This is a genomic window from Massilia sp. BAP21, from assembly GCF_057801335.1.
In genome coordinates, this window is sequence record NZ_CM173596.1 from 4,057,320 (window position 1) to 4,285,962 (window position 228,643).

Sequence of the window (228,643 nt, forward strand, 5' to 3'; positions counted from 1 at the left end):
TTGTTGCCACGGGAATATTACCGCGCCGATTGCTAAACCGAAGCAGTCAAGAATGATAGGTTTCTGCCAGGTTTTACGCGCCTGGGGTGGCGGGCGGCTGTGCGCGCCAGTGGCGGTAGATGCGCAGGGCGACATGGGCGTCGTCGGCCGCGTACAGGATCTGCTTCTCGGACAGGCGCGGCAGCGCCCAGTTGGTGGTGGTGATGCGCTTCGATTTCGCCAGCGACTGCGCAAAGAAGCGCGCCACGGCGGTCTTCGCGCCCAGGGTGTTGCGCTCGCCGCGGCGGCGCAGCGCGGTCGACAAATCGATCACGTTCTGCGTGTCGATGCCGAGCTTGCTGCGCAGGCGGCGCAAATCGTCGCCCAGGCCGAAGCCGACCTTCAGGATGTCCGGCGACTCGAGCACGGTGCGCAGCAGGGCGTGCAGTTCAGCGCGCAGCGGCGCCGCGCCCACCTGCAGCAGGTAGGCGGTGTCGTCGGTGGCAAGCTGCACCAGGTGCGGACCGGTCGATTCCTCGCCCTTGGCGAAGGTCGGCTTGGATTCGGTGTCGAAGCCGACCACGTCGGCCGCCATGAGCGCCGCCAGGGCGGCGGCGGCGTCTTCGGGCGTTTTCACGAGCCGCACGTCGGCCAGGGCGATGCCGATGTAGGGAGGCAGGTCCTCCCCGGCCGGCATGTCCGTGCTGGTGCCCAGGTTCGCGCTCAACGACCGCTCAGCTGCGCGAGAACTTGGAGGCCAGCTGCTGCAGCTTTTCCTGGCGCAGGCGCGCCGCTTCGGCTTCGGCAGCGGCGGCTTTTTCCGCCTTCTTGCGCTCGGCTTCCTTCTTGAAGCGCTGCTGCAGCTGTTCCTTGGCGTGGCTGCGGTGGGTGTCGGTCACTTCGGCGCCGGCAGTACCGTCGAGGTCGTAGCGCACGGTGGCCTTTTCCATCGCGCGCAGGTAGCGCATCGAGCCGGTATGGATGCCGAGGGCGGCCCGCATGGTCTTGCGGTCCAGGCCGGGCATGCGCGCCAGCAGCTGCTTGTCGATGCCGATGGCCAGCGGCAGGCAGTCGCGGAAGGCGGGGAATTGCTGCTGCAATTGCTTGAGCAGGGTGCGGGCCGACGGGGCCGCCGGCGCAGCAGCCGATGGGGCAGCCGCAGGATTGGCCGATTCGGACGCGGTCTGCGCCGGGGTCGCCGACGCGGTGTCCGAGGTGGCAGCCGACGCGCTATCCGGCGCGCTGTCCGATACGGGGCTCGACGTGGTCGCTTCCGTGCTGGTGTTCTCGGCGGGAGTGCTGGTGGTGACGTCGGCGGATTCGGCGGCAGGACTAATGGTGTTCATTGACTTCATGGTAATAGCAGGAAAGCGAAGGATAGCATGCGGGCTCGCACTAGTGCGGCAATCGTGTGACATTTGCAGGATGAACATTACCTGATAGAACCGGGCAAGCTCGCGCCGCTTGCCGCGAAATCGTGTATGATTCGCCCCTTGCCTTGCGCACGGCTTGCGCCGGCGCAGACGGACGGAAGAGTGGATTGCTGACAGTCTGGCAATATTATGTGTTTTGTTTATATCCATTATGGGATATTTCAATTGTTACCAATTCTTGCTTTAAGGCATAATGCCGACTGTCCCCTCTATTCTTCCTAACCGAGACTAGATACAAGCCCGTTTCAGCCGACGGGCTTTTTTTCGTTCCGACATGCACAGCGCCATCCTGATCACCGCCTTTCGACTCCCTGCCACCCGCGCATCCGGCCATGCCGCATGCTGCCGCAGGAAAAGGCGGGCTTGATTTGCGGCCAGTGCGCCCTTAGCTAGGGCCATTCCCGATTTCCCTTCCCCGGCCCCAGCGGGCCATGGTGAATTATTGACCTCGCAGGCATCCACCCGCCGCGACAGGAGAGTTTTTTTATGAAGAACACCGCCAAGACCCTGACACTGACAGCGAAAAAGGCGCCGGCAAAAACCACCACGGCCCAGTTGGCCGTGCCCAAAACCGCGACCTCCTACTTCCTCGAAACGGAAGCGGCGGCCAAGGTAACGGTGGTGAAGACCCGTTCGCGCCTGGCCTCGCTGAAGGCGCAGGCCGAGGCGGTGGAAGCTGCCGCCGTTGCGCCTACCGAAGCGCCTGCGGCCGAAGCGCCGGCCGAGATGGCGCCGGCGGCCGTTGCGCCCGCCGCGGCTGCGCCGGCCGACGTCGCGCCGGCCGTGGAAGCCGCAGCGCCTGCCGCCGAAGCCGCGCCGGCGGTGCAGCAGGCCGAACCGGCTGCCGCACCTGTCTTGGCTGCCGCTCCTGCCGACGCCGACGCTCCCGACGCCGACCTCGGCTACACCGTGCCAACCACCCCGGCGGTCGCTCCGGTCATCGTGCGCAAGCGCACCTCGAAGCTGGCTGCGCTGAAGGCCGCCGAAGAGCCGGCGCCGGCCGTGGCTGCCGTGGCCGTTCCCGCACCTGCCGCTGCCGCTGCCGCCGCAGAAGCTGCGCCGAAAGTCGTGCGCACCCGCACCGCGCGCCGCATCGAACCGGCAGCGCCGACCGTGATCGCCACCGGCGGCAGCACCGTCAGCAAGACCACCGACGCCGCCACCCTGGCCGCTATCGACACCACCGGTTACCTGCTGCCGCAAGTCAAGGTGCCGGGCCGTCGTGGCCGTAAACCGAGCGAATTCATGCCGGAGAACGACGAAGTCGCGGCGCTGAACGCGGTCGAACGCGCCGAACTGAAGGCTGTGTCGAAGGCGCGCGAACGCAAGGCCAAGGGCATCGCCGGCCTGAGCGAAGAAGGCTTCTCGGGCGAGGAACTGGAAAAGCGCCGCCAGCAGCTGCGCAACCTGATCAACATGGGCAAGGAGCGCGGCTACCTGACCCACGCGGAGATCAACGACCACCTGCCGGAAAACATCATCGATCCGGAAGCGATCGAAGGCATCATCGCCACCTTCAACGACATGGGCATCGCCGTCTACGAGCGCGCCCCTGAAGCGGAAATGATGCTGCTGTCGGATAACGCCGTCACGCCGACCAGCGAAGACGAAGTCGAAGCCGCCGCCGCCACCGCACTGTCGACCGTCGACTCCGACTTCGGCCGCACCACCGACCCGGTGCGCATGTACATGCGCGAAATGGGCGCGGTGTCGCTGCTGACGCGCGAAGGCGAGATCGAGATCGCCAAGCGCATCGAGGGTGGCCTGAAGGACATGGTGCAAGCCATCTCGGCCTGCCCGATCACGATTTCGGAAATCATCGCGCTGTCGCACAAGATCGCCAGCGACGAGCTGAAGATCGACGAAGTCGTCGACGGCTTCGTCGACCTGAACGAAAACGCCGCCGCGACGACCCCGCCGCCTGCCGCCGCCTCGGACGACGAGGATGAGGAAGAGGTGGAAGACGAGGAAGAAGAGGGCGAATCGGCCAGCGGCGGCGCTGCCGGCTACTCGGCCGAGCAGCTGGCGCAGCTGAAGAAGAGCGCGCTGGAGAAGTTCAGGCTGATCGAAGAGCAGTTCGACCGCATGGGCCACGCCTTCAAGAGCACCGGCTACGGTTCGGCTGCGTATGTGAAGGCGCAGGACATCATCTCGAACGAGCTGCTGGGCATCCGCTTCACGGCCAAGGTCGTGGAAAAGCTGTGCGATTCGCTGCGCGGCCAGATGGACGAAGTGCGTTCGATCGAGCGTGCCGTGCTGGACATCTGCGTGAACCGCTGCGGCATGCCGCGCGCCCACTTCATCAAGGTCTTCCCGGGCAACGAAACCGACCTGGAATGGGGTGACCGCGAAGTCGACTGCGCCTACCCGTACAGCGCGGTGCTGAGCCGTAACCTGCCGGCGATCAAGGAACTGCAGCAGCGCATGATCGACCTGCAGGCGCGCGTGGCGCTGCCGCTGGCCGACCTGCGCAAGATCAACAAGCAGATGGCTGCCGGCGAAAAGCGTGCGCGTACCGCGAAGCGCGAAATGACCGTGGCCAACCTGCGACTGGTGATCTCGATCGCGAAGAAGTACATCAACCGCGGCCTGCAATTCCTCGACCTGATCCAGGAAGGCAACATCGGCCTGCTGAAGGCGGTGGACAAGTTCGAGTACCGTCGTGGCTATAAATTCTCGACCTACGCGACCTGGTGGATTCGCCAGGCGATCACGCGTTCGATCGCCGACATGGCCCGTACCATTCGCGTGCCGGTACACATGATCGAGACCATCAACAAGATGAACCGCATCTCGCGCCAGATCATGCAGGAAACCGGCAGCGAGCCGGACCTGGCCACCCTGGCCGAGAAGATGGAAATGCCGGAGAACAAGGTCCGCGAGATCATGAAGATCGCCAAGGAACCGATTTCGATGGAAACCCCGATGGGCGAGGACGGCGATTCGCAGCTGGGCGACTTCATCGAAGACAACACGACCCTGGCACCGCTCGACGCCGCGCTGCACGCGTCGATGCGCAACGTGATCAAGGAAGTGCTGGACTCGCTGACCCCGCGCGAAGCCAAGGTGCTGCGCATGCGCTACGGCGTCGAGATGTCGAACGACCACACGCTGGAAGAAGTCGGCAAGCAGTTCGACGTGACCCGCGAGCGTATTCGCCAGATCGAAGCCAAGGCCATGAGCAAGCTGCGCCAGCCTTCGCGGTCGGACAAGCTGAAGACCTTCCTGCACGAGAAGTAATCCGACTTCGGTCGAATGACAATGCCGCCCCGTTTCGACCGGGCGGCATTTTTTATTGGTGGCTCGCGGTTGTGGTGAACGGTGATCCGCGGCCTCCGTCAACAGCGGCCTGCGGCCGTAATCGTAGGGTGGGCCGGGCCGCGCTAGGCACTCCGTGCCCACGCTGTACGCACGGGTCCGTAGTCAGCGGCGGCGAAACGTCGCTCGTACAGCATGAAACGGACGTGGCCGGGATTTGGGTTTGCGGGCGATGAGTCGCAGCCGCAGGCAAAAGGATACGCACGTAACCGCGTGGGCACGGAGTGCCCACCGTACGGTTGAAGCCGCAGGCCGTCGATTGGATTCGCAGGAGAGTCACGGCCGCAGGCCGCCATTCGCGAGAGGCCCCCTGATCACGCAGCGCTCAACCACGTCTGCGCAAACACCTCCGCCGGCACCGGCTTGCCGAAATAGTAGCCCTGCGCCTCGCCGCAGCCGAGCGAGCGCAGCGCCTGGGCCTGCGCGCCTTCTTCCACGCCCTCGGCAATCACGTCCAGCCCCAGGTTGCGCGCCATGCCGATGATGGTGGTGACAATCGTGTAGTCATGGCGGTCGGTCAGCATCTCGCGCACGAACGACATGTCGATCTTGAGCTTGTCCGCCGGCAGCCGCTTCAAATACGCCAGCGATGAATACCCGGTCCCGAAGTCGTCGATCGCAATCGCAAACCCATCCTCGCGTAGAGTGGCCATGGTGCGGATCGAGCCCTCGACGTCGGCCATCAACCCGCTCTCGGTCAGTTCCAGCGCCAGGCAGGCCGGGGCGATGCCGGCGGCGCCGGTGATGCCGCGGATGCTGGCCACGAGGTCGGCTTCTTCCAGCTGCTGGGCCGCGAGGTTGATCCACAGCCGGCCCGGGAAGCGCAGGCCGGCATCGCTCCAGGCGCGCATCTGGCGGCAGGCTTCGCCCAGCACCCAGCGCCCGAGCGCGCAGATCATGCCGCGGCTCTCGGCAATCGGGATGAACACGCCGGGACTGACCCAGCCGCGCCGCGGGTCGTGCCAGCGCAGCAGGGCTTCGGCGCCGATGGCGCGGCCGCTGGCCAGGTCGACCTGCGGCTGGTAGTGGAGCGACAGCGCATTGGCGGCCAGCGCGCCGGATAAATCCTTGGCCAGCTCGATGCGTTCGAGCAGGCCCACGCTCATCTCGGGCTGGTAGAACATGTAGCCGCCGCCGGCCGCCTTGGCGCGGTACATGGCGATGTCGGCGCGCTTCAGGAGGTCGTCCATGCACAGGCCGTCGCGCGGGAAGGTGGCGATCCCGATCGACAGGCCGACCGGGAAGGTCTGGCCGTGGGTGGCCACCGGGTCCTGCATGGCGTCGACCAGGCGCCCGGCGATGCGCGCGGCCACCGCGGCGTCGGCGCGCTCGGCCACCACCACGAATTCGTCGCCGGCCAAGCGCGCCAGCACTTCTTCTTCGCGCAGCGCGGCCTGGAGGCGCCGCGCCACCTTCACCAGCACCTGGTCGCCCACGCCGTGACCCTGCGTGTCGTTGATCTCCTTGAAGCGGTTCAGGTCGAGGAACAGCACAGATAAAGAATCTCCGCTCTGGCCAGTACGCTGAAGCGCACTGGCCAGGCGATCGGTCAACAGGCTGCGGTTCGCCAGGCCGGTCAGGCCGTCGTACAGGGCCAGGTTGCGGATCTTTTCGTCGCTCGCCTTGCGCTGGGTGATGTCGGTGTTGATCACCAAAAAGGCCTTCGGGCGTTCGTCGTCGTCGCGCACCAGGGTCCAGTAGCCGTCGACGGTGAGCAGGGCGCCGTCCTTGCGCCGCTGGGCGATCTCGCCGCTCCATTCGCCGGCCTCGAGCGTGATGTTCACCACCGCGCCTGATGCGGCGGGGCCGTCGCGGTACAGCCAGTGGTCGATGCGGTGGCCCAGCACTTCCTCGCTGCTCCAGCCATACAGGCGCTGGGCGCCCTTGTTCCAGAACTGGATGCGGCCGTCGATGCCGCGCACGATGATGGCGTCGCGCGCCTTGTCCAGCAGCGAGGCCTGGTCGCGGTAGCGCGCGGCGTTGTGACGGGCCTCGTCGCGCAGGCGCTGCTCCTCGGTGACGTCCTCGGCCATCACCAGCAGGCGCCGCTCGCCCTCGGCCAGCACAATGGCCGCCATCGCCACGCGCAGGTGCTTGTCGCCCAGGTCGACCAGGACGCCGTGCCGCGTCTCGCCCGCGGCCACCAGCGAGGCCGCCAGTTCCCGCACCGACGACTTCGGAATCACCGCGCCGAAGTCCTGGCCGCGCATCCGCGCTTCGTCGGCCAGGCCGACGATGCCGCAGAAGGCGCGGTTCATGCTCTGGATGGTGAGCTCGCCGTCGAGCACCATCAGCCCGGTCGGCAGGCTGGCGACGATGGCTTCGGCGTAGCGCTTGAGGGCCACCATGGTGCGCCGGTCGGTGATGTCGGTGAGGGCGCCGGCCACGCGGATCGCATGGCCGGCTGCGTTGCGCTGGGCATGGCTGAGGGCGCGGAACCAGCGGTATTCGCCGCTCTTGCAGCGCAGGCGGTAGGTGACGTCGTAGGGCGTCTGGCCGCTGCGGTCGTGGATATGGGCGGTGAAGGCGGTGACCGTCGGCAGCACGTCGTCGGGGTGCAGCAGTTTCAGCAGGCTGACCAGGCCGTTCGGCAGCTCGCTGGCGTCGCCATAGCCGACCAGGCGCCGCACCTGCTCGGACCAGATGAATTCGTTGGCCGGGTCCATCAGCTTGCGCTCGCCCAGTTCGACGTCCCAGAGGCCGTCGCTGGTCGATTCGCGCAGCAGGTCGAAGCGGGCTTGCAGGAGGGTGTGGGCATTGCGCAGGGTGGCCAGTTCGGTGCGTGCCTGGGTGCCCGCGCGCCGTAGGTCATTCAGGCGCTGGCGCACGCGTGCATCGAGCGGGTTACCTGGTCGTTTCGAAAGAGGGCGCACTGGTCACCTCGTGATGGCTGGTGGGCTGATTGGCGGAAGCGGGAAGTATGAGCGCCGCGCCCGGTATTGTCTTGGTGCAATTAGCTCAACATCGAGGAATGCTGATGTTGGTCAAGATGCACCGTTGCAGCGCCTGCGCAACGTTTCTTTATCACCCTGCAAAGACCCGGGCCGAATAAGGTTGACCGGCCTGGCGCGATCGCGAGATGATGCTGTCTGGCAATCTTTCTCCTCTTTTCTCCAGGTTCGTTCCCATGTTTGCACGACTTCTCCGCCGCTGGTCGATCAAGACCAAGCTCATGCTCGGCATGGCCGCCTGCCTGCTGCTCTTCATCGTCATTTCCGCTGTCCTCAGCGTCAACCTGACCGGCCGCGGCATGCGCGCGCGCGTCGTCAACCATGAGTTGCCGGCCGTGGTCGGCGAGATCCGCAACGACGTGCTGCGCCAGATCACCGCTCCCCTGAGCGCCTCGCTCGGCATTGCCGGCAATACCTATGTACAGGCTTGGGAGCGCGCCGGCCTGGACGACGCCGGCCTCGACGCATGGCGCACTTACGCCGCGCGCCTGAAGGCCGACAGCAAGGCCGTCACCGTGTTCTGGGCCTCGCCCTCGACCCTGAAGTTCATGGACGAGAGCGGCTTGAGCTACATGCTGGAAAAGGACAATCCGCGCGACGCCTGGATGACCAAGTTCCTCGCCAGCGGCCAGGCCCACGAACTGAACATGAACGCCGATCCCAAGACCGGCGAACTGAAGCTCTTCATCAATACCCGTGCGGACGCCGGCGACGGCAAGCTGGCGGTGGCCGGCCTCGGCCTGTCGATCAACGCCCTCGGCGAAGCCGTGCGCGCCTACAAGGTCGGCGCCTCGGGTTACGTGTACCTGGTGCGCGAGGACGGCACCATCCTGCTGCACCGCGACGCCGCCCTGGCCGACGGCGCGCACAACATGAAGGACTTGCCGGGCTTCGGGCCGGAACTGGTGGCGAGCCTGCTCGGAAAAGCGAAGTTCGCGCATGCCGCCCACAGCTCGGCGCAGGGCGAGATGATCGTGGCCTCGTCGTATATCCCCGAGCTGGGCCTGTACGTCATCGCCGAAGTGCCGGAAAGCGAAGTGCTGGGCGAACTGACCCGCTCGACGCTGCTGGCGAGCCTGGCGGCCGGCGTGATCGGCGGCGGCATCGGCCTGGTGCTGATCTTCCTGATCAGCCGCGCGATCGCCGCGCCGGTCTCGCGCGCCGCCGCCATGCTCGACGAGATCGCCGACGGCAAGGGCGACCTGACGCGCCGCATGCCGGTCGAGAGCGAGGACGAAGTCGGCCAGCTGGCCGACGCCTTCAACCGCTTCGTCTCGTCGCTGAACCGCACCATGAGCGAAGTGCGCGACAGCACCCACGCGATTGCCGGCGCCTCGGCCGAAATCGCGGCCGGCAACCTGAACCTGTCGAGCCGTACCGAAGCCCAGGCGTCGAGCCTGGAAGAGACGGCCGCCGCGATGGAGGAATTGACCTCGACCGTGCGCCAGAACGCCGACAATGCGCGCCAGGCCAACGGGCTGGTGATGTCGGCCAGCGACCAGGCGCGCGCAGGCGGCACGGTGGTGGGCGACGTGGTGGCGACCATGGGCGCCATCTCCGACAGCTCGCGCAGGATCGCCGACATCATCGGCGTGATCGACGGCATCGCCTTCCAGACCAATATCCTGGCGCTGAACGCGGCGGTGGAAGCGGCCCGCGCCGGCGAACAGGGACGCGGCTTTGCGGTCGTCGCTTCCGAGGTGCGCAACCTGGCCCAGCGCTCGGCGGCGGCGGCGAAAGAGATCAAGGACCTGATCGGCGCATCGAGCGCGCAGGTGGAAGCGGGCGCGCGCCTGGTCGACACGGCCGGCGCCACCATGACCGGCATCGTGCAGGCGGTGCAGCGCGTGGCCGACCTGATGAGCGAGATCGACGCCGCCAGCAGCGAGCAGAGCCAGGGTATCGGCCAGGTGAATGGGTCGATCGCGGCCATGGACGACGTGACCCAGCAGAACGCGGCGCTGGTCGAGGAAGCAGCGGCGGCAGCGGGCGCACTGGAAGAGCAGGCGGCCCGGCTGGCGCAGGTGGTGAGTGGCTTCAAGCTCGAGGACGAGGGCGGGGCGGTGCTGGTGTCGAAGGCGCCGGTGCGCAAGCTGCTCGGCCGTTAATCAGCATTGCAGCGCGCAGCGGAACAACCGCGTGGACACAGGTGCCTTGCGCGGCCTGGTCCACCCTACAATTACCGAGTATTTCGTAGGGTGGACCGGGCCGCGCAAGGCACCTGTGTCCACGCTGTAGAGCACACGCATACCGACAACACCACCGCGCCAGCCCGTTAGCGGCTCTGCCTTTCCGGACATTCCTGTCCACATTCCTTCGTCCACCGCCGCGATTTAACAATCCCCGCGGTTCGCGTGCGCGCCGTTTCGCTGCATCGCTCTATGATGCAGCGATGCGCGAAGACTATTCCCACGCAGTATTTACCTGCACAAAAGCCCGCTGTCCTGGGGATTGTGTATCGGGGTCGCGCACGATTGCCCTGCCTATTGTGGATTACCCGTAATCCGTCGCAGCCCTGCAACTGTTACATGGCCGTTTTGTATCAGCCGTGTATCCGCCTACCGTGCGCACGAGTTTCCGTGTAGCATCGCCCCCTTTTTGAAAGTTCCACCTCACGCGCGCCCGGCCGGGCGTGACGTCATTACCGAGAACTGTTATGTCTGACGAAACCAAATCCCCCTCCCGCCGGAGCCTGATCAAGAGTCTGGTGTTCGTGCCGATGGGCGTCGGCGTTGCCGGCGCCATCCAGGGCGTCACCGGCGCCACGGCCAGCACCACGACCACGGCCGAAGGCAAGCCGAACGACTACAAGCCGACCTTCTTCAACGCCGACGAATGGCGCTTCCTCGGCGCCGCCGTCGACCGCCTGATCCCGCACGACGAGCACGGTCCGGGCGCCGTCGAATCCGGCGTGCTGGAATTCCTCGACCGCCACATGCAGACCCCGTACGCCAACGGCGGCGTGTGGTACATGCAGGGCCCGTTCCTGGAAGCGGCGCCCGAGTTCGGCTACCAGGGCAAGCTGCCGCTGCGCGACATCCTGCGCGTCGGCATCAAGGCCATGGACGCGCACTGCACCGCCAACTTCTCGGGCAAGCGCTTCGCCGACCTGGGCGTGGCCAAGCAGGAAGCCCTGCTGAAGGATGCCGAAGCCGGCAAGATCAAACTGGAAAACATTTCGTCGAAGCTCTTCTTCAGCAACTTGCTGAACGAAACCCGCAACGGCTATTTCGCCGACCCGCGCCACGGCGGCAACAAGAACATGGGCGCCTGGAAAATGATCGGTTACCCGGGCATGCGCGCCGATTACCTCGACTGGGTCGAGGTGCGCGACAAACCGTATCCGATCGGACCGGTGGACCTGGCAGGACGCAGAGGATAAAAAGAACATGGCAATCGTAAAAAACAAAGTAGACGTCGTCATCGTCGGCATGGGCTGGACCGGCGCCATCATGGCCAAGGAACTGACCGACGCCGGCCTGAACGTGGTGGCGCTCGAGCGCGGCCCGGACCGCGACACGCAAACCGATTTCTCGTACCCGCGCGTGGTCGACGAGCTCGAAGGCTCGGTGCACCGCAAGTACCTGCAGTCGCTGAACCAGGAAACCGTGACCATCCGCCACGGCATCAACGACACCGCCGTGCCTTACCGCCAGATGGGTTCGTTCAAGCCGGGCACCGGCGTCGGCGGCGCCGGCAGCCACTGGTCGGGCGCCCACTTCCGCGCACTGCCGGAAGACTTCAAAGTGCGTTCCAACCTGGAGCAGCGCTTCGGCAAGAACTTCATCCCGGCCAACATGACGGTGCAGGATTTCCCGGTCACCTATGAAGACCTGGAACCGCACTTCGACCACTTCGAATACGTCTGCGGCACCTCGGGCAAGGGCGGCGTCATCAACGGCCAGATCGTCGAAGGCGGCAACCCGTTCGAGGGCTCGCGCAAGCGCGACTACCCGCTCGGCCCGAACCCGAGCTACCTGGGCGCCGAATGGTTCTACAAGGCCGCGCGCGAAATGGGCTACCACCCGTTCCCGATCCCGGCCTCGAACGCCTCGGCTCCGTACATCAACCCCTACGGCTGCCAGATGGGCCCGTGCAATGCCTGCGGCTTCTGCTCGGACTACGGCTGCCTGAACTATTCCAAGGCCAGCCCGAACGTCAACATCCTGCCGGTGCTGCGCACCCGCGAGAACTTCACCCTGCGCACCCACGCGCAAGTGCTGAAGGTGAACCTGAGCGCCGACAAGAAGATGGCCACCGGCGTGTCCTACCTCGACGCGGAAGGCCGCGAAACCGAGCAGCCGGCCGACCTGGTCCTGCTGTGCGCCTTCTCGCTGTTCAACGTGCACATGATGCTGGTGTCGGGCATCGGTACTCCGTACGACCCGGTATCGAAAACCGGTAACGTCGGCAACAACTACTCGTACCAGAACCTGAACCGCGTTTCGCTGTTCTTCGACGAGACCGTGCAGGCCAACCAGTTCATCGGTATCGGCGGCGCCGGCACCACCTTCGACGACTTGAACGGCAACCGCAACGATTCGTCGAAGACCGGCTACATCGGCGGCGGCATCATCTGGGCGCGCCAGCCGGGCGCCGGTCCGGTGCGCGGCATCGCCACCCCGCCGGGCGTGCCGGCCTGGGGCAGCGAATGGAAGAAGGGCGTGAAGGAAGCCTTCCGCCACTCGTTCTACTACGAAGTGCAGGGTTCCTGCATGTCGTACGACGACGCTTACCTGAGCCTGGACCCGACGTATAAAGATGCCTTCGGCCGTCCGCTGCTGCGCATGACCTTCGACTGGCACGACAACGAGATCAAGGCCTCGCAGTACCTGGTCGAGAAGGCACAGGACATGTGCAAGGTCCTGGGACCGAAGGCGATGAAGGGCGACGCCAAGAAGGACGGCTCGCACTACAACATCACCCAGTACCAGTCGACCCACACCTGCGGCGGCGCGATCATGGGCTCGAACCCGAAGACCTCGGCGCTGAACAAGTACCTGCAATCGTGGGACGTGCCGAACGTGTTCGCGCCGGGCGCCAACGCCTTCCCGCAGAACAACGGCTACAACCCGACCGGCATGGTCGGTGCACTGACCTACTGGTGCGCCAAGGCGGTACGCGAGCTGTACTTGAAAAACCCGGGCCCGCTGGTGCAGGCATAAGACGCAAGGATGAGCATGAGTTCCAAGAAAAAAATCCTGGCCGGCGTCGTCGGCGTGGGCGCCCTGGTGTTCGTTGGTGCGCTGACCTACGCGCTGATCCCGACCGCTACCCGTGACATCGGCCCAGGTCAGCAGGTCGCGGCCGGCAGCGCCGAAGAAAAGCAGCTGATCGAAGCGGGCCGCTACGTGGCCGTGGCGTCGGACTGTATCGCCTGCCACACCGCGGGCAACGGCAAGCAGTACGCCGGCGGGCGCGGCATCGAGTCGCCGATCGGCACGATGTACGCCACCAACATCACCCCGGACAAGAACACCGGTATCGGCAACTACACGCTGAACGACTTCGACCGCGCGGTCCGCCACGGCATCAAGCCGGGCGGCGGCACGCTGTACCCGTCGATGCCTTATCCGTCGTACGCGAAGATGAGCGACGGGGACCTGCGCGCCCTGTACGTCTACTTCATGAAGGGCGTGGCGCCGGTGGCGGCGGAAAACTGCGCCAGCGATATCCCGTGGCCGCTGTCGATCCGCTGGCCGCTGTCGATCTGGCGCAAGCAGTTCGCCCCGGAAGTGGCGCCGATCGACGCCGGCAAGTACGCCGACGCCAACATCGCACGCGGCGCCTACCTGGTGCAGAGCCTGGGCCACTGCGGCAGCTGCCACACCCCGAGGTCAAGCACCATGAGCGAACTGGCGCTGGACGAATCCGGTCCGGAATACCTGTCGGGCGGTCCGCTGATCGACGGCTGGCTGGCGGTCAACCTGCGCGGCGACAAGGTCGGCGGCATGGGCGACTGGAGCCAGAAGGACATCGTCGACACCCTCAAGAGCGCGCGTAACAGCCACACGGCTGTGGTGGGCGGTCCGATGAACGACGTGGTCTCGCACAGCACCCAGCACATGACGGACGCCGACCTGAACGCGATGGCGGCCTACCTCAAGACGCTGCCGGCAACGGGCAAGACCAAGTCGACCTTCGCGGCCAGCGACACCACGGCCAAGGAACTGTTCGCCGGTATCGAGAAGAACCGCGGCGCCCAGCTCTACCTGGACAACTGCGCGGCCTGCCACCGTACCGATGGCAAGTCGAACCGCATCGTGTTCCCGGCACTGCCAGGCAATCCGACCGTGCTGTCGGACGACCCGACCTCGCTGATCCGCGTGGTCCTGGCCGGCAGCCGCCTGCCATCGACCAAGACCGCACCGTCGGACCTCGGCATGCCAGGCTTCGCATGGCGCCTGTCGGATGACGAGACGGCGCAGCTGGTGACCTTCGTGCGCCAGAGCTGGGGCAACAACGCCGCAGCCGCCACCGCGTCGGACGTCAAGAAGGTGCGTGGAAGCATCGACGAGCAGGAGCTGAAAGCCGGTAACGTGACTTCGCTGGAAGAAATGCGCAAGATCACGGGTGCGGAGCAGAAGGTGCACTAAGCCTGTGAGAGAGGAGCTTGGCAGATCGGTCAGCCGGTCTGCCGGCTGCAGATGAAAAATGCCGCTTGGGCCGATAGCCCCAGCGGCATTTTTATTGGGTTGTCGCTATCCCGAACGACATACTTCGCTCGGGGCGTACGCCCTGATCACAGTTTGATCCTGGGTTTTTTTTCTTCATTGCGAACCGGGAGCGACGACGAGAGCGCCCAGTAGTCCCGCCATATCGAGAAGTGCCGGCGCAAGGCTTCCTCTGGTACGGTAACGCCATAGACCAGGAGTTGCTCCACACCTTCCTCCAGCGATCGCTCATCAAACGTATTCATCATTGGCGGCAACTCGTTCTCGGTGAACCATTTACCAATTTCTCTTTGTACGCTGATGATTTTGGCTGCCCGAACAACTTGTTCGTCTGGCGGCAGAGACTTGAGATCGCTCACCAGGCTCAATGTGACTTTGCTCAGCACCTCCTTGATCAGTACCTTGGTGCTCTCCGGAAACGCTTGATAGATCGTGATTCCGGTACTTATCGCTTGCGCAGAGTTCCACACTATCTTTCCGATCGCATCCAAGACCGCAGATGGACTTGCTTGCTGGTGTGCTGTTTTAGCCTGCCTGCGCTTCTTCCTCGAAGGTTTTGCCATTGCGTTTTTCCAGTGTTGGAGAAATGTTCGGTAAGGATATCTGTCAGCAAACATTGCGGTAAATACGGGCCGGGAACTACTCTTCAGACTGTGTATTGTTATTTTTCTTAAATTGGGTTAGCGGTGTTGTGCTGGCGCTGATGGGGACCATGATCGCGTGGCCGTGGGCGTGGAAGAAGCTGCCCCGGCGAACCGTCGGCTGAGCGTTCGCGGCGCCCGAATGACTCAGCGTAGGCCCAGGCCCTGATGTCGAGCGCCGCAATGAGATCGGCGGCAAGCGTGAACTGGAAATGCATGTCCAGCGGCTGCCGGGGAAATTGCCGCTGACTCTGGCCTGTACAGTGCAACTGTCCGCGCCCAGCCACCGCACCATGCGCTACCGCTTTGCCACCGCCGGCATCTTGCCGGACTGGCCCTGTTTTTCCGGCACGGATGCAGAACCATCCCAAGCAGCGCCTTGATCGCCGAAGCCCTTGCACTGGGCGTGCATGGCGAGAATCAGGCTTGAAGCTCGCTGTTTGTTACCGTTAAGTACCGAACGCTGAGCTCGCTAACTGTTGCGTAGAATCGTACGGAACCTATTTGCACGATGGTAAGCGCTCCATCAGCGTTTAACACGTGCCCGCTGTTCAATCACGATGCATCCAACACAGGAGTACAGAGATGGAAATCCGCAGCCTGCTTTCGTCCATTTTGATCGGCGCCGTTGCCAGTGCGCGCTCGATGACGCCGATGGCCACCATTGCAACGGCACGCCTGGCGGGCCGCGATACCACCGGCGACATCTTTCTGTTGAACCGGCCGGTCTTCAAGTACGGCGCGCTGGCCATGGGCGTGGGCGAGCTGTTCGGTGACAAGATGAAGTCGGCCCCGGACCGCACCGTCGCCCTGGGCTTGCTCGCGCGCGTGATGAGCGCCGGGATTGCCGGCGCGGCGCTGGCGCCGAAGGGCCGCGAAAAGGCCGGCGCCGCAGTGGCCGTTGCCACCGCCGTGCCGCTCGCCTATGCCACGCTGGCCTGCCGCAAGCAGGCAATGGCGCGCATCGGCCAGACCCGCAGCGGACTGATCGAAGATGCGTTGGTGGTCGCGGCCAGCACGGCGATCGTGGCGCTGTCGACGCGCAATCAGCCAGGGGAATAAACGCTGCCGCCCCCTGCGGCGGGGATGCGCGGCGGCCACAGCCGAGGCCGTGTCGGGATATCAGGCCCGCCCCCGGCTGTTGTCGTCAGAACGTGTGGACCATGCCCACGCCATAGGTCGATGCAGATCGCGTCGGGTAGGCCTTGCGCGCGAAGTCGGCATACAAACTGGTGCGTTTTGAGAGCGCCTGCTTGACGCCGAGTCCCAGCATCTTCTGCTGCATGGCGCCGTCGACGTTCAGGCGGCCGATGCCGGCGCGGAAGGTGGTCTGGCGCACGTCCATGCTGGCGCCGAGCGACCAGGCCCTGGCGGTCGACGCGCCGGACTTGCTGATGTCGACCCCGCCCATCACGCTGAACCCGGACGCGATCAGCTTCAAGCCGACGAAACTGTCCGTATCGCCCGCGCTGTTGCGGCCGTGCGCGAGCATCGCCGCGCCATGTGCGTGCTGGTAGCGCAGCGCCGTCATCAGCGCCTTCTTGCGGTCGCCGGGGGATGATTCGGGCGAGCCGCTCAGGTGCAGCGTGAAGCCGGCAAGGCTGGGCGAATCGTAGAAGATGCCGTTGTTCAGCCGTCCCCAGTCCGGCGTGCCGCCGCGGTTGGCGCTTGGGTCGGAGGCGAAGTGATGGCGCCACAGGTCCCAGGCCGGCGAGGCGATGCGGTCGTAATAATTCCAGGGGTCGAAGATCCAGTCGTTCGCGTACAGCGCATCCATGCGCCGGCCCACCTGCAGCGTGCCGTACCTGCCGCTGATGCCGATCGTGGCTTCGTCGTGCCACAGCGGCTTGTTCGATTCCTCGAGGGTGCCGGTGTCGGTCTCGAAGCGTGTGCTGAGCCGGAAGATGAAGGCGGTGCCGCCGCCCAGGTCTTCCTTGCCGCTGAAGGCGAGGTGACTGCGCTGGATGGGGCCGATCTTCCAGTCCTGGTCGATGTCGCGGTAGATGCCGGCGTCGATGAAGCCGGATACCGCCACGCTGCCCTGGCACCACGCCGCGGGCGGCGCCAGCGTGCAGGAGACGAGAAAGGTCCAGGCGAGCGCCGACCGCGAACGCCGCTGCTGATTCGCTTGCATGCTGAGTCTCCGTTGTTGCGAAGGGCGAAAGCGATGCGCCTTGGTGGGTTCGAGAACCCACCCTACGTGCTAGGCCGCCTCAGTTGTTTGCCGCGGGCGCCCCCGCGGATGCTTGTGCGGTGCGCCTGGTGCCGGCCCGCGTGGCCAGCCAGCACAGGATGGCGCCGCCGCAGACCATGGCCGCGCCCTGCCAGAACGACAGCGGCAGCGGTGCGCGCAGCAGCAGCGTCGAGAGCGCCGCCGAGAACACTGGGATGAAGTAGGACGCCCCGGCCAGCACGGTCACGTTACCGTGCAGGATACCCACGTTCCAGGCGCCGTAGCCGAAGCCCATGGCGCCGGCTGCCAGCAGCAGGTAGACAATCGCTTCCAGGCTGAAGTCCATCGCGCCGCCGCCTTCGAGCAGGTATTTCAACCACAGGCTGATCGAGACCAGGATGAAGAACAGCGTCACGCCGTTCTTGCCGCCGGCGATGCGCGCGGTTACGGTGCAGTAGGCGGCCCAGATCAGCGCGCCGGCAAGGGCCAGGCCGTAGCTGAGCGGGTTGTCGCGCACGTTGGCCAGCATGCCGCCGACGTCGATACCCTGATCGCCGCCCAGCACCCAGCAGATGCCGACGATCGACAGCACGAAGCCGGGCACGATCAGCCAGTTGGCCTTCTGGCGGTTGAACAGGATCGCGGCAAGGACGGTAAAGGTGGGCCACAGGTAGTTGACCATGCCGACCTCGATGGCCTGGCGCGCGGTGTTGGCATAGCCGATCGACAGCGACAGGCAGAGTTCATACACCACGAACAGCAGGCTGCCCCAGGCCAGGTAGCGGCGCGGGAACTCGCCCAGCCTGACCCAGCCCACCGACAGCAGCAGGAACACCGAGGCCACGCTGTACATCATGGCCGCGCCGCCGGTCGGGCCCAGGTGCTCGCTGACGCTGCGGATCAGGCCGACGATGGCACTCCACAGTAAAACGGCGACCAGGCCAATTAGGGTGGCCTTGCTGGTACCTGGCATGGGTGCGTCTACTCCAGGCGGATCGCCATGTCGAAGATCCAGGTGCGGCGGATTTCGATCACGTCGTACTGGCGCGCCAGGTTGGGCGGGAATTTGCCGTAGGGCGCCTGGCTGGCCACGACCTGCTCGATGGCCGCATCGAGGGCGCGGTTGCCGCTCGACACCACGAACGTGACTTTTTCGACCGAGCCGTCGGCGCGCACGGCAACCGTGACGACCGGTTGCGTGTGCGGCTGTTTCGCGAGTTCGCGCACGGTGTCGAAAGACTGGTTCATTTCGATTTTCTGGCTCATGGCGCGCGCGTACTGGACCATGTCCGCATTCGGATCGCTGCGGCCGAACAGCCAGCCGCGGCGCAGGCCGCTGGTAGTGGGCGGGAGCTTGGCGGCGGCGTCGCGCTGTGCGGCTTCTTCGTTGAGCTGGCGGCCGATGGCGCGCAGGCGTTCTTCGCGTTGCGCTTCACGCTCGGCTTTCTCGCGCTGGGCCAGGTCCAGTTTTTCCTGGGCCTGCCTTGCCGCGTCCTGGCGGGCCTGCTCCTGCCTGCCGGCTTCCTGGCGTGCAGCCTCCTGGCGCGCCAGTTCCTGCTGCGCAGCTTGCTGGCGGGCGGCTTCGCGCTGGGCGGCTTCCTGGCGGGCGGCTTCCTGCCTGTCTGCTTCGCGTTGCGCCAGGCGTGCCTGTTCCTGGCGTGCGGCCTCGCGCGCGATGGCTTCCTGGCGGGCTGCTTCGCGTTGGGCGGCTTCGCGGCGCGCAGCTTCCTGCTTCTCCGCTTCACGCTGTGCCAGGCGTGCCTGTTCCTGCTTTGCCTGTTCCAGGCGTGCCGCTTCCTGGCGCGCAGCTTCCTGACGTACAGCTTCCTGACGTACAGCTTCCTGACGTACAGCTTCCTTACGTACAGCTTCCTGGGCGATGGCTTCCTGTTTTGCGGCTTCGCGCCGGGCGGCTTCCTGCCTCTCTGCCTCAAGCTGCGCCTGTCTTGCACCTTCCTCGCGTTCGGCTTCGCGGCGTGCGGTCTCCATGCGCTCGGCATCCTGGCGGGCCTGCTCGGCAAGGCCTGCCTGTTCCTGCGCCTCTTTCTGTTCCTGTGCTGCGCGCCGTTGCGCTTCCTGGTGCGCCAGTTCCCGGCGCTCGGCTTCCTGCCGCGCGGCGTCGGCCTGCGCTGCCTGCTCGGCGCGCGCCTGCTCCTGCAGGATGGCTTCGCGCTGACGGGTTTCGTCCTGGACGAGTGCGATGCGTTCCGCCTCCCGCTGGGCGGCCTCGTGCGCGGCGGTTTGCTCGGCCTGGATGGCGTCCTGGCGGCGTTGTTCTTCGTCTGCGGCCTGGGTGTCGGCGATGTTCGGCAGGGTCACGGCGGGGCGTTCGGCCGGGGGCATAGGCGGTGCGGGAGGCGGGGCAGGGGCAGGGGCAGGTGGTGCGGCAGCGGGCGCCGCTTCCTGCGCGGCTGGTGCCGGCAACGTCATTGTTGCGGGTTTGTTCGTATCGCTGCGTTTGGCGGCGAGAATTGGTGTCGCCGTGTCATCTGGCGCAGGCGCGGGCGCGGCTGTTTCCTGCGCTGCTGGGGCTGCAGCGGGCTTCGGCTGGGCCGGTGCCAGCGAAACGCGCAGGTCGTTCGCAGCGAAGCGGCGCTCTTCCCAAGGGAAGTGCAGGCCGGGGAGGCCGAAGGCTTCACCACCCAGTGTGAGGCTCAATAGCAACGCGTGCGCGAGCAGGGAGATCGCGATCGCGAGGTGCAGGCGCCTGGGGCCGGGAGGGGTGAAGACGGCAGTTCTCAAATGCGGAGATCCTTTGTTGAAACGGGCGCATCTTAGCAGCTCAGCAGCAAGTTCAGCTGATATGAGCGCTCATTCTGCGGCGATCGACGCGTGGACGGCATAGCCGTCCACCCTACGAAAGCCTTAGCCGGTGTTACGCAGGCCGGCGGCGACACCGTTGATCGACAGGTGAATCCCGCGGTGCACGCGCGGGTCCATTTCGCCGCCTCCGTCTTCGCCCGCCTTGCGCGACATCGCGCGGTGGCGGTGGATCAGCTCGACCTGCAAGTGGTTCAGCGGGTCGAGGTAGGCGAAGCGGTTCTGGATCGAGCGGGCCAGCAGCGGGTTGCCGGCCAGGCGTTCATCGGCGCCGGTGATCGCTTCCAGGCGGCGGATGGTTTCGCCGTGTTCTGCCGCGATGCGCTTGAAGATGCGTTCGCGCAGCGCCGCATCCGGCACCAGTTCGGCGTAGCGCGAGGCAATCGCCAGGTCGGTCTTGGCCAGCACCATGTCCATGTTCGACAGCAGCGTGGCGAAGAACGGCCACTCCTTGAACATCTCCTGCAGCGTGGCCAGGCGCTCATCCTGCGGACCGTCCTGCAGCCAGCCCGCCACCGCCGACCCGAAGCCATACCAGCCAGGCAGCAGCAGGCGGCACTGGCCCCAGGAGAAGCCCCAGGGAATCGCGCGCAGGTCTTCGATGCGGCGCGTCGACTTGCGCGAGGCCGGGCGCGAACCGAGGTTCAGTTCCGCGATCTCGGCAATCGGCGTGGCGGCGAAGAAGTAGTCGGTGAAGCCCGGCGTTTCGTAGACCAGGTTGCGGTAAGCCTTGTAGGCACGCTCGGACAGTTCCGCCATCACGCCCTCGAAGCGCGCCAGGCGTTCGGCCTTGGCGCCTTCGGTCGAGTGCGGGGTCAGGCTGGCCTCCAGCGTGGCCGCCACCAGCAGTTCCAGGTTGCGGCGGCCGATCTCGGGGTTCGAGAACTTCGAAGCGATGATCTCGCCCTGTTCGGTCAGGCGGATCTGGCCGTTCACCGTGCCCGGGGGCTGCGCCAGGATCGCCTGGTAGCTCGGGCCGCCGCCGCGGCCGACGGTGCCGCCGCGGCCGTGGAACAGGCGCAACTTCACCTTGGCGCGTTCGAAGACTTCGACCAGCTTCAGCTCGGCCTGGTACAGCTCCCAGTTCGAGGTGAGGAAACCGCCGTCCTTGTTCGAGTCCGAGTAGCCGAGCATGACTTCCTGCAGCCGGCCCTGGTGCTCGATCACGCGCGCCACCGGCGCCAAGGCCATCCATTCTTCCATGATGGCGCCCGCGCGCTGCAGGTCGGGGATGGTTTCGAACAGCGGGATCACCATCACGTCCGACTTGCCCTGGGCAACGTGGAGCAGGCCGCCTTCCTTCTGCAGCAGCAGCACTTCCAGCAGATCGGACACCGCCTCGGTGTGCGAGATGATGTAGTTGCGGATCGCGCGCTTGCCGTAGCGCTCGCGGATCTCGCGCGCGGCGCGCACGATGGCCAGTTCGGACTCGGTCTCGTCGGAATAGCGCTCGTACGGCGTGTAGAGCAGGCGCGGCTGCGCCAGTTCGGCCAGCAGCAGCTTGACCTTGTCGTCTTCCGACAGCGCCGCGTAGTCGGCTTCGACGCCGCCTTTTTCGAACAGCTCGGCCAGCACGCGCTCGTGCACGTCCGAGGTCTGGCGCATGTCGAGCGACGCAAGGTGGAAGCCGAAGATGCGCGCCGCGCGCATCAGGCCTGCCAGGCGCGGCAGGATCAGCATGGCGCCGTGGTTTGCCGTGAGCGAGTCGGCGATGATCTGCAGGTCTTGCGCGAATTCGTTCGCGTCGGCATACGGCTCGGCGTGGCCGACTTCCTTGCGCAGGATGTTGGTGGCGCCGAGTTCGCGCGCGCTGGCGGCCAGGCGCGCATACATGCCGATCAGGGCGCGGCGGTAGGGTTCGTCCTCGCGGTGCGGCGACTGGTCGGTCGAGCGTTCGGCCAGCGACTGCATGGCCGGCGTGATGTCGACCATCAGCGTGGAGGTCGACAGCTCGGCGCCGAGCGTGTGCACTTCGTCCAGGTACCAGTCGAGAATCGTGGTGGCGTGGCGCATCACGGCGTGGCGCATGGTGCCGGCGTTCACGTTCGGGTTGCCGTCGCGGTCGCCGCCGATCCAGCTGCCCATCTGCACATAGGCGTTGTCGCCCAATTGCGCCGGGGCGCCGTGGTACTGGACGCCGATCTCGTCCTCGATGTCGTCGTACAGGGCGGGCAGCTCGCGCAGGAAGGTGATGCGGTAGTAGGAGAGGGCGTTCTCGATTTCGTCGGCCACGGTCAGCTTGGTGTAGCGCAGCATGCGCGTTTGCCACAGGGTGGCGATGCGGGCATGCATCAGCTGCAGGTTGCGCACCTGCTCCTTGGGCGTGAGCGGCAAATCGCGTTCGGCCAGCAGGCGCGCGATGTCGTGCTCGGCGTCGAGGATGCTTTTCCGTTGCACCTCGGTCGGGTGGGCAGTGAGCACCGGCGAGATCAGGGCCTCCTTGAAGAAGCGTTCGACCGTGTTTTGCTCGACGCCGGCGGCGCGCAGTTTGCCGAGCGCATAGCCGACGCTGCCTTCGCGCGGCGGCGAACCGTTCAGCAGGTGGGTGCGCCGGCGGCGGTTGTGGTGCTGGTCTTCGGCGATATTCGCCAAGTGCGAAAAGTACGAGAATGCGCGCACCACCGAGATGGTCTGGTTGCGCGTCAGCTTGTGCAGCAGCGTCGTGAGTTCCTGGCCGGCCTCGGGGTCGGCGTCGCGGCGAAAGCGCACGGCGGTCTGGCGGATGGTCTCGACGACGTCGAAGACGGCATCGCCTTCCTGGTCGCGCAGCACGTCGCCGAGCAGGCGGCCGAGCAGGCGGATGTCTTCTTTCAGCGGGGCGTCCTTGTCGGCGCCGGCGAGGGTGTCAGGTACAACTTGTTTGTCCATAGCGACCACTAATCTTCTTAAGTTAGAAACTTAGAGCGTGTGAAAAAAACTTCAGGGCAAGGCGCATCGGCGAAGACAGTACACTTGTACGGCGAGACGATGCAACGCAGCCATGGAGGATTTTTTCACGCGCTCGCCGGTTGGTACGTGGCGGTCGGCCACGATCTGCAATGAAGCCCCATGCTAAAATTTATGGTCCTTTGCAAGGGCCTTTACTGGCATCGGCTGGTAAGCAACGACAGTGAAAGAATTCGTTTTGAAAGCATCCGACATGACACAGCAGGTGGAAGTGCCATCGCAACTGATTATCGCATCGCGCGAGAGCCGCCTTGCCATGTGGCAGGCGGAGCACGTGCGCGACCGTCTTGCCGCATTATATCCAGATTGCCAAATTAGCATTCTCGGGATGACGACGCGTGGCGACCAGATCCTCGACCGCACCCTCTCGAAGGTGGGCGGCAAGGGCCTGTTCGTGAAAGAACTGGAAGTGGCGATGGCTGAGGGCCGCGCCGACCTGGCCGTGCACTCCCTGAAAGACGTGCCGATGGACCTGCCCGAAGGGTTCGAACTGGCCGCCGTGCTCGAGCGCGAAGACCCGCGCGACGCGTTCGTCTCGAACGACTACGCCAGCCTGGATGCACTCCCGCCCGGCGCCGTGGTCGGCACCAGCAGCCTGCGCCGCCAGGCCCTGATCGCCGCGCGCTACCCGCACCTGGTCATTCAACCATTGCGCGGCAACCTCGATACCCGCCTGGGCAAGCTCGACCGTGGCGACTACGCCGCCATCATCCTGGCCGCCGCCGGCCTGATCCGCCTCGGATTGCCGCAGCGCATACGCAGCGTGCTGGACCCGGAGATGAGCCTGCCGGCCGCCGGCCAGGGCGCGATGGCGATCGAGATTGCCAGCAACGAGCGCAGCGATGGCGTCGACCTGCGCGCACTGCTGGCGCCGCTGAACCACGTGGACACCGCCCATGCCGTCATGGCCGAGCGCAAGGTCTCGAAGATCTTTGGCGGCAGCTGCCAGATTCCGCTGGCCGCGCACGCCACGGTCGACGGCGCCAACATGCACCTGCGCGCGATGGTCGCCACGCCCGACGGCAAGCGCAGCGCGTACGCCGACCTGACCGGCGCCGCGAATCAGCCCGAGCTGCTGGGCGAGCGCGTGTCGGCACTGCTGGCACAGCAGGACGCCCAGGCGATCGTCGATGCGGTCAAGCAGGACGCCGCCCCCGATGCCTGACAAAGTCGTCATCACGCGGCCGCGCGCCCAGGCCGATGGCCTGGCGCAAGCCGTTGCCGCGCTGGGACGCACGCCGGTGCTGCTGCCGCTGCTGGAGATCGCGCCGCTGGCCGACCCCTCGGCGCTGCGCGCTGCCCTGGACGAGCTGGACAGCTTTGCCCTGGTCGCCTTCGTGTCGCCGAACGCCATCGACGCCGCATTCGCCCATCTGCCGCATCGGCTGGATGCCTGGCCGCGCCAGGTGGCGCTGGCCGTGCTGGGCGAGGGCAGCCGCGCCACGCTGGCGCGCCATGGCTTGAGCGAGGCCAATGCCACCATCCTCGGGCCGCAGGACCCGACCCGCAGCGATTCCGAGAACCTGCTGGAATCGCTCGACCTGGCGGCCTTGCAAGGCAAGCGCGTGCTGATCGTGCGCGGCGAGTCCGGGCGCGAGCTGATGGCCGACGGCTTTCGCGCCGCCGGCGCCGACGTCAGCGTGGTGCCGGCCTACCGGCGCAGCGTACCCGTTTTGACGCCGGAACTGGCCGCGAGCTTGCGCGCATTGCTGGCCGAACCGAATGACTGGATACTCACCAGTTCCGAGGCGCTGCGCGGTCTTTTTGGCCTGCTGGCGATGGCCGATCCGTCATTAGTGGCAAAAATGCAACAGCAGCATGCGATCGTTCCCCATGCGCGCATCGCGCAAACGGCCGCGGCGCTGGGAATGGCGCATGTCACGCTCACCGGCTCGGGCGACGAGCGCCTGCTTGCCGCGTTACAATCTAGAACATGAACGAATTGCCGAATCATCCAGAGCTGCCGCCGACGCAGCCCACCGTTGCGCCCCCGGCGCCGGCTCCCGATTACACCCGCGACACCCGCGCGCCGGTACGCGGCCCGAGCCTGGCCGACACCCTGATGCGTCCGCTGCCGCTGGCCGTGATCGCGCTGGCGGTGCTGCTGGCCGCCCAGACCTGGTCGAGCCACAGCCGCATCAACACGCTGCGCAAGGAGATGGCGCTCAGCCTGCAAAAGGGCAATGAGATCAATGCCGAGACCGCTTCGCTGGCGCGCGACGTTGCCGAGCAGTCAAAGGCGCTGCAACTGAAGGTGGGCGTGCTGGAAAGCCGTCAGATGGAGAGCCAGAGCCAGCAGCTGGCGCTCGAGCAGCTCTACCAGGACCTGTCGAAGAGCCGCGACGAGTGGGCGCTGTCGGAAGTCGAGCAGGTGCTGTCGACGGCCAGCCAGCAGCTGCAACTGGCCGGCAACGTGCAGGGCGCGCTGATCGCGCTGCAGAATGCCGACCGTTCGCTGTCGCGCTCCGACAAGCCGCAGTTCATCACCGTGCGCCGGGCGATTGCCAGCGACATGGAAAAACTCAAGGCCCTGCCGGCGGTGGACCTGGCCGGCGTGGCCGTGCGCCTGGACAGCGTGATCGCCCAGGTCGACACGCTGCCGCTGGTATCCGACGAAAAGCCGCTGCTGCCGGCCGCGCCGGTGCGCGAAACGCGCGTGCAGCAGAAGAGCGCTGTGGCATCCGGCCCGGCCGGAGCGGCTGCGCCGGCGCCGTTGGGCGTGGGCGAGCGCATGGTGCAGACCTGGCGCAATTGGACCCAGGAAATGTGGGACGACATCCGCCAGCTGATCCGCGTGCGCAGCGTGAACACGCCGGACGCGCTGATGCTGTCGCCCGACCAGCGTTATTTCGTGCGCGAAAACCTGAAACTGCGCCTGCTGAACGCGCGCATGGCGCTGCTGTCGCGCGACGAAGGCACCTTCGGCGACGACCTGACCGCCGCGCGCCAGACCCTGGAAAAGTATTTCGACACGCGGGCCCGTACGACCCAGCAGGCGCAGGCGGCGCTGCGCCAGGTGCAGGCGAACAACCTGTCGATCGAGATGCCGACGCTGGCCGACAGCCTGAACGCCGTGCGCAACTACAAGACGAAGCCCTGATCCATGCGTTTACTCCTCTGGTTAGTCGCCCTGATGGCCGCCGCCATCGGCATCGCCGTGACGGCGCGCTTCAATCCGGGCAACGTGGTGCTGTTCTACCCGCCGCACCGGATCGACATGTCGCTGAACCTGTTCGTGGTGCTGCTGGCGCTGCTGTTCCTGATGCTGTACGGCCTGGTGCGCGCGGTGCGCTCGACGCTGCGCATGCCGCAGCGCGTGGCCGCCTACCGTCTGCGCAAGCGCGAGCGTGAAGGCAACAAGGGCCTGCGCGACGCCCTGAAGGCCTTGCTCGAAGGGCGCTTCGGCCACGCCGAAAAGGCCGCCATGCGCGCCGCCGAGCTACCCGAGAACGCCGGCCTGGCTGCCCTGATCGGCGCCCGCGCCGCGCACCGCATGCGCGAACCGGCGCGGCGCGACGCCTGGCTGGCCGGCATCGCCGGCGACAACAGCATGAAGACGGCGCGCCTGATGACCGTCATCGAGCTGCTGGTCGACGACCACCAGCCGGAAGCGGCGCTGCAGGCGGCCGACGAACTGAACGCCAGCGGCCAGCGCCACATCCACGCGCTGCAGTGGTCGATGAAGGCGCACCAGCAGGCGCGCAACTGGCCGGAAGTGCTGCGCCTGGTGCGCATCCTGGATAAACGCAAGGCGCTGCACCCGGCGCTGGCGGCGCGCCTGCGCGAATTGGCCTACGAGGCGCTGCTGTCGGAAGAGGGCCACGATCCGGAGGCGATCCGCCGCGTGTGGGCCGAGGTGCCGGCGGCGGACCGCACCCAGCCCTACATCGCGGCGCGCGCCGCTACCGCCTTCAATGCCAGCGGCCTGCACGACGAGGCACGCGTGATTGCCGAGGAGGCGCTGCGCGCGGGCTGGGACGAGCGTGTGGTGCGGGCTTACCGCGATGCTGCCGGGCCGGCGGGATCGGCCACGCTGCTGGCGCAGATCGAGAACTGCGAAGGCTGGCTGCGCGAGCGCCCGAACGACGCGGAACTGGCGTTCGCTCTGGGCTCGCTGTGCCTGCGCCAGAAGCTGTGGGGCAAGGCCCAGCGCTACCTGGAGCAGGCCTTGTCGGATGCGACGGATTCGGCGATGGTGCGCGACGTGCACCTGAAGCTGGCCCAGCTGCACGAGGCGCTGGGGCAGGATGCGAAGGCGGCGGGGCATTATCGGCATAGTGCGTTGGCGAATATTCTTTGATCTGAATTCGCCAACGGCTGTGGCTGAAGTTGAGGAACACTGATCTCGCGGTAATGGGGCTGTTGCCTGTACCGTTATTGGTGTGCTGAATCCGCGTGGGCACGAGTGCCCACCCTACGAGAAAGGTTCCGGGCCACAAACCGATGCGCTAACGCCCGGGTTTCCTTTTCGAGGCACGCAGTGCCGAACCCGCGACCTCATCCGTAGGGTGGGCACTCCGTGCCCACGCGGATCAAACACACCACGAACGGCACAGGCAACAGCCCCACTACCGCTCGCGCACCGGCTTTCAAACTCCAATGCCGCACGGCACCCCACCGCACCGCACAAGCCCATGCCTATTCGATATAATGCTTCCCTTTATTGAATCTTCAGCAACCAAGGAACACTCCATGAGCTTGAACAACGTCCCAGCCGGCCGCGATGTGCCGAACGATTTCAACGTCATCATCGAAATCCCGATGAACGCCGATCCGATCAAGTACGAAGTGGACAAGGACACCGGCGCGATCTTCGTCGACCGCTTCATGGGCACCGCGATGCACTACCCGTGCAACTACGGCTACGTGCCGCAAACCCTGTCGGACGACGGCGACCCATGCGACGTGCTGGTCATCACCCCGTTCCCGCTGATCCCTGGCGTGGTCGTGCGTTGCCGCGCGATCGGCGTGCTGAAGATGACCGACGAAGGCGGCGGCGACGCCAAGGTGCTGGCTGTGCCGGTCGACAAGATCCTGCCGATCTACAGCCACTGGCAAAAGCCGGAAGACCTGCAAGACCTGCGCCTGCAGCAGATCCAGCACTTCTTCGAGCACTACAAGGACCTCGAAAAAGGCAAGTGGGTCAAGGTCGAGGGCTGGGCTGGTCCGGAAGAAGCGAAGGCCGAGATCGTCAACGGCGTCAAGGCTTACAACGCCAAGCAGCAACAGCAGTAATATCCACGCGCCCCAGCGGCGCTATGGAAAAGGCCGGCACCCTCGGGTGGCCGGCCTTTTGTTTTGCTGCCGCCGCTATTCAAAGACCGCCTGACAGCCTTCCGCCATCGCGTTTAGCCAGCGCGAATCACCATCATCTCGCGGCCGAGTTCAGCGGCTAAATTCAGCGGCTAAATTTCCCCAACCACCTTTACCAGCCAATGTCCTGCAGCAGCGGATAGGTCAGGTCGCGCGGCGGCGTGACCGTGTGCGACAGGTCCGAGTTGATCGACGGCTCCATCAGCTGGTTTGGCTTGGCATCGGTCGTGTAGTGCGAGACCGACGAGCCCGGCGCATTGGTGGTCGGCGTGTACATCAGGATGCGGCGCTGGGCGTCGGTGCCGGCCAGGCGGGTCGGGTCGATGCCGAGGCTGGCCGTCACGCCGGAACGGGTACGCGAACGCGAAGCAAGCGCGGCGCGCAAGGTGTTGCCGGCTTCCTGGGTAATGCGTACCGACGGGATCGTGATGTTCGGATCGTCGCCGCTCATGCCGGTCGCTTCGCCCGGCGCGTTATCCGCCACAACCATGCCGATCGCACCGGCAGCCTGGACGTTGCGCGCCTTGGCGACGAAGTCGCAGCTGCCGCGCGAGACCAGGGCGATGTTGCCGCGTACCGCCAGCGCATTCACCTCGTTCAGCGCGGTGCAGGCCAGGCCGGTGCCGTCTGGCTGCTCGACCACCGGCATCAGCTGGCCGGTGACGGCCGTGGCGCCCAGCGGCGGGCCGAAGGAGGCGTCGCCCACTTCGTAATTGCCGGCCGCGTTGCCGGCGGCGCTGCCGGCCACCGTGAGGCGCGATTTCGGATCGAGCACCTGGGGTACGGCCGCGGTGACGATCGGCCCGTTCCACGACAGGCCGTCGCCGCTGATGGCCGAGGCCACGCGTTCGGCCGGCGTCATGTCGACCCACAGGCGCTCGCTGCGGTTGTCGACCAGGTAGTGGTCCCAGATCGAGGGGATGTCCTGGATTTCGGCGCCGGTTTCGTCGTCGGTGAAGGTCTGGAAGCCGAGGCCGTGCGCCATTTCGTGCAGCAGCACGGTGACCAGGTCGATCTGGCCGGCGGCGTTGTTGTCGGTGCCGAGGTAGAAGCCGGAACCGGGCAGGCAGTCGGCGAACAGGCCAAGGCGCGAATTGAAGCGCGCGATGATGTGTGGCTCGCCCGGCGTGGCGACGTCGACCCCGGCCAGCTTGCTGGCCAGCGCGCTCGGGTACCAGGTGTTCTGGCGCGGCGCGTTGGTGAAGTCGGACCAGATCTCGTTGGCGCCGGCCGAGCCGAGCACGGCGCTGTTGGCGGTGCACGAGAGCGGCACGAAGGAGGCGCCGATGCGGATCGGCACGTTGCTGGTGAGCGTGGCGCCCCAGATGTTGGCGGCGTACTGGAAGGCGTACAGGCGCTGCTGGCCGAGTGTGGTGCCCGGGTTGCCGCCGACCGGGGTGGCCGGCGTCGGGTCGTTGAAGCCGATGCCGGGCGCGTTCTGGTTGACGATGGTGATGGTGGCCGCCTGCACGGGCGCGGCGAATGCCGCAAAGGCGAGGGCAAGGGCAACGGCACGCGCAGCTGAAAATGCGGCGGCGGCCGGGCGCTGCAGGGAATTAGCGGACTTCATAGCGACCCTCCTTGTCATCGTGTGCCTGCGTGGCTTGGCCGTCTTGCCGGCTGTGCGCGGCATGGTCGTGCACGGCATGCTCGGCCGCCTGCGCGCCATGGACGCATTCGTCGCTGAGCTTGCCGTCGCCGTCGCGCGTGACCACCGAATACACGAGGCCGCGCTCGCCCAGGCGCACCTGGCGCGCGCCGCCCGGATGGGTGACCATGGCCGGACGTGCCGGCGCCGCCATCGCGGCGGTCGACTTGGGTGCGAGGGCGCGGCTTTCGGCCGCGGTGGGGGCGCGCAGCTGGCCGGTCTGGGCGTCGCGGACGACGACCATGCCTTGCTGGTCCTGTGCTGAGGCGTGATGCGGCATGAGGCAGATGGCGGCCAGGGGCAGCGCCGCTAACATTTTTTTGGATGACATGGTGGGTCTCCGGAACGCGTTGAATTGCTCGGTTTGCTTCAGTCAGCCTGCCTGCGGCGCATGAACGTCAGGGCGCCCAGGCCAAGGGCCAGCATTGCGTACAGCGAAGGTTCCGGCACCGCCGTGACTACTCGGACCGTATCGAGGCCGACATAGTTCAGGCTATCGGCGGAGCCGACGTAGCGGAACGCGAACCGGCCTTCGCCCTGGAGGTCGAGGTTGCTGCTCCAGGCGGTCCAGTCGGTGGGGTAGGGCGAGCCCACGCCGCCGAAGGTAGCCAGCAGGGTGTTGAAGGCGGTGGTACCGCCACTGCTGCCGGCCGCCCAGCGCACTTCCAGGAAGTCGGAGAAGCCGGGCGTGGCCTCGTGCGCGGTGTAGAACGAGAAGCTGGTCAGGCCGGTGAGGTTTAGCAGCGGCGTGATCAGCCAGTTGTCGACCACGCCCTGGCCGTTGGCGGCCCCGAGGTAGTTGGCGGCGGCATAGGCGTTCGGCGCGCCGGATTGGGCGCCGAAGACGTCGGCATTGCCCTGGAACCAGTTGGTGCCGGGCGGCACGCTGTTATTGACCAGGGTCCAGCCGGGGAGGGAGGCGACGTTGTCGAAGCCTTCGTTGAGGATTTCCACGCCCGCGGCGCTGGCGACCCCGGGCGCAAGTGCCGCCAGCGCAAGCGCGCCGGCCGCTGCGTACGACTTGAGTGTGTTCATGGGTGAGCTTTCATGCGAAGCCAGAGGGATGGCATCGAACTCGCGCCTGGCTGACACGAGGCCATGGTTCAGTTCATCATATGAGCTGAACAAGAGCGAACCTTGATCTTTATTCAAGGTGTGCTGTAACTCGGCGGTTTGGCGGGAGGGGCGGCAGGGTGGGCATTCGTAGGGCTGGCTAAATGCCAGCACTACGAATGTCCACCCCTGCGAACACAGGAGATAATCAGGCAGGAGTGGCGAGCGCGAACGGAGCCGTTCGCGCCCTGAAAACGCGTCAGCGTTTTGCGAAATAGCTGCGCAGCCGCATCTTGCCCACGATCCCGACCGGGAAGAAATAGATCGACAGCACAAACAGCACGCCCAGCCACAGCATCCAGCGGTCCGGATGCAGCGCGGCCGCCAGCAGCGGCACGCCTTCCAGCGCGCTCGAGCCATGCGCCATCAGTTCTTTCAGGTAGTTCTGTGCCAGGATGAACAGCGCCGCCCCCACCACCGCGCCGTACATCGTGCCCATGCCGCCGATGACGACGATCAGCAGGATATCGGTCATCACCTCGAAGCCGAGCGAAGTCTTGGGTCCGACATAGCGCAGCCACAACGCCATCAGCGCGCCGGCCAGGGCCGCCACCAGTGCCGCCAGGCAGTTGGCCCAGATGCGGTAGACGACGGTGCGGTAGCCCAGCGCCTCGGCGCGGAACTCGTTTTCGCGGATCGCCTGCAGCACCCGCCCGAAGGGCGAATTCACCAGGCGCAGCAGGAACAGGAAGAGCAGCAGGCAGCCGAAGAACACCAGGTAATAGGTGAGCAGCTTGCCGTCGATGGCGCGCCCGAATACCTCGTTTTCCACCAGCGTGAAGCCGGGCGTCAGCACTTCCGGCACGCTGAAGGTCTTGCCGTCCTCGCCGCCGGTAAAATCCGACAGTTGCGACGCCAGCACGGCAAACGAAGAGGCCACTGCCAGGGTGATCATGGCGTAGAAAATCGCCCGCACGCGCAGCGCGAACAGCCCGACGACAAAGGCCAGCACCAGGGCCAGCAGCAGTGCCAGCCCCAGGCCTTTCAGGGCCACGCCCCAGGTCGGTTCATCGACGGACGCCAGACCCAGTCCGATGCCGTAGGCGCCGATCCCGTAGAACATGGTATGCGCGAACGAGACGATGCCGGTGTAGCCGAGCAGCAGGTCGTAGGAGGCCACCAGCACGATGTAGACGCAGATGGTGGCCGCCATGTTCAGCGGACGCGCGCCGCTCGTGAGGAAGGGTGCGAACGCCAGCGCGAGCAGGATCAGGACCAGCACGGCGGACAGGATGCGGCTGCGCGGCAGGTCGCCGGAGAGAAGTCGGTTCATCATGCTCAGCTCCGCATCTTCGAATACAGCCCGGCCGGGCGCCACAGCAGGATCGCGATCATCAGGATGATGTTCGAGACCAGCGCGATTTTTGGGGCCAGGAAGCCGGCGTAGTTGGCCACCAGCGCCATCAGCAGGGCGCCGATGAAGCAGCCGCCCACCGAACCCAGGCCGCCGATGATGATCACGATGAAGATCATGATCATGATCTCGCCGCCCATCGCCGCCGACAGGGTTTCCTTGTACAGGCCCCACATCACGCCGCCCAGGCCGGCCAGCGCGGAACCGGCCGCGAACACGCCCACGAACAGGCGGCGGATGCGATAGCCCAGGCTTTCGACCATCTCGCCGTTTTCCACGCCGGCGCGGATCAGGAGGCCGATCTTGGTGCGGTTCAGGACCAGGAACATCCCGGCGAAGACCACCAGCCCGACGATCACCGCCACCAGCCGGTATTTTTCGATGGCCGCGTCGCCGAGGAAGATGGCGCCGCGCAGGCTGGTGGGCAGCGGCAGCGGGATGGTCTCGGCGCCCCAGATCACGTTGATCAGCTGCTCGGCGACGATCATGCCGCCCATGGTAATCAGGATTTGCTTCAGGTGCTGGCCATACACCGGCATGATGATCACGCGTTCGAAGGCCCAGCCGAGCAGGGCCGTGACCAGCATCGCCACCGTCACCGCCAGGGCCAGCACGCCGAGGTTCACCAGCAGCGAATCCATTTCGAGCCAGCCGCGCATCGGCAGCAGCACGAGGGTGGCGGCAAAGGCGCCGACCGAGACAAAGGCGCCATGGCCGAAGTTCAGCACGTTCATCAAACCGAACACCAGGGTCAGGCCGCTGGCCATGATGAAGATCATCATGCCCATGGCGAGGCCGGCGACGGTCAGCGTGACCCAGGTCGGGAAGCTGCCGACCAGCGGCAGCATGAGCAGGGCCAGCACGGGCACCAGCAGCACCGGCGCGATATCGCGCGGCGCGCTCGGCAAGGGCGCATCGGCCTGCGGTGGCGGCATGGCAGCCGGTGCGGCCGGCGTGCGAGGGAGAGTAGCGCTCATGATAGAGGTCCTATTGGTGTGCGGCCAGCGACAGGCCGAGCAGGCGCTGCTGCAATGCGTCGTCGTTTGCCAGCGCCGCCATCGTGCTGGCGTGGGCCACGCGGCCATCGTCCATCACGCTCACGGTGTCGCCGAGCGAGCGCACGAAATTGAAATTCTGCTCGACCAGCAGGATGGTGGTGTCGTGCTCCTTCAGTTCGCGGAAGGCGGCGATCAGGCTTTGCACGATGGCGGGTGCCAGGCCCTTGGTTGGCTCGTCCACCAGCAGCAGCTTGCGCGGCTCGACGATGGCGCGGGCGATCGCCACCATCTGCTTCTGGCCGCCCGAGAGGTTCCCCGCCGGGTAGTTCCAGAATTTTTTCAGGGCCGGAAAGAAGCCGAAGATCCACTCCACGCGCGCCTCGTCCATCGGCCCGCTGCGCGCGGCCAGGTGCAGGTTCTCGCGCACGGTGAGGTCCGAGAACACGGCCATGCTTTCCGGGACGTAGGCGATGCCGAGGCGGGCGATGTCGGGCGTGGCCAGTTTGCCGATGTCCTGGCCGTCGAAATGGATGCTGCCGGCGCTGGCCTTCCACAGGCCCATGATGGTGCGCAGGGTGGTGGTCTTGCCGGCGCCGTTGCGGCCGAGCAGCACCGACAGGCCGCCGCGCGGGACCACCAGGTCCACGCCTTGCAGGATGTGGTACTGGCCGATGTGGGTGTGCACACCCGAGAGGCGCAACAGGGGTTCAGCCATGGGCAGCGGCGGGTTCGGTGTCGGGTGTTCCAAGATAGGCTTCCTGTACGATCTTCGATTGCATCACTTCATGCGGGTTGCCGTCCGCGACCAGGGTGCCGTTGTGCAGCACGATGATGCGGTCGGCCAGCTGGCGCACTACATCCATCTTGTGCTCGACCAGCAGCACAGTTTTGGTGGTGTCGCGCTTGACCGACTGGATCAGTTCCAGCACCACCGGCACCTCGTCCACGCTCATGCCGGCGGTCGGCTCGTCGAACATCAGGATGCGCGGCTCCAGCGCCAGCAGGATCGCCACTTCCAGCTTGCGCTGGTCGCCGTGCGAGAGCGCGCCGACGCGCGCTTCGCGCTTCGCCAACATCGCCACGCGCTCCAGGTAATGTTCGGCGCGCGCGATGAGTTCCTTGTACCCGAACCACACCGAGAACATGTTCATGCCCAGCCCGGCGCGGCTCTGCACCGCCAGGCGCACGTTTTCCATCACCGTCAGGTTCGGGAACAGGTTCGTGAGCTGGAAGGCGCGCCCGATGCCCAGGCGGGTACGGCGTGCGGCGCCAGCCTTTGTCACGTCCTGGCCGCCCAGCAGCACGCTGCCCGAGGTGGCCGGCAACTGGCCCGACACCAGGTTGAAATAGGTGGTCTTGCCGGCCCCGTTCGGGCCGACGATCACGGTCAGCGTGCCTGGATAAAAATCCGCCGTCACCGCGTTGACAGCGACGTGGCCGCCGAAGCGGATCGTCAGGTCGCGCGTCGACAGCGAAGGGGCTTGGTCGGTGGCCGCCATGTCAGCGCTTGTTCTTCACCGGCAGCGGCATGTCGGTGACCGGGATCTCGCGCACCAGTTCCAGCAAGTCCCACTCGTTGGCCTGGTTCTTCTTGATGCGGAAGTGGTACATCGATTGCAGCGCCTGGTGGTCTTCCTTGCGGAAGCTCATCTTGCCTTTCGGGGTGTCGAAGGACATGCCTTCCATCGCCGCCACCAGCTGCTCGCTGTTCCCGCTCGGGACCTTCGACAGGGCGGTGTAGACAGCGCTGGCCGCCGCGAAGCCGCCGGCCGTGAACATGTCGGGCGGGGCCTTGAAGCGCTTCTGGTGCTCGGCCACCAGCCAGTCGTTCATCTTGTTCTTCGGAAAGGCGTAGTAGTAATAGATGGTGCCTTCGGTGCCGGCATAGTTCTTCCAGGTCTTCATCACCGGCAGGATGTTCCCGCCTGGCGCCAGGTGGATGCCGTAGCGCTCGGGCTTCATGTCGGCCAGCTTGTTCATCGGGTTCGGGCCGGCCCAGACGATCTGCAGCACGCGCGGCTGCGGCTTGTCCTTCAGGGCGTCGAACAGGCGCTGGGTCGAGGCGGTGAAATCGGTGGTGGTCATCGGCGCGTACTCTTCGTGCACCACCCTGGCCTTGCTGCCGGTGGCCGCCAGCGCTTCCTTGCCGGCCTTGATGGCGTCGCGCCCGAAGGCGTAGTCCTGGGTCAGGAAGCCGACGCTGCCCTGCTTGAGGGTGCTGGCCGCCGCCATCGCGTCCTGCATCGAGCTGCGCGCGGTGCGGAAGATGTACTTGTTCCACTTGTCGCCGGTGATCGCATCGGCCACGGCCGGCTCGATGATCAGGACCTTCTTGTATTCCTTGGCCACCGGCAGCATCGCCAGCGCCGAACCCGAGGAGGTGGTGCCGACCGCGATGTCGGCCTTGTCGTCGCCATAGGCTTCGGCCAGCAGGGTGCGGCCGAGGTCGGGTTTGCTCTGGTCGTCCTTGACGATGACCTTCAGCTTGCGGCCGTTGATTTCCATCTTGCCGCCGGTGAGGTATTCCAGGCCCATCATGAAGCCGGTCTCGGTTTCCTTGGCATAGGCCTCGAGGGCGCCGGTCTTGCCGGCGATGAGGGCGATCTTCAGGTCGGGGCCGGCGGCCATGACATAGGGCGTGGCGCCAATGGCGAAGGTGGCGAGTACCGCGGCCGAGAGAGGTTTGATCAGGTGCTTCATGTTGTCTCCTGTCGATCTGATTTTATTTCTGTGTTTATGGAAGCTGGGCTAGGAACCCGCGGATCGCGTCCAGCGCCGCCGGTTCGGTGAGCATCGGCGCATGGCCGACGTCCGGGACTTCGGCGTAGGCCATGGCAGGTGCGGCGCGCCGCATCCATGCCACCTGGTCCGGTTCGACCAGGTCGGACAGGGCGCCGCGCACCAGCAGGGTCGGACGGCGCTGCGCCAGGCGGCGGAAGGCCATGCGCGCCGCCAGCGAGGTCGGCTTGAGTTTACCCGTTTGCAAGGACAGCGCAATACGTGGGTCGTAACGCAGGGCCAGCGCGCCGGCGTCGTTGGCGGCAAAGGCGCGCCGCGCCCACTTGCCCCATTCCGCATCGGAGTTGCCGGGGAAGGCGCAGGCGTTGATGTCCTTCAGGTAGCCGGCGGCGTCGTCCCAGGTCGAGAGCACGTTGCAGCGCCCCGCGTAGCCGGCGATGCGCGCCAGGCCCTTGGTGGACAGCACCGGGCCGACGTCGTTCAGCACGGCGCCGGCGATCAGGTCGAGGTGGCGCATGGCGAGCGTCATGGTGACCAGGCCGCCCATCGAGGTGCCGACGAACACGGCGCGCGCGATGCCGAGGTCGTGCATCAGCTTGACGACGTCGCCGGCATACACCACCGGGTTGTAGTTGGCCGGGTCGGGATCGTAGGCCGAGTGGCCGCGTCCGCGCACGTCGAGCGCGAGCACGCGCCGGCCCAGGCGCGCGATTTCCGGGGCCAGTTCGTCGAAGTCGGCCGAATTACGGGTCAGGCCGTGGATGCAGATCACGGGCAGGCGTGCCGGAGCAGGCTCGGCCCCGGCCTGGGGGGCGTAGTCGCGTGCATACAGCGCCAGCCCGTCGCTGCTGTCAAAACGGAGAGGTGTGAAGTTCGGCACGCTGGCAAATCCTGTTGGTTCGTCGGGTGAGAGAAACGAAGGCGAGGACACCCGGGCCGGGCGGCGCCCGGATGCCCACGCAAGCGGAACAGTCTAGAAGCGGTACTCGAGGGTGGCCGAGACCGTGCGCGGGTTGCCGTAGAAGGCCGTCAGCGTGCCCTCGTTGCCCAGGGTCGGGAACAGGTAGCCGGCGGTCTTGTAGCGCTCGTCGTTCAGGTTCTTGCCGTGGATGCCGGCGCGGATCTTGCCGTCGGCGCGGGTCCAGACGATGCTGGCATCCCACAATTTATACGAAGGCTGGTCCAGCAGGGACACGGTCTCGAACTGGTTGGTGGCGCCCTTGTACGACACGCTGCCGATCAGCGAGACCTTGCCGTTGTGGCCCATGATGGGCAGGGCGATGTCGTAGTTGGCGCGCAGGTTGGCCGAGTTCTTCGGCGTGTTCTGGAACACGCGCTGGTCGGCCACGTTCACGCCGGCGACGATGTATTCCTTGTAGTCGGCGTCGATGTAGCTATACATGCCGGCAATCGTGAAGCCGCGCGTGATGTTGGCGATCGCTTCCAGTTCGACGCCCTTGATCTTGGCCTTGCCGGCGTTGGTGGTCACGCCGGCGAAGCTGTCGTCGCGGCCGTCGCCGTTGGTGTCGATCGCCACCGAACCCGGGATCTGCACGTCCTTGTAGTCGCTGTAGAACACGGCGGCGTTGGTGGTGATGCGCCCGCCATTGAAGGCCGACTTCAGGCCGAGTTCATAGGTTTCGATGGTTTCGGGCTCGTAGCCGGCGCGGGCCTGGGCTTCGGTCAGGCGGGTGCCGACCATGTTCAGGCGCGGATCGAAACCGCCGCCCTTGAAGCCTTCGGAATACGAGGCGTAGACGTTGTGGTCGGCATTCACCTTGTAGCCCAGGGCCACGCGCGGGGTGAACTTCTTGTCCTTGCGCTGCAGCGTACCGTTACGGAAATCGGTGTCGGTGCGGAACAGGATGGCGCCCGGGTTGCCCATCTCCGGCGAGCCGGCCAGGCCCAGGTAGATCTGGCGGTAGATCGAGGCGGTGCGCTCGTCGACCGTGTAGCGCCCGCCCAGCGACAGGCTGAAGGCGTCGGTGAAGTTGTAGCTGCCGTCGAAGTAGGCGGCCCAGGCCTTGGTGTCGATGTCGCCGCTGGTGAAGGTCGAGGTTGGCGCGAGGCCGGCCAGCACGGTATCGAACTTGTTGTAGGCGTTGGCGTCGATGTAGTACAAACCGGCGACACCCTGGATGCGCTCGCCGGTATAGGTGAGCTGGAATTCCTGGCTGAACTGCTTGTTGGTGTACAGGGCCGGCACTTCCATGTCGACCACGGGCAGGGCGTCGAAGTCGATCGGCGCGTACGACTTGTCCTTGCGGCTGGCCGTGATCGACTTGGCGCTGAACTGGTCGTTGAAGCGGTATTCCACCAGCGCCGAGACGCCGTAGGACTTGACGTCCTGGTCGTGGCCGAGGGCCTGGGTCAGGTTGGCGCGGGTGTCGAATTCGTTCGACAGGATCGGCGCGCCGCTGGTGCGGCCGACCGTCAGGCGGTGGCCGTTCTTCGGGTTCGAGTCGTCTTGCGTGCCGTCGGCGGCGATGCGGATGAACAGGTCGGCGCTCGGCGTGAATTCGGTCGAGAGGCGCAGCGCGGTGACGTCCTTGTCGTAGTTCTCGGCGCCGGTGTACAGGTTGGTGCCGAAGCCGTCGCGCTTGAAGCGCGCCACCGTGCCGCCGATACGGACGGTGTCGCTGAGCGGGGTGCTGGCGGTGACCACGCCGTCGAGCTGGCCGTAGTTGCCGGCGGTGGCACGCAGGCGCACGTCGGGTTGCGAACCCAGTTTGCGGGTCACGTACTTGACCGCGCCGCCGATGGTGTTGCGGCCATACAGCGTGCCTTGCGGGCCGCGCAGCACCTCGATGCGCTCGACGTCGTAGATGTCGGCCACGGCGGCCTGCGGGCGGGCGAGATAGATGTCGTCGATGTAGATGCCGACGCCGGACTCGAAGCCGGCCAGCGGGTCGGCCTGGCCGACGCCGCGGATGAAGGCGGTGAGGGTGGAGTTGGTGGCGCGCGAGGCCTTCAGCGTGGTGTTCGGCAGCGCCAGGGCCAGGGCGGTCACGTCGGGCACGCCCTGCTTCGACAACTGGTCGGCGGAAAAGGCCGTGACCGAGACCGGCACGTCCTGCAACGATTCTTCGCGGCGGCGCGCGGTGACGACCACCTTCTGGATGTCCGAGGCGGCTTCGCCGTCAGGTGCGGGCGCGCCCGAGGATTGCTGGGCGTGGGCAGCGCCCAGCGCGCCGCTGGACAGGGCCAGCAGGGCGGCGGCGGAACGGTAGAGCAGCTTCTTTTTTCTATTTGTCAGACGCATCGTTGTCTCCTGTTTTTGGAATGGCGGCGCACGCTCGGCTTATTGCTCTTTCACGCACGGCTAGCAGTGTGCCTCGGTCCGGTTTGGCTGAAAAGATAACAATCCGCCCACCCTGTGTGCGAATTTGCACAAGGCCTTGCACCGGCTCGGTGCAGACCCGGCCCCCATGGCAGCGAGGGAAAATGCTGCAAGCGCACAATTTTCGTGCTCTGGCGGCGGATCGAGGGAAGTGATTGCAGGAGGAATGTGCACTGGTGCACAATAGGTCGTCTTGATCTATTTTGATAACTGAGCAAATGCGCCGATGAACAGCCTGCCTGAGTGGACCGACCTGCGTTTCTTCCTCGAGCTGGCGCGCGCCGGCACCTTGTCCGGCGCGTCGCGCCGGCTGGACGTCGAGCACACCACGGTGGCGCGCCGCATCGACCGCCTGGAAAAGGAACTCGGCTCGACCCTGTTCGACCGCTCGCGCGAAGGCTACGAACTGACCGAGATGGGCCATGCGCTGCTGCCCCACGCCGAGGCGATGGAGGGCGCGGCGCTGGCCGCGGCCGAGCAGCTCGGCGGGGCCGAGGTGGCGGCGCACGGCGTGGTGCGCCTGGGCGTGCCGGAAGTGTTTGGGGTGAAGGTGGTGGCGCCGCTGCTGGCGGACCTGCTCGACGCCAACCCGGACCTGTCGATCGACTTGCTGGCGCTGCCCAGCTTTGCCAACCTCGCCAACCGCGAGGCCGACCTCGGCGTCATGCTCGACCCGCCCACCACCGGGCGCTACATGGTCACGCGCCTGGCCTCGTTCCGCTTCTACCTGTACGCCTCGCCCGGCTACCTGGACCGGCATCCGCCGATCCGCCAGCAGTCCGACCTGGCCCAGCATTACTTTGTCGACTACGTGCAGGACCGCCTGGCCAGCCGCGAACTGTCCTACATGGGTGAACTCGGCTTCACGCCGCGGCGGCGCCTGTGCTGCTCGGGCATGACGGCGCAGATCGAGGCGGCGTCGCTGGGCATGGGCCTGATGATGGCGCCGCCGTATGCCGTGCCCGACGACGGCAAGCTGGTGCAGGTGCTGCCGGGTTTCCATGCCGAGCGCTCGTTCTGGCTGGCCGCGCCGACCGACCTGTACCGGCTGCGCCGCGTGAAGGTGGTGTGGAACCTGCTGCGCGACTATGCCGACAGCCAGCCTTCGCTGTTCGTCTGAGGCGCCAGGCCAGCTTGATTGCCACCGCAGTCGTGGCAGGATGAGATGCAATTCACTTGGAGAACGCCATGAACCTTGCCCGCCCCGGTCTTGCCACACTCGATGCCTGCCAGCGCGACATGCGTGCCGGCTACCTGGGCGGCGCCCCGGGCGTACTTGTCTCCGGTTCGGTCTGGGCCGTGGCCGCTTGCGTCGCAGCCTGGCTGTCGCCGCAGCGCGCCGTATGGGCGCTGTTCGTCGGAGGCATGTTCATCCATCCGATCGCGGTGCTGTGCACGCGCCTGCTGGGCGCTCCGGGCCGTCATACCTCCGGCAATCCGCTCGGCGCGCTGGCAATGGCCACCACGTTCTGGATGATTGCGATGCTGCCGCTCGCCTATGGCATCGCGCTCTGGCGCATCGAACTGTTCTTCCCGGCGATGCTGCTCGTGATCGGCGGCCGCTATCTTTGCTTCCACACCCTCTACGGCAACCGCATGTTCTGGATGATCGGGGCCGTGCTCGGGCTGGCCGGCTATGGCTTGGCGAGTTTGAACGCGCCGCCGGTGCTGGGCGCAGCGGCCGGCGCGCTGATCGAGATCGTGTTCGCCTTCGTGCTGCTGGCCAGCGCGCGGCGCGAAGCCGGGATCGGGCCGACCCCGGTCTGACACATCGTCAGCCGGCCGCGTTGCGGAACGGGTTGCGCTCGTTCAGCTCGTCCATGTAGTCGTCGATCCCGCCCGCTTCACGCTCCAGGAAACGTTCGATCGCATCCGCGAACGAGGGGTGGGCCAGCCAGTGCGCCGAGAAGGTGCGGGTCGGCAGGAAGCCGCGCGCCATCTTGTGCTCGCCCTGGGCCCCGCCCTCGAACACCTTGATCCCTTGCTCGATGCAGAATTCCAGCGGCTGGTAATAGGCCGCCTCGAAGTGCAGGCAGGGCACGTGTTCGATCTCGCCCCAGTAGCGCCCGTACAGGGTGTCGGCCGTGTGGATCACGAGCGAAGCCGCGATCGGCCGCCCTTCGCGTTCGGCGATCACCAGCAGGATATTTTCCGGCATGGCGGCGCCGATGCGGCGGAAGAAGTCCAGGTTCAGGTAGGGCGTCGAGTAATGCGCCGCATAAGTGTGGCGGTAGCAGCGGTTGAAGAAGCGCCACTCGTCATCGGTGATGTCGGCCCCGCGCACCCGGCGCATCAGGACGCCGGCTTCCTTCACCTTGCGCCGCTCGGCGCGGATGTTCTTGCGCTTCTTTTGTTCCAGCGTCGCCAGGAAGGCATCGAAGTCGGCGTACTCATTGTTCAGCCAGTGGAACTGCACGCCGCTGCGTAGCAGGAAGCCGGCCTCCTGCAGCTGGCGCGCGTGCTCCTCGGGCGGGAACAGGATGTGGGTCGACGAGACCTCGGTGGCCTGCTGGGTGGCGCGCAGCACCTCGATCAGGGCGGCGCGGGCATCGCTGTCGCGCGCCAGCAGGCGCGGTCCGGCCACCGGCGTGAACGGCACCGCCGACAAGAGCTTCGGGTAGTACTCAAGGCCGTGGCGCTGGTAGGCGTCGGCCCAGGCCCAGTCGAACACGTATTCGCCGTAGGAGTGTCCTTTCACGTACAGGGGCAGGGCGGCGGCCAGGTCCTCGCCATCGTACAGCGCGATGTACTGCGGCTGCCAGCCGGTATCGGGACAGGCGCTGCCGGATTCGTGCAGCGCATGCAGGAAGGCATACGACAGGAAGGGATTGGCCTCGCCCTGCAGGGCCAGCAAGCCATCCCAGGCAGCCTGGCCGATTTCGGACAAGGATGAAACGATATGCGTGCGATAATTAAAAGTGGCGTTCAAGATGACGTCCAGACTGTTTCCATAACCAGGAGAGGGGTGGGCCGATGTGCCGGGCCGGGCCTTGCACACCGCTTGCCATGCGAAAGACTACGAGATGAACAAGCCATTCTATAACCTCTACTCGCACCAGTTCGCCCGCGTGGCGGTTGCCATCCCGCGTTGCCGCATCGCCGACCCGGCCTACAACGTCGAGCAGACCCTCGCGCTGGCGCGCCAGGCGGCCGATGAAGGCGCGGCGCTGGTGGCCTTCCCCGAGCTGGGGCTGTCGGCCTACAGCTGCGAGGATCTGTTCCACCAGCGTGCGCTGCTCGACGCCTGCGAAGCGGCCCTGGCCGCCGTGGTCGAGGCGTCTAACGCCTTGCCCGTGGCGATGGTAGTGGGCCTGCCGCTACGGGTCAATCACCAGCTGTTCAATTGTGCGGCCGTGGTCGCGAACGGCCGCGTGCTCGGCCTGGTGCCGAAAAGCTTCCTGCCGAACTACGGCGAATTCTACGAATCGCGCCAGTTCTCGAATGCCGACAGCGCGAACGTCGATTGCGTCGAACTGTTCGGCGAGATGATTCCCTTCGGTGCGAACCAGGTGTTCGAGGTCGAGAATTTGCCGTTGCTGCGCTTCCACGTCGAGATCTGCGAAGACGTCTGGGTGCCGGTGCCGCCGTCCTCGTTCGCGGCGATGGCCGGCGCCACGGTGCTGGTCAATTTGTCGGCCTCGAACGTATTGGTGGGCAAGAGTACCTACCGCCACCAGCTGGTGAGCCAGCAGTCGGCGCGCTGCATGGCGGCCTACCTGTACACCTCGGCCGGGCGCGGCGAGTCGACCACCGACATGGCCTGGGATGGCCAGTCGCTGATCTACGAAAAGGGCGAATTGCTGGCCGAATCGAAGCGCTTCCTCGACGAGTCGCACACCATCTTTGCCGACGTCGACCTGGAGCGCCTGTCGCAGGAGCGCATGCGCGCCACCACCTTTGCCCAGTCGGCGGCGCGCCATGGCGCCGAGGTGGCGAAGTTCCGCGTGCAGCGCTTCAGCCTGGCGCTGCCGCTGGAGCGCACGCTGCCCTTGCAGCGCGAGATCGAGCGCTTCCCTTATGTGCCGGCCGACCGCGCGCTGCGCGACGAGCGCTGCACCGAGGTCTACAACATCCAGGTCCAGGCCCTGATCCAGCGCCTGTCCTCGAGCGGCATCCGGAAGGTGGTGATCGGCGTCTCGGGCGGGCTGGACTCGACCCATGCGCTGTTGGTCTGCGCCGCCGCCATGGACCGCCTGGGCCTACCGCGCACGAACATCCTGGCCTATACCATGCCAGGCTTCGCCACCAGCGGGCGCACCCTGAGGCAGGCGCACGACCTGATGCGCGTGGTCGGCTGCTCGGCCCAGGAAATCGACATCCGCCCGAGCTGCATCCAGATGCTGAAGGACCTGAACCACCCGTTCGCCGAAGGGAAGGAACAGTACGACGTCACGTTCGAAAACGTGCAGGCCGGCGAGCGCACGAACCACCTGTTCCGGCTCGCGAACCACCTGGGCGCGATCGTGATCGGCACCGGCGATTTGTCCGAGCTGGCGCTGGGCTGGTGCACCTATGGCGTGGGCGACCACATGTCGCACTACAACGTGAACGCCAGCGTGCCCAAGACCCTGATCTCGCACCTGGTGCGCTGGGTGGCCGAGACCGAGTCGGTGGTGGCCGGCGGCACCGAGGTGCTGCTGAACATCCTCGGCACCGAGATCAGCCCGGAGCTGGTGCCGGGCAAGGAGGGAGAAGACCAGCCGGCCCAGGTGACCGAGAACGTGATCGGGCCCTACGAGCTGCAGGACTTCAATCTGTACTACATCCTGCGCTACGGCTTCGCGCCGACCAAGGTCGCCTTCCTGGCGTATTCCGCCTGGCGCGCGCGGCACGAAGGCCGCTGGCCGGACGAACACGGCGCGCGCAACGAGTACGACCTGGCCGCGATCAAGCGCAACCTCGGCATCTTCCTGTGGCGCTTCTTCAAGACCAGCCAGTTCAAGCGCAGCTGCGTGCCGAACGGGCCGAAGGTCGGCAACGGCGGCTCGCTGTCGCCACGCGGCGACTGGCGCGCGCCGAGCGATTCCGAGGCCACGGTGTGGCTCGACGACCTGGCCAGGATTCCCGACTAAATACCCATTGTTGAACAAGGAGCAGACATGAAACAGATCACCTGCGTGATCAAACCCTTCAAACTCGACGAAGTGCGCGAGGCGCTGGCGGACGTGAACGTCACCGGCCTGACCGTCACCGAAGTGAAGGGTTTCGGGCGCCAGAAGGGGCATACCGAACTCTATCGCGGCGCGGAGTACGTGGTCGACTTCCTGCCGAAGGTGAAGATCGAAGTGGTGGTGGATGACGCCATCACCGACCAGGTGGTGGACGCGATCATCAAGGCGGCGCGTACCGGCAAGATCGGTGACGGCAAGATCTTCGTGCAGGACGTGCAGCAGGTGATTCGCATCCGTACTGGCGAAACTGGGCCAGACGCGGTGTAAGGTGTTGTAGATACCGTCTTACCCGTCAAGCCCTACATGCAAATTTTGGGTCGTAGGGCTTGCCGGAGTGGATGACACCAAAACACAGGTGTGCCAGCTTGCGCATAGCGGCTCCAATTGCGGCCATCGCGGTTTTACCTTTGGCGAGCAGTCGCTCAGTCAGCGCCTTAATATGCGGATTACAGCGTGTTGCCACGACGGCAGGCATGTACAGCACTTTGCGTAAGTAAGCAGGGCCGGCTTTCGACATATGCGGCCGGCCACGTACCGAAGATCCTGACTCCCATACAACTGGCACGAGCCCCAGATAGGCTGCCAGCTGCTCGGCGCTCTCAAACGTTCGACCAGCAAATAACGTCGTCATATGGGTCGAAACACGAGGACCGACACCAGGTATCGTTTCGAGTAGTTCTTTCTTGTTGCGCAGGTCCGGGTCGTCATTGATGTGCTTGGCAATCATCTTTTCCAACCGCTTCAGTTCGGCCTGCAGAAAAGCGATTGATTCTGCAATAGAGGCGCTTACAGCTTCTGGTACCGAGCTAAAGTCGTTTGCTTCCTTGCGATTGCGTTCGCGCTGTAGATCGTCGGCGACTGCATCACGGCGCGCCAGCAGGGCTTTGAGGTGACGTGCTGACGGCGATGGTGGCTGCCATGGTGCAGGATTTTGGGCCATGCCGAAGCGAGCCAGCACCGCACTGTCTTGCTTATCGGTCTTGTTCTTCACCCCCAGTCCTTGCGCGAAAGCGCGCAGCTGAGCTGGATTAACCAGCGATACGACCAGTCCAGCATCGGCCAGGGCCAATGCAGCGGCTTCGTGATACATCCCTGTCGGCTCCATCACCACGTGTGGATTGGACGCCTTCTTTTCGTTCAGCCAGTCAAGCAACTCCACAAAGCCAGCAGCTGTATTTGGAATATTACTCTTCGACTTGAGCTTGCCGGTCTCGCTATCGAGCAGCATGCAGTCAAGGTTTTTCTTGGCAACGTCTACACCTAGATAAAACATAAATTCTCCTTGCGTCCTCGATCAACACACCCACTCTCCTTGTGCATACAGGGTCATTGCCCTTGGCTACCGTCCAGTGTTTGGCATGGTGTGGGAACGAGGTGAAGGGCTTGATCTACCTTCCAAGGTCGAGCCTTAAGGGTGGGCCCAAGCTGGTCTTCACCTCTGCTGGCAGTAGCTAACCACCAACTCGGTCAAGATACAAGGGTGGGCTCTCGAGCCCACGCGGTGTCAGCGGTAGATACCATGCGGCGTCACCGGGTACGCCGCATGACCTGGCGTCCCGGAAGACGTTTCGGCACATTGTTGCCGTACAGCGTGGGCTCGAGAGCCCACCCTACAAAGGCGCGGTATCGAAGCGCCGCCCGTCAGCGCAAGTCATGCAAGAACAAAATGCATGGTTCATCGCCCCATCTGGATATCGAACTTCCAGGTAATCAAGCGCAGCGCGCTGATGAACAGGGCGCTGGTCCACAGCGCGAAGTCGTGCGAGACATCGGTGTAGATCCCCATCATCAGGAACATCCAGTTGCCGAGGAAGGCGCACAGGGCGTAAGGTTTACCGTCCCTGAACACCATCGGCACTTCGTTGCAGACGATGTCGCGCAGCACGCCGCCGAAAATCCCCGTGATCACGCCCATCATCGAGGCGATGAAGATCGGCATGTTGGCGTCCAGCGCGGCCGAGGTGCCGGCAATCGAGAACAGGCCGAGTCCCACGGCATCGGCGATCACGATCAGGCGTTCCGACACGATATGGCGCAGGGTGCGGATCAGCGGCGAGGCGATCAGAGCCAGCACGAAGATGGCGATCGCGTATTCCTGGTGCGTGACCCAGAACAGCGGACGGCGGTCGAGCAGGATGTCGCGCAGGGTGCCGCCACCGAAGGCGGCGATGAAAGCGACGGTGAACACCCCCACCAGGTCCATGCGCTTGCGCCGTGCTTCGATGAATCCAGAAAAAGCGCCGACCAGGATTGCCACGATTTCGATGAACTTGATGAGGGTCATGCAAGGAGTGCGCAGTTGGACTGTTGCTAGCCTAACATGCAGCGGGCTCCTGCGGTAGGGAGCGCGTGCGGAGCCCGCCCTGCACGCGCACACCGGCGTTTCAGGTCGGGCCGGCGCGTTCCATCTCGGCCAGCGGCAGGCGCACGCTGAAGATCACCCGGCCGCCTGCCTGCCCCTCTTCGTAGCGGTAGGCGATCTCGCCCTCGTGCTCGCGTACGATCTGCGCCGCAATATACAGCCCCAGGCCCATGCCGGTGCGGTTGCGCGGGTTGTGCAGCGAGGTGCGCTTGAAGGGATTGAACAGCGATGCCGCCACGTCCGGCGCAATCGGTGCGCCCGCGTTCGACACCGTCAGCTCGGCCCAGCCATGCGCGTTGGTCAGGCCGGCCACGATCGGCCGACCGACTTCGCCGTGGTGGCGCGCATTGCTCAGCAAATTGGTCAGCACCTGGGCCAGGCGCCCGCCGTCGGCGCGCACGAAGACCGGGCCCGGATTGGCGAACACGTAGTCGATGGTCGGATAAGCCATGCGCGACTCGTCGATCACGTCTTCCACCAGCGCCGACACGTCGAGCGGCGCCAGCGTCATGCCCAGGCCCATGCCGCCGTCGATGCGGCTCATGTCGAGCACTTGCCCGATCAGGCGTTGCATGCGGTTGCTGGACGACTGGATGCGGCGGCCCAGGGTCGACTGCGTGCTGCCGCGCTCGATCAGGGTGCCGGCCATGTTGATCGAGTGCAGCGGGTCGCGCAGGTCGTGTCCCAGCATGGCCAGCAGTTGGGCACGCGTGGATTCGGTCTGGGCGCGCCGTGCGTTCGAGGCGCGCAGCAGTTCCGATTGCGTCAGTCGCGCATTTTCCAGCACCGCCGCTTCCCAGGGGTGCGAGCGGCCGCGCACGGTTTCGTGCCAGGCGTCGAACGAGCCGCGTGGGGTCAGGCGCGCACCAAGCGGACCGTGCTGGATTGTCTTTTCAGGACGGCCGCCCCAGGACACGTGCTCGATCTGCTCGGTGCGCAGCAGCAGGCACCAGCCGCCGCCGGGCGGATCGAAGGGCAGGGCCAGCATGCCGACCCACTTTCCCAGGCTGGCCTGCACCGCCAGGGGCCATTCGTCCAGCGCGTCGTAGGTAATGATGTCGCTCGCTTCCGGCGGCAGGGCGCGCACGATCGCTTCGGCGATGTCGCGCTCGACCGGGCCGTGGCTGAAGACCTTGCCATTGTGGACCGCTACCAGGGCCTGCGAGCGGGTTGCCGCCAGCAGGGCCTCGGCGTGGTGGGCCAGGGCGTCGAGCGGTTCCTCGTCGATCAGCAGCGATTCGACCAGGGCAGTGCGCACGCGCGCCGACTGCTCCACCAGTTCGGCGTCGGCGCGCGCCTCGATGCTTTGCACGGTCGAGGCCAGCACCTGGGCCAGCACGTCGGCCGCCATACGGATCGCGTGCGGCACCTGCTTCGGCGTCATGTGGTGGCAGGCCAGCAGGCCCCAGAGGCGGCCGTTGATCACGATCGACACACTCATCGAGGCCTGGATGCCCATGTTCTGCAGGTATTCGACGTGGATCGGCGAGACGCTGCGCAGCACGCCGAAGCTCATGTCGAGCGGCGCGCCATCCGGCGCACCCAGCAGCGGCACCGGGGTGTAGGCGATGTCGGCGATCATGCGGAGGGTGTTGAGCACGTACAGGCGGCGCGCCTGGGCCGGGATGTCGCCTGCGGGATAGCGCTGGCCGAGGTAGGGGACGAGGTCGTCGCGGCGCGCCTCGGCCACCACGTCGCCGCTGTCGTCTTCGCGGAAGCGGTAGGCCATCACGCGGTCGAAGCCGGTGAAGTCGCGCACCTGGCGCACCGCCGTTTCCAGCAGGCCCTCGATGCTGCGCTGGCGCCGCACGCGCTCGATCGAGCTGTGGGCGCGCACGGCAAACAGGGCGACTTCGTCGGCCGGCACGTCGCGCGACTCGAACTCGGCCACGATGCGGCCATGCGTACCATGCACGATGGCGTCGAAACCGCAGCCGTCGACCATCACCGCCGCCACCATCGGCGCGCATTCGCCTTCGCCCGCGGACTCGGCGCACTCGGCAACCAGTTCGGCGCAGGCGGCCGGCAAGGGCAGTTCGGTATAAGGGCGGCCCAGTTGCAGGGACGCCAGCAGACCGGCGGGCACGTTCGCGCTCCAGCCTTCGACGCTACCCTGCGCATCCATGAACACGAGAAAGCCGTGTGGTTGAATCGATCCCGGAACGTGGATGGGTTCTTCTGCGCAGTTCGCCAGGTCTACCTGGGCGGGCACAGGCATCGGGACGGCCTGAATCGACTTCAATGTATTCCCTTCTATTTAGGGGGGGGGCTGGACAGCTACGCTGGCATTCTACAACGCGATGACCACTGGGAGCGCACCGGATTGTTTCACGATAGTACTAAAGAATGAAGGCGGTGCACCGGATGAGGGTATTCTGACACAAGCCAGTGTCAATACGAAAGGTCAGCGATCCAGCGCCGGCTTCAGCAGCACGACCAGGGCGCCATGGCCGCCGTCGGCGCGGTTGGCCACGCAGAAGGCCACCACTTCGTCCTTTTGCACCAGCCAGCTGTGCACCACCGAGCGCAGCACCGGCTCGCCGTTCGGCGAACCGTAGCCGATGCCGTGGATGATGCGCACGCAGCGCACCCCGCGGCGCATGCTGCGGCGGATGAAGTCGCCCACCTGCCCGCGCGCGATGTCGCGCGTCATGCCGTGCAGGTCGAGTTCGTCCTGGATGGGCCAGTGACGCTTGCGTAGTTTTTTCACCACATCCGGACCGACGCCCTCGCGCGCATAGCTGAGGGTGGGATCGTCGTCGAGCAGGCCGTCGACGTCGAACAGGTCGGACAGCGATTCCTGCAGCACCAGGGCATCGTCTTCTTCCTGGCTCAGGCGGCGCTGCTCGGGCGTGGCGCGCAGCAGCGCTTCCTGCACCGGGCGGTAGACGTAGCGGTCCGATTCCGGCAGCTTCGTCACGCCGTCCATGGCACCGCGAAACTCCACGGCGCGTTCGCGCGCGATGCGTTCGCGCCGTTCGCGCGCGGCCTGTTCGATGGCGCGCACGCGTTCTTCTTCCTTGAGCTGGTCGCGCAAGGATTTCAGATCGGCAAAGTCCTTCATGCCCGCCATCGTCAGTCTCCGCGCTCCTTACTCGCCCAGGGCTTCCAGGTAGCGCTGCGCATCCAGCGCAGCCATGCAGCCGGTACCCGAGCTGGTGATCGCCTGGCGGTAGATGTGGTCCTGCACGTCGCCGGCGGCAAACACGCCCGGCACGCTGGTGGCCGTGGCCATGCCCTCGGTGCCGCTGCGGGTCTTGATGTAGCCGTTGTGCATGTCGAGCTGGCCCTCGAAGATCATGGTGTTCGGCTTGTGGCCGATGGCCACGAACAGGCCGTGCACGGTCAGTTCCTTGTCGGCGCCATTCTCGGTCGACTTCAGTTTCAGGCCGGTCACGCCGCTGTTGTCGCCGACGACCTGGTCCAGGGTGTGGTTCAGTTCCAGCGCGATTTTGCCTTCGGCAACCTTGGCCATCAGGCGGTCGACCAGGATAGGCTCGGCGCGGAACTTGTCGCGGCGGTGGATCAAAGTCACTTTCGAGGCGATGCCGGCCAGGTACAGGGCTTCCTCGACCGCGGTGTTGCCGCCGCCGATGACCGCCACTTCCTGGTTACGGTAGAAGAAGCCGTCGCAGGTGGCGCAGGCCGAGACGCCGCGGCCCATGAATTCCTGTTCGCTCGGCAGGCCCAGGTACTGGGCCGAGGCGCCGGTGGCGATGATCAGGGCGTCGCAGGTGAATTCGTGCGAGTCGCCGACCAGGCGGATCGGCTTTTCGTTCAGGTAGGTCGTGTGGATGTGGTCGAACACGATCTCGGTGTTGAAGCGCTCGGCGTGCTGCAGCAGGCGCTGCATCAGTTCCGGGCCCTGCACGCCGAGCGGGTCGCCCGGCCAGTTTTCCACATCGGTTGTCGTCATCAGCTGACCGCCTTGTTCGACACCGGTGACCAGCATCGGTTGCAGATTGGCGCGCGCGGCGTAGACGGCGGCGCTGTAGCCGGCAGGACCGGAACCGAGGATCAGGACTTTGGCGTGTTTCTTAGTGGTCATGAGAGCAGAGGAAATGATGTGGAAAATTGGAAACTGGGGGCGGGACGCGCAGAATCAAGACAGTGATTTCGTCGTCGAATACAACGCAGATTATAGACGATGATGCGCACAAGCATGAATGATGAGGCCGTCTTGGCAATATATGCCTTAGAATGGCTGGATTCCGCAATCGCGAAGATGAATGCACCACGCAGCATGAGCAAGAAGAGTTCCGCCCCTCCCTCGAATGTCCCCCGCAATACGGCCGGCCGCGCTCCGCTGCCGGGCAGGCTTGCGCGCCTCCTGCTGGAAGCGCGCTGGATCGCCATGGCGGTCGCCTTCCTGTATTTCGTCCTGATCCTGCTGAGCTACAACAAGGCGGACCCGGGCTGGTCGCACGCGAATACCGTGCCGCAGATTGCCAACCTCGGCGGCAAGGCCGGCGCCTGGCTCGCCGACTTGCTGCTGTTTATCTTCGGCTTTTCCGCCTGGTGGTGGGGCGGCCTGTTCCTGCGCGCCGTCTGGCGCGGCTACCGGCGCCTGAAAGACACCGATCCGGCCCCGCGCGAACCCGAGCACCAGGACGAATTCATCATTCGCTGGATCGGCTTCGCCCTGATGTTCGCCGGCAGCGTCGGCCTGGAATACCTGCGCATGTGGTCCTGGGACGTCGATTTGCCGCGCGCCCCGGGCGGCGTGCTCGGCCAGCTGCTCGGCCACGCCTCGCAGGTCGCCTTTGGCTTTACCGGCGCCACGCTGCTCCTGCTGCTGCTGTTCGGCCTGGGCTTTTCGCTGTTCTTCCAGGTGTCCTGGCTGGCCGTGGCCGAACGCATCGGCGAGTCGGCCGAGATGACGCTGGACTGGTTCCGCCGCCGCATGGAAGCCGGTGAAGACCGCCGCCAGGGTGAAGCCGCCGCCGTCAAGCGCGACGAAGCCGTGGTCACCGAACGCGCCAGGCACGTGGAAAAGCAGCCGGCGCCGGCCCTGCGCGCCGAGCCCCAGCTGGAACTGAGCAAGGCGGCCGCCTCGGCCCCGGCGCGCCCGGCCATGAAGGAGCCGCGCCTGGAGCCGGACGACGACGTGCCCGCGTACATCGATCTGGACGAGGACTTCTCGAGCAGCGCGCCGCCACCGAAGCCGCCGCGCGCGCCGGCTGCGGCCGGCGCTGCCGAGCCGGTCCTGGCGCCAATCAAGATCGAGCCGCAAATGATCTCGGTGCCGAAAGGCGAGCGCGCCGTCAAGGAGCAGCAGACCACGCTGTTCCGCGACTTGCCCGGCGACTCGGCCCTGCCGCCGCTGGCCCTGCTGGACGAACCGCCGCCGGCCCAGGAAACCGTGGCCGTCGACGTGCTGGAATTCACGAGCCGCCTGATCGAAAAGAAATTGTCGGACTTCGGCGTCGAAGCCGCGGTCGTGGCCGCCTATCCGGGCCCGGTCGTCACGCGCTACGAAATCGAACCGGCCACCGGCGTGAAAGGCAGCCAGATCGTGAACCTGGCGCGCGACCTGGCGCGTTCGCTGTCGCTGACCTCGATCCGCGTGGTCGAGACCATCCCGGGCAAGAATTACATGGCGCTGGAACTGCCGAACCCGAAGCGCCAGATCGTGCGCCTGACGGAAATCGTCGGCTCCAAGGTCTACAATGACTCGGCCTCGAACCTGACCGTGGCGCTGGGCAAGGACATCGCCGGTAAACCGGTGGTGGCCGATCTCGCCAAGATGCCGCACCTGCTGGTGGCCGGTACCACCGGCTCCGGTAAGTCGGTCGGCATCAACGCCACCATCCTGTCGCTGCTGTACAAGTCCGACCCGGCCGACGTACGCCTGATCCTGATCGACCCGAAGATGCTGGAAATGTCGGTGTACGAAGGCATCCCGCACCTGCTGGCGCCGGTGGTGACCGACATGCGCCAGGCCGGCCACGCCCTGAACTGGGCCGTGAACGAGATGGAGCGCCGGTACAAGCTGATGTCTAAATTAGGCGTGCGTAACCTGGCCGGCTACAACGCCAAGATCGCCGAAGCAACGAAGCGGGAAGAACACATTCCGAACCCGTTCTCGATCATGCCGGACAATCCCGAGCCGCTGGAAAAGCTGCCGACGATCGTCATCATCATCGACGAACTGGCCGACCTGATGATGGTGGTCGGCAAGAAGGTGGAAGAACTGATTGCGCGTATCGCCCAGAAGGCGCGTGCGGCGGGGATCCACCTGATTCTTGCGACCCAGCGTCCGTCGGTCGACGTGATTACCGGCCTGATCAAGGCCAACATCCCGACCCGCATCGCGTTCCAGGTATCGTCGAAAATCGACTCGCGCACCATTCTCGACCAGATGGGCGCCGAAACCCTGCTCGGCATGGGCGACATGCTGTACATGCCGCCGGGCACCGGCCTGCCGGTACGCGTGCACGGCGCCTTTGTCTCGGACGACGAAGTGCATCGAGTTGTAAAACATCTTCAATCGATGGGCGAGCCGAATTACATTGAAGGCATCCTGGAAGGCGGCACACTGGAAGAGGGCGGCGCCGGCGGCGATGCCACGGCCGGCGAAGGCGGCGGCGAGTCCGACGCCATGTACGACCAGGCGGTGCAGGTCGTGCTGAAGAACCGCCGCGCCTCGATCTCGCTGGTCCAGCGCCACCTGCGCATCGGCTACAACCGCGCCGCGCGCCTGCTCGAACAGATGGAGCAGAGCGGCGTGGTCTCGCCGATGCAGTCAAACGGCAACCGCGACATCCTCGTGCCCGCCACCAGTGCCGAGTAATGCCCATTAATCGGGTCGCTGGCGTCCACCCTCGTGGCGCGGTATGCATACCGCCCTGGTAGGGTGGGCCGGGCCGCGCAAGGCACCTGTGCCCACGCGGTCATGCTCACGCACACCCCAACGCAAAAAAGGACCACGATGAAGAACAACACGAAAACGACTATCGCCACCCTGATCGCCAGCGCCACCCTGGCCCTGGCCGGCTCCGCCCACGCCGCCGCCCTCGACCAATTCAAATCCTTCGTCTCCGGCACCAAATCCGCCAAGGGCGAATTCACCCAGCAACAGCAGCGCAAGTCCACCAATGGCAAGGCCACGCCTGCCTCGAGCGGCAGCTTCGTCTTCGCCCGTCCCGGCAAGTTCATCTGGACCTACCAGAAACCTTACGAACAAGTGCTGCAGGCCGACGGCGAGCAGCTCTACATCTACGACAAGGACCTGAACCAGGTCACCACCAGGAAGCTCGGCAACGCCCTGGGTTCCTCGCCGGCCGCCATTCTGTTCGGCAGCAACGACCTGGAAAAGAACTTCACCCTGTCCGAAGCAGGCACGCGCGACGGCCTGGAATGGCTGAGCGCCGTGCCAAAGGCGCGCGACACCACCTTCGAGCAGATCAGCATCGGCCTGCGCGACGGTATTCCGCAGGCAATGGAACTGAAGGATACCTTCGGCCAGACCTCGGTTCTGAAATTCACCAATTTCCAGCGCAACCCGTCTCTGGGCGCCCAGCAGTTCAAATTCGAGATGCCGAAGGGCGCGGACGTCATCAATAACTGACGCGCCTGGCTGCAGCCTGCCATCCGCAGCCGCTCCCGACCGGGCGGCTTTTTTCATGGGTGGGCCAGGCCTGGATCAAGTGTGCGAGGACGCCCGGCATGCGTGCACTTCGCGACGTGTGCAGGCATCGGCTACACTAGCTGCATGCACAACCATTCGCACTATTTCGCCGTTCCGGCACCCATTCGGGGAGCGCCGCATGGATGACCTGTTCAAGCACGAACCCGCGGCCCCGCTGGCCGAAGCCTTGCGCCCGCGCACCATCGATGAAGTGATCGGCCAGAGCCACCTGCTCGGTCCCGGCAAGCCGCTGAACCTGGTGTTCAAGTCGGGCAAGCCGCACTCGATGATCCTGTGGGGCCCGCCCGGCGTCGGCAAGACCACGCTGGCGCGCCTGACGGCCTATGCCTTCGACTGCGAATTCATCGCCCTGTCCGCCGTGCTGTCGGGCGTGAAGGACATCCGCGCCGCCGTCGAGCAGGCCGAGCAGTACCTGGCGCGCGGCAAGCACACGATTTTGTTCATCGACGAGATCCACCGCTTCAACAAGTCGCAGCAGGATGCCTTGCTGCCCTTCGTCGAGTCCGGTCTCGTCACGCTGATCGGCGCCACCACTGAGAACCCGTCGTTCGAAGTGAATTCGGCGCTGCTGTCGCGCTCGCAGGTCTACGTGCTCAAAGCCCTGAACGACGACGAGATGCGCCAGCTCCTGAAGCGTGCGCAGGAAAGGGTACTGAAGCACCTGACGTTCGACGAGGTCGCGGTGAATACCCTGGTCGGCTATGCCGATGGTGACGCGCGCCGCTTCCTGAACCTGCTCGAACAGACCAAGACCTCGGCCGAAACCTCGGGCATCACGACGATCACCGGCGAGTTCGTCGACAACGCGCTGACCCTGAATTCGCGCCGCTTCGACAAGGGCGGCGACAATTTCTACGACCAGATTTCGGCCCTGCACAAGTCGGTGCGCGGCTCGCATCCGGACGCGGCACTGTACTGGCTGTGCCGCATGCTCGATGGCGGCGCCGACGCCAAGTATTTGTCGCGTCGCATCGTGCGCATGGCCTGGGAAGACATCGGCCTGGCCGACCCGCGCGCGCTGCAGATCGCGAACGACGCCGCCACTACCTATGAACGGCTCGGCTCGCCCGAGGGCGAACTGGCGCTGGGGCAGGCGGTGATCTATCTCGCCATTGCCGCGAAGAGCAATGCCGGCTACAACGCCTTCAATGCCGCCATGGCGTTCGTGCGCAAGGACAAGTCGCGCGAGGTGCCGGTCCACCTGCGCAATGCGCCGACCAAGCTCATGAAGGAGCTGGGCTACGGCCACGAATACCGCTACGCGCACGACGAGCCGAACGCGTATGCGGCCGGCGAAACCTATCTGCCCGACGGCATGCCGGAGCCGCGCTGGTACCAGCCGGTGCCGCGTGGGATCGAGGCCAAGGTGGCCGACAAGCTGGCCTTCCTGCGCCAGCTCGACGCCGACGCGCAGGGCGAAGAAAGCTGAAGCGGGCCGCCCCTGGGCAGCTCATCCATTACGCATGTAAATCACGCTTTGGAAACGCTGCCCCCTTGGTACAATTGCGTTTTCGACATACGCCTCGCAGAAGCCGACAATGATAGACATCCAACTCCTCCGCAAAGACATCGACAACGTCGCCGCCCGCCTGGCGACCCGCAAGTTCCAGCTCGACGTGAATGCCTTCAACGCCCTGGAAGCCGAACGCAAGGCCATCCAGATCCGCACCGAAGAGCTGCAGGGCAAGCGCAACTCGCTGTCCAAGCAGATCGGCATGCTTAAGGGCAAAGGCGAAGACACGAGCGCCGTGATGGCCGAAGTGGCCGGCCTGGGCGACGAGCTGAAGGCCAATGAGGTCTCGCTGGCCGAGGTCCAGCGCAAGATGGCCGAGTTCATGGAAGCCATCCCGAACCTGCCGCACGAGTCGGTGCCAGCCGGCCAGGACGAAACCGGCAACGTCGAAGTGCGCAAGGTCGGCATGCCGCCTGCTTTTGAGTTCGAAGTGAAAGACCACGTCGACATCGGCGAAAAACTGGGCCTGGACTTCGACACCGCGACCAAGCTGACCGGCTCGCGCTTCTCGGTGATGAAAGGCGGCATCGCGCGCCTGCACCGCGCACTGGCCCAGTTCATGCTGGACACCCACACCGACAAGCACGGCTACACCGAGTGCTACACGCCTTACATGGTGAATGCCGATTCGCTGCGCGGCACCGGCCAGCTGCCGAAGTTCGAGGAAGACCTGTTCTCGGTGAAGAAGGGCGGCGCGGAAGGCGAGGGCGAGACCTTCTACCTGATCCCGACTTCGGAAGTGTCGCTGACGAATATCGTGCGCGACGAGATCGTGCCGCTCGACGCGCTGCCGATCCGCATGACCGCGCACACGCCATGCTTCCGTTCGGAAGCGGGCAGCTACGGCCGCGACACGCGCGGCATGATCCGCCAGCACCAGTTCGATAAAGTCGAGCTTGTTCAGGTGGTCCATCCCGAGCAGTCGTACGCGGCGCTGGAAGAGATGGTCGGCCAGGCCGAGTCCATCCTGCAATCGCTGGGCCTGCCTTACCGCGTGATGTCGCTGTGCACCGGCGACATGGGCTTCGGCGCGGCCAAGACCTACGACCTGGAAGTCTGGCTGCCGGCGCAGAACACCTACCGCGAGATTTCCTCGCTGTCGAACACGGAAAGCTTCCAGGCCCGCCGCATGGGCGCACGTTTCCGCAATGCCCAGAACAAGCCTGAGCTGCTGCATACGCTCAATGGTTCGGGCCTGGCGGTTGGGCGTACCCTGGTAGCGGTGCTGGAGAACTTCCAGCAGGCCGACGGCAGCGTGATCATTCCGGAAGTGCTGCGTCCGTACATGGGCGGGCTGGAGCGCCTGGCGCCGGCTGCCTGAATGTCGAAAGGGGAGGGTGATTCGTTTGAAACGAATTAGCTCTTCCGTTTTCGGTAGAGGCTGGCTATAATGCGTGTCTCTTGCAGCGACCACGCCGCAACGAAGTAGGAGAGGTGGCAGAGTGGTCGAATGTACCTGACTCGAAATCAGGCGTACGGGTGACCGTACCGTGGGTTCGAATCCCACCCTCTCCGCCAGAACATGAAAAAAGCTCCCCTCGTGGGAGCTTTTTTTTATGGACTGGCGGAGAGGAGCAAGGCCCCTGCGGGCCTTGCGCGTGGGATTCGAAGCTTGGCGCGTACTCGCGCCAAGGCGGCCTGCGGAACGTAGGCGAATCCCACCCTCCCAGCTCCCGCAGGGAGCCATTTCAGTCTTGAAAAAGAAACTTTATGCTCTCGACATCTTTCTCCTTCCACAAATGGAAATCCCCCGCTATAATGCGGCCTCGCTTGCAGCGACCGCAACGCACCGAATAAGGAGAGGTGGCAGAGTGGTCGAATGTACCTGACTCGAAATCAGGCGTACGGGTGACCGTACCGTGGGTTCGAATCCCACCCTCTCCGCCAGTAGTAAAAAAAGGCTCCCGCTGGGAGCCTTTTTCGTTTTCCGCCTCCTGGCGCACGCCATGCACATGACGCTACCCATCCTTCTCTTCAATACCGCCCTCGGCGCCGGCCTTGGCTTTGCCGGCGGCCTGCTCGGCATCGGCGGCGGCCTGATCGCCATTCCCACCCTGGCCTGGCTGTACGGCATGGACCAGCACCTGGCCCAGGGCACGGCCCTGGTCATGATCGTGCCGAACGTGCTGATCGGCTTCTTCCGCTACCACCAGAAGCACCGCATCGATTTGCGCGCGGTCGCCGCGATCAGCGTGTTCTCGATGGTCGCCGCCTACGTGGCCGGGCGGCTGGCGAGCGGCATCGATTCGCGCGTGCTGCGGGTCGCGTTCGCCCTGTTCCTGGTTGCGCTTGCCCTCTACTTCGGCCAGGGCCTGCTGCGCAAGGCGACGCCGCGCGCCGGGCCGGCCGCGCCCAGGCAGATGACGCGCTCGGCCTTGCCCCTGCTCGGGATCGCCAGCGGCGCGATGTCGGGCATCTTCACCATCGGCGGGGGACTGGTGGTGGTGCCGGCCTTGGTCAGCCTGTTCCGCATGGAGCAGACCCGGGCGCAGGGCATGGCGCTGGCCCTCGTGATGCCGAGTTCGGCGATCGCCCTGTTCGCCTATGCCCAGGGCCAGCACGTCGCCTGGGACGTGGGCGTGCCGATGGCGGTCGGCGGCATCCTCAGCGTGTCGGCGGGCGTGGCGCTGGCGCACAAGTTTCCGGCGGCGCGCCTGCGCCTGCTGTTCTGCGCGGTGCTGCTGGTGACGGCGGGGGCGATGCTGGTGACCGGATAAGCGGGCCCTGGCTTCGATATCAAGAGTGCGTTATCATTAAGGCTGGTCCCGCGCCCTGGCGGCGTGGCGGCTTCCGTTCGCATGCCGGCCGCGCCGCCTGCTGTTCCTTAACCTGATGCTGCCGGCGCAGCCCATTCCCATGCAAGCAATCCAGGCCCATTCCAGCGGGCGCCGTATCCTCGCCATCGACGCCCTGCGCGGCCTCGTCATGGTCTTCATGCTGGCCGACCATGTGCGCGAGACCTTCCTGCTGCACCTGCAGGTGTCCGATCCGATGGACGTGTCAACGACGCCGGCGCCGCTGTTCGTGTCGCGCCTGATCGCCCACTTGTGCGCGCCGGTCTTCGTGTTCCTGACCGGGCTATCGGCCTTCCTGTATGCATCGCGCCAGGCCGACGGACCGCGTGCGGCATCAAGCTTCCTCGCCAAGCGCGGGCTGTTCCTGGTCGTGCTGGAGCTGACCGTGATCAATTTCGCCTGGACGGCGTCCTTCCCGCCGCAAGTGGTCTACCTGCAAGTGATTTGGGCCATCGGCCTGTCGATGCTGGCGCTCGCCGCGCTGGTGTATCTGCCGCGCGCGGCCCTAATCGCGCTCGGTTTCGCGATCGTGGCCGGGCACAACCTGCTCGATGGGCTGCACTTCGCCGCCGGGCACCCGCTGCATACGCTGTGGGCCGTGCTGCACGACCGCGGCTGGATCGAGGTGTCCGACACGCTGCGCCTGCGCACCTCGTATCCTGTGCTGCCCTGGATCGGCATCATTTGCCTGGGCTATGCCTGCGGTCCCTGGTTTGCCCAGGGCTGGGCGGCGCCGGAGCGCCGGCGGCGCCTGCTCGCCTGGGCCGCAACTGCGCTGGGCCTGTTCGTGGCGCTGCGCGTGCTGAACGTGTATGGCGACCGGCCTTGGGTTGTCGGCGCATCGAGTGGCGAAACCCTGATGAGCTTTTTCAACGTGACCAAGTATCCGCCATCGCTGCTGTTCGCGGCGCTGACGCTGGGCATCGGTTTGCTCCTGCTTCTCCTGCTGGAGCGCAAGGACGGGCGCTTGAGCGCGTGGCTGGCGGTACTGGGGTCCGCACCGATGTTCTTCTACATCCTGCACCTGTACGTGCTGCAATGCATCGCGCGTGGACTGGAAGCGGGCGGCATCGTGCCACGCATGGAGGGCGTGTGGCAGGTCTGGGCGCTGACGGCCGTGCTGACGCTGGCGCTGTATCCGGCAGTGCGCGCCTTTGCGCGCTTCAAGGCCCGGCGGCGCGACCTGGCCTGGCTCAAGTATTTGTAGGGCACCTGGCGGACCCGGCCTGATGCCGAGGCCGGCGCCCGAATGCGGAAGAGCAGGGTGGGGAGGCCCGTCCAGGACCCTGCATCAAACCGTCTCATTCCGCATTCTCATTCGTTCTCTTTCTCTCTCTTTTCGTACTTGTCGAAATGGCAGGGAGAAAAAGAGACGAAAAGAGAAGGAATGAGAACGCCGGAAGAGACACCTTGGCAGATGGCGGGATCTGCATGCCCCCCACCGGCGCCTTCTCCAGGCAGGTTTATCCGCGCATGGTTGCGTGCAGCCACACCGCCGCGATCCGCTCCACGTCCTCGTAGCCCTCGCAGTCGAGCTGGCCGCCGAAGATGTCCGGGTCGAGTTCCTCGTAACGCCAGCCGGGACAGCATGCGTCCAGCCGCTGCCGGACCGTGTCCAGGAATTCGTCGCGCCCGTCGACGATCGCGATGCCCGTGTACAGCAGCAGGGTCCCGCCCGGGCGCAGGCGTTCCAAGGCCGCCTCGACGATATCGACCGATAGCGCCGCGCCGTGCATGCCGCCGCCATGGCGGTAGCGCAGTTCCGACGGGTCGAGGATATAGGGCGGGTTCGACAGCACCAGGTCGAAGCCGCCGTCCAGGTCCTTCAGCAAATCGCTGTGCAGGGTCGGCACGTTGGCGGCGCCGGCCAGGCGTGCGTTGACGGCGGCCAGGGACAGGGCGAACGGATTGATGTCGGCGCCCACCGCTTCGCAGTCCGGGAAGCGGCAGGCGACCTCGATGGCGCCGGCGCCGCTGCCGGTGCCGATATCGACCGCGCGGCGCGGCGGCGCGATGCCTTCCATCGAGCGCTTCAGGGCGGCGATGTAGCGGTAGGTGTCGGGGCCGAAGAACACGGCGTCGTCTTCGCGCGTGGGAAACGCGGAATGGAAATACAGGCGCTCGCCGACCGTCGAGGCGCGCACGGTGGCGCACAGGTAGCCGTCGCGCTCGCGCAGCACGCCGGCGCGGCGCATCAGGGCCAGCATCTCGCCCGGCAGCGTGTCTTCGGTGAAGGGCCGGCTCCAGCCGAACACGCCGCGCAAATCGCCGGCGCGCGCGTTGCCTTCGCGGCCGTTCACGCGGCGGTGGCTGGCGGGGGTGATGGTGACGAAGCGGTAGCCTGCACGCTGCAGGGCCTGGCCCAGTTCGAACAGGGCGTCGGGGTCGTGGAGGGAAGAGGTCATGCCACGAGCATCAAGGATTCGCCCGGGCTACTCTGTTCGCTAACGCACATAGCGCAACTGCGCCTGCCCGCATGCCATGGAAGAGCTATGTGAATGCCCGAACATACTGGCGCGCCGGGGCCGTCCATACTGCTACCATGGCCAGGCCGGCAGGAAGCCGGCTGCGCCACCGGCCCCACGCATCCAGCACACGCATCCAGCACAAGCATCAGCACAAGGAGCATCATGAAGCCACTGTTACCGGACCAGGAACACGCCCGCGTCGACCGCGAAGTCGAGCGCGAACGCAACGAACGCCACCTGAACGACGAGGCCCGCGCCGGCCTCGCCGTCGACGAGGAATTCCGTCTCAAGGATGCGCGTGAGAGCATGAATTCCAGCAACCTGCGGCGGTCGCGATGAAGTGGGAAGGCGGACGCGAAAGCGATAACGTCGAGGACCGCCGCGGCGAGGGCGGCGGTGGAGGCGGCTTCGGCTTCGGCGGGCGTTCGATCGGCCTCGGCACGGTGGCGATTGCCTTGGTGGCGTCGATCTTCTTCGGCGTCGACCCGCGCGTGGTGCTAAGCCTGCTCGGCGGCGGCGGCGCCGGCCCTTCGCCGCAGGTGCAGCAGCAGCGCCAGGCCGACGCGCCCAAGGCCACCGACCGCGAATCGCGTTTCGTGGGCACCGTGCTCGCCATGACCGAAGATGCCTGGGCGCCTTTGTTCAAGGAACAAGGCGGCACCTATAAACCGCCGCGCCTGGTGCTGTTCAACGGCCGCACCGATACCGCCTGCGGCACCGGCAACAGCGCCACCGGGCCCTTCTATTGCCCGCCCGACCAGACCGTCTACATCGACCTCAGCTTCTTCCGCCTGATGCAGGAGCGCTTCAATGTCGCCGGCGAATTTGCCCAGGCTTACGTGATCGCCCACGAAGTCGGCCACCACGTGCAGAACCTGCTCGGCATTTCCGACCAGGTACACAACGCCCAGCAGGGCGCATCCGAAAAGCAGGGCAATGCGCTGTCGGTGAAGCTGGAACTGCAGGCCGATTGCCTGGCCGGCGTCTGGGCCTACCACGCCAACCAGAAGCAGGCCATCCTGGAAAGCGGCGACGTCGAGACCGCGCTGGCCGCCGCCACGGCGATCGGCGACGACGCCCTGCAGCGCCAGTCGCAAGGCACAGTGGTGCCGGATTCGTTCACCCACGGCAGCTCGGCGCAGCGGGTGCGCTGGTTCCGGCGCGGCATCGACAGCGGCGACGTCCAGCAGTGCAATACCTTCGACGCGCGCCAACTGTAAGGGTGGCCCGATGCAGGCGCTGCCATGCGGAATCGGTGCTTTCCTGATGTGAATAAAATATGCAAATAGATGGGTTATCCCAACAAATATTTGCATAAACTATCCTGAGGGTAACGTGCACGTTGGTGTTTTGGCATAAGCTTGGAAGAACTGATATGTCCGCATGGCCGCGGGCATCGCACACTTTCGAGGAGGTAGTATGCTGGCAATGAATTACCGCGGACCTTACCGCGTTCGCGCCCAACACAAGCCCGACCCCGTGATCGAACACCCGGGCGACGCCATCGTGCGCGTGACCCGCTCCTGCATCTGCGGTTCCGACCTGCACCTGTACCACGGCATGGTGCCCGACACCCGCGTCGGCCACACCTTCGGCCACGAGTTCATCGGCATCGTCGAAGACGTGGGCTCGGGCGTGCAGAACCTGAAGGTCGGCGACCGCGTGCTGGTGCCGTTCAACATCTTCTGCGGTTCCTGCTTCTTCTGCCAGAAAGAACTCTACGGTAACTGCCACAACACGAATGCGCAGGCCACTGCGGTCGGCGCCATCTACGGTTACTCGCACACGGCCGGCGGCTACGACGGCGGCCAGGCCGAATACGTGCGCGTGCCGATGGCCGACGTCGGCCCGCTGGTCATCCCCGACGACATCGTCGACGACGACGCCGTGCTCCTCACCGACGCCCTGCCAACCGGCTACCAGGCTGCCGAAATGGGCAGCATCCAGGAAGGCGACACGGTCGTCGTGTTTGGCGCCGGCCCGGTCGGCATCTTTGCCGCCAAGTCGGCCTGGCTGTTCGGCGCCGGCCGCGTGATCGTGGTCGACGAAGTCGAGTACCGCCTGGAATTCGTCAAGCGCTACGCCCAGTGCGAAGTGGTGAACTTCAAGGACGTCGGCGACATGGCGCTGCACATCAAGAAGATGACCGACTGGCTCGGCGCCGACGTCTGCATCGACTGCGTCGGCGGCGACGCCGCCGGCAGCGTGGCGCAGACCGTCACCGGGCGCCTGCTGAAGATGCAGGCCGGCGCCGCCACCGTCCTGCACTGGTGCATTAACTCGGTGCGCAAGGGCGGCAACGTGTCGATCGTCGGCGTGTACGGCCCGACCTTCAACGCCGTGCCGATCGGGAATGCCCTGAACAAGGGCATCACCATGCGCATGAACCAGGCCAGCGTCAAGCGCCACCTGCCGCGCCTGATCGAGCACATCCGCGCCGGGCACATCGATCCGAAGCAGATCATCACCCACCGCATTCCGCTGGAAGAAGTGTCGGACGCGTACCACATCTTCTCGAGCAAACTTGACAACTGCATCAAGCCGATCCTGATCCCGCCACGTGCCCACGAGGTGCGCGCGGTGACGGCAAGCGTTGCGAAATAAGGAGCCACGTATGGAAAGCCGCATGGAAAACCCGACCGACATGAAGCAGCACGGCGATCACCAGGGACATACCCACGATCTCGACCAGCCCTGCCACCACGGCCACACGACCGAGGTGCAGCCGCAGCTGCGCGCCGTCCGCCCGACCCGCGACCAGATGAGCCACATCAAGGGCTGGGGCGCCGACCTCGAGCGCGAAAACCGTCCCGGCGTGCCGATGGAGCGCACCCCGCCGCGCTACACCCCGGCCGACATCGCCGAGCCTTCACCGCAGCCGCAGAACGTCGAGGTCCTGGTCTCGACCGAGCGTCCCGGCATCACCCAGCTGTTCGGCACCGGGCAGCCGCCGTCGGGCGTGTCGGGCATGATCCGCCGCGCCGCCTTCAGCATGACCGAAAGCGACATCCGCCGCTGGCTGCTGCTGCTGGCCGCCGACCGGGTGCAGGTGGTCGAGGGCGTGGTCGACGACCTGGCGCACGGCCACGTGCCGAACATCCTCGGCGAGATGGGCATCAAGTCCGAGTGGCAGTACAACAAGGCCGGGCTGGCGAAGAAGGTGGCGATTGCCGGCGCCATTGGCGCGGCTGCCTATTTCCTGCTGAAACGCGGCAAGGAAGAGGAAGCCGATCGTTTCGACCGCTGGGATTGAGTGCGGCGCCTGGCCTAGGTTGCCTGAGCGAGCCTGAGCCAGCCGAGCCGGGCCGAACAGCCCGAGCAGACTGAGCAGATCGATATGACGCCCCGTCCGTTGCGTGCAAGCGCAACCGGCGGGGCTTCTTGCGTTTAAGCAATAGACAAATATCAGCCTCGTCCACACTTCGAGATTGACCGGTTCGCCTGTGCGGCCGGCGCGATTCGAATGGAGACGAGATGCGTGTTCACCCAACCCTGTTGGCCAGCGCGTTGGCCACCGTATTTGCCAGCGCAGTGGGCGCCCTGTTCGCGAGCGGCGCCGCCGCCGCGCCAATGATGAGCGCGCCAAAAGCGGTCTCGGCGCAAGCAAACGCGGCGCTGGTCGGCAGGCTGGCGGCCGGACGCGGCGCGCGAGGGCTCGACAGTAACCACGGCTTCGCCATTACCCGGCAGCATCCGGGCGTGCAGGGCACCCAGGTGGTGCGCGCCGCCCACACCTACAAGGGCTTGCGCGTCTTCGGTTCCGAGTCGGTGGTGGTGCTCGACGCGGCCGGCGCCATCGTCTCGGAAGTGGCGTCGGAGCGGCGCCTGCACCTGGGCCGCGGCAACGCCAACCGCCTGCGCCCGATGACGGCCGACTTCAGCGTCAGGCCGGCCATTTTTTCCAAAGCGGCCATCGACGCGGCGCTTGCCGCAACGGCGCCGGCCAGCGCCGCTACGGCCGGGGCGCCGGCGCCTGCCGCCACCCACGTGGCGCCGCCCACCGCCGAACTCCTGATCTACCCGGTGATGCGCACCGAGCGCACGCCCGGCGCCGCCGACAAGCTCGAAGCCGAACTGAACGCCGTCGACGTGGTCGAGGTGGTCGACCACTACGAACTGGCCTACCTGGTGCGCACCCGCATGCAGCAAAACGGCAAGCCGCTGTACTTCGATACCATCGTCAGCGCGAAGGACGCCCACATCATCGACCGCTGGAGCATGGTGCAGAGCGTGATCGGCATCGGCAAGAGCCAGTACAACGGCGAGGTGCCGATCAGCACCACCCTGAAGGATGGTGCGTACAGCATGCTCGACCCCGAGCGCGGCACCGGCGGCGCCCACGGCGCAATGGCCATCACCAACGCCAACAACACCAGCAGCGCCGGCAAGATGTACACGAATGCCACTAACACCTGGGGCGACGGCAAGCAGTACGTGCGCGGCGGCTCCACCACGAACGAGAACGGCCAGACCGCCGCCGTGAACGCGATGTGGGGCCTGATGAACACCTACGATGCGCTCAAGAACGTACTCGGCTGGCAATCGCTGGACGGCCGCAATACCGCCACCTACATCGCCGTGCACGTCAACAACGCCTACGACAACGCCTATTACAGCGACACCTGCGCCTGCATGTTCATCGGCGACGGTTCCAGCTTCACCAGCCTCGGCTCGATCGACGTGATCGGGCACGAGATGGGGCACGGTGTGACGGCCGCCACCTCGGACCTGGTGTATTCGGGAGAATCGGGCGGGCTGAACGAATCGAGTTCCGACATCGGCGGCGAGATTGTCGAAGCCTACGCGCGCGCCGGCGGCAAGGGCGAAGCGATCCCGAACGGCGGCAACGACTGGATGCTGGGCACCGAGATCAGCCGCGAACAGACCCCGCTGCGCTGGATGTACCGGCCCAGCAAGGACGGCAGCAGCCCGGACGCCTGGAGCACCGCGCTGCGCCGCCTCGACGTCCACTACAGCAGCGGGCCGAACAACCGCATGTTCTACTTCCTGTCGCAGGGCTCGAAAGCGGACAAGGATGGCGATTACTACAGCAAGTACCTGGTGAAGTCGCCAGGCGCCATGACCGGCATCGGCACCGACAAGGCCTTCAGGATCTGGTTCAAGGCCAACACCACCAAGTTCACGTCGAGCACGGATTACGCCGGGGCGCGCGAGAAGATGGTCGAGGCGGCGCAGGAGCTGTATGGCGTGGCGAGTGCTGAAGCGATTGCCGTGCAGCGGGCGTATGCCGCCATCAATGTCGGCGCGGATGTGGATGAAGTCGGCCCGTGAACCACGTGGCGGCGGACATTCCTTCGCTAACCCCCACCGTACGAACATCGTCATCGCCGGAGCACGGTGCAGCGCCGACCTCAATCCCCCAGCATCGGATACGGATTGACCGGCGTCCCTTTCCACCACTGCTTCTCGGCCGTCAGCGCCACCACCGCGAAATGCAAATGCGGCGCGTTCGGATCGGCGTTCCCGCTTGCACCCACGTAGCCGATCAGGTCCCCGCGCTTGAGCTGCTGGCCTTCCTTGATGCCGTCGGCATAGCGCTGCAGGTGGGCGTAGTAATAGGCGTGCTTCTCGCTCGGGTCGAACTGGTACAGCGTGATCCCGCCCGGCTTGCTGTTGAAGAGCTTCACCACGCGCCCGTCGCCTGCTGCGCGCACCGGGGTGCCGGTCGGCGCCATGATGTCGAGCGCCTCGTGATGCCGTTCCTGGCCGCGCGGCTGGTCAAAGGTGTCGGTCAGCTGGGCAAACGCGACGCCTTCGACCGGCACCAGCAGCTTGCCGGGCATGTTGCCGTCGGCCGTGAGTTCCGGCGCCGACGGCGTGCCGGTGGAGGCTTGCGGGGCAGGGCGGATCGGCAGGTCGGCCTCGAGCAGGTCGGTCTGCACCACGGGGTTATCCGGCGTCCCCGTGCCCGCCGCGGGTGCGGCCGGCGGCGCGGGCAGGGCGCCGCCATCGATGACGATCGGATCGGGCGCGTCCGCGATCTGGCGCAGGTAGACGAACAGCCCACCCGCGCCCACCAGCACGCCCAGCAAGAATGTGACCAGCCATCTCATGCCCTACCTCCTCGACGATACGCCCGGCGCCGCGCGCCGGCTGCGGTAATACAAGCCTGCCGTGCCTTTACTGCTGCAGCACGACGTCGGTGCCGGCTCCCACCACCTGGGCCACCGCGGCGGCGCTCCAGTTGGTCAGGCGGATGCAGCCGTGCGACTCGGTCTTGCCGATGAACTTCGGCACCGGCGTGCCGTGGATGCCGTAGTGCGGCTTGGACAGGTCGATCCAGGCCACGCCCACCGGATTGTTCGGGCCGGCGGCGACGGTCGCCTTCTTGTGGCCCGGGTCGGCGTCCCAGAACAGTTTCGGGTTGTAGTTGTAGGTCGGGTTCGGGAACACGCCCTCGATCTTCCAGTTGCCGACCGGGAGCGGGTCGTGTTCGCTGCCGGTCGAGGCCGGGAACTGGGCGATCAGGCGGTCGGCGCCGTCGAACAGCATCAGCACCTTGCGGCTGTCGCTGACCACCACCTTGGCCGCCTGCGGCAGCGGGGCGCCGCCGTGCACGGCCGGCACCAGGATCTGTTCGCCGGCGCGGGTGAAGTCCTTGCCCGGGTTCAGGCGCGCCAGCAGGTCCGGGCTGGCATGGAATTTCTCGCCCAGCCCTTCGAGCGGCGAAGCGTAGCCCAGCTTGTCGAGCTTGGATTTCTCCATCATGTCTTCGGGAATCTTCACGAAGGGGCCGTCGACGTCTTCGCCGGTCAGCACATAGGCGGTGAGGGTGGGCGTGGTGTCCTGGTTCAGCAGGGTCCAGGTGGCGTCGTCGAGCTTGCCGCTGGCTTCGAGGTTGCGGGTCTTCTGGAAGCTGGCCAGGGCCTGGCGCATGTTCGAGCCGTATTCGCCGTCGATTTCGCCGGGCGAGAAATACAGGCGGTCGAGCAGGACCTGGGCGCGCAGCAGGCGCTCGAATTCGGCGCGCGCGGCGGCGGCATCGGCTTGCAGGGGCTGGCCCGGCTGGACGGCGGCGGGTGCTTGCGCGCCTGCCTGCGCACCTGCCTGGGTAGCGGTCGGCATGCGCGGTTGGGCCGCCGGAGCGACCTGGGCGCTGGCAAGGCTGGCGGCGCCGGCACAAGCGGCGAGGAAAAGTGGGGCGATGATTTTTTGCATGGGGCACCTGCGTACGTACTGAAAGAACCCCCAGCGTAGGCGCGCGGCATTTTCCGGTCTGTGCGGAAACGTACTGAGGCATTGCCACCGCGGCGAAGGGGCCCCCGGCGTTACAATCGGGCGTATGAGCCACGACGCCACTTCCCATCCTACGCCGCCCGGCACGATCACGCTGCAACCGCTCCACTGCACCTTCCCGGCCGACGGCAAGACCATTTTGCAGGCGGCCGAGGCCGCCGGCTTCGCGCTGCCCAGCTCCTGCCGCAACGGCACCTGCCGCACCTGCATCTGCCGCCTGGAGAGCGGCGCGGTGCGCTACCTGGTCGAGTGGCCGGGGCTGTCGATCGAGGAAAAGCGCGAGGACTACCTGCTGCCCTGCGTTGCCGTGCCGGTCGGCGATGTGGTGGTCAGGGCGCCTTTGGCGAAGCCGGCGGCGCGCTAGCGGGCGCGGCCGGCTTCGACGGCGCCAGGGCGCGCTCGATGGCGCCCAGCACCTGCGGCCAGGCCGGGGAGGTCGCGGCCACCTCGTCGTAGTGGCTGGCGCCGGGCAGGATCACCACCTCGGCGCGGTCGCCGGCGGCTTGTGCGCGCGCCGCATAGTCGTGGGCCACGCGCGGCGGCGAGATCGTGTCGAGTTCGCCCGTCACCAGGATCGTGTGGCTGCCGTTGGGCAGCAGTTCGGCGGCATTCGTGTCGGCATACACGTCGGGCCTGTCCTTGCTTGGCGTGCCGGCCAGTTCCGGCGTATCGCGGCCGCAATTGGCCTTGATCAGTTCCCGCTCGCGGCGCAAGTCGGCCAGGCCGCCCAGGCTGACCACGGCCCGCACCGGCAGCATCTGCTGGCGGTGCAGTACGCTGCCGGCCGGGATGCGTTGGCGACCGGCAATCCACTGCACCAGCTGGCCGCCGGCCGAGTGGCCGACCGCCACCACGCGCCCGAGGTCCAGCCGGTGCGCGCCGGCCTGGGCCTGCAGTGTGTCGAGGGCGGCATGCATGTCCTGGTACATGCCGGGATAGCCGCCGCCGGCTTCGTCGACGCGCCGGTATTCCACGTTCCACACCGCGATGCCGCGCTCGCGCAGCGCGCCGGCCATGTTGCGCAGCTGGGTGATGCCGCCGAACTTCGCGGTCCAGCAGCCGCCGTGCACCAGCACCGCCACCGGGAAGGGGCCGGCGCCTTGCGGCAGGAACAGCTCGGCGTACTGCGAGGGGGCGGGGCCGTAGGCGACGTGGGCGTCCGGCGCCGGGCCGCTCAGGGCCATGTAGTCGGCCAGCTGCATCGGGGCGGCGCTGGCCGCAGCGGGAAGGACGGCGGAGAGGATCAGGGAACGCAGCTTCATGGTCGAATTGATGGGAAGAAAACGCCACTATACCGGGGTTTCACGCTCGCGCACGATTGAAAACCCTTGCGGTTCTTCCATGCTAGTCTGCGCCAGACGTCAACGTTTTCACCACCACGGAGGACCATGATGAGCCAATCGAAATCGGGCGGCAGCCCGCAGAACAAGCAGTCGGACAACCTGGCGGAAGCAGACCTGCAGAAGAAACGCGCCGGCAAGGAAGACAAGAGCAGCCACGACGACAAGTCGCGCGTGCGTGCCGGTACGGGCGAAGGCGCCGGCGGCGGCGCCAAGCAAAAGCAGAACCACTGAAAACGGCATCAGCCGGCGTCCGGGCAACGCGCTTGCGCTGCCCGGCGCCATGACCCTAGAAAGGACGATGATGGACATCACCGACCCGCGCGCGGACCGCGAGACGCTGCGCGCCCACTCGACGCCCGATCCCGAGCAAACCCCGACCCCGCCGACGATTCCGGTTCCCGACGACGTGCCCGATCCGGCGCACGCCCCGGTTGAGGAACCGGTGATCCCCGATCCGCCGATCCGCGCGCAATAAAAATCGCACTACAACCGCAATAGAAACAGCAAGGGCGGGTTCGACCCCGCCCTCTACTATCTACTAACCTGGCCCTGTCCCGCTCAGGCCTTGTCCTGCTTCTTGTCTTACTTCTTGTCCTGCTTCTCGTCCGACTTCAGGGGCGGGATTTCCTTGATCATTTCCTCGGTTTCCTTTTCGCCCGGCGTTTTCTCGCCGCTGCCGATATCGTCTTCGTGCAGGATGGCGCCGCCCTTGGCTGCCGGGTCGGTGGTCTGGTGACGTGTGTTCATGCTGTGCTCCTTTGCTTGCGAATGTTGGAACAATCCTAACAGTCGTAGCGCGAGACCGGCGCGCGCCATCGATTATGTTGTAATTCACACAAAGTTACAAATATGTTCGGTGCCGAACGTTCCCTGTTTATGGATTTTTTTATAATATCCATTCACGATGATTGAATTTCGGAGTAACACAGATGGGCAATTCCCTGCACAACAAAATCTACCTCGGCCGCAACCGCGGCTTCACCTCGCGCCGCTTCCAGGGCGTGCTTGCCGTGGCCGGCATCGTCGGCGCCGGCCTGGTCTGGATCGCCCTGCGTTCGCTGCGCTGAGCCGCCAGCCGATCGGCAAGGTTGCCCCCGGGCGTCGCGGCGGTTACCATGACGGCCGCAACGAACCTTGAAAGCGGCAATGAAGAACGAAAAACTGACGACCGACGAATACAACGCGCTGGGCATGATCCGTGGCGGCGTGGCCAGCGACCGGGTGAATGCCTGTGTCGGACGCAACGCCAAGCGCCTCGCTGGCCTGAAAATGGTGGCCTACGCCCGCAATGGCCGGCTCGAGCTGACCGAAAAAGGCGAGCAGGTGCTGTTCCTGCGCAGCTGTGTCGAAGCGCTGAAGGCGCTGACGCAGGACCCGGCAGCCGCCGTCGGCGCCGATGTCGCCGGTTTCCTGATGCGCAAGAACCACATCGCCGAGCGCGAAGAAGGTGGTTTCAGCGTGACCGCCAAAGGGCAGGAATCGCTGGCGGATATCCTGGCGCAGGAACCGCGCAGCTGAATGGCTTGAAGGGCGGGCTCGAAGCCGGCCCCGATATCACGCGCGCCGCTCGCTGTTCGCGCGTGACCGTCACACCAGACTAGCCGCGGCGGCGCCGGTGCGGATACACCAGCGTACGCACCGCAATCTCCGCCGGCACGTTCATCGCCGCTAGGAATTCCGCCGCCCGCTGCAAACCCAAAGTCGGGACCGACGCCACGGCCTGGTTCACCAGGTCACGCGTGCGCAGGTCGGTGCGCACCACCCGTGCCTCTGCCTGTGCCTCCGGGCGGGTTTCTACATCTTCCATGTTCATCCACTCCACGTTGCTACGGAAAAGCGCAATTCTAGTGGAATGATGTAGAAATTTCTACAGAGATATAATTTTTTCTACGGATTAAGAACCTATCCCAGTAGGGAGGAGGAAGCTGGCGGCGATGCATGGCAAGCGCGGGCAAGGCGCGAGGAGGCCGCATGGCTAGCCATGCAACGACGAGCAACGCCGCCCCCGCTTGTCAGGCGCGCCGAAAGCGACTCATCCCTACTGGGATAGGTTCTGAGCCGCAGCCGGCTCCGCTTCCGGCGCCGGCCCGATCTCGCTCGCCTGCAGCCCGCGTCCCTCGACCAGCAATTGCTCGAACTCCGCTGCCGGCAGCGGACGGCTGAAATAATAGCCCTGCATTTCGTCGCAGCCGTGGCGGCGCAGGTAGTCGAGCTGTTCGCCGGTTTCCACGCCCTCGGCAATCACGGCCAGTTTCAGGTTGTGGGCGAGGGCGATGATCGAGGTCACGATAGCCTCGTCGTTGGCGTCGCGCGTGATGTCGGCAACAAAACTGCGGTCGATCTTCAGCACGTCGATCGGGAAACGCGACAGGTAGGACAGGCTCGAGTAACCGGTGCCAAAGTCGTCGATCGACAGATTCACGCCGAGCGCCTTCATGCGGTGCAGCAGCTCGACCGCCGGCGTGACGTCGCTCATGAACAGGCTTTCGGTGAGCTCGATTTCCAGGTACTTCGGCTCCAGGCCGGTGTCAAGCAGCACCCGCTCCAGGCCTTCGATCAGGTCCGGTGCGCTGAACTGGCGCGCCGACAAGTTTACCGCCACGCGCAGCTTGTCGAAGCCGGCATCCTGCCAGGCCTTGTTCTGGGCGCAGGCGGTGCGCATCACCCAGGCGCCGATCGGCACGATCAGGCCGGTCTCCTCGGCGATGCTGACGAAACGGCCAGGCGGCACCATGCCCAGTTCCGGATGCTGCCAGCGGATCAGCGCTTCCATGCCGCAGATCTTGCCGGTCTTCATGTCCAGCTGGGGCTGGTAATACAGCACGAACTCGTCGCGCTCGAGGGCATTGCGCAGCGCGCCTTCGATGCGCACGCGCTCCAGCGATTCCTCGTTCATGGCCGGGGTATAGAACTGGAAGTTGTTGCGGCCCAGTTTCTTGGCGCGGTACATGGCGATGTCGGCATGCTCGATCAAGGCGTCGGCGCCCGTGCCTTCGCTCGGGAACACTGCCACGCCGATACTGCAGGTGACGAAGAATTCCTTGGTGCCGAGCATGACCGGCTGGGCCACCGCGTCCATCACGCGCTGCACGATGTCCGGGTTCAGGGTCTGCTCGCCATGCTCGGACAGGATGGCCACGAATTCGTCGCCCGACAGGCGCGCCACGGTATCGAGCTCGCGCAGCGAAGAGCGCAGGCGCGCCGCCACCGTCATCAGCAGCACGTCGCCGGCCTTGTGGCCCATGCTGTCGTTGACGAACTTGAAGCGGTCGAGGTCGATCAGCATGACCCATACCGGATTGCCGCTGCGGGACGCATAGGCCACGGCCTGCTCCAGGCGGTCCTGCAGCAGCGAACGGTTCGGCAGGCCGGTCAGCACGTCGTGCTGGGCCACGTGGTGCACGCGCTGCTCGGTCAGCTTGCGGGCGGTGATGTCCGAGCCGGTGCCGCGGTAGCCGCTGAAGTTGCCGTGCTCGTCGAAGACCGGCTGGCCGCTGACCAGGAACCAGCGCGTGTCGCCGTTGTCGTCGGCCAGCTGGTACTCGAAATTCGTGAACGCCTCGTGCGCCTTGACCTGGGCGATGTGGGCCCGCCCGGCCTCGCTGTCTTCCACGCTGGCCAGGGCTTCCCAGCGCGTCTTGCCGAGCAGGCGGCCGACCGCGACACCGGACTTTTCGGCAAAGCCGCCGGTGATGTTCGTGAAGCGCAGCTCGCGGTCCTGCTCCCAGTACCAGTCCGAGGACATCGCCGCCAGCTGGCGGAAGCGCTGTTCGCTTTGCTGCAGGGCCTTCTCGGTGCGTTCGCGCGCGACCATGTCGTCGACCAGGCGCCGGTTGGTGCGCTTCAGGTCGGCGGTGCGCTTGCGCACCAGCTGCTGCACGCGGCGGGTCCGCACGCTCGAAGCCTGCACCCAGGCCGCGCTGAGCAGGCTGAGCAGGATGCCGCCGGCCAGGATCGCCAGCGAGGCTAGGTGGTCGGCGGCGAAGGGGCGCGGCATGGCGGTGACTTCCACCAGCCAGGGACGGCCGGCCACGTCCAGGGTGCGCGCCAGGCTGGAACGGTGCTGCGGCGCCAGCCAGGCGGCCATGGTGTCCTGCGGCAGCGGCGCGTCGTCGGCGCGCGTGCTGAACACCAGGTTGGCCGGTTCCGGACGCGCCGAGGCGTAGACCGACATCACGATCTGGCTATCGCCCAGCAGGTTGGCCGCAGCCAGGACGCTGCTGACCAGTTCGCGCGCGCGCACCACCGCGCCGGTGTCGCCGACCAGCTTGCCCTGGCTGTCGAACACCGGCATCACGATCTGGAAGCTGGGCTGGGGCTGCGGGTCCTGGATCAGCGGGAACAGGGCGGTGGCGGCGGCGCGGCCGTCGGCCTGCGCGCGCGCCAGGGCCTGGCCGAACTGCGGACGCACGCCCACGTCGAAGCCGAAGGCGGCTTCGTTGCCGCGCATCGGTTCCAGGTAATGGACGATGTGGTAGCGTGCGCGCCGCTCGGCCGGCACGCGCCGGCTGTCGCGCACCTCGCCGATCACCGTGCCCGGCACGATCCGCCCCAGCTCGGCCTCGACCGCGGAACGCTCGGCGTCGTCGACCACGCGGTGGAAATTGAAGGCCTTGATAAAGGGGTGGCGCGCCAGCAGCGGCGAGGTGAAGTCGTGGAACTGCTCGCGCGTCACCGGCGCGCCGAGCGCGAACAGCTGGTTGGTGACGGTGGCCACCTCGACCGCGTCGTGCAGGCCCTGGCGCACGGTGGCCACGCGCTGGTCGGCCCGCTGGCTGAAGGAGAGGGCGAGGTTGTCGTATTCGAGGTGGCTCACGCCCACGAACAGCGCGCACGAGGCGGCCAGGCCGGCCCCGAGGGTCAGGACGCTTGCGCGGGTGAGGGAAAACGACAGGCGACGCACCATGTACTGTTCCAGGAGAAATTTGCTTGCCTAAAGGCACCAAAGCCCGGAAGTGTGTCATAGTTCCGCGCTTTTCGCCAATCACTTCCGCGCCAGGGAGCGCCTGGGTGGACGGCTGTCGTCAGGATCAGACAGGACGGCGTGCCAGCCAGGCAACCACGGCGCGCGCCAGCAGGCGGTTCAGCCAGGCCAGGCGCAGGCCGCGGCTGCATGTCAGGCCTGTCAGGCGCGCATGGCGCCGCACGGCGCACGCCGCCGCTGAGCCTGGCACCGGCCGGCGCGGCGCGCGCAGGGCGAACAGGATGTGGTTGTTGCCGGCGATGCCGGCGAACTGGCAGACCCGCTCCTCGAAGGCGGCATGGATGCGCGCCTGCAGCGCCGCATACTGCGGGTCGTAGCTGAGCAGGTTGGCCACCAGCACGCCGCCGTCGCGCAGGGCGCGGCGGCAGGCCCCGTAGAAGCCGGCGCTGCCGAGTTGCGGTGGCATGCCGCCGGCGTCGAAGCCGTCGACCAGGATCACGTCGCAGCTGCCCGGCGCGGCGGCGATGAAGCGGGCGGCGTCGGCGTGCACGATGCGCAGGCGCGCGTCGTCGGGCGGCACCTGGAACTGCTCGCGCAGGGAGATCACCTCGGCGCTGATTTCCAGCACCGTGATGCGCGCCCGGGGGAAGTGGCGGTAGCAGAACTTGGCCAGCGAACCGCCGCCCAGGCCGACCATCACGATATGGCGCGGCTGCGGCACGAACAGGGCGAAGCACATCATGGCGCGCGAATAATCGAGCACCAGGGCGTCGGGACGCGACAGCAGCATCTCGCTCTGGATATCGCCGGGCACGAATTCCAGCGTGCGGCGGTCGCCGACGGTGCGTACCAGGGGCGGCAGGGGCGGTGCCGGATCGGATTCGGAAGGCATGGCGCCAGTATACCGAGGCGCGCCCGGCGCAGGGCAGGCGGGCGCGGAGCGGGCGGGGCGTCTTGTTTGCAAGCATTAAATTCTGATAAGCTGGCCCTTGCCCTCACACGGAGTTCTTCATGTTCCTGGATCACCCGACGATCACCGCCACCAACAGCTTGACCGAGCCCGACCGCATTGAGCGGCTCAACCGTGTGTACGGCTACGCAATGGCGCTGGCCGACAGCGAGGGCAACGCCGGCTTCGTCGAGCGGCTGACCCAGCTGCACGACCACAAGGGCACCCTGATCGTGTTCTGGAACGAGGCCCCGGGCGAGCACGACCGCAGTTGCTGGGAGCGCGCCTGGGCCAGCCGGGTCGGCGACGGCACGGTCAACGTCGAACACGAATTCTGAATCCCATGATGAACCTCGATTCCACCACCATGGTGCTGGTGCTGGCCCTCGGCAACCTGGCCCTGTGCAGCCTGCTGTTCTTCTTCGACTACGGCGCCGTGCGCGCACCAAGCCTGGCCGGTTGGGGCCTGTCGCGCCAGGTGCAGGCTGCGGCCTGGGTACTGCTGGCGCTGGGTGGCGCGCGCGTGCTGCCCGAGCCGCTGGCGCTGCCGGCCGGCTGGGCGCTGCTGATCGGCGGCGTCGCGCTCGAAGCCGGGTCGCTGTGGGAAGCGGCGAACCGCCCGCGCTGGCGGCGCGCCATGGTGCCCCTCGCCGTGGCCGCGGTGCTGGTGTTCCTGGTCTGCTACCTGATCGACGACATCGGCCTGCGCAACCTGGCCGCCTTGCTGCTGCTGGGCGGCTTTTACCTGCTGGCCGGCGCCGCCCTGGCCCAGGACTGGCGCCAGGCCGGCATGCTGCAGCGCGTGCTGGCGATCGCCATCGCGCTGCTGGCGCTGGTGGTCGCGGCGCGCGGCCTGCTGGTGCTGGTCATGCCCGACGGCTGGCGCTGGCTCTCGCACGAACTGCTGCGCCAGCTCTCCAGCGCGGCGCTCTACCTGCTGATGCTGGCCGGCGCCTTTGGCTGCCTGCTGCTGGCGCGCGAACGACTGCAGGCCGAGCTGGCGCGCCGCGAAACCGTCGACACCGTGGCCGACGTGCCGAACCGGCGCGGCTTCTTCGCCATGCTGGCGCCCTGGATGGCGCTGGCGCGCCGCCCCGGCCTGCCGACCGCGCTGGTGGTGCTCGACCTCGACGGCTTCAAGCGCGTCAACGACGGCTACGGCCACCCGGCCGGCGACGTCGTGCTGCGCCATGTCGCCGCCCTGTGCAAGCGCCAGCTGCGCGACAGCGACCAACTGGCGCGCCTGGTCGGCGGCGAGTTCGCGCTGCTGCTGCCGCGCACCGGCGCCGTCGAGGCAGCCCTGGTGGCCGAGCGCATGCGCGCCGCGATCGAGACCACCCCGGTGAAGACCGAACGCGCGATGATCTCGATGACGGCCAGCTTCGGCGTGACCACGATCCGCGCCGACGACAGCAATGCGATCCTGCTGCAGCGTGCCGGCGAAGCGATGCGCGCGGCCAAGGCGGCGGGGCGCAACCGGGTGATGCAGGCGGAAGAGGGCGCCGTCTGAGCGTTCCGGGCAACCGGACCCACGCGTTCGTTGGCACATGCCGGAATCTGCACGCACGCATTCCCGACGCTGTCACAAACGCCGCTTCCTCCGTCATCTCCCCGTCACAAACCCCCGTCATACTGCGTGCTTACTTGTTAACACGCCCCCGATGACCAATCCGCCTGCCGCAGTGCCCCTGTACGCCGCCGTGGAACTCGGCTCGGACAGCTTCCGCCTGCACGTGGCCAGTGTCGAGGCGGGCCGGGTGCGCGTGGTGGCCACCCTCAGCGAACCGGTGCGCCTCGGCGCCGAACTCGAGGCCGGCGGCAGCATCGGCGCCGACGCCATGCGCCGCGCCCTCGATTGCCTGGAGCGCTTTCGCGCCGTGCTGGCGCTGTGGGCGCCGCGTGCGGTGCGCGTGGTGGCCACCGCCGCGCTGCGCAGGGCGCGCAACGCAGCGGCCTTCGTGCCGGCGGCGGCGGCCGCAATCGGTCATCCGGTCGACGTCATCGGCCCCGAGGAAGAAGGGCGCCTGGTCTACCTCGGCGTGGCGACGGCGCTGGGGAGCGGGCTGGAAGGCGCGCAGGAAGATGCCGGCCAGCGGCGCCTGGTCCTCGACATCGGCAGCGGCTCGACCGAGCTGGTGCTGGGGCAGGGCGAGCGCATCGAGCGCGTCTATTCGTTCGGCGTAGGCGCGCTGCGCCATGGCCTGACCTTTTTCGGCGACGGCATCGATCCCGGCGCCTTCGATGCGGCGCTGGAATCGTCGCGCAGCCGCTTCGCCGACGCCGGCGCGGCGCCCGGCATGCGCGGCTGGCGGCGCGCCCATGGCGCCTCGGGCAGCGTGCGTGCGCTGGCGGAACTGGCCGACGCCCTGCTGGGACCGGCGCCCAGCCTCGATGCCGGACGCCTGTACGCGCTGCGCCGGGCGGCGATCGAGGACGGCGGCCTGGCGCGCGTGGCGGCGCAGTGGCCACAGGGAGGGCGGGCGGCGCAGGTGGCCGGCGCGCTGGCGATGCTGGTGGCGCTGGTCGAGGAACTCGGCATCGACGAGGTGGCGCCGGTGCAGGCGGGACTTCGCGCGGGCGTGATCCGCATGCTGCACGCGCGCTGCGAGGGAGAAGCACCCGGCAGGACACCCTACCGGGAATGCGTGTGATCGACTATATTGTTTACCTTGTTAAGCAGTGGAATACCCAATGAGCAGAAAACCGGTTCCCGACGCGGCTGAATCCAGGCCGTCGGCACGAACAAAACAGGGCGCGGCGGCCAAGCCGGCGCCGAAAACCGCCAAGGCGCTGAAGGCGGCTGCAGCCGACGTGGCGGTGGCCAAGGCCGGCGCGAGAAAAACCAAAGGCGAAGCCAAGGCCGTACCGAAGGCCGCAGCCCCCGAGCCGGCAAAGCGCAGCACCAGGGCGGCGCCGAAAGCCGCCGACAAGGCGCAGGCGAAAGCAGTCAAGCTGGCACCTAAGGCTGGCAAGAGCGTGACGGCGAAGGCGCCCGCCAAGCCCGCCGACAAGGCGTCCGCACCCGCCAAGGCAAAGGCAGTCGCAAAACCAGCTGCAACGCTGGCCGTAAAATCGGCTGCAAAACCGGCCACCAGGGCGCCCGCCCGCAGTGCCGCCCGCAGTACTGCCGCTGCGCCCGCCACGGCGGCCAAGACCGCGGCCAAGGCCCTGGTCAAGGCAGGCGGCAAGGCCAGCGTACGCAACGTGCAGGCGCCGGCCGCCGAATCGGCGCGTCCTGCGCTGGTGCGCGACAGCTTCACCATGCCCGAGCAGGAATACGGGGTGCTGGCCGACGTCAAGCAGGCTTGCCTGAAGGCCGGCTTCGAGGTCAAGAAGAGCGAGCTGCTGCGCATCGGCGTGGCGCTGGTCGGCCGCCTGGATATGGCGACCCTGCGCCAGGTGCTCGACGGCCTGCCCCAGCTGAAGACCGGACGCCCGCCCAGCCAGTAAGCATGCTCACTGGCTGGCTTGCTAGCTGCCTTACTCTCTTCCGCTAGTGGATGGAAGCGCTGGTCAGCTCCTTCAGTTCGCGGATCGGAATGTTCGACTTTTCGTGCATGCGCAGCAGGATCGTGGCGCCGACATTCAGCTTGCGGTGGCGGATCTTGCTGATGATCGGGGGCTGGACTTCCAGCACCCGGCACAGTTCGGCGTCATTCTTCAGATGCAGCTTTTCGATGAGGGTGTCGAGCAGCTTGTTGGGGACGAAGCTCGACGGCTCGAGGGCGCGCGCGCGGTGCATCGCGGCCAGCATTTCCTGTTTTTTTTGGCGTACGTTCATGTACTCCTCCAAATACTGAATCTGGTTGAGGGGACAGGACCGTCTTGGATGCGCCCGATGTTGTGTTAGCTTATGCGTGCGGGTCGTTGTGATATTACTACGCCCCTGCGCAGTACGACGCACTTTTCGCACGTAACGTGCGGCATCATCGTTCTTTCTGCCAGGAACTTGCGAACAAAGGCTCAGGCGGCTTGCAGCCCGGAACGGGTCAGCAGCAAGACCTGGTCCGCCATCTCGGCGGCGGCGTGCGAGTGGGTGACCATGATGGCGCCGGCGCCGGTCGCCTTGATTTCGCTGCGCAGCAGGCGCAGGATGCCTTCGGCCGTCTCCGGGTCGAGATTCCCGGTCGGCTCGTCGGCCAGCAGCAGGGCGGGCCGGTGCACCAGGGCGCGCGCGATCGCCACCCGCTGCAGTTCGCCGCCCGAGAGCTGGCGCGGGAAGTCGCCTCCGCGCCCTCCCAGTCCCACCGCCGCCAGCATGTCGTCGGCACGCACGCTCGAATCGCGGTTCAGCAGCAGCGGCAGCGCCACGTTCTGGCGCAGCGTCAGGTGCGGCAGCACATGGAAGGCCTGGAAGATGAAGCCCATGCGCGTGCGCCGCAGGCGGGTGGCGGCATCGTCGTCGAGCGCCGCCATCGGCTGGCCGTCGACCAGCACCTCGCCGCTGTCCGGCGCATCGAGTCCCGCGATCAGGTTCAGCAGGGTCGACTTGCCCACGCCCGATTCGCCCATGATGGCGATGAACTGCCCGGATTCGAAACGGTGCGACAGACTAGCCAGGACGGTGCGTCCGCCATAGGTCTTGGTGAGGTCGCGCAGTTCGAGCATGGTATCTACCGGGTAAGGGTGCGCCGCAGCGCGAAACTGATCGCATCGACCAGGGCCACCAGCAGCAGCATGGCAAGGATGACGGTGGCCGCGCTCGGCATCTGGAACAGCGACAGGTGGTACTTCAGCATCTGCCCCAGGCCGCCGGCGCCGACCACGCCCAGCACGGCGGCGGCGCGGATATTGTTCTCCCAGCGGTACAGGGTGTAGGACAGCATCTGGGGCAGGGTCTGGGGCAGGGTCGCGTAGAAGAAGGCGGCCAGCGCGCCGGCGCCATTCGTGCGCAGCGTCGCTTCCGGCAGCGGCGCCGCGTTTTCCAGGGCGTCGGCGAACAGGCGCCCGAGCACGCCGGCGGTGTGCGCCGCCAGCGCCAGGGTGCCGGCGAACGGCCCCAGGCCGGCGGCAACCAGCAGCAGCGCCGCCCACACCAGTTCAGGGATCGAGCGCAACACGTTCAGCACCAGGCGCACGGCGCCGCGCGGGGCCGCGCCCCAGCGGCCGGACGCCGGCAGCGCCAGCACCAGGCCGGCGGCCACGGCCAGCAGGGTGCCGAGGGCCGACATCGACAGGGTCTCGATGGCCGCGTCCAGGGTCTTCATCAGGAAGGGCGTGGCCGTTTCCGGCGGCGCGAAGCCGGCCAGGAACTCGGCCATGGTGCCGGCGGCGTCGGGCGTGAAGAAGGCGGCGAGGTCGAGCCGTAGCGTGGCGAAGCTGGCGACCACCAGCGCGGCCAGCGCCAGCAACAGCAGCGGCGTGCTCCAGGAGCGGGGTGGCGGCGAAGGTGGCATCTGGCGCGCTTCGCTCATCCCAGCCTCCGGCGCAGCAGCGTGGACACCAGGTCGGCGGCGGCCACCAGCAGCACGAACATCAGCAGCATGGTGGCGACTTCGCCGCCGGCCATCATCTTGGTCGATTCATCCATGCGCTGGCCCAGGCCGCCGGCGCCGACAAAGCCCATGATGGCCGAGCCGCGGATCGCGCATTCCCAGCGGTAGACGGTGTAGGAAACGAGTTCGGCCGCGGCCTCAGGCAGGGCGCCGTACAGCAGGGCCGCCAGGCGCCCGCTGCCGTTGGCGAGCAGGCTGTCGCTGGCGTGGGCATCGCTCGACTCGAGGATTTCGGCGTACACCTTGGCCAGCATGCCGCAATAGGTGAGGGCGATCGCCAGCACGCCGGCGGTCGGGCCCAGGCCCACCACGCGCACGAACAGCAGGGCCCAGACCAGTTCCGGTACGCTGCGCAGGAGCACCAGCACCCAGCGCACCGCCTGGCGCAGCAGCGCGCTGGTGCGGCGCATGCGGCCGGTGCCCAGCAGCGACACCGACAGGCGCTCGCTCACCAGCAGGGTGGCGGGAATCGCGCCGAGCAGGGCCAGGAACAGGCCGCAGGTGGCGATCGCCACCGTGATCCAGGTTTCGCGCAGCACCATCGCCAGGAATTCGGCGGAGTGGGCGGGATGCAGGAAGTCCGACAGGAAGCTGCCGGCCGCGGCCAGGCTTTGCAGGTCGAACAAGATCCAGGGCTTGAATTCGCTGTAGACCAGCATCGGCCACAGCAGCACCAGGCCCAGGCCGCAGGCCATCAGGCGGCCACGCCAGGCCGGGTCGGGATGCAGAGGGGATGACGAAATCTGAGACGGCACGTATCGGATTCCAGGAATCAGAAGCAGGCGCCGACCGCGATGCGTTCGGGCGTCTCGTGCAGGTGGTGTGCGGGCGGCGCCGGCGTTTCGTTGGCGTAGAGGGCGGCGATCATCTCGTCGCTCACCTGCTCGCGCGGCAAATCGAATACGATGCGCCCGGCGCGCAGGCCGACGATGCGCGCGAAATGGGCGCGCGCCATCTCCACCTGGTGCAGGCTGCACACCAGCGTGGCCTTGCGCGCCGCCGCCTCGCCCTGCAGGGTGGCGAGCGTGAGCTGGGCCAGCGCCGGGTCGAGCGCCGAGATCGGCTCGTCGACCAGAAACGCTTCGGCGTTCGACAGCAGCAGGCGCGCCAGGCTGCAGCGCTGGCGCTCGCCGCCGGACAGGCGGTCGACGCGCGCGTACAGCTTGTCGCCCAGGCCGAAGCGCGCCAGGGCATCGTGGGCGGCATCCGGATCGGCCGGCCTGAACAGCGAGGCCAGGGCCTGGCCCAGGCTCCACTGCGGCAGGCGCGCGGCGAGCACCGCGGTGACCACGCGCTGGCGCGGCGGCAGCGGCGGCGTCTGCGGCGCCAGGAACAGGCGCGCACGCAAGGCATGGCGCGCGCGCTGCGGCAGGGCCCACGGGTCCTGGCCAAAGGCGCGGAAGCCGCCCTCGGCCGGCTGGTGGGCCAGCGCCAGGGTGGACAGCAGGGTGGTCTTGCCGGCGCCCGACGGCCCGATCAGCGCCAGCTGCTCGCCCGGCGCAATGGCCAGGTCGAGCGCCTGCAGCGCGGGCGCGCGGCTGCCGGTCAGGTGGCGCACCGTGAGTTGCTCGAGCGTGAAGGACATCGGCAAGATCCCGTACGGCAGATTACTTCAGCAGGCCGGCATTGCGCGCGGCTGCTTCGATCGCCTTGTAGTTCTCCGGCTTGGTAGCGATGAACTTGGTGGCGCGCTGCAGGTCCAGGATCTGCTTGCCTTCAGGCGTGGAATCGTCCAGGGCCAGGAAGGCGTCGCGGATTTTCTTTTGCAGCGCCGGGTTCATGTCCGAACGCACCGACCAGTTGTAGTCGTAGTAGCCGGGCGTGGTGTAGAACACGCGCACGACTTTCGGGTCGACCTTGTTCGCTTCGACCAGCTTTTCCCAGACCGAGATGTTGAGCGCGCCGGCATCGACCTTGCCGCCGGCAACCGCGGCGACGGTGGCGTCGTGCGCGCCCGAGAACGAGATGCGCTTCAGGTCGGTGTCCGGGTTGATCTTCGCGCCGAGCAGGAAGGAACGCGGCATCAGGTGGCCCGAGGTCGAGGATTCCGAGCCGAACGACAGGGTCTTGCCCTTCAGGTCTTCCAGCTTGTTGATGCCGGGCTGGGTGGTGACGAAGACCGAGCGGAATTTCTCGTCTTCGGCACGCTGCACCAGCGGCGTGATCTGGCCCTTGCTGCGCACGTTGGCCTGCACGAAGGTGAAGCCGCCGAACCAGACCATGTCGAGCTTCTTGTTGACCAGGCCCTCGACCGAGGCGGCGTAGTCGGTCACCGGGGTGAACTCGACCTTCAGGCCGGTGGCCTTGGCCAGGTAGTCGCCCAGCGGCTTGAACTTGCGCTGCAGTTCGGTTGGCGCTTCGTCGGGAATGGCCGACACTTTCAGCACGCCGGGCGTGTTCTGGGCCGCGGCGCCGGGAGCGGCGAACGCGAAGGAGACGGCGACGGAGGCTGCGAGCAGCGATTTGATGGCAGAGATGGGCGACATGGACATGGCTTTCTTATTGGTTGGGTACGGATGACGGCCGTCCGCACGCTTGCGCGGCAGGCGGACGCGGAGATTCGGCGCTTCGGGCTATGATAGCAAAAAGGGCAACATCCCCAGGCCAGGGCGCATCCGGCGCTTCGGCGGCACGAATGATAAACCTTATGATGACCTCCTGCACGACCGACACGCCCGAAACCCTGGCCAATGCCCACGTTCCCGCCGAGCTGTACGACGGCCTGGGCGCCCGGCACGCCACGATTTCGCCGAAATTCCTGTACGACGCGCTCGGCTCCAAGCTGTTCGAGGCCATCTGCGAATTGCCGGAATATTATCCGACCCGCACCGAAGCGGCGATCTTCGCACGCCATGGCGCCGAGATGGCGCGCGTGGCCGGCCTCGGCAGCACCCTGGTCGACCTTGGCGCCGGCAACTGCGCCAAGGCGGCCTCGCTGTTTCCGCTGCTGCGCCCGAGCCAGTACGTGGCGATCGACATTTCCACCGAATTCCTGCACGACGCCCTGAACCGCCTGCGCCAGCGCTTCCCGCACATCGCGATGGAGGCGCTGGGCCTGGACTTTTCCAGCGGCCTCGAACTCCCGAGCAATGTGCGCGCCGAGAAGCGCCTGTTCTTTTATCCCGGCTCGTCGCTGGGCAATTTCACGCCGCCGGAAGCGCGCGCTTTCCTGCGCCGCCTGCGCCGCAACTGCGGGCCCGACGGCGGCCTGCTGATCGGCATCGACCTGGTCAAGGACAAGGCCGTCATGGACGCCGCCTACGACGACGCCCTGGGCGTGACCGCCGCCTTCAACCTGAACGTGCTGCGCCATGTGAACACCCTGCTCGGGGCCGACTTCGACATCCGCGGCTGGCGCCACGTCGGCTTCTACAACGAGGCCATGGGCCGGGTCGAGATGCACCTCGAAGCGAAGACGGCGCAGCGCGTGCGCTGGCCGGGCGGCGGGCGCGATTTCGCGGCGGGCGAGCGCATCCATACCGAGAACAGCTACAAGTACCGCCAGGCCGATGCCATTAGCCTGCTGGAAACGGCCGGCTTCGAGGCAACCCGGGTGTGGACCGATCCCCACTGTCCGTTCGCCGTGATCCACGCGCAGGCGGCCGGCTGAAAGTTCGTATGTCGCACCATCGCATGCCGCAAGATTTTCACACCGTCCGCCAGCGCTCGCTGCACCTGGCCGAGCCGCTCTCGAGCGAGGATTGCTGCGCCCAGTCCATGCCCGACGCCAGCCCCATCAAATGGCACCTGGCGCACACCACCTGGTTCTTCGAGACCTTCATCCTGGAGGCGATGGAAGAGGGCTTCGCGCCTTTCCACCCCGCCTTCCGGGTGCTGTTCAATTCCTATTACAACGGCGTCGGCGCCAAGCATCCGCGCCCGCACCGGGGCCTGCTCACGCGGCCGTCGCTGGACGAGGTGCGCGCCTACCGCCGCGACGTCGATGCGCGCATGGCGCGCCTGCTGGGGCAACGGGCCGGCGACGCCCGCCTGGCCGAACTGGTCGAGCTCGGCCTGCAGCACGAGCAGCAGCACCAGGAGCTGATGCTCACCGACCTCAAGCACCTGCTGGCCCAGAACCCGCTCTATCCGGCGTATGCCGCCGACCCGCTCGGGGCCGAGGCGCCGCCCGCGCCCATGGAATGGATCGCCTGCGCCGGCGGACTGGCCGAGTTCGGCTTCGACGGCCGCGGCTTCTGCTTCGACAACGAACTGCCGCGCCACCGCGCCTACCTGGCGCCCTTCGAACTCGCCTCGCGCCTGGTAACCAACGGCGAATACCTGGCCTTCATCGAGGCCGGCGGCTACCGCGACCCCAGCCTGTGGCTGGCCGAGGGCTGGGACAAGGTGGCGGGCGGCGAACTGGCGCAGCCCTTCTACTGGCGCCAGGACGAGGACGGCCGCTGGCACGAATTCACCCTGCACGGCCTGCTGCCGCTCGACCCGGCGCGCCCGGCTACGCATTTGTCGCTGTACGAAGCCGATGCCTATGCGCGCTGGTGCGGGGCGCGCCTGCCGACCGAGTTCGAATGGGAATTCGCCGCGCGCCAGGCCAGCATCGAGGCGGGGCGCTTCCATCCTGGCGCCGCCGCAAACAGAGGGCCGGGTGCGGGACTCAGCCAGATGTTCGGCGCTTGCTGGCAATGGACCAGCAGCAGCTACGCGCCGTATCCCGGCTATGCGCCGGCGCCGGGCGCCATTGGCGAATACAACGGCAAGTTCATGGTCAACCAGTACGTGCTGCGCGGCTCGTCGTGCGCCACGCCAAGCGGCCATGCGCGCGCCAGCTACCGCAACTTCTTCCCGGCCTTAGCGCGCTGGCAATTTACTGGAATCAGGCTGGCGCGATGATACGGCTGCGCTGGCAGTCGGTGCGCCGTGCGCGCATCCGCATCCTGAACCGGCGCGCGAATGCCTATATCCTTTCCCATCCGCTGGCCTTTACCCTGAGCTGCCTGCGCGGCTTCCGCGCCAACCAGGGCTTGCTGCTGGCCGGCGCCGTGGCCTATTACGCGCTGCTCTCGATCGTGCCCTTCCTGATGCTGGTGGTGGTGGCGCTGTCGCACTTCATCGACCAGGCCGAGCTGCTGGAAACCCTGCGCCGCTACCTGGAATTGCTGGTGCCGGGCCAGTCGCGTTCTATCGTGGCCGAGGTCGCCAACTTCCTCGACAACCGCGACCTGATCACCTGGGTGCTGGGCGTGACCATGCTGTTCTTCAGTTCCTTCGCCTTCACGGTGCTGGAAAACGCGATGAGCGTGATTTTTATCCACCGCGTGGCGATCCGGCGCCGCCACTTCCTGGTGTCGGCGGTGCTGCCTTACTGCTACATCCTGGCGCTGGGCTTCGGCGTGATGCTGGTGACCCTGGTGGCCGGCACCCTGCAGGTGATGGGGCGGGAACACGTCGACCTGCTCGGCTACAGCTGGTCGCTGGGCGGGGTGTCGGGGGCGCTGCTGTATCTACTGGGCCTGGGCGGCGAGATCCTGGTGCTGACCTCGATCTACCTGGTGATGCCGGTGGGCCGGCTGTCGCTCTCGCATGCGCTGGTCGGCGGGGTCACGGCGGCCCTGCTGTGGGAACTGGCGCGCCACGTCCTGGTCTGGTACTTCTCGACCCTGTCCCAGGTGAACGTGGTATATGGCTCGATGACGACCGCCATCGTGGTCATGTTCAGCCTCGAGATCGGCGCCACGCTGCTGCTGTTCGGGGCCCAGGTGATCGCCGAGTACGAACGGGTCGGCAAGGGCAAGCCCGAGCGGGCACAGCCGCTGTCGACGGCGGCGTGATCCGGGGCGGGGCTTTGCGGTAGCTCAATTTCCAGTAGGAATAGAAATGGCACATTCGTTCTTGCGCCCGGCTAACACCGGGCCATGTTCAACGGAACGGGAGATGTCATGGATCAGGGCGTATTCCTCGGTTTGCCGGCGCCGGTCGTCTTGGCTTTCGCCGCATTGCTGTTGCTGCTGGTGCTGGTTGCGCATGCCTTGCATGGCTTGCGCAAGCCGGCGCCGGTGCGCCGCCCGGCGGCGCACGGGCGCCACCGGCAGGACGCTGGCGGCTGATTTTCAACTTAGCAAAAAAAAGCCCGGGTGTTTCCACCCGGGCTTTTTTTTGCAAGCACGGGCGCCGCAGCGCCCGTGCCCTGTACTTATTAATTAAATCTTCTGCGCCACCACTGCTTCGGCCAGCCCGCCGTCGGCCGTCGTCAGGCCGAAGGTCAGGAAGGTCTTGGCGGTGTTCAGCTTGGCGATGCCGCTCAGCTGGGTGGTGCTGCCGGTGCAGGTCTCGGTCAGGGTGACGTCGAACACGGCCACGCTGCCATGCGGCGCCACGGTGCCGTTGTAGCTGCAGCCCAGGGTGCTGGTGCCCGACAGCACGCCGTTGGCGTCGACGGTCCAGTTGGCCACGATGGTGCCGCCGGCCTTGGTGAAGCGCCAGTTGCCGGTGGCATCGGCACGGGTCACGGCGGTGCTGTAGCGGGTGTCCGCCGTCAGCGCCAGCGAGCTGGTGCCGGCGTTGCCGCGCACCGATACCGCGAACGCGTTGCCGCTCGGTGCGCCGCCCGAGACGGTGACCGTCTCGGCGCGGGCGCCCGACACCGGGTAGCGGGCGCCGTTGGCCGAGAAGGTCTGGCCCGAGACGGCCAGCTTGGCGGTGGACAGGCCGACCAGGTTGTCCTGCGCATCGTGCAGGAACAGCCAGGCCGCGCCGTCGCTCAGGACCACGCTGCGCACGACGCTGGCGCCGCCGAAGCTGGCGCCGGTGACCGGGCCGTTCCAGAAGCCTTGCAGCTGGCCCAGGGTGATTGCCGGAGGGGTCACCACCGGCGGGGTGGTCGTGCCGCCACCGCCACCGCCGCCGCCGCCGCAGGCGGCCAGGCTCAGGACACTCGATGCAGCCAAGAATTTAATCAGTTTCATTTTCATTCCTTTAATCATGTATTTTCGGTGCTTAGTCGAACGCGTTGCCTGGGCCTTGCTCGTCCGGCGTGTCGATCACGTAGCCGATCAGGCTCAGCGATGCATGCGCCGCCACGCCGTTGCTGACGATGTTCGAATCGCCGGCCACGCCCACGTCGAACTGGCTGCCTTCGGTGATGTGGAAGTCGAGGCGGATCTTGTCGCCTTCGGTCACCATCTGACCGCCGTAGGCCGCGCTGGCCAGGTTGACCAGCACGCCGCTCGCATCCTTCGCCCAGTAGCCGTTCACACCCGAGCTCGCATCGACGTACAGGCTGAAGTTCTCGGTCGCGCCCGGTGCATTGACCTTGGCGGTGAACGAGATGCCGTCCATCGGGGCTTGCGCCCAGCTTGGCAGGTCGATCGCGTCGTGCACGCTGTGGACGTCGGTCAGCGGATTCGCGTCCGCCACCGGCTTGCCGTTCACCGCGCCTGCCACCAGCGTGACATAGGAGCTGGCATTGGCGGCGCCCGGTACGGCCATCGAGACCACCGAAGGCTGCAGGGCGTCGAGGATGCCGTCGCCGTTGCCGTCGCCGAGCAGGCCGCCGTTGCCGAGCGCCGGCGCCAGGGCTTCCACCGAAGGCGCCACGCCGTTGCCGTCACGCACCGCCTCGGTGGATGCGCTGCCCACCGCTTCCGCCGCGCCGAAGCCGTCGGTGTAGCGGGCCACCACGCCGATCGTCTTGCCGATCAGCGCCGCGTCCAGGGTCAGGCTGCCGCCGGTGGCGCCGGCGATGTCGGCGCCGTTGGCTTGCCACTGGTAGCTCACCGTGCCCATGGCGTCCTGGTCCGCCAGGGTGTTCGAGGCGGTCAGGGTCTGGCCCAGGGTGGCGTTGCCGGCGATCAGCACCGCGCCGGTCGGCGCGTCGTTGACGTTGGCCACGCGCTCGGTGGCGCTGCTGCTCACGGTTTCCACCGTGCCTTCGGCATCAAGGTAGCTGGCGACCACGGTGATCGCCTTGCCCACTTGCGCCTGGGTCAGCACATAGCTGCTGCCCACCGCCACCAGGGCGCCATCGGCGAGCCAGCGGTAGCTGACGTTGCCCATGCCGTCGGTGTCGCCCAGCGTGTTGCTGGCCGTCAGGGTCTGGTGCTGGGTGGCCGATCCGGAGATCGTCACCGCGCCGCTCGGGCCATCGTTGACACGGGTCAGCACGACGTCGTTGCCGGTGCCGCCCACGTAGCTGATGCTGAACAGCTTGCCGCCCACCAGGATCGCCGCGCCTTCCGCCAGGCCTGCGAAGGTGCCGACCACGGCATCGCTGCCGTCGTTGTCGAGCAGGGTGATGGTGTCGCCCAGGTGCGCCGCGTAGTCCGGGTCCAGCGTCAGGTTCAGCGGGGTGCCGTCGAGCGAGACGGTGCCGGCCACGGTCAGGGCCGTGGTGGCGTCGCCGCCGAGCTTGATGCTCATCGCATCGCCGCTGTCGAGCTGCAGGTCGCCGATCACGTCGATCGTGCCCTTGCCGTTGTTCGCCAGCTGCACGTTGCTGTTGCCCGAGGTATCGACCTGCACGTGTTCGCCCTGTGCCAGGTTCGACTCCACCACCACCGGACCGCTGCCCTGCAGGACCAGGGTCGAGCCGGCCGGCAGGTGCTGCACCGTGACCGGGCCGCTGTCGTGGTTGTCCAGCGTGAAGCCGCCCACCGGGTGGTCGATCAGCGCCGGGCCGGTGCCGGTCTTGGTCACCGTGCTGCCGTCGGCCGGCTGCTCGATGATCATGGTGCCGGTGCCGGCGTTATGGACATGCACGTCGCCGACCGGAGCCAGGATCGTGATGTCGCCCGCGCCCAGGCTGTCGATCTGCGCGCCGGCTGGTGCATGCAGCACCTGCACGTCGGCGCCGTCGACGTTGTTCAGGCCGATATGGCCGCCTGCCGGGAAGCCTGCCAGGTCGACCGCGAACGGACCGCTGCCGGTCAAGTCCAGCTGGCTGTCCGGCGCCGGGCCGGTCACCGTCAGGACGCCGCTGCCGCCGTTGTGCAGCGTCGCGTCGCCTTGCGGGTTGCTGACCGTGGTCGGACCGTTGCCGGTCACGTTCACGGTTTCGCCGTCGTTCAGGCCGATCACGCTCACGGTGCCAGGACCGCCGTTGTTCAGGTTGACGCTGCCTTCCGGCTGGTCGACGTCCACGTCGCCATTGCCCGAGGTGGTGAGCGTCGCATCGTCATCTAGGCCGGTCACGGTCGCCGTGCCAGGGCCGGCATTGTTGACGGTGAGGTCGCCTTCCGGATCGGCCACGGTGGTCGGGCCGGCGCCGTTGACGTCGACGCTGCGGCCGTCGTCGAGACCGCGCACGGTCACGGTGCCAGGACCGCCGTTGTTGACGTTGACATCGCCTTCAGGCTGGTCGACATCGACGTTGCCATTACCCGAAGTGGTGACGGTGGCGTCGTCATCCAGGCCGGTCACGGTCGTGGTGCCTGGGCCGCCGTTATTGACGGTCAGGTCGCCTTCCGGATCGGCCACGGTGGTCGGGCCGGCGCCGTTGACGTCGACGCTGCGGCCGTCGTCGAGACCGCGCACGGTCACGGTGCCAGGACCGCCGTTGTTGACGTTGACATCGCCTTCAGGCTGGTCGACATCGACGTTGCCATTACCAGAAGTGGTGACGGTGGCGTCATCGTCCAGGCCGGTCACGGTCGTGGTGCCCGGGCCGCCATTGTTGACGGTCAGGTCGCCTTCCGGGTCGGCCACGGTGGTCGGGCCGGCGCCGTTGACGTCGACGCTGCGGCCGTCGTCGAGACCGCGCACGGTCACGGTGCCAGGACCGTCGTTGTCGACGTTGACGTCGCCCTGCGGATTGTTGACGTTCACGTCGCCGTCGCCCGAGGTGGTGACGGTGGCGTCGTCCTCGAGTTCCTCGATCGTCACGGTGCCCGGACCATCGGTCTCGACGTTGACGTCGCCGCGTGGATCGTGCAGCACGACCGGGCCGGCGCCTTCGTAGGTCAGGGTGCCGCCGTGCGGCATGCCGCCCACGGTCAACGGACCGTCGCCGCCGTTGCGCACGTTGATGTCGCGGATCGGGTTGAGGAGCACCACCGGTTCGTCGGTATCGATGTCGAGCACGATGTCGCCGTTCACGTCGGCCACGACGGCCGGCGCATCGGCACGCGCCGAGTCGAACACCGGCACCGATTGGGTCGCCAAATCGTCTGCATAGGTGACGACGACGCGCACTTCGCGGTTCGCTTCGGCCGTGCTCAGCAGGTAGGTACTGGCGGTGGCGCCGGCAATCGCGGTCCAGGCGCCGTTCGGTACTGCACGCGATTCCCACTGGTAGGTGGTGGCGGCAGCGATTTCCAGGGCGGTGCGGTCGACGTCGGCGATGTCGACGTTGGCCGTCAGGACCTGGCCGTCGCGCAGTTCGCCGCTGACCGTGACACTTGGCACGCCGCTGCCGTCCGAACCGGTCGGCAGGTCGTTGACCGGCACGACGTTCAGGGTCAGGGTAGCCGGGGTGGCGTCGAGGTCGGCGCCGCCGTTGGCCGTGCCGCCGGCGTCGCGGACCTGGAAGGTCAGCGTCGGGGCAGGCGGATTCTGGCCATCATTGGCATTCGCCACAGGGCGGTACACCAGCTTGCCGGCGGCGATGTCCGCCGCGCTGACTTCCTGGCCCGCGGTCAGCGCAACGCCGTCCAGGGTCAGGCTGCCGGTGGCCGGCAGGGTAGCGATCTTCACGCCGGCCAGCGCATGGCCTTCGGCGTCGGCATAGCCGAAGTCCTGCAGGCGCAGGGTGTAGGCGCCGTCCTCGTCCAGGCTCACCGCGCCGTCGAGGCCCACCGGGGCGTCGTTGACCGGGGTGATGTGGATGACGGTCGAGGCGCCGACACCGGTGTTGTCCTGCATGTCGACCGATTCGACGCGCACCACGCGGTCTTCCGGCGACGGATTGGCCGAGCTGTTCACGTACTGGATCGCACGCAGCGCCAGCTGGAACACGGAACCGTCCTTGTTGCCGGTGACGGTGATCGCATGCGAGTTGTTGCCGGTGATGGTCAGGCCGATGGCGCCGAACTGGGCGATCAGGGCGTCGGATACGAACAGCTTCTCGCTGGCGCCGTCCGGATGGTTGCCCAGGGTGACGACCAGGCGCTTGATGTTGCCGTCCTGGTCGACGATGCTGGCGTCCGAGGCGGCAATGGCCACGCCGGCGCTGCGTTCGACGTAGGTGGCCTCGTTGTTGCGGCCCGCGGCGCGGTCGCCGTTCATGTCGACCACCGGGGTCCATGGGACCTGGATGGTGGTGGTGACGATGGCCGAATCCAGGCCGTTGGCGGCGTCGCCGGTGCTGACCGAGGCGTCGCGCACCACGATCTGCACGGTGCGGTCGCCCGAGTAGGCGTTCGGGTTGCTGTTGTTGTACAGGACCGTTTTCAGTGCATCCTGGTAGTCGGCGTGGGTGCCGGCGCCGCTGAAGTTCAGCTGCGTCGCGCCAACCAGGCCGTGCTCGCCCGTGCCGTTGCCGCTGATCGCGATCGTGCCCAGCGAACCGGCGAAGCTGGCGCCGGCGCTCGAGACCAGGGTCTCGTAGGTGGTGCCGAACAGGTTGTCCAGTGCGCCTCCGCTGAGGGTGACGCGGGCCGAGACCAGGGTGTCGCTCACGCCGCCGGCCAGGTGGTCGGCGTCGGTGATGACGATGTCGCCCACCACCGCCACGGCGTCGCCGCGCGGACGGAAGATGGTCGCCAGGTTGTTGCCTGCACCGCCGCCGTTCAGGTCGACCACCGGTGCGTCGTTGGCATGGGTGACCGTGATGCTCGAGGTATCCGAGCCGGTCGAGAAGGCGCTGGTGCCGCCACGTACCGAGGCGTCGGCCTTGGCGCCGGCGCTGCCGCTGGCGCCATCCCACAGGTAGTAGGAGAAGCTCGCTTGCGTGCCGTTCAGGCCGTCAGGCTTGAAGCGGATCAGGTCGCTGCTGCGCAGCAGCAGGGCGTTGCCGCTGTCAACCGCGCCGACCGCCAGCCAGGTGCTGCCGCCGTCGAGCGAGTATTCCCAGGCGCCGCCGTCGGCCGGGCCGTCGTTGGCCAGGGCGTGGATCGCGATGCCGTGGCCGGTGCCTTCCGGCGCGTAGCCGGCGCCGTTGTTGTTGAGGGCGTCGACGTCGGCCACGCCGGTCTGGCCTGCTGCGTTGCCGACCAGGGTCGAGACTGCCTGTCCGCCGTTGTTCAGCGCATCTTCGCCGATCGTGAGCATGACTGGCGCGGCCGCGGTCATTACCGGCGCATCGTTCACCGGGGTGACGTCGATGCTCAGGGTGCGTGCGACCGGATCGAGGTCGACGCCGCCGTTGGCGGTGCCGCCGTCGTCCTGCACCTGGAAGCCGAAGCTGGCCAGGGCCGGGCCGCTGCGGTCGGCGACCGGGGTGTAGACCAGCTTGCCGGCGGCGATGTCGGCCGCCGACACGAACTGGCCGGCCGTGACGGCGGCGCCGTCCAGGCTCAGGCTGCCCGTTTGCGGCAGGCTCGCGATCTTCACGGCGACCAGGGTGTTGGCGTCGACGTCGGTGAAGCCGAAGTCGGCCACGTTCAGTACCAGCGCCGTGTCTTCCAGGGCGGTGACGGTGCCGTTCGTGCCGTGCGGCGCATCGTTCACGCCGACCAGGTTGATGGTGGTGCTGGCGCCGACGCCGGTGTTGCCGTCGACGTCGGTGCTGGTGACCGAGACCACGCGCGGGGTCAGGTTCGGCAGGTCGGCGGCGTTCACGTACTGCACTGCGCGCAGGCCGATCTGGAAGTAGGCCGCATCGACGCCGTTCGGACGCGCTGCCGCGTCGTAGCCGAGGGTGATGGCGGTGCTGTTGTTGCCGCTCACGGTCACGCCGAAGACGGCCAGCTGGGCCACCAGGGCGTCCGAGATGAACAGCTTCTCGGCGGCGCCGTTCTGCGGGTTGGTCAGGGTCACGACCACGCTGGCGATGTTGCCGTCCTGGTCGGTGATGCTGGCGTCGGAAGTGGCCATCGCCACGCCGCTCTGGCCTTCGGTGTAGGTGACGCTGTGGTCACGGCCTTCGAGGCCTTCGCCGTTCATGTCGATGACCGGGGTCCATGGCACCAGCACGGTGGTGGTGGCCACCACCGGCCCGCTCTGGACGGCGCTGGTGACCAGGCTGCCCGCACCCCAGAACTGCAGGTTGGCGCCCGGCGCCAGGCCGGCCAGTGGGCCGGAGGCGACGAAGTGCTGGCTGTCGATGACCTGGCCGACGGTGAAGCCGGTGTCGGCGCCGTTCAGGAAGATACGCTGGCCGACCGCGATCAGGTTGTTCGGAACCGCGGTGGCGAACGAGCCGGTGTTCGAGGCCGAACCTTCGTCGTCGGTCACCGAGATGGTGATGGTGCGCTCGCCCGAGAAGGCGTTCGGGTTGCTGTTGTTGTAGACGACGGTCTTGAGCGCGTTCTCGTAGTCGGCGCGGGTGCCGTTGCCGGTCAGGACCAGCGAGGTGGCGCCGGTCAGGCCGTGTTCGCCCGTGCCGTTGCCGTTGATCGCGATCGCGCCCAGCGAACCGGCGTAGCTGCTGCCGGCGGTCGAGCGCAGGGTCTCGTAGACCGTGCCGAAGACGTTGTCGAAGGCACCGGTCGCCAGGGCCACGGTGGCCGAGACGATGGTGTCCTGGACGTCGATGTCGGTGATGCGCACGTCGTCGGCGACGACCGCCACTTCGCCGCCGCGCGGGCGGAAGGTGGTGGTGAAGTCGTTGCCGTCGGTGGCGCCGCCGCCGAGGTCGACGATCGGCGGGTTGTTGGCGTGGGTGACGTCGAGGGAGGTGGTGCCGGCGTCCATGAAGCTGCCGTTACCGTCGCGCACCGCATAGGTCAGGGTGTCGTTCAGGTTGCCGTTCTGGTTCGGACCGCTGGTGTACAGCAGCTGGCTGGCGGCCAGCCAGTTCTGCACGTCGCCCATGCTGTTGCCGGCGATGATCAGGACACCCGTGTCGGTACCGGTAACGGTGAGGCCTGCCGGGCGGGTGTAGCCTGCCGGCTCTTCGCCGCGCAGGAAGCCCTGGTTGACGCTCAGGCGCAGCGCGAAGCTGGCGCCGCCGTCCGGATCGACGATCGAGAAGCTGGTACGGATCGCGGCTGCCACGTCTTCGGTGAACACGGCCGTTGGCGGCACGTCGTTCAGGGTCGGCGCGTCGTTGGCGCCGTTGATGGTGATGTTCAGCACGGCCGTGTCGAACAGGCCGGTGTCGTCGCCGATGGTGTAGTTGAAGCTGTCCTGCAGCGACTGGCCCGGGGCCAACGAGTCGACGGTGCTGTTGCTCTGGTCGACGACGTAGGACCAGTCGCCGGTGGCGCGGTTCAGGGTCAGGGTGCCGTACAGGCCGATCACGGTGTAGACGTCGCCGCTCAGCTGGCCTGCGTCGCCCAGGCCTTCGGCGTTGCCGCTGCGCACCGAGGCGATCGGGTTGACCGTGTCCAGGTTGTTGTTGGTGTCGTGGTCGTTTGTCAGCACGTTGCCGGTCGGGTTCACGCCCGCGACGCTGTTGCCGACGCCGCTGGCTTCGACGGCGATGCCGCTGTCGTCGACCGCGGTCGGCTTGACGGCGCCCAGCTGCACGGTGGCGGTCGAGCCCGAACTGATGTTCGATTCGAGGGTGCCGTGGTCGTCGGTGTAGCTAACGCTCACGCTCATTTGATGGCCGCCGTCGGCATTGGTCAGGGTGTAGGCGGCGTAGTTCGCGCCGTTGATCGCCACGCCGTCGCGGAACCACTGGTAGCTCGGCTCGGCCATCAGCAGGCCGTCGCCGTCGGCGATGGTCGCGGTCAGGGTTTCGCCCGGGGTCAGGGCGCCCGAGACGGTAACCGTGCCCGGGGTTTGCAGGTTCTGGATGGTGAGGGCGCTGGAGACCGGCGACTCGGCCACGCCGCCGTTGTCGTTGTAGAAGGCCTGCACGCGCACCAACTTGGTCGATTCGCTTTCGGCCAGCATCAAGGTGTCGGTCTGGCCGCGCACTGCGCCGTTCGCGGCCGGAGCCACGTCCTGCCAGGTCTGGCCGTTGTCGCTCGAGACCTGCCACTGGTAGCGGGCCGGGCCCGACACGCCGTCGGCGTCGGTCGGGGCGTTGGCGGTCAGGATCTGGCCTTCGAGCGGATTGCCCGAGATGGTCACGGCGCCAGGATTGTTGGCGGCCAGCGCTTCCAGGCTGCCCTGCGGCGCACTGCCGTCGTTCAGGTTCAGCGTGAAGCTGGTGCTGGCCCGGCTGCCGCCCTGCTGTTCGATGCCGGTGACGAGGATGTTCAGGTAAGGCTCGGCTGCCGACGGGTTGCCGCCGAAGACCAGGCCGCCGTCGGCTTGCACGGTGACGGTCAGGCCGAAGTCGGACAGCGGACGGCCGTTGGCGGTGACGATGTAGCTGATGCCGTCGGTCTGGGCGGTGCCGCCGTTGGTGCCGTCCGGGTTGGTGAACGGGGCCGGGACGCTCAGGCCGAACACGTTGCCGGCGCCGACGGTCTGGTCGGCGATCGGCGCGCTCAGGACGATGCCGTCGTTCGGGTTGGCGACCTGCAGGGTGAACGGCGCGCTGCTGGCGGTGAGGCCGTTACTGCCGTGGGCGGTGACGACCAGGCGCACGTCGTCCGCCAGGTAGGTCGGGTTGCCGCTGAAGGTGCCGTTGTGGCCGTCGAAGTGCAGCCAGGCCGGGAACGGGAGCGGGTTGCCGTCGGCGTCGACCGCGGTGGCCGTGTAGGTCAGCGGCGTGCCGTCGTTCGCAACGTAGTCGAAGGCGGTGGCCGGCAGGGTGTAGCTGCCGGTGCCGGCGCCGCTGACGAAGCTGGTGTCGCTCGGCGCAATGTTGGCGCTCAGGCTGGCGACGGTGACGCCGCGGGTGACGGCCAGCTGGAACTGGCTGGTCGCGTACTGGCCCGAGGCGGTATCGGTGGCGCGCACTTCGATCAGGGTGTTGCCTGCTGCCAGGCCGTTGCCGCTGAAGGTGTTGGTGGCCGGGTTGAAGCTCAGGGCCGCGCTGTCGACCAGCGGGCTGGCGGCGCCGGTGGACGGATCGAGGGTATACGCGCTGTAGACCAGGGCGTTGTTCTCGGCGTCGATGAAGGTGCCGGCCGGGATCGCGTAGGTCCAGCCGGCGCCGTCGCTGTGGCCTGCCACGGTGGTGGCGCCGGTGTGGGTGCCGCCGAAGTCGGCGGCGGTCAGGTCGGCCTGGTCGCCCGGCTCGTTGGCGACGACGCGGATGCTGCCGTTGCCATTGTCGACGATGTCGTGGTTGGCATAGGTTGCGCTGGCCAGGGCCGCGGCGGTGTCGGCCGCGGACACGGCGTTGCCTGCTGCGGCGGTCACGCCGGCGATAGTGATCTGAGCGCCGCCGTAGCTGCCGTCGAAGGTGAGGTCGACCAGTTCGCGCACGGCGTTGGCGCCGTCGGTGCTATCGAGCACGGCCGGGGCCAGGCCGCCGAAGTCGCCGACCGTCAGGCCAGCCACGGCGCCGGGTTGGGCGACGAAGTACACCGTGTCGGTCGCGACGCTGTCGACGCTGGCGGTCCAGGTGCCGTTGCCGGCGTTCAGCTGCTGCACGATGGCGGCGGCGATTTCCTCGACGGTCAGCGGGCCGTTCAGCGTGATCGCCACGCCGCCGATGCTGAAGCTGGCCTGGGTGTCCGATGCGAGCGGGGTGCCGAACTGGATGTCGCTGGTTGCGCTGACGGCGTCGCGGCCCTCGGTGCGGACGTTGACGGTGTAGCTGCCGCCGTCGACGTTGTAGGTGCCGTTGGTGAAGTCGCTGCGGGCGCCGGCGCTGTCGGCGCGCAGCGTAATGCTGTTGCCGAAGGCCGGGTCGATCGGGGTGTAGCCGTTGCCGGTGGCGGCGCTGAAGGCCTGCTCGACGGCGATGGCCACCTGGTCGCCGGTGGCGGCGCTGCCCAGGTTGACGGTCTGGCCGTCGAAGGTGATGGTGGTGCCGCCCAGGTTGGTGCCGAGGGTGACGTCGGTGGTCTCGAAGGTGGCGGCGACCGACTGCCATTTCAGCGGTGCGCCCACGGTCGGGCCCTGGTTGGCGGTGTTGGACAGGTTCAGCGCGAAGTTGCCGGACACGGCGGCGCCTTCGGCGTCGGTGGCGGTGACGCGCAGGGTCAGGCCGGCGTTGTTCCAGGCGGGGCTCGGGTTGCCGGTGAAGGTGCGGGTGCCTTCGTCAAAGCTCAGCCACGACGAAGCCTTGGCCGGGTCGTTGCCGTTGGCGGCGCCGATGGTGTCGACCACGTTGCCCTGGGCGTCGAGCACGTCGACGGTGTACGCCAGGCCGCGGCCTTCGGCGTCGGTGAAGCTGTCGGCCGGGATCTGGAACTTCCAGGTGCCGGCGCCGGCGAAGGACTGGTCGGCAATCGTGTGCGCCAGTACCGGCAGGTCGTTGGTGCCGGTGATCGAGACGTCGATGGTCTGGTTGCTCGAGGCGCCGGCCGAGTCGGTGACCTTGAATTCGAACACGTCGTGGCCGGTCTGGCCGGCGGCCAGCGCGTTGACCGCGGCGGCCTTGTTCGGGGTGTAGCTCCAGGCGTGGGTGGTGGCGTCCAGGCTCAGGGTGCCGTACAGGCCGACCTTGGTCCAGGTGTTGCCGGCCAGGGTGCCGCCGCGGATGCTGAAGGCGAGCGTGTCGACCGGGCTGTCGACGTCGGTGCCGCTGAGGGTGCCGGTGATGGTGTTGTCGGTGGCGAAAGCGGCGCCGTCATGGGCGGCGGTCTCGAGGATCGCCGGGGTGGCGGCGACGCTGTCGAAAATCGGCGCGTCGTTCACTGCAACCACGTTGGTGGCGATCGCGCGCGGCGCGTTCGACACGCCCGAGGTGGCGGCGTCGGTCGTGGTGTCGAAGGTCGCGCGGTTGGCGCCGTTCGTGTAGGCGCCGGCGAAGTTGTTGTCGGCCGCGTGCACGCTCAAGCTGCCCGGGGTGCCGTTCCAGTTCAGCGCCGGCACGAAGTGCAGGCGCGCGCCGGCGCCCAGCACCAGGCCGTCGGTGGCGCTGACGCTGCCGACGTCGAACCAGGTGACGCCGTCGGTCGAGTACTGCCAGCTGCCTTGTGCGGCAGTGGCTGCGTTGCCGACGATGACGATGCCGCCCAGGCTACTGCCGCTGTCGATGTCGGAGAACACGCCGCCGGCCAGCTGGGCCACGGTGCGGCCAGGATTCTCGCCAGTGGTGGCGCCGGCGTCTTCCAGCACCGCGGCCAGGCGCATGTCGGCGTTCAGGATTGGCGCGTCGTTGGCGCCGACCACGTTCACGGTGACGGTCTTGTAGCTGTTCAGGGCGCCGTCGCTGACGCTGACGGTGAAGGTGTCGGTGCGGGTCTGGCCGGCGGCCAGGGCGTTGATCGCGTACGCGTCCGGGGTGTAGCTGAAGCTGCCATCGCTGCCCACTGCCAGGGTGCCGAAGTCGCCCACGCCGCCGCCGCCGAAGCGCATGGTGCTGGTCGGGGTCGAGTCGGTGGCGGTGAAGGTGCCGGTGGTAGCGCCGAAGCCGTCGGTGGCGCCGCTGTCGTTATAGGTCTGCAGCAGGTTGTGGCTGTCGGTGAAGACCGGCGCGGTCGGCGGCGCCGGGGTCGGTGCCGGCGCGTTGCCGATGTCGGTGCCCGATGCCACCTGGCCGTTGGCGGTGCCGATGTACAGCGAGTAGCTGCCGCGGTAGCCCGGCGAGAAGGTGGTGGCGCGGATCACGTCGCCCGGCTGGTAGATCCAGCTGACAAAGGCGTCGTAGCTGCGTTCGCCGTCGCCGCCGTCGTCGTTCTGGGTGATGATGGTGCCGTTGCGGTCGATCTGCAGGTAGTCGTCGACCGAGTCCGAGTTACCCATGTAGACGTAGACGCGGGTGCCGGCGGCGACGCCTTCGAGGATGTAGCGGTCCCACTTGTTACCCTCGCGCAGCGGGTTTTCCGGGTCGCTGTCGGTGATGGCGCCATCGAGGCGGGTCTGGAAGGTGTAGCCGCCCCAGGTGTAGGGGCCGTTGCCGCGCAGGCCGCCCGGCAGCTGGACGTCGGGGCCGAGGGTCGCGTCGTAGTCGTCGAAGGCGAGCGCGGTGGTCTCGATGCTGCCGGTCTGCGCTTCCAGGACCCAGTTGCCGCCCAGGCGCGCGGCGCCGGTGACGTCGGTCGAGGCAGCCACGTCGGCGCCGGTGGCGGCGGCCAGGGCTTGCGTGAAGGCGGCGCCGCTGTCGCCGGCGGCGACGTCGCAGCCGTACAGCAGCAGGTCGGCGCCGTCGCCCAGGGCGGCGCGGATGGTCGCCAGTTCGGCGCCGTGGCTGGCCAGGGCGGCTTCGTCGATCGTGACGCCGCCCAGCACCAGCGCGCCCGGCGCGCCGTGCGAGACGATGTGGAGGGCGCCGATGTCGGTGCGGCCGTCGAGGGCGCGCGCGATTTGCGCCAGCCCGTCTTCGTTGGCGTTCAGCTGCACCACTTCGATCGACGAATCCACCGATGCCAGCAGGGCCGCGACGTCGGTCACGGCGGCATCGATGAACAGGATTTGCGTAGCTTGGTTCATGCTCATGGTAGGTATCTTGTCAAAAAAATACTGTGATGGAAGTGGTGTGTTACTGATTTGCTAACTAGCGAACAGCAGGCAACAAGGTCCCCGCGTCGATGCGGGAACGGTAAAAAAGGGAAACTGCGGGAGTGGCAGGCGGGGAATGCGAAGTGTCGAGCAAGGCAGGAATCAACATGATGTTCACGTACTGATGGTAACAGAGTCCGTTGGCTTGTGGAAACATCAGTTACACCCAGCAATACCAAGATTCTCAGGGGTACCGGAAAACAACACTTTCCGGTAGCGATTTAACAACTCAAGGTTGCCGCGCTGTGGAGGGCGACACATTTCCTTTTGCCAGGCCGATCGCGAAGAAACGGTCGATCCGGTCGAGCTGGGCGGTATCGAAGGCCCCGGCCAGCACCGCCAGGCGCACGCCGGCGATCAGGTACAGGTAGCGCGCCTGCGCCAGGTCGCGTTCGGCGCTCGTGCGCTGCTGCTCGGCATTCAGGATGTCGACCGTGGTGCGGCTGCCGGCGGCGAACGACTTGCGGTTCGACAGCACCACCTGTTCGCTCGAGCGCACCGCCTGCTGCAGGGCGCGGATGCGCAGCGCGCCTTCGGCGACGCTGGAGAATTCGCGGTAGACGCGCACCTCGAGGTCGCGCCCCAGGGCTTCCAGCGCGGCCTCGGCGCGGCTGCGCTCGGCCACCGCCTGGCGCGCCGCCGAATTCACGGCGCCGCCCGCATACAGCGGCACGTTCAGCTGCAGGCCGACCGACTTGTTGTTGTAGCGCGAGCCGATGCGGTCGATGCTGTCGCTCTCGTTGCGCGAGTAGTTGGCCACCAGGTCGAGGGTCGGCAGGTGCTGGGCGCGGGCCTTGGTCACTTCCAGCCCGGCTGCTTTTACCTGCGCCTGCAAGGCCTTGAGCTCGGGGCTGTTGGCGGCGGCGCGCGCGGTCCAGGCGTCGAGCTCGGCGGCGGCCGGCGCGTTCGGCTCGAAGCGGGCGGCGTCGAGCGGCGCCACGGCGTCGAAGGGCACGGTGACCATGGTGCGCAGCTGTTTCAGCGCGACCAGGCGGTGCTGGCGCGCCTGCAGTTCGTCGGCCGCGTTCAAATCGAGGCGGGCGCGCACTTCATCGATGTCGGTGCGGGTCCCGGAGCCGGCCGCGAAGCCGCGTTCGGCCGCCGCCAGCTGGGTGGTGTAGGCCGCGCGCTGGCTTGCCACCAGGGCGATCTGCTCGTCGGCCAGCAGCAGTTCGAAATAGGCTTCGCAGACGCGCACCGCGAGGTTCTGGGTGTCGCGCTCGAGATTGGCCTCGGATTCGTCGACGCGGGCGTATGCCTGCTTCAGGTTGACGACGTCGCCAGCGCGGATCAGCGGCTGGCGCAGCGACAGTACCTTGCTCGATGCAAAATACTCGCGTTCGCTCCTGACCGGCTGGGCGCCGAGGCTGGTGCTGTCGAGTTCTTCCTTGCTGCGCGCGAGGTTCATCGAGACGTTCGGCAGCAGGCGGGCGCGGGCCTGGGGCACGGCTTCGCGGCCGGCCTCGGCCTGGGCGCGGGCGGCCTGCAAGGTCGCGTCCTGCTGGCGCGCGGCGGCGTACACCTGCTGCAGGGTCAGGGTCTGGGCCGCGACCGTGACGCTCGCACAGGCGAGCACGGATGCGACCAGGGTGGAAAGCAGACAGCGCTTCATTACTCTTCCTTCATCGAAGCGGCCACGCGCTTGACCAGCGGGTGCAGCATGTAGGTCAGCAGCGAGCGTTCGCCGGTCTTGAAGACCAGTTCGGCCGGCATGCCCGGCTGCAGCTGGCGCGCGCCGAGCGTGCGCATGCCGTCCGGCGTGACGGTCACACGCGCCAGGTAGTAGCTGACGTTGGTTTGCGGGTCGGTCAGCAGGTCGGCCGACACAGTCAGCACCTTGCCGGTGACGACCAGCTGCGGCGAGTGCGCGAACGAGGAGAAGCGGATGTCGACTTCCTGGCCGTTGCGGACGCGGTCGACCAGTTGCGGCGGCACGTGGGCCTCGACGGTGAGGGCCGCGCCTTCTGGCACGATGTCCATCAGCTTCTGGGCCGGCTGGATCACGGCGCCGGGCGACTGCAGGGCCAGGCCGACCACGTGGCCGGCGGCCGGCGAGCGGATCTCCATGCGCGCCAGTTCCTCGCCGGCGGCGCGGAATTTTTCCTGGTCGGCCTGGACGTCGCGCAGCACTTCGGTCAGCTGGCGCGCGCTGTCCTGGCGGTATTCGCTGCGGCGCTGGGTGGCGCGCTGGCTGGCTTCGGCGATGGCGGCGCGGGCACGTGCGATGTTGCCGAGCAGGTCGGCCGAGGCGCCGCGCGCGTCGGCCACCATGCGCTCGAGTTCGAGCTGGCGATTGCGCGGCGCATAGCCTTCCTTCACCAGGTCGCGCGTGGCGTTCAGTTCTTCGGTCAGCAGGGCGAGCTGGGCGCGGCGGCTCTCGAGCAGGCCCTGGTAGCCGTCGATGGCGCTGCGCTGGCCGCGGATGCTGTCCTCGATGGCTTGCAGGTCGGCCTGCAGCGCCGCCTTGCGCGACACGAACAGCTGTTGCTGGGCCTCGATCTGCAGGCTCACGCCCGGTTCCTGGCGCGCGGCTTCGACGTCGGGGTGCAGGGCGATGGCGGCGGCGCCGTTCTGTTCGGCCAGCAGGCGCGACTCGGCCGCGCGTTCGTTCAGGTAGCGCAGGCGCACCGCGGTGAAGTTGGCGCGCGCCACGGCGCTGTCGAGTTCGACGAGCGGCTGACCCTGTTTCACGAGGTCGCCCTCGCGCACCAGTACCTGTTTGATCAGGCCGCCGGTCAGGTGCTGCACCGGCTGGCGCTTGGTGTCGACCATCACGGTGCCGGGCGCCGGCACGCCTTCGTCGAGCGGAGCAAAGGCAACCCAGGCCAGCAAACCGGCCAGGCCCAGGGCCAGGGCCAGCTTGCCCAGGCGCAGGCTGCGGCGTGCGCGGCCGGCGGCGGCAGGCGCATCGCCCACGGGCGGTTCATCGTTGGCGGCCGGGCCGCTGCCCGGCCACAGGTCGGCGCCAGCCTGCGGCAGGCCGGGCTGGACAGGATCGATCTCGCGTTGAGCAGTATTGAGTTGAGGTTTCATGGCGTTTGCGGAAGAGGTTGGGAAGCGGCGCGGCGCACTTCTGCGAGCACCTGCTCGGGCGTGCCGTCGCGTTCTACTTTGCCGTCGCGCAGCATGACCAGGCGGTCGGCGGCGGCCAGGATGGCCGGGCGGTGGGTAATCAGGAGCACGGTCTTGCCTTCGACTTTCAGCTGGCGCACCAGGGCGGTGAGCGCGGCTTCGCCGGCTTCGTCGAGGTTGGCGTTCGGCTCGTCGAGCACCACCAGGGCGGGCGAACCGTAGACCGCGCGCGCCAGGGCGATGCGCTGGCGCAGGCCGCCGGGCAGCTGCACGCCGTCGTTGTCGACCGGGGTGTCGTAGCCGCGCGGCAGGCGCAGGATGATGTCGTGCAGGCCGGTCTTCAGGGCCGCGCCGATCACCTGCTGCGAATCGATTTCGCCGAAGCGGGCGATGTTCTCGGCGATGCTGCCGTCGAACAGGCCGACGTCCTGCGGCAGGTAGCCGAGCTGGGCGCCGAACTGGCGGCGCGGGTAATCCTGCAGCGGGCGGCCGTCGAGCAGGGCTTCGCCGCTGATGTGCGGCCAGGCGCCAACGACCACGCGCGCCAGCGTCGACTTGCCCGAGCCCGAAGGGCCGACCACCACGGTGACGCTGCCGGCGGCCAGGGCCAGGTCGATGCCGTCGAGGATGGTGCGTGCGCCGCCCAGGGTGTGAGCGCTCAGGGCGCGCAGCTGCACGTTGCCGCGCAGGCGTTCCTGGGGCAGTGCATGCGCCATCGCGACGGGCGCGTTGCCCTGTTCCTGCAGCAGCGCGCGCAGGCGGCCGTAGGCCAGGCGGGCGTTGATCAGGCCGCGCCAGAGGCCGACCAGGCTGTCGATCGGGGCCAGCGCGCGCGTCATCAGCACGTTGGCGGCGAGCATGGCGCCGACCGAGAGCTGGCCATCGATCACGAGCAGGCTGCCCAGGCCCAGCACCAGCGACTGCTGGGCATAGCGCACGAACTTGCTGACCGCGGTCACGCGGGCGGTAAAACCCTGGAGTTCCAGGCCGCGCTGCAATTGCTGGCCGTGCAGGCGGTTCCAGCGCTGCCACAGGTTGCCCAGCATGCCCATCGCTTCCAGCGCTTCGGCGCCGCGCAGCTTGGCGCGCAGCCAGCCCATCTCGGCGCCGGACGCTTTCGATGCGGCGTCGGCCGGGGCCACGCTGCGGCCGTGGCCCTGCCAGGCCAGCAGGCACTGGATGGCGGCGAACACCAGCGCCAGCGCGCCCAGCGCCGGATGCAGCACGAACAGCACGGCGATGTAGATCGGCGCCCAGGGCGCGTCGAAGAAGGCGAGGATGCCGGGGCCGGTGAGGAACTGGCGCACTTGAATGAGATCGGCCAGCGGACGGGTGGCGCTCGTGCCCTTGCCCTGCAGCGAAGCGGCGAAATCGGCGTCCATCAGCGGGCCGGCGAGGGCGGCGTCGAGGCGCTGCCCAGCCTGCACCAGCACCCGGGTGCGCCACCATTCGGCCAGCGCCACGCAGGCAAACATCGCCAGCGCGATCAGCGACACGGCGAGCAGGGTCAGCTCGCTGCGGCTGAGCAGCACGCGGTCGTAGACCTGCAGCATGTAGATCGTGGGCGTGAGCATCAGCACGTTGGTGAGCACGCTCAGGAGGCCGGCGTGGCCGAATTCGCGGCGCAGGGACGCAAGGGCCCCGCGCAGGCCGTTCTGGCCTGTCGTTTTGGTGGTCATGGGGTTCAGCCTTTCGCGGTGGCGAGGGGAGGAGCGCTGCGCTGGACAGGTGCAGGTGCAGCCGCGTCGGGAGCGTTCGCCCGGCGCAGCGCGGCCAGCACTTCCTCGCGCGGCCCGAAGCCGGCCTGCTGGCCTTCGCGCAGCAGCAGGATCTTGTCGGCCACCGCCAGCACGTTGGCGCGGTGGCTCATCACGACGAAGGTGCAGCCGCGTTCCTTGTGTTCGAGGATGGCGTGGACCAGGGCGGCGTCGCCGGCGTCGTCCAGGCTGGAATTCGGTTCGTCGAGCACCACCAGGGCCGGGTTGCCGTACAGCGCGCGCGCCAGGGCGATGCGCTGGCGCTGGCCGCCGGAGAGCGCATTGCCGTTCGGGCCGACCGGGGTATCGTAGCCCTGCGGCAGGGTGGCGATCAGCGGCTCCAGGTTGGCGCTGCGCGCGGCGGCTTCGACGGCGGCGCGGTCGACCCGTCCGAAGCGGCAGATGTTCTCGGCGACCGTGCCTTCGACCAGGTCCACCGCCTGCGGCAGGTAGCCCAGGTGCGGGCCGAGTTCGGCACGCGGCCAGGCAAACACGTCGACGCCGTCGAGGCGCACCTTGCCCGAGGCGGCCGGCCACATGCCCAGCAGCAGGCGCGCCAGGCTCGACTTGCCGGCGCCCGACGGGCCCATGACCACCGCCACTTCGCCCGGCTGCAGGCCGAAGGCCAGGCCTTTCAGGATCGGGGCGCTGTTGCCTGGCGCCGTGGCGACCAGCTGCTCCACCGTCAGCGTGCCTTGCGGCGCCGGCAGCGGCATGCCCGGGGCTGCGCTCGGAACGGCCTTCAGCAGGGCTTCCAGGCGCTGGAACGATTCGAGCGCCGAGGCCACCCCCTGCCACTGGGTGACGATCTGGATGAAGGGCGCCAGCACGCGGCCGCCCAGGATGCCGGCGATGACCAGCATGGCGCTGCCGCCGTTCAGGGAATCGTGCAGCAGCAGCCAGCACGACAGGCCGAGCAGGGCCGAGTTGACCAGGTTCTGCAGCAGTTTCGACAGGGCCTGGTAGCCGCCGCCGCGCTTCGAGGCATCGGCCTGGAGCGCGGTCGCTTCCATCTGCTTGCCGAACCAGCGCGTGCGCAGGGCGCCGTACATGCCGAGCACGTCGATGACACTGGCCTGCGACTGCAGGCGGTCGGCCTGCTGCTGGGCGGCATGGCTGTTGCGGTTGGCCGCCAGCAGCGGCTCGCGGGTGCCGCGGCTGTTCAGCCAGCCGATCAGCACCTGCACCAGGGCCACGCCCAGGGCCACCACGCCCAGCAGCGGGCTGATGGCGAAGATCAGGGCCAGGAACAGCACGGCCAGCGGCGCGTCCATGGCGGCGGTGACGACCGGCGAATGGATGAAGTCGCGCACGGTGCGCAGATCGTTCATGGCCTGGGCGCCGCCGCCCGGCAGCGACTTGCGGCTGGATTCGAAGGCGGCGTGGAAGACGCGGCGCGTCAGGCGCTCGTCGAGGTGGCAGGCGGCCGCATGCATCTGGTCGGCGCGCGCCCATTCCAGCACCTCCATCAGCAGGTAGGCGCCGAGCACGGCCAAGGTCAGCATGGCCAGGGTGGTGCCGTTCGCGCTGTTGACCACGCGGTCATAGACTTCGAGCATGTACCAGGAAGGCGCCAGCACCAGCACGCCGCAGGCCAGGCTGAACCAGAGGGCCCTGCCCACATAGGGCGAGAGTTCGCGCAGTGCGGCGCGCAGTTCGGAGAGAGAAGACGATCGTGCCGGCGAATTCATCGATAGGATGCTTGGAAAATGATTGCTGGAGTGGGAGCACGCGGCCGGGCATTGCGCGGTGCGGACGACCAACTGTTTTCGACCGCCCGACGCTGTCTTTCGCATGCCGCTTTTGTTGCCAGTTGCTCTAAAACGGATGGAAAGTCCTGGTCACAGCCAAAATGGTAGCAGAGCACATTGATGTGCGGAAACAGTAATATCCGCAAACAATGATGTGGATCATCTCGGGAACACGAAAAACAACACTCCATGACGATTCTGTCATAACGCCCCGTGACAAAGCGTTAACAAGAAATACAAGGGAAATAACGCATCGTTCCTGTAGGAAACATCCTACATGACAAGCTGTTATTCGTCCAGGGGGATTGCGGGCTTTTCCGGTTTGGTGGGGTTGCTGCGGGCAGGCTGCGCCAGGCCGGAAGGTCCAGCCAATGACGCAATTGTTCGGCGTAGGGGGGAAAGGGCGTCAGAGCACGACGCTGCGGTTACGTCCCGCCGACTTGGCGGCGTACAGGGCGCGGTCGGCGCGTTCGATGGCCTGGTCGATCGGCTCGCCGTCTTCGTAGCGGGCAAAACCGGCCGAGAAGCGCACACGCAGCTCAGGCAGGGTGGGGCTGGCCGGCATCACGGCCAGGGTGTCGCGCAGGCGTGCCACGCCCAGGGTCGGTTCGCCCGGGGGGCTTTCCGGCAGCAGCAGCAGGAATTCCTCGCCGCCCCAGCGCCCGATCATGTCGGTGCCGCGCAGTACCTGCTGGGCCTGGTTGGCAAAGGCGCGCAGCACGGCGTCGCCGGCGGCGTGGCCGAAGGTGTCGTTGATGCTCTTGAAGTGATCCAGGTCGATGATGCAGACGTAGAAGCGCGGGCCGCCGCGCGCATGGCGCGTTGCATGTTCCTGCAGCAGGGTCATCATGCGGCGCCGGTTCGGCAGGCCGGTCAGTTCGTCGCGCGCCGCCATCTCGTTGATGTGGGTGAGCGCCTGTTCGAGGGCGATCTTCTGGGTCTTGACGCGGGTACGCATGTCCATCAGCTGGCCGGAGAGCTGGGAGATGGCCAGCATCACCACCGCCGTCAGCGCGAAATTGAACAGTTCCAGGCGTGCCGGATAGAGCTCGGGCTGGTGGCGCACGCACCAGTACATCACGGCGCCCATTACCGCCACCGTGTACAGGCTGGCCACGCGCAGGGCAGCCGGGCGCAGGCTGAACATGCCGAACACCATGACCAGCGACAGCATGATGACGGTGGCGCCATGCACCGGGCCGGTCATGGCATAGCCGGTGGCGACCAGGCTCTGGGCCGAGATCACCTGCGGCAGGGCCAGGGTGGGGTCGTTGAAGCGGCGGTTCAGGCCGCTGCGGATGGTGGTATAGAAGCCGACCATGAATAGCCCGAACAGGCCGGCCAGCCAGGCAATATGCTTCGCCTGCGCGACGCCGATCATGGTGGCGTAGGCGAGCAGCCCCACGACGGTTGCGGTGACGAGGGCGGCCAGCAGCAGCAGGCTGAGCGTGCGGCGCTGGCGGCTGTCGGTCGTCAGGATGGCGTCGCCCAGCCGGGTCAGCCAGCTGGGGAGGCGCTCGAGCTCAGGGTCGGGAGCGGGATCGGGGGGCGCGGATGCGGCCACGGGCGTCGGCATGTGTCTCAAGAAGTCGTCGTGGGTGTCGAAGTCCGGTCTGCGCCGGCGCAGCGATTATACAACCGACAATTCTCAAGAAGATAACTTGTTGCCGTATGGATGCAAAATAATTGTTTGGACAAAATTGAAAAGTGTGTCAGCCGCAACATTTTGCAGGAAACGGCTGACACCGGCATGCCTTGCAATCAGGCCTGCACGACGACGCGCGCGCTGCCCCCGTCCATGCGGCCGATGACGCGGGCGTCGCCGAAACCTTCACGCGCGAACAGGGCCAGCACGGCGTCTGCCGCTTCCGGCGCGCACGACACCAGCAGGCCGCCCGAGGTTTGCGGGTCGGTCAGCAGGGCGCGCTGGGCCGCGGTGATGCCGTCGGCCAGGGCCACGTCCTTGCCGTAGGCATCCCAGTTGCGGCCGGATGCGCCGGTGAAGTAACCGTCGTGGGCCAACTGCAGCACGCCGGGCAGCAGGGGAATCGCCTCCATGTCGAGCCGCGCTTCGAGCTGGGCGCCGCGCGCCAGTTCCAGCAGGTGGCCGAGCAGCCCGAAGCCGGTGACGTCGGTCAGGGCATGCACGCCGTCCATCTCGGCCAGCAGCTTGCCCGGCTTGTTCAGCTTGGTGGTGTTGGCGATCATCGCGGCATAGCCATCCTCGCCCAGCGCGTCTTTCTTGAGCGCGGCCGAGAGCACGCCCACGCCCAGCGGCTTGCCAAGGATGAGCACGTCGCCGGCGCGGGCGTCGGCATTGCGTTTCACGCGGTCCGGGTGCACCAGGCCCATCACCACCAGGCCATAGATCGGCTCCACCGAGTCGATGGTATGGCCGCCGGCGATCGGGATGCCGGCTTCGGCGCACACCGATTCGCCGCCGCGGATGATGTCGCCAATGGTTTCCAGAGGCAACTTGTTGATCGGCATGCCGACCAGGGCCAGGGCCATGATCGGGGTGCCGCCCATGGCGTACACGTCGGAGATAGCATTGGTGGCGGCGATGCGGCCGAAGTCGAAGGGGTCGTCGACGATCGGCATGAAGAAGTCGGTGGTGGCGATCAGTGCCTGCTCGTCGTTGAGTTTGTAGACGGCGGCGTCGTCGGCCGTCTCGATGCCGACCATCAATTGCGGCGGCACGGGGAAGCCGCTCGACTTCTTCAGGATCTCGGCCAGCACGCCGGGTGCGATCTTGCAGCCGCAGCCGCCGCCGTGGGAGAAGGAAGTCAGTTTGATGGGTTGGTCGCTCATGTTCGGTTCCAGGTTTGTTGACGTATTCAGGACGCGCTCGCGCGCAGCAGATTATCCACCAAGTCGCACAAGGCTGCTTGCTCGGCGCCTGGGGCGAACAGCGGTGCGCGCGCGGCGCACTGGCGGCGCAGCAGGGCGTCGAATGCCGGGTCGCTTGCGATACGGTCGAGCAGCCGGGCCAGGGCGGCGGCGTCGCCGGGCGCGAAGTAGCCGGCATAGCCGGCGCCCAGCATGCCGCGGTTGCCGTCGATATCCGACGCCAGCACCGGCACGCCGCTGGTGACGGCTTCGATGATGACGTTGGCGCCGCCTTCCATGCGGGAGGTGATCACCATGGCCGCGCAGCGTTTCAGGCGTTGGCGCGTGGCGGCGTGGGTCATCGGGCCGAGCCAGCGGTAGCGTGGGCATGCCTGTTCCGTGTTGCCTGCCGCCTCGGCCAGGGCCGGGTCGAGGGCGCCGCCGATGTGCAGCAGGCGCAGGCGCGGATGCGTCACCAGTTGCGCGGCGCGCATGAAGGTCTGCGGGTCTTTCTCAAGGCGCAGGTGGCCGATCATGCAGACATCGAACTGGCGCTTCTTGCCTGGCGGCGCCGGCAGCAGGGTGGGGGCGGACTGGTAGATCACGCGGGCCTTGGCGCGCAGCGGAGGCGGCAGGCGCTCCAGGCCGGCTTCCTGCAGCACGACCAGGGCGCTGGCGTGCTCGAGCGAAGCGCGGGCTTCAAGCGAAGTGTCGATGTCGCGGTACAGGTCGGTGCCGGTCAGGACCAGGATGCTGGGCTTGTCCGGATGGCGTTCGCAGAAGGCGGCCAGTGCGGCGGCCGAGCGGCGTGCGTGTAAGGCAATCAGCAAGTCGGGTTCCGCCTGGTCCGGCATCGGCCAGTTGTTCACGACTTGCACCCAATACGCTCTGCCGAGGAAACGCGCCCAGCGGCTGGCCGTTTGCCAATTGCCGTTGTTGTCGCTGGCGGCGGCCGGGCTGACGATGGTGATGCGGGAGCGGGTGGGCACGTTTCAGGCAGACGATGGAGGAGGGCGCGATTATACGGCGGGCGGCTTCGGCGCGGTCTTACGCGACGAAAAGCGCTTCGAGAACAGGAAACCGGCAATCAATAGAGTGGGACAGCACCGGAGTGGGACAGCGTCGTCCTACGCCCTTGTCCGCTACGGGACTATGCGCGTGCGGCAGGTGCGGAATTATCATGAAAGCACATTTCATGAGGAGGCCAGCATGTCGATGCAAAACGAAGTCGAGGACACCAAAGGACAGGATGCGCACGGGAGCACAGTTGACGCAACAGGCAATGCCGATAGCGTCGATACCGGCGCCACGGCCGGTACCAGCGCCACAGCGGAACCGCCGGCGGGAAACGGCAACCAACAATCCGGCCAGCACACCGGCCAGCAAGGCGCGATGCCACCCAGCCAGACCGACGATGACCAGTACGACCAGGGCACCGTGCAGCGCGAGTCCTGAGCAACTTCGCCTGGCCGGCGCGGGCCGGCCGAGGGCCATATTGCTGACTGGCCAGCAATTGCCGCTGTCGTGAGCGACTTGTGATGCATATTCGGCACGGGCGCATGCCCGCGCTGGGAATATTTGCGCAGAAGCCTGATATGCCCGTCACGCGACGCACAGGGACGAAAAAAAACGGCTGCCAAAGCAGCCGTTCTTTATGCAGATCGCCTCAGCGATCAGTTGTCGCCAAAGGTGCGGCGGGCGCCTTCGAACGAACGCGGGTGAGCGTTGCCGCTGCGGAAGCCGCCTTCACGGCGTTGGCCGCCTTCGCGTGGTGCGCTGTCGCGGTTATAGCCGCCACTGCGTGGAGCCGCATCGCGGTTATAACCACCTTCACGCGGTGCCGAGTTGTAACCACCTTCGCGCGGTCCGGCGTCCCGGTTGTAACCGCCACCCTGCGGTGCGCCATCGCGCTGGCCGTAAGGCTTGCTGAAGCTGCGCTGGCCCGGCTTGGCGGCGCTGCGGCCGTCGCCTGGTTTCCAGCCTGGGCGGGCGCCGCCGCGCGATGCCGGTGCGGCACGCTTCGGCTCGAAACCTTCCACCACGTTGACCGGAATCAGCTGCTTGGTGAAACGCTCGATGCGCTTGACGTTGATGCCTTCCGCGTGGTTCACCAGCGAGATCGCCAGGCCGTTGCGACCTGCACGGCCGGTACGGCCGATACGGTGCACGTAGTCTTCCGGGAATTTCGGCAGGTCGTAGTTCACCACGTGGGTGATGGTCGGCACGTCGATGCCGCGGGCGGCAACGTCGGTGGCCACCAGCACGCGCACCTGGCCGCGGCGCATGCTGTCCAGGGTGCGGTTGCGCGCGCCCTGGTGCATGTCGCCGTGCAGCGCGGCGGCGGCGAAGCCGGCGATGTTCAGGCGGTCGGCGATCATGTCGGCGTCGCGCTTGGTGGCGGTGAAGACCACGGCCTGGTCCATCGTGTCGTCGCGCAGCAGGTGGTCGAGCAGGCGGTTCTTGTGCGACAGGTCGTCGACGAAGTGCACGCGCTGCACGATGTTTTCATGGCGGTTGGCCGCGCTCATGATCTGGATCGTCTGCGGGTTCTTGGTGATGCGGCGCGCCATGTTGCCGACCACGCCGTCGAGCGTTGCCGAGAACAGCATGGTCTGGCGGGTTTCCGGCGTTGCGGCGACGATCTTCTCGATGTCGTCGATGAAGCCCATGTCCAGCATGCGGTCGGCTTCGTCGAGCACCAGGATTTCCAGTTGCGAGAAGTCGATCTTGCCCGATTCCATGTGGTCGATCAGGCGGCCTGGGGTTGCCACCAGGATTTCAGGGTTCTTGGCCAGCAGTTGCATCTGCTTCGGGTAAGGCATGCCGCCCAGGATCGAGACGGCGCGGATGCGGCGCATCGAGGTGGTGTACTGCTCGGTCGCGGTGGTCACTTGCAGGGCCAGTTCGCGGGTCGGGGTCAGGACCAGCATCTTCGGCTTGGCGGCGGTAAAGCGAACGCGCTCGCCGCGCGAGCGGGCCGACTGCGCTTCTTGCGCAGGGGTGCGGCCGGCAGGTGCAGGCTCGGCGCTGGCCAGCTTGTGCAGGGCAGGCAGCATGAATGCCGCGGTCTTGCCGGAACCGGTTTGCGACGAGACCAGCAGGTCGCGGCCGCCGATGGCGGCAGGGATGGCCTGTTCCTGGACTGGCGTCGGCTTGGTGTAACCGGCTGCGGCGACTGCCTGGACGAGGGACGCGTGGAGACCTAGTGCTTCAAAACTCATTGTTTAATTTTCTTTCGGTAGAAATCAGCGCTCATGGATGATTTCGGAGCGCAAAATAGCAACGCGAACCAACACAACGAAATGACTCAAAAATGAAAGAAATTTCGGCACAAAAGCTTTGCGCCGGGACGGTGTCAAGGTGCGACACGCAGGGCGGGAGGGCTTTATGGGAGGGTATCTGATTGATACGCCTGGCTTGCGAAGCTGCTAGTAAATCGGTACTGACGCTGCCACGGCCATGAGTCTGGCGACTCAGGAATCACGTTCATTTTGCAGCGCACAAACGACACTATACAGCAGAATCAACTTGCTTGCACAGCGCTGTACATTTGATGTTGCGCAAACAGCGGACTTGATGAAAGTCCGCTGTTCGGCAGTGAGGAGCGGGGATTGTTGCCTTGATAAGGCGCCGGAGCGTGCTCAGCGGTGCTTGCGCTTGCTGGACACGGCCACCGACTTGCTCTTGTAGCGCTGGGTGCGCGCGCCGCTGCGTTTCTCGCCGCGGTCCGCTTCCAGGGCCATGACGGCGTTCTCGACGATGTTGTCGGCGATGTCGCTATGCATGCTGGCCGAGGTCTTCGGCACCAGGATGGTCGAGCCGGCCTTCAGGCGGGTTTGCGCCGGAATATTGTTGGCCTGGCGGATGATTTCCGGGGTGGTGCCGAACTTCGATGCCAGCGAGGTAATGCTTTCCTTGGCGCCGGTGATCTTGTGCGTGGTCCAGCTCGACAGCGCCTGGCCCCACTGCGCCAGGTTCAGGTGGAACTTTTCCGCGTTTTCCTTCGGCAGCAGGATCTTGGTCTTTTCGTCGCCGGTGATGACCGGGCGCTTGAACTGCGGGTTCAGGGCCTTGAATTCGGCGAGCGACATTTCGGCCAGCTGGGCGGCGACGGCGATGTCGATGTCGCTGGTCTTGTCGACCGCGGTGAAATAAGGCTGGTTGTCGATCACCGGCAAATTGACGCCGTACTGGCCCGGGTTGGCGACGATGTTCTTCACCGCTTGCAGCTTCGGCACGTAGTTGCGGGTCTCGGCCGGCATCAAATCGGCCAGGCTTTCGAAGTCGGTCGGCTTGCCGGCTTCCTGGTTGCGCTTGATGGCTTTCTGCACGTTGCCTTCGCCCCAGTTATAGGCGGCCAGGGCCAGCTGCCAGTCGCCGAACATGGTGTACAGGCGCTGCAGGTAAGTCAGGGCAGCGTCGGTCGAGGCCAGTACGCCGCGGCGCTCGTCCTTGAACATGTTCTGCTTCAGGTTGAAGTCCCTGCCCGTGCCCGGCACGAACTGCCAGATGCCGGCGGCGTCGGCGCTCGACAGCGCTTGCGGGTTGAAGGCGGATTCGATGATCGGCAGCAGGGCCAGCTCGGTCGGCATGCCGCGCTTTTCCAGTTCCTGCACCACGTGGTACATGTAGAGCGAGGCGCGGCCGGAAATGCGGGCCATGTACTCCGGCTTGGCGCTGTACGACTTGGCGTGGCGCTCGACCAGGTTGTTATTGATGTCGGGAATGGCGTAACCGCTGCGGATACGGCCCCAGACGTCGGTTTCCTTGTATTCGTCGACCTTCAGCGAGGCGGCGGTGGCCGGGCCTACGGTGCGGGAGAGGGTGGCGCTTACGGTGGCATTGGCCGGCGCGGCATCGATGGCCATGGCGAGCGGTGCGGAACACAGCAGCACGATCGCAGCGGCAAGGGAAGTGTAGCGGGTCATGTCGTTGTTGGCTTTCCAGTGTTGCGTCCAGGAACGGCGGGACTGACGATAAGGGGGCAGTGTAAGGAGGGGCTGTTGAGACAGTCAAGCAATAAGTCCCCTCGGTTACAAATTTTTCTGTCTACTCAATATGCTAACAGGCAATACTTTATGGAACTTTTTAACAGGGTATCGCGTTTTTATTTGGTTTCGGTAGAGGAGAGTATCGGTTTCGTGCCAAGGTACTCCCACCGGGTATGCTAAAAATTGCCGTGCGGAAGATATTCTTTGAAGCAATAAATTACGGTGTGGCTGCCTTTCCGGAACGTCAATCGAGCTGGCGATCCGGCCTGCCTGCTGACGTTTCCAACTTACCCGGCGCGCATTGCCGGTCTATGAGCGCACGCAAACTCTGCGTACAATCGCGCTTTCGCCCCAAGGCGTTTCTTCTTATCGAAAGCACTACATGAGCAAGCCCAACCTGAACGCCGACGACGACGCGATCGTCGCCGCCACCCGCCGCTGGCTGGAGAAAGCCGTCATCGGCCTGAACTTGTGTCCGTTCGCCAAGTCGGTGTATGTGAAGGAGCAGGTGCGCTACGTCGTGTCGCCGGCGCGCACGCCCGAAGCCTTGCTCGAGCAATTGATGGACGAGCTGCAGCTGCTGTCCGATACTCCGGCCGAGAAAATCGACACCACGCTGCTGATCCATCCTTTCGTGCTCGATGACTTCCTCGACTACAACGAGTTCCTCGACGTGGCCGATGCCGCGGTCGAGGACATGCACCTCGACGGCGAGCTGCAGGTGGCCAGCTTCCATCCGGACTACCAGTTCGCCGATACCGACAAGAACGACATCGAGAACTTCACCAACCGCGCGCCGTATCCGATCCTGCAGCTGCTGCGCGAAGACAGCATCGAGCGCGCCGTCGAGGCCTTCCCGGACGCCGCCGAGATCTTCGAACGCAATATCGAGACCATGGAAAAACTGGGCCACGAAGGCTGGGACAAGCTCGATGTCGGACCAGCACGCTAAGCCGCCGGCGTCGGACCCGCAGCGTCCTGCCGAGACGCAGGTACGCCCTGTCGGGGCTCCTGTACGCCCTGTCGGGACTCCTGTACGTCCCGACACACCCTGCGTCGCGGTATGCTCGACCACCTTCGACGAAATCTGCCGCGGCTGCGGCCGTACCGTGGCCGAGGTTGCGAACTGGGTCTCGATGGATGCCGCGCAGAAGGAAGTCGTGTGGCAGCGCATCCTGGCCCAGGGCTATCCGCGCCGGAATACCTGATCGTTTCGACAATGCCTGGGCACGGTTGAAGCCCGGCTGTTGTATTGACGCGCCGTGTGCGATCATGGAGCCGACACCGGCAGTCGCCATGCGTGCAATGACTGCCGGTGTCAGATGGTTGTGCCGCTCCAACGCATGGTGACTGGTGGCAATTAACTGTGCATAATCGTGGGCTTTCGCACACCCGACAGCCGGCCGAGCCGGCCCACATTACCGCGGCCTGATGATATTCCCGATTGACTTGCGCGCACTTCCGTCCAGACTGAGCCGTTTATACGACAGCTCGGTCTACGGCGCGCTCATCATCGTAGTGGTCTGCGGCCTGGTGATCCCGGCCCTGGCTGCCGGCTACCTGCTGCTGGCGGTGCAGGAACGGCGCGCCACCGTGGCCGAACTCGACGCCACCCTGGAGCGCAATGCCGAGATCCTGGCGCTCGGCATCCAGGAATCGCTCTGGAACATGAACACCGATGCCGCCCGCTCGCTGGTCGACTCGGTGATGCGCGACCCCTCGGTGGTGCGGATCGAGGTGCGCGGCGTGGCCGGCAGCGCCGGCGCCGGCCTGATCGATGCCCGCGCGCCGGCACGTCCGCTGGGCCGGGTGCTGCGCGCCGAGCGCCGGATCGTGGTGCGCGGCCAGCCGATCGGCCAGGTGATCATCGAGATGGACGATTTGCAAAGCGAGCAGGCGCTGCGCCACAAGCAGCGCAACTACGCGCTGGTGCTGGCGCTGCAGGTGGTGCTGTCGCTGGCGCTCATCGTGACCTTCCTGCGGCGCCGCCTGCACCGGCCGATGCGCACGCTGTCCGCCTTTTCCGACCGCCTCTCGCGCGGCGACTTCGATACTCCGCTCGAACTCGATGCCAAGGGCGAGCTGGCGCGGCTCGGGCGCCAGATGGAGCGCATGCGCACCGCGATCCGCACCCTGTTCGTCGACATCGCGCGCCGCGAGGAGCAGTTCCGCACCATCGTCAACCAGGTGCCGGGCGCCGTGTTCCGGGCCCACCCCGGCGGCGCCATCGAGTTCGTCAGCGACGCCATCGAGGACATCTCGGGCTACCCGGCCGCGACGCTGATGCGCGGTACCACCGAGGACTGGTCGAACATCGTCTGTCCCGAAGACCGGCGCCTGCAGCGCCACATCACGCGCGAGGCGATCAACGCCGGGCGCAGCTACGAGATCGAATACCGCATCATCGACGCCCATGGCCTGGAGCGCTGGGTGCTGGAAAGCGGCCAGCCGCAGGGCAGTCCGGGCGACGCCGATTTCCGGGTCGACGGCATCATCTCCGACATCAGCGAGCGCAAGCACAATGAAATGCGCATCGAGGCGCTGCTGGTCGAGCAGGGCGCGATCCTCGACAACGTGATGTTCGGCGTGGTGTTTACGCGCGAACGGCGCATCGTCTCGACCAACCGCCGCGCCGAAGACCTGTTCGGCTACCCCGACGGCAGCCTGGTCGGCCAGCCGGCATCAAGGCTGTTCGCCAGCCAGGACGAGCATGCGCGCGCCGAGGATGTGTTTTTCCCGATCCTGGCACGTGGAGCGGACGCGCGCCACGAGCGCCAGATGCGCCGCCGCGACGGCAGCCTGATCTGGTGCCTGGTGAGCGGCAGCTCGCTCGTGCCCGGCCAGCCGGAAGCGGGGAACGTCTGGGTGTTCGCCGACATCTCCGAGCGCAAGGAAGCGGAAGAAGAGCTGCGCCTGTCGTCCACCGTGATCGCCCACATCGCCGACGGCGTGATGGTGACCGACACCGCCGGCACCATCGTCACCGTGAATCCGGCATTCACGGCAATCACCGGCTATGCCGAGGCCGAGGCGATCGGCCAGTCCTGGACCATGACCCGTTCCAGCCGCCACGACGACGGCTTCTATGAGGAGATCGCGCGCGAGCTCGAAGCGGGCGGCTTCTGGCGCGGCGAGGTCTGGTCTTGCCGCAAGAACGGCGACGTCTTCCTCGAGTGGCTGACCGTGTCGGCGGTGCACGGCAGCGGCAGCGCCGGGGCCGGCGCGCCCACGCATTACGTGGGCGTGTTCAGCGACATCACGCGCCTGAAGGAATCGCAGGAGCAGCTCGACTTCCTGGCCCACCACGATCCGCTCACCGGCCTGCCGAACCGCCTGCTGTTCCAGGACCGCCTGCTGCATGCGATCGGCCGCGCGGCGCGCGAGAGCCAGCAACTGGCCGTGATGTTCATCGACCTCGACCGCTTCAAGAACGTCAACGACACGCTCGGGCACCAGACCGGCGACCGGCTGTTGAAAGAGGTCGCAAGCGCCCTGAGCGGGCGACTGCGTGAGGGCGACACCCTGGCGCGCCTGGGCGGCGACGAATTCGTGGTCCTGCTCGAACACGTGGATGGCCAGTACGGGGCGACCCAGGTGGCGCAGAAGATGGTGGCGCTGTTCGAGCAGCCTTTCCTGGTTTCGGGCCACGAGCTGTTCGTCACCGGCAGCATCGGCGTGGCCCTGTATCCGCAGGATGCGCTCGACGCCAACCTCCTGATCCGGCATGCCGACGTGGCCATGTACCAGGCCAAGGCGCGCGGGCGCAACGGCTACCAGTTCTATTCGCCGGCCATGGACGGCGAGGGCGTGGAGCGCCTGCGCATGGAAGCGCTGCTTCGCCGCGCCATCGAGCGCCAGGAGATTTTCCTGCACTATCAGCCGCAGGTGGAAATCGACAGCGGCCGCCTGATCGGGGTCGAGGCGCTGGTGCGCTGGCGCCATCCCGAGCTGGGGCTGGTGAGCCCGGCGCGCTTCATCCCGATGGCCGAGGACACCGGCTTCATCAACCAGCTGGGCGAATGGGTGCTGATCGAGGCCTGCCACCAGATGGCGCGCTGGGACGCGGCGGGATTGCAAGTGCCGAAGATGGCGGTGAACCTGTCGGTGCGCCAGGTCGAGCGCGGCGCGATGACGCCGCTGGTTGCGCGCGCGCTGGCGACAACCGGACTGGCGCCGCGGCGGCTGCAGCTGGAAGTAACCGAATCGGTCATCATGAACACCGGCGACGCCGCCGCCTTCATCGGCGAGCTGCACGGCCTGGGCGTGGGACTGGCGATCGACGACTTCGGCACCGGCTACTCGTCGCTGGCCTACCTGAAGCAGTTGCCGGTGGACGTGCTGAAAATCGACCGCAGCTTCATCAAGGACATCCCGGCCGATGCCGACGACGAAGCGATCGCGATCGCCATCATCCAGCTGGGTAAAAGCATGAACCTCTCGGTGATCGCCGAAGGGGTGGAAAACGAACAACAGGCAGCCTTCCTGCTGCGCCACGGGTGCAACCGGGCGCAGGGGTTCCTGTACGGACGGCCGCTGGGGCCGGAAGCGCTGCTGGCAGACTGGGGACAGGACACGCATGAGAGACAATCCGAGCAACACGAGCATCGATCCAGCTCCTGAGCCTGCGCAGCATGGGGCGCCGCGCCGTTCGCGCCGACGCTTCTTGCTGGGCGGCCTGCTGGGGAGCGGTGCGCTGCTGGTCGGCTGGGGCATGCAGGCGCCGCGCCAGCGCCTGCATACTTCGGTGCCGCTGCCGGTCGGGAAGGGCGTGGTGGCGCTGAACGGCTGGGTCGCGCTGCATCCCGACGGCACGGTGTCGGTGGTGGTGCCGCGCAGCGAAATGGGGCAGGGCGTGCACACGGCCCTGCCGATGCTGGTGGCCGAGGAGCTCGACGTGCCGCTGGCCCAGGTTCGCATCGCGCCGGCGCCGATCGACAAGATCTTCGGCAACCTGGCGGTGCTGCGCGAGAACCTGCCCTTCCACCCCGACGAGCGCGGCAACGTGAAGGACGGCGTGCAGTGGATGCTGTCGAAGGTCGGGCGCGAACTCGGCATCATGTTCACCGGCGGCTCGACCAGCGTGAAGGATGCCTGGGTGCCGATGCGCGAAGCCGGCGCCGTGGCGCGCGCCATGCTGGTGAAAGCCGCGGCCGAGGACTGGAAATCGCCGGTGGCGCATTGCCGCACCGAGGACGGCTACGTGATCCACCGAGATGGGCGGCGCGCGGCATATGCCAGTCTGGCGGCGCGTGCGGCCGAGGTGGGCGCCGGCATCGATGCGTCGGATGTGAAGCTGAAGGAGCCGCGCGCATTCCGCCTGATCGGCAAGCCGGTGCCGCGCCGCGACACGCCCGGCAAGGTCGATGGCAGCGCGCGCTTCGGCATCGATGCGCGGCCTGAAGGCATGCTGTATGCGGCGGTGAAGATGTCGCCGGTGATCGGCGGCACCGTCGCCTCGTTCGACGCCGCGGCCGTGACAGGCATGGCGGGCGTGACCGGGGTGGTCGACTTTTCGTCGTCGCTGGGCGCGTTCTCGGGCGCCGGCGCCGGCGTGGCCGTGGTGGCGCGCAGCTGGTGGCAGGCGAAGCAGGCCGCCGCCGCGCTGCCCGTCACCTGGAACGAGGGCGCGCATGCCGGGCTGTCGTCGGAAGCGATCTACCGGGGCCTTGCCGAGGCGCTCGACAACGAGTCGGGCTACGCCTATTTCGAATCCGGCACTCAGGACGTGCGCGGCGTGGCCCGCACCGTGAGCGCCGAATACCGCGCGCCTTTCCTGGCCCACGCCACCATGGAGCCGGTGAACTGCACCGCGCAGGTGGCGAACGGCAAGGTGCGCCTGTGGGCCTCGACCCAGGTGCCGAGCATCGCGGTCGACGTGGCCGCCAAGGTGGCCGGCGTGGCGCGCGAAGACGTCGCCACCGAAGTGATGCTGCTCGGCGGCGGCTTCGGGCGCCGGCTGGAAGGCGACATGGTGGCGCAGGCAGTCGCCGTGGCCATGGCCAGCCATGGCAAGCCGGTGCAACTGATCTGGACCCGCGAGGACGACACCACCCACGACGTCTACCGCCCGGCGGCGCTGGCGCGTTTCACGGCGCGGCTCGACGCGCAAGGGCATGTCCTCGCCTGGAACAACAAGTCGGCCAGCGGCGCCATCGGCCACCAGTACTTCCCGCGCAACCTCGGCCTGCCCGGCATGGGGCCGGACAAGACCGCGGCCGAGGGCGCCTACGACATGCAGTACGAGATCGACAACCAGCGCATCGCCCACGTGATCGTCGACAGCGCCGTGCCGCTCGGCTACTGGCGCTCGGTGGGGCACTCGCACAATGCCTTTTTCAAGGAGGCTTTTCTCGACGAAGTGGCGCATGCGGCGGGGCAGGACGGCGTGGCTTACCGGCGCGCGCTGCTGGCCCGGCATCCGCGCCACCTGGCGGTGTTGGAGGCCGCCGTGCGCGCCGCCGGCGAGGCGCCGGGCGGGCGCGCGCATGGCGTGGCGCTGCACCAGTCCTTCGGCAGCATCGTGGCGCAGGTGGCCGAGGTGTCGGTGGAGGGAACGGATATCCGCGTGCACCGCGTGGTGTGCGCGATCGACTGCGGCATCGTGGTGAACCCGAACATCGTGGCCCAGCAGATGGAATCGGCGGTGGTGTTCGGTCTGTCGGCGGCACTGGCCGGCGAGATCACCATCCAGGACGGGCGCGTGCAGCAGTCGAACTTCGGCGACTATCCGGTGCTGCGCATGGACCGCACGCCCGTGGTCGAGACCATCATCGTGCCGAGCGCCGAGCCACCCGAAGGCGTGGGCGAGCCGGGCGTGCCGCCGCTGGCGCCGGCCGTGGCGGCGGCAGTGTTCGCGTTGACGGGGAAACGCCTGCGCAGCTTGCCGCTGCGCCTGGCGTGAGAGTGCTCAGCGCGGATTCGGATTTTCTTGCGCCGACCAGACCACGGCGGCGATCTTCCAGCCGGCGTCGGTGCGCAACAGCTGCCAGCTTTCCTTGCCCCAGGCGCTTTTGTAGTCGCCGGTCATGAAGGCGAAATCGAACCAGACCTGGGCGATCTCGCCGTCGGTATCGATGCGCACGTTGGAGATGACTTCGGAGCGCGCCTGTTTCGACCTGGCGATGCTGTCGATGAAGGTCCTGGGGCTGCCGCCCTGGACCCGGGTCGCCAGGGGAATGTTCGGGTCTTTCAGGCTGGCGTTGTAGCGTTTGACGCTGTCGTCGGTGTAGACGACGTTCCAGGTGATGTCTTCGCGCAGGAAGAGCTGCATGAAGGCGGCGGGGTCCTTGTCGGTGATCGCAGTGCGGAAGCGCTCGACCACCTGTTCGATCTGCCGTTTGCTGGCGTCGGTATCCTGGGCGAACGCCGGTGAGGGAGGCAAGGAAAGAAGCCCAACGGCGAGCACGACGGCGGAAAGCGCGATTTTCATCTGCTATATCTCCTGGTTCAGCGGTACTGCGCCTGTTTCGCAGTACTGCTGCTTTGTTGTTGAATAGTTTATTGCTAGATACTAGCATTAAAATATTCTTTGTTGTGGAAATATCAGGAAGCGCCAGACCGCCGGCAGATCCAGTGCGCTGCCACGCCAACCACCAGCCCCAGCCCGACATTCCACAGGGCCGCCGCCGCCGTCAGCGCCACCGGCAACAGCACGCGCCAGTCGCGCGTGCGCGGCGCATTCCCGACCGCCAGCCGGGCGCCGGTGAGGAACAGGATCGCACCGAGCACCGCTGCCGGCACGGCCTGCAGCAGGAAGCCGATGGCGCCGCTGAAGCACAGGGCAAGCACCACCAGCGTGGCGCCGAAGATGACCGGCGCGCCGCCGCTGCGGGCGCCGAAGGCGGCGTAGGCCGCCATGCCGCCGGCGCCGTGGCACATCGGCACGCCGCCAATGGCGCCGCCGGCCAGGTTCATCACGCCGGTCGACACCGACACCTTGCGCACGCTGGTGGCGCGGTCCGGGAACAGGCGGTTGTTTTCCTCGGTGACGCCGATGACGGCATTCCCCAGCGTCAGCGGCAGCTGGGGCAGGGCCAGCAGCAGGGTGCCGGTGACGAAATCCGTCCAGTGCAGGTCCGTCACGGCCAGCGCGGGCAGGCGCAGGTGGAAGCCGAAAGACGCGCCTTCCCACAGTGCCGGCTGGCGCAGCACGCCGTAGACCAGGCCGCCGGCGAGCAGCACCAGCATCGCCGGGAACAGCCGGCTGTTCCTCAGCACCATGGCCAGCGCCAGCGCCGCCACGGCCGCCAGCCAGTCGCTGCCCATCATGCGCAGGCCCTGCAGCATAAAGGAGATGCCCAGGCCCAGCATCACGCCCAGCACCGCTTCGCGCGGGATGGTGCGCGCCAGGCGGCTGGCGGCGCCGCTCAGGCCCAAGAATAGCCACAGCACCCCGGTGACCAGGCTAGCCGCGACGATGGCGCCGGCGGAAATCGTGGCGGCCTGTGCCAGTGCGACCGCGCCGATCGCCTTCATCGGCTGCACCGGCAGCGGCGTGCGGTAGAGGAAGCCGCAGGCGACCAGGGCCAGGCCGAAGGCGAGCAGGATGCCGACCGGGTCCATCCCGAGCACGCTCACGTAGGCGACCACGTAGGGAATGAAGGTGCCGAGGTCGGCAAAGGCGGCGGCCCACTCGGCGCGGTCGAAGCGCAGCGGCGCCCGGGCCATGTCCGCGTGCACGGCTTGCGGCAATTCTTCATTCATACCGGTTCGTCACTTGGGTTTGCGGAAGGAATACCAGGGCAGGGCGCGGCTCAGCGACACGACCTGGCCGGCGCCGGTGGTGTCGTAGCCGGGCAGGTCCGCCGTCAGGCTTTGCCACTCGCTGCGCGCCAGCAGTTCGCGCAATGCCGCGATCGGCGCGGCATCGACCGCTTCCTTCAGGCAGACAAAATAATACTGCTCGCGCATCACCGGAATGAAGTCCAGCCCGAACTCGACGGCGGCGGCCTGGATGCCGAAGCCGGCATCGGCCAGCCCCGAGGCCACCGCCGCGGCCACCGACAGATGGGTCGGCTCCGCGGTATCGAAGCCGCGCACGCTGGTGGTGGCAATGGCCGCCTGGCGCAGCAACTGTTCCACCAGCAGCCGGGTGCCGGAATTGACTTGCCGGTTCACGAAGCGCACGTCGGGGCGCGCCAGGTCCGGCACGGCGTGGATGGCTTTCGGGTTGCCGCGCGCGACCATCAATCCCTGCTGGCGGCCGACGAAGTTGATCAGTTTGTGGCGCCCTGGCTTAAGCAGCGACTTGAAGGCCTTCTGGGTCATGCTGCCGGGCGCGCGGTCTTCGCTGACGTGGAAGCCTGCCAGCTGGCATTCGCCGCGCTCCAGGGCTTCCAGGCATTCGACGCTGCCGCGGAACTGCAGGTCCAGGTGCAGCTTGGCGCTGCGGCCCATGAATTCCTTCAGGCGCGGCAGGGCCAGGTCGTGGCTGGCGCACATCGGGATCACGTGCGCGCCCGGGTCGAAGGCGAGCGCGAATTCGCGTTCCATCTCGGCCACCAGGTTCTCGATCTGCGGCAGCACGCGCATGCGCGCACGGCGCTCGGCAAACAGCAGCTTTTCGCCGAACGGCGACAGGCGCGCGCGCTTGCCCCGCTCCCAGACGATGAGTTCCGAGGCCAGCGCGGATTCCCACTTCTTCAGCTCGCCCCACACGTGGCGGTAGGACAGGCCGAGCGTGATTGCCGCCTGGCCGACCGAGCCTGCCCCATGGATCGCCGTCAGGATGTCGAACAAGGGATTGTCGAGCTGGGAGCGCAGGGCGGCCGAATCGGCGAAGGTGTAGGCAAGCTTAACGTGCAACATATGCAATCATGTTCATATTGAAAGTTTTTGAGGGCGGCTTACCATAGCACATCGATAAGACACCGAGGGATGACATGGGGCGGGATAGTAGCAAGCGCGCGAGGCGGGCATGAAGCGTGCAGGCGGCGCGCTGGCGCTGGCCGCGCTGTTGCCATCGCTGCTGCCCGCGGCGGCGCTGGCGCAGGGGAGCGAACCGGCACAGCCTGCGTCCGCGAGCGCACCCGTGCTGCTCGCCGCCGGCAGCCTGCGCCAGGCCTTTGGCGACCTCCTCGTCGCCTATCGCGCGTCGGGCGGCGCCACCTTCGACGCCCGGTACGGCCCCTCCGGCAAGCTGCGCAAGGAAATCGAGGGCGGGCGCCAGGCCGATGTGTTCGCCTCGGCGGCCAGCGAACACACCGAAGCCCTGGCGAAAAGCGGCCTGCTGGGCGAATCGGCGGTGTTCACCCATAACGACCTGTGCGTGGTCTCGACGCCGCAGGCCGGCCTGCGCGCCGAGAACCTGCTCGAGACCCTGCGTTCGCCGGCGCTGCGCCTGGCGACATCGACCCCGGTCAGCGACCCGATGGGCGACTACACCTGGCAGTTCTTCCGCAAGGCCGACGCGCAGCAGCCCGGCCTGTACGCCGTGCTCGATGCCAAGGCCCTGAAGCTGTCGGGCGCCGCCAACCTCGACCCGAACAGCACGCTGCCCTACATCACGGCCTTCGAGCAGGACCGCGCCGACGCCTACATCATGTACTGCACGAATGCCGTGCTGGTGACGCAGGCCTTGCCGCGCCTGGCGACGCTGCGCATTCCCGACAGCCTGAACGTGCGCAGCAGCTACGGCATCGCGGCGCGTAAAGGGTCGGGCGAGGGCGAGCGCCTGCTGCGCTTCGTGCTCGGCCGACAGGGCCAGGACATCCTGCGCAAATACGGATTCCATTGAACACACTTAAGCACGTCAACCTAGAGAGAGAAGCATGACCCACCTGAAGAAACACCTTGCCGTACTCGGCTTCCTGCTGGCTGCGGCCGTACCGGCGTTCGCGCAGCAAGTGATCAAGCTGTCGACCACCACCAGCACCGAGAACTCGGGCCTGCTGCAATACCTGCTGCCGAAGTTCGAGGCCAAGACCAATTCCAAGGTCAACGTGATCTCGGTCGGCACTGGCAAGGCGCTGGAACTGGCGAAGAACGGCGACGTCGACGTGACCCTGGTGCACGCCCGCGCCAGCGAAGACAAGTTCGTGGCCGAGGGCCATGGCGTGAACCGGCGCGACGTGATGTACAACGACTTCATCATCGTCGGCCCGGAAAGCGACCCGGCGAAGATCAAGGGCAGCAAGGACGTGCTCGACGCGATGAAGAAGATCACCGCCAGCGGCGCCAAGTTCATCTCGCGCGGCGACAATTCCGGCACCGACCAGATGGAGCGCGCCTACTGGAAGCAGGTGGGCAGCCAGCCGCAGGGCGCCAACTACGTGTCGGCCGGCCTGGGCATGGGCGAAGTGCTGACCATGGCCGCCGAGCTGCGCGCCTATACGCTCACCGACCGCGCCACCTACATCGCCTACCGCGCCAAGACCGGCCTGCAAATCGCGGTCGAGGGCGACACCAAGATGTTCAACCCCTACGGCATCATCGCCGTGAATCCGAAGAGCTTCCCGCAGGCGAACTACAAGGGCGCGATGCAGCTGGTCGAGTGGATCACCTCGCCGGAAGGCCAGGGCCTGATCGCCGCGTTCAAGGTCGAAGGCCAGCAGGTCTTCTTCCCTTCGTACAAAGGCGGTAAGTAAGATGGCGCGCGCCGGCGGTCCTGGATGGCGTGTCGGGTTCTTCCTTCCGCTGCTGCTGGCGGCCGGCCTCGCGTTCGCGCAGGACGGCGGGATCGAGGTGAGGATCGGCGAGGCGGCGCGCCGCTTCACCCAGGCCGAAATTGCCGCGCTGCCGCAGACCGAACTGGTCGAGACCCGCAGCATCGGCGCCGGCGCCGGCGCCAGGGCCGAGCAGGCCGAGGTGCGCTACCGTGGCGTGCTGCTGCGCGACCTGCTCGATGCCGCCGGCGTGCAGAAGCTCGATCGCTACGCGCTGCGCCACTCCGGCGTGGTCGCGCGCGCGAGCGACGACTATGCGGTGCTGTTTTCGTGGGGTGAGCTCTACAACGGCCGCGCCGGCGACAGCGTGCTGGTCATCACCAGCATGAACGGCAAGCCGCTGCCGCCAGCCGAAGGACCGTACGCGCTGCGTTCGCTGTCCGACACGAAACCGGGACCGCGCCACGTGAAATGGCTGAACCGGATCGCGTTCTTCACGCTGCCGAAACAGGCTTTGCCGCCAGGCTAGGTGACGCCGCGTGACGCCATGCTGTGCCAGACTGGCGTCATCGAAAACCCCGCAAGGAGCGTCACATGAGCACCAGTAATCAGCCTGGCAACATCCAACCTGCCGAAGACCGCAACCCCGAAGACGCGGCGCAAGGGGCACGAGCCGAAGCCGGGGCCACCCAGCCCTCCCATCCCTCGTCCGAATCGGTCGACGGCCTGAAGGACAAGAAACCCGAGGAACTCACGCCGGACGAGTTGCGCCTGATGGCCGACACCATGCCTGGCGAAGGGCCGGGTGACTGAGTCTTTCCGTCTTGTTTGACGCAGGCTTCAGCTGGCGTCCTGCAGCAGGGTGCGCAGGTTGCAGTCGCGCTGCCACGCGCGCCGCTCGGCGCTGGATTGGGCCAGGCGCGCCAGTTCGGCGGGCGCCAGCTCGGCCTGGGCCTTGACCAAGCGTTCGGCCACGGCAGGGTCGGGCAGCATGGTGCCGAAGAAGGCGACCGTGTCGTCGCGCTGGACCAGCAGGGTAGGGAAGTTCTCGACGTCGAGGTCGCCCACCACGTCGGCCTGGTCTTCGATGTCGATCCAGACGAAGACCTTGTCCGGGTGGCGCGCGGCGATGCCGTCGAAGGCTGCGCGGTAGCCGCCGCAGGTGCCGCACCAGGCGGCGCACAGGCAGGCGACGACCCAGCGCTCGCCGGCAATGGCGTCGGCGACGGCGTCGCGGTTGTCGTTGTCGAGTGTCAGGCTATGCATGGGCGAATTCTACATCGCGCGGACGAATCCGGCAGCATCGGTATCGGGCGGCAGCCGTGGCCTTGGTCGCCATCCCGCGGCGCGGTAAAATACCGCATGCCTAACATCCTTGCCATCGAAACCTCGTCGGAACTCGCCTCGTGCGCGCTGCTTATTGACACCCATCGCGGTTCCCACGTCCTGTCGCGCGAATCCGGCGGCGTGCGCACCCATTCCCAGTCCGTGCTGCCGATGGTGCAGGAACTCCTGGTTGAGGCCGGCATCAAGCTGGCCGATTGCGAGGCCATCGCCTTTGGCGCCGGCCCCGGTTCGTTCACCGGCGTGCGCACCGCCTGCGGCGTGGCCCAGGGCCTGGCCTTTGGCGCCGAATTGCCGGTGATCCCGCTGGTGACGCTGGCCGCCATGGCCGAAGCCTGCCGCGCCCGTACCGGCGCTGTCGAGGTGCTGGCGGTGCTCGACGCGCGCATGAACGAAGTCTATTGGGCGCAGTACCGCTACGATGGCGCTCGCTGGACCACGGTCGCCGAGCCGGCCTTGTCGGCGCCGGAGGCCGTGCAGCCGCTGGCGACCGACGGCCTGGCTGCCTGCGGCAACGGTTTCGCGGCCTATCCGCAAGCCTTCGAGGGCAAGGACTTTGCGCTTGGCGCCCATGCCGACATCGTGCCGCATGCGCGCGAACTGGCCGTGCTGGCCGCGCCGGCGCTGGCCGCGGGCCAGGCCCTGCCGGCCGCCGAGGCCCAGCCGCTCTACCTGCGCAACAAGGTCGCCTACACCAGCGCCGAGCGCCAGGCGATCAACGCTGCCAAGGCCGGCGCATGACAGCCATGCAGCACGCCAGCCTGGCGTTGGCCCCGATGGAGGCCGGCGACGTCGACGAGGTGTACGCGCTCGAATGCAGCGTGTTCCCGCATCCCTGGACGCGCGGGAATTTCGTCGACTGCATCGCCAGCGGCTACGACGCCTGGGTCGCGCGCGACGCCGGCGGCAAGCTGGCGGGTTACTTCCTGCTGATGTATGCGCTCGACGAAGCCCACCTGCTCGACGTGGCGGTGGCCGGCGAGCGCCATGGCACGGGCCTCGGGCGCTGGCTGCTCGACACCCTCGGCGCCCGCGCCCGCGCCCGCGGCGCCGAATCGGTGCTGCTCGAAGTGCGGCCCTCGAACGAGCGCGCCCTGCACGTGTACACGCGCTACGGTTTTAGGGAAATCGGCCGGCGCAAGGGGTATTATCCGGCGCATGAAGGCAGGCGCGAGGATGCGATCGTGATGAGGCTGGACTTATGAACATGAGCGAACGCGACGAGGTCTTCCTGCAGGAGATGGGCATTGCGCCGCTGTGGCGCCTGCGCCGCCAGCCGCAGGAAGAGGCGCAGCCGGTAGCGGCGCAAAGTGCGGATGCTGCGCCGGAAGGCGACGCGGCGGCTGCCCAAGCCCCTGTGGCTGCACCGGCACCTACACCTGCGCCGGCGCCGGCTCCCGCATCTGCCCCGGCCCCGGCCCCGGGCTTCATCCCGCCGCCGCCGCGCGACCCAGCCTGGGGCGAGGTGCCGATGACCTCGGCTCCGCCGCCCCCCGCCTGGGCGCCGCCGCCACCGCCCGCGCCGATCGAGGAAGACACTGGGCCCTCGGTCGAGGAGATCGCGCGCATGGACTGGGACGAATTGCGCACCGCGATCGCCACCTGCAAGCGCTGCGGCGCCTGCCAGGGCGGCGAAGGCGCCCGCAAGCCGGTGTACGGCGCCGGCGCGCGCCAGGCGCACTGGTTCGTCGCCGCCGGCGCCACCTCGAGCGCCGACGAACAGGCCGGCCAGCCGCTGTCGGGCGAAGCCGGCAAGCTGCTGGACAACATGCTGGCCGCGGTCGACCTCTCGCGCCAGGACACGGTCTACGTGACCAGCCTGGTCAAGTGCCGTCCGGCCAGCGCCAAGGGCGGCGACCGCGCGCCCACTGCCGAGGAAGCCGCGGCCTGCCGCCCCTTCCTGGAACGCGAGCTGGCGCTCACTGGAGCATCGACCGTGCTCACCCTCGGCCAGATCGCCGCCAACGGCCTGCTCGGCAAGCCGCTGCAGGAGCCGCTGGCCGGTTCGCGCGGCGCCGTGCACGCGCTGGGCGAGGCCAGCCTGGTGGCGACCCTGCATCCGGGCGAGCTGCTGCGCCGCGGGGCCGACAAGGCCCTGGCCTGGACCGATTTGTGCCGCGCGCGGGCTGCGCATGCGCGACGGGGCCGATAGTTACCAGTCAAGCTTCCACCGCCGCTGGTCGCACCTGCGGCGCGCACGGGTGCGGGCGCTGGCCTGGCTGCTCGACTCTCCCGACCTGCTCGACAGCGCCGCCCCGCACTGGCAGGGCCGCATTGCCTCGCTGGGGCCGGTAACGGAGGAGGTGGCGCGCTGGCTGGCCAACCTCGACCACGACCCTTCCGCGCTCGACGCCGCGCTTGGCCCGCGCGTCTACACCCGCCTCGGGCTGTATGCGGAAAAGCTGATGGCCTTTTATTTCCAGCACCAGGGCCGCCTGGTCGAACACGGCCTGCAAGTGCGCGCCAGCCGCAACGACACCGTCGGCGAGTTCGACTTCCTGCTCGACGCCGGGCCGGATGCGCTGGAACACATCGAGTTCGCCACCAAGTTCTATCTGCTGCAGGGCGGGCAGGGGCAGGAATTCGACGCCCTGGTCGGTCCGAACCTGGCCGACAGCCTGGGCGCCAAGATGCGCAAGATCTTCGAACGCCAGCTGGAACTGGGCGCGCACCCTGCGGCCCAGGCCCTGCTGCCGCGGCCGGTCACGGCGGCGCGGGCGCTGGTGAAGGGCTGGCTGTTCTACCCGGCCGGCAGCTGGGCGGCAATAAGCGGCATCACGGCCGGCCACTGCCGCGGCTTCTGGTGCGCGCTGGACGAACTCGACGCGACCGGGGCCGATGCCTTCCTGGTCCTGCCCAAGCTGCAATGGCTGGCGCCGTTCCGGGCCACGCAGGCCGCCGGGCTATTGAATCGTGCGCAGCTGCATGCGGCGCTGGAGGCGCAGTTCGAGGAGTCGGGGTCGCCGGTGCTGGTGGCCGTGGTGCGCGCAACGCCGGGCTGCGTGGAAGAGATCGAGCGCGGGTTCATCGTGCCGAACGATTGGCGCGAGCGGGCGGCAGCGCGTTACCCGGCGAATGTGCCGCGAAATATTGTTTGGTAATATTGCAATATTTGCAAATATTATTTGCGGCGCGCTCTCTGCCGTTTTGTGGCGGGTGATGCGTGGTGATGTCGTTCTGACGAATGGCCTCGACCGTAGGGTGGGCACTCCGTGCCCACGCGGTACGTGCGTTGCAGGTATTGTTGGCCGCACCGTCATCGCTCGCTACCGTTCGCAGTACTGCTGACGTCAGCGAGCGACGTTTTTTACGCACGTGTCCAAGAGATGAGCACGTAACCGCGTGGGCACAGAGTGCCCACCGTACAGGAGACGTCGCGGGCCGATCAGTGCTTATGCTCGCCAATCAAGGCCAGCGAATCATGCTGCTTCTGGTTCAGCTGGTGCCGTCGCAGGATCAGGTAAGTAATGCCGGCGATCGACAACCCGAAGATCATGATGATCACGTTCAGGTTGAGGTTCAGGGTGATCATGATCGCGTACATCGCCAGCATGGTCAGGATCGACAGGTTCTCGTTGAAGTTCTGCACCGCGATCGAGTGCCCTGCGCTCATCAACACGTGGCCGCGGTGCTGCAGCAGCGCGTTCATCGGCACCACGAAGAAGCCCGACAGGAAGCCGATCATGGCCAGCAGCGGGTAGGCGACGATCACGTCGTGCACGAACACCATCACGGTCACGATCAGGCCCATGAAAATCCCCATCGGGATCACGGTCAGCGATTTCTTCAACGGGATCATCTTCGCGGCCAGCGCCGCGCCCACCGCCACGCCGATCGCGACCACGCCGATCAGGCTGGTGGCCTTATCCAGCGGCATGTGCAGCGAGCGCTCGGCCCACTTCAGCACGATGAACTGCAAGGTCGCGCCCGCGCCCCAGAACAGGGTGGTCACGGCCAGCGAAATCTGGCCCAGCTTGTCTTTCCACAGCGTGGCCGAGCAGTTGGCGAAGTCGGCGATCAGCTTCATCGGATTGCGTTCCTGGTGCTCGTAGCGGGCGCCGGTGTCGGGGATGCGCAGATTGAACAGCGCAGCCAATATATAGATGGCCACCACCACGGCCATCGCCGCTTCGCTGGTGTTGTCGATGCCCGGGATGCCGAAGCCCAGCAGCAGGGCCGAGCCGGCGTCGCTGACCAGGGCGCCGCCGAGCACGGTGCCGAAGATGATCGACATCACGGTCAGGCCCTCGATCCAGCCATTCGCGGCGACGAGTTTTTCCGGCGGCAGGAGTTCGGTCAGGATGCCGTACTTGGCCGGCGAATACACGGCCGCGCCGAAGCCGACCACGGCGTAGGAGAGCAGGGGATGCACGGTCAGGAACATCAGGCCGCAGCCGAAGATCTTGATCAGGTTCGCGATGAACATCACGCGGCCCTTGAGCAGCGAATCGGCAAAGGCGCCGACAAAGGCGGCCAGTAGCACATAGAACAGCACGAACGACAGCTTCAGCAACGGCGTCAGCGATGCCGGGGCGTTCATCGTCACCAGGATGTCAATGGCTACGAACAGCAGCGCATTGTCTGCCAGCGACGAGAAGAACTGCGCCGCCATGATGGTGTAGAAACCACGGTTCATCGAAAGTATCTGAAAACAAGTCTGGGTTGCTTTATACCATGAAAGGGTGGCTCGCCAAAGAATTCAGCCCGCCAGAAAGGGGGGCTGTCCGGTAAAATAGAGCCTTTCACCTAATACCGTTTCTCTTCCTTTTCCGGTCTCTTTCCCCATATAGTTGCTATGCCACGCCCCCTCTGCGCCACCATTCACCTCGATTCGATGCAGCATAACCTGGCCCGCGCCCGTGCCTGCGCCCCGCAGTCCAAGGCCTGGGCCGTGGTGAAAGCGAACGCCTATGGCCACGGCCTGGAGCGCGGCATGAAGGGCTTTGCCCAGGCCGACGGCCTGGCCCTGATCGAAACCGAGAACGCCCTGCGCCTGCGCGAACTCGGCTGGACCAGGCCGATCCTGCTGCTGGAAGGGATCTTCGATGCTTCGGACGTGCCGCTGCTGGCCGAGCACGACATCAACAGCACCGTGCACTCGCTCGAGCAGATCAAGATGCTGGAGTACACCCAGCTCTACCGCCCGATCGACGTGCACCTGAAGATGAACACCGGGATGAACCGCCTCGGTTTCCGCCCCGACGAATACGCCGCCGCCTACAAGCGCCTGCGCGCCATTCCCGGCGTGCGCAACATCACCCACATGACCCACTTCGCAAATGCCGACGAACTGGAACACCCGCGCCTGACGATTTCCGAGCAGGTGCGCCGCTTCCGCACCGGCGTCGAGGGCCTGGGCGGCGAGCGCAGCCTGTCGAATTCGGCCGGCGTGCTGCACCAGGAAGTGCTGGCCCAGGAACTGCAAAACGACTGGGTCCGTCCCGGCATCATGCTGTATGGCGGCACCCCGGGCGGCGGGCGCACGGCGCACGACTTCGGCCTGCGTCCGACCATGACATTGAGCAGCGAGATCATCGCGATCCAGCAGCTGGAAGCCGGCGACACCGTCGGCTACGGCAGCCGCTTCGAGGCGACCGGCGCGATGCAGGTGGGCGTGGTGGCCTGCGGCTATGCCGACGGCTACCCGCGCCACGCGCCGCACGGCACCCCGGTGATCGTCGATGGCGTGCGCACCAGCGTGGTGGGGCGGGTGTCGATGGACATGATGACGGTCGACCTGACGCCGATCCCGAATGCCCGCGTCGGCAGCAAGGTCACCCTGTGGGGCGACGGCTTGCCGATCGACGAGGTGGCAACCGCTTCCGGCACCATCGGCTATGAATTGATGTGCGCACTCGCGCCGCGCGTGCGCGTGAGCGAAGGACGGATGGGAACCCATGGCTAAGGCAAAGACCCAGTTTGTGTGCAGCGAATGCGGCAGCGTCAGCAGCCGCTGGATGGGCCAGTGCCCGGACTGCAAGGCCTGGAACACGCTGGTCGAGTCGGCGGTGGAAACCGCGGGCGTGAACCGCATGTCGCAGACCGTGAACCACAAGGCGCTGGCGCAGACGGCGCCGGTGCTGTCCCTGGCCGACATCGAAGCCACCGACGTGCCGCGCTTCGGCACCGGCATCGAGGAATTCGACCGCGTGCTCGGCGGCGGCCTGGTGGCCGGCGGCGTGGTGCTGATCGGCGGCGACCCTGGCATCGGCAAGTCGACCCTGCTGCTGCAGGCGCTGGCGAACCTCGCCTCGGTACGCAGCACTTTATATGTGAGCGGCGAGGAATCCGGCGCCCAGATCGCCCTGCGCGCCAAGCGCCTGGCGGTGGACGCCAAGGAACTCAAGCTGCAGGCCGAGATCCAGCTCGAGAAGATCCTCGGCACCCTGGCCGACCTGAAGCCGGAAGTGGCGGTGATCGACTCGATCCAGACCCTGTATTCGGACGCGCTCACTGCGGCGCCGGGTTCGGTGTCGCAGGTACGCGAATGCGCAGCCCAGCTCACGCGCGTGGCAAAGCAGACCGGTGTCACCATCATCCTGGTCGGCCACGTGACGAAAGAGGGCGCGCTGGCCGGGCCGCGCGTGCTGGAACACATCGTCGACACCGTGCTCTACTTCGAGGGCGATACCCAGTCCAGCTTCCGCCTGGTGCGGGCGATTAAGAACCGTTTCGGCGCGGTGAACGAGCTGGGCGTGTTCGCCATGACCGAGAAGGGCCTGAAGGGCGTGTCGAATCCGTCGGCGCTGTTCCTGTCCCAGCACGACAGCCAGGTGCCGGGTTCCTGCGTGATGGTCACGCAAGAGGGCACGCGCCCGCTGCTGGTCGAAATCCAGGCCCTGGTCGACGCCAGCCACCTGCCGAACGCGCGCCGGCTGTCGGTGGGCCTGGAGCAGAACCGCCTGGCGATGCTGCTGGCGGTGCTGCACCGCCATGCCGGTATCGCCGCTTTTGACCAGGACGTGTTCATCAATGCGGTGGGCGGCGTGAAGATCGCCGAGCCGGCGGCCGACCTGGCCGTGCTGCTGGCGATCAACTCGTCGATGCGCAACAAACCCTTGCCGCGCGGGCTGGTGGTGTTCGGGGAAGTGGGCCTGGCCGGCGAGATCCGCCCGGCGCCGCGCGGCCAGGAACGCCTGAAGGAAGCGGCCAAGCTGGGCTTCTCGACCGCGATCATTCCAAAAGCCAACGTGCCGAAGCAAAAAATCGAAGGCATGAACATCATCGCCGTCGAGCGCATCGACCAGGCGTTCAGCAAGCTGCGCGAGCTGGACTGAACCCATCCACCACGAAGGTTGCGCGCTGGGACGCCGGCGCGCGGCCCCGTCCTTACTGACGGGGTCGTCAGTTTTACCTATAATGGAGCATTGTTTCCATTAGGCAAGTTGGTGAATTTGTGACAGAGCAAAGGCAGTCCCCCCGAAAAGTATGCAAGACCCGCGCCATGCTGGCGGTCGAGGGCAGCGCCCCGATGATGGGCCGTACCACCGACATCAGCGCCCAGGGCGTCAGTATCAACCTGCCGAACCCGGTGCCGGCAGGGCAGGCGGCGCAATTGCGCTTCGACCTGCTGGTCGATGGCAACATCGTTCCCATCAACACCCGCGTCAAGGTCACGCACTGCATCCTCAGCCACGGCGAGTTCAAGGCCGGTTTCCAGTTCCTGAACCTGGACTTGGGCGCGATGACCTCGCTGGCGCGCTTCCTGCGCTAGCGCGGGGTAAGCGACGGGACGCAAACGAAGCGGCGAGCGCCCGTGGGCCTCGCCGCTTTTTTACGTCTTGACGTCTGGCCCATGATGGGCCGTGCACTATTCGTGATAGTGGTCGTGCAGGGCTTCCGAACTGCCGCCGATTTCCTGGAAGATTTCGTAGGCAATCAGGCCAACCATGCCGCTGAGGATGGCAAACACAAACATATTAAACATACCGCCCAAACGCTCTTCAGCATTCCCTCCATGATGTGAACATGTCTTGAGCATAGCAGCCGCCGGTGTATTTACAAGAGCGTGGCCGGCCGATTTTTTGCACCCGGGGCCGCTTGACAATTCGCCTGCCGGGCCCGCTTGCCAGGCCTGGCCGGAATGGGTGTCATCAATTGTGTGACGGTCATTCCTGTAACACGGCACTATGGCGCGGACCGCGTTTCGCGGGGCGTGGACGTGGCCGCTGTCCAGCTGTGGTTCAGCTACGGTTCAGCTGTCATGCGAATGAAACGCGGTTGAAATACGCATATGACACGCCCAACATCCCATGTCATGGATTCGATGACATGGATTTTTGCGATGTCATTAACTTGTCATATTCAATCAGTAGACTGCGCTGCAATGAAGCCGGACATCCGGAAATGCAGTGTCGCACTACACCCTGAAAGGATATCGATATGCGTATGAAGCACCTGTTCTTCACCGTCGCGCTTGCCGCCGCCACCCTGGCGACGACTGCCCAGGCAGCGAACATCACCGGCGCCGGCGCAACCTTCCCTTATCCGATCTACGCCAAGTGGGCGGAAATGTACAAGGCGGCCAGCGGCACCGGCCTGAACTACCAGTCGGTCGGTTCGGGCGCCGGCATCAAGCAGATCAAGGCCGGGACCGTCGACTTCGGCGCATCGGACATGCCGCTGCCGGCCAAGGAGCTGAACGATGCCGGCCTGTTCCAGTTCCCGGCCGTGATGGGCGGCGTGGTCCCGATCGTGAATATTCCCGGCGTCGGCCCCGGCCAGGTCAAGCTCACCGGCGCCGTGCTGGCCGACATCTACATGGGCAAGATCACCAAGTGGAACGCCCAGCCGATCGCCGTGCTGAACCCGGGCGTCAAGCTCCCGGCCGACGACATCACCGTCGTGCGCCGCGCCGACAGTTCGGGCACCTCCTTCCTGTTCACCGACTACCTGTCGAAGGCCAGCCCCGACTGGAAGCTGAAGATCGGCGCCGGCACTTCGGTCAAGTGGGCCGTGGGCGTGGGCGGCAAGGGCAACGAAGGCGTGGCCGCCAACGTCCAGCGCATCAAGGGCGCCATCGGCTACGTCGAGTGGGCCTACGCCAAGAAGAACAAGATGGCGCACACCCAGCTGCAGAACCGCGAAGGCGCTTTCCTCCAGCCTGACGACGAAGCCTTCAAGGCCGCCGCCGCCAGCGCCGACTGGGCCAAGGCCCCGGGCTTCGCCGTGGTCCTGACCGACCAGCCGGGCAAGGCCAGCTGGCCGATCACCGGCGCCTCCTACATCCTGGTGCACAAGTCGCAAGCCGACGCTGCCAAGGGCAAGGAAGTCCTGAAGTTCTTCGACTGGGCCTACAAGAACGGCGCCGGCGCAGCCGCCGACCTGGACTACGTGCCGATGCCGGCCGGCGTCACCAAGCTGGTCCAGGACGCCTGGAAAGCCAACCTGAAGGACGCTTCGGGCAAGGCGGTCTGGTAAGGGCACACCCTCGCCGCCGGCAATGATCGCGCCGGCGGCGCCTCGCACGACCTGAAAGCAGCACACTCAATAAAAATACACATGAGCGCACACCCATCCGTCGCCCTCGACAAGCCAGCCAGCGCGGCGCACGCCGACCAGCAGCAGGCGGCCCTCAGCAAGACCATGCGCAACCAGCGCATCCAGGACTTCATCTTCCACAAGGTAACCCTGCTGTTCGCGGCCAGCGTGCTCATCGCACTGGTCGGCATCATCATTTCACTGGCCATCGGCGCCGCGCCCGCGTTTGCGGAATTCGGCCCGGCCTTCATCAGCACCGTCGAGTGGGACCCGGTCGAAGATAAATTCGGCGCCCTGATCGCCATCTGGGGCACGCTCGCCACGTCCTTGATCGCGCTGGCGGTCGCCTTCCCGATCAGCTTCGGCATCGCGCTCTTCCTCACCGAGATCTGCCCGGTCTGGCTGCGCCGCCCGATGGGCACCGCGGTCGAGCTGCTGGCGGGCGTCCCGTCGATCATCTACGGCATGTGGGGCCTGTTCGTGTTCGCGCCGCTGTTCGCCGACCATGTGCAGCCGCTGCTGAAATCTACCCTCGGCCAGCTGCCGGTGATCGGCCAGCTGTTCCAGGGCCCGACCATGGGCATCGGCATCCTGACCGCCGGCCTGATCCTGGCCGTGATGATCATCCCCTTCATCTCCTCGGTGATGCGCGACGTGTTCGAGATCGTCCCGACCGTGCTGAAGGAATCGGCCTACGGCCTGGGCTGCACCAAGTGGGAAGTGGTGCGCAAGGTGGTGCTGCCTTATACCCGCAACGGCGTGGTCGGCGGCGTGATGCTGGGCCTGGGCCGCGCGCTCGGCGAAACCATGGCGGTCACTTTTGTCATCGGTAACGCGCATGAACTGAGCTGGTCGCTGTTCTCGGCCGGTAACTCGATTTCCTCGACCCTGGCGAACGAATTCGCCGAAGCGGCCTCGCCGCTGCACGTGTCCTCGCTGTTCGCGCTGGCACTGATCCTGTTCGCCATCACCTTCGTCGTGCTGTCGGCTGCAAAACTGATGTTGGCGGGGATGTCCCGCAAGGAAGGCACGAAATGAACGTGATGAATCCTGTCTACCGCAAGCGCCTGCTGGCGCACCGTGTCGGCATCGCGCTGTCGGTGCTGGCGATGGCGATCGGCCTGGCCGTCCTGGCCTGGATTCTCTGGACCCTGCTGGCCAACGGCTTCGGCGCACTGTCGACCACGATGTTCAGCGGCGACACCCCGGCGCCGGGCAGCGAGGGCGGCGGCCTGCGCAACGCCATCGTCGGCAGCCTGATGATGGTCGGTTTGTCGACCCTGGTCAGCACCCCGATCGGTATCCTGGCCGGCATCTACCTGGCCGAGTACGGCGAGACCAACCGATTCGGCCAGGTCACGCGCTTTGTCACCGACATCATGCTGTCGGCGCCGTCGATCGTGATCGGTTTGTTCGTGTACGCCCTGTACGTGGCGAACGTGAAGCACTTCTCGGGCTATGCCGGCACCATCGCGCTGTCGCTGATCGCGATTCCCGTGGTCGTGCGCACCACCGACAACATGCTGCGCCTCGTACCGAATAGTTTGCTGGAAGCGGCCTTCGCCCTCGGCGCGCCGCGCTGGAAGGTGGCGATGCTGGTGCGCCTGCGCGCCGTAAAGGCCGGCGTGATCACCGGCGTGCTGCTGGCCCTGGCCCGTATCTCGGGCGAGACCGCACCGCTCCTGTTCACGGCCCTGAACAACCAGTTCTTCAGCACCGACATGAATGCACCGATGGCCAATTTGCCGGTGGTGATCTACCAGTTCGCGATGAGCCCTTACGACGACTGGCGCTCGCTGGCCTGGGGCGGCGCACTGCTGGTGACCTTCACCGTGCTGTTCCTGAACATTTTGTCGCGCACCGTCTTCACCCAGAAGACGCCACGTTAATTTATCCTGACGAACCATGACCCTTGCTATGGCAACCCCGACCGCAGCTCCAAGCGCAAAAACCAAGACCATCGAGATTGCGGGCCTGAATTTCTTCTACGGTAAAACGCAGAGCCTGAAAAACGTTTCGCTCGACATCCACGACAAGCAGGTGACCGCCTTCATCGGCCCTTCGGGCTGCGGCAAGTCGACCCTGCTGCGCACCCTGAACCGCATGTACGATCTGTACCCGGGCCAGCGCGCCGAAGGCCAGATCAACTACCGCGGCCGCAACATCCTGGAGCCGGGTGTCGACGTGAACGCCCTGCGCGCGAAAATCGGCATGGTGTTCCAGAAGCCGACCCCGTTCCCGATGTCGATCTACGACAACATCGCCTTCGGCGTGCGCCTCTACGAAAACCTGTCGAAAGGCGAGATGGACGAGCGCGTCGAATGGGCTTTGAAAAAGGCGGCGCTGTGGGAAGAAGCCAAGGATAAGCTGACCAAGAGCGGCCTGTCGCTGTCGGGCGGCCAGCAGCAGCGCCTGTGCATCGCACGCGGCGTGGCGGTGAAGCCGGACGTGCTGTTGTTGGATGAGCCGACCTCGGCGCTGGACCCGATCTCGACCGCGAAGATCGAGGAACTGATCAGCGAACTGAAGCAGGACTACACGATCACCATCGTGACCCACAACATGCAGCAGGCGGCACGCTGCTCCGATTACACTGCGTACATGTACCTCGGGGAACTGGTTGAATTCGGCGAGACCGATCAATTGTTCATGAACCCGGCGCGCAAGGAAACGCAGGACTACATTACGGGTCGTTTCGGTTAATCGACGTCCGGACAATAACGAATATTAGGGAGAGACGTATATGATCGGCGAACACTCATCCAAGCAGTACGACCAGGAACTGGAATCGATCCGCTCCAAGGTCTTGCTGATGGGCGGCATGGTGGAAACCCAGTTCGAGGAAGCGCTGAACTGCTTCCGCGTCGACGACGCCGTCCGTGCCGACAAGGTCATGGCCGACGACCACGCGGTGAACCAGCTCGAAGTGCAGCTCGACGACGCCTGCAGCCACCTGATCGTCAAGCGCCAGCCGACCGCCAACGATTTGCGTACCGTGATGGCCACCATCAAGGTCATCACCGACCTGGAGCGCATCGGCGACGAATCGACCAAGATCGCACGCACCGCGAAAAGCCTGCACGCGCGCGGCGTGGGCAGCTTCGCCCATTACGACATGATCCGCACCATCGGCAAGGCCACCTCCGACCTGCTGCACGACGCCCTCGACGCGTTCGCGCGCCTGGACGGCAAGCAGGCCTTGCAGATCATTGCGGCCGACGAGATCGTCGACCACGAGTTCCGCACCATCCTGCGCAACCTGATCACCTTCATGATGGAAGACCCGCGCACGATCTCGTCGGCACTCGATACGCTGTGGGTAGCCAAGGCCATCGAGCGCATCGGCGACCACGCGAAGAACATCGCCGAGTACGTGATCTACGTGGTCGAAGGGCGCGACATCCGCCACAGCAAACCAGCCGTGCAAGAGGGCTGATCCACAATGCAGAACACGAGCGTACTGGTAGTGGAGGACGAGCCGGCGATTGTCGAGCTGGTGAGCTATTCGCTGCGCGAAGCCGGCTGGACCATCCGCTCGGTCGGCACCACGGCCGCGGCCTGGGACAGCATCGCGCACGGCAAGCCGGACCTGCTGCTGCTGGACTGGATGCTGCCCGACCAGAGCGGCCTGCGCCTGCTGGCGCGGCTGCGCGGCGACCGCGACTTCCAGGACATCCCGGTCATCATGCTGACCGCGAAGAGCATGGAAGAAGACAAGCTGGCCGGCCTGAACACGGGCGCCGACGATTACGTCACCAAGCCGTTCTCGCCGCGCGAGCTGCTGGCCCGTTCGCGCGCGCTGCTGCGCCGCAAAAGCCCGCACCTGGCCGAGGCGCCGCTGCGCGCTGGCAGCGTGGTGCTCGACCCGGCCAGCTGCACTGTCAGCATCGAAGGCAGCCAGATCGACATCGGCAATGCCGAATACAAGCTGCTGAAATTCCTGCTGGCGCACCGCGAGCGCGTGTTTTCGCGCGCCCAGCTGCTCGATAAAGTGTGGGGCGACCACGCCGTGATCGAGGAGCGCACGGTCGACGTCCACGTGCTGCGGCTGCGCAAGGCGCTGAAGGGCGCCGAAGGGCTGATCCGCACGGTGCGCAGCGTCGGGTATATGCTCTCGGAAAAATAAATCCTTGAAGGCCAGATGAATCCCTCACTGCTGTTCTGGGTGCCGGCGCTGTTGCGCATGGCGTCCCTCTTCGTTGCCGCCGGCGTGATCTGGTGGATGGGCGGTCTGGTGGCAGGCCTGGTGGCCGCGCTGCTGGGCATGATCGTGGTGCTGGTGTCGCAGCTGCGTTACCTGCAGCAGCTCGGCAACTGGCTCGACGACCCGCAGTCGGGCAAGTTGCCCGACGGCTGGGGCGCCTGGACCGACGTCTTCGCCCGCCTGTACCGCCTGCGCCGCGAGGACGAGCGCCATCAGTCGGAACTGGCCGAATGGCTGGCGCGCTTCCGCCAGGCCATGAGCCTGCTGCCGGAGGGCGTGGCGATCATGGACGACGTGCTGTTCCTCGAGTGGTGCAACCCGGCGGCCGAGCGCCACCTCGGCCTGACCCTGGAACGCGACAAGGGCCTGCGCGTGACCAACCTGGTGCGCCATCCCGACTTCATCGACTACATCATCCTGGGGCGCTATGAGCAGCCGCTGACCTTGTCCTTCCGCGGCCGCAAGATCGAGTGCCGCATCATCCCGTTCGAGAACCGGCGCCAGATCCTGGTGACCCACGATGCTACCGACACCGAGCGCATCGAGGCGATGCGGCGCGACTTCATCGCGAACGCCTCGCACGAATTGCGCACGCCGCTGACGGTGATCGTCGGCTTCCTGGAAATCGCGATGTCCGATCCATGCATGGATGCGGCCACGCGCCAGGCGCACCTGAAGCTGATGACCGAGCAGGGCGGGCGCATGCAGCGGCTGATCGAGGACATGCTGACGTTATCGCGCCTGGAGTCGGACGAATTCCCGCTGCGGCGCGAGCGGGTCGATATCGCGGCGCTGGTGGAGTCGGTGGCGGCCGAGGCAAGGGCCTTGTCGGGCGGGCGCCACGAGATCGCGGTGTCGGTCGACGGGCCGGACGTGATGGGCAGCGTGGAAGAATTGCGCAGCGCGTTTGCCAATTTGGCGTCGAACGCGGTGCGCTACTCGCCCGAAGGCGGACGCATCGAGCTGTCGTGGAAGCGCGGCGAGGATGATTTGCAGTTCTCGGTGAAGGATAGCGGGATCGGGATCGACCCGCAGCATATCTCGCGTTTGACCGAACGCTTTTATCGCGTGGACAAGAGCCGCTCGCGCGAGACGCAAGGGACGGGGTTGGGGCTGGCGATCGTCAAGCACGTGCTGCTGCGGCATGGCGGGCGGGTGAAGATTTGCTCGAAGCCGGGGGAGGGGAGTACGTTCACGGCGTCGTTGCCCAACACCTCGTTGCCGGGATGAATCGGACGCTTTTTTGATTGGCGCAATACCGTAGGGTGGGCACTCGTGCCCACGCGGTACAACGGTCGATTTAACGCGATGCCGGCAACCGGCCATCGTCCGTTTGCGATCTCGAGTCGACGTTCGGGTGCGCATCGGTACGACCGCGTGGGCACAAGTGCCCACCCTACGAATACCCACCCCTCAGTTCAGCCTCATCCACCGCCCCACATTGCGCGGTACAATCGGGAATTGTCCTTCTCGACCCGCACATGTTCTCTCGACGCACTTCCCTCATTGCGCTCGGCGCACTCGCCCTGGCCGGCTGCGGCAGCACCCCGCCGCCCGTCGCTCCCACTCCCGCCGTGGTCGCCACCCCGGCGCCACCTAAAAAACTGCGCATCGGCCTGGCCCTGGGCGGCGGCGCGGCGCGCGGCTTCGCCCACATCGGCGTGATCAAGGCTCTCGAAGCGCAAGGCATCATCCCCGAGATCGTGGTCGGCACCAGTGCAGGCTCGGTGGTCGGCGCCCTGTACGCCTCGGGCTACGACGGCTTCACCCTGCAGCGCACCGCGATGAGCATGGACGAAGCGACCATCTCCGACTGGGCGCTGCCGCTGTTCTCGAAATCCCCCGGCGTGCTGAAAGGCGAGGCCTTGCAGAACTACGTCAACAAGGCGGTGGGCAACGTGCCGATGGAGCGCCTGAAAAAGCGCTTCGGCGCCGTCGCCACCGACCTCAAGACGGGCGAATCCATCCTCTTCAACAAGGGCAATACCGGCCTGGCCGTGCGCGCCTCGTCCTCGGTGCCGAGCGTGTTCCAGCCGGTAAAGATCGGGAACAAGACCTATGTCGACGGCGGCCTGGTGGCGCCGGTGCCGGTGAAGTACACGCGCGACATGGGCGCCGACTTCATCATCGCGGTCAACATCTCGACCCAGGCCGATTCGCAAGCCACGGCCAGCTCGGTCGACGTCCTGCTGCAGACCTTCTCGATCATGGGCCAGCGCATCAATTCCTACGAGCTGAAGGATGCCGACGTCGTCATGACCCCGGCCCTGGGCAAGATGGGCAGCGCCGACTTTGCCGGCCGCAACCTGGCGATCCTGGCGGGCGAGCAGGCCGCGGCCGCCGTGATGCCGCAACTGAAGGCCAAGCTGAAGGCCAAGCAACAGCAGCCCTGACAACCAAAAGAGTTTAAACAAGGAAACGATATGAAGACCAAGCCATTCCTGACCCTGGAAGACGTGAAAATCATTGCCGCCGCGGCCGAAGCCGAAGCGCTTGCAAACAACTGGGCCGTCACCTTCTCGATCGTCGACGACGGCGGCCACCTGCTGTGGCTGCAGCGCCTGGACGGCGCGCCGCCGGTGTCGTCGCACATTTCGCCGGCCAAGGCCAAGACCGCCGCGCTCGGCCGCCGCGAATCGAAGATCTATGAAGACGTGATCAATGGCGGGCGCATGTCTTTCCTGTCGGCGCCGGAAATCGAAGGCATGCTCGAAGGCGGCGTGCCGGTGATCGTCGATGGCCACGTGATTGGCGCGGTCGGCGTGTCGGGCGTGAAGTCGGAGCAGGATGCGCAGATTGCCAAGGCGGGTATCGCCGCGCTGGTCGGCTGATCGTAGGGTGGACGGCTGCACCCGATCTTGTGCATGAACGCGGCGGGCGCGCCGTCCACGCGTTCAATTGGCTTCGCTCATGGCCGCATCAGGTCACGCACGGGTTGAACGCGTGGGCGGCGCAGCGGCAGCGTGTCCGCCAGCCGCCGGGTATAGCCGACCACCCTACATCCCACCATTAACGCCCGGAAAACTCTCGCTCATCCGTAAGTAAAAACACGCATTTCCCCCGAAAACCGTCTGTCGGTACATTGCCGCCACCCTCGAAGGGCGCTATAATTGAGGGGTTTAACCATTCTACTTACTTGCCGTAGCGCCTACCTTCCATTCCTCATTCCAAACGACCTCCATACTCGGATTGCACCCGTGCATCCGTGGTCTTGGGTGTCGGTCTGACGTGGCGCCGCTACGGTAACTTTATTGGGAGTTACCCTTGCCGCCATTTTTTTCTGGCCCAGCCGTCCCGGCCATCCTGGCCCTCGCAGACGGAACGATTTTCAAAGGTGTTTCCATTGGTGCCGCCGGCCATACGACCGGTGAAGTGGTCTTCAATACCGCGATCACTGGCTACCAGGAAATCCTGACCGACCCCAGCTACTCGCGTCAGATCGTCACCCTGACGTACCCGCACATCGGCAACTACGGCGTCAACGGCGCCGACGTCGAAGCCGGTAAAGTCCACGCCGCAGGCCTGATCATCCGCGACCTGCCGCTCTTGGCATCGAACTTCCGTTCCACCCAATCGCTGTCGGATTACCTGAAGGCCGAGAACGTCGTGGCAATCTCCGGCATCGACACCCGCAAGCTGACCCGCCTGCTGCGCGAAAAAGGCGCCCAGGCCGGCGCCATCCTCACCGGCACCCAGGGCAACCAGCCCTCCGAAGCGCAGGCGCTCGAGCTCGCCCGTTCCTTCCCCGGCCTGGCCGGCATGGACCTGGCGAAAGTCGTGTCCGTGAAGGAGCCGTATGTGTTCACCGAAACCGAGTGGAAACTCGGCCAGGGCTTCGGCAAGCAGGAAAACCCGGAATACCACGTCGTCGCCTTTGACTACGGCGTCAAGCGCAACATCCTGCGCATGCTGGCCGAACGCGGCTGCAAGGTCACCGTGCTGCCGGCCGAATCGACCGCCGCCGATGCGCTGGCCCTGAACCCGGACGGCATCTTCCTGGCCAACGGCCCCGGCGATCCGGAACCCTGCTACTACGCCATCAAGGCGACCGCGGAGCTGATCGAGAAGGGCATCCCGACCTTCGGCATTTGCCTCGGCCACCAGATCATGGCGCTCGCCTCGGGCGCCAAGACCATGAAGATGAAGTTCGGCCACCACGGCGCGAACCACCCGGTGCAGGACCTGGATTCGAAGAAGGTCCTGATCACCTCGCAGAACCACGGCTTCGCGGTCGACCCGGAGACGCTGCCGCAGAACTGCCGCGTGACCCACGTGTCGCTGTTCGACGGTTCGCTGCAGGGCTTCGCCCGCACCGACAAACCGGCCTTCTGCTTCCAGGGTCACCCGGAAGCATCGCCAGGCCCGACCGACGTCGCCTATCTGTTCGACCGCTTCATCAAGCTGATGCAAGCCCAGGAAAAAAAAGCAAATGCAGGAGAAGTGAATGCCTAAGCGTAGTGATATCAAAAGCATCCTGATCATCGGCGCCGGCCCGATCGTCATCGGCCAGGCCGCGGAGTTCGACTATTCCGGCGCCCAGGCTTGTAAAGCCCTGCGCGACGAAGGCTACAAGGTCATCCTGGTCAACAGCAATCCGGCGACCATCATGACCGACCCGGAGATGGCCGACGTCACCTACATCGAGCCGATCACCTGGAAGGTCGTCGAGCGCATCATCGCCAAGGAAAAGCCGGACGCGATCCTGCCGACCATGGGCGGCCAGACCGCGCTGAACTGCGCGCTCGACCTGCACCGCCACGGCATCCTGGAAAAATACAATGTCGAACTGATCGGCGCCTCGCCGGAAGCCATCGACAAGGCCGAGGACCGCTCCAAGTTCAAGGACGCGATGACCAAGATCGGCCTGGGTTCGGCACGCTCGGGCGTGGCGCACTCGATGGACGAAGCGCGCGCCGTGCAGCGCGAGCTGGGCTTCCCGACCATCATCCGTCCGTCGTTCACGATGGGTGGTTCGGGTGGCGGCATCGCCTACAACGAAGAAGAATTCGAATCGATCTGCAAGCGCGGCCTGGAAGCCTCGCCGACCTCGGAACTGCTGATCGAAGAGTCGCTGCTGGGCTGGAAAGAGTACGAGATGGAAGTCGTGCGCGACAAGGCCGACAACTGCATCATCATCTGCTCGATCGAGAACCTGGACCCGATGGGCGTGCATACCGGCGACTCGATCACGGTCGCACCGGCGCAGACGCTGACGGACAAGGAATACCAGATCATGCGCAACGCGTCGATCAACGTCCTGCGCGAGATCGGCGTCGACACCGGCGGCTCGAACGTGCAGTTCGCGATCAATCCGCAAGACGGCCGCATGATCGTCATCGAGATGAACCCGCGCGTGTCGCGTTCGTCGGCACTGGCCTCGAAGGCCACCGGCTTCCCGATCGCGAAAGTGGCGGCGAAGCTGGCGGTCGGCTTCACGCTGGACGAACTGCGCAACGAGATCACCGGCGGCGCGACGCCGGCCAGTTTCGAACCATCGATCGACTACGTCGTCACCAAGATCCCGCGCTTCGCATTCGAAAAATTCCCGGCGGCCGACAAGCACCTGACCACGCAGATGAAATCGGTCGGCGAAGTCATGGCCATGGGCCGCACCTTCCAGGAATCCTTCCAGAAGGCCCTGCGCGGCCTGGAAGTGGGCGTGGACGGCCTGAACGAAATGACGCGCGACCGCGAAGTCATCGAAGAAGAGCTGGGCGAGCCTGGCCCGGAACGCATCTGGTACGTGGGCGATGCCTTTGCCCAGGGCTTCACGCTGGAAGAAGTGCATCAGCTGACCAAGATCGACCCGTGGTTCCTCATCCAGATCAAGGAAATCGTCGACATCGAACTCTGGCTGGATCACCAGAAGCTGGAGTCGCTCGACAAGCCGACGCTGTACAAGCTCAAGCAAAAGGGCTTCTCGGACGCGCGCATGGCCTTCCTGATGCACACCACGCAGGCCGCGGTGCGCGAGCGCCGTCACGCGCTGGGCATCCGTCCGGTGTACAAGCGCGTCGACACCTGCGCCGCCGAATTCTCGACCGACACCGCCTACATGTACTCGACCTATGACGAGGAATGCGAAGCGGCGCCGACCGACAAGAAGAAGATCATGGTGCTGGGCGGTGGCCCGAACCGCATCGGCCAGGGCATCGAGTTCGACTACTGCTGCGTCCACGCGGCCCTCGCCATGCGCGAAGACGGCTACGAGACCATCATGGTCAACTGCAACCCGGAGACCGTGTCGACCGACTACGATACTTCGGACCGCCTCTACTTCGAATCGCTGACCCTGGAAGACGTGCTGGAAATCGTCGAGCTGGAAAAGCCGGTGGGCGTGATCGTGCAGTACGGCGGCCAGACCCCGCTGAAACTCGCGCTCGATCTCGAAGCCAATGGCGTGCCGATCGTCGGCACCTCGCCGGACATGATCGACGCCGCCGAAGACCGCGAGCGTTTCCAGAAGCTGCTGCAGGACCTCGGCCTGCGCCAGCCGCCGAACCGTACCGCGCGCACCGAAACCGAAGCCCTGGCACTGGCCCAGGAAATCGGTTACCCGCTGGTCGTGCGTCCTTCGTACGTTCTCGGCGGCCGCGCCATGGAGATCGTGCACGAGCAGCGCGACCTCGAGCGCTACATGCGCGAAGCCGTGAAGGTGTCGAACGATTCGCCGGTGCTGCTCGACCGCTTCCTGAACGACGCCATCGAAGTCGACGTCGACTGCATCTCGGACGGCGAGACCACCTTCATCGGCGGCGTGATGGAGCACATCGAGCAAGCCGGCGTGCACTCGGGCGACTCGGCCTGCTCGCTGCCGCCGTACTCGCTGAGTGCGGAGACCATCGATGAACTGAAGCGCCAGACCGCGCTGATGGCGAAGGGCCTGAACGTGGTCGGCCTGATGAACGTGCAGTTCGCGATCCAGCAATCGGAAGTCGACGGCAAGCTTGTGGACACCGTGTTCGTGCTGGAAGTGAACCCGCGTGCCTCGCGTACCGTCCCATTCGTGTCGAAAGCCACGGGCATCCAGTTGGCGAAAGTCGCTGCGCGCTGCATGGTCGGCCAGAAGCTGGCAGAGCAGGGCATCACCAAAGAGGTGACGCCGCCGTTCTACAGCGTCAAGGAAGCCGTGTTCCCGTTCGTGAAATTCCCGGGCGTCGACACCATCCTCGGACCGGAAATGAAATCGACCGGCGAGGTGATGGGCGTGGGCGAGACCTTCGGCGAAGCCTTCGTGAAATCGCAGCTGGGCGCCGGCATCAAGCTGCCGGAGTCGGGCAAGGTCTTCCTGTCGGTGAAGGGTTCGGACAAGCCGCGCGCCGTGAAGGTGGCGCGCGACCTGGTCTCGCTCGGCTTCTCGCTGGTGGCCACGAAAGGCACCGCAGCCGTGATCGCGGCGGCCGGCCTGCCGGTGACCGCGGTGAACAAGGTGATCGAAGGCCGTCCGCACGTGGTCGACATGATCAAGAACCACGAGATCGAGATGGTCATCAACACGGTCGAGGAAAAGCGCAGCGCGATTTCCGACTCGCGCACCATCCGCACCTCGGCGCTGGCGGCGCGCGCGGTGACCTACACCACGATCGCCGGCGCGGAAGCGGCGATCCAGGGCATGCGTCACCTGAGCGAACTGAAGGTCTACGATTTACAAGGTCTGCATAACACCTTAAACTAGTAGGCAAGTAGTACCCGTCAAACCACAGAGTTCGCGCGGCTCCCGTCGCGCGCCTCTGTGGTTTTCACTTGTACGTCCTACAAACATCAGCAGAAGCGACATTTGAAATGAACACTACCGTACCGCTCACCAAATACGGCGCCGAACTTCTGAAGGAAGAACTGCATCAGCTCAAGACCAAGGAGCGCCGCATTGTCATCGACGCGATCGCCGAAGCGCGTTCGCACGGCGATCTGTCGGAAAACGCGGAATACGACGCCGCCAAGGAGCGCCAGGCTTTCGTCGAAGGCCGCATCGCCGAACTCGAAGGCAAGCTGAGTGCCGCCCAGATCATCGACCCGGCCACGCTGGACGCCGAGGGCCGCGTGGTCTTCGCTTCCACCGTCGACCTGGAAGACCTGGAAAACGGCCAGAAGGTGAGCTACCAGATCGTCGGTATCGACGAAGCCGACATCAAGCTGAATAAAGTCTCGGTCACCTCGCCGATCGCGCGCGCCCTGATCGGCAAGTTCGCCGGCGACGTGGTCGAAGTGCAGGCGCCGTCCGGCCCGCGCGAATACGAAATCCTGGAAGTGCGCTACGTCTGATGACGGCCATGTCGGCGCGCGCAGTTTCCCGTATCGCCGCAGCACGGCTGCTGGTTGCGGCCTTCTGGGCTGGCGCCCTCTGGGTGCTGGGCTACATCGCGGCGCCGGCGGTGTTCGCGACGGCGTCGGGAACAGTGGCGGGCGACATCGTGGGTTCGTTCCTGCACCGGCTGGCCTGGATCAGTTTCGTTTGCGCGGCACTGATGCTGGTGCTGGTGCGTGCTTCGGGCGACCTGGATGCGGCGCGCAAGCGCTTCCTGAACCTGCTGGTGCTGGCGATGCTGGCCTGTGCGCTCGTCATGTACGTCGGCTTGCAGCCGGCGATGGCGGCGATGCGCGAGGCAGCTGGTCCTGCCGGCATCCGCGCCTCGCCCGAGTGGACCAGGTTTGCGGTCATGCATGGCGTGTCGCAGCTGTTTCACCTGATCGAGAGCCTGCTGGCCGCGGTGCTGCTGCTGAAAAGCCGGACGTAGGGTGGACGGCTTTGCCGTCCACGCGTCGATCGCTATCGGCTCCGCTTCCGGGCTCGATGATCTCGCTGCCAACTACCGGCTCCGTTCGTGGGTTCGATGATCTCGCTGCCAACTACCGGCTCCGTTCGCGGGCTCGATGATCTCGCTGCCAATTACCGGCTCCGTTCGCGGGCTCGATGATCTCGCTGCCAACGATCGACGCGTGGGCGGCGCATGCATCATCATTACGCATGCCATGGTGGTGGAGCCGACCACCCTACGTCCGCTACCGACGAAAAAAACCGGGGAATCCCCGGTTTCTTTTTTACTTGTTCAGCGAGGTTTTCTTGCTGCTGGTCTGGCGCGGTTTGGCGCGCTTGATGTTGCCACCGGCGGTGACCCGCTCGTTACCTTTGAGCATAACCTTGGTCACGCTCGGTTTCTTGGTGCCGCTGGCGCTGGCCTTGACGATGGTGACTTCGCGCATGCCCTTGCCGGCCTTGCTGCTGCGCTCTTTCACCGCTTCTTTTTTTGGACGGTAGAGCACCAGCAGCTTGCCGATGTGCTGGACCGGGGCAGCGTCGAGCTCGGCGCTGATCTGTTCGTACATGGCAACGCGGGCTTCGCGGTCGTCGCCGAAGACGCGGACCTTGATCAGGCCGTGGGCGTCGAGACTGGCGGCGATTTCCTTCATGACGGACTCGGTCAGGCCGGCTTCGCCGATCATGACAACTGGATTGAGCCCATGGGCTTCCGCACGCAGCGCGCTGCGCTCGGCCGGAGTGAGTTTAAGCATAATAATTTTTGGATGTACCTATAAAAGCAGTATTCTACGCGAATGGCCAAGAACAAATTAAACAAAAACTGGTTGCACGACCATATTAACGACCCGTACGTCAAGCTGGCGCAGAAAGAAGGCTACCGTGCCCGCGCCGCTTTCAAGCTCAAGGAAATCGACGAAAGCGAAAAACTCATCAAGTCCGGGCAGGTCATCGTCGACCTCGGCTGCACGCCTGGCAGCTGGGCGCAATACACCCGGCGCAAGCTGGCGGGCAAGGAAGGCGGCGGCATCAACGGCACCATCATCGGCCTCGACATTCTGCCGATGGAACCGATTGCCGACGTCCATTACATCCAGGGCGACTTCCGCGAAGATGTTGTATTAGACCAACTCGCGGAGGTGCTGGAAGGCCGCAAGACCGACCTCGTGCTGTCCGACATGGCCCCGAACTTGTCGGGGATTCCCACGGCCGACGCTGCGCGGATGGAACATTTGATCGATCTCGCGATTGAGTTTTCTCAAATGCATCTGAAGCCGGGCGGCGCATTGTTGGTGAAGTGCTTCAAGGACATGGGCTTTACCCAGATCGTCGAGAAGTTCCGCACCGAGTTCAAGACCGTCAAGCAGATCAAGCCGAAAGCAAGTCGCGACAAGTCTTCGGAAATCTTCCTGCTCGGACGTGGTCTGAAGAATCCAGTGGAATATAAATCCGCCGTAAACGACGATCCGGCCCTTGATATTTGAGTTCGCAGCCACACATGCACGCCGTGATGCTCCGTTCGGCAAGCGCGACAAGTCAGTCGTGCCGCACGGAACTGAAAAAAGTGGCAATATGGCATGATGGGGCTTGGCGCGTAGCGCCGCTTCGTAGCACAGCAAGTCTATTGCGAGTAAAATCGGCAATCTCACTGGTAATGGTGCGGATCGCATCGGAGGAGTTTTCGTGAATAATATGTTTTCCAAATCCGCCATCTGGGTGGTCGTCGCACTGCTGTTGTTCATGCTGTTCAAGCAGTTCGACAATCACAGCCCGGCCGGTGGCAGCAAGACCATCGCTTATTCCGAGCTGCTCGACGATGTCAAGGCGCGCCGCGTGAAGGACGTCGTGATCGAAGGCGCGAACATCACCGCCACCCGCACCGACGACACCAAGGTACGCGCCACCGCCACCATGCTCGACCGCGGCCTGATCGGCGACCTGCGCGAGAACGGCGTGCGCTTCGACGTCAAGCCGCCCGAGGAGCCATCGTTCCTGCAGCAAGTCTTCATCTCCTGGTTCCCGATGCTGCTCCTGATCGGCGTCTGGGTCTTCTTCATGCGCCAGATGCAGGGCGGCGGCAAGGGCGGGGCTTTCTCGTTCGGCAAGTCGAAGGCGCGCATGCTCGATGAAACGAACAACAGCGTCACCTTCGCCGATGTCGCCGGTTGCGACGAAGCGAAGGAAGAAGTCAGCGAAATCGTCGACTTCCTGAAAGACCCGACCAAGTTCCAGAAACTCGGCGGCCGCATCCCGCGCGGCGTGCTGATGGTCGGTCCTCCGGGTACCGGTAAAACCCTGCTGGCGCGCGCCATCGCCGGCGAAGCGAAAGTACCGTTCTTCTCGATCTCGGGTTCCGACTTCGTCGAGATGTTCGTCGGCGTGGGTGCATCCCGCGTGCGCGATATGTTCGAGAACGCCAAGAAGCACTCGCCTTGCATCATCTTCATCGACGAGATCGACGCGGTCGGCCGTCACCGTGGCGCCGGCATGGGCGGCGGCAACGACGAACGCGAGCAGACCCTGAACCAGCTGCTGGTCGAGATGGACGGTTTCGAGGCCACCTCGGGCGTGATCGTGATCGCCGCCACCAATCGCGCCGACGTGCTCGACAAAGCGCTGCTGCGTCCGGGCCGTTTCGACCGCCAGGTGATGGTGGGCCTGCCGGACATCCGCGGCCGCGAACAGATCCTGAACGTGCACATGCGCAAGGTGCCAATCGGCGCCGACGTGAAAGCCGACATCCTGGCACGCGGCACCCCGGGCTTCTCGGGCGCCGACCTGGCCAACCTGGTCAACGAAGCCGCACTGTTCGCCGCGCGCCGCAACAAGCGCCTGGTCGAGATGCTCGACTTCGAAGACGCCAAGGACAAGATCTACATGGGTCCGGAGCGCAAGTCGATGGTCATGCGCGAAGAAGAACGCCGCAACACGGCGTACCACGAGTCGGGCCACGCCGTTATCGCCAAGCTGTTGCCGAAGGCCGACCCCGTGCACAAGGTCACGATCATGCCGCGTGGCTATGCCTTGGGCCTGACCTGGCAGCTGCCTGAGCACGACGCGCTGTCCGGTTACAAGGACAAGATGCTGGAAGAAATCTCCATCCTGTTCGGCGGCCGTATCGCCGAAGAGATCTTCGTTGGCCAGATGTCGACCGGCGCCTCGAACGACTTCTCGCGTGCCACCAAGCTGGCGCGTTCGATGGTCACCCGTTTCGGCATGTCGGAAAGCATGGGCGTGATGGTCTACGAAGACAGCGAGAACGAAGGCTTCTTTGGTGGCGCCACCAAGACGATTTCGGAAGCGACCCAGCAAAAGGTCGACGCCGAGATCCGCGCCATCCTCGACACCCAGTACGCGCTGGCACGCCGCCTGCTGGAAGAAAACCGCGACAAGGTCGAAATGATGACCAAGGCGCTGCTCGACTGGGAAACCATCGACGCCGAGCAGATCAACGACATCATGGCCGGCCGCGAGCCGCATCCGCCGAAGTCGAGCATCCTGACCAAGCGTACGCCTCCTGGCGACAGTGGTTCGGGCGGCGTTGCCACCAACGCACCGGCACCGGCTTGATCGGCCTGTAATACCCCTGCAAAAGGCATCCCTGGATGCCTTTTGCTCGTTAACACTCTGTATTCCTCCTTATGCGTCAATTCCTGCAGTGTGGCCGCTTCCGTTTCGAGCTGGGGCGGCGTCCCCTCGTCATGGGCGTCCTGAACGTCACTCCCGATTCGTTTTCCGATGGCGGCCATTACCGCTCCCTCGAGTTCGCGGTCTCGCGCGCCGAGGAGATGGTGGCCAGCGGCGTCGACATCATCGACATCGGCGGTGAATCCACCCGGCCCGGTTCGCCCAGCGTCCCGGTCGCAGAGGAACTGGCGCGCGTGATTCCGGCCCTGTACGCGCTGCAGGAAGCCGGCAAGGCCTTGTCGGTCGATACCTGCAAGCCGGAAGTGATGCGCGAAGCCATCATCGCCGGCGCCGACATGATCAACGATATCAATGGTTTCCAGGCCCCGGGTGCGATCGAGGCGGTCGTCAACAGCGACTGCGGCCTGTGCGTGATGCACATGCAGGGCACGCCCCAGGACATGCAGGCCCAGCCGGTCTACACCGACGTGGTGGCGGAAGTGATCGCCTTCCTGCACGAGCGCATTGCTGCACTGGAGGCGGCCGGCGTCGACCGCGAACGCATCTGCGTCGACCCTGGCCTGGGCTTCGGCAAGACGGTCGAACACAACTACGCCTTGCTGAAGAACACGGGGCGCATTGCCGACGAACTCGGCCTGCCGGTGCTGATCGGCCTGTCGCGCAAGTCGATGATCGGCGCCGTCACCGGCCGCCCGGTCGAGGAACGCCTGGCCGGCAGCCTGGCTGGTGCGTTGGCTGCGGTGGCGCAGGGCGCTAAAATTATTCGAGTACATGATGTTGCAGAGACGGTCGACGCGCTGAAGGTCTGGCGCGCGGCGACCATTGATTGACCCCCACAAGAAAGAGAAGAAGCATGGCACGCAAATATTTCGGTACCGATGGCATTCGCGGCGAGGTCGGCGTTGCGCCGATCACCCCCGAATTCGTGATGCGTCTCGGCTATGCAGCCGGTAAGGTGCTGGCCAAGGACAATGCCGCGGCCACCCGTCCAACCGTGTTGATCGGCAAGGACACCCGTATTTCCGGCTACATGCTGGAAGCAGCCCTGGAGGCAGGCTTCTCGGCCGCCGGCGTCGACGTGATGCTGGCCGGCCCGATGCCGACCCCGGCAATCGCCTACCTGACGCGCGCGCTGCGCCTGCAGGCTGGCGTCGTGATCTCGGCCTCGCACAATCCCTTCCAGGACAACGGTATCAAGTTCTTTTCGGAACACGGCACCAAGCTGCCGGACAGCGTCGAACTCTCCATCGAGGAAGCGATCGACCAGCCGATGGACTGCGTGCCGTCGGATAAGCTCGGCCGCGCCACGCGCCTGCGCGACGCCCAGGGCCGCTACATCGAATTCTGCAAGAGCACCTTCCCCAACGAACTCGATTTGCGCGGCCTGAAGATCGTGGTCGACAGCGCCCACGGCGCCGCCTACAACATCGCCCCGCACGTATTCCACGAACTGGGAGCGGAAGTGGTGTCGATCGGCGCCACGCCGGACGGCTTCAACATCAACGCCGGCTTCGGCGCTACCGCACCGAAGGCCCTGGCGCAGGCCGTGGTCGACAACAAGGCCGACCTCGGCATCGCGCTGGACGGCGACGCCGACCGCCTGATCATGGTCGACGCCACCGGCCGCGTCTACAACGGCGACGAATTGCTGTACCTGATGGTGCGCGACCGCATGGCGACCGGCCCGGTGGCGGGCGCCGTCGGCACCCTGATGACCAACATGGCGCTCGAAGTCGCGTTCAAGGAAATGGGCATCGGCTTCGCGCGCGCCAAGGTCGGCGACCGCTACGTGCTGGAAGTGATGCAGGAGCGCGGCTGGATCCTCGGCGGTGAAGGCTCGGGCCACCTGCTGGCGCTCGACAAGCACACCACCGGCGACGGCATCGTCTCCGCCTTGCAAGTGCTGTCGGCCCTGAAGCGCAGCGGCAAGTCGCTGCAGGAATGCTGCAGCGAGCTGAAGCTGTATCCGCAGACCCTGATCAATAAAAAAGTACCGGCGGGCTTCGACTGGACCCAGGATGCCGCGATGGTCGCCGAAAAGGAAGCCGTCGAGCGCGAACTGGGCGACGCCGGCCGCGTGCTGATCCGCGCCTCGGGCACCGAGCCGCTGATCCGCGTGATGGTCGAGGCCAAGGAAGCGGAACAGGCCGAAAGCATGGCCCGTAGGATCGCCGACAAGCTCGCCGCCTGAGCCGGAACCCGGGTCGAGCAGGGCGCACATTGACGCCGCGCCTTGCGGCGAGTATGATGTGCGTATTCGGAGTGTAGCGCAGCCCGGTAGCGCACCTGGTTTGGGACCAGGGGGTCCAAGGTTCGAATCCTTGTACTCCGACCAAGTTTTACTAACGGGCCGTCGTCATGACGGCCCGTTTTCGTTTATCCGGCTATTCTGCCGGATTCCTACTGCCCATAGCTCAGTTGGATAGAGCATCAGCCTTCTAAGCTGAGGGTCGCTGGTTCGAACCCAGCTGGGCAGGCCAAGCCGCTTTTCCCTATCGAATTCTGCCCGACGCGTTGCCCGCGCCGAGCCTGACGCACGGCCGGACGGTATCGCGTCCGGCCGTGCGTTTCTACCCAATCAGCGGCGCCCTTCCTGGACCCCCAAATACTTGGCGGCCTTCGGGTTACTCCTGCTCCACTTCGGCGCTTCGCTGCCGTTGGCGATGTTCCAGATCGCCAGCGCCACCGTACGGTCGACCGCCGCCATGTTCTCGTAATCGATCTTGTCCCAGTGGTCGCCGGCGCCGTGGTAATCCGGGAAGGCATAGGCCACGCTGACCGTGTGCGCCGGGATGCCCTGGTCGGCCAGCGCCTGGTTGTCGCTGTGCGCGAAATACTTGTCGCTGTTCACCGGATGCTTCCAGACCTTGATGCCGGTCTGGTCGCCCGCCTTTTTCAGGATCTCGCCGACGTCCGAGAAGTCATAACCAGTAACGGCAAACGCGCGCTGCTGCGGGCCTTCGCTGTCGTCGGTGCGGCCAACCTGCTCGATGTTGATGCCGGCCACGGTCTTTTCGATCGGCACCAGCGGATTAGCGCCGTAGTAGCGCGAGCCGACCAGGCCGTGTTCTTCGCCGAACACCGTCATGAAGACGATGCTGCGCTTCGGGCGCTCCTTGTTGGCGGCAAAGGCCTTGGCCAGTTCGATCACCGACACCGTGCCGCTGCCGTCATCGTTGGCGCCGTTGAAGATGCCGTCGCCTTCGCCCGGTTTGGTGCCGACGTGGTCGTAGTGGGCCGTCACCAGGATGTAGGTGTCTTTCAGTACCGGGTCCGAGCCGCGCAGGATGCCGACCACGTTGCGCACCTTGGCGGGCACCGCCGGTGCGGCGTTCTTGTCGCGGCGCGGGTTGATCTTGTTCCAGTCGGCGGTCTGGAAGTAGGGCTCGTCGCCCAGCGGCTCCAGGCCGGCGGCGCGGAACTGCGAGGCGATGAATTCGGCCGCGATGTCGAGCCCGCGCGAGGGCGTGCCGCGTCCTTCCAGTGCATCCGAGGCCAGGAAGGCCAGGTTGCCGCGCATGGCCGTGGCCGAGATGCGGTCCAGGATCGGCATGGCCGCCGCCGGTGCTGCGGCGGTCGGCGCCGAGGGGGCGGCCGGGGCGGCTGCCGGGGCTGCGGAAGCGAGCGACGCGGCGCTGGCCAGGGTGGCGAGCATGACTGCGCGGGAAAGGAGACGTCGGGTCATAGGCATAAGGAAGTCCGTGAAGGTCCGGGCAAGTGGTGAACTGGTTGATGAAGTAACAAACTTGCGCAGTATAGCGCCGTGGGGGCGGCGAGGCACAGGGGCGCAGGCTGGCGAGCCGAAGGCCTGCCGGCACGATACTTGTCTGTTTGCAAACAAGCGCCGTCCTGCTGGGCTTCATGATAGCGTTCCGACATCGCGCGCCCATGCCGGGCCGGCCATTACGGAGTGGGTATGTCTTTTTGTCGTCTGTTGGGAAGCACCGTCCTGTTTCTTGTCCTGGGCTGCGGCCTGGCCGCCGGCGTGTCTGCCCAGGAGGCGCCAACCGCCGACACGTACACGCTGAAGCTGCCGGCGGGCGATCCGTCTGCCGCCAGTGAACAGAACGGCAACGTGCAGTTCATCGGCACCGCCACGGTCCTGATCCGCTACCGCGGCCTGACCATCATGACCGACCCGAATTTCCTGCACAAGGGCGAGCACGTGCACCTCGGTTATGGCCTGACCTCGCAGCGGCGCACGAATCCCGCCATCGATTTCGACAAGCTGCCCCCGATCGACCTGGTGATCCTGTCGCACATGCACGACGACCACTTCGACAAGCTGGTCCAGGAAAAGCTGCCGCGCAATACGCCGATCGTTACCAACAAGGAGGCCAGCGAAGCGCTCAAGCGCCTCGGTTTCACCCAGCGCTTTGCCCTCAGCGTCTGGGACCGGCTCGAGGTGACCAAGGGCGAGGCGCGCGTGCGCATCACCGCCGCCCCCGGGCGCCACGGCGCAGCCGGGGTCTCGGTGCTGCTGCCGAAGGTAATGGGCAGCGTGCTCGATTTCGGCGCCAACGCCGACACGCCGGACTACCGCATGTACATCAGCGGCGATACCCTGGTCTACGACGACATCCAGACCATCCCGCAGCGCTTCCCGGGCATCGACCTGGCGCTGCTGCACCTCGGCGGCACCCGCATCCTGGGCGTGTTCAAGGTGACCATGGACGGCAAGGACGGCGTGCAGATGCTGCAGATCATCCGCCCAAAAAAGGCGATCCCAATCCACTACAATGACTACGACGTATTCAAGTCGCCGCTGGCCGATTTCGCGCGCGAAGTAAAGGCGGCCGGGCTGGAGGAGGGCGTTGTCTACCTGGAGCACGGCGAAAGCTATACCTTCACGCCGCGCCAGCGCTGAGCGCCGGGCCGGTCACTGGCCCAGCAGGCTGCCGCCGACCGGCGATTGCGGGTCGATGGTCGACAGTTCGGTGTCGTATTCGTGCGGCATCACCACCGGCACCTGCAGGCAGATGCTTTTCGTCGGCAGCACGGTTTCCCAGGCCCGCACGAGTTCGCGGTAGGCCACGCCCACGGGCCGGATCTTGCGGTCGAGGTCGAACAGGCCGAGGGCGTTCACGTTGCCGTTGTCTTCGCGCAGGGCAGTGTCCCAGTCGACCTGGTCGGTCAGCGAATACCAGGTGAAGCCGATCAGCGGCACGCCGTTGTTGCGCACCCGCAGGACGTTGGCCCATTCCTTCTTCAGCCAATACACGGCCTCGTCGCCGGCCGGACCCTGGCACAGGTTGGTTTCCGTATGCATTACCGGCAGGCGGTAGCGGTTGTAGTACTGGTGGGTAATGACCGCATAGCCGAAGATCTCGCCGGCCGCGCGCGTCATGCCGTCGGCCGAGACATAGTGCTCGTTGGTCTGGTAATAGTCGTTCCCCATGATGCAGTGGTGCTTCAGGTTATGCTGGAGAAAGAAGTGGTATTCCTCGCGCGACATCCCGTTGTCCAGCAGGTACTCGTACATCTCGGAGTCGACGCGCCGTCCATAGTTCAGGTCGAGCGCCAGGAAGCGGCGCGCGTTGTTGAGCTCAGCCGGGCCGATGGCATCGGGCGCCTCGGCGTGGAAGTATTCGGTCGACTCGCTCTGGATGAACAGGGCGTCCGGGCGCACCTTCAGGATCGCGTGCATGGCCAGGATGTTCGCCTTCACCACGTGCTTGATGGCCGTCACGAAGGCGGCGTCGGTGCGCATCTGCTCGTTCCACCAGCCGTACAGGGTCGAGAACACGGCGCAGATCCACATCTCGTTGATCGGCGTGTACATCTGCACCCAGGGATAGCGGCGTGCAAAGGCGCCCGCATAAGCCGCGAACAGTTCCGGGAAGTCGGGGTTCTGGAAGTTGCCGATCCAGTCGGGCACGCCGAAGTGGCACAGGTCGACGATCGGCGCAATGTTCCGGCGCCGCAGGTCGTTGAAGGTAAGGTCGGCGAAGTCCCAGTCGTAGCGCTCGGGGCCGAGATAGCAGCGGTGCAGCGGCGGGCCGTAGCGCAGCACGCGCAGGCCGAGTTCCTGGACCAGGTCGAAGTCGAGTTTCCAGTGCTTGTAGTGGCCGCATTTCTCGAGCTCGTCCATCCGGGTACGGCCACCGTTGATGGTGGGATTGCTGTTCTCGATGCCTGTCGCGAAAATGAAACCTGGGTGCATGCAGCTCCTCCTTCGTCGCCAATCTGCTTCCAGTATTGTCCACGCAGTCATGGAATGCTAGCGTGCGCAGTGTTCCTTAAGTAAACGTTAAGCTGTGAGCTCAACCATACCGCCCCGCGCATGACCCACTCCACTGCACCCCGCGCTTCGGATCGCGCCAACCGCCGCATGCTGGCCGGCCTTGGGCTGTCGCTGCTCGTGCATGGCGTGATCCTGGTCATCCAGTTCGGCGTGCCGGGCATGGAGGCAGGGAGCGCGGGGCCGATCATGGTCACGCTGGCGCCTCCTACGCCGCTGCCTGCCGCCGAGGACTTGCCGGCGCCCGTGTCCACGTCTCCTGCCACTCCGGCGCCTCCGGTTGTTCCTGCGCCGGCATCTCCTGTCGATATGACGCCGCTGCCGGTGCCGCCGCTTGCCGTGGCACAGGCGCCGCGGCCGCCGTCGTCCGGTTTCCAGCTGCGCGATCCGGTGCCGCTGGCGCCGCCGCCGGCGCCGGCCAAGCCGGTGCAGCAAGCGGCAAAGCGGCGCCGTCCCCGTCCCGGTCCGCCGCCCTTGCAGCCGGGCCTGGAGACGCCGGTCATCGCCCAGCTCGACGACGCCGATTCCGTATTCAGGCTGCCGCCTCCCGAGCTGGTTCCGGACGATCCGCCCGATCCGGTGCTTGATTCGGCACCTGAGCTGGCCCAGGCCGAGCCCGACGCGGAGACGACCGCCCAAGACGACCCGCCTGCCATCGATACGCATGCCGCGGCCGAGGCCCTGGCGCGCGAGGGGGAGGCAGAGCGCATGGCCGCCGAGGAAGCGCAGCGCCTGGCGCGTGAAGAAGAGGAACAACTTGCCGCGGCGCGCCTGGCGGCCGAGCAGGAAGCACGGCTCGCCGACGAGCGCAGGACCGAAGAGTTGCGCCGGCAGGATCGCCTGCGCGCGGAGCAGGAGGCACAGCGCCAGCGCGCCGACGAAGAACGCCGCCTGGCGCAGGCGCGCGCGGCCGAAGACAGCGCACGTGCCGCCGCCGAGCAAAGCCTGGCGCAGGCGCAGCGCGAGCGGGAAGTGATCGAGGCGCGCGAGCGCCAGTTGGCCGCGCAGCGCGAGCAGGAGGCCGCGTCGCGCGTGCTTGCCGAACAGCAGGCGCTGGCCGAGCGGCAGCGCGCGGAAGCACTGCAACGCGAGCATGCACTGGCGCAGCAACGCGAGGAAGAACAGCAAGGTCAGCGCGCACTGGCGCAGCAGCGGGAGGCAGAACAGCAGCGCGAGCGTGCATTGGCCCGGCAGCGCGAGGAAGCGCAGCAGCGCGAACTGGCCCGGCAACGCCTCGACGACGAGCGGCGCGCACGCGAGGCCGAGCTTGCCAGCGCGCGCCGTGCCGCCGAGCAGGAAGCCGAGCGTCTGGCGCTGGAACGCCGCCAGCAGGCCGATGCCGCGCGCCGCCTGGCCGAACAGCAGGCGCGGCAGCGGGAAGAAGAGGCGGCACGCCGCGCCGAACAGCTTGCCCAGCAAAAAGCACAGGAGCAGATGCAGGCGCAACAGGCGGAACAGGCCGAGCGCCAGCGTGCCCTCGAGGATGCACGCCGCGAAGCCGGGCGGACGGCCCTGGCCGGGCGCGCCAGCCAGCCTGGCGCCGGCAGCGCCTTCGATCCCGGCCTGGACGCCGGCCCCGGGCGCGGCAATGGCGCCGGCGGTGCCGGCAATTCCGGCGCCGTCCCGCGCGGCATGCTCGGCAGCGACCTCGCCCTGCGTGCGCGCGAGATGATGCGCGGTATCGATATCCCGGCCAATCCGCCGGCAGCCCTGCGCGCGGCGCGCGAGGCTGCGCGGCGTATCGCCGTCGCCGCGGACGAACGGGACGTGCCGGTACGCATGTATGTCGACAGCTTCCGCCAGAAAATAGAACGCACCGCCGCGCAGATCCAGATGCGCGTGGCGGCGGCGCCGGCGCGCTACGACCCGCTGGTCAGCGTGGCGGTGCGCAGCGACGGCAGCGTCGACGAGGTCGTCATCCTGCGGTCGAGCGGACGCCCCGATACCGACGAGGCGATACGCCGCATCGTGCACCTGAATGCGCGCTACGCCGCGTTTCCGCCGAACGTGGCGGCGCGCTTCGATGTCATCGAGATCCGCCGCATCTGGACCTTCGCCGAGACCCTGAAGCTGCTCGAAGAGGTGCGCTGAGGCGCTGGAGCCCGTATGCGCAGCGCATTCTGGCGCCGGTGCACGGCCCCGCGCGCTACCTGAGCCTGCCGTTTGATTTGCAGCAAAGCTGCCTGTGGTGGACGCCTTACGCTGACTTGGTCAGCCAGACAAGGCGCTTCATTTTCATAGGCAAGCTCATGAATTTACCAACAGAAATTTTGCGTCTGCGCATTTTTGGCGCAGGCCGTATGTGCACGTTTGCGCGCGTCCCCGCGTTCGCTTCCGCGTCTGTCCCTGCGCGCGCGCTGGCCCTCGCACTGGTCCTTGCGCTAAGCGGCTGCACCGGGGGACCGCGCTTCCACTCCGAAGCCGGGGGCGCCGAAGCCGCGCCGCCGACCGAACTGATTACCGAGCAGCTGATCGCCGCCGAGCAGCAGGCCTACGCCGCGCGCGGCAACCAGGACCTGTCGAAGCTGCTGGTGGCGCACCCGCCGCCCTATACCATCGGCCGCGGCGACATCCTCTCGATCGTGGTCTGGGACCATCCCGAACTGGCCGCCGGCGGCATGACCGCCGCCACGGCTTCTGCCGACGCCGCGGTGGCCGTCGCCGGCGCCACCGCCAACGCCAACGCGCAGCAGCCCGGTTTCGTGGTCGATCACCAGGGCCGCATCCAGTTTCCGTTCGCCGGCCTGCTGCCGGTCGAGGGCCTGACCGAGGAACAGGCGCGCGCGCTGCTGACGCAAAAAATCGCCAAGTACATCGCCAACCCCAACATCACGCTGCGCGTGCAGGCCTACCGCAGCAAGCGCGTCTACATCGACGGCGAGGTCAAGTCGCCCGGCCTGCAGGCCATCAACGACATCCCCATGACCCTGGTGGAAGCGCTGAACCGTGCCGGCGGCCTGCTGCCCACGGCCGACCAGAGCCGCATCGCCCTCGAACGCGGCGACCTGCGCTACAGCATCAACCTGCGCGAACTGGTGCAGAAGGGCATCAATCCCGGCAACGTCATGCTGGCGCCGGGCGACGTGGTGCGTGTGCATTCGCGCGACGAAAGCAAGGTCTTCGTGTCGGGCGAGGTCGTCACCCCGCGCGCGCTCACCATGCACAACGGCCGCCTCACGCTCAACGAGGCGCTCGGCGAGACCGGCGGTGTGAGTCCCCTGAGCGGCGACGCGCGCCAGATCTACGTGGTGCGCAAGACGCCCGAGCGCACCCGCGTGTTCCAGCTCGACGCCCGCGTCACCGGCTCGCTGGCGATGGCCGAATCCTTCGAACTGCGGCCGAAGGACGTGGTGTACGTGGCCGCTTCGCCGCTGGCCAACTGGAACCGCCACCTGAGCCTGCTCTTCCCGGGCGCGCTGACGAATGCGGTCGGCGTCAGCACCCGGCCCTGACGGCAGTCGGCGCCTTATCGGGGAACACTCGACGCATACGGAGAACACCATGACCAAACCCGCCGACAACCATTCGCTGGCCCACGTCACCCACAGCCCGCCGATCCTGAGCGTGCCCTTCGACCCGCGGCCGACGGTGAGCGCAAGCGACGAGCCGACCGTCGACCTGAAAGGGCACTTCAACACCCTGTACGACAGCCGCTGGCTGATCGGCGGCATCACCGCCCTGATCACGCTGCTGGCCGTGCTGTATGCGCTGGTCGCCAAGCCGGTGTACGAAGCCAACCTGATGATCCACGTCGAGGAAGAAAGCCCGAACGCCTCGAAGAACATCCTGAGCGAAGCCTCGTCGCTGTTCGAGACCAAGAAGGCGGCGATCGCCGAAATGGAGCTGCTGCGTTCGCGCATGGTCGTGTCGCAGGCGGTCGACAACCTCCAGCTCTACATCGAGGTGCAGCCGAAGTACTTCCCGGTGGTCGGCTACTGGTTCGCCACCCAGAACAACGGCGCACTGGCCACGCCCGGCCTGTTCGGCTATGGCGGCTACGTCTGGGGCGGCGAAAGGGCCGAGGTCTCGGTGTTCGACGTGCCCGAATCCTGGCTCAACCGCGAATTCACTCTCACCGCGCGCGGTGTCAACCGCTATCACTTTTCCGGCGGCGGCCAGCGCGTCGCCTTCGAAGGCACGGTCGGCCAGCGCTACCGCGTGCCCACGCCCGACGGCACCGTCGAGATCAAGGTCGACCGCATGAACGCCAACCCCGGCGCGCGCTTCCGCCTGAAGCGCAAGTCGCGCCTCGGCACCATCCAGGCGATCCAGACCGCGATGGTGATCACCGAGCAGGGCAAGCAGTCCGGCGTGATCGAGGTCAAGCTGCAGGGAGAAAACGCCAAGCGCATCAATGCCTTGCTGAGCGAGATCGGGCGCGAATACATGCGCCAGAACCTGGCGCGCAAGACCGAGGAAGCCGAGAAGTCGCTCGCTTTCCTGAACAAGCAATTGCCCATCCTGAAGCGTCAGCTCGAGCAATCCGAAGACCGCTACAACCAGTTCCGCAATTCGCACGGCACCGTCGACCTGCGCGAGGAGGCGCGCGTCAGCCTGGCCCAGGCCACCGCGGCGCGTGCGCGCCGCATCGAGCTGACGCAGAAGAAGACCGAGCTGCTGGCGCGCTTCACCGAAGACCACCCGATCGTCGCCGCCGTCAACCGCCAGCGCAAGGAAGTCGACGCCGAAATCGAAGCGATCGCCGCGCGCATCCGCACGCTGCCCGTGCTCGAGCAGGACGAAGCGCGCCTGACGCGCGACATCAAAGTGAACACCGACCTGTACACGGCGCTGTCGAACACGGCCCAGCAGCTGCGCCTGATCTCCGTCGGCCGCGTCAGCAACGTGCGCCTGGTCGACGCGCCGATCGCACCCGAGCGTCCGCTCAAGCCGAACCGCCCGCTGATCGTGGCCCTGGCCGTGATCACCGGGCTGTTCCTCGGCACGCTGCTCGCCTTTGCGCGCAAGGCCATGAAGGGCGGCATCGACGACCCGCAGAAGATCGAGCAGCTGCTCAATGCCCGGGTCGTCTACGCCACCATCCCGCACAGCGGCAACCAGGACAAGCTGCTGCGCAAGGCACGCGGCGATGGCGGCGCCTTGCCGCTGCTGGCCCAGATCCTGCCGGAAGATCCGGCGGTCGAGAGCCTGCGCAGCTTCCGCGCCGCGCTGCTGTTTGCCATGCCCCACTTCAAGAACAACATCGTGATGTTTGCCGGGCCGACGCGCGACATCGGCAAGTCCTTCGTCGCCGCCAACTTCGCCGCCGTGATGGCCGCCAGCGGCAAGCGCGTGCTGCTGATCGACGCCGACCTGCGCAATGGCCACTTGCACCGCTACTTCGGCGTCGCCCGCGAGCGCGGCCTGTCGCGCTCGATCATCGGCTCGATGCCGGTCGAGGACATCATCCACCACGACGTCATGGAAAACCTCGACTTCATCCCGACCGGGGAATTGCCGCCGAACCGCTCGGAATTCCTGCTGCACCTGAACTTCGGCGCCTTGCTCGAATCCGTCAGCAAGCAATACGACCTGGTGCTGCTCGACCCGCCGCCGCTGCTGGCCGTGGCCGACGCCCTGATCATCGGCGCGCATGCCGGCGCCGTCTTCATCGTGGCGCGCGCCGGCGTCACCACCGAAGGGCAGATCAACGAGTCGGTCAAGCGCCTCAATCACGCCGGGATTGCACCGCAAGGGGTGCTGTTCAACGACATGGCCCTGCGCCTGGGCGCCAGCGCCGCCCAGTACGGCGCAGCGACGGCGCAGATCGGCTACGTGGCCTGATCCGAAGAGGCAGCGCCTGTGCCCCTTATGGGGCTTTGGGTGCCGCATCGCGGCTTTCCCGGCGTTTCGACAGCCGCTCCCATGCGGCGTTTGCCGGCGCCGCCGTGTCTTGTTGCAGTGCTCTGCGGCCAGGGCGGCGCTGCGGCGTATCGTCCGTTCGGAGCATCCGGTGCGATCCGGCGCCATGGGGCGCTTTTCCATGCCAGTCAGATGCCAGGTGCGGGAGCGACGGGTAGCCACAGGCCGCTCTCCATGTGCCCCAGGCTGCGACGGCGCGATCCATCTCTTCACACTAAATGAGTCCTTGCTGTGGCCTACGCGTACTGTGGCGCGGTTCATGCGCCCAATTCGCGGCATCGCGTTGAGCTGCAGGTTTGCGAACCCCGTCTGGCACACCGGCACTTGCTTGCCGGATAAGGGACTGCAAGGGAAAGAGGAGCGAAAGGCGCCGGCCGGACAAACAGGGGCCGGCCGGATAAGCAGGGGAGCGGGAGGAACTGGCGCTGCTGGCTGATGCAGCCCGCCGCGCCGGGCCGGCTGACCGGTGTAACCAGACACGCCAAACCGGCTAGCGGTGGCGCCAGCCATGCCAAACCGGCTAGCCGTGGCACCAGCCACGCTGGCCCGGCTGGCCGATGTGACCAGCAGGGCCGACCCCAGCCAGAAGATGCGAAAACCGGTGCGCCTGCCCAACGACAAGGCGCACCGGCCAACTGATGCCTATTTAGGGAAGAGCATGGGCTTGGCCACCGGCTTGCCTTGCGGCTGCAGCAGCAGGCGCTTGACGAGGCGGCGTACCCGGTAGGTATTGCGCTCGAAAACCAGGTAGGAGAGCCAGGCCGACAGCATCAGGATGCCGAGTACACCGAAGTAGATCGCGAAATCGGCGGCGCTGCCCGGGTCGAGTTTTTCGCGGCCGAACTGCGTCAGGCCGATATGCTGAACCAGGTCGATCACCGGCACGTGCAGCACATACAGGGTGAAGGAGAATTCGGACAATTGCTTGCCGATGGTGCCGAGGCGGCGCAGGAAGGCCGAGTTGCGGTCGATCGGCGCGTGCATCGAGGCCAGCAGGAGCACGATCGGGATCGTGCAGATCAGGTCCTGGCCGAAGGACTCGGGCAGGATGTCGTCGTTGACACCGGTGAGCCGGTAGTACACCGACACGGCCATGGCAACCGCGAGCACGGCGATGCGGGTCCAGAAGCCGCAGTCGATACGGATGCGCGAGAAGGCGGCGCCCAGCAGCCAGATGCCGAAGTAAAGCGTCATCACGTAGGGCAGGAAGGCCACGGTCAGCGCCAGCGCGGCGGCGGCGGCAAGCGGACGCAGGATGCCGCGGCCGGTAAACACCAGCACCAGCAGCGGAAATTGGATGTAGTACCAGGTTTCGTTGGCCAGGCTCCAGAGCGGATAATTGCCGCCGAACTTGTCCACCAAAATGGTCTGCAGGCCGAGCAGGTTGCCGACGAAGGCCGCGGCCGAGAATTCGTCGGACGCGCCTAGCCCGGCCGGCTCGGGCGCGATGGTGCCGATCACCAGGCCGATTCCGAGCATCATGACCAGCATCGGCAGCAGGACGGTCCAGAGCCGGGTCACGCGGTCGATCGCGTAGGAGCGCAGGGCCTGGGGCTTGCCGATCTTGTCGAGCAGGCTGCCGCCCACCAGCCAGCCGCTGATCAGGAAGAAGACCATCACGGCCTGGTGCGCGAAGCCGGTGAAGAAGGCCAGGGCCATGTAGGCCAGGCCGGGCTCTTCCAGGCCGCGCAGGCCGGGGTAGATTTCGGCGCGCAGGTGGGCCGCCGCAACCTGCAGCGAGGCGAGGCCGCGCAGCAGGTTCATCAGCAGCGACTGCATGGCGTTTTCGTTCAGCTGGCTCTGTCGTAGACAGTGGAAGCTTGCAATGGACATGATAATTCTCCTCGATAAAAGTGCGGCGCAAGACAGGAACGGCTCAGCTGCAGCTGTCCCAGGGAAATGGGCGCGCATTGCCCGACAGGGCGAGGGCGACCTTGATCATCCAGTACCCGACCTGCGCCCTTTGCATGGCCCAGGCCACGCCGGCAAAGGCGAGCAGCGCGCAAACGAGTCCCGCAGCAGGGCGCGCGGCCGGCGCCGGCCCGGCGAGCCGGATGGCGGCCAGGCTGGCGCCGCAGCCGACCATCCAGCCGGCCCAGGCTTCCGCCGGGCTGTGCTCGCCGGCGAGCACCAGCAAATACGCCGCCGCGGCGCCGAGCACGATGCCGGCCGCGGCGCCGGCACGGCGCAGCCGCGCCCCCGCATGCCGCAACAGCAGGTAGAACAGGGTCGGGAACACCGCGCTGACGCCGGCCGCATGGCCGCTCGGCGCCTTGAAATCCAGGGCCGGCACGCCGGTTCCCCAGCCGAGGAAGGCGAGCTTGGCGGCGCCGACCGTGCCCAGCGCCAGCGCGAACAGGCAGGCCCAGGCGGTGCCCGCGCGCCAGTCGCGTGCGCCGAGCAGCCCGGCCGCCATCGCGGCGGCGAGCGGCAGCGTCAGCGTCAGGTCGCCGAGTTCGAAAATGGGAGGCCAGGACATTGCGCACCTGTCAATGTGCAAGCGCGCCCAGCGTACGGAAGATGATGCGCACGTCGCCCCAGAAGCTGCGTTCGCGGACGTAGCGGGCGTAATACTCGAGCTTGGTCGGCAGGATGGTCTCGATGTAGGCGCGCTCGGGGTCGGCCGCCTGGCCGAGGATGCTGCTTTCGTCCTTGTAGAGGATGGCGGCGAGGTCCGTCACCCCGGGCTGGACCGACAGGACCAGGTCGCGCAGGTCGGGCGGATAGCAGGCGACGTAGCGCGGCACTTCCGGACGCGGCCCGACCAGGCTCATCGAGCCGCCGACGACGTTGAATAGCTGCGGCAGTTCGTCGAGCTTGTACTTGCGCAGCACGTGGCCGGCGCGCGTGATGCGCGGATCGCGCCCGACGGTCAGCTGGCGCCGCGGGTCGGTTGCGGCGGCCATGGTGCGGAACTTCAGGATCTCGAACAGCTGGCCGCCACGCCCGACGCGCAACTGCCGGAACAGCACCGGCCCGGGTGAGTCGAGCTTCACCCACAGCGCGATCGCGGCCAGCAGCGGCAGCAGGAGCATCACGCCCAGCGCTGCGGCCGTCAGGTCGAAGGCGCGCTTCATCATGACAGCAGCTTCTGCAGCGCCGCGACGACGCGGTCTTGCTCGGCGTCGAGCATGCGCGTGTACAGCGGCAGCGTCAGCATGGCGCCATAGGCGGCCTCGGCGGCCGGGAAGCGGGCCGGGTCCGAGGCGCAGTTGTCGCGCCAGTAGGGCTGGCGGTGCAGCGGAATGAAGTGCACGCTGGTGCCGATGCCGAGTTGCGACAGCCGCAGGATGAGTTCGTTGCGGCCCAACGGCGCGTCGGCGCGCAGGCGCACGACGTACAGGTGCCAGGCATGGGTGCTGTCGCCGAAAGGGCGCGGCGGCAGGAGCAGGGGCAGGCCGGCCAGGGCCGCGTCGTAGCGCGCCGCCAGGTGCTCGCGCCGCGCCAGGAAGCGGTCGATCTTGCGCAGCTGTTCCAGGCCGATCGCCGAAGCGATGTCGGTCAGGTTGTACTTGAAGCCGGCGGCAACGACCTCGTAGAACCAGGCCGGCGTCTTGGAGACATAGCGGTCGAAGGCATCCTGGCTGATGCCGTGCAGGCGCATCAGGCGGATGCGGCGCGCCAGGTCGGGGTCGCGCGCGATTACCATCCCGCCTTCGCCGGTGGTCATGGTCTTGTTGGCATAGAAGCTGAAGACGGTGATGTCGCTGTCGAGGGTGCCGACCAGGCGGCCCCGGTAGCGGGTCGGGAAGGCGTGGGCCGCGTCCTCGACCACGCGCAGGCCGTGGGCGCGCGCAATGCTTAGCAGTTCGTCCATGGCGCAGGCCATCCCGGCATAGTGGACCGGGACGATGGCGCGCGTGCGCGGCGTGATCGCCGCCTCGACGGCTCGCGGGGACAGGTTCAGGGTGGCCGGATCGGCGTCGACCAGCACCGGTTGCGCGCCCAGGTAGCGCACCACCTCGGCGGTGGCGGTGAAGGTGAGGGTGGGCACGATGACTTCGTCGCCGGGACCGATGCCGAGCGCTTCCAGCGCCAGGTGCAGGCCGGCGGTGGCCGAGTTGACGGAAATGGCCTGGACCCCGTCGCCCAGGTAGGCGGCAAACGCCGCCTCGAAACGGCGCGTCGCCGGGCCAGTGGTGACCCAACCGGAGCGCAGGCACTCGACCACGGCCGCGATTTCTTCTTCGCCGATGTCGGGCAGGGCAAACGGGAGGAAGGGCGCTGCCGTGGCGTTGCCGGCGTCGGGTGCGGCGCCGACGGCCGGTCCCGGCGCGGTAGAGGCGGCCTGCACGATCGGCATCGCAGGCATCGTTGGCGCACCGGCCGCAGCGGGCGCCATGGATGTGGCGGGTGTGGGGGGCGTGAGGGTGGCGATGGAAGCGGCAGGCGCATCGGTGCCGGCCGCGGCAATCTGGTGGTCATCCATGTTGTGGGTCTCCTGCGCAGGCGGTCAAGAAGCGTTGTCCGAGGACGGGATAGGTGAGGTGGGCGAGGGCGTGGCGCTGGCCGCGCAGGCCCATGGCTTCGCGCTCGGCCGGGGCGGTTTCCATCAGCGCCGCGATGGCGGCGGCCAGGGCCTGCGGGTCCTCGGGCGTGACCGTGAGGCCGCAGCCGGCTTCGGCCACCGGGTCGTTGCCGGCTTCGACCGCGTGCACCACCGGGCGCGCCGCCATCATGTAGTCGATCAGCTTGTTCGGCGCGATGCCGAAGCGGTACAGGGGCTGGCGCTTCCAGCCGATGTAGGCAAGGTCGAAGCGGCGCAGCAGGGCCGGCACCTGCTGCTTCGGCACCGGGTCGAGGAAGTAAATATTGTCGAGCGCCAGGGTGCGGGCGCGCAGGCGCAGGCGCTGCTTGTCGGGGCCGCCGCCGGCCAGTACGAAGGCGACGCGCCGGTGGCGCAGCAGCGAGGCGGCTTCGACCAGGGTGTCGAGGGCGTTCGCGATGCCGTGGGTGCCGGCGTAGCCGACGATGCAGTCGTTCGAGGCGCGCAGCGCCGCCAGTAGTTTGTCGGTCGCGGGCGCCAGGGCCGCGCTGTCCGCCGCCCATTCGGCCGGATCGGCGCCGTTCGGCACGATGTGCAGCTTGTGCGGCGCCATGCCGTGCGCTTCCAGGTGCTCGCGTACCTTGGGCAGGATCGAGACAATGGCGTCGGCATGGCGGCAGGCGTAGTTCTCGGCCGCCTGCAGCAGCATGATGAAGGGATGCCAGCGCGAGTAGCCGCCCAGTTCCATCGGCGACAGCGGCCACAAATCGTGCAGCTCGAACAGCAGGCGCGCACTGGCCAGGCGGGCGATGCGGCGCGCCGGCCAGATGTCGAGCGGATAGGTGCTGGAGGCGATGACGATGTCCGGTTGCACCTCGCGTGCGAGGGCGCGTCCTTCGCGCAGCAGGCGCCAGACGAAACTGGCCATGTTGCGCACCCGCGCCGCGCCGTTGCCCTGGTAGGACGGGGTGGCGAACCAGGTGTAGTCGACGCCGTCGATGGTCTGGTCGAGCCGCGTGCGGCCGTCCATCTCCGGCGCCTGGGCGCGGATGTGCGAGGTCGAGGACGCGACGATGCGCACGCGGTGCCCGAGCCGCACCCATTCGCGCGCCAGGTAGTAGGGGCGGTACTCCATGCCGTGGCGTACCGAGCCCGCGTAATGGTTGATCAGCAGGATATTCAGGCGCGCCATGCGATCTCCTCTGCCAGGCGGCGGACGTTGCAGCGGGTGTTCTCGATCCAGTTGGTTTCCCATTGCACCGGGTGGGTCAGGAAGCAGATGCGCTTATGCCGCTCGATGGCGTCGAAGGGCGACATCGGGTAGTAGAACTGCGGATAGGAGCGGTCGCTGATGTACATATCGAAATGGCGTAGCAACTCGTTGTCGTAGGATTCGCACTCGATGCCGCAGCGGCGCCGCAGCTCGGGGTCGCGCAGCAGCTCGTGGTTGATGACGTTCAGGCGGCGGTTGGCGAAATCGCCGTGGCTGGCGACGGTGACCATCTGCAGGCCGAGGCGTTCGCCGATGCTATTGAAGTTGCGCACAAAGAGTTCACGGATCTCGGGGAAGCGCTGGCGGATCAGCTTGGCACAGCGGATGCGGTGGCGCTTGGCGAAGTCGGCCACTTCCTCGTAGTGGTAGCTGGCTTCGCCGCCGGCGGCCTCGATTTCGCGCATGAAGCCGAAATCCAGGGTACTGAGCCGGAAGTAATAGCTGGCGCTGACGCCATGCCGGGTCTCCAGGTCGAACATCTTGCGCGCCGTGCGGACATCGCTGTCGATGTCGTGCCGGTGCACCAGGATCCTGGCCGGCGCCGGCCTCGGCACCCCACCGTCTGCCGCCACGAGCTGGCGGAAAAAGCTGCGCACGGTTATTTGCGCATAACCGCGGTCGCGCGCCTCGCGCAGCAGGGCGCCGTATTCGCCCAGCCTGGTCGGCATGAAATAGTCGGCATACAGCCGATTCAGGAGACTGATCATTGCAATGTGTACCTGGCGCGATAAGGGCGGAAACCGAGGATTTTTTTGAATGTCTGCAAACCTGGCTGGGCGCCGAAAAAGGTGTCGTACATCAGGTAGCGGGCGCGGCCCTGGGAAATTAATTGCTCGACGATATCGACCACCATCATGTGCATGATGCCGTCGTTGTTGCGGATGCCGATCAGCTGGGAAAACGAGGAGAAATTACCGTAATGGCCGAGATTTGCATAAGCGACCAGGCGATTTTCGGAATTGAAGACGCCGTAATAGCTGAAATGCGCAAGCGTATCGAATGCCGTGGATTTTTCGCGGTATTTCGCGTCCATTGGCCGGCCCTGGCGTTCCTCCAGCGAGGTATTGACCGCGTAGATGTCGTCGATATACGCATTGCGGTCGATGTGGCGCAGCTGGTAGCCGCGTGCGCGGGCGCGCCGTGCATGGTGGGCGCCGGCGTTTTTTCCCTTGATGGATTCCAGGTAGTGTTCCTGCGTGCCCAGGCTGCCGAGGTCGAGCAGGGCGGCGCCGATGGTCTTATTCCGGATGACTTTATAGCGCGGATGCGGTTTCGTGTAATAGCGGTAGGTGGTACGGATATCCGTCGGATGAATTGCTGAGTCGAAATGCAGATGGGCCACCGGGAGCCGGATAATATCGGACAGCAGGCGGTAATGGCGCAGGATGGAATTCATGGTGTCGGCTCGGCAGTTTAATAAGACAATAAATCCGGTCGGTAAATTGCTCTTTGAAGCTGATTAAATCTGCGTGTGGAATGCGCCATTAAAAACGCAATGATTTTCTGAGTGGAAAATATCGCCGCCGCGATATGGCATGGCGATTTCATGGAGTTTTGGCGCGTTCATGTGAAATCACACAGTTTCATAAAACGCGATCAGCTTTTCGGATTCGTGCAGCCAGTTATAATGCTGCTCCACGGCACGCCGGCCGTTCTCGCCCATGCGCGCCGCCAGTTCCGGGTGCTGGACCAGGTGGTCGATGGCAGCCGCGATCGCCGCCGGGTCGCCCGGGTCGACGCAGACGCCGCAACCGTGCCTGTCGATGATGCTGCGCCACAAGGGAAAGCGCGAGGCGATCACCGGGATACCCGAAGCCATGTATTCGAACATCTTCACCGGCAGCGCATCGAGGTAGTTCAGCACCGGATGCAGGGTCACCAGCCCGGCCATCGCGCCGCGCATCACGCGGTTCACGCCCACCCGCCCCAGGTGGCCGTGGGCGATGACCTTGTCCCAGCCCGGATAGCCGCGCACCTCGGCTTCGAGCTCGGCTTCGGCGAACTGCCCGGCCAGCGCCAGGCGTGCGTTCGAGCGCAGCAGCGCGCAGGCGCGCACCAGTTCGCGGATGCCGCGGATGGCCGAGATGCTGCCCACATAGCAAACCTGGGCCGGCTTGTTGCGCCAGTCGGCGGCGACATCGAATTCGCTCACCAGCGGATAGTTGTTGACGTCGACCGAACGCGGATTGATGGGCACGAATTTGTCGCGAATGGTCGGGGTGGCGGCGATCACGCCATCGAAGCGGCTGCAGGCGAAGCGCTGGTAGGCGCCGAAGGACTGCGACAGCAGGCGCGCCGAAGTCTTGCCGAGGTAGGGTTTCGCCAGCAGCTGCGATGGCACGTCTTCGTGCGAATCGAAGATCACTTTCTTGCCCAGGCGCTTCAGGCTGAGGCCGACGGGGATCAGTTCGGGGTCATGCAATTGATAGACGTCGGCGTCGAGGGCGAGCGCGGCGTCGCGCACGCGGCGGGTGGTGCGCAGCATGCGGTTCACGCGTCCGGGCAGGCGCCCGACGTCGACCACGCGCACGCCGTCGGCGCGTTCCGGACCGGCCCCGTCGGCCACCACGAGGCTCACGTCATGTCCATGCGCCGCCAGGCTACGACATTGCTTGATGAAGATGCGGGTGTCGTGGCGTGGGTGGGCGGAGGTCAGGTGTGCGATTTTTCGCATATTTCCTCTCGTAGAAGTAGCGGGAGCTGGCGCCCAGCGTGGCGCCGATCAGCATGTCGGTGAAGTAGTGCGAGGTAATGAGCAGCAGCACGGTGACGCAGGCCATGGAAAAGCCGAGCAGGAAGATGCCGCAGTGGCGCGGGGCAAAGTATTCGCGAATGAACATCGGGATGATGGGCACGATGGTCACCAGGCTGAGGTAGGCGATGCCGAAGAAACCGAGGTCGACCCAGGCCGAGAGCACGTTGTGCGAGTAATAGCCGGGCTTGTAGCTGGCGTAGTCGCCGAGCAGGGGGTGGGCCAGGATGGTCTGCACCGCGTGCACGGTCAGGTAGTGGCGCTTGTTGGCCGAGGTCGAGTGCGACAAGTCGAGCAGCTCGAGGATGCGGTTGTCGGGCAGTGCGGCCAGGATGCGGTCGAAGTACAAGTGGATCACGAAGAACAGGATCAGGCCGCAGAGGATGAAGTGCAGCTTGTGGCGCGAATAATAGAACTCGATGATGGGAATCACGAACATCAGGGCCGCGAACTCGCTGCGCGCGGTGTTCACGAACAGGGTGGCGGCGCCGCCCGCATGCAGCAGCAGGCGCAGCGGCAGCGAGCGGGTGAACGCGATGACCGGCAGGAAGGTGATCAGGTAGGAGCGCGCGAAACCCTGGTAGGTGGCGAGCGCGTCGGCATCCTTGGCGATGCCCATGGCGCCGAGGTAGAACACGCCGTCCACCGAATAGGAAAAGGCGACCGCCGACATTCCTGCCAGGCTGAGCAGCCCGACGATGCGGAAAGGGCGGCCGGCAAAGTCGAGGAAGCTGGCGATCACGAACATGTTGAAGATGAACAGGCAGCCCAGGATGTGGTTGCCGACGATGGTGCGGTTCGCGCCGGCCGCCGCGTTCACGACGATGACGGCGGCGAAGTAGAGCAGGAACAGGCCCAGGTGCAGATCGACGAGGTGGAAGCGGCGCGGGTCGCGCCGCATGCGCTTGATGTAGATCAGGGTGAGCGGCAGCGCGAACAGCACCGAGATCGGGGCGAAATAGCCGCCCAGGAAGGCTCCAGTGGTGCCGGTCCCGAGCAGGGTGTGATAGAAGAAAAATCCTGGGAACAGCAGGAAGAATGCCGCCAGCAGGACGGCCTGCTCGCGCCGCGAGGAAAGCGGGCGCGAGTGTGGTCGCACATTCGGGCGCAAGCCCGGGTTCGTGGCGGCGTAGGCGTTCATGCTGTGGCCAGCCGGTTCTGGGAACACTGCCAGGACATGTGCAGGTAGACGAAATACAGCGAGGAATAGCCGATCGCGTACCAGAGCACGTTGTCGTGCAGCGAGCCGGGGATGACAAAGGCGCTGACCGTTATGACGAACAGGGTCAGCTGCCACCACAGGTCGACGTTTTGCTTGCCGGTGACGAAGAACACATAGCTGAGCGGGCTGGCGACGAAGTTCAGGAAGTAGAGCGGCGCCAGGATCTGCGCCAGTTCGCCGGCTTCGCGCCAGGCCGGGCCGAACACCCATGAGAACAGGTGCGGAGAAAACAGCAGCAGCACCAGCGAGGGCGCCAGGCCCAGCAGCATCAGCACCTTGAAGGTGTAGCGGTAGGCCTGCTTGCAGTTGCCGACGGTCTGGAACTCGTGCACCGACTGGCGCTTGAACACTTCCAGCACCGAGGCCGCCAGCAGCGAGATCGGTGCGGCCAGCACGCGCTGGGTCAGGGCGTACAGACCGGCCGCCATGGCGCCATGGCGCATGCCGATCAGGAACAGCGGCAACTGGCCGACCAGGTTGTTGAGCAGGTTCGAGGGCAGGGCGTAGCGCCAGAAGTTCCGATGCCGTACCAGGTAGGCGCGCGCTTCCGGGCCGAGCGTCCAGCCGATGCGCGCCGGCGGCGGTTGCAGGAAGTGGCGCGCCATCATCAGGCCCGTGAACAGGCCGATCAGTTGCCCGGCCAGCAGGGCCACGCCACCGACGCCGACGAACAGCAGGACCAGCTGCGACACGGCGATGGTGCCGGCGCCCCAGACCTTGGCGCGCGCGGCCTTGCCGAAGGCATTGTGCGAGGTGGCGTAGGCGAGCGTGGTCTGCATGTTGGCGGTCAGCCAGGTGCCGATACCGACGGTGAGCAGGGCCGGCCAGGTGAGCTGGTGGATCGCCGGCACGTCGACCAGGTGGGCGCCGACGGTGAGCGCGGTGACGATCACCGCGGTGATGGTGGCCGCGTACAGCACCACGCCGAAGCAGGTGCGCTGCTGCTCGGTTTCGTGGTCGAGGATCATCGCCGTTTCCATGCGCAGCGTGGCGCCGATGGCCGTGACCGCCACGATCGCCAGCCACAGGCTGAAGGCGCCCATGTCGGCCGGCGTGCACAGGCGCGTGATCAGCGGCGCCGCCAGCAAGGGCAGGGCCTGGGCGCCGAGCGCGCCGCCCAGCACCGTCATCACGTGCTTCCAGAAGGTCGGCGGATGCAGCTTCATGCTGTGGCGGCGCTCGCTGTGACGGTGGATGCCGCGGACGCCGCGTCAGAATCCGCAGCGGACGTCGGAACCGGAATGCGCAGCGACTGCAGCAGGGTCTGGGCCACGCGGCGCGTGCCGGCGTCGTCGAGGTAGGGGCCCATCGGCAGGCTGAGCACGCGTGCGGCCATGCCACTGGCGACCGGGCAGGCGTCGGCGCTGGACAGGTGGGCATAAGCCGGCTGCAGGTGCATCGGCACCGGGTAGTGGACGGTAGTGGGAATCCCGGCCGCCTGCAGCTGGGCCTGGATGCGCTCGCGTTCCTCGACCACCACCGTGTACTGGGCATGCGCGCTGCTGCGGTCGCGCGCCTGGCCCACCAGCTGCACGCGGCCCGAGAGCAGGGCCTCGTAGCCGTCGGCCACGCGCTGGCGCTGGGCCAGCTCCCAGTCGAAGCGGTCGAGCTTGGCCAGCACGATCGCGCATTGCAGGGTGTCCATGCGCCCGCCGACGCGAGTGTGCACGTAGCGGCGCGACTGGCCGTGCACGCGGATTTCGCGCGCGGCGGCGGCGATCGCGTCGTCGCTGGTAAACAGGGCGCCGCCGTCGCCGTAGCAGCCCAGCGGCTTGCTCGGGAAGAAACTGGTGCAGCCGACCGTCGACAGATTGCAGCTCTGGCGCCCGCGGTAGGTGGCGCCGAAGCTTTGGGCGGCGTCCTCGATCACGGCCAGGCCGTGGCGCGTGGCGATGGCATTGATTTCGTCCATGTCGGCCGGCTGGCCATACAGCGACACCGGCATGATGGCACGCGTGCGCGGCGTGATCCGTTCCTCGATCATGCCAGGGGCGATGTTGCAGGTGGCCGGGTCGATGTCGACGAACACCGGCGTGGCGCCGAGCAGTACGATGACCTCGGCGGTGGCGATGAAGGAGAAAGGCGTGGTGATGACTTCGTCGCCGGGACGGATGCCGAGCGCCATCAGCGCGATCAGCAAGGCCTCGGTGCCGGAGGCCACCGTGATGCAGTGGCGCGCGCCGGTATAGTCGGCCAGGCGCGCCTCGAGCTCGGCCACTTCGGGGCCGAGGATGTACTGGCCGTGGTCGAGCACGGCCTGGATGCGTGCGTTGATCGTTTCGCGCGAGGCGGCGTATTGGGCTTTCAGGTCGATGAATTCCATGGTGGTTCCGTTTTCGGTGTCGGGCTCGGAATGTAGGCTCGGAATGTAGGCTCGGTATCAGGCGATGGATCGGGCGCGGTGTCTGGCCCTGATTCAAGCCTGTGCTTCGGGGACCAGCATGCAGACGCCGTCCTGGAGCAGGTACAGGTCGCCGGTATGCGGGCACAGGGCTTCGCCGTTGCCGCCCAGGCGCAGCGGCAGGCGCTCGCCGTGGCGGCTCATCCAGCCGATCTGGCGCGCGGGAACGCCGGCCATCAGGGCGAAATCGGGTACGTCGCGCGTGACCACGGCGCCGGCGCCGATGAAGGCGAATTCGCCGACCGTGACGCCGCAGACGATGGTGGCGTTGGCCCCGATCGTGGCGCCGCGTTTCACGCGCGTGCGGCGGTACTCGTGCTTGCGTTCGACGGCGGCGCGCGGGTTGTGCACGTTGGTGAACACCATGCTCGGCCCGCAGAAGACGTCGTCTTCCAGGGTGACGGCGTCGTAGACCGAGACGTTGTTCTGGATCTTGACGCGGTCGCCGATGACGACGTCGTTGGCGACGAACACGTTTTGCCCGAGCGAGCAGCCGGCGCCGACGCGGGCGCCGGCGCAGACGTGGGCAAAGTGCCAGACCCGGGTGCCGGGACCGAGCGTGGCGCCGTCGTCGACGATGGCGCTGGAATGGATGCCGGCGTCCATCTCAATACTCCAGCGGCAGGGCGACGCGCTTGCCGTCGCGCGCCGACATGTAGGCGGCCACCAGCACCTCGAGCGACTTCAGTCCCTCGCGGCCGTCGGTCTCGGGTTCGGCTTCGCCGCGCAGCACCTTGATGACGTTGTCGTAGTAGAGCGGGTGGCCGAAGCCGTAGACCGAGGTGGTCTCGTAGCTGGCGTCGCGCACCTTGTCGTCGTCGGCGTCGGGCGTCGCGAATTCCCATTGCTGGACTTCGTTGACGGCGACGCCGCCGATGCGCACCGTGCCGTGTTCGCCCAGCACCGTGATCGAGCCTTCCATGTTGCGCGGGTAGGTGAGCATGGTCACGTTCATCGAGCCGAGCGCGCCGTTGCGCCAGCGCAGGCTGATGACGCCGGTGTCCTCGACCTCGATGTTGCGCGCCAGGGTGGCGGTGTAGGCTTGCAGGCTTTCCACCGGGCCGATGATCCAGTCGATCAGGTCGACGTAGTGGCTGGCCTGGTTCATGAAGGCGCCGCCGTCGAATTCCCAGGTGCCGCGCCACTTGGCGCTGTTGTAGTACTCGTCGGGCCGGGTCCAGAACACGTTCAGGTTGACCATGTAGATGCGGCCGAAGCGCTTCTTGTCGACCGCGCTTTTCAGCAATTGCAGGGTGGCGTTGCGGCGGTTCTGCTTGACGACGAACAGGCGCACGCCGGCGACGTCGGCGGCATTCACCATGCGCTTGCCGTCTTCCCAGCGCGTGGCCATCGGCTTTTCGGTGATCACGTGGCGTCCGGCGCGCGCGATGCGCACCGCCTGCTCGGGGTGCAGGCCCGAGGGCGTGGTGACGATGAAGGCATCGGCGTCGCAGCGCGCCAGCATGTCGTCCAGGCTGGCATAGGCTTCGGCGCCGGTCTTGTCGGCTGCCTCGCGCAGGGCGCGCGGGTCGATGTCGCAGACGCCAACCAGTTCGCAGCGTTCGCGGTGTTCGGCGATGGCAGCGAAATGGTTCCTGGCGATGCGGCCGCAGCCTACCAGGGCAAAGCGGATCTTGCGGTCGACGATGGCGGGGGGATAGTTGCGCATGACGTTCTCCGGTGATCGCTTCAGGCCTTGACGACGTGGGGCAGGCGTTCCAGGTAGACGCCGCGGGTGTCGACGATCAGGTTGGCATAGCGTCGGATCATGTCGTAGTCGAAGGCGCTGTGGCTGGTGGCCAGCAGCACCAGGTCGTAGGACGCCAGGGCGTCGGGCGTGAGCGCCACGCTGGAGAGTTCGAAGCGGTGCTCGCGCATGCGCGGGAACACGGGCACGTGCGGGTCGGAATAGTCGACGTGGGCGCCCTTGTCGCGCAGCAGTTCCATCAGTTCGACCGAGGGCGACTCGCGCATGTCCTCGACGTCTTTCTTGTAGGCGATGCCCAGCACCAGCACGCGGCTGCCCATCACCGAGCGCCCGCGCTGATTCAGGGCGTCGGTGACCTTGCCGATCACCCAGTGCGGCATGTCGCTATTTATTTCGCCGGCCAGCTCGATGAAGCGGGTGTGGACGCCGTACTGGCGCGCCTTCCAGGTGAGGTAGAAGGGGTCGATCGGGATGCAGTGCCCGCCCAGGCCCGGACCGGGGTAATAGGGCGTGAAGCCGAAGGGCTTGGTGGCGGCGGCGCGGATCACCTCGTGGATGTCGATGTCCATCTTGTCGGCGATGATCTTCATTTCGTTGACCAGGCCGATGTTCACCGCGCGGTGGATATTTTCCAGCAGCTTGGTGAGCTCCGCGGCGCGGGTCGAGCTGACCGGCACCACGCGGTCGATCGCGGCGCTGTACAGGGCGACGCCGGCTTCCAGGCAGGCCGCGGTGCTGCCGCCGCAGACCTTCGGAATGGTGCGGGTTTCGAAGTGGGCGTTGCCCGGGTCTTCGCGCTCGGGCGAGAACACGAGGAAGACATCGCGCCCGACTTCCAGGCCGCGCGACTCCAGGCGCGGACGCAGTTCTTCCTCGGTGGTGCCGGGATAGGTGGTGCTTTCCAGGGAGAGCAGCTGGCCGGGGCGGATGAAGGGCAGCAGGGCGTCGACGGTGTCGAGCACGAAGGACAGGTCGGGTTCGCGGTAGGCATTCAGGGGCGTGGGCACGCAGATGACCAGGGCGTCCGCTTCGTGGGCGCGGGTGAAATCGGTGGTGGCTTCGAAACCGGCCTCGCGCGCAGCGGCGATGTCGTCGGCTGCGATGTGGCGGATGTAGCTCTCGCCGCGGTTCAGCTTCTCGACTTTCGCGCTGTCGATGTCGATGCCGAGCACGCGGAAACCGGCTTCGGCATAGCGCAGGGTCAGCGGCAGGCCGACGTAGCCGAGCCCGATGATGCCGACGACGGCTGTGCGGTCGCGCAGTTTGGCGGTGAGCTGTTGCAGGTGGGCCGATTGGTGTTCGTCGCGCATGGGTATCCTCGCCAATTCAAGGTAAAAGAATCAAAAACGGAAGCCGTGCCGCTAGATGCGGAAGGGCACGAACTTGTTGATCAGACTGAGACGGGCCGGCTCGGGCAGCGGCACCGGTGCCGCGGCCGGCAGCTGCGGCGTGTATTCGCTGACGATGGCCTTGACCATCGATTCGATCATGGCGCGCTCGTGGGTCTCGCAGGCCATCATCAGGCAGGTGATGCAGGTTTCCAGCACGCTGGGACGCAGCGCGTTTTCCTTCATGCGCATGATGCGTGGATGCTCGCTGGGGAAGACGGTGCCGTCGGTGAGCAGTTCCTCGTGCAGCTTTTCGCCCGCGAACAAACCGACAAACTTGATCTCGATGTCGCCGTTCGGGTTCTGCGGCGATTTTTCGGTAAGGCCGGACATCGCGATCATGGTGCGCGCCAGGTCGACGATGCGCACCGGCTCGCCCATGTCGAGCACGAAGACGTCGCCGCCCTTGGCCATGGCGCCGGCCTGGATGACCAGCTGCGCAGCCTCGGGAATGAGCATGAAGTAGCGCGACACCTCGGGGTGGGTGATGGTGAGCGGGCCGCCCTTGGCGATCTGGCGCTGGAACAAGGGGATCACGGAACCCGAGGAACCGAGCACGTTGCCGAAGCGGACCATGCAGAAGGTGGTCTGGCTGCCGCGCGCGGCCGCCGCCTGGAAGATCAGTTCGGCGATGCGCTTGCTGGCGCCCATGATGTTGGTCGGGCGCACCGCCTTGTCGCTGGAGATCAGTACGCAGGTTTCGACGTTGTGGCGGGCGCAGGCGCTGGCCACGACCTGGGCGCCGAGCACGTTGTTGCGCAGGCCCTCAACGATGTTGGCCTCGACCAGGGGCACGTGCTTGTAGGCGGCGGCGTGGTAGACGGTGTCGACGTGGCTGCCGCCGAGGATGCGTTCGACCAGGTCGGCATTGCAGACCGAGCCGAGGTGGGCGTCGATGCGCAGGTCGGGGAAGCGGATGCTCAGTTCCTGGCGCACCGTGTAGAGCGCGTATTCGGAGTGGTCGAGCAGGTGCAGGCGCGCCGGGCCGAGGGTGACGATCTGGCGGCACAGCTCTCCGCCGATCGAGCCGCCGGCGCCGGTGACGAGCACGGTCTTGCCGCGCACGCAGCGGGCAAAGAGGTCGAGACGCGGCGGCACCGGCGGGCGGCCGAGCAGGTCTTCGAACTTCAGTTCGCGGATCGAGTCGCGTGGACGCACCCGGTCGTCGGCCAGGTCGACCAGGCGGCTGAGGATCTTGGTGGTGACGCCGGCTTGCGCCAGGCGCTGCATGATGTCGCGCAGGCGCTCGGCCGGCATGGCGGGCACGGCGATGACGACGGTGCGGATGCCGTGGGCGGCGACCAGGTCGGCCAGGCGGTCGGTGTGGAAGACGCGCAGGCCGGCGATGGTGCGGTCGACCAGGGCGCGCTTGTCGTCGAAGAAGCAGACCGGGCAGTGTTCGTCGCTGTTGCGCATGGTTTGCGCGAGGCGCGCGCCGGGTTCGCCGGCGCCGTAGATGGCGACGGCGTCCGACGTCTGGCGGCCTTTCGTATGATTGCGCAGGAAATTGCGCATGCCAATACGCGAGGTGACGACATACGAGAAAACGATAAACCAGTAAATAGCCAATGCGCTGCGGGGAAATACCGCGTCGTTAATGGCAAACAGCACGACATAAGCACATAATACGGCAATGCCGAGGGCAAGGCCGGTGGCGCCCAATAATCGCTGGTCGATGAAACGGATAACGGCCCGATAAAGATCGGACATCGAAAAAGCGGCAATCGTGACCAGCGCCACTAATATATAAGAGGCCGGGCCGTAATTGGCAGCGAGCCGCATGTCGCCGCGCAGCAGCAGGGCGATCAGGAAGCAGAGGGGCAGCGCAAGCAGGTCGATCGCGACCATCAGGGCGATTTTCGTGGTCCGACCGAGCGACACCATGCGGGCACAGAATTGGTTCAGGATATTCGTGGACTGGGTCGACATGGTAATCGCGGTCAAATGGTTGCGGGAATGCGGATTATCCAGGCTGGTAAAAACAAGGAATTAACGTGCTCAGCAATATTTCCGCGATTAATTAAATCAATGAGCGAGAATTAGACTAATCATCGCTGAGTAAGTTTATTATCCGGCCGCCTCGGCGTGCAGCGTTTGACCCTGCTCAACCGCGAATTGCGAATTAAAATGAAGAACGGCTGTCGTTAAATATAAGAAATGGAAATAGGAAATATATCGACGTAATTTACGTGATAGATTTCTTTTTAGAACTATTTCAGAAGATATTGGCGTGCCGCACAGGCGAGCTGGACGGGCATAGGGCAGACGCCGGGAACGTGATGAGCGGGAAGTGCGGGGGAAAGGCAGCGGAGAACCGCGGAGACATGAAGCTGGAGTAACGCGCGGACGAACAGCGGGAGGGAAGAACGTCCGTGAAGCGCGGGAAGTCGCCAGCGCCCGCCGTCCGGCATCGGGCGGCAGGCAAGGGCAGGCGGGGGAAGGTCAGTCCGTCAGGCTCCCGGACGCGGTTGCGGCGCCATCGGCGGCACCACGATGTTGTCGTTCAGGCGCAGGAACTTGAAGCCGGCCAGGCGCTGGCCGTTCTTGCCCTCGCGCGCATTCTTCGCTTCGCGCTCGGCGGCGCGGGCGATGTAGGATTCGAAGGTCTCTTCGCGCACCCGCGGTTCCGACGAATGCAGGAAGTGGCGTTCGCCATTCGGCCCAAGTACCACCAGCCCGACGTGCGAGGCCCAGTGCTCGCCGTCGCGGGTCGAGATCACGTTCACGAAATCGCCTTCCTGCAGCTGCGCCGCGATCGCGGCCACGCTCTCCTTCGGCACATAGGCCTGGCGGCTGGTCTCGACCGGGATCTCGCGCACCGTGTTGTGGCGCGTCTTGAGGAAGCGTGCGCGGTCGACGCGCATGTCGTAGCCCGGAGCGCCAGCGCCGGCCAGTTCGGCGCTGATATCGGTGACCAGCCAGCGGTTCGACACGTTCCAGTCGAGTTCCGTGTAGTGGTTGCGCGTGGCCACTCCGATCACGCCGTCCTTGTAGCGGATGCGCTGCAGCATCCAGAAGAACTCTTCCCACGATTTCGAGAGCGCCATCGCGTAAGTATGTTCCGCAAATACCACGCAGTCGCTGTGGTCCAGGCTGAACAGCGGCAGGTTGTCGTGCACCTCAAACGGGAATTCGCCCAGCAGATTCAGGATGTAGGGCTGGCCGATGTTCTTGCGGCCGATGGCGGCGATGCGCTTGCGCAGGTCGGGCTCGGCTGCGTGCTGCCAGGCCACGTAGCGCCCGGCTTCCACCGGACTCATCTGATAAAGCGGTTTCTGCAGGATGGTCTCGATGGGGACCGGGGTGGCCGGCGCCTGGGCGGTCTTCGGCGCGGGCGGGGTGGCGCAGCCGGCCAGCACGGCGCCGGCGAGGAGCAGGGAGAGTGAGCGCATGGGCAATGAATTCCGAGAATCGAAACGCCAACGCTAACGCGCGCCGAGTCAATTTGACAATGATTATTCGTGGCCCAGCCATAACCGGCGGTTGCAGGCGATATGTACATTCCTCCAAGTTATGACAGGAGGATGACAAGTGATTGTGCAAGTTATTTGCTTATAGCTAATACTTTCAGTATGGCAGAAAAGTCATGCTGCCGCAGGACGCCAATACTTATATCAGGAGAGAGAACATGTTCAAGCAGAAGCCGCTCGCAGCGGCCGTATCGACCGCGCTGTTCGGCCTGGCCGCACTGCCGGCCCTGGCCCAGGACAGCGAGGCGCAGGCGCCGATGCAGACCGTCGAGGTCACCGGCATCCGCGCCTCGATGGCCAAGTCGCTCGCCGTCAAGAAGAACGCCACCGGCAACGTCGAGGTCATTACGGCGGAAGACGTGGGCAAGATGCCCGACCGCAACCTGGCCGACTCGCTGCAGCGCCTGGCCGGCGTGGCCGTGCGTACCGACTATGACGAAGCGGAAAAGGTGTCGATGCGCGGTACCAACCCCGACATGTCCCTCATCCTGTTCAACGGCCATACCGTTTCCGGCGGCGACTGGTACGTGGGCGACCAGGGCTCGAGCTCGCGCTCGACCAGCCTGTCGCTGATGCCGTCCTCGGTCCTGAACCAGGCCCTGGTCTACAAGACCTCGTATGCCAACATCGTCGACGGCGGCCTTGCCGGCACCATCAACGTCACCACGCGTAAACCCCTGGCGCAGAAGGAACGCCTGTCGGGCGTGGCCAGTATCGGCGCCAGCTATGCCCAGTTGCCGGACAAGACCGCGCCCGACGCCGACGTCTCGGTCAACTGGAAGAACGAAGCGAACACCTTCGGCATCATCGCCCAGGGCTTTGCCCAGAAGCGCTACGTGCGCCGCGATTCGGTGTCGCGCTTTGCCTACGGCACCAGCAGCGGCTGGGGCGAGATCAATACCGCCACCATGCTCGGCATCACCGACGCCTCGCTGGCCGGCACCGGCTACACCGCCGCCGACCTGAACGGCGTGCGCCTGCCGGGTTCGATGAGCTCGGAATTCGTCGAGTCCGTACGCGACCGCAAGGGCGGCATGCTGTCGATGCAGTTCAAGCCGAACGCCGACCTCGACGTGACACTGACCGGCTTCCATTCGCAGATGAACGCGAACAACAATGGCCGCCTGACCTCGGGCGCCATCTACTCGATGCTGATGGGTAAGGGCGAAGCGCTGGGCGGCACTACCGGCACCTCGCCGAACACCTCGTCGAACGGCCAGCGCGTGTATGCCCAGATCCGCAATCCGGTGATCACCACCGAGCGCACCTTGTACGGCCACGAGCTGAAGGTCCTGAAGTCGGCCGACATCGTCTTCCCGGACGGCACCACGCCCCAGTACGTGGGCAACTCGGAAGGCTTCTACCGCGACGGCGCCAAGGCCACCAGTTCCTTTATCGACCTCGACGCGAAATACCGCGTGACCCCGGACCTGACCGTGAAGGGCCTGTTCGCGACCACGCGCGGCGTCGGCAAGACCGACCTCGACCAGGGCACCACCTTTGCCCGCTACGGCACCGGCGTGTCCTACGCGCTGCGCGGCCTGCACGAAGCGCCTTATGTCCAGTACCAGGGCGCCGGCAGCAACCAGCCGGGCATCAACCCGGACGGCAGCGGCTACATGATCGTCGGCCGCACCGCCTCGGGCGTGAAGACCACCGACAAGGAATCGAGCGGCCAGGTCGACGCCGAATACAAGCTGAACAACGCCTGGGTGCAGTCGCTGGAAATGGGCCTGCGCCACGCCGACCACAAGCGCGACAGCCGCCGCTGGGGTCCGGCCTTCCGCACGCCGCTGACCGTCACCTACGATGCCACCGGCAAGATCATCCAGTCGACCGTGACCCCGACCGAGGGCTGGCAGCCTTACCCGGGCAACTTCGGCTCCGGCCTGGGCGGCTCGGGCTGGGACAACACCGGTTTCACCTACACCCCGGAAGCGCTGAAGGCCTACATCGCGGCCAACACCAAGGAAACCAGCGAAGCCTTCGAGCGCCGCGTCAGCACCGAAATCGACATGCGCGAGCGCCAGAGCTCGGCCTACCTGATGGCCAACCTGGAGAATGGTCCGTGGTCGGGCAACGTCGGCCTGCGCTACGTGCGCACCGTGGTCGACGCCCAGATCGCCACCCCGATCCCGAACCCGCGCACCTGCCTGCGCAGCGCGCCGGGCCAGGCGCCGACCGTCTGCGCGGCTTACCCTGGCGCGATCACCGATGCCGGCGATGCGGTGGCCTTCTACGACGGCGCGACTTTCAACCCGCTGTCGGGCACGATGTACTACAAGACGCCGACCCACAAGGTCTTCAAGAACTTCCTGCCGAGCCTGAACCTGCGCTACGAGATCACGCCGGACATGATCGCCCGCTTCGGCGCCAGCCGCACCATCGGCCGCCAGAACTACAACGTGCTGGGCAGCGGCTTCGGCACCCCGGGCTGCGACGTCAACGGCTGCCGCGTGACGGGTCCGAACCCGGACCTGCATCCGCTCACCTCGGACAACGTCGACATCTCCTGGTCCTGGTTCTTCGCGCGCCGCTCGAACGTGACGGCCAGCGTGTTCCACTCGAAGATCGACGGCTACGTGAAGACCGGCACCGTCGGCACCTCGACCATCGAACTGACCGATCCGCGCGACCAGGTGGTGAAGACCTTCTTCATCAACACCTCGTCGCAGCAGGGCGCGAAGATCACCGGCATCGAGCTGGCCTACGAGCAGCCCTTCGGCCAGAGCCCGTTCGGCTTCACCTCGAACGTCAGCCGCGCCAAGACCAAGGTCGACGACGGCCGCCCGATGGTGGGCGCCTCGGAATGGGCCGGCAACCTGGGCCTGTACTTCGAGAACGACAAGGCCTCGGCGCGCCTGGTGGCGAACTACCGCGGCGAGTACGTGAACAGCACCACGGCGCCGTCGCCGACCGCCAACAGCCAGGGCAACTCGGTCATCAACGGGATCGTGATGCCGACCGCGCCGACCATGGCCGCACCGGTGACCACGCTCGCCCTGAACGCCAGCTACAACCTCACGCAGCAGCTGTCGCTGTCGTTCAGCGCGACCAACCTCACCAATGTGAAGCGCGCCTACTACCGCTACAGCGAGGAAGAGCAGCAGAAGCTGGATGTCGCCGGGCGCCAGTTCTACCTGAACCTGCGCTACAAGTTCTGACCGCGCGGTTCGCGCGAACAGGCGAGGGGAGCTGCGGCTCCCCTTTTTCATGCCTGGGCGCAGCGGCCGCGCAGGACACTTAAGCCTGCCTTAATTGCCGAGTTCTTCCGCGCAGTGTGCGGCAGCTAACGGTGAACCGGCGACGCCCTCGCTATGATGAACCTGTGTGAGTGAGGCGCCTGCGATTCGGTTCGGCGGGCAGCCAAATACCTCAACAGGTTAGCCGGTCGCCTCGAGGATCGGCACCAGATTCCACGCCGTCGCCATGTGGCGCCGGCATGCAGTGCAAGCGGAGGCGCCATGTCTGCAACGACCACGAATCCACCGAAGCATGTTGTGCGCGAATACCTCGAACGGCGTTCGCGCGACCCGAAACCGCCGCCGGCACCGGAAGAAATCCGCCGCCAGCTCGGTTGGGAAATGCTGATGCCGGCGGACGTGCGAGTATCGCAGCACCGCTCCTGACCACTGCCTTGTATACCGTTTCAACAGAGGAGAAGGTCATGACCAAGAAAATCGGCAACAAGCACGAAGCCCAACACCGCGGCAAGCAGGAACGCCTGGAAATCCGCCGCACCAACATCGCACGCGAAGCCGTGAAGAAGGCCGAAGCCAGCGCCAAGTACCGCAACCAGGTCAAGAACCAGCCGGCGATGAACCTGTCCGCTGCAGCCTGACGCGCGGCAGCGGAGCATCACGCCATCCGGCCCGCCTTTCGAGGCGGGCTTTTTTTCGTCCCTGCGGTTTGTTTCCGCATTGCGTCTCCAGCGCCCCGGCCACGCCGCCCACCGCCAGGCGGCGCAGCCCGCCGATTCCTCCGTCATTCACCGATCCGGCGCTGCCATTCGCCGAATGGCGCTTTTCCACGCCGGCGCACGCGGCTATCGTACAGACATCACAACACGGAGGACGGCATGGGCACCGAAAACAACGGTTACAGGCAGCGCAAGCAGATGATGTGGGGACTGGTCCTGATTGCGGTCGGCATCGCCTTCCTGCTCGACCGCATGGACGTCCTCGACGTCGCGACGCTGTGGCATTATTGGCCGCTGCTGCTGGTGGTGGCGGGCATCAACCAGACCATCGGCTACCCAAGCCCCAGGGAGTTCACAAGCGGGCTGTGGACGGTGTTCATCGGCCTGTGGCTGTTCGCGGTCTTCGAAGGCTTATGGGGCCTGACCTTCCGCAACAGCTGGCCGCTGTTCATCCTGATGTGGGGGCTGCAACTGGTGCTCGCGCCTGTGTTCGCGCGCCGCTTCGCATCGAACAAGGAGAAGGAACATGTATAAGGACAGCTTCGAAGAAGGCGGCATGAAGGGGCATGATGTCAAGCGCCAGCAACGCCGTGCGCGCCGCGCCGAACGCGGCATGACGGGGCAGGTGGTGCTGGGGCTGATGGTCATCGTGGTCGGCCTGCTGTTCCTGCTCGATAACCTCGACATCCTCGACCTGCACGACGCGGTGGCCTTCTGGCCGCTGGTCTTCATCTTCGCCGGCGTCGCCAAGCTGCTCGACACCTCGACCCCGAGCGGCTACCTGATCGGCCTGGCCGGCATCGGCATCGGCACGGTCATGATCCTGAACCGGCTCGGCGTCATCTACATCACCTGGCGCATGGCCTGGCCGCTGTTCCTGATCGGCGCCGGCGCCGTGCTGGTCTACCGCGCCACGACCGGACAGCGCCTGGTTGGGCACGGCATGGTCGACGACAAGCCCGGCGAGGGCCTGGCGCCGGCCGGCGACACGCAGAAGATCGACGTCACCGCCATCCTCGGCGGCTTCGACCGCCGCGTGCACAGCCAGGACTTCCGTGGCGGCGAAATCACCGCGGTGATGGGTGGCTGCGTGCTCGACATGCGCGGCGCCTCGATCGCGACCGGCGAAGCCGTGATCAACGTGTTCGCCTTCTGGGGCGGCGTCACCATCAAGTGCCCGCCCGACTGGACGGTGGTGCTGCAGGGTACGCCGATCATGGGCGGCTTCGACGAGAAGACGGTTGCGCCGCCCGACGGCAACAAGCGCCTGGTGATCCGCGGCTACGCGATCATGGGCGGCGTCGAGGTCCGCAACTGATGGTGACCGGCTGATGCATGCGCGGCGCAGCATCGCGCTCTACCTGGCGGCCTGGCTGCTATTCGGGCTGCTGCTCGCGGGACTGATCGTGGCCGCCACCGGCGCGCGCATCGGCGCCAGCCTGCTGTTCGCCCTGCCGCTGGCGCTGGTGTATGGCTGCGCCAGCGGCTTTTCGTCGTATTACCTGTGCCGCGCCTACCCGTTGGCGAGCAGGCCCCTGCACTCGGTGCTGCTGGTGTTCGCGGGCACCGCGGTCTGCGCCAGCCTGCTGTGGACGGCGGCCGGCAGCGGCTGGAGCGAATTGCTGCGCGGCGTGTCGGCCAATCCTGCGCAGGGCACCCTCGTGGTAACGCGGCCCTTTGCCGCCCTGATGTTCGGCCTGGGCGTGATCCTATACGCGATGACGGCGGTGGGCCAGTACCTGGCGCTGGAATTCGAACGCGCGCGCAGCCTCGAGCGGCGCGAACTCGAAATGAAGCTGGCGGCCCAGGAAGCCGAACTGCGCATGCTGCGCACCCAGATCGACCCGCACTTCCTTTTCAACAGCCTGAATTCGATCAGCGCCCTGACCTCGATCGACCCGCCGGCGGCGCGCAGCATGACCTTGCAGCTGTCGGACTTCTTCCGCCGCAGCCTGGGCATGGATGCCCAGCGCAAGGTGCCGCTGGCGCAGGAGATCGCGCTGGTGCGTGCCTTCCTGGCGGTGGAGGGGGTGCGCTTCGGGCCGCGTCTCGCCTTCGAGGACGACGTGGCCGGCGATGCGGCCGACTGCCTGGTGCCGCCGATGATCCTGCAGCCGCTGGTGGAGAACGCGGTCAAGCACGGGATCGGCCACCGGCTCGACGGCGGCGCGATCCGGATCGTGGCGCGGCGCGCGGGCTCGCTCTTACGCATCCGCGTCGAGAACGATGCCGACGACGAGGAAGCGGCGGCGCCGGTCGCCGGTTGCGGGATTGGCCTGGCCAACGTGCGGCAGCGCTTGACGGCGACTTATGCGCACGAGGCCAGCATTCACTGGCTGCGCGAGCCAGAGCGCTTTTGCGTCGACCTGACGCTGCCTGCCGCCGGCATGGCGCGGCACGCACCGGATACGGACTAAGGAGGGGACATGCGGGTCATCATCGTGGACGACGAACACCTGGCGCGTGCGCTGCTGCGCGAATTCCTGGGCGCCTGGCCCGACATCGAGATCGTGGCCGAATGCGCCAACGGCTTCGAGGCGGTGAAGGCGATCGGCGAGCTGCAACCGGACCTGGTCTTCCTCGACATCCAGATGCCGAAGCTCGACGGCTTCGAAGTGGTGGAGCTGGCAAATGCCAGTATTGCTGCCGGCAGCCCCGCGCGCACCCGCTACGTCTTCGTCACCGCCTACGACCAGTTCGCGCTGAAGGCCTTCGAGGTACGCGCCATCGACTACCTGCTGAAGCCCTTCAGCCGCGAACGCCTGGCCCAGGCCCTGCACAGCGTGCGCAGCCGCGCCGTGCCGCCGGAGCAAATGGAAGGGTTGGTACAGGACGCAGCGAAGCGCAACGGCTTCATCGAACGCGTGCTGGTGCGCGACGGCGCGCGCGTGCACGTGGTGCCGAGCGCCAGCATCGACTGGATCGAAGCCCAGGACGACTACGTGGCGATCAGCACCGCCGGCAAGACGCACCTGAAGAACGGACGCATGGCGGAACTCGAAGGCGGGCTGGACCCGGCGCTGTTCCTGCGCGTGCACCGCTCGTATATCGTGAACATCGGCGCCATCGCGCGCATCGAGGCGCCGACCCGCGACAGCTGGTGCGCGGTGCTGAAGGACGGCAAACGGGTCCCGGTCAGCCGCAGCGGTTACGCCAAGCTCAAGGAGCTGATGCGCTGAGTGTGTCTACTTGCCACCAGCGCGGCAGCAGCTCGCGCACGGCCGGCTGGCCGAAGCGGTCGTCGATCAGGTAGACGGTGCCGCGGTCCTGCTCGGTGCGGATCACGCGCCCGGCCGCCTGCACCACCTTCTGCAGGCCCGGATACAGATAGGTGTAGTCGTAGCCGGCGCCGAACATGGCCTGCATGCGCGCGCGCAGCTGCTCGTTGACGGGATTCAGCTGCGGCAGACCGAGCGTGGCCACGAATGCCCCGATCAGGCGTGCGCCCGGCAAATCGACGCCTTCGCCGAACGAGCCGCCCAGCACCGCGAAGCCGATGCCGCGGCCTTCGGGCTGGAAGCGGTCCAGAAAAGCTGCCCGTTCCGCTTCGCTCATGCGCCGCTCCTGGCGCCAGACCGGCACATCCGGGTGCAGCCGGGTGAAGAGATCGGCGGCCTGCTCCAGGTAATCGAAGCTGCTGAAAAAAGCCAGGTAGTTGCCGGGCGCTTGCGCGTACTGGTCGGCCATGAGTTGCGCGATCGGCGCCAGCGATGCCGCGCGGTGCTGGTAACGCGTGGAGATGCGGCTGGCGATGTGCACCGCCAGCTGGCCGGCGGAGAAGGGCGATTCGACGTCGACCCAGCCGGTGTTCTCCGGCAGGCCGAGCAGGTCGGCGAAATAATGCCAGGGGCTGAGCGTGGCCGAGAACAGCGTCACCGAATGCGCGCCCTCGAAACGGGGCTTGAGGAAAGGCGCAGGCACGACATTGCGGATGCAGACCGTGGTGTCCTTGCCGTCACGCGTGATGTCGCACAGCGAATGCTCGCCGAAGGATTCGGCCAGGCGCTGAAAGCCCAAGGCGTCGAAATGAAAGCGCTGCAGGTCCGGGTCGAGCGGCACGGCCTGCTCGGCCAGGTAATCGTTGATGGTGCTGGTGGCGTTCAGCAGGGCCGACAGCAGCTTTTCCGGCGGCGCGGCCAATAGTTGGTAGGGCGCGGGCGCATGCGCATCCATCTCGCCCCAGGCACGCGCCACCTTGGTCAGGGCCTTCTTCACGGTCTCGGAAGGCGCAGCGGCGCGCGCCATGCGAAGAAGCGCGCGATCGAGTTCGCCCGAATACATCGAGCGCGCACGCGACACCATGTTGTGCGCTTCGTCGACCAGCACGCTGGCGCGCCAGCCCTGTTCCTGGGCCAGCGCGTAGAGCATGGCGCCGCCGTCGAAGTAATAGTTGTAGTCGCCAACGATCACGTCGCTCCAGCGCGCCATCTCGCCCCCCAGGTAATAGGGGCAGACATCGTGGGCCAGGCTGACGTCGCGCAGGGCGGCGCGGTCCAGCACCGGCACCTCCAGGGCCGCGGCGCGAGCGGCCGGCAGGCGGTCGTAGAAGCCTTTCGCCAGCGGGCAGGAGGCGCCCTGGCAGGCCTTGTCTGGATGTTCGCAGGCCTTGTCGCGTGCGGTCAATTCCAGCACGCGCAAGGGCAGGCGCGGATCGGCGGCGCGGATGGTGGCGGCGGCGTCGAGGGCAAGCTGGCGGCCCGGGGTTTTCGCGGCCAGGAAGTAGACCTTGTCGATGCGCTGGGCTGGCGCCGCTTTCAGCACCGGGAACAGGCTGCCGACGGTCTTGCCGATGCCGGTCGGGGCCTGGGCCAGCAGGCAGCGCGCGGTGCTGTTGGCCTTGAAGACGGTCTCGGCGAGCTGGCGCTGGCCGGGGCGGAAGCTGGCGTGCGGGAAGCGCAGCGCAACCAGGGCCGCATCGCGCGCCTCGCGGTGGCGCAGCTCCTGTTCGGCCCAGGCGATGAAACGGAGGCATCGTTCTTCGAAGGTCGCCTTCAGTTCGGCGGCGCTGCGGGTTTCGCGCAGCACTGTCTCATGGCCGCTGCCGATCTCGTAGTAGACCAGTGCCAGGTTGACGCTGTCGAGTCCGAGCTGGGCGCACAGCAGGTGGCCATACATGCGCACCTGGGCCCAGTGCAGGTGGCGGTGGTTCTCCGGCATCGAGGACAGCTTGCCGCGGTAGGTCTTGATTTCTTCCAGCAGGTTCTCGCGGGCGTCGTAGCCGTCGGCGCGGCCGCGCACGTGCAGCAGGCCGTGGTCGCCGGAGAGCGAGACTTCGGTGCGGTAGCCGTCGCCGCGGCGCGCCGTTACCACGGCATGGCCGGCGATGCCTTCCTGGGCCGTGGGCGAGGGCGTGAAGCGCAGGTCGAGGTCGCCCTGCTTGGCGGTGAACTCGCACAGGGCGCGCACGGCGACAACGTACTTCGCCGGCTCGCTCAAGCAGCCTGCTCCCACTGCAGGTAGCACACCGAGACCGGCATGCCGTGGGTGGCGCAGTACTCGATCCAGCGCAGCTGGTTGTCCTGCAGGCGGTCGCCCGGCCCCTTTACCTCGATCATGTTGTAGCGCTTTTCATGCGGCCAGAACTGGATCAGGTCGGGGAAGCCGGTGCGGTTTTCCTTGACGTCGGCCAGGATGCGCTCGCACCACTTCTTCAGGTGGGCGGCAGGGATGCAGTCCAGGGCCAGTTCGAGCAGGCCGGCGTCCAGGTATTCCCAGGACACGAAGGGCGAGGAGATGCCGGCTTTTTCCGCGAAGTGGCCGAGGATGGTGGCGCGGTAGCGGCCATCGTCGCACTGGGCCAGGCAATCGGCGAACTCGTTCGCGCGGCGCTGGTGGAAGTCGGGGCTGTACAAATCGGCCGGGCCGCGGTGGAACGGGTGGAAGAAGGCGCCGGGAATCGCGGCGAAGATCGCGCGCCAGCACAACAGCCCGAAGAGGGCGTTGGCCAGCATGTTTTCGACGTAGAACACGGGTGCGTGTTCGCCGGCCAGGTGCTCGCGCACCACGCCTTCGACCCACCAGTCGCCCGAAGGCATGGGCAGGCACAGGTCCAGGCGCACCGGGTCGGGCCGGCGCGCGATGGTCTTCGGGTGGCCGAGGCGGCGCGCCAGGCGCGGGCCGATGCGCAGCAGGTGCTGGCGCTCGGCGTCGTTCTCCGGCGCTTCGCGCGCCGCCAGCAGCAGTTCCCAGGCCTCGTCGTAGCGTTCGGCCTTTTCCAGCACGCGGATGGCGCGGCCGCGCGCGCCAGGGAAGCGACAGCGCGTGTAGACGGCGTGGGCATTCGCCCAGTCCTTTCCCTTCTCGTAGTGCTGGCCCATCTGGAACAGCAGCTTTTCGCGCCGGCTCTCGAGCCAGTCGTTGTGGAAGGCGTGTTGCGGCACGTCGCGCACGATGTCCTCGAGCGGCTCCAGGCCCTCGGCGAAGCGCGCGCGGCAAGCGTGCAGGACGAGGTAGTGCTCGATGTCGCTGCGCTCGCGGAAACCGCGCGAGGCCGGCGAGAACTCGACCTGCTCGTAGCGGAACAGGCCGAGGTCGGACAGCACGAACTCGGTCCAGTCCTGGCGCAAATTGCCGAAGAAGATCAGGCGCAGGCGGTCGCACAGGGGCTTGACGTGGATGCGCAGGGCGAGGTCGCCGCTGTCCTGGAACCAGCTGGAGAAGGAGCGGACCGGAGGCGCGGCATCGCTCTCGCCGGATTGGTTAGCAACTTCCCCCGCAGTCTGCTCTGCAGTCGCGCCCATGCTGGCGCGCAGGGCTGCGAGCTGCTCGGCCTTGCGCGCGTTCTTGTGCTGGAGGCGGTCGCCAAAGGCGAGGACGAGTTCGGGCTTGGAGAGCAGGTCGAACAGTTCGTCGAGGGTGAGGTCGGGGTCGCCCGACACCCAGCCGGTCGGGAACAGGTGTTGCGCCGCTTCCACCGGGCAGCCGATTTCGGCATAGCGCAGTTTGCTGGCGCGAAACAGCTCGCCCTTGCGCATGACCATGCGCACGAACAGGGCGCGCGCCGGCTGCGGCAGCGCCGGGAAGGCTGCAATGAAGGCCTGTTCTTCGTCGGTCAGCAAATCCGGGTAGCGCTGCGCGATCCAGTCCAGGACGGCCTGGAAGTTATCCAGGTAATAAAACTCGTTTTCCAGAACCCTGTTCATCTCGAGACGCCACTGTGCTTATGTACAGTATAGCCTCGGGTGCCGCCTTCATCCCAGCATTTTCAGGCGCCGGGATGCCTGGCCGTGGTTTTTTGCCACATCAGGGACGGGGCGGAGCCGAGGACTGCGGCGGGCATTTCGGCCCGGTGCAGGGCGCCGGCTGTTCGCGCTCGCCGCGGTGGCGTTCGGAATGCGCGATGATGGCCGAGATCAGGGCGACGTCGGTGTCGACCGCGGGTTCGGCGGCGGTGGGCGACGCCGCCTTGTTCCGGGCACGCGCCGCCGCGCCGGCCTTGGCGGCGGCCGGGCGCGTCGCCTTTGCCGTGCGCGGGGGCGCTTTCTCGGCTTTCTCCGCCTTCTCGGCCTTGTTGCTCCTATCGGCCTTGGCCAGCGCAGCCGGCCTGTCCGTTTTTGCGGGCCTGGCTTCGGCCGGCTGCGCCGGCTTGGCCGTGGTGGGCGCCGTAGCAGCCTGGACCGGCGCGCTCTCCTTCGGCGGTGCCACCGGTCTGGCTTTTGCCGTCCCTTCCGGCGGCAGCATCACCAGCGGCGGCGGGGCGGCCGGCATGCTCTGCGGCTGGTCGACGATCACGGCCGGGGCCGGGGCTGCCGGAGCCGGGGCCGGCGCATCGGCCTGGGCCGGCGTCACGGTGTCCGCCTCGGCCACGCGCTCGGCCTGCACCTGGACCTGCATCGCAGTCGCCGTTTCGTGGTTGTCGTAGGCCAGCCACGCCACCGCACCGACCAGGATGCCGGAAAAGGCCGCCGCCGCGCAGTACCAGGCCAGGCGCGGGCTGGTCATGCGCGTGCCGCTGCGCCGTGCGGCATCGCGTTCCAGCATCGCCAGGATGTTTTCTTCACCGGCCCCGCGGCGCGACGACATCAAATTCGGTCGCGTCGAGGGCCCTTGATTTTCGTCTGTAGGGCGCACGGCATTACTCCTAAGATATTCGTTTCCAATCCGATTAGAAACAATCTGGGAAAAACCATGCTGATTTTTCTCGCACTTCTGTACTTTTGCGTCGCCTGCACCCTGATCTGGCTGGCCTGTTTTCCAACCGGAAGGGCGATGCTGGGCCAGTTCGTCTTCAGCCTGCGCAGCCGCATGAAGCGGCGCGATGCCACATGGCGCGGGGCGCCCGCACGCGAGCGCGGGGCGTTCAGGCGCGGCCTGGCCGGCGGGCTGGCGGCGGCCATGAAGCTGGCGCGCCGCAACTGGATCGTGTTCGCCATCGGGGTGCCGGTGATTGCAATTCCCTCGCTGCTGGCCCTGGTGCTGCGCTCGCCCGCCATGCTGCCCGACTATGTGCCGACCGCCGCGCTGCCCGACGCCCAGATCGCTGCGCTGCTGCAGGGCGAGCAGCTGGTGCCGCCGGTGGCGCCGCCGCCGCTGGCCTTTACCACCCAGGAAGTGGTGCTGGTGCGGCCGATGCTGGTGAGCGCCAGCCGCAACTGGGGCCTGCTGCACCCGGACTTCAACGCGCGCCTGCTGCTCGCCTTCAAGATCATGAAGGAACAGCACGGCTATGAAATGGCGCTGCTGGAAGGCTACCGCAGCCCGGCGCGCCAGGACCTGCTGGCGCAGATGGGCGGCACCGTCACCAATGCGCGCGCCTTCCAGAGCTGGCACCAGTACGGCTTGGCCGCCGACTGCGCATTCTGGCGCGACGGCAAGCTGGTCATTTCCGAGAAAGACCCCTGGGCCATGCGCGGCTACCGGCTGTATGGCGAGGTGGCCGAGCAGCTCGGCCTGACCTGGGGCGGACGCTGGAAAATGATGGACCTCGGGCACACGGAATTGCGCTTGCCGGGGGTGATGCGCCGCTAGCACACCTTCCCAAGGAGCTTGATGCGGGTCAAATTTTTCCGGTAGGAATGGTGCGAGCATTGCCTGTCCGACCCTTTCCATAACCCACACAAGCTCCCGCCATGGCCCGTCTCTGGAAGTTCCTCACCGACAGCCGCGTGCTCGTCGTGATCGGCATCACTGCACTGCTCGGCTTCCTGCTGCTGGGGGCCGATACCTTCGAAATCGGCCTGATCTGGGCACTCATCGCGGCGCTCAGCCTGCTGGCGCTGTGGGGCATGTTCTGGGGCGCGCGCAAGCTGTGGCGCATCCGCGCCGCGAAACGCTTGACCGCCAGCCTGGCGGCCGGCGAAGCGGGCGCAGGCGCCGGCGCCGATAGCGGCCGCAACGAAGTCGCGGTGCTGCGCAAGAACATGCTGGAGGCGATCAACACCATCAAGACCTCGAAGCTGGGCCTGACGCGCGGCGCCGAAGCCTTGTACGAGCTGCCCTGGTACATGATCATCGGGAACCCCGCGGCCGGCAAGAGCAGCGCCATCGCCCATTCCGGGCTGACGTTCCCGATCCCGGGCAGCAAGGCGGTGCAGGGCGTGGGCGGCACCCGCAACTGCGACTGGTTCTTCACCACCGACGGCATCCTGCTCGACACGGCAGGCCGCTATTCGGTGCAGGACGGCGACCGCGACGAGTGGTTCAGCTTCCTCGACCTCCTGAAAAAACACCGCCGCCGCGCGCCGATCAACGGCATCCTGATCGCGGTCAGCGTGGCCGAACTCACGGGCGGGTCGGCCAGCGCCTCGATGGAGCTGGCCAAGAGCCTGCGCACCCGGGTCCAGGAATTAACTGAACGCCTGGGCGTGTATGCGCCGGTGTACGTGATCTTCACCAAGGCCGATCTGATCGCGGGCTTTGCCGACTTCTTCCACGACAGCGAACGCAGCGAGCGCGACCGGGTGTGGGGCGCCACGCTGCGCTACAACCGCCGCAGCACGCCGCAGGACGTGCTGGCCTTCTTCGACCAGCACTTCGACGAACTGCACGACGGGCTGAAAGAGCTCAGCCTGGCGAACATGGCCGGCAACCGCAGCACGCAGATGCGGCCCGGCGTGTTCACCTTCCCGCTCGAATTCGCCTCGGTCCGCAGCCCGCTGCGCGCCTTCCTGTCGACCCTGTTCGAAGAAAACACCTACCAGTTCAAGCCGGTGTTCCGCGGCTTTTACTTTACCAGCGCGCTGCAGGAAGGCGCGGTGCAGGACCTGGCCTCGAAGCGCGTCGCCAACCGCTTCGACCTGGAGTTGCGCGAGGGGGGCGCCGCAGAAGGCGAGAATCCGGCGAAGGAGGGCGAGGGCAAGGGCTACTTCCTGCTCGAGCTGTTCAGGAAGGTGATCTTCGCCGACCGCGAACTGGTCAAGCGCTACACGAATCCGGCCAGCGCGCGCCTGAAGTACGCGGCCTTCTTTGCCGCCACCATCGCCCTCGGCGCCGCACTGGGCGGCTGGAGCTGGTCCTACATGGGCAACAGCCAGCTGGTGGCGAATGTCCAGGCCGACCTGGACAAGGTGATGCGCATGCAGGACAAGCGCATCGATCTGCAGTCGCGCCTGGAAGCGCTCGACATTTTGCAGGACCGCATCGAGCAGCTCGACAAGTACAAGCAGGACCAGCCCTGGGCGCTCTCCTTCGGCCTGTACCAGGGCGAGAAGGTCGAGCGCAAGCTGCGCGACGAATACTTCGCTGGGGCGCGTGCGGTGATGGTGGAGCCGGTCGCCGCCGCGCTGGAGACCATGCTGGCCGAGGTGAACGCGAATGCGGCGGCGCTGGATTCAAGTGGACAGGCGCCGAATGCACAGGCGCAGGATGTGCAGGCCGCGCCTGCCGTCAAATCCGGCCAGCCTTACCAGGACGTCTCGCCGACCAACGTGGCCGACGCCTACAACGCGCTGAAGACTTACCTGATGCTGGGCGATAAAAGCCATGCCGAACCGGGCCACCTGAACGACCAGCTGACCCGCTACTGGCGCACCTGGCTGGAGGCGAATCGCGGTGCCATGCCGCGCGAGCAGATGATCCGCAGCGCCGAGCGCCTGCTGAGCTTTTACCTGGCCCAGATCAACGACCAGGCCTGGCCGCAGGTGACGCTCAAGCTCGGCCTGCTCGACGGCGTGCGCGAGAATTTGCGCCGCGTGGTGCGCGGCACGCCGGCGCGCGAACGCGTGTATGCCGACATCAAGACCCGCGCCGCCACGCGCTTCCCGGCGGTGACGGTGGCGCGCATCGTCGGCGAGCATGGCGATGGCCAGGACCGAGGCCTGCTCGCCGGCAGCCACGCCGTCAGCGGCGCATTCACCCGCGATGCCTGGGACAAGTACGTGCAGGGCGCGATCCGCGAAGCGTCGAACCGCGAGCTGTCGAGCACCGACTGGGTCCTGAAGACCGTGGCCAAGGACGACCTGACGCTCGAGGGCAGCCCCGAGCAGATCCAGAAAACCCTGGTCGACATGTACAAGGCCGAGTATGCAAAAGAGTGGGGGCGCTTCGTGCAGGGCGTGACGGTGGCCGACCTGAAGGGTTTCGAGGCCAGCGTGCAGGCCATGAACCGCCTCGGCGACCCGCAGAATTCGCCGCTGGCGCGCCTGCTGAAGACGATCTACGACGAGACCTCCTGGGACAATCCCGGCGCCGCCCGCCCGAACCTGAGCAAGGCCGAGCGCGGCGTGATCGGCTGGTTCAAGGAAGTGGTGCTGCGCCGCGCGCCGTCGGATGCGCGCACGCTGGCCGATGCCGTCGGGCAGCTGGCCCCGGGTGCTGCCGCCACCCCGGGCGCCATGGGTGTCATCGCCCGCGAGTTCGCCGGCGTGGCGCGCCTGGTCGGGCCGCGCGAGCAGCAAGCCTCGCTGATGAGCGGCTACCTGGATGCATTGTCGCGCCTGCGCACCCGCTTGAATCAACTGAAGAACCAGGGCGACCCCGGCCCCGGCGCCAAGCAGTTCATGCAGCAGACCCTGGAAGGCAGCGGTTCGGAACTGGCCGACGCCCTGAAGTACGTCGACGAGCAGATGCTGACCGGGATGAGCGAGCCGCAGAAGGCGGCGCTGCGTCCGCTGCTGGTGCGCCCGCTGATCCAGACCTTCGCCATGATCGTGCAGCCATCGGAATCCGAGATCAACAAGACCTGGCAGGCGCAAGTGGTCGAGCCCTTCCAGAAAACCCTGGCCGACAAGTACCCGTTCGCGCCCGGCAGCAAGATCGAAGCCAACGGCGCCGAGATCGGCCAGGTGTTCGGGCCGGAAGGCGCGGTGGCGAAGTTCGTGAACGCCTCGATGGGCCCGCTGGTGGTGCGGCGCGGCGACGTGCTCTCGCCGCGCACCTGGGCCGACATCGGCATCACGCTGGCGCCGGCGGCGGTGCAGTCCTTCCCCGGTTGGGTGGCGCCGTTATCGAGCAACGGCGTGGCCTCGCCCACGTCGTCCGGGCCGCAGACGGTGTTCCAGCTGCAGGCCACACCAGCGCCCGGCACCACCGAATACACGATCGAGATCGACGGCCAGCAGCTGCGCTACCGGAACACGCCGCCGGTGTGGTTCAACATGGTCCATCCAGGACCGGGCACCTCGGGGGCGCGCATCACGGCCGTCACCTTCGACGGGCGCACGGTGGAGCTGTTCAACGAGCCCGGGCAGTTCGGCCTGAAGCGCATGATCGAGGCGGCGGCCAAGAAGCGCAAGGAGGGCGGCGTGCACGAGCTGCGCTGGAGCGGGCCCGGGGGCGCGGTGTCGGTAGCGGTCGACCTGAAGATCACCAGCAGCGCCGAAGCGAATGCCGGCGGCTCGGCCGCCGGCAGCCAGGGCTTCAAGGGCATGCGCCTGCCGCCGGCCATCGTCGGCCGTGCGCTCGAGCACCGGACCGAAACCCCGGTCATGGCCGCCGCCGGAGATGTGCAATGATGCGTGCGGCATCGAGCCGGATCGGCTACTTCGGCAAGATCCCGGCGCGCAGCGACTTCGTCAAGCTGGCCCACGACGCCGCGGCCATCAGCATGCTCGACGACTGGCTGGCCGCCGTCATGCAGCGCCTGCCTTCGAACGCGCGCTGGAAGATCGACTACGACGCCATGGCGCCGGTCAGCTTTGCCTTTGTCGGCCCGGCGCGCCGCCACGCCGTGGCCGGGCACCTGGTGGCCAGCCACGATGCGCCGGGACGGCGCTTCCCTTTTCTCACCATGCGCACGCTCGACGTGGCCGATCCGCCGGCCTTTTTGTCGCGCTGCGTGCTGGCCTTTGCGCCGCTCTGGACCTTCCTCGAAGCTGCGGCGCCGCAGGTGCTGGCAGCCTGCGATCCGGCGCCGCACCTGCAGGGCATCAGCGAAGCGGCGATCGCGCTGGGCGAAGCCGACGCCGCCTTGTCCGGCTTCCTCGCCGGCGCCACCGTCGGCTCGCTGTCGGACCTGCTGGGCGGCCTGGACGCCAGCCGCACCATCCTCGCGCTCGGCCTGCTGCTGCAGCCGGTCATGCACAGCAAACCGGCCCAGGTGGACAAGAGCCTGGTGCTGCCGCTGCCCGACGATGCGGCCCTGCGCGCCCAGGTTGCCGCCTTCTGGCTGGAGCTGGTCGCGCCTTTCGTGCGCCGCACCGGCTTCGACCTGGCGCTGTTCCTCACCTGCCTGGACGGCCGGCCGGTGCTGGTGATCGGCTTTTGCGGGGCCGCCGCCCAGACCCTGCGCGCGATCGTCGACCCGCTGGCCGGCGCCGAGCAGCAGGTGCGTTTTGCCGACCTGGGCTGGATCGACGAACAGCTCGGCCTTGACGTCGACGTGCGCGCCCTGGCCAGCTACCTCGACCAGCCGCAGCTGCCGCTGAAGATGGCGCGCGAACTGTTCCTGAAGACTTTCATTGGAGGCGCAGCGTGAAACTATCCTTGATCAGCATGGCGGCGCTGCTCGCCGCCGGGTCCGCAGCGGCGCAGGCGCCTGCCGGCGCGCCCGCTTCTGCGACTGCGCCGGTGCAGGGCGCAGCAGCGAACGCACCGATCGTCGTTGCCGGCACCGTTGCCGACGAAGCCAGCAAGGCGGCGCTGCTGGCGCGCCTGCGCGCGGTGTACGGCGCCGAACGCGTGATCGACCAGCTCGCGGTCGGCACCGTGGCCACGCCGGCCAACTGGAACGACTACGTGCAGCGCCTGATCGGCCCGAACCTGAAGATGATCAGCCGCGGCCAGCTGAAAATCGACGGCAACAACGTCAGCCTGCGCGGCGACGTCGCCAACGAGGCCCAGCGCCAGCAGATCGCCGGCGACATCGCCAGCACCCTTAACCCGACCTACACGGTGAACAACGGCCTGCGCGTGGCGGCGACCCAGCAGGGCGAACTCGATGCCGTGCTGGCCAACCGCATCATCGAGTTCGAGTCGGGCAAGGCGGCGCTCGCGCCCTCGGGCATGGAGATCCTCGACCAGATGAGCCAGGCGCTGAAAAAACTGGGCGGCGTCAAGGTCGAGGTGATCGGCCACACCGATAACGCCGGCTCGCGCGCCGGCAACCTGTCGCTGAGCCAGGCGCGCGCGGAAGCGGTGAAGACCTATGTGGCATCGCGCGGTGTGAATCCCGAGCTGATCGCGGTGTCTGGCGAGGGACCGGACCGGCCGGTGGCGGACAATCGTACAATCGAGGGCCGCGCGCGCAATCGCCGCATCGAGTTCAAGGTTGTCCAGTGACTGCAGACCCCGCTAAACGCCATCTCCTTCCGTTCCTGATCCCTTTCCTCCTTGCCGCGCCGGCGCAGGCCAGCACCTGTTACGGCCGCCCCGGCGCCGGCAGCATCGCCGGCGCGGTTGCGCTGCCGGCGAGCGGCACTAACTTCCAAGCCTACAGCCAGCTTGGCGTGCAGATGGGACGCACCCATGTCCATGCCCGCGTGGGCGAGGTCGTGCTCGACGCCTACGCGGCGCTGGCGCGCAGCGCGCCGGGCAAGCAGTTCGTGTATGGCGAAACCGGCCTGGCGGAGGGCGGCAGGATGCGGCCGCACCGCACCCACCAGAACGGCCTGTCAATCGACTTCATGGTGCCGGTACTGGATGCGCGAGGGCGCTCGGTGCCGCTGCCGTCCTCGCCGCTGAACAAGTTCGGCTACGGCCTGGAGTTCGATGCGCGCGGCAAGGCAGGCGAGCTGCGTATCGACCATGCGGCGCTGGCCGAGCACCTGTACGCACTGAAGGAAGCGGCGCGGAAGCAGAAGGTCGGCATCGCACTCGTGATCTTCGACCCGGCCTTGATGCCGGCGCTCCTGAAGACGGCGCGTGGGAAGGCGTTGGAAAGCTTGCCCTTCATGAAGGGCAAGCCCTGGATCCGGCACGACGAGCACTACCACGTGGATTTCTCCCTGCCGTGCCAGTCCGTTCAAGCAAAGCTCAAGGCAGGGTGATGGTCACGTTCGCCGCGCGCGGCGGCAGTTTCACCAGGTCGTTGTAGCTGGCCAGCGTGGTCTCGGTGTCGTGCGAGAGCTTGGCCCGAAAGCCCACGTAGGCCGCCAGCCCGGCCAGCGCGAACACGGCCGACAGCACCCACAGCGACAGATCGCTGCGCAGGGTGTTCACGACCTGGTCCGGCCGCTCGGCATGCGGCGCGAAGCCGCGGCTTTTCCCGCGCATGCGCGCGATCTCGTCGCCCAGGCGCGCCACCAGGTAGTTCAGCTTGTCCTGGCCGTCGAGCGCGTAGCGGCCCTGGAAGCCGAGCAGCAGGCACATATGGAAGACTTCCAGCGCCTGCAGGTGCACGCTGCCTTTCGCGCGCAAATCCTCCAGCCGGTGGAAGAAGTGCTCGCCGGCCAGCTGGTCGCCGAACACGCGCAGCTGCAGCGGCCGCGTTTCCCAGGCTTCGCGCACCTCGAAGTTCGAGCGCAGGATGATTTCGTCGACCGCCGAGCAGAAGGCGTACTTGGCGGCGGTGACGTCTTCCGCGGCCACGCCGAGCGCCTTGGCGTTGCGGTCGACGTCGCCGAGGAAGGCCGTCATGTGGTCGGCAAAGGCGGTCTTGTCGTGCGGGCCGCAGCCGTTCTTCAGCAGGAACAGGGCATAGAAGCCTTCGTACATCAGGTCGACCAGGTTCTGCGGCGTGCTGCCTGCCGCTCCGCGATTGCCGGCTTGGGGCGCGGCGCGCCGTTCGACGTGGCCGCTCATGCCGCCACCGCGATCAAATCGAGCTGCAGGTCGCGGATCCCGTTCGGCACGTAGATCGAGATGGCCTGCGCCTTGAGCATGTTGTCGTACAGGGTGCCGCGGTTTTCCAGTGCGAAGTAATAGGTATCGGGCCGCACCGGCAAGGCCGCCGGCACCTGCGGCGCGTGCACCAGGCGCACGCCGGGCATGGCCGAGAGCACGAACTTGTCGACGTCCTGCGGCGCGCCGAGCTTGAAGCGCAGCGGCACGATGTCGACCAGCTGCAGCGCCGGCATGTCGGCCGACACCGCGAGATACAGCGTGGTCTGGGCGTTGATCTTGCCCGAGTCGAGGGCGCCCAGGTGGTACGAAGGGCGGTCGTTCGAGAGCGGAATCGAGAAGTATTTCGAGGACACCACGGTGTCGAGCAAATCGCGCAGGATGTCCACCAAACGCGCGAATGCCGGTCCCGGGTCGAGGTGGGAATAGGCGGGCAGGTCTTCCAGCTTGTAGCTGCGCGAATAGGCCATCAGGCCGCCGGCGAGCGACAACAGATCGCCGAACAGGCGTTCCGGATGCAGCTCGGGGTGGTGCAGGTAATGCGACAGGGCCGCGTAGCCGGTGCTGGCCGTGTGCAGCAGCCAGAACGAGGACATGTCGCCGCCGCGGATCTCGACCACGTTGCGGCTCGGCTCGCGCATGTGGCCATATAAAGCGTTGACCTTGGCCAGCAGCTTTTCCATCAGGCGCGCCACCGCGTTGTGCAGGCCGGGCGCGCCTTCGATCGACACGCTCGGCGGCGTGAACGAGGGATCGACCTCGAAGCCGCCGGTCGCCACGCGGCGCAGGCGCAGCAGCGGGAAGCTGTCGAAGGCTTCCAACGCATCCTCGTCCGGCACCAGGCGCAGGGTTTTCCTGAGGTAGACCACCGGGGCGTCAGCCGCGTGCGTGAAGAGGTCTTGCGTGTCGCGCTCGTGCTGGGCAAAGCGGGCCGCGCCGGCATCCTCGTCGGGCTCGGCGCAGTTGTCGCCGTGAGGTTTCAGCGCGGGCAGGGCGGCGTGGAAGGTGATGGTCTGGGTGTTCGGCGGCAGCTCGCCGAGGCGTACCTGCAGCGGCAGCGGATCGGATTCCGGAGCGCGGTACAACTCGCCGTCGGGGAAGACCAGCGACAGCGCGTCGATGCGCAGCGTGTCGGATTTCAGGGCATCGTGGTCGACGGCGATGCGCCGCACGCCCCAGCAATACGGATGCAAGGCGCGCGCGGTCTGGTTCAGGCGCGCCTCGTGGTAGCGGTCTTGCTGCTGGAAATGTTGGGGACGCAGGAACAAGCCTTCGCCCCACAGCAATTTCGATGGCATGGTCACGATGTACCTCGCAGAGTGAATCGAGAAAGTTGAACCAGGAAAATGTTGAGCTTGATCGAATGCCGACCAAACTTATTGACACCGCGCAGAGCCGAGGGGCTTGACATCTGAAACCGTGGGTTTGGCGCCGGCGCCGGCCGACAGCGCGCAGGCATGCAGGCCCAGCGTCAGTCCCGCTTTTTCGGCTTCCGGCGCGGGAAAGGCGAGCCGCCAGCGCCCGGGCGCCGGGGCATGGAACAGCGCCACCACGCCCACATAGCCCGCTTCGCGCGGCACTTTCTCCACGGTCTCGTAACGCTGGCCAGGCACCAGGGTCACGTCCTTGACTTCTACCAGGTCGGCGCCGAAGGCTTCCTTTTCCGCGCCCGGCGTCAGGAAGGCAGAGTAGGGCGCGGCCTCGAAAGCGGCGTTCTGGCGCAGCTTGTACACCCGCGCCACCAGGGCCAGCGCACGCCCCTTGGCATCGGCGTTCAGCCTGGGCGCGGCATGCAGGCGGATCGCGATTTCGCGCGGCGGCTTTTGTGACTCGGGCAACTCGGGCGCCTTGCCGGTGATGGCAGACAGGCCGCCGCAGCCAGCGAGCAGCGGGAAGCAGATCAGGCAGGGAAGAAAGCGCATGACGGTCTTGCCTTTCGTAAATAAAACCATCGCTCATTTAACAGCAGCGCCGTGCAGGGCGGCTGCGGCAGCGCAAGCAGTGGCGACTTAATGCGCGGCGCCACAGAAGCGACCGCTAGTTGACTCGGCGCAACTCTTGCGAAATCGCTTCCCGAATAATGGCGGCTGGTTCAACGTACTGGAGAACGAGATGATGTTGAAACGACTGATTCCGGCTGTCGCCTGCGCTGCCTTGCTGGCGGCCTGCGCCAGCCCTGGCGGCGGCAGCACGGCCAAGCCGGCCACGGTGGCCGCCGCCGTCGCCGAAGCCGACGCCGCCGTCGCCGCCGGCCAGCGCGACAAGGCATTCGCCCTGTTGAAGACCGCCAGCCTGGCCTTCCCGACCGACAAGACGCCGCTGGTGCGCATGGCCCAGATGCGCTTCGACGCCAACGACTACGGCGAGGCGATCACCCATGCGCAGGAGGCGCTGGAGCGCGACCCCGACGACCTGCTTGCCAACAGCATCGCCGCCGTCAGCGGCCTGCGCGTGAGCAGCAAGGCGCTGGGTGAGCTGACGCGCAAGAGCAAGCTCAATGGCGACGTCAAGTCGGAGGCGGAAGGCCTGGCCAAGCTGCTGCGCGCCAGCCTGGGCGAGGAGGTGCTGGTGCCCGGTGGCGGCAAGGCAAAGACCCCGACCAGGACGACGAAGCCGACACCCGCGTCCGGCCCGGCGAAGACCGCCACCGCCTCCTCATCGAGCGACCCGTTCGGCGCACTCAAGTAAATCCCCGTGGACCGGCCCGCGCCGGTCCGTCTTCCCCGCCCTGGAGTCGACATGTCAAAAAATGAAAGCGTGCAGAAACGCCTGCAAAAGGTGCGTGCGCCGCGCGTGCAGATGACCTATGACGTCGAGATCGGCGACGCCATCGAAAACAAGGAGCTGCCCTTCGTGGTCGGCGTGATCGGCGATTTCGGCGCCGACCCCGAGGCCGAGAAGAAGCGCATCAAGGACCGCAAGTTCGTGAACGTCGACGCCGGCAACTTCGACGAAGTGCTGGGTGCGGTGGCCCCGGCCACCCAGTTCCGCGTCGAGAACCACCTGAGCGAGGAAGGCGGTCAGTTCGGCGTGCAGCTGCAGTTCCGCGAGATGGCCGACTTCCGCCCCGAAGCCGTGGTGCAGCAGGTCGCGCCTTTGAAGGGCCTGCTGGAAGCGCGCACCAAGCTGGCCGATTTGCGCAACAAGCTGGCCGGGAACGACAAGCTCGACGACATCCTGAGCGAAGTGCTGGGCAATACCGAAAAACTCGACAGCCTGCGCAAGACGGAGGACAAATAAATGGCCGCGATCCTCGAACAGGCAAGCAAGCCGGCGGCGGTGGAGCTGGACAACTCGCTGCTCGACCAGATCGTCGAGCAGAGCCGCGTGGCCTCGTCAAGCAGCGAACATGCGCGCGCGCGCGACCTGATCTCGGAGCTGGTGACCCAGGTGATGTCGGGCACCATGGTCGTGTCGAACAATCTGTCGGCCATGATCGATGCGCGCCTGGCGGAGCTGGACCGCATGATCTCGAGCCAGCTGTCCGCCATCATGCACGCGCCCGAATTCCAGAAGCTCGAGCGCAGCTGGACCGGCCTGCAATACCTGGTCAAGAATTCGTCCACCAGCGCCGGCCTGCAGATCCGCATGCTCAACGCCAGCAAGCGCGAACTGGTAAAGGACTTCCAGGCCGCCCTCGAATTCGACCAGAGCTCGCTCTTCAAGAAGATCTACGAGGAAGAATTCGGCACCTTCGGTGGCGCGCCCTACGGCGCCCTGATCGGCGACTTCGAGATGAGCCGCCAGCCCGAGGACATGTACTTCCTCGAGCAGATGTCGCACGTGGCCGCCGCTGCGCACGCGCCCTTCATCGCATCGGCCGCGCCCGACATGTTCGGCGTCGAGAGCTTCGGCGACCTGGGCAAACCGCGCGATTTGGCCAAGGTCTTCGATACCGTCGAATACGCGAAATGGAAGGCGTTCCGCGAGTCCGAGGATTCGCGCTACGTCGGCCTGACCCTGCCGCGCTTCCTCGGCCGCCTGCCTTTCAACCCGGTCGACGGCCAGACCACCGAAGGCTTCAATTACGTGGAAGACGTCGACGGCACCGACCACAACAAGTACCTGTGGTGTAACGCCTCGTACGCCTTTGCCGCGAAACTGACGCGCGCCTTCGAGGACTATGGCTGGTGCGCGGCGATCCGCGGCGTCGAGGGCGGCGGCCTGGTGGAGAACCTGCCGACCCATACATTTAAAACCGACGAAGGCGAGGTCGCCCTGAAATGCCCGACCGAAGTGGCGATCACCGACCGCCGCGAAAAGGAGCTGTCGGACCTGGGCTTCATCTCGCTGGTCCACTGCAAGAACACCTCGTACGCGGCCTTCTTCGGCGCCCAGTCGGCGCAAAAGGCGAAGAAGTACAACAACGAGGCGGCGAATGCCAACGCCATGCTGTCGTCGCAACTGCAGTACATCTTTGCCGTTTCGCGCATCGCCCACTACATGAAGTCCATGATGCGCGACAAGATCGGCAGCTTCGCCGCCGCCTCGAACGTCGAGGATTACCTGAACCGCTGGCTGACGCAGTACGTGCTCCTCGACGACAACGCCAGCCAGGAACAAAAGGCGCAGTTCCCGCTGCGCGAAGCGAGCGTGCAGGTGTCGGAAGTGCCGGGCCGGCCGGGTTGCTACCGCGCCGTGTCCTTCCTGCGTCCGCACTTCCAGCTCGACGAACTCTCCGTTTCTCTCCGACTGGTCGCGGAGTTGCCGCAGTCGACCAAAAGCTGATCCACCATCAACCTGAAAACTGGAGTAAACAAAAATGGCAATTGACGTGTACCTGCAGATCGACGGCATCAAGGGCGAGTCGATGGACGACAAGCACAAGGACTGGATCGAGTGCACCTCGGTGACCTGGGGCGTGAAGCAACCGCGCTCGGCCACCGCGTCCACCGGCGGCGGCCACACCGCCGAACGCTGCGAGCACGAGGAAGTCGTGATCGACAAGCTGGCCGACCTGGCCTCGCCGATCCTGCTGCAAACCTGCTCCGCCGGCAAGACGATCCCGAAAGCCAAGCTCGAATTCATGCGCGCCGACGGCCAGGGCGACCGCATCAAGTATTTCGAGATCGAACTCGAGAACGTGCTGATCGGCGCCATCAAGCCGAAGGTGGAAGAGGGCGCGATCATCCAGGAGAAGGTCGGCCTGAAGTTCTCGAAGATCAAGTGGAAGTACACCCAGCAAAAGGTGACCGGCGGCGCCGGCGGCAATACCTCGGGCGGCTGGGACCTGGCGACCAACAAGGTCGTCTGACCTGCGCGGGCAACTCCGCTGTTTGCGGCACACGGGCCGGCGTCCTGCCGGTCCGTCTTTTCCATCAAGGTTCGACATGAGCGGTTTCATCCCCGGCGTGCTGGATCGCCTGATGGACGAGCGCGCGGAAGGTAGCGCCCAGCTGTCGGTCGAGCAGATCAAGGACCTGGTGGCGCGCGACCTCGAAGCGCTGCTCAATACCCGCGTGGCGCTGCCCGCCAGCGCCTTTGCCGGCCACCCGCTGGCCGGGGCCTCGATCCTGAACTACGGCCTGCTCGACTTCGCCGCCTTCTGCCTCACGAGTGCGGAAGACCGCGCCGCGATCTGCGCCAGCATCAAGTCCGCCATCGAGACCCATGAGCCGCGACTGAAGGAAGTCAGCGCCAGCCTGGTGCCGCTGGCCGGCAGCGTCAACCGGCTCGACTTCGTCATCCACGCGCGCCTCGCTCTGCTCGATAGCGGCGACGCGGTGAATTTCAGCGCGGTGCTGCAGCCATCGTCGCTGCATTACGTGGTGCGGCGCACGGCGCGTCCACGCTAGTTTCCTCTATCGATATCAAGGACCCGACATCCATGGACATCAACCTCAAGACCCTGATCGGCAAACTGAACGACGCCTCGCGCACCGCGGCCACGCGCGCCGCCAACATCTGCGTCGGGCTGGGCCAGTACGAAGTCGACGTCGAGCACGTGTTCCTGGCGCTGCTCGAACAGCCCGACTGCGACTTCGTGGTGGCGGCGCGCGCCTGCGGCATCAGTCTCACCGCACTAGAAAACGATCTGCGGCGCGAGGTGGCGCGCTTTGCCACCGGCAGCGCACGCACGCCGGTGTTCTCGAAACACCTGCCGATGCTGTTCGAGCACGCCTGGCTGATCGCCTCGCTCGGCAACGGCCAGCCGAACATGATCCGCAGCGGCCACCTGCTGCTGGCCCTGCTCACCGAGCCGGGCCTGGCCCAGCTGGCGCGGCGCGGCTCGCCCCTGTTCGCCGAGTTTCCGCTCGACCGCCTGAAGCACGACTTCGACAAGCTCACGCGCGGCTCGAGCGAAGCGACGGCCGCATCCGGCGCACCGGCGATGGCGGGCGGCGACCCGGTCGGCGAACTCGAAGCGCAAGCGCCCGGCAAGACGCCGGCGCTGGACCAGTTCACCACTTGCCTGACTGAACGCGCGCGGGGCGGCAAGGTCGATCCGGTGATCGGGCGCGACCCCGAGATCCGCCAGGCCATCGACATCCTGATGCGGCGGCGCCAGAACAACCCCATTCTCACTGGCGAGGCCGGCGTCGGCAAGACCGCCGTGGTCGAAGGGCTGGCGCTGCGCATTGCCCAGGGCGACGTGCCGGAAGTGCTGCGCGGGGTCGAGATCCACACGCTGGACATGGGCCTGCTGCAGGCCGGCGCCAGCGTCAAGGGCGAGTTCGAGAACCGCCTGAAGAACGTGATCGACGAAGTGAAAAAGAGCCCGCACGCGATCATCCTCTTCATCGACGAAGCGCATACGATGATCGGCGCCGGCGGCACGGCCGGCCAGAACGATGCGGCGAATTTGCTGAAACCGGCCCTGGCGCGCGGCGAACTGCGCACCATCGCGGCGGCGACCTGGAGCGAATATAAAAAATACTTCGAGAAGGACGCGGCGCTGGCGCGGCGCTTCCAGGTAATCAAGGTCGAGGAACCCGACGAAGCCACCGCCTGCGCCATGCTACGCGCGATGGCGCCGCTGATGGAAAAGCATTTCAAGGTGCGCGTGTTCGACGAGGCGATTTCGGAAGCCGTGCGCCTGTCGCACCGCTACATCAGCGGGCGCCAGCTGCCCGACAAGGCGATCAGCGTGCTGGATACGGCGTGCGCCAAGGTCGCGCTGGGCCAGAGCGCCACGCCGGCGCTGCTGGAAACCTGCACCCGCGCCATCGAGCAGCTCGACGCCCAGGCCGCGGCGCTGGGCCGTGAACAAAGCGCGGGCCTCGACCATGGCGCAATGCTGGCCCAGCTGCGCGACGAACGCGCGCTGCAGGCCGCCGAGCAGGAACGCCTGCAGGCACGCTGGGAACGCGAGCGCACGCTAGCCGACGAGATCGCGGCGATGCGCGGCGAACTCGAGGCCGGGCGCGGCGACGGTCCGGCCTTGAAAAGCATGATGGAACAGCTGCACACGCTGCAGGGCGAAGCGCCGCTGGTGCCGGTCCAGGTCGATGGGAATACCGTGGCGGCCATCGTCGCCAGCTGGACCGGCATCCCGCTCGGGCGCATGGTGAAGGACGAGATCAAGACCGTGCTGCAGCTGCAGCCGCTGCTGGAAGAGCGCATCCTCGGCCAGTCGCATGCGATCGGCGTGGTGGCGCAGCGGGTGCGCACCGCGCGCGCAAACCTGGACGACCCGAACAAGCCGAAAGGCGTGTTCCTGTTCGTTGGCACCTCGGGCGTGGGCAAGACGGAAACCGCGCTGGCGCTGGCCGATCTGCTGTACGGCGGCGAGCGCAAACTCGTCACCATTAACATGAGCGAATACCAGGAGGCGCACAGCGTCTCGGGGCTGAAGGGTTCGCCGCCGGGCTACGTCGGCTACGGCGAAGGCGGCGTGCTGACCGAGGCCGTGCGCCGCAATCCCTACAGCGTGGTGCTGCTCGACGAGGTGGAAAAGGCGCATCCGGACGTGCTCGAACTCTTCTTCCAGGTCTTCGACAAGGGTGTGCTGGACGATGCCGAAGGGCGGCAAATCGACTTCCGCAACACCATCATCATCCTGACCTCGAATACGGCATCGAGCACGATGATGGGCGCCTGCCTGAACAAGAGCGCGGCCGAGATGCCGAAGCCCGAGCAGCTCGCGGAACTGATCCGCCCGCAGTTGATGAAGCAGTTCAAGCCGGCTTTCCTGGGCCGCCTGACGACCGTGCCCTTCTATCCGATCGGTGACGAGGTGCTGGCCAACATCATCCGCCTGAAGCTGAACCGCATCGCCAAGCGCGTGCGCGACAACCACCAGGCCAGATTCGAGTACGACGATGCGCTGGTGAACGCGGTGCTGGCGCGTTGCACCGAGGTCGATTCCGGCGCGCGCAATGTCGACACCATCCTGAACGGCACCCTGCTGCCCGAGATCGCCGACACCGTGCTGGCGCGCATGGCCGAGGGCGGGGCGATCGCGCGCATCAAGGTGAGCGCCACCAAGGCCGGGCGCTTCAAGTACACGATCGAGCCGGCATAAGGAGAGGCCATGAGCACGCTCGAACAACTCCTGAAACCGGTCAGCGAAGCCGCGCCCTGCGGCGAAAGCCTGGCGTTCACGCCGGAGCTCGATGCGATTGCCCAGGCGCGCAAGGCCGACGACCCGTCGCTGGAGCAGGGCGCCTGGGTCACCACGCTCAAGGAAGCCGACTGGAAGTTCGTCTCGAAACGCTGCGCGGCGCTGATCGAGACGCGCAGCAAGGACCTCCAGCTGGCGGTGTGGCTGGCCGAGGCGAATGCCAAGACCGCCGGCCTGCGCGGCCTGGGCGACGCCCTGCAGCTGATCGGCGCGCTGTGCGAACGTTATTGGGACGGTTTATATCCGCTGCCCGACGAAGACGGTTTCGAGCAGCGCATCGGCAACCTCAGCTGGATCGCGGCGCGTGTGCCGCAATTGGTGACCGAATGTCCGGTGACCGAAGGCGCCGGCTTTTCGATGCGCGACATCGAGGCCGCGCGCACCCATGGGGCCGACGCGATTGCCGATGTCGAGGCAGCGCGCGGCCGCACCTCGAAAGCCTTTTCCGAACGCCTGCTGGACGACGGCGCGCATTGCCTGGCCATGCTGGACGAGCTGGAAAAGTCGGTCGATGCGCGCCTCGGCAACGATGGTCCGAGTTTTGGCGGCGCCAGGACAGCACTCCAGAACCTGATCCATTTCGTGACGCCGGCGGCCGGCAAGGCGGCTGCAACTGCGACGCCATCATCGGCGGCGCAGGCGGGCGCGCAAGCGTCGGCAGCGCTGCCGCCGGCGGCATCGGGCGCGGTGGCATCCGGCCCGCTGCAAAGCCGCACCCAGGCCCTGGCCCAGCTGCGCGCGGTGGCCGAGTTCTTCCGCCATACCGAGCCGCACAGCCCGGTCGCCTACCTGGCCGACAAGGCGGCCAGCTGGGGCGAACAGCCGCTGCACGTGTGGCTCAAGATGGTGGTCAAGGATGCGGCGGCACTGTCCCACGTCGACGAACTGCTGGGAATCGAGCGGAAAGGGGACGCGGAGGGATGAAATAATCTTTCATAGAAGGCGCTTCCATGAAAGATTATTGCAGGGCGGTCGGGAGGCCGCCCTGTTTGTTTCGGACGAGGCTTATTCGGCCGGCTTGTCTTTGGGCGCAGCCGCCTTGCCCATGCCGGGATTCACCAGCGACGAGGCCTTGGCGATCTGCTCCTCGACGTTCTGCACGGCCTGGCGCGTGGCCTGGGTCACCTGCTCGTAGCCCTTGAAGGCATTGTCGATCGCGGCCTTGATGATCTCGACCGCGTTCTCGGAACCCGGCTTCACGTTTTGCGTGACGTCGTAGATCAGCGCCGATAGCGTACTTTTCGCTTCCGCCACGTGCACGTCGGCCGCGCGCCGGAACTCGCTCTGCATCTCGTCGATGATGGTCTTCAGCTGGGCGCGGTATTCGGCGCTGTCGGTGGCGCCCGGCGCCATGCGGGCCGACAGGGCGTCGAAGGCGGCGCGGGCATCGCGCGCCTGGCTCAGGTCCCGGCTGGCGGCCAGGGTCTGGTCCATCGTGTTGCGGGCGGTCGCCATGTTCAGCGCGACGACCTGTTCCAGACCCTTGACGGTTTTATTGGCAAGCATGTCGAAGGTCTGCATCTGCAGGTCGAACAGGGTCTTTGTGGCGCTGGCGAATTGCTCGGGGCTCGTGAACATCAATGTCTCCTCGGTATAGGTATGGAACGACGGACGACGTGCTGGCACAAATGGTTGGCTCAGTTTGTAGAACGAGCAGCCTATTATTTAGCAACGATGAGCTTTTCGCAACGGGCGTCCCGATACGGACCGGTGGCGCGTTCCCAGCCCGGGCCGAGCGGGGTTTGCGAACAGGCCAGCGAACCGTTGGTCTTGCTGCGCCACTGGAACCAGGGAGCGGGCTTGGCCAGGGCGCTGGCGCAGACAGCGGCGACAAGGCAGCCGCAGACGAACGATGAAATTTTCATGTGAGGCCGAGCATAGCACAGGCCTGGCCGCCGGATTCCACCTTGTGCTTCCCATGATGGGAAGGTGTATGCTTTTCGCTCGACTGGAGAACAATGGAATGGACAGCATGAATATCGGCGATGCCGGCCGCGCCTCGGGCGTATCGGCCAAGATGATCCGCCATTACGAAGCGATCGGCCTGATTGGCGCCGCTCGCCGCACCGATGCCGGGTATCGCGTGTACGCAAGCCAGGACGTGCAGGTGCTGCAATTCATCCATCGCGCCCGCGCACTTGGCTTTTCGCTCGACCAGATCCGCGATTTGCTGGCGCTGTGGCAGGACAAGGGACGTGCAAGCAGCGACGTGCGGGCATTGGCGCGTGCACATATCGATGAATTGAACCGCAAGATCGCGGAAATGGAAGCAATGCGGCGCACGCTCGAGCAACTGGCGGCATCCTGCCATGGCGACAGCCGTTCCGATTGCCCGATCCTGGATGACCTGGCTGCGCAATAGAGAATAGGGGAGAGAAAATGAAAAACGCCGCAAACCTTGGATAAGGATTGCGGCGTTTTGCACCGGATAACCGGGAAAAGCCTTTGGTGCCCACGGAGGGACTCGAACCCCCACACCTCGCGGCACATGGACCTGAACCATGCGCGTCTACCAATTCCGCCACGTGGGCACTGCTGGGTACTGCTAACACAACGATACTGCAACTGCTGCGGATTACACTTCCGGTAGAGTGGTGCCCACGGAGGGACTCGAACCCCCACACCTCGCGGCACATGGACCTGAACCATGCGCGTCTACCAATTCCGCCACGTGGGCACTGGTTTACTGCTTCTTTTACTGCTAACACTGATCAACCTTCCGCGTGGGCACGTTTGTAATTGATGCCACTGGCATCAATGACCCCACCCTACGATCAATGGTACTGCTTACTTCTGCGGATCACTCCGGTAGTTGGTGCCCACGGAGGGACTCGAACCCCCACACCTCGCGGCACATGGACCTGAACCATGCGCGTCTACCAATTCCGCCACGTGGGCATTTGTACTGCTTGCTGCTCATTTACTACTTTACTGCTGAAGCTGATACAATATCAGGCTTTCCTATTTTTCGCTAGATCAACTTTCGCTGTCTTACGTAGAACTTCCTGATCCTGCACCTTCTTTTTCTTTCGCTTCAACATGTGTCGTTGCGAGAGAGCCGAGATTATAGCGGAAGGATTGCAAAAGTCAAAGACTCTCCTGCAAGGGCATAACGGACCCTGCAGCACACCGAAATGACCGCATCGAAATGACCGGCAAAGTGCCGGCCCATTTCCCTGGCTAATCAGCCCGCGTTTCAATTCGCTCTATATAGCGCCACGCAGCACGCTTCGTTAGGCGAATCACCCGGTCCTCCGTTACACTACGCCTGTCAAGGTGTCAATCCAACCATGGCGCCGGCCGCTCCGGCGCTACTATAGAAGAATTCAAGAAACCGATTTGAAGCAACCTACTCATACCATTCCTAGCCGCGAGGAAATCCTCGGCGTCTTCCGCGATGCCGGTACCCCACTCGACGCGGCCACTCTCGCGCGTGCCCTGAAGGTCAAGCCAGCTGCCCAGGAAGTTCTGGGCCGCCGCCTGAACGCCATGCAGCGCGACGGACAAATCACCGCCGGCGACGACGGCGTCTATGCGCTGGCCGATAGCGGCGACTTCATCGCCGGCCGCATCGCCGCCCACCGCGACGGCTTCGGCTTCGTGATCCCCGACGCGCCGGGTCCCGACCTATTCCTGAACGACAAGGAAATGCAGAAGGTTCTGCATGGCGACCGCGTGCTGGCGAAAGTCACCGGTCTCGACCGCCGCGGCCGTCCGGAAGGCACCATCGTCGAAGTCGTGGAACGCGCGAACACCCACATCATCGGCCGCCTGCTGAACGAAGGCGGCGTCTGGATCGTCGCGCCCGAAGACCAGCGCATGAACCAGGACGTGCTGGTTGCCGGCGGACCGGGCAAGGCGAAAGCCGGCCAGGTCGTGAGCGTGGAATTGATCGAACAGCCGGCCCGCTTCCAGCAGCCGACGGGCCGCATCGTCGAAGTGCTCGGCGAGCTGGACGACCCGGGCATGGAAATCGAAATCGCCGTGCGCAAGTTCGGCGTGCCGCACGTGTTCTCGCCGAACGCGCTCAAGCAAGCGAATAAACTGCCGAACGAAGTGCACGATCCCGACCTGGTCGACCGCGTCGACCTGCGCGACGTGCCTTTGGTGACCATCGACGGCGAAGACGCGCGCGACTTCGACGATGCCGTCTATTGCGAACCGGTGAAACTCGGCCGCGAGCGCGGCTACCGCCTGCTGGTGGCAATCGCCGACGTCAGCCACTATGTGAAACCGAACGATTCGCTCGACGCCGACGCGATCGAGCGCAGCACCTCGGTCTACTTCCCGCGCCGCGTGATCCCGATGCTGCCGGAGAAGCTGTCGAACGGCCTGTGCTCGCTGAACCCGGCCGTCGACCGCCTGACCCTGGTCTGCGACATGGTCGTGACAGCCAAGGGCGAAGTCACGGCTTACCAGTTCTACCCGGCCGTGATCCACTCGGCCGCGCGCCTGACCTATAACCAGGTCGCCGCCGTGCTGGCCGATCCGAAAGGCGAGGAAGCGCAAGCGCGTCCGGCCATCGTGCCGCACCTGCTGAACCTGAACGAGGTCTTCCACGCCCTGCTGGGCGCGCGCCAGGAACGCGGCGCCATCGATTTCGAGACGACCGAGACCTACATCGTCTGCAACCCGATGGGCAAGATCGAGAAGATCATCCCGCGCACCCGCAACGATGCGCACCGCCTGATCGAGGAGTGCATGCTGGCCGCGAACGTCTGCGCCGCCGACCTCCTGATCCGCCATAAGCACCCGGGCACCTTCCGCATCCACGCGGTGCCGACAGAGGAAAAGCTGAACCAGCTGCGCACCTTCCTCAAGCAGACCGGCCTGAACCTCGGTGGCGGCAACAAGCCGAGCGCCTCGGACTATGCCGCTGTCATGCGCGAGATCAAGGAGCGCCCGGACGCGGCCCTGCTGCAGACCATGCTGCTGCGCTCGATGCAGCAGGCCGTCTACAGCCCGGACAATGTCGGCCACTTCGGCCTGGCCTACGAGGCCTATGCCCACTTCACCAGCCCGATCCGCCGCTATCCCGACCTGCTCACGCACCGCGCGATCAAGGCGATCCTGCTGGGCAAGCGCTACGAGCCGAAGGGCCTGGACGTGTCGAAACTGAACACGACCGTCTCGAACGCCACCCGCAAGCAGGCCGCGAAAGACAAGGCTGAAGGCAAGGCGAAGAACGAAAAAGACCTGACCATCTGGGACGCGCTGGGCGTGCACTGCTCGGCCAACGAGCGCCGTGCCGACGAAGCTTCGCGCGACGTCGAGAACTGGCTGAAGTGCTACTTCATGCAAGACAAGCTGGGCGAGTCCTTCACCGGCACCGTGGCCGGCGTAACCACCTTCGGCATCTTCGTGCAGCTCGACGAGCTGTACGTCGAAGGCCTGGTGCACGTCACCGGCCTGGGCCAGGATTATTTCCAGTACGACGAAGCGCGCCACCTGCTGCGCGGCGAGCGCACCGGCAAGACCTTCGGCCTGACCGACCGCGTGACGGTACAGGTGGCCAAGGTCGACCTGGAAGCGCGCAAGATCGACCTGGTGCTGGCCGACGGCGAAGGCGCCGTGGCTGCGCCGGCGCAGGAACGCCAGCCGTCCCGTGCCGACGAGGGCAAGGGCAAGGTCAAGGCGGGCAATGGCCGCGATGCCAAGCCGGTCCAGGCGAACGGCAATGCATCGCTGCTGAACTTCGACGACATCGTCGAGGCCAAGCCGTCCGGTAAATCGAAGCGTTCGCGCCGCGCCCGCAAGGAAGCGGCGGAACTGGCGCGCCAGCAGGCCAACGGCGTGCGCGCTCCAGAGCCGCAGGCCGATACCGAAACCGAGGCCGCGCCTGCCGAAGGCACCGGCAAGAGCAAGAACAAGCGTTCGCGCAGCGCACGCCGCAGGGCCGCGGCCGAACGCCAGGCAGCGAGTGCGCAGGCGGCGAACGCGCAGCCAGTGAATGCGCAGCCATCGAATGTGCAGCCGGCAGGTGCGCAGCCGGTGAATGCGCAGCCATCGAATGCGCAGTCGGCCCAGGACGCGCAGGTGTACAAGGTCGAGGCAACGCAAGTCCAGGCGCAGCCGGAGGTGCTTGCACAGCCAGCGGCCAAGCCGGCGCGCAAGGCGAAGGCTAAGCCAGTCGCGGCAGCGCCGGTGGAAGCGGCCGCTCCTGCCGTGGCGCCGGCCCCGGTCGAAGCGGCGGCGCCAGCCGAAGCCCCAGCCAAGCCGGCGCGCAAGCGCAAGGCCGCCGCTGCACCGGCCCTGGCCGAGCAGGTGGAAGCCGTGCGCGAGCCGGTCGCCGTCCCAGCGCCGCAGCCAGTGGAGGCCCCGGTGGCCCCGGCACCGAAGCGCACCCGCGCCGCCAAGGCCGTCAAGGCGGTGCTGGAAACCCCTGCGCCGCAAGCCGAGACCGTGGCCGTGGCCGCACCGGTTGCCGCCAAGCGCGCACGCCGCACCAAGGCAGCTGACGTGGCTACGCAGGTCGCCGAGGCCGCGCCGAGCGCGTCGCCTGGCGTTGCCGAAGCCATCGCCGCCGTTGAAGTCCCGGCCAAGCCACGCCGCACGCGTGCCGCGAAAGCCGTGGCCGACGTGGCGCCGGCGGTTGCACCTGTCGCCGAACCTGCGGCAGCACCGGCAGCAAAGCGCGCAAGGAAAACCGCGACCAAGACCGCAGCGAAAGCCGCAGCCCCGGCAGCAACCGCAGCAGAAACCCCCAGCGCCGCCGCCAAGAGCAGCGCCAAGAAGAAGCCGGCCGCCGAGGCCGACACCGCATCCAAAACGAGCAAGAAAAGAAGTAAAGCATGAAGAATAAAATGATTTTCGGTTTCCACGCGGTGACGTCGCGCCTGCGCCACGAAGCCCAATCCGTGGAAGAAATCTTCGTCGACGCCGAGCGCAACGACGCCCGCATGAAGGCGCTGATCGCCAACGCCAAGGAAGCCGGCGTGCGCGTGATGCCGGTCGAGGCAGCCCGTCTCGACAAGATCGTGGGCACCCGCCGCCATCAGGGCGTGATCGCCTTTGCCAGCCAGCTGGCGCTGGCGCGCAACCTCGACGAGCTGCTGGACGCCATCGACGGCCCGCCGCTGCTGCTGATCCTGGATGGCATCACCGACCCGCACAACCTGGGCGCCTGCCTGCGCGTGGCCGACGGCGTCGGCGCGCACGCGGTCATCGTGCCGAAGGACCGCGCGGTCGGCCTGAACGCCACCGCGGCCAAGGTCGCCAGCGGCGCCGCCGAGACCGTGCCTTACATCACGGTGACGAACCTGGCGCGCACCATGCGCGACCTGAAGGAACGCGGCATCTGGCTGATCGGCACCTCCGACGACGCCGACAAGGGCCTGTACGAAGCCGACTTCACCGGCCCGACCGCGCTGGTGATGGGTTCGGAAGGCGAGGGCATGCGCCGCCTGACCCGCGAAACCTGCGACCTGCTGGTCAGCATCCCGATGTTCGGCTCGGTCGAGAGCCTGAACGTGTCGGTGGCTTCCGGCGTCTGCCTGTACGAGGCACGGCGCCAGCGCGGGGCCTGAGTCTCGCCGCCGTAGCAACTTATTGCCTATCAAAAGCGCCCTTTGCGGGCGCTTTTTTATTGTCTCATGGCAACTTAGATGACGCCGCGATAAGCATAATGGCTCGTCCATCGACGAACCATCGACTGCATTCCATTGGAGCCGGCCATGAACACCACGTGCTATCAACCGTCAGGCAGGGTGCCTGTCGCCCTGTTGCCGCTGTCCCTGCTGGGACTGCTCGCTGTCATTCCTTGTGCCTGGGTGTATGCCTGGGTCATCTCCAAGCTGCCCATTCCGCTCGGCATGTTCGTTGCCTTTGGCTACTCGGCCTTGCTCGGACTGATCGTCAGCGCGGTAGCTGCCGGCGCCAAGGTGCGCAACCCTGGCTGGATGAGCAAGACCGGCGTGCTGTTTGCCCTGGCCGGCTGGTATGGCCAATGGGTGTTCTGGCTCACGATGCTGGTCACGGCCAATACCGGCGGCCTTGCCGCAGGCGACCCGCTGCAGATCGCAATCGGCGCGGCGACCGATCCGGCTGGCATGTTCGTGCTGGCGTCCGACATTGCCACGAGTGGCGGCGTGACGATCAGGAAGTGGGTGGTGCCGGCCTTTATCGTCGTCCTGGTCTGGATCGGCGAGCTGGCCATGCACTTGATGCTGCCCTCCTTCATGGGGCGCCTGCGCGCCATGGCGCCGTTCTGCGAAACCTCGGGTACCTGGGCCAGGAAGGATGTCGTGGAATGCCGTTTTGCCTTGCTGGGGAGCGAAGACGTCGAACGGCTGGCAGCCGACCCGACGCTGTTGTCCGCGCTGCTGGTGCCGCTGCCTGCCGGCGCCCCCGATTACGCCGAGCTGACCCTGCACCGTTGCGCGGCGTCCGACGCGTATGCTTCGCTGGTCAACATCACTTCGCATCCGGGCGACCGCGGCCGGCCCGAGAAAAAGCAGGATGTGCTGATCGATTACCTGCGCCTGCCTGGCATGGATGTGGATGCGCTGGTCCAGGAGCTGATGCAGCCAGTTGACCCAACCGCGCAAGCTGGCGACCCCGACCGCCCTGTCGCCCCGGACCTGGCCCCGGCCCTGGCCTTGCTGCAGGACGGCGCGCTTGAACAGGCCTGTGCTGCGGCAGAGGCGCAGTTTGGCTCCGACGATCCGGCAGTGCAGGCCGACGCCCTGCGCATCTGCGCACTCGCCTGTTCCGGCCTCGAACGCTGGCAAGACGCCTGCTACCATTGGCAGGCCCTGTTGGATTACGAACCGACTGCGCACAATGCGCTCCAGGTCGCGACCACGTCGGTAATGGCGGGCGCCACGGCCCAGGGCGTCGAATGGATCGAACAGGCCGCCGCGCTGAACCTGCGTTCGCGCGAACTGCCCATGCTGCAGGTCTGGATCGGCTTCGTCACCGCGCTCGGCCGCACGGGGCAGGAGCGGGCGGCGCTGCCCTACCTGGAAAAGATCCGCCAGGTGTACGCCGAACTCGGCACCACCGATGCGACCGTGCTGTACGCCCAGCGCATTCCCTTCTTCGGGGCCTTCCTCGACAACACGCGCCCTCTGGTGCGCGCCGCGCTCGATGACGAGCAGGGCCGGCGCTGGTATGCGTCGCTGCTGCCGAGCCTGGACGACAGGGGCAAGCAGGAGCTCAATGCCTGGCTCGACGAGAGCTTTGGCGATAGCGCCTGCCAGCAGCCGGCAGTATAAGCATCGCTGCGAGCAGCGACGCAATAGGCGAGGCAGGAGAAAACACGGAGGAAGCCGGCAAGCCGACAAAACCGCCGCCTCCCAAGCAGCCGGCAGCCGGATAAGCTACCATTGCCGCTGTTTTGCTTTTGTACTCATTATGCTTGCCTCCCTGCGCGAAGATATTCGCAACATCATCGAACGCGACCCGGCCGCCCGCAACGGCTGGGAAGTGCTCACGTGCTATCCCGGCCTGCACGCCATCGTCCTGCACCGCTGGGCCCACGCCTGTTGGCGCCTGAACCTGAAATGGCTGGGCCGCTTCGTCTCGCACATCGCGCGCATCTTCACCGGCATCGAAATCCACCCCGGCGCCACCATCGGCCGCCGCGTCTTCATCGACCACGGCTTCGGCGTGGTGATCGGCGAGACGGCCGTGGTCGGCGACGACTGCACCATCTACCAGGGCGTGACCCTGGGCGGCACCACGCTGGTGGCGGGCACCAAGCGCCACCCGACCCTGGAGCGCGGCGTGATCGTCGGCGCCGGCGCGCAGGTACTGGGCGCGTTCACGGTCGGCGAGTTCGCCAAGATCGGCTCGAACGCGGTGGTGGTGAAACCGGTGCCGGCCGGCGCCACGGCGGTCGGCAATCCGGCCCACATCATGCGCAAGGAAGAGCAGTCTAGGAGCGCGCGCATGTTCGCCGCCTATGGCGTCACGCCAAATGGCGACGACCCCTTGAGCAAGGCCCTGCGCGGCCTGATCGACCACGTGGCGCGCCAGGACGAGCAGCTCGAACGCCTGACGGCCACCATCAAGGCGGCCGGCATCGCCTGTCCGAACGTGCGCGAGGGTGATAAACTCGATTCGGCCGAACTGAACCGGCTGGTCGACTGAGGAACCGATGACTGAAGAAACCAAGGATGTACTGGATCCGTTCGAGATCCGCGTGCTGGCCGTGCTCGCCGAAAAAGAAGCGCTCACGCCCGATAACTACCCGATGTCGCTGAACGCCATCACCAACGGCTGCAACCAATTGTCGAGCCGCGATCCGGTGATGCAGCTGTCCGAAGACACCGTCCAGGACACCCTGCAGCGCCTGATCGAACGGCGCCTGGTGAACGGCATCACCCAGGCCGGCGCGCGCGTGACCAAGTACGAACACCGCATGCGCATCAAGTGGACGCTCGAGCAGGACAAGGTCGCCGTGCTCACCGTGCTGATGCTGCGCGGCCTGCAGACCGCCGGCGAGATCCGCACCCGCACCGGGCGCCTGCACGAATTCAAGAGCGTGGGCGAGGCCGAAAGCGCGCTGCAGTTCCTGATCGATAAATACCCGCCGCTGGTCGCCAAGCTGGAACGCGCGCCCGGCACCAAGGAATCGCGCTACGGCCAGCTGCTGGGCGGCGAGATTTCGGCCGCGCGCGACGATTCGGCCTTTGGCGCCGCCGCCGGCCAGGCAGCGCCCGCGGGCAGCCGCATCGGCCAGCTGGAAGTGGAAGTGGCCGCCCTGCGCGACGAAGTGGCCGACCTGAAGGCCCAGTTCGAGGCCTTCCGCCAGCAGTTCCAATGACCTTCGCGTAAAACGTCAGCGCTGCGCCTGCAGCGTCGGCGTCTCCGCGGCCCCGTCGGCCGCGGCAATCACCTTCTTCACGGCCGCAATCACCAGTTCGGGTTCCTCGAGCTGGATGTTGTGGCCGCTCTTGCTGGTGACCACCTGCGATCCCTCCCTGAACTGGCGCACGAAGTCCGCATGCAACTGCTGCTTGATGGCCACCGCCTGCGGCGTCTCCAGGAAGAATTCCGGCTTTTCCGCCTGCCGGTTCGAGGTCAGCACCACGGTCGGCACGTCGGGCAGCTTGCCGGCGAAGGGCAGCTTGCCGCTGTCGAGCACCGGCTGCAAGAGCTTCAGTTCGGGTTGGAACTTGGGCGGCACGATCGCGGCAAAGGCGCGGTCGTCGCTCGCTGCGCGCTCGGCGTCGAGCTGGTGCAGGGCCGGATTGAAGCGCTCGTCGCTCGGATCGACCAGCACCATGCCGGCCACCTGATCCGGATGACGCGCGGCGAACGAGCGCATCAACAACGCGCCGTAGGAATGCCCGACCAGCACGAAGGGCGGCGCCAGCTTCGCGCTTGCAATCAGTTCTTCCAGTTCGACCGTGCTCTGCTCGATGGTGCGCGGTTCGGGGCGCGCCTCGGACTGGCCATGGCCTGCGCGCGAATACGCCACGGCGCGCGCCGATTTCGCTACTTCCGGCGCCACCTTGCGCCAGGCGCGCAAATCGGTGCCGAAGCCGGACTCGAAGATCACGGTGTAGCGCCCGCTGCCGAGGCTGGCCATCTGCATCGCATATGGCCTGGCGCCGACGGCGATCTGTTCGGTGGCGAGGGCGGCCGGCGTTTGCGCCTGCGCCAGGGTGCAGCAAGCCAGGGCCAGGGCCGATATCGTGGTGTGCAGTAACTTGTTCTTCATCGTGGTCTCGTTATGGTGATTGGGTTGCCGGCGCCGGCGCGAACTCCAGCTCGATCAGCGCATCGTCGCCCCAGGACGTGTCGCCCAGCGCCACGCTGAAGCGGTCGCCGTCGGTCTTCAGCAGCTTGCTGCGGTTACCTTCCTGCAGGATCGCCCCGACGATCGGTGCGTCGCTGTCGAAGCCCCAGTCCGGCATCGCTTTCTTGTGCGTGAAGTTGCACCAGTCGCGGGTCAGCAGCAGTCCATTGATCGCCACCACCCAGAACAGCGGAATCTCTTCCTTGGCAATGGCAATCATCGTCTTGCATTCCAGCCGCAGGTCGCCCAGGCGCCGCACGTTGGGCGGCAGGCCCGGGGTGCGCACGTCGGGGTGGATGCGGTAGAGCTTGCGTTTCTGATTCAGCACCACCTCGCCGTTCTCATCCTCGGCCGCCGCGCTGCGCGGCACGCTGAAGCGGTTGGCGGCGTCCAGGTCCAGCGGCAGGATGAAGTCGTGGTCGCCTTCGATGCGCACGCGCGGCTGCTCGGGCAGCCCGGCGCCGCCGCGCGGGCGGATCCGGAAGCGCAGTTCCGGCACGTTCGGCGCCAGGGCGTGGTGCTCGTCGAAGCTGTCCAGCCCGGCCAGCACGGCCTTGTAGCTGTGGATCTCCGGGTTGCGGATCGCGTTCACTTTCACGGTATCCGGCTCGTCGATTCCCGGCACGGCGGCCGCCGGGTTCGCCAGGAGCAGGGCGCCGAGGGCGCCGGCAAGCATGATGGTGCGCATGACGGGCTCCCTCAGCCTTCGTCGCGCCAGCGGCGCAGGCGGATGGCGGCGGCGATCATCGCCACGCCGCCTGCCGCGCCAACCCAGGCTTCCGGCCGCGCCAGGCTGCCCCAGGAGGCGCTCAGCAGCGACAGCATGTCGGCGCCGTGCTGGGCACGCACCGGCAGGGCGGTGCCGCCGTCCATGAACCAGGCGCCGGGAACCAGGCCCAGCAGCAGGGTCTCGAGCACGTTGTTGATGATCCAGTCGGCGTTGATGGTGCTGCCGTACAGGACCAGCATGTAATCGAGCCACTTCAGCAGGACCGCGGCGATCAGCGGCACGCCCACGGCCCACAGGAAGACCTTCGAGCGTGCCCAGCTCGACACCAGCAGCAGCCAGCCGGCGGTCGGCAGCGCCCACAGCACGTAGACCGGGATCATGGCCAGCAGGTACACCGGCGACAGGTACAGATTGATGTTGCTGAGCACCGGCGCGAACAGATTCACGCCCTGGGCGCTGACCGCCACCCCCGCGAGTATCAGGATCACGAAGGCGGCCGCGCTGGCGATGCCGATGGTGATCGCCGGCGCCAGCACCAGCGCCGTCAGCAGCTTCGACAGCACGGTGTTGGTATCGGAAATCGGCAGCGACTTCCAGAACAGGATGCTGCGGTCCCGGCGGTCGTCGTAGAGCGCGGCCAGGCAGTAGAAGAAGGCCACCACCGGCAGCACCAGGAAGATCGGCGCGCCGACAGCCATGTAGTTGTTCGCCGCCACGTTCGCCATCTCGGTGCGGGTGTGGCCCGTGGCGAGCACCGACATCTGGGTACGGTGCACTTCCTCGCCGTCGACCCGCAGCGTGATGCTGTCGGTCTGGAACTTGTCGGCCCCGATGCCGTAGCCGACCACGCCCGCCACCAGCACCACCATGATCGCCGCTGCGATCAGCGGCGCCCACACGAAGCCGCCCTTGTGTTCCCAGAACTCGCGGCGCAGCAGCCATTTCATCGTATTCATGCGTAGGTTCCTTTCATCGTTGCCACGAACAAATCGGCCACGCTCGGATTGCGCGTTTCGCCGAGGGCGGACAGCTGGGCGCGCGAGACGCCGTCGAACAGCATCACCGACTTGCCGAACACGGTGCGCTGGTCGATCGGCTGCAGCGCGTTCGCCGCATTCACCTTGTCGGCCGGGACCATCACTTCGACATAGCGCTCGCCGACTTCGTCCATCGAGGCGGCCAGCACGATCTTGCCGTCGCGGATGAACATCAGGTCGGTCAGGATGTGCTCGACTTCCTCGACCTGGTGGGTGGTGATGACGATGGTCTTGTTCTCGTCAAAATAGTCTTCCAGCAGGTTCTGGTAGAACTGCTTGCGGTACAGGATGTCCAGGCCCAGAGTGGGCTCGTCGAGCACGAGCAGCTTGGCGTCGATGGCCATCACCAGCGCCAGGTGCAGCTGGACGATCATGCCCTTCGACATCTGCTTGACCTTCATGGACGGGGTCAGGCGGGTATTTGCGATGTAGCGCTCGGCGCGGGCACGGTCGAAACGCGGGTGGATGCCGGCCACGAAGTCGATGGCGTCGCGCACCCGCAGCCAGCGCGGCAGGATCGCCACGTCGGCAATGAAACAGACATCCTGCATCAGGGCGTCGCGCTGGGTGCGCGGGTCCAGGCCCATTACGCGCAGCTCGCCGTCGAACGGGATCAGGCCCAGGGCCGCCTTCAGCGTGGTGGTCTTGCCCGAGCCGTTGGGGCCGATCAGGCCAACGATGCGGCCGGCGGGAATCTCGAAGTCGATGCCGTCGATCGCCGTCTGCTTGCCGTATTTCTTGCTCAGGTTTTTGGCGGAGATGACGGCGTTCATGCTGTGCCTCCCGGCTGCGCGGTGTGCAGCAATTGCTCGACATTCAGGCCGAGCTGGCGGATGCGCTCGACCATGGCCGGCCATTCCTCGCTCAGGAAGCGCTCGCGCTCGCTGGCCAGCAGTTTCTCGCTTGCTCCTTCAGTAACGTACATGCCAATTCCCCTTCGTTTTTCTACTAGGTTTTCGTCGACCAGCTCCTGGTAAGCCTTGGAGACGGTGATCGGGTTGAGTTGGTATTCGGCCGCGATCTGGCGGACCGAGGGCAGGGCGTCGCCGGCTTTCAGGACGCCGTCGAGCATCATGCCGATGACGCGGTCCTTCAGTTGGCGGTAGATCGGTGCGTTGTCGTTCCAGCCGATGTTCATGTCCGGCCTCCCTGTCGCGCTGGTGTTGCCACATGTTCCTGCATGTCTGGCTCCTGTGGGTGAATGCATTGGTGTTGTAGTGGAGTATGACACCAGCATTCCGGTCAACCACCGGGTTGCGACGGGCTGCAGGAAAACGGGAATAAACGGCAGGAAAGGCGCGCTGGACCGGAGGAGAGTCCGGCTGTTCGTCAGGACCGAACAATGGTGTGGACACGACAAAACCTCTTGCAAGCGCTGT

General features: G+C 66.4%; 186 protein-coding genes, 7 tRNA genes and 1 pseudogene. 105 read left to right on the top strand and 89 right to left on the bottom strand.

Going from position 1 to position 228,643, the window contains the following annotated elements; genetic code table 11:
• Positions 1-73: 73 nt before the first annotated feature.
• Both ACWYRN_RS18080 and ACWYRN_RS18085 read right to left on the bottom strand, forming a co-directional pair.
• Positions 74-676 (bottom strand): 3'-5' exonuclease, encoded by a 603-nt coding sequence (locus tag ACWYRN_RS18080; RefSeq protein ID WP_488692840.1) that lies wholly within the window; start codon positions 674-676, stop codon positions 74-76.
• A gap of 37 nt (positions 677-713) precedes the next feature.
• Positions 714-1,091 (bottom strand): ProQ/FINO family protein, encoded by a 378-nt coding sequence (locus ACWYRN_RS18085; RefSeq protein WP_229435899.1) that lies wholly within the window; start codon positions 1,089-1,091, stop codon positions 714-716.
• Between the two features lie 807 nt (positions 1,092-1,898).
• Between ACWYRN_RS18085 and rpoD the strand changes: the two genes are divergently transcribed.
• On the top strand, positions 1,899-4,652 hold the full coding sequence (rpoD, locus tag ACWYRN_RS18090) for an RNA polymerase sigma factor RpoD (protein WP_488688934.1): 2,754 nt from the start codon (positions 1,899-1,901) through the stop codon (positions 4,650-4,652).
• Positions 4,653-5,044: 392 nt separating this feature from the next.
• Here rpoD and ACWYRN_RS18095 read toward each other — a convergent pair whose 3' ends face one another.
• Positions 5,045-7,603, bottom strand: a complete 2,559-nt coding sequence (locus ACWYRN_RS18095; RefSeq protein ID WP_488688935.1) for a bifunctional diguanylate cyclase/phosphodiesterase — start codon at positions 7,601-7,603, stop codon at positions 5,045-5,047.
• Positions 7,604-7,857: 254 nt separating this feature from the next.
• On the opposite strand from ACWYRN_RS18095, the gene ACWYRN_RS18100 reads away from it, so the two are divergent.
• From ACWYRN_RS18100 to ACWYRN_RS18115, 4 genes are all read left to right on the top strand, one after another.
• Positions 7,858-9,789 carry a methyl-accepting chemotaxis protein gene (locus tag ACWYRN_RS18100; protein WP_488688937.1) on the top strand — a complete coding sequence of 644 codons (1,932 nt, stop codon included), beginning with the start codon at positions 7,858-7,860 and terminating at the stop codon, positions 9,787-9,789.
• Between the two features lie 548 nt (positions 9,790-10,337).
• Complete coding sequence (locus ACWYRN_RS18105) at positions 10,338-11,063, top strand: gluconate 2-dehydrogenase subunit 3 family protein (protein ID WP_488688939.1); 726 nt, start codon at positions 10,338-10,340, stop codon at positions 11,061-11,063.
• A gap of 7 nt (positions 11,064-11,070) precedes the next feature.
• Positions 11,071-12,846, top strand: coding sequence for a GMC family oxidoreductase (locus tag ACWYRN_RS18110; RefSeq protein ID WP_488688941.1), 1,776 nt, complete (start codon positions 11,071-11,073; stop codon positions 12,844-12,846).
• Between the two features lie 15 nt (positions 12,847-12,861).
• Positions 12,862-14,277 carry a c-type cytochrome gene (locus tag ACWYRN_RS18115; RefSeq protein WP_488688943.1) on the top strand — a complete coding sequence of 472 codons (1,416 nt, stop codon included), beginning with the start codon at positions 12,862-12,864 and terminating at the stop codon, positions 14,275-14,277.
• A 146-nt stretch (positions 14,278-14,423) separates the two neighbouring features.
• Here the strand turns inward: ACWYRN_RS18115 and ACWYRN_RS18120 are convergent, their stop codons facing one another.
• Entirely contained in the window at positions 14,424-14,918 is a 495-nt protein-coding gene (locus ACWYRN_RS18120) for a hypothetical protein (protein WP_488688945.1), read from the bottom strand.
• 663 nt (positions 14,919-15,581) lie between these two features.
• Here ACWYRN_RS18120 and ACWYRN_RS18125 point away from each other — a divergent pair.
• Entirely contained in the window at positions 15,582-16,058 is a 477-nt protein-coding gene (locus ACWYRN_RS18125; RefSeq protein WP_488688947.1) for a hypothetical protein, read from the top strand.
• Positions 16,059-16,143: 85 nt separating this feature from the next.
• Here the strand turns inward: ACWYRN_RS18125 and ACWYRN_RS18130 are convergent, their stop codons facing one another.
• The 4 genes from ACWYRN_RS18130 to ppc all read right to left on the bottom strand — a co-directional run bounded on the left by ACWYRN_RS18130 (position 16,144) and on the right by ppc (position 22,857).
• Positions 16,144-17,130 carry a porin gene (locus ACWYRN_RS18130; protein WP_488688949.1) on the bottom strand — a complete coding sequence of 329 codons (987 nt, stop codon included), beginning with the start codon at positions 17,128-17,130 and terminating at the stop codon, positions 16,144-16,146.
• Between the two features lie 79 nt (positions 17,131-17,209).
• The gene (yddG, locus tag ACWYRN_RS18135) at positions 17,210-18,142 is read right to left on the bottom strand and encodes an aromatic amino acid DMT transporter YddG (RefSeq protein ID WP_488688951.1); all 933 of its coding nucleotides are present in this window, start codon (positions 18,140-18,142) and stop codon (positions 17,210-17,212) included.
• A gap of 8 nt (positions 18,143-18,150) precedes the next feature.
• Positions 18,151-19,911, bottom strand: coding sequence for a TonB C-terminal domain-containing protein (locus tag ACWYRN_RS18140; protein WP_488688952.1), 1,761 nt, complete (start codon positions 19,909-19,911; stop codon positions 18,151-18,153).
• Positions 19,912-20,034: 123 nt separating this feature from the next.
• A complete protein-coding gene (ppc, locus tag ACWYRN_RS18145) occupies positions 20,035-22,857 on the bottom strand; it encodes a phosphoenolpyruvate carboxylase (RefSeq protein WP_488688954.1) in 2,823 nt (940 codons plus the stop codon).
• 271 nt (positions 22,858-23,128) lie between these two features.
• Here ppc and hemC point away from each other — a divergent pair, with 271 nt between their 5' ends.
• The 5 genes from hemC to ppa all read left to right on the top strand — a co-directional run bounded on the left by hemC (position 23,129) and on the right by ppa (position 28,170).
• On the top strand, positions 23,129-24,100 hold the full coding sequence (gene hemC / locus ACWYRN_RS18150) for a hydroxymethylbilane synthase (protein ID WP_488688956.1): 972 nt from the start codon (positions 23,129-23,131) through the stop codon (positions 24,098-24,100).
• Positions 24,093-24,872: a uroporphyrinogen-III synthase gene (locus ACWYRN_RS18155; RefSeq protein WP_488688958.1), complete on the top strand. Its 780-nt coding sequence runs from the start codon at positions 24,093-24,095 to the stop codon at positions 24,870-24,872. The genes hemC and ACWYRN_RS18155 overlap by 8 nt, the downstream gene beginning before the upstream one ends.
• Positions 24,869-26,035: a uroporphyrinogen-III C-methyltransferase gene (locus tag ACWYRN_RS18160; RefSeq protein WP_488688960.1), complete on the top strand. Its 1,167-nt coding sequence runs from the start codon at positions 24,869-24,871 to the stop codon at positions 26,033-26,035. The genes ACWYRN_RS18155 and ACWYRN_RS18160 overlap by 4 nt, the downstream gene beginning before the upstream one ends.
• A 33-nt stretch (positions 26,036-26,068) precedes the next feature.
• Positions 26,069-27,235 (top strand): heme biosynthesis HemY N-terminal domain-containing protein, encoded by a 1,167-nt coding sequence (locus tag ACWYRN_RS18165; RefSeq protein ID WP_229435901.1) that lies wholly within the window; start codon positions 26,069-26,071, stop codon positions 27,233-27,235.
• Between the two features lie 392 nt (positions 27,236-27,627).
• Positions 27,628-28,170 (top strand): inorganic diphosphatase, encoded by a 543-nt coding sequence (gene ppa, locus ACWYRN_RS18170; RefSeq protein WP_488688962.1) that lies wholly within the window; start codon positions 27,628-27,630, stop codon positions 28,168-28,170.
• A gap of 190 nt (positions 28,171-28,360) precedes the next feature.
• Here the strand turns inward: ppa and ACWYRN_RS18175 are convergent, their stop codons facing one another.
• The 10 genes from ACWYRN_RS18175 to ACWYRN_RS18220 form a co-directional block, all read right to left on the bottom strand.
• Positions 28,361-29,818: a PA domain-containing protein gene (locus tag ACWYRN_RS18175; protein WP_488688963.1), complete on the bottom strand. Its 1,458-nt coding sequence runs from the start codon at positions 29,816-29,818 to the stop codon at positions 28,361-28,363.
• Positions 29,805-30,227, bottom strand: coding sequence for a post-PEP-CTERM-1 domain-containing protein (locus tag ACWYRN_RS18180; RefSeq protein ID WP_488688965.1), 423 nt, complete (start codon positions 30,225-30,227; stop codon positions 29,805-29,807). The genes ACWYRN_RS18175 and ACWYRN_RS18180 overlap by 14 nt, the downstream gene beginning before the upstream one ends.
• A gap of 38 nt (positions 30,228-30,265) precedes the next feature.
• Complete coding sequence (locus ACWYRN_RS18185; RefSeq protein ID WP_488688967.1) at positions 30,266-30,931, bottom strand: choice-of-anchor J domain-containing protein; 666 nt, start codon at positions 30,929-30,931, stop codon at positions 30,266-30,268.
• Between the two features lie 277 nt (positions 30,932-31,208).
• Positions 31,209-32,282, bottom strand: coding sequence for a branched-chain amino acid ABC transporter permease (locus tag ACWYRN_RS18190; RefSeq protein WP_488692841.1), 1,074 nt, complete (start codon positions 32,280-32,282; stop codon positions 31,209-31,211).
• 5 nt (positions 32,283-32,287) lie between these two features.
• A complete protein-coding gene (locus tag ACWYRN_RS18195; protein WP_374041301.1) occupies positions 32,288-33,340 on the bottom strand; it encodes a branched-chain amino acid ABC transporter permease in 1,053 nt (350 codons plus the stop codon).
• 10 nt (positions 33,341-33,350) lie between these two features.
• Positions 33,351-34,076: an ABC transporter ATP-binding protein gene (locus tag ACWYRN_RS18200; protein WP_488688970.1), complete on the bottom strand. Its 726-nt coding sequence runs from the start codon at positions 34,074-34,076 to the stop codon at positions 33,351-33,353.
• Positions 34,069-34,860, bottom strand: a complete 792-nt coding sequence (locus tag ACWYRN_RS18205; protein WP_488688972.1) for an ABC transporter ATP-binding protein — start codon at positions 34,858-34,860, stop codon at positions 34,069-34,071. The genes ACWYRN_RS18200 and ACWYRN_RS18205 overlap by 8 nt, the downstream gene beginning before the upstream one ends.
• Before the next feature lies 1 nt (position 34,861).
• The gene (locus ACWYRN_RS18210; RefSeq protein ID WP_488688974.1) at positions 34,862-36,061 is read right to left on the bottom strand and encodes a substrate-binding domain-containing protein; all 1,200 of its coding nucleotides are present in this window, start codon (positions 36,059-36,061) and stop codon (positions 34,862-34,864) included.
• Between the two features lie 34 nt (positions 36,062-36,095).
• On the bottom strand, positions 36,096-36,980 hold the full coding sequence (locus ACWYRN_RS18215) for an alpha/beta fold hydrolase (RefSeq protein ID WP_488688976.1): 885 nt from the start codon (positions 36,978-36,980) through the stop codon (positions 36,096-36,098).
• Between the two features lie 93 nt (positions 36,981-37,073).
• Positions 37,074-39,362, bottom strand: a complete 2,289-nt coding sequence (locus ACWYRN_RS18220) for a TonB-dependent receptor (RefSeq protein ID WP_488688978.1) — start codon at positions 39,360-39,362, stop codon at positions 37,074-37,076.
• A 304-nt stretch (positions 39,363-39,666) separates the two neighbouring features.
• Between ACWYRN_RS18220 and ACWYRN_RS18225 the strand changes: the two genes are divergently transcribed.
• Together ACWYRN_RS18225 and ACWYRN_RS18230 are read left to right on the top strand one after the other, a co-directional pair.
• Positions 39,667-40,560 carry a LysR family transcriptional regulator gene (locus ACWYRN_RS18225; RefSeq protein WP_229434896.1) on the top strand — a complete coding sequence of 298 codons (894 nt, stop codon included), beginning with the start codon at positions 39,667-39,669 and terminating at the stop codon, positions 40,558-40,560.
• A 68-nt stretch (positions 40,561-40,628) separates the two neighbouring features.
• Entirely contained in the window at positions 40,629-41,207 is a 579-nt protein-coding gene (locus ACWYRN_RS18230) for a DUF7010 family protein (protein ID WP_488688979.1), read from the top strand.
• Positions 41,208-41,214: 7 nt separating this feature from the next.
• Here ACWYRN_RS18230 and ACWYRN_RS18235 read toward each other — a convergent pair whose 3' ends face one another.
• Complete coding sequence (locus ACWYRN_RS18235; protein ID WP_488688980.1) at positions 41,215-42,369, bottom strand: GNAT family N-acetyltransferase; 1,155 nt, start codon at positions 42,367-42,369, stop codon at positions 41,215-41,217.
• Between the two features lie 94 nt (positions 42,370-42,463).
• On the opposite strand from ACWYRN_RS18235, the gene ACWYRN_RS18240 reads away from it, so the two are divergent.
• Positions 42,464-44,512, top strand: a complete 2,049-nt coding sequence (locus ACWYRN_RS18240; RefSeq protein WP_488688982.1) for an NAD(+) synthase — start codon at positions 42,464-42,466, stop codon at positions 44,510-44,512.
• Between the two features lie 27 nt (positions 44,513-44,539).
• Complete coding sequence (locus tag ACWYRN_RS18245; protein WP_229434918.1) at positions 44,540-44,878, top strand: P-II family nitrogen regulator; 339 nt, start codon at positions 44,540-44,542, stop codon at positions 44,876-44,878.
• 25 nt (positions 44,879-44,903) lie between these two features.
• Here ACWYRN_RS18245 and ACWYRN_RS18250 read toward each other — a convergent pair whose 3' ends face one another.
• The 5 genes from ACWYRN_RS18250 to trxB form a co-directional block, all read right to left on the bottom strand.
• The gene (locus ACWYRN_RS18250) at positions 44,904-45,884 is read right to left on the bottom strand and encodes an IS110 family RNA-guided transposase (RefSeq protein ID WP_488688983.1); all 981 of its coding nucleotides are present in this window, start codon (positions 45,882-45,884) and stop codon (positions 44,904-44,906) included.
• A 402-nt stretch (positions 45,885-46,286) separates the two neighbouring features.
• Positions 46,287-46,895, bottom strand: a complete 609-nt coding sequence (locus ACWYRN_RS18255; protein WP_305824865.1) for a trimeric intracellular cation channel family protein — start codon at positions 46,893-46,895, stop codon at positions 46,287-46,289.
• Positions 46,896-46,995: 100 nt separating this feature from the next.
• On the bottom strand, positions 46,996-49,191 hold the full coding sequence (locus tag ACWYRN_RS18260) for an ATP-binding protein (protein ID WP_488688985.1): 2,196 nt from the start codon (positions 49,189-49,191) through the stop codon (positions 46,996-46,998).
• A gap of 186 nt (positions 49,192-49,377) precedes the next feature.
• Positions 49,378-50,046, bottom strand: a complete 669-nt coding sequence (locus ACWYRN_RS18265) for a Smr/MutS family protein (protein ID WP_488688987.1) — start codon at positions 50,044-50,046, stop codon at positions 49,378-49,380.
• Between the two features lie 18 nt (positions 50,047-50,064).
• A complete protein-coding gene (gene trxB / locus ACWYRN_RS18270) occupies positions 50,065-51,021 on the bottom strand; it encodes a thioredoxin-disulfide reductase (protein WP_488688989.1) in 957 nt (318 codons plus the stop codon).
• A gap of 195 nt (positions 51,022-51,216) precedes the next feature.
• Here trxB and ACWYRN_RS18275 point away from each other — a divergent pair, with 195 nt between their 5' ends.
• From ACWYRN_RS18275 to ACWYRN_RS18310, 8 genes are all read left to right on the top strand, one after another.
• Positions 51,217-53,766, top strand: a complete 2,550-nt coding sequence (locus tag ACWYRN_RS18275; RefSeq protein WP_488688991.1) for a DNA translocase FtsK — start codon at positions 51,217-51,219, stop codon at positions 53,764-53,766.
• Positions 53,767-53,904: 138 nt separating this feature from the next.
• Complete coding sequence (gene lolA / locus ACWYRN_RS18280; RefSeq protein WP_488688993.1) at positions 53,905-54,543, top strand: outer membrane lipoprotein chaperone LolA; 639 nt, start codon at positions 53,905-53,907, stop codon at positions 54,541-54,543.
• A 199-nt stretch (positions 54,544-54,742) separates the two neighbouring features.
• Entirely contained in the window at positions 54,743-56,053 is a 1,311-nt protein-coding gene (locus ACWYRN_RS18285) for a replication-associated recombination protein A (protein WP_229434931.1), read from the top strand.
• A 109-nt stretch (positions 56,054-56,162) separates the two neighbouring features.
• Positions 56,163-57,458 carry a serine--tRNA ligase gene (gene serS / locus ACWYRN_RS18290; protein WP_488688995.1) on the top strand — a complete coding sequence of 432 codons (1,296 nt, stop codon included), beginning with the start codon at positions 56,163-56,165 and terminating at the stop codon, positions 57,456-57,458.
• A 107-nt stretch (positions 57,459-57,565) separates the two neighbouring features.
• A tRNA-Ser gene (locus ACWYRN_RS18295) sits at positions 57,566-57,655 on the top strand.
• Between the two features lie 279 nt (positions 57,656-57,934).
• Positions 57,935-58,024: transfer RNA gene (locus tag ACWYRN_RS18300), tRNA-Ser, on the top strand.
• A gap of 65 nt (positions 58,025-58,089) precedes the next feature.
• Positions 58,090-58,854 (top strand): sulfite exporter TauE/SafE family protein, encoded by a 765-nt coding sequence (locus tag ACWYRN_RS18305; protein ID WP_488688997.1) that lies wholly within the window; start codon positions 58,090-58,092, stop codon positions 58,852-58,854.
• Between the two features lie 139 nt (positions 58,855-58,993).
• Positions 58,994-60,139, top strand: coding sequence for an acetyltransferase domain-containing protein (locus ACWYRN_RS18310; RefSeq protein WP_488688999.1), 1,146 nt, complete (start codon positions 58,994-58,996; stop codon positions 60,137-60,139).
• 256 nt (positions 60,140-60,395) lie between these two features.
• Here the strand turns inward: ACWYRN_RS18310 and ACWYRN_RS18315 are convergent, their stop codons facing one another.
• Positions 60,396-61,337 (bottom strand): methyltransferase, encoded by a 942-nt coding sequence (locus ACWYRN_RS18315; protein ID WP_488689001.1) that lies wholly within the window; start codon positions 61,335-61,337, stop codon positions 60,396-60,398.
• A gap of 225 nt (positions 61,338-61,562) precedes the next feature.
• Between ACWYRN_RS18315 and ACWYRN_RS18320 the strand changes: the two genes are divergently transcribed.
• From ACWYRN_RS18320 to ACWYRN_RS18340, 5 genes are all read left to right on the top strand, one after another.
• Positions 61,563-61,739 (top strand): hypothetical protein, encoded by a 177-nt coding sequence (locus ACWYRN_RS18320; RefSeq protein WP_488689002.1) that lies wholly within the window; start codon positions 61,563-61,565, stop codon positions 61,737-61,739.
• A complete protein-coding gene (ypfJ, locus tag ACWYRN_RS18325; RefSeq protein WP_488689004.1) occupies positions 61,736-62,620 on the top strand; it encodes a KPN_02809 family neutral zinc metallopeptidase in 885 nt (294 codons plus the stop codon). Before ACWYRN_RS18320 ends, ypfJ begins: the two co-directional genes overlap by 4 nt.
• Positions 62,621-62,819: 199 nt before the next feature.
• Positions 62,820-64,004, top strand: coding sequence for a zinc-dependent alcohol dehydrogenase (locus ACWYRN_RS18330; RefSeq protein ID WP_488689005.1), 1,185 nt, complete (start codon positions 62,820-62,822; stop codon positions 64,002-64,004).
• Between the two features lie 10 nt (positions 64,005-64,014).
• Positions 64,015-64,653, top strand: a complete 639-nt coding sequence (locus ACWYRN_RS18335; RefSeq protein ID WP_488689007.1) for a hypothetical protein — start codon at positions 64,015-64,017, stop codon at positions 64,651-64,653.
• 221 nt (positions 64,654-64,874) lie between these two features.
• The gene (locus ACWYRN_RS18340) at positions 64,875-66,692 is read left to right on the top strand and encodes a M4 family metallopeptidase (RefSeq protein ID WP_488689008.1); all 1,818 of its coding nucleotides are present in this window, start codon (positions 64,875-64,877) and stop codon (positions 66,690-66,692) included.
• Between the two features lie 80 nt (positions 66,693-66,772).
• Here ACWYRN_RS18340 and ACWYRN_RS18345 read toward each other — a convergent pair whose 3' ends face one another.
• Together ACWYRN_RS18345 and ACWYRN_RS18350 are read right to left on the bottom strand one after the other, a co-directional pair.
• On the bottom strand, positions 66,773-67,474 hold the full coding sequence (locus ACWYRN_RS18345) for a M23 family metallopeptidase (protein WP_488689009.1): 702 nt from the start codon (positions 67,472-67,474) through the stop codon (positions 66,773-66,775).
• A gap of 67 nt (positions 67,475-67,541) precedes the next feature.
• Positions 67,542-68,579 carry a L,D-transpeptidase family protein gene (locus tag ACWYRN_RS18350; RefSeq protein ID WP_488689010.1) on the bottom strand — a complete coding sequence of 346 codons (1,038 nt, stop codon included), beginning with the start codon at positions 68,577-68,579 and terminating at the stop codon, positions 67,542-67,544.
• A gap of 124 nt (positions 68,580-68,703) precedes the next feature.
• On the opposite strand from ACWYRN_RS18350, the gene ACWYRN_RS18355 reads away from it, so the two are divergent.
• A complete protein-coding gene (locus tag ACWYRN_RS18355) occupies positions 68,704-69,021 on the top strand; it encodes a 2Fe-2S iron-sulfur cluster-binding protein (RefSeq protein WP_488689011.1) in 318 nt (105 codons plus the stop codon).
• Here ACWYRN_RS18355 and ACWYRN_RS18360 read toward each other — a convergent pair.
• Entirely contained in the window at positions 68,987-69,919 is a 933-nt protein-coding gene (locus ACWYRN_RS18360; RefSeq protein ID WP_488689012.1) for an alpha/beta hydrolase, read from the bottom strand. The two genes, ACWYRN_RS18355 and ACWYRN_RS18360, sit on opposite strands and share 35 nt — an antisense overlap.
• Positions 69,920-70,048: 129 nt before the next feature.
• Between ACWYRN_RS18360 and ACWYRN_RS18365 the strand changes: the two genes are divergently transcribed.
• Together ACWYRN_RS18365 and ACWYRN_RS18370 are read left to right on the top strand one after the other, a co-directional pair.
• Complete coding sequence (locus ACWYRN_RS18365; protein WP_488689013.1) at positions 70,049-70,231, top strand: hypothetical protein; 183 nt, start codon at positions 70,049-70,051, stop codon at positions 70,229-70,231.
• Positions 70,232-70,280: 49 nt separating this feature from the next.
• Positions 70,281-70,475 (top strand): hypothetical protein, encoded by a 195-nt coding sequence (locus ACWYRN_RS18370; RefSeq protein WP_488689015.1) that lies wholly within the window; start codon positions 70,281-70,283, stop codon positions 70,473-70,475.
• Between the two features lie 107 nt (positions 70,476-70,582).
• On the opposite strand, the gene ACWYRN_RS18375 is transcribed toward ACWYRN_RS18370, so the two are convergent.
• Complete coding sequence (locus ACWYRN_RS18375) at positions 70,583-70,747, bottom strand: hypothetical protein (protein ID WP_488689016.1); 165 nt, start codon at positions 70,745-70,747, stop codon at positions 70,583-70,585.
• 182 nt (positions 70,748-70,929) lie between these two features.
• Between ACWYRN_RS18375 and ACWYRN_RS18380 the strand changes: the two genes are divergently transcribed.
• Both ACWYRN_RS18380 and ACWYRN_RS18385 read left to right on the top strand, forming a co-directional pair.
• Entirely contained in the window at positions 70,930-71,067 is a 138-nt protein-coding gene (locus ACWYRN_RS18380) for a hypothetical protein (protein ID WP_229434963.1), read from the top strand.
• A gap of 79 nt (positions 71,068-71,146) precedes the next feature.
• Positions 71,147-71,518 carry a hypothetical protein gene (locus tag ACWYRN_RS18385; RefSeq protein ID WP_229434965.1) on the top strand — a complete coding sequence of 124 codons (372 nt, stop codon included), beginning with the start codon at positions 71,147-71,149 and terminating at the stop codon, positions 71,516-71,518.
• Positions 71,519-71,597: 79 nt separating this feature from the next.
• On the opposite strand, the gene ACWYRN_RS18390 is transcribed toward ACWYRN_RS18385, so the two are convergent.
• From ACWYRN_RS18390 to ACWYRN_RS18400, 3 genes are all read right to left on the bottom strand, one after another.
• Entirely contained in the window at positions 71,598-71,807 is a 210-nt protein-coding gene (locus ACWYRN_RS18390; protein WP_488689017.1) for a hypothetical protein, read from the bottom strand.
• A gap of 231 nt (positions 71,808-72,038) precedes the next feature.
• Entirely contained in the window at positions 72,039-74,906 is a 2,868-nt protein-coding gene (locus tag ACWYRN_RS18395) for a bifunctional diguanylate cyclase/phosphodiesterase (protein WP_488689018.1), read from the bottom strand.
• 124 nt (positions 74,907-75,030) lie between these two features.
• Positions 75,031-75,816: a fused MFS/spermidine synthase gene (locus tag ACWYRN_RS18400; RefSeq protein ID WP_488689019.1), complete on the bottom strand. Its 786-nt coding sequence runs from the start codon at positions 75,814-75,816 to the stop codon at positions 75,031-75,033.
• A gap of 119 nt (positions 75,817-75,935) precedes the next feature.
• Here ACWYRN_RS18400 and ACWYRN_RS18405 point away from each other — a divergent pair, with 119 nt between their 5' ends.
• From ACWYRN_RS18405 to ACWYRN_RS18420, 4 genes are all read left to right on the top strand, one after another.
• A complete protein-coding gene (locus ACWYRN_RS18405) occupies positions 75,936-76,211 on the top strand; it encodes a hypothetical protein (RefSeq protein ID WP_229434972.1) in 276 nt (91 codons plus the stop codon).
• Between the two features lie 5 nt (positions 76,212-76,216).
• On the top strand, positions 76,217-77,383 hold the full coding sequence (locus ACWYRN_RS18410) for a GGDEF domain-containing protein (RefSeq protein WP_488689020.1): 1,167 nt from the start codon (positions 76,217-76,219) through the stop codon (positions 77,381-77,383).
• A gap of 151 nt (positions 77,384-77,534) precedes the next feature.
• The gene (locus ACWYRN_RS18415; RefSeq protein WP_488689021.1) at positions 77,535-78,524 is read left to right on the top strand and encodes a Ppx/GppA phosphatase family protein; all 990 of its coding nucleotides are present in this window, start codon (positions 77,535-77,537) and stop codon (positions 78,522-78,524) included.
• A gap of 40 nt (positions 78,525-78,564) precedes the next feature.
• Entirely contained in the window at positions 78,565-79,323 is a 759-nt protein-coding gene (locus ACWYRN_RS18420; RefSeq protein WP_488689022.1) for a hypothetical protein, read from the top strand.
• A gap of 43 nt (positions 79,324-79,366) precedes the next feature.
• Here the strand turns inward: ACWYRN_RS18420 and ACWYRN_RS18425 are convergent, their stop codons facing one another.
• The 6 genes from ACWYRN_RS18425 to ACWYRN_RS18450 all read right to left on the bottom strand — a co-directional run bounded on the left by ACWYRN_RS18425 (position 79,367) and on the right by ACWYRN_RS18450 (position 83,860).
• Positions 79,367-79,654 (bottom strand): hypothetical protein, encoded by a 288-nt coding sequence (locus ACWYRN_RS18425; RefSeq protein ID WP_229434978.1) that lies wholly within the window; start codon positions 79,652-79,654, stop codon positions 79,367-79,369.
• A gap of 182 nt (positions 79,655-79,836) precedes the next feature.
• Positions 79,837-80,481, bottom strand: coding sequence for an ABC transporter ATP-binding protein (locus ACWYRN_RS18430; protein WP_488689023.1), 645 nt, complete (start codon positions 80,479-80,481; stop codon positions 79,837-79,839).
• Between the two features lie 5 nt (positions 80,482-80,486).
• Positions 80,487-81,287, bottom strand: a complete 801-nt coding sequence (phnE, locus tag ACWYRN_RS18435; protein WP_488689024.1) for a phosphonate ABC transporter, permease protein PhnE — start codon at positions 81,285-81,287, stop codon at positions 80,487-80,489.
• Complete coding sequence (locus ACWYRN_RS18440; protein ID WP_488692842.1) at positions 81,284-82,063, bottom strand: PhnE/PtxC family ABC transporter permease; 780 nt, start codon at positions 82,061-82,063, stop codon at positions 81,284-81,286. The genes phnE and ACWYRN_RS18440 overlap by 4 nt, the downstream gene beginning before the upstream one ends.
• Before the next feature lie 77 nt (positions 82,064-82,140).
• Entirely contained in the window at positions 82,141-82,953 is an 813-nt protein-coding gene (locus ACWYRN_RS18445) for a phosphonate ABC transporter ATP-binding protein (RefSeq protein ID WP_488689026.1), read from the bottom strand.
• Between the two features lie 22 nt (positions 82,954-82,975).
• A complete protein-coding gene (locus ACWYRN_RS18450; RefSeq protein WP_488689028.1) occupies positions 82,976-83,860 on the bottom strand; it encodes a putative selenate ABC transporter substrate-binding protein in 885 nt (294 codons plus the stop codon).
• 155 nt (positions 83,861-84,015) lie between these two features.
• On the opposite strand from ACWYRN_RS18450, the gene egtD reads away from it, so the two are divergent.
• From egtD to ACWYRN_RS18470, 4 genes are all read left to right on the top strand, one after another.
• On the top strand, positions 84,016-84,978 hold the full coding sequence (gene egtD, locus ACWYRN_RS18455) for an L-histidine N(alpha)-methyltransferase (protein ID WP_488689029.1): 963 nt from the start codon (positions 84,016-84,018) through the stop codon (positions 84,976-84,978).
• Positions 84,979-84,986: 8 nt separating this feature from the next.
• A complete protein-coding gene (gene egtB, locus ACWYRN_RS18460; protein WP_488689030.1) occupies positions 84,987-86,219 on the top strand; it encodes an ergothioneine biosynthesis protein EgtB in 1,233 nt (410 codons plus the stop codon).
• The gene (locus tag ACWYRN_RS18465) at positions 86,216-87,157 is read left to right on the top strand and encodes a YihY/virulence factor BrkB family protein (RefSeq protein WP_488689031.1); all 942 of its coding nucleotides are present in this window, start codon (positions 86,216-86,218) and stop codon (positions 87,155-87,157) included. Before egtB ends, ACWYRN_RS18465 begins: the two co-directional genes overlap by 4 nt.
• A 108-nt stretch (positions 87,158-87,265) precedes the next feature.
• Positions 87,266-87,433: a hypothetical protein gene (locus tag ACWYRN_RS18470; RefSeq protein WP_488689032.1), complete on the top strand. Its 168-nt coding sequence runs from the start codon at positions 87,266-87,268 to the stop codon at positions 87,431-87,433.
• Positions 87,434-87,526: 93 nt separating this feature from the next.
• On the opposite strand, the gene ACWYRN_RS18475 is transcribed toward ACWYRN_RS18470, so the two are convergent.
• The 9 genes from ACWYRN_RS18475 to senB form a co-directional block, all read right to left on the bottom strand.
• Complete coding sequence (locus ACWYRN_RS18475) at positions 87,527-88,291, bottom strand: hypothetical protein (protein ID WP_488689033.1); 765 nt, start codon at positions 88,289-88,291, stop codon at positions 87,527-87,529.
• A 31-nt stretch (positions 88,292-88,322) separates the two neighbouring features.
• Positions 88,323-100,814, bottom strand: a complete 12,492-nt coding sequence (locus tag ACWYRN_RS18480; protein ID WP_488689034.1) for a DUF4347 domain-containing protein — start codon at positions 100,812-100,814, stop codon at positions 88,323-88,325.
• Between the two features lie 292 nt (positions 100,815-101,106).
• Positions 101,107-102,489 carry a TolC family outer membrane protein gene (locus ACWYRN_RS18485; RefSeq protein WP_488689035.1) on the bottom strand — a complete coding sequence of 461 codons (1,383 nt, stop codon included), beginning with the start codon at positions 102,487-102,489 and terminating at the stop codon, positions 101,107-101,109.
• The gene (locus tag ACWYRN_RS18490) at positions 102,489-103,910 is read right to left on the bottom strand and encodes an HlyD family type I secretion periplasmic adaptor subunit (RefSeq protein ID WP_488689037.1); all 1,422 of its coding nucleotides are present in this window, start codon (positions 103,908-103,910) and stop codon (positions 102,489-102,491) included. The genes ACWYRN_RS18485 and ACWYRN_RS18490 overlap by 1 nt, the downstream gene beginning before the upstream one ends.
• Positions 103,907-105,628, bottom strand: coding sequence for a type I secretion system permease/ATPase (locus ACWYRN_RS18495; protein ID WP_488689039.1), 1,722 nt, complete (start codon positions 105,626-105,628; stop codon positions 103,907-103,909). Before ACWYRN_RS18495 ends, ACWYRN_RS18490 begins: the two co-directional genes overlap by 4 nt.
• Positions 105,629-105,633: 5 nt before the next feature.
• Positions 105,634-107,397 carry a type I secretion system permease/ATPase gene (locus ACWYRN_RS18500; protein WP_488689040.1) on the bottom strand — a complete coding sequence of 588 codons (1,764 nt, stop codon included), beginning with the start codon at positions 107,395-107,397 and terminating at the stop codon, positions 105,634-105,636.
• Positions 107,398-107,863: 466 nt separating this feature from the next.
• Positions 107,864-109,033, bottom strand: coding sequence for a GGDEF domain-containing protein (locus tag ACWYRN_RS18505; RefSeq protein WP_488689041.1), 1,170 nt, complete (start codon positions 109,031-109,033; stop codon positions 107,864-107,866).
• A gap of 185 nt (positions 109,034-109,218) precedes the next feature.
• Positions 109,219-110,268 (bottom strand): selenide, water dikinase SelD, encoded by a 1,050-nt coding sequence (selD, locus tag ACWYRN_RS18510; RefSeq protein ID WP_488689042.1) that lies wholly within the window; start codon positions 110,266-110,268, stop codon positions 109,219-109,221.
• A gap of 26 nt (positions 110,269-110,294) precedes the next feature.
• Positions 110,295-111,275, bottom strand: a complete 981-nt coding sequence (senB, locus tag ACWYRN_RS18515) for a selenoneine biosynthesis selenosugar synthase SenB (protein WP_488689044.1) — start codon at positions 111,273-111,275, stop codon at positions 110,295-110,297.
• Positions 111,276-111,495: 220 nt separating this feature from the next.
• On the opposite strand from senB, the gene ACWYRN_RS18520 reads away from it, so the two are divergent.
• Positions 111,496-111,741 carry a hypothetical protein gene (locus ACWYRN_RS18520; RefSeq protein ID WP_488689045.1) on the top strand — a complete coding sequence of 82 codons (246 nt, stop codon included), beginning with the start codon at positions 111,496-111,498 and terminating at the stop codon, positions 111,739-111,741.
• A 218-nt stretch (positions 111,742-111,959) separates the two neighbouring features.
• Here ACWYRN_RS18520 and ACWYRN_RS18525 read toward each other — a convergent pair whose 3' ends face one another.
• Together ACWYRN_RS18525 and ACWYRN_RS18530 are read right to left on the bottom strand one after the other, a co-directional pair.
• On the bottom strand, positions 111,960-113,507 hold the full coding sequence (locus ACWYRN_RS18525) for a DEAD/DEAH box helicase (protein WP_488689046.1): 1,548 nt from the start codon (positions 113,505-113,507) through the stop codon (positions 111,960-111,962).
• A 420-nt stretch (positions 113,508-113,927) separates the two neighbouring features.
• Positions 113,928-115,214: a transglycosylase SLT domain-containing protein gene (locus ACWYRN_RS18530; RefSeq protein WP_488689047.1), complete on the bottom strand. Its 1,287-nt coding sequence runs from the start codon at positions 115,212-115,214 to the stop codon at positions 113,928-113,930.
• Positions 115,215-115,659: 445 nt separating this feature from the next.
• Here ACWYRN_RS18530 and ACWYRN_RS18535 point away from each other — a divergent pair, with 445 nt between their 5' ends.
• From ACWYRN_RS18535 to ACWYRN_RS18550, 4 genes are all read left to right on the top strand, one after another.
• Positions 115,660-116,229 carry a DUF1415 domain-containing protein gene (locus tag ACWYRN_RS18535; RefSeq protein ID WP_488689049.1) on the top strand — a complete coding sequence of 190 codons (570 nt, stop codon included), beginning with the start codon at positions 115,660-115,662 and terminating at the stop codon, positions 116,227-116,229.
• Positions 116,210-116,485 carry a DUF1289 domain-containing protein gene (locus ACWYRN_RS18540; protein WP_488689050.1) on the top strand — a complete coding sequence of 92 codons (276 nt, stop codon included), beginning with the start codon at positions 116,210-116,212 and terminating at the stop codon, positions 116,483-116,485. The genes ACWYRN_RS18535 and ACWYRN_RS18540 overlap by 20 nt, the downstream gene beginning before the upstream one ends.
• Before the next feature lie 223 nt (positions 116,486-116,708).
• Positions 116,709-119,897: a bifunctional diguanylate cyclase/phosphodiesterase gene (locus tag ACWYRN_RS18545; RefSeq protein WP_488689051.1), complete on the top strand. Its 3,189-nt coding sequence runs from the start codon at positions 116,709-116,711 to the stop codon at positions 119,895-119,897.
• Positions 119,854-122,178, top strand: a complete 2,325-nt coding sequence (locus ACWYRN_RS18550; RefSeq protein ID WP_488689052.1) for a xanthine dehydrogenase family protein molybdopterin-binding subunit — start codon at positions 119,854-119,856, stop codon at positions 122,176-122,178. Before ACWYRN_RS18545 ends, ACWYRN_RS18550 begins: the two co-directional genes overlap by 44 nt.
• 6 nt (positions 122,179-122,184) lie before the next feature.
• Here the strand turns inward: ACWYRN_RS18550 and ACWYRN_RS18555 are convergent, their stop codons facing one another.
• The 3 genes from ACWYRN_RS18555 to ACWYRN_RS18565 all read right to left on the bottom strand — a co-directional run bounded on the left by ACWYRN_RS18555 (position 122,185) and on the right by ACWYRN_RS18565 (position 125,084).
• On the bottom strand, positions 122,185-122,706 hold the full coding sequence (locus tag ACWYRN_RS18555; protein WP_488689053.1) for a nuclear transport factor 2 family protein: 522 nt from the start codon (positions 122,704-122,706) through the stop codon (positions 122,185-122,187).
• A 113-nt stretch (positions 122,707-122,819) separates the two neighbouring features.
• The gene (locus ACWYRN_RS18560; RefSeq protein ID WP_488689054.1) at positions 122,820-123,980 is read right to left on the bottom strand and encodes a putative sulfate/molybdate transporter; all 1,161 of its coding nucleotides are present in this window, start codon (positions 123,978-123,980) and stop codon (positions 122,820-122,822) included.
• Between the two features lie 9 nt (positions 123,981-123,989).
• Positions 123,990-125,084: a substrate-binding domain-containing protein gene (locus ACWYRN_RS18565; RefSeq protein ID WP_488689055.1), complete on the bottom strand. Its 1,095-nt coding sequence runs from the start codon at positions 125,082-125,084 to the stop codon at positions 123,990-123,992.
• 109 nt (positions 125,085-125,193) lie between these two features.
• Between ACWYRN_RS18565 and ACWYRN_RS18570 the strand changes: the two genes are divergently transcribed.
• The 4 genes from ACWYRN_RS18570 (at position 125,194) to ACWYRN_RS18585 (ending at position 127,693) form a co-directional block, all read left to right on the top strand.
• Positions 125,194-126,012, top strand: coding sequence for a substrate-binding domain-containing protein (locus ACWYRN_RS18570; RefSeq protein ID WP_488689057.1), 819 nt, complete (start codon positions 125,194-125,196; stop codon positions 126,010-126,012).
• Positions 126,013-126,046: 34 nt separating this feature from the next.
• A complete protein-coding gene (locus ACWYRN_RS18575) occupies positions 126,047-126,862 on the top strand; it encodes an ABC transporter substrate-binding protein (RefSeq protein ID WP_488689059.1) in 816 nt (271 codons plus the stop codon).
• Between the two features lies 1 nt (position 126,863).
• Positions 126,864-127,409 carry a molybdopterin-dependent oxidoreductase gene (locus ACWYRN_RS18580; RefSeq protein ID WP_488689061.1) on the top strand — a complete coding sequence of 182 codons (546 nt, stop codon included), beginning with the start codon at positions 126,864-126,866 and terminating at the stop codon, positions 127,407-127,409.
• Between the two features lie 65 nt (positions 127,410-127,474).
• Positions 127,475-127,693, top strand: coding sequence for a hypothetical protein (locus ACWYRN_RS18585; protein ID WP_488689063.1), 219 nt, complete (start codon positions 127,475-127,477; stop codon positions 127,691-127,693).
• A gap of 27 nt (positions 127,694-127,720) precedes the next feature.
• Here the strand turns inward: ACWYRN_RS18585 and ACWYRN_RS18590 are convergent, their stop codons facing one another.
• Positions 127,721-128,146, bottom strand: coding sequence for a thioredoxin family protein (locus ACWYRN_RS18590; RefSeq protein ID WP_488689065.1), 426 nt, complete (start codon positions 128,144-128,146; stop codon positions 127,721-127,723).
• A 96-nt stretch (positions 128,147-128,242) separates the two neighbouring features.
• Between ACWYRN_RS18590 and tsaB the strand changes: the two genes are divergently transcribed.
• From tsaB to ACWYRN_RS18610, 4 genes are read left to right on the top strand one after another with little or no spacing between them, the layout of a single operon-like run.
• Positions 128,243-128,965 (top strand): tRNA (adenosine(37)-N6)-threonylcarbamoyltransferase complex dimerization subunit type 1 TsaB, encoded by a 723-nt coding sequence (tsaB, locus tag ACWYRN_RS18595; protein WP_488689067.1) that lies wholly within the window; start codon positions 128,243-128,245, stop codon positions 128,963-128,965.
• Positions 128,962-129,429 (top strand): ribosomal protein S18-alanine N-acetyltransferase, encoded by a 468-nt coding sequence (rimI, locus tag ACWYRN_RS18600; RefSeq protein ID WP_488689069.1) that lies wholly within the window; start codon positions 128,962-128,964, stop codon positions 129,427-129,429. Before tsaB ends, rimI begins: the two co-directional genes overlap by 4 nt.
• A gap of 2 nt (positions 129,430-129,431) precedes the next feature.
• The gene (locus ACWYRN_RS18605; protein WP_488689071.1) at positions 129,432-130,376 is read left to right on the top strand and encodes a uracil-DNA glycosylase; all 945 of its coding nucleotides are present in this window, start codon (positions 129,432-129,434) and stop codon (positions 130,374-130,376) included.
• Positions 130,357-131,325: a DUF1853 family protein gene (locus ACWYRN_RS18610; RefSeq protein ID WP_488689072.1), complete on the top strand. Its 969-nt coding sequence runs from the start codon at positions 130,357-130,359 to the stop codon at positions 131,323-131,325. Before ACWYRN_RS18605 ends, ACWYRN_RS18610 begins: the two co-directional genes overlap by 20 nt.
• Before the next feature lie 284 nt (positions 131,326-131,609).
• Here the strand turns inward: ACWYRN_RS18610 and lplT are convergent, their stop codons facing one another.
• Positions 131,610-132,860: a lysophospholipid transporter LplT gene (gene lplT, locus ACWYRN_RS18615; protein WP_488689073.1), complete on the bottom strand. Its 1,251-nt coding sequence runs from the start codon at positions 132,858-132,860 to the stop codon at positions 131,610-131,612.
• A 159-nt stretch (positions 132,861-133,019) separates the two neighbouring features.
• Here lplT and alr point away from each other — a divergent pair, with 159 nt between their 5' ends.
• The 16 genes from alr to ACWYRN_RS18695 all read left to right on the top strand — a co-directional run bounded on the left by alr (position 133,020) and on the right by ACWYRN_RS18695 (position 150,643).
• Positions 133,020-134,129 (top strand): alanine racemase, encoded by a 1,110-nt coding sequence (alr, locus tag ACWYRN_RS18620; RefSeq protein ID WP_488689074.1) that lies wholly within the window; start codon positions 133,020-133,022, stop codon positions 134,127-134,129.
• Positions 134,122-135,501: a DNA repair protein RadA gene (gene radA, locus ACWYRN_RS18625; protein ID WP_488689076.1), complete on the top strand. Its 1,380-nt coding sequence runs from the start codon at positions 134,122-134,124 to the stop codon at positions 135,499-135,501. The genes alr and radA overlap by 8 nt, the downstream gene beginning before the upstream one ends.
• A gap of 167 nt (positions 135,502-135,668) precedes the next feature.
• Complete coding sequence (locus ACWYRN_RS18630) at positions 135,669-135,938, top strand: PilZ domain-containing protein (RefSeq protein ID WP_488689077.1); 270 nt, start codon at positions 135,669-135,671, stop codon at positions 135,936-135,938.
• 668 nt (positions 135,939-136,606) lie between these two features.
• Positions 136,607-137,644, top strand: coding sequence for a phosphate ABC transporter substrate-binding protein PstS (gene pstS / locus ACWYRN_RS18635; RefSeq protein ID WP_488689079.1), 1,038 nt, complete (start codon positions 136,607-136,609; stop codon positions 137,642-137,644).
• A gap of 81 nt (positions 137,645-137,725) precedes the next feature.
• Positions 137,726-138,742 (top strand): phosphate ABC transporter permease subunit PstC, encoded by a 1,017-nt coding sequence (gene pstC, locus ACWYRN_RS18640; protein ID WP_488689081.1) that lies wholly within the window; start codon positions 137,726-137,728, stop codon positions 138,740-138,742.
• A complete protein-coding gene (pstA, locus tag ACWYRN_RS18645) occupies positions 138,739-139,593 on the top strand; it encodes a phosphate ABC transporter permease PstA (RefSeq protein WP_488689082.1) in 855 nt (284 codons plus the stop codon). The genes pstC and pstA overlap by 4 nt, the downstream gene beginning before the upstream one ends.
• 28 nt (positions 139,594-139,621) lie before the next feature.
• On the top strand, positions 139,622-140,407 hold the full coding sequence (gene pstB, locus ACWYRN_RS18650; RefSeq protein WP_488689083.1) for a phosphate ABC transporter ATP-binding protein PstB: 786 nt from the start codon (positions 139,622-139,624) through the stop codon (positions 140,405-140,407).
• 40 nt (positions 140,408-140,447) lie between these two features.
• Positions 140,448-141,140 carry a phosphate signaling complex protein PhoU gene (gene phoU, locus ACWYRN_RS18655; RefSeq protein WP_488689084.1) on the top strand — a complete coding sequence of 231 codons (693 nt, stop codon included), beginning with the start codon at positions 140,448-140,450 and terminating at the stop codon, positions 141,138-141,140.
• 6 nt (positions 141,141-141,146) lie between these two features.
• A complete protein-coding gene (locus ACWYRN_RS18660) occupies positions 141,147-141,830 on the top strand; it encodes a response regulator (RefSeq protein WP_229435070.1) in 684 nt (227 codons plus the stop codon).
• Positions 141,831-141,845: 15 nt separating this feature from the next.
• Positions 141,846-143,138 carry a phosphate regulon sensor histidine kinase PhoR gene (phoR, locus tag ACWYRN_RS18665; RefSeq protein WP_488689086.1) on the top strand — a complete coding sequence of 431 codons (1,293 nt, stop codon included), beginning with the start codon at positions 141,846-141,848 and terminating at the stop codon, positions 143,136-143,138.
• Between the two features lie 251 nt (positions 143,139-143,389).
• A complete protein-coding gene (locus ACWYRN_RS18670; RefSeq protein ID WP_488689087.1) occupies positions 143,390-144,301 on the top strand; it encodes a patatin-like phospholipase family protein in 912 nt (303 codons plus the stop codon).
• Between the two features lie 30 nt (positions 144,302-144,331).
• On the top strand, positions 144,332-144,739 hold the full coding sequence (locus tag ACWYRN_RS18675; protein ID WP_488689089.1) for a GlcG/HbpS family heme-binding protein: 408 nt from the start codon (positions 144,332-144,334) through the stop codon (positions 144,737-144,739).
• A gap of 433 nt (positions 144,740-145,172) precedes the next feature.
• Positions 145,173-146,360, top strand: coding sequence for a glutamine-hydrolyzing carbamoyl-phosphate synthase small subunit (gene carA / locus ACWYRN_RS18680; RefSeq protein WP_488689090.1), 1,188 nt, complete (start codon positions 145,173-145,175; stop codon positions 146,358-146,360).
• The gene (gene carB / locus ACWYRN_RS18685) at positions 146,353-149,583 is read left to right on the top strand and encodes a carbamoyl-phosphate synthase large subunit (protein ID WP_488689091.1); all 3,231 of its coding nucleotides are present in this window, start codon (positions 146,353-146,355) and stop codon (positions 149,581-149,583) included. The genes carA and carB overlap by 8 nt, the downstream gene beginning before the upstream one ends.
• Before the next feature lie 107 nt (positions 149,584-149,690).
• Positions 149,691-150,170 carry a transcription elongation factor GreA gene (gene greA, locus ACWYRN_RS18690; RefSeq protein WP_229435081.1) on the top strand — a complete coding sequence of 160 codons (480 nt, stop codon included), beginning with the start codon at positions 149,691-149,693 and terminating at the stop codon, positions 150,168-150,170.
• A complete protein-coding gene (locus ACWYRN_RS18695; protein ID WP_488689094.1) occupies positions 150,170-150,643 on the top strand; it encodes a DUF4149 domain-containing protein in 474 nt (157 codons plus the stop codon). Before greA ends, ACWYRN_RS18695 begins: the two co-directional genes overlap by 1 nt.
• Before the next feature lie 304 nt (positions 150,644-150,947).
• Here ACWYRN_RS18695 and yhbY read toward each other — a convergent pair whose 3' ends face one another.
• Positions 150,948-151,418, bottom strand: coding sequence for a ribosome assembly RNA-binding protein YhbY (yhbY, locus tag ACWYRN_RS18700; protein ID WP_229435085.1), 471 nt, complete (start codon positions 151,416-151,418; stop codon positions 150,948-150,950).
• A 42-nt stretch (positions 151,419-151,460) separates the two neighbouring features.
• On the opposite strand from yhbY, the gene ACWYRN_RS18705 reads away from it, so the two are divergent.
• The 6 genes from ACWYRN_RS18705 (at position 151,461) to ACWYRN_RS18730 (ending at position 156,791) form a co-directional block, all read left to right on the top strand.
• Positions 151,461-152,147, top strand: a complete 687-nt coding sequence (locus ACWYRN_RS18705; protein ID WP_488689096.1) for an RlmE family RNA methyltransferase — start codon at positions 151,461-151,463, stop codon at positions 152,145-152,147.
• Between the two features lie 199 nt (positions 152,148-152,346).
• Positions 152,347-154,233 carry an ATP-dependent zinc metalloprotease FtsH gene (gene ftsH, locus ACWYRN_RS18710; RefSeq protein WP_229435089.1) on the top strand — a complete coding sequence of 629 codons (1,887 nt, stop codon included), beginning with the start codon at positions 152,347-152,349 and terminating at the stop codon, positions 154,231-154,233.
• A gap of 71 nt (positions 154,234-154,304) precedes the next feature.
• On the top strand, positions 154,305-155,141 hold the full coding sequence (gene folP / locus ACWYRN_RS18715; protein ID WP_488689099.1) for a dihydropteroate synthase: 837 nt from the start codon (positions 154,305-154,307) through the stop codon (positions 155,139-155,141).
• A gap of 23 nt (positions 155,142-155,164) precedes the next feature.
• Positions 155,165-156,502, top strand: a complete 1,338-nt coding sequence (gene glmM, locus ACWYRN_RS18720) for a phosphoglucosamine mutase (protein ID WP_488689100.1) — start codon at positions 155,165-155,167, stop codon at positions 156,500-156,502.
• A gap of 67 nt (positions 156,503-156,569) precedes the next feature.
• Positions 156,570-156,646 (top strand) — tRNA-Pro (locus ACWYRN_RS18725).
• Between the two features lie 68 nt (positions 156,647-156,714).
• Positions 156,715-156,791: transfer RNA gene (locus tag ACWYRN_RS18730), tRNA-Arg, on the top strand.
• A gap of 98 nt (positions 156,792-156,889) precedes the next feature.
• On the opposite strand, the gene ACWYRN_RS18735 is transcribed toward ACWYRN_RS18730, so the two are convergent.
• Positions 156,890-157,966 carry a M28 family peptidase gene (locus ACWYRN_RS18735; protein ID WP_488689101.1) on the bottom strand — a complete coding sequence of 359 codons (1,077 nt, stop codon included), beginning with the start codon at positions 157,964-157,966 and terminating at the stop codon, positions 156,890-156,892.
• 261 nt (positions 157,967-158,227) lie between these two features.
• On the opposite strand from ACWYRN_RS18735, the gene ACWYRN_RS18740 reads away from it, so the two are divergent.
• Positions 158,228-159,178 carry an MBL fold metallo-hydrolase gene (locus ACWYRN_RS18740; protein WP_488689102.1) on the top strand — a complete coding sequence of 317 codons (951 nt, stop codon included), beginning with the start codon at positions 158,228-158,230 and terminating at the stop codon, positions 159,176-159,178.
• Between the two features lie 12 nt (positions 159,179-159,190).
• Here the strand turns inward: ACWYRN_RS18740 and ACWYRN_RS18745 are convergent, their stop codons facing one another.
• A complete protein-coding gene (locus ACWYRN_RS18745) occupies positions 159,191-160,474 on the bottom strand; it encodes a family 1 glycosylhydrolase (protein ID WP_488689104.1) in 1,284 nt (427 codons plus the stop codon).
• 120 nt (positions 160,475-160,594) lie between these two features.
• Here ACWYRN_RS18745 and ACWYRN_RS18750 point away from each other — a divergent pair, with 120 nt between their 5' ends.
• The 3 genes from ACWYRN_RS18750 (at position 160,595) to ACWYRN_RS18760 (ending at position 166,336) form a co-directional block, all read left to right on the top strand.
• Positions 160,595-162,643: an energy transducer TonB gene (locus ACWYRN_RS18750; RefSeq protein WP_488689105.1), complete on the top strand. Its 2,049-nt coding sequence runs from the start codon at positions 160,595-160,597 to the stop codon at positions 162,641-162,643.
• A 209-nt stretch (positions 162,644-162,852) separates the two neighbouring features.
• Positions 162,853-164,004, top strand: coding sequence for a polysaccharide biosynthesis/export family protein (locus ACWYRN_RS18755; protein WP_488689107.1), 1,152 nt, complete (start codon positions 162,853-162,855; stop codon positions 164,002-164,004).
• A gap of 49 nt (positions 164,005-164,053) precedes the next feature.
• Complete coding sequence (locus ACWYRN_RS18760; protein ID WP_488689108.1) at positions 164,054-166,336, top strand: polysaccharide biosynthesis tyrosine autokinase; 2,283 nt, start codon at positions 164,054-164,056, stop codon at positions 166,334-166,336.
• A 720-nt stretch (positions 166,337-167,056) separates the two neighbouring features.
• Here ACWYRN_RS18760 and ACWYRN_RS18765 read toward each other — a convergent pair.
• The 16 genes from ACWYRN_RS18765 to ACWYRN_RS18840 all read right to left on the bottom strand — a co-directional run bounded on the left by ACWYRN_RS18765 (position 167,057) and on the right by ACWYRN_RS18840 (position 185,036).
• Positions 167,057-168,247: an acyltransferase family protein gene (locus ACWYRN_RS18765; protein WP_229435107.1), complete on the bottom strand. Its 1,191-nt coding sequence runs from the start codon at positions 168,245-168,247 to the stop codon at positions 167,057-167,059.
• Positions 168,248-168,290: 43 nt separating this feature from the next.
• Positions 168,291-168,893 carry a phosphatase PAP2 family protein gene (locus ACWYRN_RS18770; protein ID WP_488689109.1) on the bottom strand — a complete coding sequence of 201 codons (603 nt, stop codon included), beginning with the start codon at positions 168,891-168,893 and terminating at the stop codon, positions 168,291-168,293.
• A gap of 10 nt (positions 168,894-168,903) precedes the next feature.
• Positions 168,904-169,494, bottom strand: coding sequence for a sugar transferase (locus ACWYRN_RS18775; protein ID WP_488689110.1), 591 nt, complete (start codon positions 169,492-169,494; stop codon positions 168,904-168,906).
• Positions 169,491-170,843 carry a DegT/DnrJ/EryC1/StrS family aminotransferase gene (locus ACWYRN_RS18780; RefSeq protein WP_488689111.1) on the bottom strand — a complete coding sequence of 451 codons (1,353 nt, stop codon included), beginning with the start codon at positions 170,841-170,843 and terminating at the stop codon, positions 169,491-169,493. The genes ACWYRN_RS18775 and ACWYRN_RS18780 overlap by 4 nt, the downstream gene beginning before the upstream one ends.
• Positions 170,836-172,092, bottom strand: a complete 1,257-nt coding sequence (locus ACWYRN_RS18785; protein WP_488689112.1) for a glycosyltransferase family 4 protein — start codon at positions 172,090-172,092, stop codon at positions 170,836-170,838. The genes ACWYRN_RS18780 and ACWYRN_RS18785 overlap by 8 nt, the downstream gene beginning before the upstream one ends.
• Positions 172,080-172,880 (bottom strand): hypothetical protein, encoded by an 801-nt coding sequence (locus tag ACWYRN_RS18790; protein ID WP_488689113.1) that lies wholly within the window; start codon positions 172,878-172,880, stop codon positions 172,080-172,082. Before ACWYRN_RS18790 ends, ACWYRN_RS18785 begins: the two co-directional genes overlap by 13 nt.
• A complete protein-coding gene (locus ACWYRN_RS18795) occupies positions 172,877-173,569 on the bottom strand; it encodes a hypothetical protein (protein ID WP_488689115.1) in 693 nt (230 codons plus the stop codon). Before ACWYRN_RS18795 ends, ACWYRN_RS18790 begins: the two co-directional genes overlap by 4 nt.
• A gap of 177 nt (positions 173,570-173,746) precedes the next feature.
• Positions 173,747-174,847 (bottom strand): glycosyltransferase family 4 protein, encoded by a 1,101-nt coding sequence (locus tag ACWYRN_RS18800; protein ID WP_229435114.1) that lies wholly within the window; start codon positions 174,845-174,847, stop codon positions 173,747-173,749.
• Positions 174,774-176,066: a hypothetical protein gene (locus ACWYRN_RS18805; RefSeq protein WP_488689117.1), complete on the bottom strand. Its 1,293-nt coding sequence runs from the start codon at positions 176,064-176,066 to the stop codon at positions 174,774-174,776. Before ACWYRN_RS18805 ends, ACWYRN_RS18800 begins: the two co-directional genes overlap by 74 nt.
• Entirely contained in the window at positions 176,063-177,313 is a 1,251-nt protein-coding gene (locus tag ACWYRN_RS18810) for a lipopolysaccharide biosynthesis protein (protein WP_488689119.1), read from the bottom strand. The genes ACWYRN_RS18805 and ACWYRN_RS18810 overlap by 4 nt, the downstream gene beginning before the upstream one ends.
• Positions 177,310-178,470 (bottom strand): DegT/DnrJ/EryC1/StrS family aminotransferase, encoded by a 1,161-nt coding sequence (locus ACWYRN_RS18815; RefSeq protein WP_488689121.1) that lies wholly within the window; start codon positions 178,468-178,470, stop codon positions 177,310-177,312. Before ACWYRN_RS18815 ends, ACWYRN_RS18810 begins: the two co-directional genes overlap by 4 nt.
• Positions 178,471-178,563: 93 nt before the next feature.
• Entirely contained in the window at positions 178,564-179,154 is a 591-nt protein-coding gene (locus ACWYRN_RS18820) for an acyltransferase (RefSeq protein WP_229435118.1), read from the bottom strand.
• A 1-nt stretch (position 179,155) separates the two neighbouring features.
• The gene (locus ACWYRN_RS18825) at positions 179,156-180,217 is read right to left on the bottom strand and encodes a Gfo/Idh/MocA family protein (RefSeq protein ID WP_488689123.1); all 1,062 of its coding nucleotides are present in this window, start codon (positions 180,215-180,217) and stop codon (positions 179,156-179,158) included.
• A 20-nt stretch (positions 180,218-180,237) separates the two neighbouring features.
• On the bottom strand, positions 180,238-181,566 hold the full coding sequence (locus ACWYRN_RS18830; RefSeq protein ID WP_488689125.1) for a nucleotide sugar dehydrogenase: 1,329 nt from the start codon (positions 181,564-181,566) through the stop codon (positions 180,238-180,240).
• Positions 181,567-181,617: 51 nt separating this feature from the next.
• Positions 181,618-183,573: a polysaccharide biosynthesis protein gene (locus ACWYRN_RS18835; protein WP_488689127.1), complete on the bottom strand. Its 1,956-nt coding sequence runs from the start codon at positions 183,571-183,573 to the stop codon at positions 181,618-181,620.
• 521 nt (positions 183,574-184,094) lie between these two features.
• Complete coding sequence (locus tag ACWYRN_RS18840; RefSeq protein ID WP_488689129.1) at positions 184,095-185,036, bottom strand: N-acetylmuramoyl-L-alanine amidase-like domain-containing protein; 942 nt, start codon at positions 185,034-185,036, stop codon at positions 184,095-184,097.
• 236 nt (positions 185,037-185,272) lie between these two features.
• Between ACWYRN_RS18840 and ACWYRN_RS18845 the strand changes: the two genes are divergently transcribed.
• The 7 genes from ACWYRN_RS18845 (at position 185,273) to ACWYRN_RS18875 (ending at position 192,212) form a co-directional block, all read left to right on the top strand.
• On the top strand, positions 185,273-188,278 hold the full coding sequence (locus ACWYRN_RS18845; protein ID WP_488689131.1) for a TonB-dependent receptor: 3,006 nt from the start codon (positions 185,273-185,275) through the stop codon (positions 188,276-188,278).
• 300 nt (positions 188,279-188,578) lie between these two features.
• On the top strand, positions 188,579-188,743 hold the full coding sequence (locus ACWYRN_RS18850) for a hypothetical protein (RefSeq protein ID WP_229435124.1): 165 nt from the start codon (positions 188,579-188,581) through the stop codon (positions 188,741-188,743).
• Positions 188,744-188,781: 38 nt separating this feature from the next.
• The gene (locus tag ACWYRN_RS18855) at positions 188,782-188,955 is read left to right on the top strand and encodes a hypothetical protein (RefSeq protein ID WP_229435125.1); all 174 of its coding nucleotides are present in this window, start codon (positions 188,782-188,784) and stop codon (positions 188,953-188,955) included.
• 237 nt (positions 188,956-189,192) lie between these two features.
• The gene (locus ACWYRN_RS18860) at positions 189,193-189,567 is read left to right on the top strand and encodes a LiaF transmembrane domain-containing protein (protein ID WP_488689134.1); all 375 of its coding nucleotides are present in this window, start codon (positions 189,193-189,195) and stop codon (positions 189,565-189,567) included.
• Positions 189,560-190,351 (top strand): LiaI-LiaF-like domain-containing protein, encoded by a 792-nt coding sequence (locus ACWYRN_RS18865; RefSeq protein ID WP_488689136.1) that lies wholly within the window; start codon positions 189,560-189,562, stop codon positions 190,349-190,351. The genes ACWYRN_RS18860 and ACWYRN_RS18865 overlap by 8 nt, the downstream gene beginning before the upstream one ends.
• A gap of 13 nt (positions 190,352-190,364) precedes the next feature.
• Positions 190,365-191,450, top strand: a complete 1,086-nt coding sequence (locus ACWYRN_RS18870; RefSeq protein WP_488689137.1) for a sensor histidine kinase — start codon at positions 190,365-190,367, stop codon at positions 191,448-191,450.
• Positions 191,451-191,459: 9 nt separating this feature from the next.
• Entirely contained in the window at positions 191,460-192,212 is a 753-nt protein-coding gene (locus ACWYRN_RS18875) for a LytR/AlgR family response regulator transcription factor (protein ID WP_488689139.1), read from the top strand.
• Here ACWYRN_RS18875 and ACWYRN_RS18880 read toward each other — a convergent pair.
• The 3 genes from ACWYRN_RS18880 to ACWYRN_RS18890 form a co-directional block, all read right to left on the bottom strand.
• Complete coding sequence (locus ACWYRN_RS18880; protein WP_488689141.1) at positions 192,193-194,469, bottom strand: ATP-dependent DNA helicase; 2,277 nt, start codon at positions 194,467-194,469, stop codon at positions 192,193-192,195. The two genes, ACWYRN_RS18875 and ACWYRN_RS18880, sit on opposite strands and share 20 nt — an antisense overlap.
• On the bottom strand, positions 194,466-196,175 hold the full coding sequence (locus ACWYRN_RS18885; protein ID WP_488689142.1) for a VRR-NUC domain-containing protein: 1,710 nt from the start codon (positions 196,173-196,175) through the stop codon (positions 194,466-194,468). Before ACWYRN_RS18885 ends, ACWYRN_RS18880 begins: the two co-directional genes overlap by 4 nt.
• 100 nt (positions 196,176-196,275) lie before the next feature.
• On the bottom strand, positions 196,276-197,055 hold the full coding sequence (locus tag ACWYRN_RS18890) for a hypothetical protein (RefSeq protein ID WP_488689144.1): 780 nt from the start codon (positions 197,053-197,055) through the stop codon (positions 196,276-196,278).
• A gap of 105 nt (positions 197,056-197,160) precedes the next feature.
• Here ACWYRN_RS18890 and ACWYRN_RS18895 point away from each other — a divergent pair, with 105 nt between their 5' ends.
• The 5 genes from ACWYRN_RS18895 to ACWYRN_RS18915 all read left to right on the top strand — a co-directional run bounded on the left by ACWYRN_RS18895 (position 197,161) and on the right by ACWYRN_RS18915 (position 204,395).
• Complete coding sequence (locus ACWYRN_RS18895; RefSeq protein ID WP_488689146.1) at positions 197,161-198,000, top strand: M15 family metallopeptidase; 840 nt, start codon at positions 197,161-197,163, stop codon at positions 197,998-198,000.
• Positions 198,001-198,101: 101 nt separating this feature from the next.
• On the top strand, positions 198,102-201,923 hold the full coding sequence (gene tssM / locus ACWYRN_RS18900; RefSeq protein ID WP_488689148.1) for a type VI secretion system membrane subunit TssM: 3,822 nt from the start codon (positions 198,102-198,104) through the stop codon (positions 201,921-201,923).
• Entirely contained in the window at positions 201,920-202,885 is a 966-nt protein-coding gene (gene tagF, locus ACWYRN_RS18905) for a type VI secretion system-associated protein TagF (RefSeq protein ID WP_488689150.1), read from the top strand. The genes tssM and tagF overlap by 4 nt, the downstream gene beginning before the upstream one ends.
• Positions 202,886-202,902: 17 nt before the next feature.
• Complete coding sequence (locus tag ACWYRN_RS18910) at positions 202,903-203,688, top strand: OmpA family protein (protein WP_488692844.1); 786 nt, start codon at positions 202,903-202,905, stop codon at positions 203,686-203,688.
• A complete protein-coding gene (locus ACWYRN_RS18915; protein ID WP_488689152.1) occupies positions 203,685-204,395 on the top strand; it encodes a penicillin-insensitive murein endopeptidase in 711 nt (236 codons plus the stop codon). Before ACWYRN_RS18910 ends, ACWYRN_RS18915 begins: the two co-directional genes overlap by 4 nt.
• On the opposite strand, the gene icmH is transcribed toward ACWYRN_RS18915, so the two are convergent.
• The 3 genes from icmH to tssJ form a co-directional block, all read right to left on the bottom strand.
• The gene (icmH, locus tag ACWYRN_RS18920) at positions 204,382-205,149 is read right to left on the bottom strand and encodes a type IVB secretion system protein IcmH/DotU (RefSeq protein WP_229435139.1); all 768 of its coding nucleotides are present in this window, start codon (positions 205,147-205,149) and stop codon (positions 204,382-204,384) included. The two genes, ACWYRN_RS18915 and icmH, sit on opposite strands and share 14 nt — an antisense overlap.
• Entirely contained in the window at positions 205,146-206,486 is a 1,341-nt protein-coding gene (gene tssK / locus ACWYRN_RS18925) for a type VI secretion system baseplate subunit TssK (protein WP_488689153.1), read from the bottom strand. The genes icmH and tssK overlap by 4 nt, the downstream gene beginning before the upstream one ends.
• Before the next feature lie 78 nt (positions 206,487-206,564).
• Positions 206,565-207,110, bottom strand: coding sequence for a type VI secretion system lipoprotein TssJ (tssJ, locus tag ACWYRN_RS18930; RefSeq protein ID WP_488689155.1), 546 nt, complete (start codon positions 207,108-207,110; stop codon positions 206,565-206,567).
• 190 nt (positions 207,111-207,300) lie between these two features.
• Between tssJ and ACWYRN_RS18935 the strand changes: the two genes are divergently transcribed.
• From ACWYRN_RS18935 to tssA, 7 genes are all read left to right on the top strand, one after another.
• Entirely contained in the window at positions 207,301-207,876 is a 576-nt protein-coding gene (locus ACWYRN_RS18935) for a hypothetical protein (RefSeq protein WP_488689157.1), read from the top strand.
• 51 nt (positions 207,877-207,927) lie between these two features.
• On the top strand, positions 207,928-208,428 hold the full coding sequence (gene tssB, locus ACWYRN_RS18940) for a type VI secretion system contractile sheath small subunit (RefSeq protein WP_229435147.1): 501 nt from the start codon (positions 207,928-207,930) through the stop codon (positions 208,426-208,428).
• The gene (tssC, locus tag ACWYRN_RS18945; protein WP_488689160.1) at positions 208,429-209,916 is read left to right on the top strand and encodes a type VI secretion system contractile sheath large subunit; all 1,488 of its coding nucleotides are present in this window, start codon (positions 208,429-208,431) and stop codon (positions 209,914-209,916) included.
• Between the two features lie 34 nt (positions 209,917-209,950).
• Positions 209,951-210,442 carry an Hcp family type VI secretion system effector gene (locus ACWYRN_RS18950; RefSeq protein WP_229435151.1) on the top strand — a complete coding sequence of 164 codons (492 nt, stop codon included), beginning with the start codon at positions 209,951-209,953 and terminating at the stop codon, positions 210,440-210,442.
• A 76-nt stretch (positions 210,443-210,518) separates the two neighbouring features.
• Positions 210,519-210,983, top strand: coding sequence for a type VI secretion system baseplate subunit TssE (tssE, locus tag ACWYRN_RS18955; protein ID WP_488689162.1), 465 nt, complete (start codon positions 210,519-210,521; stop codon positions 210,981-210,983).
• A 32-nt stretch (positions 210,984-211,015) separates the two neighbouring features.
• Complete coding sequence (gene tssH / locus ACWYRN_RS18960) at positions 211,016-213,652, top strand: type VI secretion system ATPase TssH (protein WP_488689164.1); 2,637 nt, start codon at positions 211,016-211,018, stop codon at positions 213,650-213,652.
• Positions 213,653-213,661: 9 nt separating this feature from the next.
• Positions 213,662-214,675, top strand: coding sequence for a type VI secretion system protein TssA (gene tssA / locus ACWYRN_RS18965; protein WP_488689166.1), 1,014 nt, complete (start codon positions 213,662-213,664; stop codon positions 214,673-214,675).
• 81 nt (positions 214,676-214,756) lie between these two features.
• On the opposite strand, the gene phaP is transcribed toward tssA, so the two are convergent.
• On the bottom strand, positions 214,757-215,329 hold the full coding sequence (gene phaP / locus ACWYRN_RS18970) for a TIGR01841 family phasin (protein ID WP_488689168.1): 573 nt from the start codon (positions 215,327-215,329) through the stop codon (positions 214,757-214,759).
• An 83-nt stretch (positions 215,330-215,412) separates the two neighbouring features.
• Positions 215,413-215,616, bottom strand: coding sequence for a hypothetical protein (locus ACWYRN_RS18975; protein WP_488689170.1), 204 nt, complete (start codon positions 215,614-215,616; stop codon positions 215,413-215,415).
• Positions 215,617-215,723: 107 nt separating this feature from the next.
• Here ACWYRN_RS18975 and cueR point away from each other — a divergent pair, with 107 nt between their 5' ends.
• A complete protein-coding gene (gene cueR / locus ACWYRN_RS18980; RefSeq protein ID WP_488692845.1) occupies positions 215,724-216,113 on the top strand; it encodes a Cu(I)-responsive transcriptional regulator in 390 nt (129 codons plus the stop codon).
• A gap of 84 nt (positions 216,114-216,197) precedes the next feature.
• On the opposite strand, the gene ACWYRN_RS18985 is transcribed toward cueR, so the two are convergent.
• From ACWYRN_RS18985 to ACWYRN_RS18995, 3 genes are all read right to left on the bottom strand, one after another.
• A tRNA-Leu gene (locus tag ACWYRN_RS18985) sits at positions 216,198-216,282 on the bottom strand.
• Positions 216,283-216,343: 61 nt separating this feature from the next.
• Positions 216,344-216,428 (bottom strand) — tRNA-Leu (locus ACWYRN_RS18990).
• Between the two features lie 136 nt (positions 216,429-216,564).
• Positions 216,565-216,649: transfer RNA gene (locus tag ACWYRN_RS18995), tRNA-Leu, on the bottom strand.
• 441 nt (positions 216,650-217,090) lie between these two features.
• Between ACWYRN_RS18995 and rnr the strand changes: the two are divergent.
• The 5 genes and pseudogenes from rnr to ACWYRN_RS19020 form a co-directional block, all read left to right on the top strand.
• A pseudogene (rnr, locus tag ACWYRN_RS19000) lies at positions 217,091-219,517 on the top strand (ribonuclease R); the annotation flags it as partial.
• A 1,025-nt stretch (positions 219,518-220,542) separates the two neighbouring features.
• A complete protein-coding gene (rlmB, locus tag ACWYRN_RS19005; RefSeq protein WP_488689172.1) occupies positions 220,543-221,277 on the top strand; it encodes a 23S rRNA (guanosine(2251)-2'-O)-methyltransferase RlmB in 735 nt (244 codons plus the stop codon).
• A gap of 147 nt (positions 221,278-221,424) precedes the next feature.
• Positions 221,425-222,966 (top strand): hypothetical protein, encoded by a 1,542-nt coding sequence (locus ACWYRN_RS19010; protein WP_488689174.1) that lies wholly within the window; start codon positions 221,425-221,427, stop codon positions 222,964-222,966.
• Positions 222,967-223,105: 139 nt separating this feature from the next.
• A complete protein-coding gene (cysE, locus tag ACWYRN_RS19015; RefSeq protein WP_488689175.1) occupies positions 223,106-223,843 on the top strand; it encodes a serine O-acetyltransferase in 738 nt (245 codons plus the stop codon).
• Between the two features lie 7 nt (positions 223,844-223,850).
• On the top strand, positions 223,851-224,519 hold the full coding sequence (locus tag ACWYRN_RS19020; RefSeq protein WP_488689176.1) for a YceH family protein: 669 nt from the start codon (positions 223,851-223,853) through the stop codon (positions 224,517-224,519).
• A 15-nt stretch (positions 224,520-224,534) separates the two neighbouring features.
• Here ACWYRN_RS19020 and ACWYRN_RS19025 read toward each other — a convergent pair whose 3' ends face one another.
• The 5 genes from ACWYRN_RS19025 to ACWYRN_RS19045 are packed head-to-tail and all read right to left on the bottom strand — an operon-like array spanning position 224,535 to position 228,402.
• Positions 224,535-225,419: an alpha/beta fold hydrolase gene (locus ACWYRN_RS19025; protein ID WP_488689178.1), complete on the bottom strand. Its 885-nt coding sequence runs from the start codon at positions 225,417-225,419 to the stop codon at positions 224,535-224,537.
• Between the two features lie 10 nt (positions 225,420-225,429).
• Positions 225,430-226,185 (bottom strand): hypothetical protein, encoded by a 756-nt coding sequence (locus tag ACWYRN_RS19030; protein ID WP_488689180.1) that lies wholly within the window; start codon positions 226,183-226,185, stop codon positions 225,430-225,432.
• Positions 226,186-226,196: 11 nt separating this feature from the next.
• Entirely contained in the window at positions 226,197-227,183 is a 987-nt protein-coding gene (locus tag ACWYRN_RS19035; RefSeq protein WP_488689181.1) for a hypothetical protein, read from the bottom strand.
• Complete coding sequence (locus ACWYRN_RS19040; RefSeq protein ID WP_488689183.1) at positions 227,180-228,037, bottom strand: ABC transporter ATP-binding protein; 858 nt, start codon at positions 228,035-228,037, stop codon at positions 227,180-227,182. Before ACWYRN_RS19040 ends, ACWYRN_RS19035 begins: the two co-directional genes overlap by 4 nt.
• The gene (locus ACWYRN_RS19045; protein WP_229435179.1) at positions 228,034-228,402 is read right to left on the bottom strand and encodes a GntR family transcriptional regulator; all 369 of its coding nucleotides are present in this window, start codon (positions 228,400-228,402) and stop codon (positions 228,034-228,036) included. Before ACWYRN_RS19045 ends, ACWYRN_RS19040 begins: the two co-directional genes overlap by 4 nt.
• Positions 228,403-228,643 lie beyond the last annotated feature (241 nt).

Excerpts from the sequence above, each read along its gene's own strand:
- ACWYRN_RS18820 (WP_229435118.1), bottom strand. The coding sequence starts at position 179,154 with ATGGACGCCGGCATCCATTCCAGCGCCATCGTCGACGACGGCGCCACG.
- ACWYRN_RS18220 (WP_488688978.1), bottom strand. The coding sequence starts at position 39,362 with ATGCGTCTGACAAATAGAAAAAAGAAGCTGCTCTACCGTTCCGCCGCC.
- ACWYRN_RS18755 (WP_488689107.1), top strand. The coding sequence starts at position 162,853 with ATGTGCACGTTTGCGCGCGTCCCCGCGTTCGCTTCCGCGTCTGTCCCT.
- lolA (WP_488688993.1), top strand. The coding sequence starts at position 53,905 with ATGAAGAACAACACGAAAACGACTATCGCCACCCTGATCGCCAGCGCC.
- ACWYRN_RS18420 (WP_488689022.1), top strand. The coding sequence starts at position 78,565 with ATGAGCAGAAAACCGGTTCCCGACGCGGCTGAATCCAGGCCGTCGGCA.
- ACWYRN_RS18570 (WP_488689057.1), top strand. The coding sequence starts at position 125,194 with ATGAAGCGTGCAGGCGGCGCGCTGGCGCTGGCCGCGCTGTTGCCATCG.
- tssH (WP_488689164.1), top strand. The coding sequence starts at position 211,016 with ATGGACATCAACCTCAAGACCCTGATCGGCAAACTGAACGACGCCTCG.
- ACWYRN_RS18530 (WP_488689047.1), bottom strand. The coding sequence starts at position 115,214 with ATGACCCGCTACACTTCCCTTGCCGCTGCGATCGTGCTGCTGTGTTCC.
- ACWYRN_RS18895 (WP_488689146.1), top strand. The coding sequence starts at position 197,161 with ATGCTGATTTTTCTCGCACTTCTGTACTTTTGCGTCGCCTGCACCCTG.
- ACWYRN_RS18260 (WP_488688985.1), bottom strand. The coding sequence starts at position 49,191 with ATGCCTGTGCCCGCCCAGGTAGACCTGGCGAACTGCGCAGAAGAACCC.
- ACWYRN_RS18500 (WP_488689040.1), bottom strand. The coding sequence starts at position 107,397 with ATGAATTCGCCGGCACGATCGTCTTCTCTCTCCGAACTGCGCGCCGCA.
- ACWYRN_RS18560 (WP_488689054.1), bottom strand. The coding sequence starts at position 123,980 with ATGAATGAAGAATTGCCGCAAGCCGTGCACGCGGACATGGCCCGGGCG.
- ACWYRN_RS18845 (WP_488689131.1), top strand. The coding sequence starts at position 185,273 with ATGTTCAAGCAGAAGCCGCTCGCAGCGGCCGTATCGACCGCGCTGTTC.
- ACWYRN_RS18190 (WP_488692841.1), bottom strand. The coding sequence starts at position 32,282 with ATGAACCGACTTCTCTCCGGCGACCTGCCGCGCAGCCGCATCCTGTCC.
- ACWYRN_RS18590 (WP_488689065.1), bottom strand. The coding sequence starts at position 128,146 with ATGCATAGCCTGACACTCGACAACGACAACCGCGACGCCGTCGCCGAC.
- ACWYRN_RS18440 (WP_488692842.1), bottom strand. The coding sequence starts at position 82,063 with ATGGCCTGCGGCCTGGGCCTGGTGCTGCTGTGGCCGATGCTGGTCTAC.
- ACWYRN_RS18505 (WP_488689041.1), bottom strand. The coding sequence starts at position 109,033 with ATGCCGACGCCCGTGGCCGCATCCGCGCCCCCCGATCCCGCTCCCGAC.
- ACWYRN_RS18660 (WP_229435070.1), top strand. The coding sequence starts at position 141,147 with ATGCAGAACACGAGCGTACTGGTAGTGGAGGACGAGCCGGCGATTGTC.
- lplT (WP_488689073.1), bottom strand. The coding sequence starts at position 132,860 with ATGAACCGTGGTTTCTACACCATCATGGCGGCGCAGTTCTTCTCGTCG.
- ACWYRN_RS18415 (WP_488689021.1), top strand. The coding sequence starts at position 77,535 with ATGACCAATCCGCCTGCCGCAGTGCCCCTGTACGCCGCCGTGGAACTC.
- cysE (WP_488689175.1), top strand. The coding sequence starts at position 223,106 with ATGCTTGCCTCCCTGCGCGAAGATATTCGCAACATCATCGAACGCGAC.
- ACWYRN_RS18855 (WP_229435125.1), top strand. The coding sequence starts at position 188,782 with ATGACCAAGAAAATCGGCAACAAGCACGAAGCCCAACACCGCGGCAAG.
- ACWYRN_RS18405 (WP_229434972.1), top strand. The coding sequence starts at position 75,936 with ATGTTCCTGGATCACCCGACGATCACCGCCACCAACAGCTTGACCGAG.
- ACWYRN_RS18480 (WP_488689034.1), bottom strand. The coding sequence starts at position 100,814 with ATGAGCATGAACCAAGCTACGCAAATCCTGTTCATCGATGCCGCCGTG.
- ACWYRN_RS18630 (WP_488689077.1), top strand. The coding sequence starts at position 135,669 with ATGCTGGCGGTCGAGGGCAGCGCCCCGATGATGGGCCGTACCACCGAC.
- ACWYRN_RS18860 (WP_488689134.1), top strand. The coding sequence starts at position 189,193 with ATGGGCACCGAAAACAACGGTTACAGGCAGCGCAAGCAGATGATGTGG.
- ACWYRN_RS18675 (WP_488689089.1), top strand. The coding sequence starts at position 144,332 with ATGAAGACCAAGCCATTCCTGACCCTGGAAGACGTGAAAATCATTGCC.
- hemC (WP_488688956.1), top strand. The coding sequence starts at position 23,129 with ATGACACAGCAGGTGGAAGTGCCATCGCAACTGATTATCGCATCGCGC.
- ACWYRN_RS18910 (WP_488692844.1), top strand. The coding sequence starts at position 202,903 with ATGGCGGCGCTGCTCGCCGCCGGGTCCGCAGCGGCGCAGGCGCCTGCC.
- ACWYRN_RS18475 (WP_488689033.1), bottom strand. The coding sequence starts at position 88,291 with ATGAAACTGATTAAATTCTTGGCTGCATCGAGTGTCCTGAGCCTGGCC.
- ACWYRN_RS18565 (WP_488689055.1), bottom strand. The coding sequence starts at position 125,084 with ATGTTGCACGTTAAGCTTGCCTACACCTTCGCCGATTCGGCCGCCCTG.
- ACWYRN_RS18490 (WP_488689037.1), bottom strand. The coding sequence starts at position 103,910 with ATGAAACCTCAACTCAATACTGCTCAACGCGAGATCGATCCTGTCCAG.
- ACWYRN_RS18425 (WP_229434978.1), bottom strand. The coding sequence starts at position 79,654 with ATGAACGTACGCCAAAAAAAACAGGAAATGCTGGCCGCGATGCACCGC.
- ACWYRN_RS18575 (WP_488689059.1), top strand. The coding sequence starts at position 126,047 with ATGACCCACCTGAAGAAACACCTTGCCGTACTCGGCTTCCTGCTGGCT.
- ACWYRN_RS18240 (WP_488688982.1), top strand. The coding sequence starts at position 42,464 with ATGAACAAGCCATTCTATAACCTCTACTCGCACCAGTTCGCCCGCGTG.
- ACWYRN_RS18195 (WP_374041301.1), bottom strand. The coding sequence starts at position 33,340 with ATGAGCGCTACTCTCCCTCGCACGCCGGCCGCACCGGCTGCCATGCCG.
- ACWYRN_RS18555 (WP_488689053.1), bottom strand. The coding sequence starts at position 122,706 with ATGAAAATCGCGCTTTCCGCCGTCGTGCTCGCCGTTGGGCTTCTTTCC.
- ACWYRN_RS18400 (WP_488689019.1), bottom strand. The coding sequence starts at position 75,816 with ATGCCTTCCGAATCCGATCCGGCACCGCCCCTGCCGCCCCTGGTACGC.
- ACWYRN_RS18205 (WP_488688972.1), bottom strand. The coding sequence starts at position 34,860 with ATGGCGGCCACCGACCAAGCCCCTTCGCTGTCGACGCGCGACCTGACG.
- ACWYRN_RS18465 (WP_488689031.1), top strand. The coding sequence starts at position 86,216 with ATGATACGGCTGCGCTGGCAGTCGGTGCGCCGTGCGCGCATCCGCATC.
- ACWYRN_RS18370 (WP_488689015.1), top strand. The coding sequence starts at position 70,281 with ATGACCCTAGAAAGGACGATGATGGACATCACCGACCCGCGCGCGGAC.
- serS (WP_488688995.1), top strand. The coding sequence starts at position 56,163 with ATGATAGACATCCAACTCCTCCGCAAAGACATCGACAACGTCGCCGCC.
- cueR (WP_488692845.1), top strand. The coding sequence starts at position 215,724 with ATGAATATCGGCGATGCCGGCCGCGCCTCGGGCGTATCGGCCAAGATG.
- ACWYRN_RS18865 (WP_488689136.1), top strand. The coding sequence starts at position 189,560 with ATGTATAAGGACAGCTTCGAAGAAGGCGGCATGAAGGGGCATGATGTC.
- tssJ (WP_488689155.1), bottom strand. The coding sequence starts at position 207,110 with ATGCGCTTTCTTCCCTGCCTGATCTGCTTCCCGCTGCTCGCTGGCTGC.
- ACWYRN_RS18275 (WP_488688991.1), top strand. The coding sequence starts at position 51,217 with ATGAGCAAGAAGAGTTCCGCCCCTCCCTCGAATGTCCCCCGCAATACG.
- ypfJ (WP_488689004.1), top strand. The coding sequence starts at position 61,736 with ATGAAGTGGGAAGGCGGACGCGAAAGCGATAACGTCGAGGACCGCCGC.
- ACWYRN_RS18840 (WP_488689129.1), bottom strand. The coding sequence starts at position 185,036 with ATGCGCTCACTCTCCCTGCTCCTCGCCGGCGCCGTGCTGGCCGGCTGC.
- egtB (WP_488689030.1), top strand. The coding sequence starts at position 84,987 with ATGTCGCACCATCGCATGCCGCAAGATTTTCACACCGTCCGCCAGCGC.
- ACWYRN_RS18225 (WP_229434896.1), top strand. The coding sequence starts at position 39,667 with ATGAACAGCCTGCCTGAGTGGACCGACCTGCGTTTCTTCCTCGAGCTG.
- ppc (WP_488688954.1), bottom strand. The coding sequence starts at position 22,857 with ATGGACAAACAAGTTGTACCTGACACCCTCGCCGGCGCCGACAAGGAC.
- greA (WP_229435081.1), top strand. The coding sequence starts at position 149,691 with ATGAACACTACCGTACCGCTCACCAAATACGGCGCCGAACTTCTGAAG.
- ACWYRN_RS18585 (WP_488689063.1), top strand. The coding sequence starts at position 127,475 with ATGAGCACCAGTAATCAGCCTGGCAACATCCAACCTGCCGAAGACCGC.
- ACWYRN_RS18790 (WP_488689113.1), bottom strand. The coding sequence starts at position 172,880 with ATGATCAGTCTCCTGAATCGGCTGTATGCCGACTATTTCATGCCGACC.
- ACWYRN_RS18245 (WP_229434918.1), top strand. The coding sequence starts at position 44,540 with ATGAAACAGATCACCTGCGTGATCAAACCCTTCAAACTCGACGAAGTG.
- ACWYRN_RS19025 (WP_488689178.1), bottom strand. The coding sequence starts at position 225,419 with ATGAAGAACAAGTTACTGCACACCACGATATCGGCCCTGGCCCTGGCT.
- rimI (WP_488689069.1), top strand. The coding sequence starts at position 128,962 with ATGACAGCCATGCAGCACGCCAGCCTGGCGTTGGCCCCGATGGAGGCC.
- ACWYRN_RS18825 (WP_488689123.1), bottom strand. The coding sequence starts at position 180,217 with ATGCGCAACTATCCCCCCGCCATCGTCGACCGCAAGATCCGCTTTGCC.
- ACWYRN_RS18355 (WP_488689011.1), top strand. The coding sequence starts at position 68,704 with ATGAGCCACGACGCCACTTCCCATCCTACGCCGCCCGGCACGATCACG.
- icmH (WP_229435139.1), bottom strand. The coding sequence starts at position 205,149 with ATGAGCGGCCACGTCGAACGGCGCGCCGCGCCCCAAGCCGGCAATCGC.
- ACWYRN_RS18100 (WP_488688937.1), top strand. The coding sequence starts at position 7,858 with ATGTTTGCACGACTTCTCCGCCGCTGGTCGATCAAGACCAAGCTCATG.
- ACWYRN_RS18875 (WP_488689139.1), top strand. The coding sequence starts at position 191,460 with ATGCGGGTCATCATCGTGGACGACGAACACCTGGCGCGTGCGCTGCTG.
- ACWYRN_RS18775 (WP_488689110.1), bottom strand. The coding sequence starts at position 169,494 with ATGATGAAGCGCGCCTTCGACCTGACGGCCGCAGCGCTGGGCGTGATG.
- ACWYRN_RS18890 (WP_488689144.1), bottom strand. The coding sequence starts at position 197,055 with ATGTCGTCGCGCCGCGGGGCCGGTGAAGAAAACATCCTGGCGATGCTG.
- glmM (WP_488689100.1), top strand. The coding sequence starts at position 155,165 with ATGGCACGCAAATATTTCGGTACCGATGGCATTCGCGGCGAGGTCGGC.
- ACWYRN_RS18210 (WP_488688974.1), bottom strand. The coding sequence starts at position 36,061 with ATGAAGCACCTGATCAAACCTCTCTCGGCCGCGGTACTCGCCACCTTC.
- ACWYRN_RS19035 (WP_488689181.1), bottom strand. The coding sequence starts at position 227,183 with ATGAATACGATGAAATGGCTGCTGCGCCGCGAGTTCTGGGAACACAAG.
- ACWYRN_RS18610 (WP_488689072.1), top strand. The coding sequence starts at position 130,357 with ATGCGCGACGGGGCCGATAGTTACCAGTCAAGCTTCCACCGCCGCTGG.
- selD (WP_488689042.1), bottom strand. The coding sequence starts at position 110,268 with ATGAGCGACCAACCCATCAAACTGACTTCCTTCTCCCACGGCGGCGGC.
- tagF (WP_488689150.1), top strand. The coding sequence starts at position 201,920 with ATGATGCGTGCGGCATCGAGCCGGATCGGCTACTTCGGCAAGATCCCG.
- phoR (WP_488689086.1), top strand. The coding sequence starts at position 141,846 with ATGAATCCCTCACTGCTGTTCTGGGTGCCGGCGCTGTTGCGCATGGCG.
- ACWYRN_RS18850 (WP_229435124.1), top strand. The coding sequence starts at position 188,579 with ATGTCTGCAACGACCACGAATCCACCGAAGCATGTTGTGCGCGAATAC.
- ACWYRN_RS18115 (WP_488688943.1), top strand. The coding sequence starts at position 12,862 with ATGAGTTCCAAGAAAAAAATCCTGGCCGGCGTCGTCGGCGTGGGCGCC.
- ACWYRN_RS18745 (WP_488689104.1), bottom strand. The coding sequence starts at position 160,474 with ATGCACCCAGGTTTCATTTTCGCGACAGGCATCGAGAACAGCAATCCC.
- ACWYRN_RS18785 (WP_488689112.1), bottom strand. The coding sequence starts at position 172,092 with ATGGCGCGCCTGAATATCCTGCTGATCAACCATTACGCGGGCTCGGTA.
- ACWYRN_RS18285 (WP_229434931.1), top strand. The coding sequence starts at position 54,743 with ATGGATGACCTGTTCAAGCACGAACCCGCGGCCCCGCTGGCCGAAGCC.
- ACWYRN_RS19020 (WP_488689176.1), top strand. The coding sequence starts at position 223,851 with ATGACTGAAGAAACCAAGGATGTACTGGATCCGTTCGAGATCCGCGTG.
- ACWYRN_RS18540 (WP_488689050.1), top strand. The coding sequence starts at position 116,210 with ATGTCGGACCAGCACGCTAAGCCGCCGGCGTCGGACCCGCAGCGTCCT.
- phaP (WP_488689168.1), bottom strand. The coding sequence starts at position 215,329 with ATGTTCACGAGCCCCGAGCAATTCGCCAGCGCCACAAAGACCCTGTTC.
- pstS (WP_488689079.1), top strand. The coding sequence starts at position 136,607 with ATGCGTATGAAGCACCTGTTCTTCACCGTCGCGCTTGCCGCCGCCACC.
- ACWYRN_RS18390 (WP_488689017.1), bottom strand. The coding sequence starts at position 71,807 with ATGGAAGATGTAGAAACCCGCCCGGAGGCACAGGCAGAGGCACGGGTG.
- ACWYRN_RS19040 (WP_488689183.1), bottom strand. The coding sequence starts at position 228,037 with ATGAACGCCGTCATCTCCGCCAAAAACCTGAGCAAGAAATACGGCAAG.
- ACWYRN_RS18520 (WP_488689045.1), top strand. The coding sequence starts at position 111,496 with ATGTCGATGCAAAACGAAGTCGAGGACACCAAAGGACAGGATGCGCAC.
- ACWYRN_RS18525 (WP_488689046.1), bottom strand. The coding sequence starts at position 113,507 with ATGAGTTTTGAAGCACTAGGTCTCCACGCGTCCCTCGTCCAGGCAGTC.
- rpoD (WP_488688934.1), top strand. The coding sequence starts at position 1,899 with ATGAAGAACACCGCCAAGACCCTGACACTGACAGCGAAAAAGGCGCCG.
- ACWYRN_RS18950 (WP_229435151.1), top strand. The coding sequence starts at position 209,951 with ATGGCAATTGACGTGTACCTGCAGATCGACGGCATCAAGGGCGAGTCG.
- ACWYRN_RS18445 (WP_488689026.1), bottom strand. The coding sequence starts at position 82,953 with ATGTCCTTCACGCTCGAGCAACTCACGGTGCGCCACCTGACCGGCAGC.
- yddG (WP_488688951.1), bottom strand. The coding sequence starts at position 18,142 with ATGCCAGGTACCAGCAAGGCCACCCTAATTGGCCTGGTCGCCGTTTTA.
- ACWYRN_RS18305 (WP_488688997.1), top strand. The coding sequence starts at position 58,090 with ATGACGCTACCCATCCTTCTCTTCAATACCGCCCTCGGCGCCGGCCTT.
- ACWYRN_RS18975 (WP_488689170.1), bottom strand. The coding sequence starts at position 215,616 with ATGAAAATTTCATCGTTCGTCTGCGGCTGCCTTGTCGCCGCTGTCTGC.
- ACWYRN_RS18125 (WP_488688947.1), top strand. The coding sequence starts at position 15,582 with ATGGAAATCCGCAGCCTGCTTTCGTCCATTTTGATCGGCGCCGTTGCC.
- tssE (WP_488689162.1), top strand. The coding sequence starts at position 210,519 with ATGAGCGGTTTCATCCCCGGCGTGCTGGATCGCCTGATGGACGAGCGC.
- ACWYRN_RS18550 (WP_488689052.1), top strand. The coding sequence starts at position 119,854 with ATGAGAGACAATCCGAGCAACACGAGCATCGATCCAGCTCCTGAGCCT.
- ACWYRN_RS18080 (WP_488692840.1), bottom strand. The coding sequence starts at position 676 with ATGCCGGCCGGGGAGGACCTGCCTCCCTACATCGGCATCGCCCTGGCC.
- trxB (WP_488688989.1), bottom strand. The coding sequence starts at position 51,021 with ATGACCACTAAGAAACACGCCAAAGTCCTGATCCTCGGTTCCGGTCCT.
- ACWYRN_RS18810 (WP_488689119.1), bottom strand. The coding sequence starts at position 177,313 with ATGAAGCTGCATCCGCCGACCTTCTGGAAGCACGTGATGACGGTGCTG.
- yhbY (WP_229435085.1), bottom strand. The coding sequence starts at position 151,418 with ATGCTTAAACTCACTCCGGCCGAGCGCAGCGCGCTGCGTGCGGAAGCC.
- ACWYRN_RS18670 (WP_488689087.1), top strand. The coding sequence starts at position 143,390 with ATGTTCTCTCGACGCACTTCCCTCATTGCGCTCGGCGCACTCGCCCTG.
- ACWYRN_RS18430 (WP_488689023.1), bottom strand. The coding sequence starts at position 80,481 with ATGCTCGAACTGCGCGACCTCACCAAGACCTATGGCGGACGCACCGTC.
- ACWYRN_RS18160 (WP_488688960.1), top strand. The coding sequence starts at position 24,869 with ATGAACGAATTGCCGAATCATCCAGAGCTGCCGCCGACGCAGCCCACC.
- ACWYRN_RS18255 (WP_305824865.1), bottom strand. The coding sequence starts at position 46,895 with ATGACCCTCATCAAGTTCATCGAAATCGTGGCAATCCTGGTCGGCGCT.
- ACWYRN_RS18360 (WP_488689012.1), bottom strand. The coding sequence starts at position 69,919 with ATGAAGCTGCGTTCCCTGATCCTCTCCGCCGTCCTTCCCGCTGCGGCC.
- ACWYRN_RS18605 (WP_488689071.1), top strand. The coding sequence starts at position 129,432 with ATGAGCGAACGCGACGAGGTCTTCCTGCAGGAGATGGGCATTGCGCCG.
- ACWYRN_RS18185 (WP_488688967.1), bottom strand. The coding sequence starts at position 30,931 with ATGAACACACTCAAGTCGTACGCAGCGGCCGGCGCGCTTGCGCTGGCG.
- ACWYRN_RS18310 (WP_488688999.1), top strand. The coding sequence starts at position 58,994 with ATGCAAGCAATCCAGGCCCATTCCAGCGGGCGCCGTATCCTCGCCATC.
- ACWYRN_RS18250 (WP_488688983.1), bottom strand. The coding sequence starts at position 45,884 with ATGTTTTATCTAGGTGTAGACGTTGCCAAGAAAAACCTTGACTGCATG.
- pstA (WP_488689082.1), top strand. The coding sequence starts at position 138,739 with ATGAACGTGATGAATCCTGTCTACCGCAAGCGCCTGCTGGCGCACCGT.
- tssM (WP_488689148.1), top strand. The coding sequence starts at position 198,102 with ATGGCCCGTCTCTGGAAGTTCCTCACCGACAGCCGCGTGCTCGTCGTG.
- folP (WP_488689099.1), top strand. The coding sequence starts at position 154,305 with ATGCGTCAATTCCTGCAGTGTGGCCGCTTCCGTTTCGAGCTGGGGCGG.
- alr (WP_488689074.1), top strand. The coding sequence starts at position 133,020 with ATGCCACGCCCCCTCTGCGCCACCATTCACCTCGATTCGATGCAGCAT.
- ACWYRN_RS18165 (WP_229435901.1), top strand. The coding sequence starts at position 26,069 with ATGGCCGCCGCCATCGGCATCGCCGTGACGGCGCGCTTCAATCCGGGC.
- ACWYRN_RS18345 (WP_488689009.1), bottom strand. The coding sequence starts at position 67,474 with ATGAGATGGCTGGTCACATTCTTGCTGGGCGTGCTGGTGGGCGCGGGT.
- ACWYRN_RS18350 (WP_488689010.1), bottom strand. The coding sequence starts at position 68,579 with ATGCAAAAAATCATCGCCCCACTTTTCCTCGCCGCTTGTGCCGGCGCC.
- ACWYRN_RS18535 (WP_488689049.1), top strand. The coding sequence starts at position 115,660 with ATGAGCAAGCCCAACCTGAACGCCGACGACGACGCGATCGTCGCCGCC.
- pstC (WP_488689081.1), top strand. The coding sequence starts at position 137,726 with ATGAGCGCACACCCATCCGTCGCCCTCGACAAGCCAGCCAGCGCGGCG.
- tssK (WP_488689153.1), bottom strand. The coding sequence starts at position 206,486 with ATGCCATCGAAATTGCTGTGGGGCGAAGGCTTGTTCCTGCGTCCCCAA.
- ACWYRN_RS18130 (WP_488688949.1), bottom strand. The coding sequence starts at position 17,130 with ATGCAAGCGAATCAGCAGCGGCGTTCGCGGTCGGCGCTCGCCTGGACC.
- ACWYRN_RS18580 (WP_488689061.1), top strand. The coding sequence starts at position 126,864 with ATGGCGCGCGCCGGCGGTCCTGGATGGCGTGTCGGGTTCTTCCTTCCG.
- ACWYRN_RS18330 (WP_488689005.1), top strand. The coding sequence starts at position 62,820 with ATGCTGGCAATGAATTACCGCGGACCTTACCGCGTTCGCGCCCAACAC.
- carB (WP_488689091.1), top strand. The coding sequence starts at position 146,353 with ATGCCTAAGCGTAGTGATATCAAAAGCATCCTGATCATCGGCGCCGGC.
- phoU (WP_488689084.1), top strand. The coding sequence starts at position 140,448 with ATGATCGGCGAACACTCATCCAAGCAGTACGACCAGGAACTGGAATCG.
- ACWYRN_RS18335 (WP_488689007.1), top strand. The coding sequence starts at position 64,015 with ATGGAAAGCCGCATGGAAAACCCGACCGACATGAAGCAGCACGGCGAT.
- ACWYRN_RS18105 (WP_488688939.1), top strand. The coding sequence starts at position 10,338 with ATGTCTGACGAAACCAAATCCCCCTCCCGCCGGAGCCTGATCAAGAGT.
- ACWYRN_RS18705 (WP_488689096.1), top strand. The coding sequence starts at position 151,461 with ATGGCCAAGAACAAATTAAACAAAAACTGGTTGCACGACCATATTAAC.
- ACWYRN_RS18765 (WP_229435107.1), bottom strand. The coding sequence starts at position 168,247 with ATGTCCATTGCAAGCTTCCACTGTCTACGACAGAGCCAGCTGAACGAA.
- ACWYRN_RS18815 (WP_488689121.1), bottom strand. The coding sequence starts at position 178,470 with ATGGAATTCATCGACCTGAAAGCCCAATACGCCGCCTCGCGCGAAACG.
- tssA (WP_488689166.1), top strand. The coding sequence starts at position 213,662 with ATGAGCACGCTCGAACAACTCCTGAAACCGGTCAGCGAAGCCGCGCCC.
- ACWYRN_RS18340 (WP_488689008.1), top strand. The coding sequence starts at position 64,875 with ATGCGTGTTCACCCAACCCTGTTGGCCAGCGCGTTGGCCACCGTATTT.
- ACWYRN_RS18120 (WP_488688945.1), bottom strand. The coding sequence starts at position 14,918 with ATGGCAAAACCTTCGAGGAAGAAGCGCAGGCAGGCTAAAACAGCACAC.
- ACWYRN_RS18410 (WP_488689020.1), top strand. The coding sequence starts at position 76,217 with ATGATGAACCTCGATTCCACCACCATGGTGCTGGTGCTGGCCCTCGGC.
- ACWYRN_RS18470 (WP_488689032.1), top strand. The coding sequence starts at position 87,266 with ATGGATCAGGGCGTATTCCTCGGTTTGCCGGCGCCGGTCGTCTTGGCT.
- ACWYRN_RS18265 (WP_488688987.1), bottom strand. The coding sequence starts at position 50,046 with ATGGCGGGCATGAAGGACTTTGCCGATCTGAAATCCTTGCGCGACCAG.
- ACWYRN_RS19030 (WP_488689180.1), bottom strand. The coding sequence starts at position 226,185 with ATGCGCACCATCATGCTTGCCGGCGCCCTCGGCGCCCTGCTCCTGGCG.
- ACWYRN_RS18695 (WP_488689094.1), top strand. The coding sequence starts at position 150,170 with ATGACGGCCATGTCGGCGCGCGCAGTTTCCCGTATCGCCGCAGCACGG.
- ACWYRN_RS18485 (WP_488689035.1), bottom strand. The coding sequence starts at position 102,489 with ATGAAGCGCTGTCTGCTTTCCACCCTGGTCGCATCCGTGCTCGCCTGT.
- egtD (WP_488689029.1), top strand. The coding sequence starts at position 84,016 with ATGATGACCTCCTGCACGACCGACACGCCCGAAACCCTGGCCAATGCC.
- ACWYRN_RS18155 (WP_488688958.1), top strand. The coding sequence starts at position 24,093 with ATGCCTGACAAAGTCGTCATCACGCGGCCGCGCGCCCAGGCCGATGGC.
- pstB (WP_488689083.1), top strand. The coding sequence starts at position 139,622 with ATGGCAACCCCGACCGCAGCTCCAAGCGCAAAAACCAAGACCATCGAG.
- ACWYRN_RS18835 (WP_488689127.1), bottom strand. The coding sequence starts at position 183,573 with ATGTCGACCCAGTCCACGAATATCCTGAACCAATTCTGTGCCCGCATG.
- ACWYRN_RS18395 (WP_488689018.1), bottom strand. The coding sequence starts at position 74,906 with ATGGTGCGTCGCCTGTCGTTTTCCCTCACCCGCGCAAGCGTCCTGACC.
- ACWYRN_RS18935 (WP_488689157.1), top strand. The coding sequence starts at position 207,301 with ATGATGTTGAAACGACTGATTCCGGCTGTCGCCTGCGCTGCCTTGCTG.
- ACWYRN_RS18180 (WP_488688965.1), bottom strand. The coding sequence starts at position 30,227 with ATGTCATCCAAAAAAATGTTAGCGGCGCTGCCCCTGGCCGCCATCTGC.
- ACWYRN_RS18375 (WP_488689016.1), bottom strand. The coding sequence starts at position 70,747 with ATGAACACACGTCACCAGACCACCGACCCGGCAGCCAAGGGCGGCGCC.
- ACWYRN_RS18800 (WP_229435114.1), bottom strand. The coding sequence starts at position 174,847 with ATGCGAAAAATCGCACACCTGACCTCCGCCCACCCACGCCACGACACC.
- rlmB (WP_488689172.1), top strand. The coding sequence starts at position 220,543 with ATGAAGAATAAAATGATTTTCGGTTTCCACGCGGTGACGTCGCGCCTG.
- radA (WP_488689076.1), top strand. The coding sequence starts at position 134,122 with ATGGCTAAGGCAAAGACCCAGTTTGTGTGCAGCGAATGCGGCAGCGTC.
- ACWYRN_RS18760 (WP_488689108.1), top strand. The coding sequence starts at position 164,054 with ATGACCAAACCCGCCGACAACCATTCGCTGGCCCACGTCACCCACAGC.
- ACWYRN_RS18320 (WP_488689002.1), top strand. The coding sequence starts at position 61,563 with ATGAAGCCACTGTTACCGGACCAGGAACACGCCCGCGTCGACCGCGAA.
- ACWYRN_RS18315 (WP_488689001.1), bottom strand. The coding sequence starts at position 61,337 with ATGACCTCTTCCCTCCACGACCCCGACGCCCTGTTCGAACTGGGCCAG.
- ACWYRN_RS18230 (WP_488688979.1), top strand. The coding sequence starts at position 40,629 with ATGAACCTTGCCCGCCCCGGTCTTGCCACACTCGATGCCTGCCAGCGC.
- ACWYRN_RS18780 (WP_488689111.1), bottom strand. The coding sequence starts at position 170,843 with ATGGATGACCACCAGATTGCCGCGGCCGGCACCGATGCGCCTGCCGCT.
- ACWYRN_RS18495 (WP_488689039.1), bottom strand. The coding sequence starts at position 105,628 with ATGACCACCAAAACGACAGGCCAGAACGGCCTGCGCGGGGCCCTTGCG.
- ACWYRN_RS18885 (WP_488689142.1), bottom strand. The coding sequence starts at position 196,175 with ATGAACAGGGTTCTGGAAAACGAGTTTTATTACCTGGATAACTTCCAG.
- ACWYRN_RS18770 (WP_488689109.1), bottom strand. The coding sequence starts at position 168,893 with ATGTCCTGGCCTCCCATTTTCGAACTCGGCGACCTGACGCTGACGCTG.
- ACWYRN_RS19045 (WP_229435179.1), bottom strand. The coding sequence starts at position 228,402 with ATGAACATCGGCTGGAACGACAACGCACCGATCTACCGCCAACTGAAG.
- ACWYRN_RS18795 (WP_488689115.1), bottom strand. The coding sequence starts at position 173,569 with ATGAATTCCATCCTGCGCCATTACCGCCTGCTGTCCGATATTATCCGG.
- ACWYRN_RS18805 (WP_488689117.1), bottom strand. The coding sequence starts at position 176,066 with ATGAACGCCTACGCCGCCACGAACCCGGGCTTGCGCCCGAATGTGCGA.
- tssC (WP_488689160.1), top strand. The coding sequence starts at position 208,429 with ATGGCCGCGATCCTCGAACAGGCAAGCAAGCCGGCGGCGGTGGAGCTG.
- ppa (WP_488688962.1), top strand. The coding sequence starts at position 27,628 with ATGAGCTTGAACAACGTCCCAGCCGGCCGCGATGTGCCGAACGATTTC.
- ACWYRN_RS18735 (WP_488689101.1), bottom strand. The coding sequence starts at position 157,966 with ATGCTCGCCACCCTGGCCAGCGCCGCGTCGCTCGCTTCCGCAGCCCCG.
- ACWYRN_RS18750 (WP_488689105.1), top strand. The coding sequence starts at position 160,595 with ATGACCCACTCCACTGCACCCCGCGCTTCGGATCGCGCCAACCGCCGC.
- ACWYRN_RS18110 (WP_488688941.1), top strand. The coding sequence starts at position 11,071 with ATGGCAATCGTAAAAAACAAAGTAGACGTCGTCATCGTCGGCATGGGC.
- ACWYRN_RS19010 (WP_488689174.1), top strand. The coding sequence starts at position 221,425 with ATGAACACCACGTGCTATCAACCGTCAGGCAGGGTGCCTGTCGCCCTG.
- tssB (WP_229435147.1), top strand. The coding sequence starts at position 207,928 with ATGTCAAAAAATGAAAGCGTGCAGAAACGCCTGCAAAAGGTGCGTGCG.
- phnE (WP_488689024.1), bottom strand. The coding sequence starts at position 81,287 with ATGAGCGAAGCGCGCCAGATGCCACCTTCGCCGCCACCCCGCTCCTGG.
- ACWYRN_RS18365 (WP_488689013.1), top strand. The coding sequence starts at position 70,049 with ATGAGCCAATCGAAATCGGGCGGCAGCCCGCAGAACAAGCAGTCGGAC.
- ACWYRN_RS18740 (WP_488689102.1), top strand. The coding sequence starts at position 158,228 with ATGTCTTTTTGTCGTCTGTTGGGAAGCACCGTCCTGTTTCTTGTCCTG.
- tsaB (WP_488689067.1), top strand. The coding sequence starts at position 128,243 with ATGCCTAACATCCTTGCCATCGAAACCTCGTCGGAACTCGCCTCGTGC.
- ACWYRN_RS18450 (WP_488689028.1), bottom strand. The coding sequence starts at position 83,860 with ATGTCCATGTCGCCCATCTCTGCCATCAAATCGCTGCTCGCAGCCTCC.
- ACWYRN_RS18385 (WP_229434965.1), top strand. The coding sequence starts at position 71,147 with ATGAAGAACGAAAAACTGACGACCGACGAATACAACGCGCTGGGCATG.
- ACWYRN_RS18830 (WP_488689125.1), bottom strand. The coding sequence starts at position 181,566 with ATGCGCGACGAACACCAATCGGCCCACCTGCAACAGCTCACCGCCAAA.
- ACWYRN_RS18380 (WP_229434963.1), top strand. The coding sequence starts at position 70,930 with ATGGGCAATTCCCTGCACAACAAAATCTACCTCGGCCGCAACCGCGGC.
- ACWYRN_RS18200 (WP_488688970.1), bottom strand. The coding sequence starts at position 34,076 with ATGGCTGAACCCCTGTTGCGCCTCTCGGGTGTGCACACCCACATCGGC.
- ACWYRN_RS18175 (WP_488688963.1), bottom strand. The coding sequence starts at position 29,818 with ATGAAGTCCGCTAATTCCCTGCAGCGCCCGGCCGCCGCCGCATTTTCA.
- ACWYRN_RS18870 (WP_488689137.1), top strand. The coding sequence starts at position 190,365 with ATGCATGCGCGGCGCAGCATCGCGCTCTACCTGGCGGCCTGGCTGCTA.
- ACWYRN_RS18545 (WP_488689051.1), top strand. The coding sequence starts at position 116,709 with ATGATATTCCCGATTGACTTGCGCGCACTTCCGTCCAGACTGAGCCGT.